This is a genomic window from Natrinema sp. DC36 (assembly GCF_020405225.1).
Taxonomy (GTDB): Archaea; Halobacteriota; Halobacteria; order Halobacteriales; family Natrialbaceae; genus Natrinema.
In genome coordinates this window covers 3,764,919-3,988,261 of sequence record NZ_CP084472.1, presented here as the reverse complement: position 1 = coordinate 3,988,261, position 223,343 = coordinate 3,764,919, and the positions used below count along the sequence as shown (strand labels likewise).

Sequence of the window (223,343 nt, the reverse complement as noted above, 5' to 3'; positions counted from 1 at the left end):
GCCACAGCCCCGCCGCCGAAGCGCCTCCGCGACAGTCTTCAGCGTTCGTGCCTGCTCTCGCTGTGACCCCTCGACACCGGTCGCGCCGCGCTCGAGCAGCGCCGGCTCGAGACCGGGAACCGCAGTCGGATCGGCGTCGTCGTCCGCTAGCGAGCCGGCTCCGAACCTGCCAACCACCTCGCCGAGTACGGGATAGGTCTCGAGGAGCCAGTCGATATCCGCGGCCTCGAGGTACTGCCAACCGGGGAAGAGGTGGGCCGCGTCTGGATCGGTTCCCGGCGGCCCCGTCACGGGAACGACCGGCAGCTCGTCTGGGAGGGCCGCGGCGATCTCGGTCGCGGGACCGCGATCGACCGCCGTCCGCCACGCCCGATACCGAACGGCGAGTTTCGCGAGGAAGCCGCTTCCCAGCGGCGATTCGTACGGGTCCGTCGGTTGATCCTGCACGCCGACCATCGCGAGGCTCGGATGGTGCCCGTACGTCTCGACGAGCGCGGACGCCAGCTCCGTTCCCCGGTCGACGGGAAGCTCGGCTCCGCTGGCGGGCAGATCCTGCCAGACGAGAACCCCGGCCTCGTCGCAGGCCTCGTAGAACGATCTTCGCGGGACGTGCGCGCGAGCACGAAGCAGCGTCGCGTTCGCGTCGACGGCCCGGCGGACGTCCTCGCGCGGGTCACCGCCGGGGAGTCGCGTGAATCCGCGGGCCCGGACGCGCCGGCCGTTGACCAGCAGGCCGTCGGCGTCGCGTTCGACGTGGCGGAGCCCGACGGTCCGTTCGACGGCGTCGGCGCCCAGTTTCGCCCGCACCGTGTACCGGTGTTGCGGGCCGTACCCGCGGGGCCACCACAGCGACGGCTCCCTGATCGATACCGTTCTGGAGACCGTCGTTCGCTCGCCCGCCTCGGCCTCGATCGGAATCCGCTCCATCGAGGCGCCTCCGCGAAACCCCTCCGGTCGCAGCGACAGCGACACCGCGTCGTCGATCCCCACGTCGGTGTCGACCGCGAATGAGACGTCGATCGCCGCGCCGCCGCCGTCAGTGGTCGCGTTCGCGGCCCCGTTCGCGGCGGTCTCCGCGCTCGCGGACGCTTCCCGGGCCGCGCCCAGTCGCGGCCGCGCCTCGAACTGCCGGAGAAGCGTTCGGGGCCGCGATTCGACCTCGAGGCCCCACCAGATACCGGGCGTTCCGAGCCGGTCGGGAACCGCGTCGGTCGCGTAGATGCCCGCGAACGACTCGGGGCGCTCGCAGACGACGATCAGTTCGTTCGCGGGTCGGGGATCGAACTCGAGGCTGGCCGGCACGAAGTGTGGCTCGTGCGTGGCCAGACGCGTGCCGTTCAGCCAGATTTCCGCGCGGTCGTAGGCCCCGCGGAGTTCGAGCATCGCGCGTTCGGTCTCGTCGTCTCGAGGGTCCGGAAACCGCGTTCGATAGGCGATCGGTCCCGCTCCGGCGAACGACGGGGGTCGTCCGGGGACCGAAACCGGCTCCCACTCCGCGACGGTTGGCGGGCCGTCACCGCCGCGATCCGTGACGATCCCGCCGGTCCACTCCTCGGTCATTGTGACTGTCAGTGAACCCGAAGTAAAAAGCCCTTCCGACGGTTCAGAACCGTCTAGAAGAGGTTCTCGAGCCGATCGTCAGCGAACTGGTCGGCGTGGTCGGTCGATTCCGTCTCCTGGGCTTCCTTCGCCTCCCGGGCCCGTTCCATGAACGCCTCGATCCGATCGGATCGCTCCGCGCCGCCGAGTAAGACCAGCGCGCCGAGGCGATCGCTGTCAAGCGGGAAGTCCCCGCCGCGGACCTGCATACTTCCGGTCTCGTCCTCGAGCCAGCGCCGGGACTTCTCGACGCCCTTCCGGGGGATCGCGTCGGGCTGGCCGGCGATGACCAGCAGCGCCGAGTCGGCCGTCGTCGCGTCCGGCAGGCTCGTCCCCGTCAACAGCGCCTGTCTCGAAACGCTCATCGCGGTGGTAATGTTCTCGCCGCTGTCCTCGCTCGCGATCTCGGTCGCGTAGCCGAGTACCGCGACGCCGCCCGCGCGGAGGGTGTTGATGACCTCGCTCGAGTCGACGACGCTTTCCCCGACGCCCTCGACGGCCTCGCCGGAGGCGAACAGCAGGCCGACCCGCTGGGCGATCTTCTCGTTGATCGTTTCGAAGGCCCCTTCGACGCTCTCGCCCTGTTCGTGCCAGGCGTCGTTGTCGATCAGCAGCGTCGAATCGGCCTCCCGGAGGAGCGTCTTCAGCGAGCGGCCGGCGTTGGCCTGGTAGAGCGCCCCCTCGTTGCGTCCGGGCAGGACGCCGAGCGCGTAGATCGGGACGTCGTAGACCTGCTGGAGGTGGTGGACGAGCACGGGCGCGCCGCCGCTGCCGGTGCCCCCGCCGAGGCCGGCGACCACGAAGATCGCTTCCGCCGTCGAGGTGACGCGGCCGTCGAGCGAGCCGAGGACCTGCTGGATGTCCGACTGCATGACTTCCGTGCCGAGTTCGTTGTCGCCGCCGACGCCGTGGCCGTTAACGCGGTCGGCACCGATCAGCTGCGTGTCGACGATGTCGAGCGACTGGAGGTCTGCGTCCGCGGAATTGATGGCCAGCGCACCCTGAACGGCTCCGAAACCCATGTCCGCGTCGAACCGGGCGAGCCGTTCGGTGATCTTCCCACCGGCCTGACCGACTCCGATCAGGGCAACTTTCATATCACTCTCATACGAGTGAGTCCTGTTGAACGTTCCGATAAGCCTAGATGTGGGTCATATCAACTCGCTCGAGCAGGCGGCCGACTGCCGACCACTGACCACCGATCGCCAACCACCGACCACTGACCACCGACCGCCGATTTCCGAGCAAAGGCGATCGGAGCCACCGCACCGATCAGCGGAGGTCACAACACCTTTTTGCCGTATTCCCGTCGTGTCCGGTATGTTCTACGAACAGCGGATGACCGTCCCCGACTCGCCCGCCGAGCTCCGGGTCGAGTACGAGGACGACCTCGCAGCGATCGTCGACGACCGCGGCCCCGCGGCCGTCGCGAGCGAAACCAGCCTCGAGGCAGAGACGCTCGAGGCACTTTCGGCCGGCGACTCGCCAGAACTGACCCTCGAGGAGGCGGCCGAGATTCAGTCGCTCGCCGAGGGAACGCCGGATCCGGAGACGATCGTCACGATGGCGCTCGAGCATCTCCTGCTGGGGATGTCGACGGCGGTGCTCGACGTTGACGCGGTGGAGAGTCACCTCGAGATCGAGCTGGACGCCAAGGAGGTCCACCAGAAGATCGAGGGGCGAGCGCCGATGTCGTTCGACGAGTTCGTCCACGTCCAGCACGTGATCGTGGACAGTGCGCCGTAGGCGCGCTCGCCGCGGTTCCGTTCGGTACCGGTAGCACCGCAGATTTTGCGCGAATCGGTACCACCACACAGGTTTATCGCAGTCGGCGGTGTGTACCCGCCATGTCGAACGCCGAGCGCAGCGAAAACCGACGACGGGAGGTCGACGCGATCCTGGAGCGCAAACCCGGCACCGAGGCCGTCACCGATCTCGAGGACCGGTATCGAGTCGTCGGCGCGGCCGATCGAGCGACGTACGCGAACTGGCTCACGCCGATCGAGGACCACTACGTCTGCCACCGCAACGAGACGCTGGATCCGGCGGCCGACGAGTGGACGGTCGCGCTCGAGGGGGCCCTCGAGCGTGAGACCGAACTGGGGATGGCCGAGCTTCGCGAGGAGTACCCCACGGTCGCGGTCGCGCACACGATGGAGTGTGCGGGCAACGGCCGCGGCTACTTCGACCCCGAGACGGGGAGCGTCCAGTGGGAGTACGGAGCCGTCAGCACCGCGATCTGGACGGGCGCACCGCTGAGCGCGATTCTTGCGGACCACGGCGCGACGACCGACGAGGGACTGTGGATCACCGCGGTCGGCGGCGATCACCCCGAAGTCGACGGCGAGAACGACCGGTTCGCCCGCTCGATCCCGCTGGAAAAGGCGCTCGAGGACTGCATCCTCGCCTACGAGATGAACGGCGAGGCGCTGCCGCCCGAACACGGCCACCCCGTTCGCTTGCTCGTTCCCGGCTGGTACGGCGTCAACAGCGTCAAGTGGCTGACCGAACTTCACATCACGGAGACGATGGTCCACGGCGAGGAGTGGGCCGACCGCGACGGTGACGATTTCACCCGGTGGCAGCAGTCGTCCTACCGGATCCATCCCGAGGGCGTCCGCCCTGAATCCAACGCGACGATCTCGACGTTCGACACCTGGGACCAACTCGAGTCCGACGAGATCGACCACCCCTACACCTTCGACGAGAACGTCAAGTCCACGATCGGTCGTCCCGCGGACGGCGCGACCGTCAACCCGCGCGAGGACGGGATCGTCGAAATCGTCGGCGTCGCCTGGGCCGGCGACGACGAGGTGACGACGATCGAAATATCGACCGACGGCGGCGACAGCTGGCGGGAGGGGGAGTTCTTCGGCCCGAACTACGACTGCGCGTGGCGGCTGTTTCGCGACGCGTGGGAGCCGTCGCCCGGCACGTATACGCTCGTCTCTCGAGCCACGGACGAACGCGGCCGCCGCCAGCCCGCGCGGATCGCCGGACCGGACGAGGACACCGACGACGAGTATCCGTGGAACGAGGGCGGCTACGCCGAGAATGCGTCGCTTCCCCACGCGGTCGAAGTCACTATCGAGTGAGTGGTCAACCCGCCGCTCACCTCGAGTGTCCAGTTGAAAAGGCGCGGAAATTGCGGTGAAACCGACCGGAACCCCGCGCTCGAGCGGTGAAATTATGTGCAGTCGGCCACGAGTCCGGCTATGAAGGTCGCAATTCTGGGTTGCGGACACGTCGGCATCGAGCTGGGCCGACAGCTCGCGGCTCGAGACAACGAGCCGATCGGCGTTCGCCGGTCGGACGAGGGCCTCGAACGGATCGAAGCGGCCGGCTTCGAGGGGGTACGGGCGGACGTTACCGACCGCGGGTCGCTCGCAGCGGTACCGGACGTCGACGCGATCGTCTTCGCCGCCAGTAGCGGCGGCCGGGGTGCCGAGGCCGCCCGCGAGGTGTACGTCGACGGATTGCGGACCGCGATCGAGGAGTTCGGCGAACGCGAGAACGCGCCCGAGCGGCTGGTCTACACCTCGTCGACGGGTGTCCACGGCGACCACGACGGCGACTGGGTCGACGAGGAGACGCCGCTCGAGCCCACCACCGACAAGACCGAGGTGCTCGCCGAGGCCGAGCGGATCGCGCTCGAGTTACCCCCGGAGCACGGCTTCGAGGGAACAGTGGCTCGCTTCGCCGGGCTCTACGGCCCCGGCCGGTACCGACTCGAGCGCTACCTCGAGGGGCCCGTCACCGAGGGCTACCTGAACATGGTCCACCGGGACGACGCCGCGGGGGCGGTCCGCTACCTGCTCGAGGAGGACCTCGCGCGTGGCGAGGTCGTGCAGGTAGTCGACGACGAGCCGGCGTCGAAGTGGGCGTTCGCTGACTGGCTGGCCGGCGAGTGCGGCGTCGAAAACCCGCCGAAGCGGACGAAGGCCGAACGGCTCGCGGACGACGACGTCTCCGCGGCGGGCCGCCGGCGAATCCTGACGAGCAAGCGCTGCTCGAACGAGAAACTGCGCGATCTCGGCTACGAGTTCGCCTATCCGACCTTTCGAGAGGGATATCGCGACGCGATCGAACGCTATCGGGCTGACGACGCCGACTGATAGTCCGTATAACTCGAGGCCGGCCGTACCGAGGTCGAGGCCACTAACCTCGCTCGGGATCGACTGAGACGGGACCACCGGTTATACTCCACCCCGAATCGGGAGAAATCGGGGGAAATTTCATGGTGGTTCGATCTGAGTTTCTGATATGAGCTTACGGAGCGCCCCGACAGCCGCGACGTTCGTCGGGGCGAACCCGCTGGTGACCGAGTCGATCGGCGACTCGATCCGGTCCCTCGATCCGCTCGTTCTCTCGCTACTGGTTCTGGCCGTCGTCGCGCTCGTCTTGGGTGGCTGGTGGGTGATTCGATGGTTTCGGCGACCGCCGGGCGTTCGGCTCCAGCGCGTGTTAGCATCGCACGATGACGTGACGGTACTGATGCATCCGAACCCCGATCCCGACGCCATGTCCTGTGCGATGGGCGTCGCGAGGATCGCCGAGTCGGTCGACACCGACGCGACCCTCCAGTTCTCCGGCGAGATCCGCCACCAGGAAAACCGCGCGTTTCGGACCGTCCTCGATCTGGACATCGAATCAATCGACGCGAGTTCGCAACTCGAGTCGAACGCGGTGGTTCTGGTCGATCACAACACGCCGCGGGGATTCACCGGGGCCCAGACCGTCGAACCGGTCGCGGTCGTCGACCACCATCCCGGCAACGGGGCCGGCACGAAGTTCACCGACGTGCGGACGGAATACGGTGCGGCGTCGACGATCCTCGTCGAGTACCTGCACGACATCGGCGCGACGATGGCCGACGAAGAGGACTCGAGCGGGGTCGAAATCTCGCCGCAACTGGCGACGGGGCTGCTGTACGGTATCCAGTCCGATACGAACCACCTGACGAACGGCTGTTCGCGGGCGGAGTTCGACGCCTGCGCCGCCCTGTTTTCCGGGATCGACGAGGACCTGCTCGACCGGATCGCGAACCCGCAGGTCAGCGACGACGTGTTGCAGGTCAAGGCGACGGCGATCACTCAGAAGCGCGTCGAGGGCCCCTTCGCCGTCTGCGACGTCGGCGAGGTCGGCAACGTCGACGCGATTCCCCAGGCCGCGGACGAACTCATGCACCTCGAGGGAGTCACGGCGGTCGTCGTCTACGGCGAAAACGACGGAACGCTTCACCTCTCCGGCCGATCGCGCGACGATCGGGTCCATATGGGCGAGACGCTGCGCCACGCCATCAGCGACATTCCGATGGCCAGCGCGGGCGGCCACGCGCGGATGGGCGGCGGACAGCTCTCGGTCGACCACATGAACGGAATCGGGCCCTCCGACGGGATCAGTCGCGACGAGTTCGAGGAGCGGCTCTTTTCTTCGATGGCGGGCGAACGGTAGCGTCAGCGGATCGGTCGTACCCGGTTACCGGAACAACCGCACGTACGGTCGCGGTCGTCCCGGAACTGACTTCCAACCGGCCCTATCAGTCAGCGCGTTCGCACACCGAACGCATCGCTCCCGGATCGGCGGTCGAACCGATCGCGACGCTCGTCGTTTCTCACAGTCGGGACTGTGTCGCTCGGGGACAGAACGGGACGCCCGGAACGTCGATCCGGCCGGTCGGCCGACCGGCCGATCAAACAGGTCTCGAGTCGCGACGACACTGATGCCGTCGGCAGCCACTCGCTCGGAAAGGAGCGCCTCGATCCGACCGCACGGGTCGGCCGCCGGTCCCTATCGGATCTCTTTCCACTCCGCCTCGCAGTCGGGGCAAATCCGGACCGTCTTGATCTCGTCCGGGTCGTTTTCGGTCTTCAGCGGCTTCTCGCACTCGGCACAGACGAGCCGATCGTAGGTGTCCTTCTCGAGTTCGTCTTCGCGAAGCGCCTTCCGGACTGATTTCATGTTCTCCCTGTAAGCAGGAGGGGAAGAAAAAGACCGGTGCTCTTTCGGACCCCGAGTCGGCCGTCGTGCCCGATGCGGACGACAGTCGGCGAGAGCGTTTCAGCCGCCCTCGAGACCGCTCCCGGCCCCGTCCGTAATCACGTCTCTGCCACCGACCGTTCCCGAGTACCGATTCGGCGGCACCCATTCGTCTGATGATCGGACTGACACGCCTGCTGACAGCCGACAGTATATCTGGCCGCATTCGTGGCCGTTTTACCGGTCCGCTCGAACACCACACCGATGGAGTACGTCCAGGAGCGGATCGCGACGCTCCACGAGTTCGGCGAGGGCGACGGGATGAGTGAGGCCCTCGCCCGCGACGCCGCGGCCGCGGTCGGCGAAACGGCCATCGTCGTCCCGATGACCGCCCGCGAGTACGAGAGCCCCGCCGCCGAACGCGTCCTCGGTGAACTCGAGCGCCTCGAGCCGTCGCCTGCGGCGGTCTTCGTTCCCGTCCGCGCCGCCGCCGGCGAGATCGGGGCGTTCCGCGAGTGGCTCGACGGCTTCGCGCTGCCGATCCGCGTCCTCTGGTGTAACGCACCCGGCGTCGATGCGCTGCTCGCCGAGGCGGGGCTGGCGGGCGACTTCGGAAAGGGCCGAGACGTCTGGCTCGCGCTCGGGCCCGCCGCCGACGGCGGCGACGCCGTCGTCGTCCACGACGCCGACGCCCGAAGCTACGAGGGCGAGCACGTTCGCCGGCTGCTCGCGCCGCTGACGATGGAGTACGATTTTTCGAAGGGATACTACGCTCGCGTCGAACGCGGCCGGCTCTACGGTCGACTCTTTCGCCTGTTCTACGAACCGCTCGTTCGAGCGCTCGCGGACACCCACGACGCGCCCATCGTCGACTACCTCGGCGCGTTCCGGTACGCGCTGGCCGGCGAGTTCGCCGTGACCGACGAGCTCGCCCGACGGCTCCGCGCACCGCGCGCGTGGGGCCTCGAGGTCGGCACGCTCGGCGACGCCTACGAAACCGCCGGCTTCGGCGGAACCGCCCAGGTCGACCTCGGCCGCCACGAGCACGACCACCGCGCGGTCGCCGGCGACGCCGGTCTCGAGGGAATGAGCCGCGAGGTCGCCGCCGCGCTCTTGCGCGTGCTCGAGGAACACGGGGTCGACCTCGACTACGAGACGCTACCGGAGCGCTATCGCGCCGTCGGCGACGACCTGATCGACGGCTATCGCGCCGACGCGGCGTTCAACGACCTCGAGTACGACCCGGCGGACGAACGGGACCAGCTGGCGCGCTACGCCGGATCGATCGCGCCGCCGGGATCGGACGCGCGCCTGCCGCGGTGGACCGAGGCCCCGTTCACGCCGGCGGACGTGCTCGCAGCGGCCCGGCCGTGGCAGAACCGACGCATCGGCTCGCGCTCGCAAGACTAATCCTCTCACCGGCCGTTGGATCGCGTATGGATGCGACCGCCGACGAACTGGCCGGCGTGGTCGATCTCTTTGGCGGGCTGACCCGCGAGGAACTGGAGCGGGCGCTCGCCGAAGCGGCCTACCGCGCCGACGGGCAGTCCGTCGACGACGGGGCCCTCGAGACGGCGATCGACGAGGCGCTCGAGTCGTTCGCGCTCGTTCGGTACGATCCCGCCGGTCGGGACGAAACGTCGACGACCGCGGACGACGAGGCGCTACTGGTTCCCGGTCCGACGGCGTTTCCGACGGTGCCGGAGCACGCGGAAGACCTCCCACACATTCTCGACGTCGGGCGGCGGCGGCCCGCTCGCGAGCCGCTGGGCGAGGCGGCCCGCGAGCGGTTCGTCGCGGCCGCCGACGAGGCCGTCACCGAGGGGGACGCGGCGCGACTCCGAACCCTGCTCGACGTCAGCTACGACATCGAGGCGTGGGCCCCCGTCGATCTCGCGGACGAACGGACGCGACTGGAGGACGTCCTCGAGGAATGACGACGAGACTGACCCTCGAGCCGATCGCGGCGTACGAGCCCACCGAGATTACCGATCAAGAGTACGACGCGGCCGTCCTCGCGCCGATCGTCGACCGCGACGGCGAGGACCACCTGCTCTTCACCCGCCGGGCCGACCACCTCGGCGAACACCCCGGACAGATGAGCTTTCCCGGCGGCGGGGCCGAGTCGGTCGACGAGACGATCCTCGAGACGGCCCTCAGAGAGGCCAACGAGGAGATCGGCCTCGAGCGCAACGAAGCCGAGGTGGTCGGACAGCTCGACGACATCCGGACGGTCACCGAGTACGCCGTGACGCCCTTCGTCGCGCACGTGCCCGATCGGGAGTACGTTCGTGAGGAGAGCGAGGTCGCCGAAATCGTCGTCCTTCCCCTCTCGGGGCTCCTCGATCCGGACAATTACGAGTACGAGCGCCGGAGCCACCCCTACTACGGCGAGATCGTGATTCACTACTTCCGCGTGAACGGCTACACCGTCTGGGGTGCGACGGGTCGGATTCTGGTACAGTTGCTCGAGTTGGCGACGGCGTTCGAAGCGCCCGAGAAGGTCGATCGGTCGGAGTTCTAACGGGCCCATGCCGTCCGGTTTCGTTCGGCAAACGGTTTCTCGAGGGTTCGTTCAGAGCACACGGGGATACTTCTGCACAGTGCCGACGATCTACGTCTCGCTACGGACCGATTAACCGACGTGCCGTGGCGCGCGCCTGGCCGCGGTGAGTCGCCGACGAACCGCGGGTAAACTCGTGCGAGGGATGAGCGAACGCCGAAGGCGTGAGTGTTAGCGCGGAACCGGAGGTTCCGCGAACCATACGAATAGTGCGAGGCCGTGGGCCTCGCATACCATGTGAACGGGCAGAAAGCCCGTGAACAGACGGCGGTTCCGCCGCCGTGAGTAGAAATCGGTTGGGGAGGACGTGGCGATTCACTGTTGCCACGATAGCGGAGCGCTTCATTGTGCGTCTTCTCGTCAAACAACCCGTTCGAGAAACAGACATCATCAACAGCTCGGGACGGCCGAACTGACGACGATCAGATTCACTCGAGGTCGCGTTCGAACGCCGCAGTTGCGTCTCACGTCTCCCCGTGTCGATATCGTCGACGATCCAGCAATGTCGGCCGTTTACAGCCCCTCGAGCGACCGAAGCTTCTGTTCGATGTCCGGCGGGGCGGCGCTGGGACCGTCGCGCACGCGGTGATCCGGAATGAGGAGCGGGGCGGGGTTCTCGTCGAGCGCGGTTCGGACGAGAATGATGTCGTCCTCGTTCTCGTGATCGAGTCCGGAGGTCATCCGGGCGAGCGTCTCGACGGTGACCTGATCGCCGTAGGGAATCTCCTGGACCCCCTCGAGGACCGCCCGCTGGTCGGTCGGCATGGTCATCGCGACCTGCACGTCGTCGAAGGTGATCGGCTCGAGGCCGTCGAGGTACTCGAAGATCCGATCGAGAACGGCGTGGTCGTCCTCGGCACCGTCGTCGGGGATCTCCGGGAACGAGACGCTCAGGACTCGCCCGCTGGCGGCTCCGATCTGGACGTACCGGTCGAGGTACGGCGATTCCCGCGCGTAGATTCCAGCGTCCGTAACGTCCTCCATATCCCTCCGTAGACGATCCGGACATGAATAGCCGCCGGTCCTCGCGTTTCGACCGGGACGGCTCATACGGACTGCTGGAAGTCAGTTCCGGAGCAACCGCGAACCACCCTGCGGTTGCTCCGGTAAATCGTTACAACAGTCCGTATCACTCGAGGCTCACTCGACGGCCCGTCTCGGCCGACTCGTAGGCGGCCTCGATCGCACGAAGGTCCGCGAGTCCGTCTTCGCCGTCGGGTTCGGGATCGGTCCCGGTCAGCACGCAGTAGCCGAAGTAGTCGAACTCCTCGCGAACCTCGTCGACCGGCGGGCCGGTGTACTCCATCCGAACGTCGCCGCTCTCGACGACCATTTCCTGGGGGACGACGCCGCCGAACGGCGACTCGATGTCGATCATCCCCTCCGTGCCGACCAGTTCGAGGGCGCTCCGGGCGTGGGCGTCGAAACTGGCGGTACAGGAGGCCGTCGCGCCGGTCTCGTACTCGAGCTGGACGGCGACGTGTTCGTCGACGTCGGCGAACGGGTCGCCGCTCGAGTGGGTGGTGGCGTACACGCCCGTGGGCTCGCAATCGAGGAGAAACCGGATCGTGTTGAGCGGGTAGATCCCGAGATCGACCAGCGCGCCGCCGCCCGCGAGGTCGGGATCGAGCCGCCACGTGTCGGGATCGGCGTGCTCGAGCAGCGGGTGCGAAAAACCGGCGTGGACCTGCACGACGTCGCCGATCACGCCCTCGCGGACGAGTTCCCGCGCGCGCCGAACCGTCGGCTCGGTCTGGAGCCGGTAGGCCGTCATCAGCGTCACGCCGGCGTCGGCGCAGGCGTCGACGACGTCTCGAGCGCGCTCGGCGGTGGTCTCGAGGGGCTTCTCGCAGATGACGTGCTTCCCGAACTCGGCCGCCGAAGTGGCGTATCGCCCGTGAAACGCGTTCGGTACCGCGACGTAGATCCCGTCGTAGGCGTCGACCAGATCGCCGGCGAGGAACCCGTCGTAGTCGACGACGTGGTCGACGTCGTACTCCTCGGCGACGGGAACGGTGCGATCCGGTGAACTCGTGACGAGCACCGTCGTCTCGCAGTAGTTGCCCGCCGCGATCGCGGGGAGCGCACGCTGTCGTGCGAAGCCGCCGATACCGACGACGGCGAGTCGGACCGTTCCCTCGACGGATTCGTGCTCCCAGTCTCGCCGCGTGAACTGCGAGAAGGCGTCCTCGAGTGCCATACCACTGCTAGGGGCTCCACGGAAAAGACGCCAGTGAACGGCCGAGCGACAGTCACGAATACGGACCGATCGATACCGGTGAGCAACTGACGAGACGTTTTCTATCGTTGTATACCTCGATGGTATTCCCCCGGACACCTTGTTCGAAGGAAAAAGTTATTCAATACCCGCCTGTGATATGCGAGCAATCACAGGTGACGGAAGATGGTCAAAATGGAAACGGCGGAGCTGGAAACCGATCTGAGTCTGTTCAAATACGACACCCTCGAGCAACTGCCGTCCCGATACCGGGACCTCGAGGCCGAGGAGCGGACCGACCGCATCGAGGCGGCGCTCGAAAAACTCGGCGACGACGTGGTGATCCTGGGGCACAACTACCAGCGGCGGGAGATCGTCGAGCACGCGGACTTCATCGGTGACTCCTACCAGCTCTCGAAGGAGGCCGCCAACGCGGACGCCGAGTACGTGATCTTCGGCGGCGTGACGTTCATGGCTGAGAGCGCGGACATCATCACGGACGACGACCAGTCGGTGATCCTCCCGAGCATGGAGGCGTCGTGTCCGATGGCGGGGATGGCCGAGGCCCTGCAGGTCGACAGCGCGTGGGCCGAGATCACGGCCGCCGCGCCCGACGCGAACATCATCCCGATCACCTACATGAACTCCTACGCGGATCTGAAGGCCTTCTGTGCGAGTCAGGGCGGGCTCGTCTGCACCTCGTCGAACGCACACGAGGCGTTCGAGTACGCCTTCGATCGGGGTGACAAGGTCCTCTTCCTGCCCGACAAACACCTCGGGGAGAACACCGCCCACCGGCTCGGCATGGAAGACGAAATCGCCGAGTGGGACCCGTGGGATCCCGAGGGGAAAGACGCCGAGGAGGTCGCCGAGAGCGACATCATCCTCTGGGACGGCTACTGCCAGGTCCACGAGCGGTTCCGCCAGGACCACATCGAGCAAGTCCGCGAGGAAAACCCCGGTGCCAAGGTCATCGTTCACCCCGAGTGTCGCCGCGAAGTCGTCGAAGCCGCGGACGTGGCCGGCTCGACGGCGACGATCTGCGAGACCGTCGCGAACGCCGACCCCGGCGACACGTGGGCCATCGGTACCGAAATCCACCTCACGAACCACCTCCAGCGCTGGCACCCCGAGGTGAACGTCCTCCCGCTCTGTGGCGACGCCTGCATGGACTGCAACGCCATGCGCCAGATCGACCCGAACTACCTCGCGTGGGTGCTCGAGGAACTCGTCGAGGGTCGCGAACACAACGTGATCGAGGTCGCGCCCGAGGAGAAGGAACTCGCGGGCGTCGCGCTCGATCGAATGCTCGAAATCTGATCATGACCGAGACGAACACCGGAACGGAGACGACGACCGACGGCGAGACCGCGGACGTGCTCGTCGTCGGCAGCGGCATCGCTGGTTGTTCGGCCGCGCTCGCGGCCGCGCGCGAGGGTGCTGACGTGCTCCTCCTGACGAAAGCGACGAAACCCGACGACGCCAGCACCGACTGGGCGCAGGGCGGTATCTCGACGACTCGAGGGGATCCCGAGAGCCTCAAGCGGGACATCATCGATGCCAGCGGCAGTACTGCCGATCCCGACGCCGTCGACGCGCTCGTCGAACACGCCGACGACGCCGTCGAGGACGTGCTCGTCGACACCCTCGAGGTGGGGTTCGACGAGGGCGACGACGGCGCGTTCGACTACACGCGAGAAGCCGCACACTCCGAGTACCGCATCCTCCACGTCGACGCCGCGACGGGAACGCACATCCTGCGGCCGTTCCTGCACTATCTCGACGACCACGAGCGGATCGAGGTGCGTCAGGACACCGCCGCGCTCGAGTTGATCACCGCCGAGGGGCGCGTCCACGGCGTCGTCAGTGACGAGACGGAGAGCGGTGCCCCCGTCTATGCCGGCGCGACGATTCTCGCGACCGGCGGCGTCGGCGCGCTCTACGGCCGGTCGACCAACCCCGACGACGCGACCGGGGACGGCATCGCGATGGCCGCGCTCGCCGGCGCTGATGTCGAGGACATGGAGTACGTGCAGTTCCATCCGACGGCCTATGCGGGCGAGGACCCGTTCTTGCTCTCCGAGGCCCTGCGCGGCGAGGGCGCGGTGTTACGCAACGGCGAGGGCGAACGGTTCATGGAGGACTACCACCCGCAGGGCGACCTCGCACCGCGGGACGTCGTCGCTCGCGCCGTCGAAACCGAACGCACGGAAACCGGCGAGGTCGTCCTGGACGTGAGGCCGCTCGAGTTCGAAGCCGACTACCCCGGTATCGCGGCAAAGTGCCGCGACCGCGGCATCGAGGGCGACGAGATCCCGGTCGCTCCGTGCGAGCACTTCCTCTGTGGCGGCATCGATGTCGACGAGGAGGGCCGAACCTCGCTCGATCGGCTCTACGCCGTCGGCGAGTGCGCTCGCACCGGCGTTCACGGCGCGAACCGGCTGGCGAGTACCAGTCTGCTCGAGGGGCTGGTCTGGGGCCTGCGGGCGGGTGAAGACGCGGTCGGATTCGAGCCCGAAGTCGTCGAGGCGCCCGAACTCCGGAACCGGGATCCCGACCTCCCCGAGCGCTTCGCTGCCGAGAAGTTCACTCGACTGACCCAGACGATGGACGAGTATCTGGGCCTCGAGCGCGATCCCGAGGAAATCGCCCGTGCGAGCGCCGTCCTCCGGCGGCTCAAGGGCGAGGTCGACGCCTACATTCGGACCCGGACGGCGCGGGATCTCTACGAACTTCGAAACGCCAGCGTCACCGCGCTGTTGATCGCGCGTGCGGCCGGAGAGAACCCGGAATCGATCGGCTGCCACTACGTCGCGACCGACCCCGACGAGTCGACAGCCGGACCGCCGGCGGACGACTGAGAGACTCATGATCACCGACGCACAAATCGAACGCTGGCTGCGCGAGGACGTCGGCCACCACGACGTGACGAATCAGGTTCCCGGCGAGACGACCGGCAGACTCGTCTCGAAAGAGCCGGGCGTCGTCGCCGGAATAGAGGCCGCAGCGGCCGTCTTCGACTACCTGGACGTGGCCGTAACCGATCGCCTCGAGGACGGGAGCGGCGTCGACCCGGGCGACGAACTGCTTCGGGTCGAGGGGTCCACGCGGGAAGTGCTCCGCGGCGAGCGCGTCGCAGTCAACCTCGCGGGCCACGCGTCGGGAATCGCGACGCTGACGCGCGAGGCGGTCGAGCGCGCTCGGACCGAATCCGCGGACGTGGCGATCGCCGCGACCCGCAAGACGACGCCCGGCCTACGCGGCCTCGAGAAACGCGCCGTCGTCGCGGGCGGCGGCGACACCCACCGACTCGACCTCTCCCACATGGTGATGGTCAAGGACAACCACATCGCCGAGATGGGACTCGAGAAGGCGGTGGCTCACTTTCGGGAACAAACCTCGTTTGCGACGAAGATCGACGTCGAGGTCGAAACCGTCGCGGACGCGCCGCGGGCGGCCGACGCGGGTGCAGACATCGTCTTGCTCGATAACATGACGCCGGCGGAGACGCGGGCGGCCGTCGAGACGCTCGCCGATCACGAGGGCGTGCTGGCCGAAGCCAGCGGCGGGATTACCCTCGCGGACGTTCCCGACTACGCCGCCACGGGCGTCGACGTGATCTCGATGGGATCGCTCACCCACTCGGCACCGTCGCTGGACCTGTCGTTCCGGACGGGCGACGATAGTGACCACTGAAGTGATTTACATACCAGTAGCTAATAGTGCGGTTTCTTTATTCGGAGCCGTTCTTGAAACTGAATCGACGGTTCGATAACGACGTGTGCCAGCATTTTGCTCTGCGCTCCCTCGCTAGCGCTCGGTCGCTCGGCAAAATGTTGATTAAAAGCACTCCTCCCTCCCCTACGGGTCGGTCGTCGGCCCGCTCGCTCACTCGGTTCGCTCGCGGTGAGTGTACACTTCTTCGCCTATACTGAACGGCAACTACGTGTGCAAACTGAACGTAGATTGATTCTCCCAGTTAATCAAAACACAGTGAGTTAGTGAAAATGTCAGGGAAATAAGAGCCGTTGTCTCCTAAGCTTCAGTAGAGATGGCTGGCAATAATGAAATACAGAAGGCAGTAGCAGTGTGTGATAACTGTGGAACTTCTCTTGCAGTACATTTCGACCCTGACGGCGAAATACGGCTAATTTGGACTAGAAGGGGGCCAGCTTGCTCGTGTAGAAATGGCGAACTTCGTATCATGAGCAACGACAGGACTGTTCTCGAAAACGTAGACCTGTAGCAGTTGGATGAATCGACTCAAAAGAACGTTTGAAAACAATTGTTCTGTGAATCGCCTGTACTTGCCACGAGTTTCACGTCCAATCCCGGATAAAGAAACCGTGATACCAACTACTGATACTGATCTCACAGCAATCGTGCGGTCGGATGTGTATTGACCGTCAATGGCTATTATAGCCCCGACCGCCGATCACTCCGCGCTCCACTGCCGAACGTCCGCCTCCTCGAGGAACAGGGACGGATCGTCGTGGGAGAAGCTGACCCAGCCGTCCTCGGGGTCCGCCGTCACGTGAATCAGTAACTGCTCCTCGACGAGCGCCGTCTCGAAGACCGATCGGCAGTCACCGATGTCGTAGGAGAGGGGGACGAAGACGGCCGTCTCGCTCTCCTCGTCGCGCTCGACGACGAGGGCGACCCGCTGGTCGCTTTCCTCCGCCGCCAGCGGCCGGTAGTAGACGTCGGCCGCGGAGATCGTGACATCCCCGTCCTCGATGAGCTCCGCGACGAGCTCGTACTCCTCGGCGGTGACGTCGACGTCGAGTCCGGTTCGCTCGGCCTCCTCGACCGGCGATGTCCCGACCGGCTCGAGGACGACGGCGTCCCAGCCGTCCTCTCGGTACTCCTCGGCGATGGCTCGCGCGTCCTCGAGCAGGTCGTCCCACAGGGGATCCTCCCGGCCCAACTCGTCAGTAGATCCCGAATCGTCCGACGTCATCCGTCTCCCTCCGATCGCGGTCGTCTCGTCATATTCGGGTTCGACGACCTCGAGAGGAAAAACGTTACCTCACACGTTCTCCCGCTACGATGACGGATCGCCGAATTCGCAGGAAAAATTACTTTTGATCGCGCGATTACTCGTGGGTATGAGCGAGGAGCCACTCGACGATCTAGACAGGACCATCATCTACTGTCTGCAGGAGGACGCGCGCAAGACGTCGGCGAGCGAGATCGCTGAAAAGGCGGACGTCTCGGCCAGCACGGTCCGCAACCGAATACGGAACCTCGAGGAGAGTGGCATCCTCACCGGCTACCGACCGGAGGTGAACTACGAGGCGGCCAGCTATCAGCTGCAGACGCTCATCGTCTGTACCGCGCCGATCCCCGATCGAGAAGAACTCGCACAGCGGGCCCTGGAAGTGCCCGGCGTCGTCGCCGTCAGGGAGGTCATGACCGGCACCGAGAACGTCCACGTCGAAGCGATCGGATCGGACAGCGACGACCTCAGTCGGATCGGCCGAGATCTCGACGAACTCGGCCTCGAGGTCGTCGACGAGGATCTCATACGAAACGAGTACGAGCGCGCATTCCACGGATTCGACGTGGATGAGTTCTAGTAGCGGTCTCTGCTGTCGGTCGTCGGTTTGAGCGCGTTCGTCCATTCGACGAGCAACGGGTTCGCATCGTCCTTATCTCTCGATCTCCCGCTCTCTCGCTCACGCTATCTCTGGACGGGTCCGCAACACAACGTGGCACTGATTGCCGAATCCCGAATTTATCGGCGCTTTTATGCGGATCCGGCGACCATCACCCCATACAGAATCAATCATGCATCAGAGAACACCTCCGTCTCCCCATCTCCTGCTGGTCGGCAGCACACGGGCCTCGAGCCACGTACCGACGCGGTCGCCGAACGACTGACGGACTATCCAATGCCAAAAGAACTCGAACGAGACCTCGGCTTGTTTGCGGTCGTCGCGATCAGTATCGGCGCGATGGTCGGCAGCGGAATCTTCATCCTCCCCGGTCTCGCCCTGAAGACGGCGGGTCCAGCGGTTATTCTCGCGTACTTGCTCGCGGGTGTACTCGTCTTGCCGGCCGCCCTGAGCAAGGCCGAAATGGCGACGGCGATGCCGGAGGCCGGCGGCACGTATATCTACATCGAGCGAGGAATGGGACCGCTGCTCGGAACGATCGCCGGCGTCGGCACGTGGTTCTCCCTGTCGTTCAAGGGCGCGCTGGCGCTGGTCGGCGGCGTCCCCTACGTGCTGTATCTGTTCGATCTGCCGGTGAAGCCGGTCGCGCTCGCGCTGGCAGTCGTGCTCGTCCTCGTCAATCTCGTCGGCGCGAAGCAGACCGGACGCCTGCAGGTCGCCATCGTCGCGGTGATGCTCGCGGCGATGGTGTGGTTCGTCGTCGGCGGGCTCCCGTCCACGGACAGCACCTACTATGACGGGTTCTTCGACGAGGGATCCGGCGGTCTCCTCGCCGCGACCGGCCTCGTGTTCGTCTCGTACGCGGGCGTAACCAAGATCGCGAGCGTCGCCGAGGAGGTGGAGAACCCGGATCGGAACATTCCGCTCGGGATCCTCGGCTCGCTCTGCTTCACGACGCTCCTGTACGTCCTCATCGTCGTCGTCATGGTCGGCGTAACGCCGCCCGATCTGTTGAGCGACTCCGCGGTGCCGATGATTCACGCGGCCGAGGCGACGCTCGGCCGGCTGGGCGTGATCGCCGTCATTATCGCGGCCGTCCTCGCGCTGATCAGCACGGCCAACGCGGGGATCCTGTCGTCGTCCCGGTATCCGTTCGCGATGGCTCGAGACAAACTCGCGCCGCCGTCCCTGACGGAGATCCACGACGAGTGGGGAACGCCCGTGCGGGCGATCACGCTCACCGGTACAGTCATGTTGGTACTCATCGCGTTCGTCCCGATCCTCCAGATCGCGAAACTGGCGAGCGCGTTCCAGATCATCGTGTTCGCACTGGTCAACGGCGCGGTTATCGCGTTCCGCGAGGGGGACGTCGGGGAGTACGACCCGAGCTTCGAGTCGCCGCTCTACCCGTGGACTCAACTCGTCGGTATCGCCGGCGGCTTCCTGCTCATCGGCTACATGGGAACGATACCGCTCATCGGCGCTGTTGTCATCACGGCGGCGTCGGTGCTGTGGTACGTCTACTACGCGCGAGACCGCGTCCAGCGCGAGGGCGCTGCCACGGACGTCGTCCGGCGGAGCGTCGGTCGCAAGGCCGTCGCACAGACGAAAGCGACCGTCGAGACGCTCGACGGCTACGAGGTACTCGTCGCGATCACCGAAAAGACGAGCGAGCAACGTGAGCGAACGTTGGTTCGAATCGCCGCCGATATCGCCCGCGAGAACGACGGGAGCGTCACTGTCGTTCAGTTCGACGAGGTGGCCGACCAGGTGCCGCTCCAGCAGGCGTCGGAAACGCAGTCACCGGCGGACGTCGAGTTCGAGGAACGGACGGAGCCGCTGACCGAGGCGTTCGACGTGCCCGTCACCTACGGCGAGATCGTCAGCCACGACACGAAGCGAGCGATCGCGAACTTCGCCGCCCACGAGGACGCGGACTTCCTCCTGCTCGAGCGAAGCGACGATCCGCTCTACGCGCCGATATTCGGGACGACCGTCGAGTGGATCACTCGCAAGGCGCCGTGTGACGTCTTGCTCGTCGAGGAGCGCGACCTGGACCGGATCGACTCCGTGACCGTCATCACCGACCGCGGCCCCTTCGATCCGCAGAAGATCACCGTCGCGAACGCGCTGGCGACCGAGGCCGGGGGCAGTATCACCTTGTTGTACCCGCTCGATGACGCGGCGACCGAGACGCAACGCGAGACGATAGACGAGTACCTCGCGGAACTCGAGTCGCTGTGTTCGGTTCCCGTAAATCGGTCGATCGTCGAAACCGAGGATCCGGAACGGGACTTCGTTTCGGCGACGAACGCGGGCGATATCCTCGTCATCGGGACGGACGGCGGACGGATACGGGGGTCCCTGTTCGGCCGGCCGGCGGACAGAATCATCGACAGCGTCGACTGCACGGCGGTTCAGGTGAAATCGAAGCAGGGCAAGTCCGGACCGATTCGCCGATTCGTCGAACGCTTGGTGTTCTAACGGCCCGGTTCCGCTCTATCCCCGGCGCGGGTCTGGTTCGGGACGGTAGAATCGCCCCTCGCATGCCTCCCTGCGTTCCAGCGCGCGCCACCGCGTCCGTTCTGCGAAGTTCTTTCTCGTGCCACCACGTGAGGTGTGACTGTTCGACCGACGATGTCACCCGACTCAGACGCCGATCCGTCCGTCCAGATCCGTCGCGCGACCCACGACGATTACGAGGCCGTCGCCGACTTCACGAGCGACATCTGGCCCGAACGCGGCGGCGACTACATCCCACGGATCTATCACGACTGGCTCGAGGACGACGACGAGACCGACAGGAAGACCTTCCTCGCGGAAGTCGACGGCGAGGCCGCGGGAATCGTCCAGGGCGTCATGCTCTCGCCCGACGAAGCCTGGTTTCAGGGGATGCGCGTGGCGGCCGACTATCGCCGGCAGGGCGTGAGCCACCGGCTGAACGAGGCGACCTTCGAGTGGGGCCGCGAGCGAGGCGCGACCGTCGGTCGAGTCATGGTCTTCTCGTGGAACGCGGTCTCGCTCGGCGCGGCGCGAGCCAGCGGCTACACCCCGATTACCGAGTTCCGCTTCGCGCATCCGGAGCCCGATCCGACCGCCGAGGGTCCCTGTCGCGTCTCGCGGGACCCGACGGCGGCCTGGCGCTACTGGACCCACAGCGGCGCGCGCGAGCAGCTGAATGGACTCGGCCTCGCACCCGAAGAGTCGTGGGCCGTTCGAGAACTCACCCGCGATGATTTTGAACAACTCGCAGACGAGACCGCCGTTTTTGCGGTCGAGGGCGAGGACGGCATCGCGGGAGCGGCCTACCGATCGCGGACGTACGATCGCGAGATCGAAAGCGACGGGGCCGACGGCTCGAGCGGCGGAGAAACGATCCCGGAAAACACGACGACCGAAACGTGGGTCGAATACGGTCTCGGAGCGTGGGAGGACGTCGATACCGCCCGCTCGCTGTTCGCCGCGATCGCCCGCGACGCCGCCGACTGCGAAGCCGACGAGACGCGCGTCCTCATCCCCGAAACCGCTCGGTACGTCACTGACGCCGCCGCGACGAGGACCGACATCTCCGAGGAGCCGGATTTCGTGTTAGGGATCGACCTAACAATCGACTGAGCGCCACGGGTACCACGGTCGCTGCGCAGCGGCGGCCAGCAATTGTTCCGTCGCCGTGGCGCGGCCAGCAACTGTTCCAACGCCGTGGCGCGGCCAGCGACCTATCCGCCGCTGACCGGCGGAAACAGCGCCAACTCGTCGCCGTCCTCGAGTTCCGTCTCGAGGCCCTCCTCCTCGACCAGGACGTTCGTTCCGTTCCGAAGCACGTTGATCTGCGACCGCAGGTCGCCGTCGCCGTCGAACACTCGTCCCGCCAGATCGGGCGCTTCGTCGAGGAGTTCCTCGAGGGCGTCACCCACGGTGTCGCCGGCGGCGGCGTCGACGGTCACGTGTTTGGCACCGGCCCGTTCGGCGAGGTCGGCGAACAGTTTCCACTCGGTAGGCATACCTGGCGCTATCGGTGCCGTCGGCAAGTAGCTACCGCTCTCGTGGCCGCTCTCGCTCCCGTACCCGTTCGTGCTCACGGTCGGCGTCCGACTCGCCACCGCTCTCGGAATCCTCGCCACGATCGGGCGCACCACCACCGTCTCGCGTTTCGACCAGCGTCCGATCGATGACTCGCCGCAGCGCGTCCGGCCGGCCGAGGACGTAGGCGATATCGCCGACCGCGAGTCGAACGCCACCCGCTGGCAGTGGCAGGTGTTCGTCGCCGTCCTCGCCCTCGCGCTCGAGGGCCACCACGAGCACCGGCAGCGCGTCGATCGACAGGCCGGCGAGCGGGTCGTCCGGTTCGACGGCGACCGTCGTCACCGTCTCGTCGGCCGCCCGGAGCAGGGAGACGAGATCGCGTTCGGCGTCGGGACTGCCCGGCAGCGTCGCGAGCCGGTACTCCCGACCGGGCTCGAGGTCGCGCGCGTCCTCGGCGTCGAGGGCGACGGTCACGACGTCGGCGGCGGTCGCCCGGAGTTCGCCACCGGCGACGCGCCGCGCGGTGGTGCTCTCCTCGTCCCGAGCCCAGATCCGGACCGCATCGCCCGGACTGGCGTCGGCCGCGGGATCGCCAGCGAGCGCGACGGCGACGGTTCCCGGCGCGAGCGTCGGGCCGATCCCCGCCGGCCGGCTTCCGACGGCGAGGTAGCCGACCGACCCGTCGGGCTCGAGGTCGACGTCGACGTGGCCGATCCCGAAGTCGCGCTCGAGGCGGGCGATCAGCCGCTCGCGCCGTTTCGCGACGGTCAGCCGCCCGGGGAAGAGGAATGTCTGGCCCGCCACCTCCGCTTTCACCGAGTCGTCGACGGGGTCGTAGCCGTCGATATCGCCGATCTCCTCGGGCAGTTCGACGCTGACGACGCGGCCGGCCGAACGGACGAGCTGCGTGACTTCGGTGATCGTCCGCGGGGTCGCGACTACGAACACGTCCCGCGCGAGGTAGTCACCCAGCCGTCGCCCGGCGTCGGCGGCGATCGCGCTGGCGACGAACGCGGCGACGGTGTAGATCGCGGTTCTGGGCTCGAGCAGACCCGTGTTGCCGAGGATCGCCTGGGACAGCGCAGTCTGGGTGTTCAACCAGATCGCGACGAGTGCGACGCCGAAGAGGACGGCGACGCCCTCCGGGATTTCGTCGGCGCTGTACCAGCGGTAGGTGAACGCCACACCGGCTCCCGCTCCGGCCGCGAGCAGGGTGAAGCCGAGGATCCCAACGAGCGCTTCCACGAGCGTCTCGGTGGGGACCAGCTGGGCGACGACGGGAGCTATCACGACCGGTCACCGCCGTCACGGCTGTTGCCGTCGATCGCGGGAGGGCACTCGGTCGGGATGACGAGACGCCGGCTCATCGAGCGATCGCCTCCACGAACGTCTCGATCGCGTCGTCCGGTCCCGCGACGAACGCCTCGTCGCCGGCCTCGAGTTGCCGTTCGATTCCGGGGCCGAACACCCAGCCGTGACGACGGCCCCCGGTCTCGCTGCCGTGCCGTCGCACCGCCAGAATCGTCACGTCCGCCGTCGACGGGGTCGCGTCGAAATCGGTAGCCTCGTCGTCCGAGCCGGTCGCACCGACGGTGAATCGACGGATGGCGTACCCCTCGCGTTTGACCAGCGCGAGCGCCTCGAACTCGCGGCTCGTTCCCCGCGACCGCACGACGAGTCGTGGCGACTCGACCTCGAGAATCGGTTTCACGTCCCGTCGAGTGACGGCGATGGTCACCCGTCCCGGGCCGCCAGCGGTCGCCGCGTTCGGTTTCGGATCGGCTATCGCGGACTCGGCGTCTTCCCCGCCGTCGGTCGCCACCTCGTCGCCGGGGGTATCGAACGCGGCGTCCGCGGCGCGTTCGTCGTCGATCTCGGACCGAGCGCTCAGTACCGTTCCGGTGATGGAGCGCTCGCCGGCGCGTACGGTCACCTCGTCGCCTCGAGCGATCCCCGTCGGGACGAGTGTCGCGATCGAGACGGCGCGTTGGCCCGCCGGTACGCGTCGTGAGAGGCTTCCGGACGGCGGTGCCGCGACGATCGTCGCCCGACCACGTTCGTCCATGGCGACGTCGACGTCCGCGAGGTCGTGGTCCGTTCGCAGCCGTTCCTCGATCCGGGCCTCGAGCTCCGAGAGGGGGAGGTCGGCCGGGAGTTTCCACGAGCTGGCTTTGAGGTCCTGTCGGAGGGACGGCGACAGCGGCGGGTAGCCTTCCATATCACGGATCTCGCCGGCGGGGCGGACCGTCACCTGACCGACCGAGCCGACGAGTTCGACGACATCGGCGGAGAGGGTCCGCTGCCGAAGGCGGGTAAAGGAGAGCCGGCGCGGGAGCTCCGCGCCGAGTTTATCGCCCTGATTGTGGGCGTACAGCGCGAGCATGAGGACGACCAGCACGGCTATCAGCAGCCGCGGTGACTGGGCGATGGTCGGTTCGACGAGTCCCAGCAGGCCGCCCTGCACGCTGGCGATCGATAGCGCGAGGACGACGACACCGAACCCGGGCAGTGTCACACCGGTGAAATACCGAACAAGAAAGCCGAGCGAGCCGGAAACGAACGCGGGGACGATACCGGTCAAGAGACCGAGGTAGAGGCCGAGCAGCACTTCGATCAGCAGATTGCTCGGAATCGATTGCATTGTGGGGAAGTGGGACGGGACCGTTAAATTTGCACCGGCAGAAGCGTCCCCTTCGGGTTCGGTACACGGCTCCGGCCGGAAGCGAGACGGAGACGTTTAACTAACACCACCGCCGACCGGTGTGTATGGTCGACGACCGGTCGCTTCGAGCGCGACTCCCCGAAAACTGGCAGCGGGTTTTCACGACGCGGGCAACCGTGGGTCTCGTCTTGCTGGTCGCGCTGCTCTCTGTCGCCACTGCGGTTCTCAACATCTGAAACCCGAACCCGGGCCCGCTCCACGGGCACGTTCCCGAAGCGATCCAAAGCGCCGCTGCGTTCACCGGGGCGCTCACCGGATTCATGATGGTCGGCAGCACGCTCGCCCTCCGACGCGGACTCCGAGCCGGGTGGTGGGCGACGCTGCTGTTGCTTCCGTTGACCGCGGCACAGGGGTTCCTCCAGGCAAGCCAGTACTCGTTACCGCTCGTCGTCCTCTCCATCGTTTCGATCCCGGCTCTCCTGTTGACCCACAGTCGATTCGACAAATCACTCTCGCTAACGACGACGCAGATCGCGGCCGGCGCATCGCTCGTCGGCGTCCAGCTCTACGGCACCATCGGCGGCTACGCGCTACGGGAGCACTTCGACGGCATCAACACCATCCTCGACGCCTTCTACTTCACGCTGATCACCTCGAGCACGGTCGGCTACGGCGACGTGACGCCGAACACGGAGTCGGTCGAAGGGATGTTGTTCACGATGTCCGTCCTCGTCCTCGGCGTGGCCAGTTTCGGTATCGCGATCGGGGCGCTCGTCGGTCCCGTCATCCAGGACCGAATCTCGAAGACACTTGGAAAAATGACCGAATCACAGCTACAACTGTTAGACGAGCACATCCTCGTGCTCGGCTACGGCGAACTGACGGAACCGATCGTCGACGAACTCGCGGACAGCGGCCGGAAGTTCGTCGTCGTCACCAACGACCGGGAGGTTGCGACGGAGCTCACTGACCGAGACATTCCGGTGGTCAACGGCGACCCCAGCGACGAGGAACCGCTCCAGCGAGCGAAGATCGACCGCGCGGCCGCGATCCTCGTCGCTACGAACCACGACGCCGAGGACGCGCTGACCGTCCTCACCGCTCGCGAACTCGCCCCGAACACGCGCATCGTCGCTGCCGCGACCGACCGCGAGAACGTCAAGAAACTCGAGCGCGCCGGCGCGGACGCCGTGATCAGTCCCTCGCAACTCGGCGGCCACCTGCTCGTCCGATCCGCGCTGGGTAGCGACGAGAGCGGGCTGATCGATCGGATCCTCGAGCGGGAGTGAGGCCCAGCGAGAGAGTGCCGAACGGGGTTCATTTTGACCAAATCGCGTGGGGAACGTTCAGCACGTGGAGGAGAGGTATCACTCCGGCTGGTCAACCGACGTGCGGTGGCGCGCGCTGGGCCGCGGTGAATGTCAATGAACCGCGGCACGACACTGCGCGAGGGATGAGTGAGCGACCGCAGGAAGTGAGCGAATCGGTTGGGGAGGGCGTGGCGATTCCCCGTTGCCACGATAGCAGGACGCTTCGTCTCACGCAATTCCGTCAAAACTCACGTAATTCCAGCAGCGGACAGTAGTACAGACGCAAACGTCCGCTAGCGGTGGCGTCCGCGGTGGACGATCGCCACGTCCGCCTCGAGATCGCTGAGCTTCCGGAACGTCGGCGGCGAGACGAACCGCGAGGCGGCCGACCGGTCGGTGCTCGAGCCGACGAAACAGACGTCGTACCGGGGCGCGACCCGGGTCAGGTAGGATTCGACAGACGCGTTGGCGACGTGGGTCTCGAAGCGGCCCGAGAACGCGTCGACGAGGTCCGCGAGCGTCCCCTCGGCCGCGCGGCGGCGCGACTCGCGGTCGATGCAGGTGCAGACGCTGATCGGTCGGCCGGGCCCGGTCACCCGGATCGCGAAGTCCAGCATCGCTCGAGCGGTGTCGCCGGCACCGCGGACCGCGACCATACTGTTCTCCCACCGCCGTCGCGGGGCGCCGTTCGAGCGGAACGCGATCACGTCGATTTCGCTGTCGAACAGGCCCGTGAGAAACGACGAGAGACCGCCGCTCTCGCGCTCGGCGTACGGTGCGACGATGAGATCGCAGTTCTGCTGGCGGGCGGTCTGCAGGGTGAGCCCGGCGGACCGTCCGCCGTCGGCCGCAACGACCACCTCGCAGGGGACGTCGTACGCGTCCGCGAGCTCGGTCGCGAACGACTCGAGGCGCTGCCCGGCGTCGCTGGCCGCGCGTTCGGCCGGCGTCAGTTTCTCGCTCCCGTCGTCCGCGGCGGCCTCGGTACCGGCGGGATCGACACGTTGCTCTGCGTCCTCGTCGACCACGTCGAAGAGGACCACCTTCCCCGCGTCGTGTGCGCCGGCGATCGACGCGGCGAAGCGGGCGACCGTCTCCCCGCCGTCAGCCATCGGAACGAGGACGTGATCGTCGCCGCCGGTCGTCCCGTAGAGGTACTGCGCGCGCTGCTCGTAGAAGCGACTCCGCCAGAGGACGAACCCGCTCGCGACGAACGAACTCGAGACGACGATGCCCAGCACGTAGGCGAACTGCGCGTTCCCGGTCACGAGCACGAGCAGCGCGGTCGAAAACGCCGTCGGCTCCTCGAGATCGAGCCCCCACGTACAGAGCCCGGTGAAGAAGATGGCGAGGGCGGCTCCGGCCGCGCTGACACCGCCGCCGGGTAGTCCAGCCGCGGCCGTGAGCGCGAGCGCGAGCCAGCCACAGAGCGCGCCGACGGTCATCCCACCGACGAACTTCCACGGCGTGGCGTACTTCCCCTCGGGATCGGCAAAGAGCGTGTAGGTTCCCGACGCCAGCGGCGGAAACAGCAGGAAGGAGATCTCCGCCGTCATGTTCGTCAGCCACGTCACCGCCGCGATCAACAGCGGGACGAACACCAGTACCGAGAGGTGGAGGAGGTTCCCGGTGTGCTCGAGCCACCGGACGAAGGAATCGAGTTCGCGTCGCTCCAGCCGTCGCAGTCGACTCGCGAGCGCGTGCAGTCGCGCTCGCACCCCCTCGAGCATAGGAATCCGTTGCTCGCGGATCGACCAAAACTGTTCGGCTTCGCTCGGGAGTGACACCGTGTCGAGCATTCCTCGATGATCGGTGCACGGGTCGCGAACTCCGTTCGTCGGGTGAGGACGGCGCTCCGCGTCCCGGCTACTCCGGTGCGCCCTCGAGAATCTCGACCCCGCTCGAGGCCCCGATGCGTTCGGCACCGGCCTCGAGCATGGCGATAGCTTCGTCGTAGCTGCCGACGCCGCCGCTGGCCTTGACGGGGAGGTACTCGCTCATGAGTTCGACGTCGGGAACTGTAGCCCCGGCGCTCACGGCTTCGCCGTTCGCACGTTGCTTCTCCGAAGCAACGCTCGCGAACCCGGTCGAAGTTTTCACCATCGCCGCGTCGGCCGCTCGAGCGGCCTCGCAGGCCCGACGTTTCTCCGCGTCGGAGAGGAGCGCGGTCTCGAGGATCACCTTGACCGGGATCGGCACGGCGGCGACCAGTTCCGCGAGTTCGGCCTCGACGGCCTCGTCGTCGCCGGCCCGCAGGCGACCGACGTTGATGACGACGTCGAGTTCGTCGGCTCCGTCCTGCCAGGCCGTCACGCCCTCGCGTCGTTTCACGTTGGGCGCGTGCTGGCCATGGGGGAAGCCGACCACCGTCGCGAGGGTGACGTTCGGGGCGTACTCGGCGGCCAACTCGACCGCGTAGGGCGGGATACAGGCGTTCATGCCGTGCTCCCGAGCATCATCGAGGACGGCTCGAACGTCGGCGGGCGTCGTCTCGGGGCCGAGAACGGTGTGGTCGATCAGGGGGGCGAGTTCGCTGCGGTCCATACGCGAGCCGACTCCGCGATGAGTGAAAAGCCGCCCGGTTACGGAGAATCGAGGAGAACGCCCCGCCCTTTACGCCGGGGTTCTCGCCTTGCAGAGAGATACCGCAGTTAGGGAATTGCAGAAAACGTCCCGATCTCGATCTCATCGTCGCTGATGTAGCTGGTAGCACCCACCGATCGCGGCTGCCCGTCCTCGAGCGTCGCTCGCGTCTCACCGTCGAGGCGGACGGTGACATCGTACCTTGTCGCCTCGGTGCGCTCGAGACGGCGTTCGATGCCCTCTCCGCTATCGATCGTGTAAGACGCCTCGAGTATCGGCTCGTCGATCGACTCCGCAGGGGACGTCACGACGGCCGTCAGGTCGTGTTCGACGGCATCGAAGTTGACGAACAGAAGGGTGTAGTCGTCCTCCTGTCCGGCTCGCGACCTGATGGCGTGCCGGCCGACTCGCGAAGCGGTGACGCGCTGGACTCGAGTCTCGGTAACGCGATAGGCGCTAACGCCGAAGGCCGCCGACGGACGGTCCGATATCGAGTGGGACGTGGTGATGCTTCCGGCACAGAGCGTCAGAGCGTACGATCCGGATGCGGTTTCTCTGTCGAAAACGGCGTTACAGGAGATGTCAATGGACTCGAGGAAGCCCTGTTCGGGGTCCTCGTAGTCCGAGAGGAGACGGTTGTATCGCTCTACCGTCTCGTACTCCTCGACGAAGTCGACGATCGAATCGGGCGTGAGCCGTTCGGGAGGGGCCGGAGACGCTTTCGATTCGAGAGTGGATTCTCGGTTTTCGTAGAAACACCCGCTCATCCCCAGCACCGAGCTCGCGCCCGCCATCTCGAGGAGCCGCCGTCGGTTCATAATTGGGTAGTAACTGTGTACAATTAAATAGGCTCTCCAAGCACAGATATCGATTGTAGCTATCGGTCGGTAAGCGGCTCCACACCCTGCGTTCCCTCCGTTTCGCTGTGCGTTCCCTCCCGTATCGCTGCAGACGGTAACGCGTCGTTCGGTTCGGACCCCGACAGAGTCAGCCCGGGCGTACTACTGAGGCCCGGACGGCGACCGGTAAATATAGTAGCCACTGAAACGATTTACACACTAATCGCAACGTAGTCGTGCGATTAGATGTGCATCGACTTTCAGTGGCTACTATACTACACGAGGACGACCGACAGTATCCTTTTCAGCTGCCGCATGCAACTGGCTCGCATGCCCGACACAGATCCCGGCACCGTTCCGGCCGTCGAATCCACCGCCGACGACATCGCCGCGATGCGGATCCGTGGCGCGGCGACCATCGCTGACGCGGCCGCCGCAGCGCTGGCGACCCAGGCCGAACGCTCCGTGGCCGAGAGCCCCGACGCGTTCCGGCGAGAGCTCCGGGCCGCCGCGCGGACGCTCTACGAGACGCGGCCGACGGCGGTCAGCCTCCCGAACGCCCTCCGGTACGTGCTTCGGGGGATGACCGGCGACACCGTCGCCGAACTCCGAGAATCGACGATCACCTGCGCCGAGGTCTTCCAGCGCGACCTCGCACAGGCCCAGGAGCAACTCGGCGAGATCGGCGCGAATCGGCTACGAGACGGCGACGTCGTCATGACCCACTGCCACTCGACGGACGCCCTTTCGTGTCTCGAGGCTGCGCTCGAGGACGGAACGGACCTCGAGGCGATCGTCAAGGAGACGCGGCCGCGAAAGCAGGGCCACATCACCGCGCGACAGTTGCGCGAGTGGGGCGTGCCGGTGACGCTGATCGCGGACAACGCGGCCCGCCGGTACCTCGATCGGGCGGATCACGTGCTCGTCGGGGCCGACAGCATCGCGGCGGACGGCAGCGTGATCAACAAGATCGGAACGAGCGGCCTGGCGGTCAACGCCCGCGAGCGGGGCGTGCCGGTGGTGGTCGCGGCTCAGACGATCAAGCTCCATCCGGACACGATGACGGGTCACACCGTCGAGATCGAGATGCGAGACGAAACGGAGGTCCTGTCGGACGAGGAACGGGCGGCGATCACCGGCACGGACGCGAGCGACGGGGCCGAGCTGACCGTCGAGAACCCCGCGTTCGACGTCACGCCGCCGCGATACGTCGACGCCATCGTCACCGAGCGCGGCCAGTTCCCGCCGGAGAGCATCGTGACGCTCATGCGGGAGCTGTTCGGCGAACCGACCGACGATCCGTGGGACGCCTGAGACGGACTCCTGTCGGTCAGTTCCGGCGAACCCGCGACCCACCTTCGAATGTGGCAGGATACAGGTACAACAGACCGCATACCGTATTCGACGACGCGCCGAACCCGTGCCGTCAGCCGAGTCACCGGCCATGATGGCCGTTCGTGACGGTGTACAATCCACAGTATCTCTCCGCCGCTAGTACTCGACAATCGGAAAGTGTTAGTCACTGGTGTGAGCTATGCCCACTATGGTATTACCCGAGGGGTTCGTCGTCCCGCCGTGGTACCTGCTGGTGCCGGTCATTGTCCTTCTCGGCAGCGTCCTCGCGCTGTTGTGGGCGCTCGAGCCGCCGGTGACCGATCGCACGGTTCTGGCGTTCGCGCCGTGGATGATGTTCGGCGCGAGTCTGCACGTCCTCTATAAGTTGGACGCGTTCCAGATAGATGCGTTCCCGGCGAGTATCGAGTCCCTGTTCAGCGCCCCGATGGTCTATGCGGTAACGGCGATCATCGCGGGGGGCATCTGGATCATCGCGATATTTCTCCACGTCGGCGGTCTCCAGCCGACGATTGCGCGGTTCGTCGGGATCGCCGGAACGGCGTTTTTCACCGTCTTCGCGATGTTCGCGATCTTTCGGAGCATCGAAGCGGGGGTCTTCGAACCGTTCTGGCCCGTCATCGCCATCGTCGTCGCCGGTATCGTCACCGCCATCGCCTGGATCGCGTTGAGCCTCTGGTTCACCGACGTCGCAGCGACCACGAGCACGACGGGCGCACTCGTCGTCTTCGGACATACGCTCGACGGCGTCACGACCGCGATCGGCTACGACGTCCTCGGGGCCGCCGAGAGCGTCCCGCTCTCGCTAGTGCTCCTCGAGGCCGGGGAGGCGCTGCCGACGGCCGAGTACATCGGTGCGGGCTGGCTGTTCGTCCTCCTCAAAGTCTCGCTCGCAATGGTCATCCTCGGGCTGTTCCGGGAGTACGTCGAAGAGGAACCGCGACAGGCCCGTACGCTGCTCGCGCTGGTCGCCGCGGTCGGCCTCGGCCCGGCCACCCACAACACGCTGCTGTTCATGGTCTCCTGAGCGATCGAGGAGCCGATCTCCGGCCCCGCAGATCGATATCTCGCGGCGGTACACCCCGCCGCCGCGTTCGCCTAGGTTTTTGCCGGCGGACACCGTCTTCCCGCTATCATCGAATGGATCCGATACCGGTGCTCACGGCCGGCCACGTTAACTGGGACGTAACCCTTCGCGTCGATAGACTCCCCGAACCCGACGGCGAGGCTTCGATCCGCTCGAACCGCCAGTCCGGCGGCGGCAGCGCCGCCAACGTCGCCGCTGCACTTGCGGGTCTCGACATCGACACCGGGTTGATCGGGAGCGTCGGCGACGACGACAACGGCCTGCTCGCCCGCCGCGAACTCGAGGCCGCGGGCGTCTCGCTCGACGGAGTACGGGTGATCGAGGGGGCCGAAACGGCCGTCAAGTATCTCCTCGTCGACGACGCGGGCGAGGTCTCGATCCTCGGCAACGACGGCGTCAACGAAGCGGTCACACCGGACGACCTCGAGCCGGAGCGGGTTCGAGCGGCCGATCACGTCCACCTCACGGGGCAACGCCCCGACACCGCCGCCGCGATCGCTCGGATCGCCAGCGAGGCCGACATTTCGGTCAGTTTCGCTCCCGGCCGCCGACTCGCCGACCGGGAGTACGGTGAGACGCTGGCGCTGGCCGACATCGTCTTCGTCACTGACCGGGAGGCCACCGCGCTGCTCGAGACCGAGTCGGCGGACGCGACGGTCGAGGACCGGATCATCGTCATCACCTGCGGGGACGACGGGGCGGAAGCGTACACGCCGAACGGTTCCGTCGTTCACCCGGGGTTCGACGTCGATCCCGTCGACACGGCCGGTGCCGGCGACGCCTTCGCCGCGGGGTTTCTCGCGACGTGGCTCGAGGGTGCTGACATCGATCGCGCGCTCGCGTACGGGAACGCCTGCGGGGCGCTGACCGCGAGTCGCGACGGTGCGCGGAGCGCGCCGACGGCCGAGGAGATCGAGGACGTTCTGGCGCGACACTCGTGAACCCGTTCTCGCCCCCTCAGTTCAGTTCCCGAAAATCACCCAGGCGCGGGTTCTCACCGGGTGTTGTCTGACGGTAGTTATATGGACGGAGGCGTTGCCCCCTCGAATAGACAGTCACGATACCGTGACTGAGAGACATGACGGAAGGAAGGGTTAACGAGTCCAATGGATGCAGCCTCGACCGGCGCATCCAGTACGAGCGAGACGCGAACGAATCGGCGAGTATTGCTGCTGCGACGGCACTGGCCCAGTATTACGGTGACGACGTCACTGCGACCAGTACGCAGCTGTACGACTACATCGATCCGGACGCGCTCGACAGCCTCTTCGCGGACACGAACCGCGGTGCTGCGCGTGCAAGAGGGACTGTCGAGTTCCAGATCGACGACGCGGTGGTCACGGTCGGACCCAACCGCGTCGACGTTCGTCCGACCGACTAAGCGACGATCGAGTACCGACGGACGGACGGGGAAACTGGGTGGCGTCGAGGATCGCCGTGACGAGTCGGCCGCTCCTCGGCCCTTCCTCGAACCTTTTTTCTCACCGCCGCCGGTATCCGACGGTATGACGACGCAGCCACACCTGCTGGTCGACGAGGGAGACCTGACGGACATCGCGCTTATCCCGGGCGATCCCGGGCGGGTCGATCGTATCGCCGACCACTGCGACGAGTCGGAGACGATCGCCCAGAACCGCGAGTACAAGGTCGTCAACGCCACCTACGAGGGGCGCGAGCTCACGATCTGCTCGACGGGGATCGGCTGCCCCTCCGCCGCGATCGCCATCGAAGAGCTGGCGAACGTCGGCGTCGAGACGTTCATCCGCGTCGGGACGACGGGCGCGCTCCAGTCCGAAATCGAAATCGGCGACATGATCGTCGCGACGGGCGCGGCGAAAAACGAGGGGACGAGCAAGCGATACGAGGCCGTCGAGTACCCGGCAGTGCCGGACTACGACGCGCTCTCGGCGCTGGTCGACTCGGCCGAAGCGAACGACGAGGACGTCCACGTCGGTCCCATCGCCTCCGACGACGCCTACTACGCCGAGACCGACGACGCCGTCGACGACTGGGAGGCCGCGAACTTGCTCTCCGTCGAGATGGAGGCTGCCGCCGTGTTCTCGCTGGCCCGCCGCAAGGGACTCGCTGCCGGCGCGATCTGTACCGTCGACGGGAACCTCGTTGAGGGTACGCAGAAAGGAACCGACACCGAGGACGACGAACTGCCGGACAAAGCCAAGAACAACGTCGGGCGCGCGATCGACATCGCGCTCGAGGCCGCGACAACCCTCTGAGTTCGGCTCCCTCTCCCGCCCTACTGCGCAGTGAGTTGCTCCGCGAGCGCCATCGTCCGATCGGTGAGCGTCTCGGTCGTCTCGGAGGCTCCCTGCAGCGTCTCGTTGATCGTAGCGAAGAGCCGGTCGAACGCGAGCGTCCCGTCCCCGTCCCGCCAGTCGGCCGTCTCGCGGACGGTGAGTCCACAGGTTGCACACGTTGCGCCCGCGCTCGCTCGAACCCCATCGAAACAGCCCTGACACCGCTCGAGGGCCGCCGCGACCGTCTCCCCCAGTGCGACGACCTCGCGGAGCGTCGATTGCAGCTCCGTCGCCGTCTCGGCGAAGGCCTCGAGCGACACCCGAATCTCGGGGCCGACAGTCGATTGGAGGGCGGCGAGGCGCTCGAGGCGGGCGTCGACGATCGCGATCGCGAGCAGGACGTCGCGTCGAGCGCGGCGGTACTCCGAGACGGAGTCGTCGATGTCAGTATCGGTCTCCTCGTCCAGCGCGGACTCGAGAGTCGCGGGCAGCGACGTCGCCAGCGACGCGAAGGCGGCGACGTCCGAGATGGTCGCTCCCTGGAGGCCGGTGGTCTCGCGGACCAGTTCGAACAGTTCGTCGCTCTCGACGGCGTCCGTCGAGGGGTCGGACTCGAGCGTCCCGAAACAGTCGTCACAGACGGTTACGAGTGCGCTCTCGTGGACCTCGCCCTCGAGCGGCACGTCGCCGACGGGGGAGGGCCGGAGCGTCGTCGGTTCGTCGTCGCCGCCGACCGCGTCGCAGTGGCGACACGTGTACGCGTCGCGCTCGAACACGGCATCCCGGTCGGCGTGCCAGTCGCGTGCAGTCACGGGCGAGCGAAGACAGCGCGGCGACAAAAGCGCTCCGACGGGAGACGCTCCCGACGGCCGGTTCGATGCGGTGGCAGCGCGAAACACTAACCCGGAGGCTCTCGTAGCACCGGTATGGCCGACGAACCGGACGACGCGGACCGACCGGACGAATCGGAATCGGACGAGGAAGCGGCGTTCGAACTCGAGCGGGCGTACGACCGAGCGGACCTCGCCGCCGTCTTCCGCGAGTTCGCGACCGCCTTCGAGTCGGGGCGCTCACTCCGACTGGACAGCGACGATCGGAGCGTCGATATTGCGGTGCCACAGCGCGTCGTCGCCGAGTTCGAGACCGAACGCGAGTCCGACGCGGAGCCCCCGGTCGCCGAACTGGAACTCGAGATCGAGTGGGACGATCCCGACGGCTCGAGCCTTCGGGTTACCGACCGCGACGCCCGCGATACCGCCGAGGATCGCGACCGGTCGGCGGCTGCGGACGCCGATTCGACGGCGGTGATGCCCCTCGAGGGAGTCGCCAACCGGGACGGAGCCGGTTCGGAAGATGGCAACACCGAGGAAGCAACGGCAACGGCGGAGACGGACGCGACGACCGAAGGAGCGGGAACTGCCGAGGGGACAGCGGCTACCGATCGAACGGGGAGCTCCGAGCGGACCAGCCGCTTCGAAGTCTACGAGGACAAGGCGGGCCAGTGGCGCTGGCGGCTCGTCCACTGGAACGGCAACATCGTCGCCGACAGCGGCGAAGGCTACTCCTCCCGTTCCAACGCCGAACGAGCGGCCCGAAGCGTCATGCGCAGTGCTCCGTCCGCCACGATCCAGCGGCGCGACTGAGACGGTCCGTTGTATCGATTTGCCGGAGCAACCGCAGGACGGTTCGCGGTTGCTCCGGAAATGACTGACAGCAGTCCGTACGAGCCGAGGAACTACCGCCGGATGTCGTCGCCGTGGCCGTCCATATCGACATCGAGGTCCGCCGACCAGTCGATGCGCTCGTACTCGAGCGACGGGGTCGCGTCGGGCGGGACAGCGTTGTACTCTCGGAGGAACGCGACGATACCGCTCGTGCCCCTGAAGTCGCCACGATACCGCCGGAAGAGCCGCGGGACCGTCGCAGTGCCGTCCTCGGGATCGTAGGTGACGTTCTCCTCGAGGAACCACTCGATGGCGATATCGAGTTCCTCGTCGACGTCTCGCGGCGAGTAGATCGCGGTCGGGGGGCAGTGGTCGTCGCCGTGGCTCAGCGCGAAGTGGATCCGCGGATCGCACTCCGCGAGGCGGAACTGGCGCTCGAACGCCGTGGGAAACGGCCGCGGGAGGTAGCCGAGGCCCCACGGCAGTTTCGAACTACGGAGCAGCCCGTGTTCGATGTCGTTGAGACTCAGCCAGACTCCGCTGACAGGAACCTGATCGCGCGCGAAGAACTTCCACTGGTCGAGCAACCCGCCCTCGAACAGGTCATCGTCCGCCTCTTCCTCCAGTAGGAGCTGGGCGTACGCGTTGTAACAGTTGAGCCAGAAGGCCAGTTTGCCCTCGCGATTGGACAGCGCTCGGTCCAGCTGCGACCGCTCGAGCGTCGCGAGGCGCTCCCGAAACGGATCGGCGTCGCCCTCCGTTTTGACCGCATAGAGGAGATCCGCCGAGAGCGAGAGGGGATCGAGCTGAGTCGACATTCGTGTGGAAGTTCACCAACCAGGCCCTTGAAGCCGTGTGGCGGCTCTATGCGACAGTCCTGCCTGAAGACACGTTCAAGCCGTGGTTTTATTTCGATGACGGCCGAAATAATGGCCGTGAATCTCAGCAAGGGATTTCTCCTGTTCCTCGTCGGGGTCTTCGCGTACCTCTCGCTGTTGCTCGCGCTTCCGTTCCTCCAGTACATCCTCGGGGGCATTCTCGTCGCCTACGTCCTCTATCCGGTTCAGGGACGCCTCGAGCAGCGGGTCTCGCCGTCGATCGCCGCCTTCGCGCTCGTCCTGCTGGCGGTCGCAGTCGTCATCGTCCCGCTCGTCGTCATCGTCGTGGTGGTCGCCAGCGACGCCCGGCGACTCATCGAAAACGCCGATCCAGACTCGTTCCAGACGGCCGAACTCGAGCGACTCATCGAGGAGCAAACGGGCGTGAGCGTCGATATCACGTCCACGCTGGCCGACTCCGCCCAGGGAATCGGCGGGATAGCCCTCGAGCAGTCGACCGCCTGGTTCAGCGCGCTGACGCACACCCTCGTCGGACTCGGACTCGCGATCTTCCTGCTTTACTACCTGCTCAAGGACGGGGGCGACCTACTCGCCTGGATTCGGGAGTTGACGCCGCTCCCGGACGAGGCCCAGGACGACTTCTACCGAGAGCTGGACGCGGTGATGTGGGCCGTCCTCGCGGGCCACGTCCTGATCGCGATCATTCAGGGGTCCATCGCCGGGCTGGGGCTGTTCGCGACCGGCGTGCCAAACGCCGTGTTCTGGACGGTCGTCATGATCATCCTCTCGCTGATCCCGCTCGTCGGGTCGTTCCTGGTGTGGGGGCCGGCCGTGCTCTTCCTCTTCCTGACGGGCGAACCGCTACTCGCCGTTGCGCTCTTCGCCTACAGCACGGTCGTCGTCGGGCTCTCGGACGACTACCTCCGTCCGCTCCTCGTCGACCGCTACGCCGATCTCAACCCCGCCGTCATCATCCTCGGTGTCCTCGGCGGCGTCTACGCCTTCGGCATCATGGGGCTGTTCTACGGCCCCGTCCTTCTCGGCGCGCTGATGGCGACGATGGACGTGATGAAAGACCACTACAACTCGCTCGAGGACATCCACGGGATGCAATAACTGTCGAAACGGCGTCAAACTGCAGTGACGGACGGACGGAACGGCTACTGCGTCTCGTCGGTGCTCGCGAGTAACTCGTCGACGAGCCGCGTAAACCGATCGATAAGCCGATCGGGCACCGTCGGCGTCACCGTCGTCAACAGCCGGCCGGTCGCGTCGGGATTTGCGAGCGTGAGGACGACGCGGTTTCGCTCGTCGTATCGTTTGTCGACGATCTCGTGGTCGACCAGCCGATCGAGGTGGTACTCGAGCGTGCTGCGGGCGACACCGAGCGCATCGGCGACATCGGCGGGCGCGGCAGGTTCGCGTTCGATCAGGTGGGTGACGATCTCGCGAGTGGTTTCCCGACGGAACAGCGCCAGCGCGGTCCGCTCCCACGCGTCGTACGCCGGCGGGTAGTAGTGAGTCCGGCCGTACCACTCCTCGCGGACGAGTCGGTCGTCCTCGAGCAGTCGACGGACGTGGTACTGGACCTGCCCCGGTGCGAATGCCGACTCCCTGACGAGTTCGTTGAAGTGAACGCCGGCGTTGGCGCGAACGTGGGCGTGAATCTCCTGGCGTGTCTCTGTCATCTGTGGCTGTGACTCCCCCTCGGTCGGGTCGTATCGTCGCCTAGCGCGACGGTCTATATAACGAGTCTCCCGCGTTCCCAGTCCCCGAGAACCGGTCGCTCGCGGCCTCGAAAGCGCGACGATGGTCGAAGAAGGTTCCGCCGAGCGTCGGGGAAGAGTCCGACGACTCGAGCGAGTAGCGACTACCGGATCGAGAGAGGTACCGAAGCGAATAGGTGGCTGTCCGCCCGAGTACGGGTATCGATCGCATGGTGCTCGCAATGTCGTTCGCCGACGAGTGGCTCGATCCGCAGCTCGCGCCCATCCTCGTCGCGGTGATCGTCCTCGCCGTCGTCGGTACGACGGCGCTGTTCGTCGTCGGACTCGTCGCCTATTCTCGGCGTCGGACGACCCGGTACTTCCTGATCACCGTCGTTCTGGGCGTGCTGGTCGTTCGGTCGGTGACCGGACTGGGAACCGTCCTCGGACTCGTCCCCATGACGGTCCACCACCTCGTCGAACACGGCTTCGATTTCCTGATAGCCGTGCTGGTCCTCTACGCGGTCTATCGAAGCGGCCCGACGGGCGGGGCCGGTTCTCGAGCGCCCGACGAGTGACGCCGGTTCGCCGTCGCTGCGAGCGGCCGGATCCGTCGGGCTTTTGGCGTCCCGCACCCGACGATGTGACGAGACGGATGGCCCGGTATCACATCGAAACGTACGGGTGTACGTCGAACCGCGGGGAGAGTCGCGAGATCGAGCGACGGCTCCGCGACGCGGGTCATCATCAGGTCGACGGTCCCGACGAGGCCGACGTCGCCATCCTCAACACCTGCACCGTCGTCGAGAAGACCGAGCGCAATATGCTCCGGCGGGCCGAAGAGCTGGCCGACGAGACGGCCGACCTCTTCATTACGGGCTGTATGGCCCTCGCACAGGGCGAGGAATTCGCGCGGGCGAACGTCGACGGTCAGGTCCTCCACTGGGACGAGGTACCCGAAGCCGTCACCAACGGCGAGTGTCCGACGACGACTCCCGACGCGGAACCCATCCTCGACGGCGTCGTCGGCATCCTCCCCATCGCGCGCGGGTGCATGTCCGACTGCTCGTACTGCATCACCAAGCAGGCCACCGGCAAGATCGACTCGCCGCCGATCGAGGAAAACGTCGAGAAAGCCCGCGCACTGATCCACGCCGGCGCGAAGGAGATCAGAATTACGGGCCAGGACACCGGCGTCTACGGCTGGGACGAGGGCGAGCGCAAACTCCACCGCCTGCTCGAGGAGATCTGCGAGATCGAGGGCGATTTCCGCGTTCGCGTGGGGATGGCCAACCCGAAGGGCGTCCACGGCATCCGCGAGGAGTTGGCCGACGTCTTCGCCGCGAACGAGGAGCTGTACGATTTCCTCCACGCGCCCGTTCAGTCCGGAAGCGACGACGTGCTAGGAGACATGCGACGCCAGCATCAGGTCGAGGAGTACCTCGAGGTCGTCGAGACCTTCGACGAAACCCTCGACTACTGGACGCTGTCGACGGACTTCATCGTCGGCTACCCCACCGAAACCGACCACGGCCACGCGCAGTCGATGGCCCTGCTCCGCGAGACTCGCCCGGAGAAGATCAACGTCACTCGCTTCTCGAAGCGCCCCGGCACCGACGCCGCCGAGCTGAAGGGACTGGGCGGCACGGTCAAGAAGGAACGCTCGAAGGAGATGAGCGCGGTCAAGCGCGACATCGTCGCCGACGCCTACGAAGAGATGGTCGGCGAGACGCGCGAGGACGTTCTCGTCGTCGAGCAGGGCACCGCCGACTCCGTGAAGTGTCGCGACTCGGCCTACCGGCAGCTCATCGTGCAGCACGCGAGCGACTACGGCCTCGAACCCGGTGATTTCGTCGACCTCGAGGTAACGGCCCACGAGACGATGTACGCGTTCGGAACGCCGATCTGACGCGACGGCTGCTTCTTTTCGACCCGTTCAGAGGGCTGCAACGGCCTCCTCGATCTCCTCGCGGGGGAGCGGCGAGATCCAGTCGTCCGCGACGAAGGCGTACCGCACCTCGCGGTCGGGGTCGAGGACGAACGCGGAGCGCCACGGGGTCGAGACGTTCGCCATGTGATCGCGGTCGGCAAGCAGATCGAGCGAATCGCCGATCTCACCGTTCACGTCGGCGAAAAAGCGAAATCCCGACTCGTCCAGCCAGCGGAGGAACTCGTTTTGCGCGTAGGGGCCGTCCCGGCTCACGCCGAGTACCGAAACGTCGTCGAATTCGCCCCAGCCGGCGCGAACGAACTGTTTCCACCAGTTCTGTGCGATAGCGCTGAACGCGAAGCCGGTCGAGACCAGAACGCCGCCTCGAGCGCCGAGCGCGTCGGCAAGCGTCGTCGAGCGGAACGTTTCGCCGTCGCAGAGAAGCGCCTCGAAGTCCGGAGCGGTCTCGCCCTCGGTCGGTGGCATACCCGAGTACTCACGCGCGGGGAGAAAAAACTCCGCTCCGAGATCGATCCGAGCGGGGACGAGTTGCCGCAGTTCGGCGTACCCTTATCAGTGATCGCGTACAATCCGTACCCATGCTCACGCTCTACCAGTTGGAAGGCTGCCCGTACTGCGAACTGGTCGCCGACCGCCTCGACGAACTCGAGATCGACTACGACAGCGTCTGGGTCGAGGGGCTGCACTCGAAGCGCGACGAGGTCAAGCGCGTCTCGGGCCAGCGACAGGTCCCCGTCGTCGTCGACGAAGAGTACGGCGTGACGATGGCCGAATCGGAGCGGATTCTCGACTACCTCGAAACGACTCACGCCTGAGACGGACTCCCGTCAGTCGGTTTCGGCGTACCCGCGAACAGCCATCGTGTGCGCCCGAACGCAGTGACGGCAGACCGACCGAGTCCGGTTCCGAGTCCGAGCCCGCTCCGTCCGTTACTCCTCGAGTCCGTGCGGATCGAACCCGGGGCACTCGTCCCCGGGCGACCGATCGTCGAGCGAGGCGACACCGCAGCCGTTCGGCCGCTTCCCCTCGAGGGATCACTTCCCGCTCCCGTCGCCGATATCGTCGGTACCCGCTCGAGCTCCCGGTGCTCGGCCGGCGCTGATCGACTCCTCGAGCGCCCGCGGCGTCGCCGCCCCGAGATCGATCCCCTCCCGCTCGAGGCGCGCGACGATTTCGCGGGCGTACTCCGAGCGGATGCGGCCGTACGTGCTGCGGTCCGGGTCGGCGATCCAGAACAGCGCGACGACCTGTACCGCGTCATCGAGGGCCGCGATCCGAGCGGTCGGCTCGGGGTTCGCGAGGATTTCAGGGTGGTCGACCGCGACATCGGTCAAAACGCGGGAGACGGTATCGAGATCGTCGGCGTAGCTGACCGCGACCGGGACCTGCAATCGGAGTCGATCGTTCAGGACGGCGTTGGTGACCGTGCCCGCCGTCAACTCCGAGTTCGGTACCGTGACGGTCTCGTTGTCGAACGTGCGGACGCGCGTCGACCGGAAACTGATGTCTTCGATGATTCCCTCCTGATCGTCCCAGCGGATCCAGTCGCCGATGTTGAACGACGGATCGGTGACGATGAACACGCCGCTGACGAAGTTTCCCACCGCGTTCTGGGCGGCGAACCCGAGCGCGACCGTCAGCGCGGCGACCAGGATCGCCGCCCGGTCGAGAACGAAACTGAGGCCGGCGATCGAGAGTCCGATTACGACGGCGGCCGCGATCACGCTGATGGCCACGACTCGCTCGAGGCCCTGCTGAAGCGTCCGTTCGGTGCCTCGATACCGCAACGCAGTACTCACGAGCGGCTGAACGGCGAACCGACCGATCGCGTACACCAGCGCGACCGTCACCAGAAAGGTCGCGACGTTGTCGAGCAGGGAGAGATACGCCGCGATCAGTTCCTCGAGCCGAGTCAGTTCGGACACGCGTCCGGCGTTCGACGGGAACGCGCACAAGGATTGGGCCGGCAGTCGCACCGGCGGTCGGGATCAGGCGACGAAACGGGAGTAACGGCGGCAACCGTTACTCGAAGACAACGGCGCTGTCCTCGCCGGGAACGGTCGCCCCGTCCTGGGCGGTGAACGCGTCGTGGACGTGCTCGTAGGTGGCCTCGAGCGCTTCGACGATCACCGTGGTATCGCTCAGTACCGGCATGAAGTTGGTGTCGCCCTGCCACCGCGGCACGACGTGGGTGTGCAGGTGATCGTCGATCGAGCCGCCGGCTCCGTCGCCGAGGTTCAAGCCGGCATTGAACCCGTCCGGCTCGAGTGCGGCCTCGAGTGCGTCGAACGTTCGCTGTTTCAGGCGTGCGTGATCGAGCAGGACGTCGTCGTCGAGAGCGGTGTAGTTGCCGGTGTGGACGTGTGGGATGACCATCAGGTGCCCCGGATTGTACGGATAGTTGTTCAGCATGACGAACGCGTGCTCGTTTCGCGCGACGAGCAGGTTCTCCCGATCGGTCCCCTGTTCCGGCAGTTCGCAGAACACACAGTCCTCGATATCGGGGTTTTTGTCCTCGCGTCTGATCCACTCGATCCGCCACGGTGCGAACACCTGTTCCATATTCGATACCACTCGAGGCGCGCCTAAAGCGTTTCAGTCCGCACGTTCTCGCGTCGATCACGTCGGGATATACCCCCGTTGCTGTATGTTACAATAGGGCATAATACCGCTATAACGAGTAGAGAAACGATTCTAAACGATATCGGATCTTCTGAGCCGTTATTTCTGAGAAGTTAATGCCGTCTTGCGGTTTTTACGACTCAGATTTCAAAATGAAGGATGGGTTTAAGACGAGGCTACAACAAGTAATTCGGTAATGGCAACGACTGACGACTCCTTCAACGGGATGACCGAGCGCTGCGACGCCTGTGAGCTAGAAACGCTCCACGAAGTGTCCGTCCAGATCAGGACCGAGAGCCTCAAGAAAGAGAACGCCCAGTTCTCCCGCGAGCCCTACCGCGTCCGCGAGTGCCAGCGGTGCGGGAATCGCTCGAGTCAACGGATGAACAACGCCTGAGACGGCGTACTGTACCCAACGACAACCGCCGTATCGCCGAGCAGACGATCCGTCCGTGCGACCCGTCCTCCTGCGTTCTCTATTCAGCCGACGCGGCGTTTTCGCTCGGTTTTCAGACCACCGGTCGGGATTTCCGATACCGTGGTAAAACGGGATTACTCCGCCGTCGTGACTTCGCAGCCGTCTTCGGTGACGATGATCGTGTGCTCTTTCTGGCTGACGAGGAACCCGTCGTCTTCCTTGAGAACGGGATAGCTGTGAACGATGTCGTTGCGTTTGAGTCGGCGCAGCGCCATCTCCGCGCGATCCGTTTCGAGCCAGCGCGTCGCGAACGGCAACGTCCGGAACTCCTCGGTGATCTGTTCGAGCGCATCGCGTGCCTGCCGGTTCCGGACGGTCCCCTCGCGCTCGAGCGAGAAGATTTCCTCGCTCCCGCCTTCGCTAACCTTGCCGCCGCCGTCGGTCGCGAAGGGCTCGATCGCGACGACGTCACCGACCTCGAGCGTCGTTCCCTGCGAGACGGCGCGGTTGGGGATGTTCGGGCTGGTGTGTTGTTCCCAGTGGCCGAGTCCGTGACCGGTCAGGTTGACGACGGGGTTGTAGCCGTAGCCGTCGATCACGGCTTCGATCTCCGCCCCGATATCGCCGGTTTCGACGCCGGGCTCGACGATGTCGAGGGCCGCCTCGAGGGCCTGCTCGGAGGCCTCGGCCAGTTCGGGATTGCCCGAGAGGTCGACGGTGATCGCAGTGTCGGCCAACCAGCCGTCGATATGGACGCCGATATCGAGGTTGATCATCTCCTCGCCGAAGGTCGTCTCGTCGCCGATCGACGGCGTCGCGTGAGCCGCCTCCTCGTCGACGGAGATGTTGACGGGGAACGCGGGTTTCCCGCCGAGTTCACGAATTCGATCTTCGGCCCACTCGGCGACCGCAAGGTGGCTCGCGCCGACCTCGACGCGGTCGGCAGCCTCCTCGCGCACCTGCGCGAGTATCTCGCCAGCCTCGCGATGTTTCTCGTACTGCTCGGACTCGAGGTCCACCTCGGATTCGGCCATGCATCGGGGTTGTACCGGTCGACAAAAAGAGGTTCCGTCTCTTCGCTGCCCGACGTCGTTCACTGTTCACCGAGTCGTCCGCCCGCGCGAGTGGTGTCGCCCGTGATCGACATCCACCCACTGACACTGCGAACAGGTGACGACACCTTGGACGTTCGATAGCGTCGCGGTGCAACTGGGGCACTGGCGCGCAGCGTACTGTGGCGGTCGGAGCATACGTCGACCCACGAGTACGTCAATAATAAATCCACCTCACGACGATCGTCGAAACGCGGCGCGAGGAGCGGCGGCCGGAATCGGACTGCGAACGAACAACTCCCTGCTCCAACCGTTTGCGAAAGAAATCACGCGTATCGCCAGTGGGGACCGTGAAACGGTCGCCACGGGTTATGGCCGCGCGGGTCTCGAGTCTCCCTGGCGTGAGAGACGCCACGAACCGAGCGGGTCGCTACTGGCACGCCGCGACCAGTTCGGAGTCCGTGATCGCCGCCGCGAGACCGACGGCACGAACGAGTTCCCCGGCAGGTGGATCCACCGGTCTCGAGGCGGCAGTCACTGGCAGTGTCCGAGGATCGTCCCGCGACGGACGCACGCACTGGAAAGTGTTGATTTTACGCCGAACTCCCACTTCATTTGATCGGTTTTTGGATAGTACGCGACGCCGTGTTTTAACAGCTGTAGGCGTTTCCCGCCGCTCTATTACCAGTATCGGAGCGGGAAGAACGACCGGGTATCGTTCAATTTTTGCCGGCCCGCGATGGAAATGGTAGACCTTTTACCCCCGTCGGAGAACCGTGTAGACGAAATGAGCTACGACAAGATCGAGGTCCCCGACGAGGGGGAGCAGATTACGCTGAAGGAGGGTACCGAGGGCGAAATCGAGGTGCCCGACAATCCGATTATCCCGATTATCCACGGCGACGGTATCGGGAAAGACGTCGGACCCGCCGCACAGAAGGTCCTTGAAGCCGCCGCGGAAGCGACCGGTCGGAGCATCAACTGGATGCGCGTCTACGCCGGCGAGAGCGCCCAGGAAAAGTACAGCGAGAACCTGCCCGACGAGACCGTCGAGGCGATCAGGGAACACCGCGTCGCGATCAAGGGACCGCTGACGACGCCCGTCGGTTCCGGCTTCCGATCGCTCAACGTCGCCCTTCGACAGACGCTGGACCTGTACGCCAACGTCCGGCCGACCTACTACCTCGACGGCGTGCCGTCACCGATGAAGGCACCCGAGGAGATGGACATGGTGACGTTCCGGGAGAACACCGAAGACGTCTACGCCGGCATCGAGTGGGAGGCCGGCACCGACGAGTCCGAACAGGTCCGGGATTTCGTCGAAGACGAGATGGACTTCGACGGCATCATGCACGAGGGAGACATCGGCCTCGGTCTGAAGCCGATCTCCGAGAAGGGGAGCAAACGCCTCGTCCGCGAGGCCATCGACTACGCCATCGAGAACGACCGCGACAAGGTCACGCTCGTCCACAAGGGCAACATCATGAAGTTCACCGAGGGACAGTTCGGTGACTGGGGGATGGAAGTCGCAGAAGAGGAGTACCCCGACGAGGAGGTCTTCGCCGCGCCCGACTCGCTGTGGGAGACCCAGGACGAGGTCGACATCCCGGAGGACGCCGTCATGGTCGAGGAGCGCCTCGCCGACGCGATGCTCCAGTGGATGCAACTGCGCACCGACGAGTTCGACATCCTCGCGATGCCCAACCTCAACGGTGACTACCTCTCCGACGCCGCCGGCGCCCAGATCGGCGGTCTCGGCATCGCGCCCGGCGGAAACTTCGGCACGGGTCGCATGCTCGCGGAACCGGTCCACGGCTCCGCGCCCAAGCGCGCCGGCCAGGACATGGCGAACCCGACCGCGATGATCCTCTCCGGCCGTCTCATGTTCGACTACCTCGGTTGGGACGACGCGTCGGACCTGATCCGCGACGCCGTCGAGGAGACCATCTCCTCGGGCAAGGTCACCTACGACCTCGAGCGTCAGCTCGAGGGCGCCGAGAAGCTCGCCACCAGCGAGTACACCGACGAGATCGTCGACACTATCGAGCAGCTCTCGTAGAGCGTTTTCCGGGCACGCAGAACGCGCAGCGTTCTGACGCTCTCAAGAACGCTTTGGAGGGCAGTTCTCGCACTTTCGCGGTTCTCCGGTCGCAGATATGGCCAGCACTGTTTTATTCACGTGAGATCATCCGCCGGTCGACGACGGATGGACGGTCGATTCGGAGTCCGCAACCGTCGCGGTTTCCGCGTCTCTCGAATGAGAATGGTACTCAATCCCGCTTCGAGGGCCCGACGCGGAATACATTGAATTTTTACCCGTATATTATCGTTTATACAAAAACCCAATAGAATGAATAATCAGCGAATCTTTTCTATATTGGATTCAATCAGGTGTGCATGCCACCGTCACCATCCCCCCACGACGCGGTTCCGGACTTCATCGTCGAACGGTTTGCCGACCACTCGATCGAGGAACTACGTAACATCGCCAGCTACGCCGAAACGCTCGATCAATCGGCGGACGTTCCCGACTACATCGTCCGAGCGTTTGCGATTCAGGACGACGAAACCCGTACAGTCGTCGCCATCTACGCGGACGAACTCGCGGGCTTCCTCGAGGCGAGCGAACCGGCGGCCAACGAAGACGAATCGGACGGCAGAGACGACGACAGGGGGCCCGGCAGAATGGGAGGTGTGTTTTTCGGCTGATCGGGTTATCACCGGCTGATCGCTCGAGAGCGCGATCGCCATCCCCAGAGAGGCGAAGCAGCAATAGCCGTCCGCGAGTGGGCTCCGCTGGGACACCCGCCGGCGCGAACGAGGACTGAGAACGAACCGGCCGGCTCGTCGCGTAGCGCTCACCGGTGTCGACGGCCCCGGCGAGAAATCCGATCGCGAAGGAACCCGGCTCGACGGAGCGTAATAGTTTCACGGTCGGAGCGGCTACGCTCGCCTCATGGAGGATATCGACGTGCGCGTCGTCGACACCGATCACGAGCGCGAGGACGCCTTCGCGGTCCGTCGCGAGGTGTTCGTCGCGGAGCAGGGCGTCGACGAAGAACTGGAGTACGACGAGCACGACGAGAGCGCGACACACTTCGTCGCCTACGACGGCGACGAACCGATTGGCGCGGCGCGACTGCGCGAGTACGAGGCGAATATCGGCAAGGTCGAACGCGTCGCAGTTCTCGAGTCACGACGGAAGACGGGCGTCGGCGGTGCGCTGATGGCAACGCTCGAGCAGCGGGCCGACGCGCAGGGTTTTGCGGTGCTGAAACTCCACTCGCAGACGCGGGCCGCCGACTTCTATCGTGGGCTGGGCTACGAGCGACGCGGGGACGAGTTCGAGGAAGCCGGAATCCCCCACGTCGAGATGCAAAAGTCGCTGTGATTGGCCGTCGAATACGTCAGAAACGACACTCTCCGGAACGTCACTCGAGTCGGGACAGGTCGCCGGTCCGCTCCTTGCGGACGAGATCGCGAACGAACAGTCGGAGTTGCCGACACAGCTCTTCGCGGTCGTCGTACGAGTAGATCCGGGCGTCCCAGCGATCGCGGACCGCGGCGATCATCGCGCTTCGGACACCGGACTCGTGGGCGAAGACCACTCGTTCGCGGCGATGAGCAGCCGTTTCCTCGTCGAACAGCGCCTCGAGCACCGACCCCACTTCGATACCGACGCCGAGGTTGTCGCCGACGGCGGGGACGACGTAGACCACGGCGTTGCTCGCTCGAGCGAACGCGATACTCTGGGAGGCGGCATCCAGCTCCGAGAGCGGGATATCGACGTCGATCGCGAGGAAGGCGTTGACGCCGGCGGTCGTCCGGAGCCGATCGCGGACGTCCAACAGGAGATCCAGCGCGGCCTCGTCACGCTCGAGATCGTGATCGGACCCGACGAGCGCCCCGAAATTCATTGATTCAGGGACCGATTCGGGGTCCGCGTCCGCGAGCGTTCGCTCGACATCGAACGCCTCGTACGGTCCCATCAGATACACCAGGAATCGGGAGCGAGGAAGCTCCCCCAACTCGTCGACGATGCGGTCGCGCATACGCCGTCTGCTCGCGGACCCCATATAAATACACAGTATTTCAGCAGTTGCTGACTCAAGGAACGTTTATGCAGATGGGGTTGCGATGAAACAGTATGGCCGAATCCGAGCGCGCGACACGACGGCGCGGGGACGAACTGCTGCCCGAGCAGAGTATTCTCTCGCTCGAGGAGTACCTCGCGATGCAGCGTTCGATCGGCAACGAGACGCGGTTTCGCGTCCTGAACGCGCTCGTCGAAGTCGGGTCTCAGAGCGCCAGCGAGTTACGCGACCGCCTCGAGATCGAGTCGAACGTGCTTCACTACCATCTCGATGAGCTCGTCGATGTCGGTCTCGTGGAGAATAGAAAACGCAAGGAATCCGACAGCAACGGGCTCTACTCGTACTATCGGGCGACCTCGCTCGGCGAGGGTATTCTGGAACGCGGCGTCCGCGAACTGATGCGGCGGGAGTGGGAGACACTCGAGGAGTATAGCGCCTGACTCGCCGCCCGTGTTCGACTGATCACCGTCGAAACCGGTGTCTTTCGAGCGTCTGACTGACATTCAAGGGCCAGCGTGTGGCCATCGGTGCTATGGAACAGGTCATTCACCGTCCCCTGAACGCGGTCACGTCGACGGTACCGATAGTGCAGAAAGCCGGTCGTTTCCTCCTCCCGCTTACAATCGCGCTCGCCATCACCGGCAGCGGACTGCTCGTCTTCTTCGCGCTGGTTTTCGCCCTCCTGCTGTAACGGCTCGCGTCTATCGATTCTGCCGGTCAACGGTTCTCGATTCAGTTCGCGGCGATTCGATCCTGGACGAATCGCCCGGCCAGGCCGACGAGTGCCAGTACCATCGCCGCGGCGAACGCGACGACGAACGCCGACGCCGGTTCGGTGACCGTCTCGAGTTCCGCGAGGACGAATTCGCCGGCGAGGACGACTGCGACGACGAACAGCGCGAGGCCGCCGAAATTCGCCGGCAGCGAGTTCGTTTCGGGGACGACCGCGGGATCGTTCAGCAAGGAGAGGATCACCGCGATGGCGAATGGCGTCCCGACGAGTCCGAACGCCAGCGTGAGGACGAGTAACTGGAAGAACGCTCCCTCGAGGAACGCGCCGACGGCCGAAGCGAGCGCGACGGCGACGATGGCGGCCCGGTACCGGCCGTCGGTGACGGACTGCTCCCAGTCGAGTTTGTCGGCGAGGAGGTACGGCGGGACGATCGTGTTGCCGCCGAGGGTCGAGACCGCCGCACCGAGGAGGCCGGCGAGGAACAGCCACGTGGCGTACTCGCCGGCGATCGGACCGAGCGTCTGGGCGGCTCCGACGCCGTCGATCGTCGCCGGATCGACGCCGGCCGAGGGCAGGACGCTCGCCGCGACGAGAAAGACGCCGAGGCTGAAGATCCCGAAGGCGACGAACATGGAACTGACGACGTCGAACGTCGCGATGTCCGCGTCGCGGGCGGTCCAGCCGCGGGCGCGCATCGTGTAACTCTGCATCGTCAGCAGCGTGATGTGGACCGCACCGCCGAGGATCCCCGCGGCGACGAGCGCCCCGTCGACGCCGGCCGGAATCGCGGGTTTCAGACCACTCGCTGCCGCGACCGGATCGATCGGGACGACGAACGCGCTCGCGACGAACGCGACGACGACGATCGAGACGAGGAGCTTGGCACCGACCTCCGCGAGCCGATAGCCACCGCCCGCGAGCCCCAGTGCGAGGATCACCGCCCAGAGCACGCCCCAGAATCGCGGATCGATCAGCGCGGCGGTACCGACTCCCGCGCTTTCGACGATCGTCGCGCTCACGCCCGCCAGCGTCTTCATGATGACGAGCTGGGCGAGCCCGGCGGCCAGCACGACATCGACCACGAGCACCCAGGCCCAGAACGAGCCGAGGTGGCGCTCGACGACTGTGACGATCCCCGCTTCGGTGAGCAGCCCCAGCCGCATCGCGAGATACTGGCCGACCGTTCCCAGAACGGCAGATAACACGACAACCCACAGTAGCGCGTAGCCGAAGCTCGCACCAGCAACGAGCAGACTGGCCATCGTCGCCGGTCCCGCCGCGATCGCGCCGGCGAGCCACGTCGGCCCCAATCGATCGAGTACTGCCCCGATTCGCCCCGCTCCGACCGTCTGCTGCTCGGTTGCCATCGGCCTTTCTTGCGAACTGAGCTATATAACTCCGTGGTATTCTTCGGTGGCAGCCGGTCGAATTCTCTCTCTCTCTACGTCGCGAAGTCACTCCGCTTGCCAATTCGGGCTCTCCCGCGGCGGACTGAAAATATCGACGCCGCGAACCGTCTCGTCGCCGCGATTCTCGGCCGCGTGGGGCTGGTCGCCCGGAATCGAGTAGGAGTCCCCGGGACCGCAGACGACCTCCTCGCCGTCGGTGACGAAGGTCAGCTCACCCTCGTACAGGAAGCCGGTCTGGTCGTTGGGATGGCTGTGCTCCTCGACGACTGCGCCGGGTTCGATCTCGAAGTGCTGGACGTTCATCGAGTCGGTTCCCGCCATCAGCGCCAGGTGGACGCCGTCGGCGGCTTCCGACGGCTCGAGGTCCGCGAGCGAAACCCGTTCCATAGCGGAGAAACGACGACGGCGCACATAATTCCGCGGATACCAGCGGTAGTAACCCCCGTCAGTCGTCGTCCATTTCGTCGCAGCGATTCCCGCCGAGATCCGAAATAAATATTAATTTTCTATAACTATCCCTCCGTATGAACACGTACGTGATACTCGCCGGCGCGATCCTGTCGGAACTGTTGGGAACGACGGCGCTCAAGCTCTCCGACGGGTTCTCGCAGCCGTTGCCGAGTCTCGGCGTCGTCGTCGGCTACGGTGCCGCCTTCTATCTCCTCTCGCTTACCCTCGAGGACCTACCGGTCGGCATGGTCTATGCGACGTGGGCCGCGCTCGGTATCATCGGCGTGGCGGCGATCGGCGTCGTCGCGTTCGGCGAGCAACTCGACGGGGCGGCCGTCGCCGGAATGGGGCTCATCCTCGCCGGCGTCTACTGCCTGAATATTATCTCCGACGTGTCCGCGCACTGAACCGCGCTCTCTCCTCGTCGCGTCCACCGGGCCAACGCGCCCGATCACTTTCACTGCGCGCCCCGAACCTTGAACTACCGCGAGGGGCCACTGCGAGACATGTACGCCGTCGTCGGCTGTAGCGAGTGTTCGAACCTCTGGATCATCGAGGGGCGCTCCGAGACGACCCAGTGTCCCCGCTGTGGCTCTCGGAGGGGCTACGAGAAGCGCAAGAAGTTCGTCGAAACCGACGACGCCGCTCACGCCCGCGACGTCCGCGCCTCGATGCTCGCGAACCGGCAAGGGGAGGGCGACGCCTTCGCGAAACTCGACTCCTTCGCCGACCTCGAGGACGACGTGGCGGACGGCGTCGTCGACGACGAGGAGTACCTCGAGGGATCCGGACTGGACGTCGAGGCGGTCGAGGCGGCCGGCGACCGCGACCCGCGCGGGTCGACCCGCAGCGGCAGCAAGCAGGAGATCGTGAAGGGAGCGCTCGAGGCCCTCGAACAACCGACCGAGGACGACGTGGTCGAGTACGCGGGCGAGCGCGGCGTTTCGGCCGAATACGTTCGAGAGGCGCTCGAGAAACTCGCGCGACGCGGAGTCGTCAGCGAGAGTCGCGGCCAGTATCGCCTGCTGTAGAATCGTAGCGGCCGTTTTGTCCGTCGTACTCGCGCGACCGTATCGGCACGGCTTTCCCCGTCCGGCGACGCTAATCGGTATGACAGGAACGACCGGTTTCCAGGGAAGGATCATCGGTACGGGACTCCTGGCTGCGGTCGGGGTGCTCGTCTACGGAACGGTCGTCAACGAAACGATCGTCGGGGTCGACGCGACGGTCGTGATGACGTGGATTTTCGTAGCGACGTTCGCCGTGCTCGCTATCGCCCACGCGAGCGTCGGACGGTACGATCTCTCGCTCGGACACGGGGGCGCCGCCGTCGGCTGGCTGCTCGTCTTACTGGGGACGACGGGACTGCAGGTCATCCTCGGACTGGTGCTTCTCATCCTCTCCGGGAGTTACATCGCAATCAGAACGATTCGGCACGGCACAGCCGAGGACGGCGCCGAAACGGGAGCGACGCAGGAACCAGCGTAGTCTACTCCGACTTCTCGGTTTCAGCACTCGAGCGCTATCGACCCAGATCCTCGTGCGCGCTCGCGAGGTGCCGCGAGGCGAGCGCGGCCAACAGTGAGAGTTCCCCGGCCAGTGCGCCGGTGGCGATGATCTCGGCGAGCGCGTCGGCGTTCGACCCCGCCGGGTCGCCGCCGCCCCGGAGGCCCAGAATCTCGAGCGCTTCGGCCTGGGTGGGGAGCTTCGTCCCGCCGCCGACGGTTCCGACCTCGAGCGAGGCCAGCGAGACGCTGGCGTAGAGGTCGGTGGTGCCGTCCTCGCGCTCGCGGGCGTCCATCGTCGTGATCGTGTTCGCGGCTTCGACGACCTGGGCCTCGTCCTGACCGGTCGCGAGGAAGGCCGCGCCGACCACGTTGGCAGCGTGGGCGTTGAACCCCAGGCTGCCAGCTTTGGCGCTGCCGATCAGGTTCTTGCGGGTGTTAGCCTCGACGATGGCATCGGCGGTCGTGTGGAGCCGTTCCTCGAGGAGGTCACCGGGAACGACGACATCGGCGGTCACGGAGCGCCCCCGGCCTTCGACTGCGTTGATGGCGGCGGGTTTCTTGTCCGAACAGAGGTTCCCCGAGAGCGCGACGAGCGATGCGGGCGTCTCGCTCTCGACGACTTCGCAGGCCTCGCCGGTGGCGATCGTGGCCATGTTCATTCCCATCGCGTCCTTGGTGTCGTAGGCAAAGCGCAGGAAGACCGAGTCGCCGACGACGTAGGGCTCGATATCGAGCAACTCGCCGTGGCTCGTCGTGGATTCGGCGGCTTCCCGCAGGGCCTCGAAATTGGATTCGACCCACTCGACGGTTTCGGCTGCCTCGGCGACGCCGGTCACGCGAAAGACCGGCGCTCGAGTCATGCCGTTTTTCGTGACGCGCGCGTCGGCCCCGCCGGCGGAGCGGATCACGCCCAGCCCGCGGTTGACCGACGCCAGCAGCGCGCCCTCGGTCGTCGCGAGCGGCAGGTAGTGCTCGCCGTCGGCCGCGCCGCCGTCCGAGTCGGTCGCCTCGCCGTTGACGAGGACGGGGCCGACGACGCCCATCGGCACCTGCGCCGCGCCGATCATGTTCTCGATGTTCGGGTCGGCCTGTTCGGCGGGGAACGCGTAGTCCCCGATCGCCTCGAGTTCGGTTCCCGTCTCGCGTTCGACGAGCAATCGACGCGCGTGAGCCGCGGTGTCGTAGTCTGCGTGGTCCTCGAGTTCGTGAATGCGAAGCTCGCCGTCGCGCACTCGCTCGGCGAGGTCCTCGGGATCGGTCATGGGTGGGCCGAGACGGTCGGACGCCCTAACAGTTGCTGATTCCAGCGGTCGCGACTCACCGATCGCGCAGATCGAACGTGACCTCGTCGCTGACGGCGCGATACCCCTCGAGGGCCTCGTAGCAGAGCACCCCGAGGATCGACCCGGTGCCGATCGCTGCGATCAGCAGATAGCGCGCCCCCGACGCGTCATCGGCGAACGCGACCGCGAACACGGCCGTCGCGACGGCGGCGAAGCGGAGTCTGCTCCGCGAATGGGGGCCGGTTTCCGTGATCGCGAGATACAGTTGCGGGAGCGCGACGGCGATGCCGGCGAACACCAGGAAAGCGAGCAGCGGCCGATCGCGGAGCGCGACGCCGGTCTGTTGCTCGACGACGATCGAGCCCGCAACGGCGACGACGAACACCAGGAGTGAGCCGAAGACGACGCGCCCTTCCCGATCGATCATAGGAATCGATCACCGGCCGGACAGGTCAACCTTGCGCTCGATTGCAGTTTCGGCGTCCGTCCCGTTCGATTCACTCCCGCTCCTCGAAGTTCGATCGGTCCCGTATCGCGATGGGCGTCGATTTTTGCTGCTGGGTGTTCACAGGGCGGGCATGGACGTTGGACTCATGGTAACGGCGTTCGGCGATGTCGACCTCGCTGACGTCGCCGTTCGCGCGGAAGACCGCGGCTACGACGCCGCCTGGGTGGGCGAACTCTGGGGCGCGAGCGGTGTCGTGCAGGCAACCGAGATGGCCTGTCGCACCGACGAGATTCGAATCGGCACCGCGATTGTGAACGTCTACTCCCGATCGCCCGCCGTCCTCGCGATGACCGCAGCCTCGCTCGAGGAGGCCTCGGACGGCCGGTTCACGCTCGGTCTCGGGACGAGCACGGCCACGGCGATCGAGAGGCTCCACGGAATGGCGTTCGATCGACCGGTCCGGCGCGCCCACGAAACGATCGAACTGATCCGCGAGTTCACTGCGGGAGACGGCGAGCCCGTCGACTACGAAGGCGAACTGCTCGAGGCGGCGGACTTCCCGTCGATCGAAACGTCGGTGCCGATCTACCACGCCGGCCTCGGTTCGGCGAATCGCCGCGTCGTCGGCCGACTCGCCGACGGCTGGATCCCGCACAACATCCCCTTTTCGCGGCTCGACGAGGCCTTCGAGGAAGTCGCGGACGCCGCCCGGGAGCGCGACCGGGAGCCCGGCGAGATCACGATCGCCCCGTACGTCCCGTCGGCGGTCAGCGACGACCGGAGCGAGGCTCACGACACCCTGCGTCGGCACGTCGCCTACTACGTCGGGAGCGGCGAGGGCTACCACCGGGCGGTCGCGACGAACTTCCCCACAGAGGCAGACCGAATCGCCGACGCCTGGCGCAGCGGCGACAAGGGAGTCGCCGCGGACGCGGTGACGGACGAGATGATCGCCGACCTCGGGGTCGCCGGGACGCCCGACGAGGCCCGCGAACAGCTCCGGACCCTCGTCGCCGAGACGGGAATCGACCAGCCGATCGTCGTCGTTCCCGCACCGGCCTCGAGTGAGGTGGCCGAGACGACGATCGACGCGCTCGCGCCCGAACGACTGTAGTCGAGGGCGACGCGACGGACGTCTCGAGGGACGAGTACGACGAGTTCGCCGACGTCGAAACCAAGGCCTGAAAAGAGTCTGAGGATTGCGATTATCGCGCCAGATCCTGCTTCGCCCGTCGGATCTCGTCGTGAGCCTCGTCCGCGCCGTCGACACGGGCGAGTCCCTCGGCGGCCTCGAGCGTCCGGACGGCGTTGTCGAGAAACGAGAGCACGTCGCCGGAGTAGGCGTAGACCATGTAGTCGTCGGTCATCACATCGACGATCGCGTCCGGTCCCAGCCCCTGAGCGCGCAACTCGAGGAGGTACTGGAGGAACTTTCGCTCAGGACAGCCGCAGTAGGGGTTGTTGTCACAGCCACAATCGAGGAAGTCCTGCGTGAAATCGAGGACGCGATCGCGGGTCGCGTCGTCGAGTTTCTCGAGGCCCTCGCCCTGAAAGAGCATGTCGAGCGTCGCCCCCTTGAAGGCACCTTTGGGGATGTTCGTCTCGAGCTGGGAGCTGAGCTGGCGGTGGTTCTTGACGTAGATCTTGTCGGTGATGGCCACGCGTTGGCCGTTCTTGGAGCTGTGGGTCGAAAAACGTCTCGGTCGCGAGCCGACTCGAGTGTGAGGAGGTATCAGGGACCACTCACGCGGGGCGAAATCGCACGGTACGGAGTTCCACACCCGATCGCAGAGTCGTAACGTATTTTAGTCCAACCGGCTGTAGGTTGAGATGCAAGCGCGTCCGGGTTGGGGTAGTGGTTATCCTTCAGCCTTGTGGAGGCTGAGACGCGGGTTCGATTCTCGCACCCGGACTTTTTCGCGACGAGTAACGCGAGGAGCGGAAAAGCCGGAAGGCGAAATCGAACCCTGCCAGTCGCAGCGGCCGAGCGAAGTGAGGCCGACCGTCTGGCTACGGTTCGATTCTCGCACCCGGACTTTTTCAGGCTTCTTCAGTGGTTACTTCCAGACTTTGCTCTGCAGTGGTCAGTATACTATACAAATATAAGTAGAATGATTCTCTCCCTATTAGATATGATTAGAGAGATAAGAGTTCAGAATTACAAATCTATTCGGAATTCTGGATGGGTAGATATTGATGAGGTTGTTACTACCTTAGTTGGGGGTAATGAAGCGGGTAAAACAAACTTTCTTGAGTCAATTACCTTATTAGGTGATTCTCGAACAATAGATGATGGCGAATTATGTGATTATAAAAATAGTGAATTGATGTCGAAAAGCAAGGAAGACATAGTACTTCTTGAAGCTAAAATCCCTATTTCTTATCTGTACTCAGAAATAGGTACGCCGAGAAGAAAAGGCACAGTCTATCGAAGCAAGCGAGGTAGGAAAAAGTAAAAATCCACCACGAAGGGAATTATACCAAAAGGAAAATAATTGAAAAGAATGATAAGAGTGGGGATAGAATAGCAATAGCTAGACGATATGCGGATGGAACCCATCGGCTTGAGTTTAGAGGTGAAGGACAAGATGCACGGTGGTATTTGCAATCTGCTATTTCTGATAGAGTTGAAGAGTTGAAATACAAAATAACAGTGAGACAATTATCTATGGATTTGGATAAGAGGGTGAGTAAACTGAATGAACACCCAAAAGATAGTTCTAATGCTAGAATAGAAGATTTCCTATCAAAGATAGAGGGCATTAAATCATATCTATTGGAGAACAGGGAAATCATCACCGAATCTGTTGATGAATCACAGGGAGGAAAGGGTGCCTCAAACTTGATAACAGAAGTAGTCGGTATGATTGATTCCTACCGTGAGGCAGAAGATGTTATTCTATATGAAAGTGACCTAGATATGTTCCCAGACATACATCTTTTCAATGGTATAGATGAAATAGAGAATGAGGCGGAAATAAACCAATTGGAAGAAGACCCAAACACGAGTTTATCGTACTATTCCCTATTAGAATTTTCTGACCTAGAACCCTCCGAATTATCGAATTTAGATTCGGGTCAAATACGTGATAGACGACAAAAGGCAGGGAGGGAGTTGACCCAAACTTTCGATAAATATTGGGACCAATCTGATATAGAAATCAAAATGGAACTGTCAGGAGGACGTGTTTCACTCCATCTCTATGACGAATCAAACGTTAGGAAGCAACCTTCTGACAGGAGCACAGGTTTGAGGTGGTTTCTGTCGTTCTTAGCAAGGGTGATTACACAATCAAAGGGAGGACTTCTAGATTCGATAATTTTATTAGATGACCCGGGTGTACATCTTCATCCCAATGGTCACAAAGACCTCCGTAAGGCGCTTACACGCCTTGCTGAAGATAATCAAGTTATCTATAGTACTCATTCTCCATATATGATAGATACCGGCAATATCAGTCGGATTCGAGTAGTGGAACGGGCGGAACAGAGAATGGGGACCAAAGTGAAAAGAATAGGCCGAAAAGATACGACAAGCGATGATAGTTTAGCCCCTGTTCGGGCTTCTCTTGGGGCAACGTTCTCTGATTCACTATTTTCAAGTAAATACACGATACTAGTAGAAGGGTTTGAGGATAGAGTTTACTTGAATCGGTTCTCGGAACTTTTTCGACGAACCAATGAGGGTCCGTTCTTTGATGCTGATATGAAAATAATAGACTGTGGAGGGGCATCAAAAACTGATTATATGAGTCGGCTAGTTAATGCAGAGAATTACGAGTATGCCGTATTACTAGATTCTGACGACTCTGGGAAACAAGCTGAAGAAACACTACTGGAAGAAGAGATACCAAAAGAAAGAGTTACTATGATTTCAAGTTGTATAGGTGAGGAAGGGGATAAGACCATTGAGGACCTGTTTTCTGAAGAATTCTTCTGTGAAGTCGCTTCCGAGGTTCACAATATGGGAAAAGAGGAGGTGCTTGAATCCTTATCAGATAGTCCAAAACCACTAGTAAAAAGAGTGGATGGTGCGATAAAGCAGATAGCAGAAATAGAAGATGCAGAGGGGATGATCCTTGATAAGCGTTCAGTGGCTAAGAAAATAAACAAGGGAATCAGTGAAGGAGAGTATAGTATTCAGGATGTCGATAATAATACATTAAGCAATTTCGAATCGGTTATCAGAACGATTGTTGAATCCCTTAATTTAGAATGTGATGAAGGCACAATAACAAACATATCCACATCTAACTAACCCTTGGTGATGTTCGCGTAATCAGGGCGAAGGTAATAATAGGGGATGTCAGTGGTTTTTTCTGATGTCTGGCTGGGCAACAACCTCGTTATGATAAGCAAGATACTGTGGTCCAATCTGGTGACCATCTTTGACAAGCAGGACACGACCACTGATTTCAGAATCGTAACTGTGGCTGATTTCCATCGTATTAGGGTCAATCGATAGCATCCCGTTCTCGAAATCGATATGGTGACCGGCCGCAGTTCGATCACCAACCGGGCAACGCACCGCCCAGAAGAAGGTGATTCCGGTCCCGAAGCGGGACTTTTTGTCGTCCCACTCCGACAGTGAAGGACATGAGCCACGGACTGGAGCCGACGGAGGAGTACGACGGCTCCATCGCCGTCCACCTGCTGAACGACCGGTCGGGACGGGAAGAGATCCGCTGCGTGTCGTACCAGGAGGCAATCGCCGTCGTCAAGGCCAATCACCGCTCGGTCACGGTCGCGAAGATCGTCGACCGGGCCGGCGACGTCGTCTTCACCTCCGCGGAGATGGCGATCGACGACTGGGAGACCGAGTGGGAGCGCGCGAAACGCCGTCTCTCGGTCGACGTCGAGGAGTACGATTGCCCCCACGACAACATCGCCTGTTTCGCCGACGATCTCTGCATCGACTGCCAGATCGACAGGGTCAAAGAACAGTACTGAACGCGAGGTCGCCACCGGCTCGAGGATCGATCACGCGGCGTCGTCGAGAAACGCCGTCAGCCGATCGACGAAGTACGCCGGCCGTTCCTCGGGAAGCCAGTGACCGGCCCGGTCGACGACCTCGCCCTCGACATCGGTCGCGACCGCCTCCATGTCCCGGATCGGGAGGTCCCGAAACGAGGCCGCACCGCCGAGCGCGAGGACCGGCACCTCGAGCGGGTCCTCGGCGTGGGCACGGTTGTGTTCGGCGTCGGTCTCGTAGGCGCGATAGTACTCGAAGCCGCCCCGCAGGCCGCCGGCCTGCGAGTAACAGCGGACGTACTCGTCGCGGGCCTCGTCGTCGATCGCCGACGGATCGTACGCGCCCTCCTTGTAGAACCAGTCGAGATACAGCCGCTCCCGACCGGCGACCAGCCGCTCGGGCAGGTCTCGAACGCCGTGAAAGCGGGTGTGCCAGAGGTGGCGTTTCTCGTCCTCGTTGATTCCCGGCAATCCGGCCTCGAGGACACAGAGCGCGCGTACCTCGTCGCGGTACTGGGCGGCGTACGCGTAGGCCGTCGGCATCCCCCAGTCGTGGCCGACGAGTGAGATCAGTTCGTCACCGAACCCGAGTTCGTGGACCAGTTCGCGAACGTCGGTGGCGACGGTGTCCTTGTCGTAGCCTGAGACGGGCGTCTCGGAGTCGCCCAGTCCGCGGAGGTCCGGTGCGATGACAGTGTACTCGTCTGCCAAGTCCGGAATCGCGTCTCGCCACTCGTACCACGTCTGTGGCCACCCGTGGAGCAGTACCAGCGGCGGACCCTCGCCAGCGGTCACATACTGCAGTTTGACGCCGTTGACACGGGCCCGTCCGTGCTCGAGAGTATCACACGCAACCATACAGCTACGTAACTATACTGATGTATCAGTCTTTGGTTGAGAATGCGTTGAGGCGATGGCTTATCGTGATTAGTATGGGTGACAGAACGATGGGTCGGAGTCGCGTCGTTGCTCCGGCAAACAATACCGAGAATTGTAGGAATAAACCGTGAAGAAAGAGCGATAGAGTCACGGAAATAGTAATTTTGCATGAAAAATGTCATATCCCCACCTTTCATATCGAGTGACTTCCTGTATGAGCGTACATGTCTCAACGAATGCAACGGCGACGGGTATTGCAACTGAGTGGCGCGGCGCTGGCCGCGACCGCAGCCGGCTGTCTCGGTGGCGATTCGGGAAACGGTAACGGGAACGGGAACGGCGAAAACACGGCTGGCACGCCGGCATATGCCGAGTGGGTGGCGACCGTCGACGGCGAGGTTACCGTCAGCTACGTCGATCTGGCGGCGCTCAACGACCTCGCCAGCGAAGAAGACGACTCGAGCGACGAATCGGGGGATCTCGAGGATATCGAAGATCCGATGATCGGAGTCCCGCTAAGCGGGATGTTCGTCGCCATGCTCACGGCCGGATTCGGCCTGTCGGGATCGCGGCTGAGCAACCTCATCACCTTCGACGAGGAACAGACGAACGAGGACGAATTCGACACCTCGATCGACGACCTTCTCATCACGAACGAGACGATCGTCATGACCGGCGACGTGGTTACCGACGAAATCGACAGCACGGTGACGGCCGCCACCGAAAACGACTACGGGGCGGAAGTCCAGTTCGAACAGACGAGCGAAGTAAGCGGCTACACCCTTTACGAGCCCGCGGGAGACGGACAGCAGGAGACGGTGCTGGGGGTCTCCGGCAACGCGATCATCCAGGGTGAGAGTAAAGCGAATGTCGAGCGCGTCATCGAGACGAAGCAGGGTGATGGAACCCGCGCTATCGACGAATTCGAGACGTTCAAGCGCCTGCTGTCGACCGGCGGTAACGGGCACGTCGTGTTCGGCGGCTACAACCCGGACGGGTTCGATATCGAGAACGAGCAGTCGTCGGACGGGTCGGAACAGAATACCCAATTCAAGGAACTCGAGGGTGCAAACGGCATCGTCGGCTCGCTCACGATCTCCGACTCGGAAAGCACGGCCGACATGGGGATCGAGTTCGAGGAACTCGACGATGCAAAACGCGACGAACTCGAGTCGGTTCTCGGCAGTCTGGGATCCGACGTTTCCGTCGACATCGATGGCGGCTTCGTCTCCGCCTCGGCGACGTACTCCGACGACGCCCTCGAGGACATCTGAGCGGACGATCGATCGCCCAGCGATCAGCGCTCTCTTTCAACGATGCAGTACAGTTCGATCGGTGTCTTCGAGCGCTACCGGTTCTCTCGGTCTCATCCTCATCGTCCCACCGGTTCTATACTGACTGTGTCCCTCGGACTCGAGGTGTATCCGGCCGCCCGGCTCGAGCGCGCGAACGAACCGGAACGGCGCACTCATGCCTTCGCGTTTAGACGATCCGCCCCGTAGCGAGGATATGGCGGACGCTCGATTCAACGAGGGATTCGACGAGCCGAAGCGAAACGCGGCGCTCGCCTGGCTCGTCATAGCCGTCCTCGCCGTCCTCGCGGTCAACCACGGACTCGCCGACTCGTACCGGTGGCTCGCCTTCACCGCGTTTGCAATCGCGATCGTGTTGCTTCCGGTCGCCGCGTTTCGAGATCCGCTCGCGATGCCGCCCTGGGAGCTGTTGGTCCTCCTCTTACTGCCCGTCGCCGACGCGACGGTGCTCGGCGAGTCGTTCCTGACGTCGATCGCGACCTACCTCGCCGTCGCCGCAGTCGCGCTCGTCGCGTGCGTCGAGATCGATCGGTTCACGGCGGTCCGGATGAACCGCGCGTTCGCAGTCGCGCTCGTCGTGCTCACGACGCTGGCCGTCGCCGGCACGTGGAACGTGTCGCAGTGGCTCGTCGACGTGACGTTCGGGACGAACTACATGCTGGACGGCCGCTCGCAGGACGCGGCCAATCGCGCGTTGATGATCGACTTCGCGTACGCGGCGATCGCCGGCCTGCTCGCGGGGATCGTCTTCAGCAGGTACTTCCAGTCGTACGGTGTGAACGAAGTCGATACCCAACGCACGTCTGCACCGCAGAAATCCTCACCTGACTCGGAATCGGATCCCGTTCCGACGCTGATCCGTGATCAACTGAACGCCCCCGACGAACTCGTCATTCTGCTCTCTCGCGTCATGCAGGTGGCGCTCGCCGTCATCCTGTGTTACGGAATTTTCGCTCGCGATCTGACGACGGTCGCGAACACTGCCATCGCGCTCGGGATCACCTTCCTCCCCGCCATCCTCGAGCGTGACGCCAAACTGCCGCTCGAGCCGGGGCTCGTCTTCTGGCTCACGGCGGCCGTCTTTCTCCACGTACTCGGCTCGGCCGGCCTCTACGCGCTGATCGGGCCGTGGGATAGCCTGACGCACACGATCTCGGCGTCGATCGTCGCCGCGGCGGGCTACGCGGTCGTCCGGGCGATCGACCTCCACACCGACGAGATCTACGTTCCGCCCGCGATGCTGTTCGCATTCATCCTCGTGTTCGTCCTAGCCTTCGGCGTCGTCTGGGAGCTCATGGAGTTCGGTATCGACTGGAGCGCACAACGGCTCGGCCTCGAGGCGGTCCTCGCGCAACACGGGCTGAACGATACGATCGTCGATCTCGTCTACGACGCCGTCGGAGCCGCCGTCGCGGCTATCTGGGGCTCGTTCTACCTCACCGATCTCTCCCAGCGGATCGCCCGCCGACTCGAGGGATCGTAGCAAGCCCGTGTCCGCTCGAGGGATACTGGCCGGTCCGAGGTATCTCGAGTCGCTTTCACGCCAGTCCGTTCGAGCCGGTTCCAGCCGAAAAAACGAGTGTGGGCGCTCAGTCGGCCGCTTCGGTCAATCGCTGTACCTCGTCGTCGCTGAGCGAGAGCCGCGATGCGGCGACGTTCGACTCGAGGTGGTCCGGATCCGAGGTGCCCGGGATGGGGAGCATCACGTCCGAGCGCTCGAGCAGCCACGCCAGTCCGATCTGTCGTCGGGTCGCGTCGTGCTCGGCCGCAATCTCGTCGAGGAGGTCGCCGTGTTCGTCCAGATCGTCGCCGTTGATCGGGGCCCACGGGATGAAGCCGATGCCCTCGTCGTCACAGATTTCGAGGACTTCCCGACTCCCGCGGTCGTTCAGGTTGTACCGGTTCTGGACGGTCTCGATTTCGACCTGTTCGCGGGCCTGATCGAGGAGTTCGGCGGAGACGTTGCTGACGCCGACCGAGTCGACGAGTCCCTCGTCTTTGAGTTCCGCGAACGTCGCGACGGAGTCCGCGTACGGCGTGTCCTCGTCCGGTCGGTGGAACTGGAAGAGATCGATGGTATCCGTCTGGAGCCGATCGAGCGAGGTAAGCACCTGATTGCGGATGTAGTCCGGATCGCCGTGTGCGATCCAGTCGCCCTCGCGGTTGCGCAGCAGGCCGGCCTTGGTCGCGACCAGTACGTCGTCGGGATCGCCGATTGCGTCGCCGATGAGGCGTTCGCTCGCGGCGGGGCCGTAGGAGTCGGCCGTATCGATGAGGTCGACGCCGCAGTCGACGGCGTGTTCGACGACCTCGCGTGCGGTCTCCTCGTCCTCGGGCGCACCGATGATGTTCTCGCCGGTGAGGCGCATCGCACCGAAACCCAGCCGGTGAACGGTCGAATCGCCGATTTCGAACGTGTCGCTCTCGTTCGTGATCGAGTTACTGCTCACGACTGTACTGACAGTCTCCGCCCTCTTGAGGAGTGGGCTTCCCCGAACGGAATGCCGGTTACGCGCCTACCCGCCGCTTGTAATCACTGCTTGGCGTGTCACCGGGAAAAACCGGCCGCTCAAAACTCGTGCCACGTTCGCGGTGCCTCGGGCCAGCCGACGACGCGGATCTCTCGCGATCCGTCGTTCGCTTCCCTGAGTTCGACGACCGCGTCGAAGAGCGAGGTGAACGTGTTGACATCCTGCGTGTCGTGTGCGGTCGGGTCGAGCGTCGTCACGCCGAGATACTCCGCCGCCGAGACGCGTCCAGTGATGGTGTGTAAAAAGTTGAACACGCGCTGGGAGTTCGCGTACTGCACGAGCGTGGACACCGACAGCACCGAGAGCCGGAGCCCGCTCTCGGCTTCGGAGTCGATATCGCGGGTACACTTGACGATCCCCATTCCGATACCGGTCAGGTCGCCGGGCGAAGAGACGTACTTCATCACCCTCGTGTCGTTCATCGAGCCCTTGCCGGTCGCGCCGGTACAGTCGATGACGTGAAACCGGCCGGGGTTCGCGTTCCGAACGCTCCCGTAGGCCCGCCGGAGCCGGGTCCCGTTCGTATCGGGCGTAACAGTGATCGCGTGTTCCGTCTGCGATCCGATCGCCAGCAGTTCCAGCGCGAGTCGCTGTTTCCCGAGCATCGGCGGCCCCGACACGAGGACGTTCGTCCCCGGGGGAACGGTGTCGAAGCCTGGGATCGGTATCGCGTCCCCGATCCGATACGACTCGGGCTGCGTGTCCGCGGTCTGAAAGCCGTCATCACTCATCGTTCCTCCTCCTCGAACGCGCGGAGAGAGCCCACGAATTCGGCGTCATCGAGCAATCGATCCTGTTCCGACTCGAGGTCGGTCTGAACCGACTCGAGGCGCGCCAGCAGTTGGCCGTACTCCTCGCTCGCCTCGAGTTCGTCCTCGGTCTTCTGGGTCTCGAGTGCGGCCTGCTTGGCGAGCAACGACCGGTACTCCTGGACCCGTTCGGCTCGCTGGCCGCGTTCACCGAGCTCGTCAATCGTCTCCAGGAGGCCGTCCCTGGTCGGCGGTTTCGTGACGTAGTCGTCGAACCCCATCTCGATGATGTCGAAGTCAGGGTCAACCGCGCTCACCATCGCGACGCGGCAATCGTAGCCCCGGTCGCGGATCTTCGCCAGCACCTCGGTTCCGGACATGCCGGGCATCATCCGGTCGAGTAGGACGATATCGACGTTCCCGTCTATCATCTCGAGGGCGGCGGCTCCCGATTCAGCGAGACGAACATCGTAGTCCGCGGCGAGCCAGAGCTTGTACGTTTCAGCGACGTCCGGTTCGTCCTCGACGACGAGAACGACCGGTTCGTCAGCCGGGTTCATCGGCTCGTCGTTCACAGTCATCGGGTTTCCCTCTTTGGGCTCTCGACCGGCTCGTCGCTCGAAGTGGGGAGTTCTATCACGAAGGCCGCACCCGGTTCGTTGTCCTCGATACGGATATCGCCGCCGTACGCGTCGACCATGACATCGACGAAGAACAGCCCGAATCCGGAGCCGGTGGATTTCGCGTGGGACTCCCCGCGTCTGAACGCGACCTCGTGTCTGTCCGCGGGAATACCGCGCCCGTTGTCGGCGACGCGGATCGTCGTCGACTCCATCCCCGGTTCGATACGCACGGTCACCCGGAGGTCCTCCCGGTCGTTGTGTTCGATCGCGTTTCGTGCGATGTTACTCAGCAGATCGGCGAGTAATTCGTCCGCTTGCACCCACGCCTCGTCGGGCATCGAAGTGTCGAAGGTCACGTCGGGATACGTCTGCCGGAGTTGCTCGAACTCCGCTTCGAACAACGCGGTCGCCTCGACCGGTTTCAGTGCGATCGCGTCCTCGTCACTCAACGCGTTCAACACGGTTTGAACCCGCTCGATGAAGCCGCTGATATCGTCACACCACCGGACGATGGTCTCGGCATACTCGCCCGCCTGGTCGTCCAGATCCGCCTCGAGGAATTCCGCGCGGGCGCGGATGACCGTCATCCCGTTGAGGATGTCGTGTCTGAGAATGCTGTTGATGAACTCCATCTGGGAGGTCCGCATCTCGAGTTCCTCGGTTCGCTCCCGCAAGAGCTGTTCGCGTTCGGCCCGGTCCAACGCGGCCTGTGCGTTCAATCCGAGTATCTCGATCAGCTGTCTGCTCTGCGAATCGATCTCGTCGGCGTCACGCTTCCCGACCTGGAGGATCCCGTACTCGCCGAGCGGGACGATCAGCACGGAGCTGAGCGGCCAATCGAAGGCCCTGTTTTCGATCGTCTGATAGTCCGCTATCGACCTGGATTCGCCGCTTCGGAACACCTCCATTCCGAGCCGATCCGAACGGACCGGCGAGAGGTCCTCGACCGCCTCCACCCCGATCACATCGCTCGTCGAGTCGGTCATCGCGACCGGGTGCAGACTGTCCGTCTCGTCGTCGTACCGCCACAGCGTCGAGACCGGACTATCGAGGACCGATTCAGCGATAGTGACGGTCGTTTCGGCGACGCTCTCGATGCTGTTCGTGTACGTCAACTGCCGGCTGGCATCGTGGAGCTCGGTCAGTTGCTCGGTCCACTCGTGTTGTTCGGTGACGTCCATCCCGGTGCCGATGACCTGCGTGACGGTCCCGTCGTCGTCGGTCACAGGGGTCATCCAGGCCTCTAGAGCGACCGGGCCGAGTTTGGTGGTCCGGTGAACGGTCTCGCCTGAGAGGGCCAACTCACAGGCCTCGATCACCTCGGGCGCGTCGGCGTAGATGTCGAACATCGAATCCCCGACCACTTCGCCCGGCTCGAGCCCGAGCGCTTCCAGACTCTTCCCTTCCGAGAGCGTGAGCGTGCCGTCCGGCTCGAAGGCGAACAACACGATGGGGACGTTCTCGACGATCGTCTGTAGTCGCCGTTTCTGCTGCCGATACTGTCGTTCCCGCTCTCGCTGGTCGGTGATGTCGCGGACGATACAGACGATTCCGCCGTCTTCCATCCGGGTCAACGTCAGTTCTTGAGGGAATGTACTTCCGTCAGCACGCCGACCGGTCGCCTCGCCTCGCCACTCGTTGCGCTCGTCCAGCATCGGTAAGGCATCGCTCTCGAGTCGGGTCGTTTCCTCGTCCGAGTAACAGATATCCCACGTCTCACCGACCATTGCAGCCGGATCGTCGTAGCCGTAGATGTCCGCGTGCGACTGGTTTACCGTGACGTACTCGTCGGCGTCGTTCAGGATCGCGATCCCGTCGGTCGCCGTCTCGAGTGCGCGCTCCGTTCGTTTCGTTACTCGGTGTTGCTTTCGGCGACGGGCATCGTAATAGCCCGCAACGCTTCCGCCGAGGGCGCCGATCGGTGCCATGAACGTGAGAATGGTACTCCCGACCGGAATTGGATCGTTCGACATGACCACCGCCGCACTCATCACGACACCGCCGAACATCACCGCGGTCGTGACGATCCAGACGGCGACGGCCGAAATATCGCCGGCGCCAAGCTCGGTGCGTTGAATCAACACCCCCGCCCCGATGATTGCGACGGAGGCGAGCAGCGGAATCGCGACGCGCCCGTCGCTACTGACGGGGCCGTCGACGAGCCCACCGGCGATCGAGACGATAGCGAGAAACGCGCCGACAGCGACCACGGACCACCGCCGGAGCCCGCTCGAGAGCGCTGCGTTTCCCGCTCGATCTTCGCCGAAGGGAGCGGTGCTCATACGAGCGCTCCGAGCGGAAACGATACTGTCGGTATCAGCGTGGAGAGGGGCTGCAGGCGGTTCGAATTGGCATCGATTTCGGACATCGGTTTCTATTACTTACTCTCTCAAAGACGGAAAAGTCGTCCGGCCAGACAGTCGTCTTCGAACGAGCGAACGGAAATAGCTGAGAACCGCAACCACTCACTCGAGAGACGGGAGTATTTCTTCGCGAATATACTCGAGAAAGTCCGCCGAGTCGAACGAAGACGGACGATAGAGTTCCACGTAGCCGCTTCGGGTGGCCGTCATCTTCACGTCGTCCCCGTCGTGCTCGTCGGAGAGCCCGATCTGGTTGAGAGACGAATTCTCGAGCACGTCGCCCATCTCGTCGCGAAGGTCCTCGCCGTGAAAGATCCCGTTGACGTCGGTTTCGGCGGGCCCGTAGAACCCGGCTTTCCACGGCGTCGCTCCCTCCCGGGCCGCGACGAACTCGTCGAGATCGATCGTCGCCCGCTCGATGCTCGAGTTCGTCTCCCTCCCGATGAAATCGAACGCGAAGGCGCCGTCGCCGCTGTCGACGACGACGAACTCGCCCGGGATGCCGACGAATTCGGCGTACCGCGTGACGGTCCGCTCTCGCTCGTCGACGTGGATCTCGCCGTTTTCGATCGTCGTCGCGGTTTCGTTCGCGATCGCGTCGGCGGCCGCCCGTCCCTCGAAGGCCATCTCCCCCGACGGAAGCGAGAACACGCGGTCGATCGTGAGACACCGCTCGAGTTCGTGCCCGTCCTCGGTGACCGTCTCCGCGAACGAGTCGACGACCTTGAACGTCCCGTCGACGACGCCGAGCACACCTGCTTTCATGCGTAGCACCAATCAGACCGTTCTGATATATTATGTGATATTCCGGTGGCAGCACCCGCGACGCTGCGCCGCCCGGTTTGGATACTCGCAGGTTCTCGACGGGTCGTTCGGCTCGAGGTGGGGGCTCAACTGCAGACTGGGGACTGGAAGAGTCCTCCTGGGTCACTATGTAATGAACCGTAGAACCATGCCGCCTCCCGGATTTGAACGCGGGAGACGGCATCGACTTCGTCGCGTAGCTTTCCCCATACTGTACTACGGCGGCACACCTGAACCTCGGGGTGAGTCGGGCGTTTCGGTAGTTGAAATGAATACGGACGAACTGCAACCCATTACCCCGGAACGCGCGAAGGAAATGTACCTCCACGCCCGCAAAGGCGAAGTATCGCAATCGACCCTCGACGGCTACCACTATCGGCTCGTCATTTGAATGTTATTTTGTTCCTCGACCCTCCACTCTCTTCTCGACAAGGCACTCGTTGCGGAGACGAGTAAGAGCATCATTTTCTCGGGAGATTGGGGCAGGCGTCGAATCTGCCACTGGACAACCGTTGACCGACGTTCGTTCCTTCGGGGGAACCAATCTACCGATTCGGTCCCTGGAGTTGGTTTACCGGCTTTCAGCGGGGACGAGGGCAGGGTTTCAGTCGTGTGGCAGGAGCACGACCATCTTCCAGCCCTCCTCGGTCCGCCGAAAGACGTGGGTCGTGACGAGGCGTTCGAGCACCGTATCGTCGGCCGTGTACCGCACCCAGTGGACCCGGACGCGGGCCCGGTCGTCGGCGACTGCCTCGACCTCGACCTCCTCAGCCTCCGAGTAGGCGTACCCCCGCTCCTCCAGCGAGTCGAGGATGGCCGCAAAGAGGTCCTCGACGGCGTCCCGGGTTTCGAGCATCTGAACTGTCTCCGCCACCAAAAGCGCCGGTTCGTGGAAGTGCGCGGCGACGGCTTCGGGGTCGCCGTTGGAGAAGGTTTCGCCGTAATCGTGGACGAACTCGCGGACCGCCTGTTCGGTATCCATACCTCCAACATGTCCCCTATCGGTCAAGTTTCTGTCGGTCAAGCGCCGGCAGTTGCTTTCCGAGGTGAATCGCCAGAGGGCGTGGGGGCTCGAGTGAAACTCCGTTCAAATCTAATCGGATAAATCGGCAATAATCGCAGTGAGGAGTTTCTTTCTGTCGAATGCTTCCCGAGTAAATAAGGGATGCCGCCTCCCGGATTGTGAACTACGCCGGAGAACCTGCGCTTCGCGCAGAACCTCCGTCTAGTTCAAATCCGGTCGGCGTCGTTTCTACGCCTCCTCACTTCGTTCGTCGCCGCAGAATATGCCGCCTCCCGGATTTGAACCGGGGACAGCTCGATCTTCAGTCGAGTGCTCTCCCAGTCTGAGCTAAGGCGGCCTACCTCACTCTCCGGTCAAGGTATAAAAAAGGATTTCGAATCGGGATCGGCGTTCCGCCTCGCTTACAGGAGACGGCAGCGTGATCAGGCGACTCGAGTAAGTCACCGAAAAACGAGTAACGGAGACAATACGGGCACATCTATACGTGATTACCCGCCGTCTGTTGGAATATCGGATATTCAAGACACCCTTTTGCCCATCGGCGGGTAATACCTTGTTATGGAAGCCCTTACCTCGAGCCAAGCGGAACGAGAGCTCTCCGCGGACACCATCCTCGAGCTGCTGGCAAACCGTCGACGGCGATACCTGCTGTACGCATTACGGGGGCGAGAGGATCCGATCGAGCTCTCGACGCTGGCCGAGACGGTGGCGGGGTGGGAACACGACGTCCCGCCGGACGAGGTCGCGAAAAACGAGTACAAGAGCGTCTACGTCTCGTCGGTCCAGTGCCACGTCCCGAAACTCGACGATGCGGGCGTCGTCGATCACGACGAGAACAACCACACCGTCGTCCTCGCGGACAACTTCGATCAGCTCGAGCCCTACCTCCGGATCGTCGTCAAGGACGAACCGGAGAACTCGACGCTCCACGCCGCTCTCCAGACCGAGTCGGGCGACGGCCTGCTCGGCCAGATCCGGGAGAACGTCGCCCGCCTCAAACAGTAACGATCGCGGCACGTGTCGTGCCGTTCGGTCCGTCGTTCGGTCGACCGACTCGAGGCTTTTCGTCCATGTTCGAAGACCGTGGACTCGCTCGCCGCTTTTCTGTCGTCTCTACCGGTGTTCGATGTCGTCATCGGGCTCGAGTCGCTATCCGAACGAGGTCTGTCACTCGCCGGGTGTGGCTTCCCGCCTGATCCGATAGAAACTACCGATACTCCGCAGGCACCGGTTACCTCGGCAACGTACGCCGAACTGACCAGCAATTCTGAATACGGGACGAAATCGAAATAGCATCTCGTTTCATAACAGTAACTTGAACATTACAATACTATCCGTCAGTTATTACCAGATATGGATTACAGTCCAACTAGGAGAACTGTCATCACATCGAGCGGGCTGCTCACAGCTGGTCTCGCCGGCTGTATGGGCGCCATTCAGGAAAATAACGATCCGGAAGAGACGTCCACGAACGCGCTTCAAGTCCAACAGGTGGACGGCCCAGCACCGGTCGATCTCGGGACGGCCTGTGATTTTTCGATCCTGGCAAAATCCGGAATATCGAGCGTTCCCAATTCCGACGTGGCGGGAGACATTGGCGTGAGTCCGATCGCGTCGACCGCGATAACCGGATTCGATCTGACGTTGGATGCGACGGGCGTCTTCGCGACGTCGACGCAGGTGGGCGGACGGGTGTACGCGGCCAATTATGCGGAGCCGACCCCGTCCAGATTGACCACGGCCGTGAGCGATATGGAAGCCGCGTTCACCGATGCGTACGGCCGCGTCCCGCCGGACGTTACGGAGTTAGGCGGCGGCAATATCGGCGGGGAGACGCTTACTCCGGGCGTCTACAACTGGAGTACGGACGTCCTGATCGACGAGGATATCACCATCGACGGTGGCCCGGACGACACCTGGATCTTCCAGATTGCGGGAGATCTCACCGTGGCGAGCGGGGTGAACGTCAATCTGACAGGTGGCGCACAGCCCGAAAACATCGTCTGGGTGGTCGCCGGCGGTGCCGGCGTCGAGATCGGGACGGACGCGAACTTTGCGGGAGTTGTACTGGCTCAGACGGGGATTAACGTGCTCACCAACGCGACGGTGGACGGCTGTTTGTACGCCCAAACCGACGTCAATCTGCAGATGGCGACGGTTACCGGGTGCGACTGCGATCTCGTCGACCTGCAAGTTGATTCGGCGTGTGTAGATGAGGACGGGGAGATCACGGTAACGAACCCTAACGACGTCTCGGTGATGGTGACCATTACCGGTCCCGATGCGTACGAGGAGACGATGGAGGTTCCCGCCGGCGGTTCGGCGACGTGGGGGACTCTCGCGGACGGAACGTATTCGCTCGAGACCGACAGTATCGCGATCGGTCTCGATATCACGACGCTCGACATTAGTTGCGATTCGGCCGTCCCCGACGTCGTCACGACGCCGGCGACGGAGGTCAACGGCTCGACGGCCACGCTCAACGGAGAGTTGACCGACCTCGGCGACTTCGACACCGTCGACGTCTTCTTCGAGTGGCGCGAGCTCGGCACGGAGGAGTGGATCGCCACCGCGCCGCAGACGCTCGACGCGCCCGGCGACTTCAGCGCCGGAATCGAGGGCCTCGAGCCCGGCAACACGTACGAGTTCCGGGCGGTCGGGCTGGCGAACGGCGAACGGGTGGAAGGGGCCACGCTTCGCATCATCAAGACGGTGCCAGGTGTACCGGAGGTCATCACGTCGCCGGCGACGGAGGTCAACGGCTCGACGGCGACGCTCAACGGCGAACTGCTCGATCTCGGCGACTTCGACGCGGTCGACGTCTTCTTCGAGTGGCGTGAAGTCGGCACGAACGAGTGGACTGCCACCGCGCCGCAGACGCTCGACGCGCCCGGCGACTTCAGCGCCGGGATCGAGGGCCTCGAGCCCGGCGGCACGTACGAATTCCGGGCGGTCGCAGTGACCGATGACACGCGCGACGAAGGGGCCGTTCTCTCATTCACCAAAGACGAACCCGGCGCACCCATCGTCGAAACCCAGACGGCGACGGAGGTCAACGGATCGACGGCCACGCTCAACGGTGAGCTGATCGAGATCGGGGACTTTGATTCCGTCGACGTCTTCTTCGAGTGGCGTGCGCTCGGCGAGGAAGACTGGACCGCCACTGCGCCGCAGACGCTCGACGCGCCCGGCGACTTCAGCGCCGGGATCGAGGGCCTCGAGCCCGGCAACACGTACGAATTCCGAGCGGTCGTCGTGGCCGATGGCACGCGTGAGGAAGGGACCATCGTCTCGTTCACCAAAGCTGAGGCCGGCGTCCCCAGCGTCGAGACGGAGCCGGCGACGGAGATCAACGGCTCGACCGCGACGCTCAACGGTGAAGTACTCGATCTCGGGGACTTCGACACCGTCGACGTCTTCTTCGAGTGGCGCGAACTCGGCGCGGACGAGTGGATCGCCACCGAGTCCCAGACGCTCAACGAACCCGGTGATTTCAGCGCCGGAATCGAAGGCCTCGAACTCGGTTCTACGTACGAATTCCGGGCAGTCATGGTCGCGAACGGCGAACGATTCCTCGGAGTCACGCTCTCGTTCACCAAATTCGGGCCGGATGAGTTGGCTGTCGAGACGAGGCCAGCGACGGCGGTCAACGGCTCGACGGCGACGCTCAACGGCGAACTGCTCGAACTCGAGGGTGCAGCGGAGGTGACCGTCTACTTCCTGTACCGGGTCAAGGGAACGACGGTGTGGACGTTCACCGACGAGCAGGTCCTCACCGAACCCGGGCCGTTCAGCGCGACGGCGACGAACCTCGAGACGGGCACGACCTACGAGTTCCAAGCGGTCGCCCAGGTGGGCGACACAGTGGTATACGGCGATATTCTGGAGTTCACAAAGGAACCCGATAACGGAGATGACGGAGATGATGGGAAGAACAAGAAGAAGAAAAAGCGCGAATACAAGCGCGCAAAACGCGAGTACGAGGAGTACAAAAAGAAATACGAGAAAGGGAAGGTGAACAAGAAGCAACTGAAAAAGAAGCGACACGCGTACGAGCGCGCAAAACGCGAGTACGAGGAGTACGTAGAGGACTGTAAGAACGCGTCCTGATCCGGTCGATCGATCGATTTCGGATCACATTCGATCGCGCTGCCGTGGCGTCGCTTCGGCCGTTTTCTTTGGTTTCCGATACAGAGAGCGACGTTGGAAAACGTTCGTACAGGATTGGATCGAGCGGGTTCGTTGCAGTCGAGTTGCCCGCTGATTCGAACCACTCGAGACGGATTTCAACCGTCATGGATCGTTCGGAGGAGAAGTATGGGCTCGGACGGGTTCGAACCACCTGAACTTCGCTCACTACCGTTCGCTCGTTCCGTATTTCAACCCGCCACTCGCGACGGATTTCTGCCGCTCACGGATTGTTCGCGGCAGAAATATGGGCTCAGGCGGGTTCGAACCGAAATCAGACGTGCTCGTGGTTCGAGAGAGCGCAGCTCTCTCGTCATCACGGAAGACGCTTCGCGTCTTCCGATCGACTTCGCTGCGCGCGACTGATAGGGTTCGAACCGCCCTCGCATACATTTCTCTGGCTCACTATCGTTCGTCAGAGAAATGGGCTCGGGCGGGTTCGAACCACCGATCTCGGCCTTGTAAAGGCCGCGTCATAACCAGCTAGACTACGAGCCCGTATCCGGGACGAGTCGCCCCGTCCGAATAACCTTTACTCTCTCGCGTTGCGGATATCATACATGGCTCTCGAGCGCGTATGGAAAGGGCTCCTCGTCCTCGCCGTCGTCGCAGCTGTTGGTATCGTCCTCGTACAAGCTGGCCTCGTCTCCGTCCCCTGGGGCCCTGACGATGGCGAGGTTCGGATCCTCGACGATGGATCCGATGACGACCCAAGCGCTGACGCGGATCCCGAATCGGGCAACGGAGGTAGCGCCGAGGGTGAAGGGACGAACGGAAGCGATGGGAGCGATGGGGATGCTGGCCCAGAACCCAAGGCCGTCGTCGATGTCGAAATCGCAGACGATAGGCAGGAACGCTACACTGGGTTGAGCGATCACGAGTCCCTCGAGCCGGGTAACGGGATGTTATTCGTCCACAACCAGGAGCGAGACCTGACCTACGTGATGCGCGAGATGGACTTCGACATCGACATCATCTTCATCAACGCCGATCGAGAGATTACGACGATTCACCACGCTCGCGCGCCCGGCCCTGACGAGGACGGCAACGATCTGGAGTACTCCGGGCGCGGCAAGTGGGTACTCGAGGTGCCACGCGGCTACGCGAACGAGACGGGGATCGAAGTCGGCGACGAAGTCGAAATCGACCTCGAGTCGAACCAGACGACCATTACCAGTGCCGGATCCGGTTCACTCGAGCGCGTCGCCGCGACTGTAGATCGCGAGCCGACCACGCCAGCAGCGGTCGACGCCAGCCGTATTTCGGCTCGTCGGTAATTCTTATTGCCGGCGGCCCCCGAGCCCCGTTGAATGAGTAACGCCGACTGGGACGAGGACGATCCCTTCGAGGAACAGCGGGCGGAGATCGAGAATCCGATGAAGCGGCTGTTCCTCGAGTACGGGTCGAACTACACGAGCGCCGCCGCCATCGGCGTCGTCGCGAGCTTTTTCGCTCGGATCCTGGACCTGCTTCCGGCGCTCATGCTGGGGGTCGCGATCGACGCCGTGATCCGCCGGGAGATTCCGTACGCCGAGGCGTTCCCGATCGGCGGAGGGCTCATCGGCCCCTACGTCCCGGAGGGGCGGCTGGCACAGTTCTGGCTGACGATCGGGATCATCGCGGGTGCCTTTCTCTGTTCGGCCGTGTTCCACTGGACCCGAAACTGGGGGTTCAACATCTTCGCTCAGAACGTCCAGCACGATATCCGGACCGACACCTACGACGAGATGCAGCGCCTGGACATGGGATTTTTCGCCGACAAGCAGACCGGCGAGATGATGTCGATCCTCTCGAACGACGTCAACCGCCTCGAGAAGTTTCTGAACGACGGGATGAACTCCCTCTTTCGGCTGCTCGTGATGGTGCTGGGAATCGGGGGACTGCTGTTCGCGATCAACTGGCAGTTGGCCCTGATCGCGCTCCTCCCGGTGCCGCTGATCGCCGTCTTCACCTACCTGTTCATCCAGACCATCCAGCCCAAATATGCTCAGGTCCGCTCGACCGTCGGGAAGGTCAACTCCCGACTCGAGAACAACCTCGGGGGCATTCAGGTCATCAAGTCCAGTACGACCGAGGAGTACGAATCCGAACGGGTCGAAGACGTCTCTCGAGACTACTTCGACGCCAACTGGGGCGCGATTCGGACCCGGATCAAGTTCTTCCCCAGCCTGCGCGTGCTCGCGGGAATCGGCTTCGTCATCACCTTCCTCGTCGGCGGCCTCTGGGTCATCTCGGGCCCGCCCGGACCGTTCTCCGGCGAACTCAGTACCGGGATGTTCGTCGTCTTCATCCTCTACACTCAGCGCTTCATCTGGCCGATGGCCCAGTTCGGGCAGATCATCAACATGTACCAGCGCGCTCGCGCCTCGAGCGAGCGCATCTTCGGGCTGATGGACGAACCGAACCGGGTCGGCGAGGAACCGAACGCGCCAGACCTCGAGGTAACCGAGGGCCGCGTCGAGTACGACGACGTTTCGTTCAGCTACGGCGATCGCGAGGCGGAACGGACCATAGGCGAGTCAATCGAGGAGCACCCGGACTCGGGAGACGCGGAGACGATCCTCGAGGGGATCGATTTCACCGTCGACGGCGGCGAGACGCTCGCGCTGGTCGGTCCCACGGGGGCCGGCAAATCGACGGTGCTCAAACTCCTCTTGCGGATGTACGACGTCGACGAGGGGGCGATCCGCGTCGACGGACAGAACGTCGAAGACGTCACGCTCCGCAGCCTCCGCGAGTCGCTGGGCTACGTGAGTCAGGACACCTTCCTCTTCTACGGCAGCGTCGAAGAGAACATCACGTACGGCACCTTCGACGCGTCCCGCGAGGACGTGATCGAGGCCGCGAAGATGGCCGAGGCTCACGACTTCATCACCAACCTGCCCGAGGGGTACGACACCGAGGTCGGCGAACGCGGGGTCAAACTCTCCGGCGGCCAGCGCCAGCGGCTCTCGATCGCCCGCGCGATCCTCAAAGACCCCGACATCCTCGTGCTAGACGAGGCGACCAGCGACGTCGATACCGAGACGGAGATGCTTATCCAACGATCGATCGACGAACTCGCAGCGGATCGGACCACCTTCGCCATCGCTCACCGGCTCTCGACGATCAAAGACGCCGATCAGATCCTCGTCCTCGAGGGCGGCGAGATCGTCGAACGAGGGACGCACGACGAACTGCTCGCGAACGACGGACTCTACTCGCACCTCTGGGGCGTCCAGGCCGGCGAGATCGACGAACTTCCCGAAGAGTTCATCGAGCGGGCTCAGCGCCGGCAGGCACGAACGGAAGTAGAGCAAACGGACGATTGAACGCGAGCGTCGTGGGTCTGGCGACGCGATTGTCGAACCGCGATGTTCGCACTCGGCCCTCTATATCACCTATATAGGGTGAAAGTTAATTCATACCAATTCAAAATATATGACATGAGTCCGCGAACACCGCTCCTGAAACCAGGCGACTATTTCTCGGATCGCGAGGATGTACATCTTCCCAGCCTCGCCGTGTTTACACTTTTCGTCGTTGCGAGCGTCGTGATGACGGTCGTGATGATCCAGTTGCTGTTCGACCAGATAACAGGCGTTTCGAAGGGCACTCGGAGGGGAGTGCTCTTACTCACGATCCCTGGAATAGTGGTCAGTCTCGTCATCGGCTGGTTCGTCGTCGCTGCGATTATGCATTTTTTAGGCGGGAAGGCGTCGAACACGGGGACGTTTGCCGACGCCCTCGCCGTCGCCGGCTGGGCGTACGCTCCGAACCTCCTCGCTGTTCCGTTCCGGGTATTTCAATTCCGGTCAAAAATTGAGTCCAGAACGATCAATGCGACAGATCCGGCGCAGCTCGAGGCCCAACTCGAGGCGATGCAATGGGGATCCGGAAGAGTAGAAGTTCTCATCTATCTGGTCGTGATCGGTTGGAGTGTCTACATCCTCGCACACGGCATCTCGAATACCCACAACGCCTCCTACGGGAATGCAATAAGTGCCGCCGTACTCGTCGGTATCGGCTCGTTTCTGCTCGGACTGATGTAAGCAGGTCGGTATCCCCCGACTGCGGTTCAGCCTGGCCAACGGGACGCCGATCAGAACGACTCCTGTCCTTCCTGTCCTTCCTGATCCGGCCCTCCCTCGTCTTGCCTGTCCTCGCCCGTTGCGGGCGGCGTCCGGTCGCTGTAATTCTTCCGCCCGATCGCCTCGTCGCCGACCATGTTCGTGATCGCCTGTTCGACCTCACCGTAATCCCTGTACTCGTCCTCGTTCAGCGGCCCGATGAGTTCCTCGAGCGTCGTCGTATTCCCGCTCATCTCGACGGTTTCGTCGCCGTGTTCCTCGAGGAGTTCGTCGTGACCGATCGGGTACTCCAGGTTCTCGAGCGTCTCCTGCAGGTCGCCGAGTTCGATGCCGAGTTCGCGACTGTCTTCTGGCATACGTGAGGGAAGGACTCAATGCCGCAAACGGGTTGGGCCTGCGTTCGCCGTGGCACGCGGGCGGTCAGGGTGCGGTCGTCTCGTCGGTCGCCAACCGAGGGAACACGGCGGCCGGAAGCGCCGACAGGAGTCCGAGGAGCATCGCCGAGGCGACCAGTCTCGGCCGGCCGCCGAGAACGCCGAAGCCGCCGACGGCAGTGAGGGTGACGACGGCCATCAGCAGTTCGACTCGGTGCCGCTCGACGGGCGTCGATACGCGCATCGGTACGCCGTTCGCGGCCGTCCACCCCGCGAGCCCACCGGCCGCGAGCGCGACGTACGCGACGGCGCTGTCCGCGCGTCCGCTGGCGACCGCGGCGACGCCGGCCAGTCCCAACGCGAGCGCGAACGCGGTGACCGTCCGATCGAACGGCGATCGCTCGAGGAGCCACCACGTCACGGCGAGATATCCGCTCCCGACGACGATCCCCGCGACGACGTCGAGCGGGTAGTGGACGCCGAGAACGAGCCGAGTGAGCGAAACCGCCGCGACGATCACGCCGGCGACCGCGAGACGGAGTCGCCGCGTCCCCGCATCGAGTGCCAGCGCGAACAGCCCGTAGGTGACGGTCGCGCCGACTGCGTGACCGCTCGGAAACCCGTAGCCACCGGCGCTCGCGATCGAGAGGTACAGCGACTGCATCGACGACGGGAGGACGACTGGATCGAGCGTCGCGAGGTCGGGACGCGGTAACGCGAAGAAATGCTTCAATGTCGTCATCACCGCCAACCCGCCGACGATGACGGCGACGAACCAGGGGCCGTCCGATTGCCGGGCGCGACGGTCGCGTTCGAGCCACCGGCCGCGTCGCGCCGTGCGTCGCCACGCGACGGTCCACGACGCGCCAATCCCGAGTACGAGCAGGAACCAGCCGTCGCCGAGTTGGGTCACGGCCGCGGCGAGGACCGCGCCCCACTCCGGGACGAGGTCGCGGACAGCCTCGAGAACGCCAGCGCCGCGATACATACGCGCCGCCTTCCACTCTAGCGAAAATAACGACCGGGGTGGAACATGCAGGGTCGGCCGCTCCACTCGTGCAGGACCGCCGCTCCAGAATTCGAGCGAGAGAGCGGTTCGGCCACCGAGAGTTTCATATCCGCATGGGCAAATACTCGCGCATGGACCTCACCACGGCGACGTGGACGGACGTCCGAGACCTCGAGACGAACCTCGCGGTCGTCCCCGTCGGCAGCACGGAACAGCACGGCCCCCACGCCCCCCTCGGGACGGACGTGATGACCGCCGAGGCGGTCGCCGACGCCGGTCTCGAGCGAGTCGACCGGGACGTCGTCCGCGCGCCGGCGATTCCGGTCGGGATCGCCGAGGAACACCGTCAGTTCCCCGGGACGATGTGGGTCTCCGAGGATACCTTCCGCGACTACGTCGGCGAGGCCGTCGAGAGTCTGGCCTACCACGGCTTCGATCGCATCGTCATCGTCAACGGTCACGGTGGCAACGTCGACGCCCTCCGGGAGGTCGGCGGGCGACTCACCAGAAACGGCGACGCCTACGTCGTTCCATTCACCTGGTTCGAGAGCGTCGGCGAGCACACCGCAGACATGGGCCACGGCGGCCCCCTCGAGACCGGGCTCTTGCGCCACCTCGAGCCGGACCTACTTCGAGAGGGGCGGATCGACGAGGCCCGAGCCGGCGCGGCCGACGGGTGGGGCGACTGGACGAGTTACGTCAATCTAGCATATGACGCGGCGGAGTTTACGGAAAACGGGGTCGTCGGCGATCCGGACGAGGGCGACGCCCAGCGAGGAGAAACACTGCTCGAGTTAGCCGCCGACGCGCTGGCTCGGCTGCTCGAGGCGGTCGACGAGCGTGACGTCTCGAGGCCCGAGCGACGATAGGAACCGATTGCGATCGGGGATCGACAGTCGGCTGCGTTCGATCGGTTACTCCTCGTCCGCTTCGTCTTCTGCGTCCGCATCGTCGTCGGCGTCCGCGTCGTCGTCGGCCTCGTCCGCGGGGCCAGCGTCCTGCAGCGTCCCGCGCAGTGCCGGAATCGTCGACGTGAGTTCGCCGACCTGCTCGCCGGCCTCGGAGATGTCCGTGATGGCCTCCTCGAGGGTTTCGATCTCTTCCTCGAGGTCGTCCGCGTCGTCGAAGGCGTCGGCGCGCTGGCCCATCGTGAACCACTTTTTCGCATCGCGGAGGCTGTCCTCGGCATCGCCGGCGTCGAGCGCCGAATTGAGGCCGTTGAGGACGCCCAGCACGTTGTCGGCGTCGGTCTCCCAAATGTCGTCGGCGGCGGGCAGCGCCGCCCAGGCCTCCTCGAGCGATGCTTCGACGTCCTCGCGCATCTCGTTGGCCGCTTCCCCGAACAGTTCCTCGTCGTCGCCGAGCGTGGCTTGGCTCATGTCATCGTCTTTGCGACCGCCGGGGTTAAAAGATAGCCCGAAAGTGAAAGTGAAATCGGTCGGGAGCGCATCGATATCCGTCGAACGGCATCGAGATTTCGAAAGGAAAGTCATCGAACTTCGATCGAGGTGTAACTGCTCAACCCAGCAACCTCTTTTACCGGGGTCCTCCCTCGTTCGCTTCTCTCACTCGGTCGAACCCCGGCAAAACCCGTTGATGCCAAAAGACCGCCGTCGCGGGGTTTCACCCCGCTCCGGCGGAAAACCGCTCGCGACGCGAGCGGATGCTTGCGTACCGCCCGCGTTCAATGCCGTCTCGAGAAATCGAAATGTCAGATCCCTAGTCGCGAACTGACTCGAGTCGCATCAGCGGATAGCCGTCTTCCATTTCCATGCGCGTGACGACCTCGCAGCCCTCGTAGTCGACGACGATTTCAACCGCGAGGAATCGACCCGTCAGTTCGGTGTAGTCGGCGCTCGAGTCGGCGAGTTCGGCCTCGAGTTCGTCGGTCAGGACGTCCACGGAGACGTCGACGCAGTGGGGCTGGTTCTCGATCGAGTCTTCGATCGCCGTCTCGAGGCTGTCGGCGCTGTCCGGCGAGACGGGCGTGCCGGCGAACTGGTGGTAGAGCGAGCCGAACTTGATGCCGGCCTCGAAGCAGGCGGCCTCGGCGTCCGTGGGTGACGTGTCTGTCGGCATGTGCCAGTGCTCGCGTGCGGTCGGCAAGGGGATTGCGATGTACTGGAACGTCGCAGGGAGAGTCGTTCTATCGACTGGCTGTAGAACGTTGGATAACGGAACGAAGCATGTCCTGCTATCGTGGCAACAGGGAATCGCCACGCCTTCCCCAACCGATTCGCTCGTTGCACTCGCTCATCCCTCGCACGGTGTTCGTGTCGCGGTTCGCCGTTGGCTTCACCGCGACCCAGCGCGCACCACAGCATGTGGATCGTCGGTCAGGAACGAAAGGGTGGGTCTCAGGTGCTGCACTGGGTCGCGTGACACTCCCGCCCGAACTGCAGCGGAACCGCATGGTACTTATCGACGCTGTCCCTCACACCGAACGAATGGCACAGTCAGTCCTGCTCACCGGGGCTGCGGGGCGAGTCGGAGACGCCATCCTCGGCGGCCTCGCGGACGACCACGAGTGGCGGTTGCTGGATCGCGCTCCCCCGACGGACGACCAGCCGGGCGAGTTCGTCGTCGCGGACATCACCGACGAGGACGCCGTCCGCGAGGCGATGGAGGGAATCGACGTCGTGGTTCACCTCGCGGGCGATCCGCGACCGGAAGCGCCGTGGGACAGCGTCCTGACAAACAATATCGACGGCACCCAGACGATCTTCGAGGCCGCCGTCGACGCCGGCGTCGAGCAGGTCGTCTTCGCCTCGTCGAACCACGCCGTCGGCAACTACGAGACCGACGAGCGCACGCCCGACCTGTACCGCGAGCACGACGACTACCTCCTCGACGGCACCGAACTCCCCCGGCCGAGCAACCTCTACGGCGTCTCGAAGGCCGCCGGCGAGTCCCTGGGGAGATACTACCACGACGAATACGACCTCTCGGTCGTCTGCGTCCGCATCGGCAACCTCACGCAGGGCCACCCGCCGATCGACTACGAGCGCGGACAGGCGATGTGGCTCTCCTACCGCGACTGTGCACACCTCTTCGACCGCTGTATCCGCGCCGACTACGAGTACGAGATCGTCTACGGCATCTCCGACAACGACCGGAAGTACTACTCGCTCGAGCGCGCCCGCGAAGCCCTCGACTACGAGCCACAGGACAATTCCGCGTACTACGACGGCGAGGATCGGGTCGTCGAACCCGACGCCTGATCGCGCTCTCCCGTCGTCTGCCCGCTTTTGCTGCGACCGCGCCGTCCAGAATCGGCAACCGACTCGGACGAGCCGCGAGCTTTTGACGCTCGGCGTGGGTACTGACGGCATGGAGTACACCACGCTCGGAAACACGGGGATGACGGTCAGCCGCATCTGTCTGGGCTGTATGAGCTTCGGGACTGATCGGGAGTGGATGCTCGAGCCCGAGGAGAGCGAGGAACTCATCGAGCGCGCGATCGATCTGGGGATCAACTTCTTCGATACCGCGAACGTCTACTCGACGGGCGAGTCCGAGGAGATTCTGGGCGACGCGCTCGAGGGATACGACCGCGATTCGCAGGTGATCGCGACGAAGGTCTTCGGCGAGATGGATCCCGACGATCCGAACGCGAGCGGCCTCTCCCGCAAAGCGGTCGAACAGGAACTCGAGGCGAGTCTCGACCGCCTGGGGATGGACACCATCGACCTCTACCAGACCCACCGGTGGGATTACGACACGCCGGTCGAGGAAACCCTCCGCGCGCTCGACGATGCGGTTCGGCGCGGGAAGGTGCGCTACATCGGCACCTCCTCGATGTGGGCCCACCAGTTCGCCGACGCCCTCCACGCGAGCGACGCGCTCGGCCTCGAGCGCTTCGCCACGATGCAAAACCACTACAACGTGCTCTACCGCGAGGAGGAGCGAGAGATGCTGCCGCTCTGTGAGAACGAGGGGGTCGGCGTCATTCCGTGGTCGCCGCTGGCCCGCGGCGTCGCGACCCGTCCCCACGAAGCGATCGAATCGACGACCCGCGGCCAGACCGACAAGTACCTCGAGCAGATGTCCTACCTCCAGGGCGGCGGCGAGGAGATCAACGAGCGAATTCAGGAACTCGCCGACGAAAAGGGCGTCTCGATGGCCCAGATCTCGCTCGCGTGGCTGCTCCACAAGGACTGGGTCGACGCCCCCATCGTCGGGACGACCAGCGTCGAGCACCTGGAAGACGCCGTCGAGGCCCTCGAGATCGATCTCTCCGAGTCGGAGATGGAATCCCTCGAAGAACCCTACGAACCGCTGCCGGTGGCGGGTCACGAGTAGCCGAACGCGCCGCTCGCGAAGCGCCCGCTACAACAGATCGACGCCGTTCAGCACCTCGGCGACCCGCTCGAGGTGGGTCGCGTGCTCCTCCTCCTCGAGCCCCTGGTACATCGTCGTGATCGAGAGGTGGTCGGCGCCGAGCTCCCGCCAGGCCTGCGCGCGCTCGATCCATTCGTCTTCCTCGTCGGGAACGGCGTACATCCGGCCGCCGAGGCCGATATCGTCGGGGTCGCGGCCCGCCGCCTCGGCGTACTCGTAGAGGTCCGCGAGGTGTTCCTCGGCTTCGTCGCCCGGCTGGAACTGGGGTAACCAGCCATCCGCGATCCGAGCGACGCGGCGCTTGACCGGATCGGCCATGCCACCCATCCAGAGCGGAATCGGCTGCTGGACCGGACGCGGCCGGATGCCGACGTCCGGAATCTCGTGAAACTCGCCCTCGAAGTCGACGAGTTCGTCGGTCCAGAGTCGGCGGAGCACCTCGACTTGCTCCTCGATTCGCCGCCCTCGCCGCGAGAAATCCTCCCCCAGCGCGACGTACTCGGGTTCGTTCCAGCCGACGCCGACCCCCATGCGAAACCGCCCGTCGGTGAAGCGATCCAGCTGGGCGGCCTGCTTCGCGACGAGCGCGGTCTGGCGCTGGGGCAGGACGAGAATTCCGGTCATAAAGGCCAGTTCGTCGGTCTGCCCCGCCAGGTAGGAGTACGTGGTCAGCGGTTCGTGGAACGTGCTCTCGTAGTCGTAGGGACCGTCCCACCCCTCGCGATCGGGATCGACGCCGAGGACGTGATCGTACGCCAGCACGTGTTCGTACCCCGACTCCTCGACCCGCTGTGCGTAGTCGGCGAGCGTTCGCGGGTCGTGGCCGATCTCGAGTTGCGGGAGCACGGTACCGATTTCCATGCCCTCGGGTTCGGCCGGCCCGGACTTGAAACTCCCGTCGAGACTGAACGACGGCGGCCATCGGCAATATTGAGCTATCTGCATGCGGAGTCGAACACTGGGTCCGCACGCGGTGGCGCGCGCTGGGTCGCGGTGAAGCCAACGGCGAACCGCGACAATGCGCGAGATCTTCGCGAACATAGTGAGGGAAGGCTTGTCAGAGCTTGCTCCGACAGTGGATGAGGTCCGCAGCGGCCAGCGGGAGCGAGGACCGCAATCGGCTGGGGAGGGCGTGGCGATTCCCTGCCGCCAGCGCGAGCAGACGGCTCGATTCATCGCCACTGTTCGGAAATTACGTGGGTGACCTCCCACGACCGTTCTCGAGCACCGCTGACCGATCAGAACAACCCGTCCACGTCCTCCTCGCGGGCCCGTCGCCTGCCGACGTGATCCGTGAGCCGCTGGGAGATGATCCCGCGATTCTCGTCCTCGCGGACGAAATCGAACAGCAGCGTGATGAAGACGCTGCCGTCATCACCCGCCTCGAGATCTTGCCGTGCGTACGCTCGAGCCCGCCCGACAGGCACCTCGTCGTATCCGAACTCCTCGGCGAGGACGACCGCCGCGATCGCCGTCGGCTCGAAGCCGAGATCCGTCAGACCGGGACTGTCGCCCTCGTGTTCGATCCGTCCCGGCGGCCGCCGCTCGATGATTTCGGGGTCGGCCGCGAGACGAGCCAACTCCGCTCGAATCGGCTCGAGTCGGAGGTCGCGGGAGTCGGCGGGCAGCCCCGCGAGGTACTCGCCGGCGCTCTCTGCGAGCCCGACGGCCCCCTCCCAGTTGCGCTCGCGGGCGTGATAGACCGCGCCGCTGTACTGAATGAGCCCGTGAAGCAGGCGCTCGTCGTCGCTCCCGGCCTCGAGTTCGAGCCACCGGTCCTCCCAGGCGTCGTGGGCGGCGTGGTAGTGGCCACTGTTGAAGATGGCGACGCCCGCCCGAAGCCGATCGCGCATAGCCGTCCTTGGGGCTCGAGACTCGAGAACGTGACGAAAACGGTGACCGCCGGATATCCTGCCGGCACGGCGACCGGGTCACACCGGGAGCGGGGACGCCGCGTCGCCGGGGTGCCGACAGCACACTACCGCCTCCGGCAGGGCGAGACAGACAACTGTTGATTGGGGGAATCCAGGGCGTGTCGACGCCCTAACCGGTTACTAGCCGCCACCGGTCCGGCGGTACTCGAGGTGAGGGCGAGCATACATATTAGTATGCGATGGCTTCGCACGGTACGGGGAGCTGCCACCGATCCGTAGGACGTCCGTACCGTCGCTCGAGGGGAGCGATGAGCCCGAATCCGTCCCAGACGTAACTCGTGTATCGCCAGCAAAAACACCGCAGACGTTTCGAAACCGTCTCGACGACTCACCGCGCTCGCCGCTCCGAACCGAGCGTCTCGCGAACTCAGACCTCGCCGTCCTCGAACGTGAACGTCCCGTTTCGTTGAATCACTTCACCGTCGACCCCGAGGCGGGAGTCCTCGCTGACGTCCGTGATAAGATCGACGTGGACCGCCGAGTCGTTGCCGGACTCGCCGTCGGGGAGACAGGCGTCGTAGGCCCGACCGAGCGCCAGATGGACGGTATCACCCATCTTCTCGTCGAAGAGGATGTTGTCCGTGTAACGGTCGATACCCCGATTCATTCCGATTCCGAGTTCGCCCAGCCGGCGCGCTCCGTCGTCCGTCTCGATGATCTCGCCGATCACATCCCCGCCCTGCGCGGCGTCGTAATCGACGACCTCACCCTCGGCAAACTCGAGGCGGACGTCCCGGACGGACTCTCCCCGTATCGTCATCGGGACGTCGAAGGTCACCTCGCCCTCGGTCGCGTAGGGTGCAGTGAAGACCTCGCCGCTGGGCAGGTTGTGCGAGTCGTAGGCGACCGACGCGGCGCTGTTGACCGCCGTTCGGCCCTCGATCCGCATCGTCAGGTCGGTCCCCCTCGAGACGAGTCGGACCTCGCTCCCCTCGTCGAGCAACGCCTTCAGGTGGGCCATTTCCTCGGCCAGCGACTCCCAGTCGCGGAGGATCGCGTCGTACGCGAACTCCTGGTACTCCTCGTAGGCCATGTTGGCCTGCTGGGCGAGCGAGCGCGTCGGATGAACCGTCGACACCCAGCGGGTCCCCAATCGAGTCTCGCGAATTTCGCTTCTTGCGTTGTTGTACGCCCGTCGCTGTTCGCCGGAGACATCGGCCGTCGCACTCGTATTCCGCCCGCCGCCGAGCGAGAGATAGACGTCGGCGTTCTCGACCAGCGCGAGTTCGTGAGCCGGATTCGCGTCGAAATCGCCGTCGTGGGCACGGAGATAGGCCCGCGTGACCTCGCCCGAGCCGTAGGTCGCGAGCAGGTTCGCACCCCGCTCGCCGAGTTTTTCGGCGACGGCGACCGCCAGCTCGTGCGCGTCCGGCCCCACCGACAAAACGACGTCGTCGCCCGCTTCGACGCGAGCGCTCCAGTCGACCAGCACCTCGGCGTGTTCGCATACGCGTTCGTCCATGGTCGTTCCTCTCGAGCGGGGTCCTATAGTAGCCACTGATGCGGTCTTCCGTACTGATGTACCGGAGCAATCGTAGGACGGTTCGCGGTTGCTCCGGAACTGATTTCCAACGGTCCGTCCGAAACGAGCGCGACACCGATCGCTCCCCGTCGCGCGATCGGACCGGACGGATTCCGACGAGGAGAAATCAGGCGGCGTGCGTCTCCTCGGCGGCGAGCCCCTCGCGCGAGCGCACGAGCGAGACGATAGCGTAGACGATCGGCGTGTCGAGGAGGGCGATCGCGAGTTTCAGCAGATACTGACCGACCATCAACGAGAGGATGACGTTAGTCGGGAGAACGGCACCGACGCCGAGGACGGCAGGTGCGACGGCGAACGCGACCGAGACGAAGATGACGGTATCGATCGCCTGACTGCTCGCCGTCGACGCGATGTTGCGGAGCCAGAGCTTCTCCGAGCCGGTGTGATCCCGAATCCGGTGAAAGACGATCACGTCCCAGTTCTGGCTGACGAGGTAGGCCAACAGACTCCCGAGGACCACGTTCGTCGATGCACCGAGTGCCGTCTCGAACGCAGCGGGATCGACACTCGAGGGGGCGGCCGGCGCGGCGATCGTCGACCAGACGAGCGCGAGGACGACGAAGTTCAGGACGAAGCCCACGTTGACGACGATCTGGGCTGCGCGGCGGCCGTACAGTTCGGTGTAACAGTCGCTCGCAAGGAACGTCAACGCATACGCGAGGGCTGCCCCGGGCAACGCGAGCTGTGCCCCCGTCACCGGGAGCGCGACCGGGAGTTCGAACGCCAGTACCTTCGACGCGGTCAACTGCGCGGTGACGAGTGCGGTCACGAAGAGACCGATCAGCGCGACCTGCGCGATCGTCGGCGCTCCTCGGGCCTCTGTCCGGTTCATGCCGCGGCGTTCCCGTCGGAACCACCTAAACGATACTATTCCAGTGCACCTCGAGGATGATCCCGGTCCGCAGGGGATATTCTCACTAGACAGTCGTCGACCGTGAGCGGATCCCGAAATCGTCCCCCGGAATCGTCCTCGAGACGATCACAGCCGTTCGTCGAGCCGCGGCCGGTTCTGGACGGACGGTCGGTCGAATTCGATCGAAAACGGCGAAATACGGGGCTTCTCACCCGCTCACTGACGGGATGAGCTGTCCATTCCTCCCTCGTACCGACTCGTTTTCCGTCTTGTAGGGGTCAGCAGTTCGCTACCGCCGGGGTCAATATCTCGGAGAGATAGAAAAATAGACTCCGCTGTTTTCACCGCCACAGTCCGATGACCGTCGGGTTCACGGCGAAATTCTTTTTGTTTCGACAGGCGATCCGTAACACAACTGTTATACGTATCCCGGGCCTCGATTGAATTGCAATGGCGAAAGGAAACGTTGATTTCTTCAACGACACAGGCGGCTACGGTTTCATTGAGACGGACGACGCAGACGATGACGTTTTCTTCCACATGGAAGACGTTGGCGGTCCGGACCTCGAAGAAGGTACAGACATCGAATTCGATATCGAACAGGCCCCCAAGGGCCCCCGCGCCACCAACGTCACCCGCCTGTAAAACGGCTTTTCACGTTCGGTAACGGGTTTCACATTCGATTATCATTCTTTAGCACACAACACGATAGCCAGCGACAGCTTCGTGATATTGCGACTAGACGATCGAGTTGTTAGTACTGATAGTGTCGATCCGCGACAACCAATCAACTCGATGAACAGTATTCCGTTTGAGTGACCGTGAGCGGTCTGTTTCGTTTTGCGTAACTTTCACGAAATACGTAACGAGTCTCTAGACGGGCTCTCTGTACGGCTCCGGAACCGGATTTAGCATGTCCTTACGAAACGAAACGCGAAGTATTAGTCTGATTGACTTAGTTAGCTTCGGTGAACGTATGCGGAACGGTTGATACGAAATCGATAACAAATAGCCGGGTACCCGTTCGTTCACTCGAGTACAAAATGGATGATCTGACAGGGTTTCAACGAGACCTTCTGTACGTGATCGCAGGGGCCGATCAGCCCTCCGGCCAGGACGTGAAAGGCGAAGTCGAGACATACTACAACAGCGAGATCAATCACGGCCGATTGTATCCGAATCTCGACACACTGGTCAACAAAGAGCTCGTCGAAAAAGGGGAGCTCGATCGACGAACCAACTACTACGAGATCAGTGATCGCGGCCGACAGACGATCGAGCAGCGCCGGGAGTGGGAACAACAGTATATCGACGACTAGTTCGACACCGACCAGTCCTGCACTCTCCGCCTCGATCGCCAAGCGACACGCACCGGCGGTAACGGCCGATATCGGCGGATAGCAGGTGCTGTAGGATCCACTCATGGCAACCGAGCCGGTGTGATCGAGCACGTGATGGCAAAACCCGCTCGTACACCGTCATCAACGGGTGCCTGTCGGCAGAAACGGTCTCGTTTCGCCACTCGAGAGACATCACCCGCGATTTTCGTTCCGGCAGCCCTCTCCGCCCGTCGTTCCACCACTACTGACAGCGCGGGACTGATACAGTCGGCTGCAAGTCCGTTCCGAAGCACCCTCGATACGGCATTGGTTGCTCCGATACCCAGTTACAGCCGACCGTCTGATCCCTCGATAACCGCGAACCGAATCCCCTCGTGTTGCAATCACGAGTCCCATCGCTCGTCACAACTCGACTCGATCGACCGTTCCGGGCCGGCAGCCACAGGATCGTAACGCGCATCACGCGGGACGCCCACGTTCCGTACCCGACTCCCGCCTCGGCTCCGTCGACAGCTAGAGTCACGAACGAGTCCCCAAAATGGACAGCACCGACGATACTCCTCGAGGAGACGGAGCTTCATCGGTCGATGAACGCGATCTGTCTGTGACTCGAGAGGGTCCCTCGAGTTCGCTTCCTTGCCCCACTGCTACCTCAAAACCCAGAACTACTTACGTCGGGAGAGCCGTTAATCCACTAACCGAAATAGGCGCTGTCCCTGGCACGGTCGGGACTGAGCCTTCGATTCGAGCCACCGCGGACGTTATCGAAGCCGGCTCACGTCGCAGGACGCCGCTCCCAGCAGCCATTCCGGCTGCACGACTGTCCACAGGACTGCTATGATCGGCCCTACAACAATGGAAATTGAAATTGCGACAATTGGCGGTTACGAGGAAGTCGGGCGACAGATGACGGCGGTGCGCGCCGGTGACGACATCGTGATCTTCGACATGGGACTGAACCTGTCGAAGGTTCTCATTCACGACAACATCCGAACCGAAGGAATGCACAGCCTCGATCTGATCGACATGGGAGCCATCCCGGACGACCGGGTCATGAGCGACCTCGAGGGAGACGTCAAAGCGATCGTCCCCACCCACGGCCACCTCGACCACATCGGTGCGATCAGCAAACTCGCACACCGGTACGACGCACCCATCGTCGCGACACCGTTCACGCTCGAACTCGTCAAAGGTGAACTCGAGGAAGAAGGGAAGTTCAACACCGAGAACGAACTCGTCAAAATGGACGCCGGCGAAACGATGTCGATCGGCGACTCCGGCGAAGTCGAGCTCGAGTTCGTCAACGTCACGCACTCGATCGTCCAGGCGATCAACCCCGTCCTCCACACGCCCGAAGGCGCGGTCGTCTACGGGCTCGACAAGCGGATGGACCACACGCCCGTCATCGGCGACCCGATCGACATGGAGCGCTTCCGCGAGATCGGTCGCGAAGGCGTCCTCGCTTACATCGAAGACTGTACCAACGCGAACAAAAAGGGACGAACACCCTCCGAGAACGTCGCGCGCGAACACCTCCGGGACGTCCTCTACAGCATGGAGGACTACGACGGCGGCATCGTCGCCACCACCTTCTCGAGCCACATCGCCCGCGTGAAATCCCTCATCGAATTCGCTCGCGATATCGATCGCACGCCGATCCTCCTCGGCCGTTCGATGGAGACCTACTCCGGGACCGCGAAACAGATCGGAATCGACTTCCCCTCCGACGTCGAGATGGTCGGCTACCGCCAGTCCATCGAGCAGACGTTCGAACGCATCATGAACGAAGGCAAGGAGAACTTCCTGCCCGTCGTCACCGGCCATCAAGGCGAGCCTCGAGCGACGCTCACACGAATGGGCCGCGGCGAAACGCCGTACGAACTGGAGGACGGCGACAAAGTCGTCTTCTCCGCTCGCGTGATTCCGGAGCCGACGAACGAAGGCCAGCGCTACCAGGCCGAAAAGCTACTCCGCATGCAGGGTGCACGCATCTACGACGACATTCACGTGTCTGGCCACCTCTGTCAAGAGGGACACTACGAGATGCTCGATGCACTACAACCCGAAAACGTCATTCCGGCCCACCAGAACATGAGCGGCTTCTCGGGATACGTCGATCTCGCCTCCAATCGCGGATACAAGCTCGGACGCGATCTCCACGTTACCTCGAACGGAAACATCATCCAGCTGGTCTAAGCGACCATTGCTGCGGCTATCTTCTTTTGTTGCAGAGTTCGAATAGCGAGTAACGGCGTCCTCGTGCGTAAATAACGCAAAAAAACCCACACAGCAACTGCTGTGTGGGTTTTAGTATGAATAGGAGCGGCGAATCGAATTTCCCAGAGGCTCGCGCACTCCAGTACTGACCGAAACGTAGGCGAGCTTATCTTCCGTGTTCGGAACGGGTACGGGAGGAACCTCGCCACTGTGGCCGCTGTAATGCCGATCGGCGGAATCGAACCGCCGTCAGACCACGATCGGTCGCTCGACCGGATTGGTCGATATGAGTGGAGGCGGCGAAACGAGTTTCCCAGAGGCTCGCGCACTCCAGTACTCACCGTAACGCTGGCGAGCTTATCTTCCGTGTTCGGGATGGGTACGGGAGGAACCTCGCCGCTGTGGCCGCCCTAACGCCGACCAACGGAATCGAACCGTTGTCCAACGGAAGACTATGTCACGTCTTCCGAGCCTTGGACTTCCGCCCAAGAAACCGTAATCGGTGGTGTGTCTCAAACCGTGTGTATGTGTAGTCCAGTTTACGTCCGGACCCGTTCTCGCGTCACGGATCCAATGCGATGTAATGTATGAATGTGTGGCTTGGCCGGTTAGTGCTCGCGGACTCAACACCTCGTTGCCTTGGTGCGTACATCCCGAGTCTATCGATCTCGTCTTCTACGAGTGGCCTCAGTGGTATCTCTTTTCCAGGTGGGTTTCGAGCTTAGATGCGTTCAGCTCTTACCCCGTGGTGCGTCGCTGCCCAGCACGTGCCCTTTCGGACAGCTGGTACACGAGTGGCACCCATTCGTAGTTCCTCTCGTACTATACGAACGTTCCCGTCAGATACCGTAACACCCCCAATAGATAGCAGCCGACCTGTCTCACGACGGTCTAAACCCAGCTCACGACCTCCTTTAATAGGCGAACAACCTCACCCTTGCCCGCTTCTGCACGGGCAGGATGGAGGGAACCGACATCGAGGTAGCAAGCCACCCGGTCGATATGTGCTCTTGCGGGTGACGACTCTGTTATCCCTAAGGTAGCTTTTCTGTCAGCAATTGGCCGCATCAAGCAGCCTAATTGGTTCGCTAGACCACGCTTTCGCGTCAGCGTCGATCGTTGTGTTCGACACTGTCAGACTTCCGTTTGCTCTTGCGCTCTTCCTCGGGTCTCCGACCCGAGTGAGGAAATCTTGGGGCGCGCCCGATATCTTTTCAGGCGCGTACCGCCCCAGTCAAACTGCCCGGCTACCAGTGTCCTCCGCCAGGAGTGAGAGTCGCAGTCACCATCGGGTAGTATTTCAATGCTGGCTCGGTGGGCCGCTAGCGCGGCTACCTGTGTAACGCCTCCTACCTATGCTGCACAATGGCGACCACGTCTCAGTGACAGCCTGCAGTAAAGCTCTATAGGGTCTTCGCTTCCCCTTGGGGGTCTCCAGACTCCGCACTGGAACGTACAGTTCACCGGGCCCAACGTTGGGACAGTGGCGCTCTCGTTGATCCATTCATGCAAGCCGCTACTAAAGCGGCAAGGTACTACGCTACCTTAAGAGGGTCATAGTTACCCCCGCCGTTAACAGGTCCTTCGTCCCCTTGTACGGGGTGTTCAGATACCTGCACTGGGCAGGATTCAGTGACCGTACGAGTCCTTGCGGATTTGCGGTCACCTATGTTGTTACTAGACAGTCGGAGCGCCCGAGTCACTGCGACCTGCCTCTTCGCGAGGCAGGCATCCCTTATTGCGAACGTACGGGACTAACTTGCCGAATTCCCTAACGTCGGTTGCTCCCGACAGACCTTGGCTTTCGCCGCCATGAGTACCTGTGTCGGATCTCGGTACGGACAGTGTGCTCGCCTTTTCACGGGCTCTAGGTTGGCCTCTCTTGCGCTATCCAGCCATTCGTCCGCTTCGTACCATTACGGTTTCCACGGATTTCGACTGTTAGACTGGGCGAAAGCCCAGCAGAGGCGGCCCCAAAGCGTCGGCTTTGAGTGCACACTGGCATAGGAATATTAACCTATTTCCCTGTTGTCAATTTCGACTTACGGATTGACTTAGGACCGGCTAACCCTCAGCTGATCAGCATTGCTGAGGAACCCTTACTCGTTCGGCCGTCGGGGGTCTAACCCGACTAACGCTGCTACTATGACCAGAATTTTCGTTACTGAACGGTCCACACGATCTCTCGACCGTGCTTCCACCCGAACAGAACGCCAACCTACAAGATTGCGGTATGAACCGCACTGCTAGGTCTCGGTGGTAGACTTGAGCCCCGATCATTTTGGGCGCCTCAAACCTCGGCCGGTAAGCTATTACGCTTTTCTTAGAGGGTAGCTGCTTCTAAGCTCACCTCCCGGCTGTCTAGGGCTTGAGACCACCTTCGATCGCACTTAGTCTACACTTGGGGACCTTAACCCAGCTCTGGGTTGTCTCCCTCACGGTACACAGGCTTACCCCGTGCACCGGACTCCCTGCGTCAAACGGCGTTTGTAGGTTCGGAGTTGGACAGGGGGGCGCACTCCTCTCGGAGTGCGATCCCCCAATCCGTCGCTCTACCCCACAAACTACCTCGGCAGAGGTCATGCTTCGACATGTTTCGGTTGGAACCAGCTGTTTCCGGACTCGATGGGCCTTTCACCCCTAGACGTAAGTCACGAGAGGGTATTGTAGGACACCAACTCTAACAGACTTCCACGTGCCTTTCGGCACGCTTCATCTTGCTCACGCCTAGATCGTCCGGTTTCGGGTCGTGCCCGTTTGACTCCCCGCGCTTGAACACGGTGACCCTGGTGCAAAGCACTGCGGTCATATCGGTTTCCCTACGCCTTCCTCGATAATCGAGTTAGACTCGTCAAACAGGCACACTCTCTGGTTCGTTTTTCAAAACGTACGACGGAACTCCGGCTTCCTCTGTCGCTTACTACAGGTTCGCACCTGATTCATTGAACAGAGGACCTTGTGAGCCCCGTCGCTCTATCGCCAACTGATTTCACGCCCTATTGCACCTCCCTTCGTGGGGTGCTTTTCAGCGTTCGTTCACACTACTTGTTCGCTATCGGTCTTGAGGAGTGTTTAGTCTTCGCGGTCGATGCCCGCGATATTCACGAGGGATATCCAACCCCCGATACTCTGGAGCTGACTCGTTCCTTACTCGTCGACGGTACGGGACTGTCACCCTGTCTCGTGCTCTATTCCAAGAGACTTCGCGTCGAGTGTCGGGAAGTGATCGTCAGTCCGAACACCACATTGCCCGTGAGGGCTTCGGTTTGGACTGTGTCGCGTTTATTCGCCATTACTAACGACATCGCGTTTGCTTTCTTTTCCTGTCGATACTAAGATGTTTCAATTCTCGACGTTCCCCATTGCGCGAAGCAATTGCGGTGGGGATTCCCATTCGGAGATCCTGAGTTCTTCGCCTCCGTGCGGCTCCCTCAGGCTTATCGCAGCTTGGCACGTCCTTCTTCAGCTCTCAAGCCGAGCGATCCACCAGCTGGCACAGTAGCCACGTTCATCGGATCTGAATTGCAACCTGCAGTTGTAATTCAAGAGTGACCCGGGAACGGGTCCAGTGGACGCCTGGACTACACGTACACACGGTCTCATTTGCACGCCGTAGACGCGGCATGCATTAACCCTTCCCAGCCACGTTTACACGGGCTGGTGCATCGGTTGTTGTTCGGATTAAACCGAAATCGTCTGCCCCACTTAAGGGGCACGATTCGGTTGTCCTCCGAGACATGGACCCACAGGGATTCGAACCCTGGGCATCCTCCTTGCAAAGGAGGCACTCTACCACTGAGCTATGGGCCCACGCCCGTCTCATGATCGAGACAGGCACGGAGTTGGATGTGAACCTTGGTAGTTCTAAGGTGCCCGATCGGCCGGTCGCTGGTCGATCGAACGTGGAACCGCAATCGCAATCCGCTAAGGTGGGTCGGGGCGACGCCCCGATCCCGGTCTGTGGAGGTGATCCAGCCGCAGATTCCCCTACGGCTACCTTGTTACGACTTAAGCCCCCTTGCGGAGCCCAGATTCGACCCTGGAATCAGGGCCTCATCCGGACCCCACTCGGGTGCTTTGACGGGCGGTGTGTGCAAGGAGCAGGGACGTATTCACCGCGCTCTTCTGAAGCGCGATTACTACCGAATCCAGCTTCATGAGGGCGAGTTTCAGCCCTCAATCCGAACTACGACCGAGTTTCGGAGATTAGCGCCCCCTCTCGGGGTTGCATCCCACTGTCTCGGCCATTGTAGCCCGCGTGTCGCCCAGCACATTCGGGGCATACTGACCTACCGTTGCCCATTCCTTCCTCCAGTTTGGCACTGGCAGTCCTCCTAATGTACCCAACCACCGCAAGGGTGTTGCTGGCAATTAAGAGTGCGGGTCTCGCTCGTTGCCTGACTTAACAGGACGCCTCACGGTACGAGCTGACGGCGGCCATGCACCTCCTCTCAATGGCTCCAGTAAGATCATCAATCTGACCTTCACTGCACATTGTCGATGCTGGTGAGATGTCCGGCGTTGAGTCCAATTAAACCGCAGGCTCCTCCGGTTGTAGTGCTCCCCCGCCAATTCCTTTAAGTTTCATCCTTGCGGACGTACTTCCCAGGCGGTCTGCTTCTCGGCTTCCCTACGGCACAGCACAGGCTCGTAGCCTGTGCCACACCTAGCAGACATCGTTTACAGCTCGGACTACCCGGGTATCTAATCCGGTTCGTGACCCGAGCTTTCGTCCCTCACCGTCGGATCCGTCTTCCAGAGGCGCTTTCGCCACCGGTGGTCCGTCCAGGATTACGGGATTTCACTCCTACCCCGGACGTACCCCTCTGGTCTTCCGGTCCCAAGCCACGCAGTTTCCACCGGACGCCTGCGCGTTAAGCGCGCAGATTTCCCGATAGACTTGCCTGGCCAGCTACGGACGCTTTAGGCCCAATAATAGCGGTCATCACTCGTGCTGCCGGTATTACCGCGGCGGCTGGCACCGGTCTTGCCCAGCACTTATTCCACCACCACCTTACGGTGGTGAAAAGCGAGGACTATATGCCCTCGCACTCGGAGTCCCCTTATCGCACTCGCGTGCAGTGTAAAGGTTTCGCGCCTGCTGCGCCCCGTAGGGCCCGGTATCTTGTCTCAGATACCGTCTCCGGGCTCTTGCTCTCACAACCCGTACCGATTATGGGCACGGTGGGCCGTTACCCCACCGTCTACCTAATCGGCCGCAGCCACATCCTATAGCGCCTGAACGTTTCGCGTTCATGCCACTCCAGGCAGTGAACGGTATCGGCTATTAGCCTCAGTTTCCCGAGGTTATCGCCGTCTATAGGGCAGTTTGGCCACGTGTTACTGAGCTATCTGCTACGAGTCTGAACTCGTGCAACTAGCATGGCTAAATCGGACTCCAATAGCAATGACCTCCGGCAGGATCAACCGGAATGCTATGTATATACTCCCCCGTGAAGGGGAGGGTCTGTTGGCGGTGAATGTTGCAAACACACTCACACTAAATGGTCCACGTTCGATGACGCTGGTCGAACGACCAAGCGGGCGTCACCGAACTACCAAGGCTCACATCAGATCCCATCTGTACGGCGGACCGCAGGGGTAGGATCCTCATTTCCTTCGGACGTATTTGTAAGCCGTCTGGGGTACATAACCCCTTCGGACTCCAAATCGTCCGTGACGATGCGGCGTATCCAAACGCCCCGTCGCCACATCTTCGTATATATTCACAATCGCCGATCACTACTTAAGGCCTGCGAACCGCAGGTCCGAAGGTAGTCAGTGGCACACACTGATAGGACAGTATTGCCACTCCAAAATGATGTTTGAACTATAATAATAGAGAAGATGCTATCAGAAATACAGATGGGATAAGTGTCAGTGTGTATATTACCGGACAAATCACTATCCTCACAGACCGCTCGCTGATACTCCTCACTCCCTGTGAGAGTGATCAAGATCATCTACCTCTCGCACGCGCGCCCGTGCGTCAGAGCAAAAGTAAGATGATGTGTCTTCTCGAGGTGTCTTCGCACCGCTGAAGGTAATCAAAAATCTCGAGAACACGATCGGGTTTGAGCGTCGTATCGCTCACGCTCTTACTGGCGGACACATAGGCGTACAGGCCGACCAGTGAGTGTGTTCAGGTTCTCGGTGCATTCCTCAGCGCGCCAAAACGAATGGCCGGGAAGCGGCGGTTCGATCTCAAGCGGGCCAGTTGGCACGATTCGAGGGTCGGCAACCGTCGATATCAAGTCGACAATGCACGAGCGCGCCGATGAGAAGCCCGGGAACTGGAGGGTGTCTCGTGAGTATTTCGAGAAGCGCAGACGTTACGACGACTGGTACTGTTTCGTCGTCTATCGAGCGCATAGGCACTCCGGCTGTACGATCCTACGTGATAAAAGGGTCCATTCGAGCGACGTCCCACCGCTCCGGTGGCACGGTGGCGGCGATCACTGTGGAACCGAGCAAGCGAAAAGGTCGATCGACACTACCTTCCGAATAAGCGATTCTACTCCGCCTTAATCACCTATTTCCCTCGGATCGGTGTCTGTCATGGAAACGTATCAGTAGCCGTTGTCTGACACACGTCATTAGAGGAACGTCTGGTTTTATGTGGCAGTTCCTGACATCGGAGACTGTGCAACGGACTCAATCACTCAGTCTGAAAGTTGTAGAAAAAATTTCCGAACGAGAAGGGATCGAACCGGAAGAACTCCACCCTCCGATCCACGACGCGATTAACACGGACGCACTCGACTCGCTCTATCAAGCAAGTGATTCCGGGAGGACTCCGTCTACCGTCGAATTCGTCTACAGAGGCTACACGGTAACTGTCGATAGTACAGGCGATGTAGATATCGAGGAACGCATAGCAGCCTTCGATCCCGATAAAACGGCAGTGTGACCCGCTCTGCGCCCCGGGGCTGAATTTCAATCTCTTATTAGTCGGTCTCAACGGCTGTCTCAGTAGTGACTTCGAAAGCCACAGCTCGAGTCGAGAGTGTCTCGGCGATCTCCCGGCGCGGCTCGAGGACGGTCATCGTCTGCGCGTCGTGCCAGGTCGCGTGTGATCGCTCACGGACTCGAGCGCGTCGACGGTCTGGACGGTCTCGGCCTCGTGGGCGTCGCCGCTGCCCTTCGAACGTTCGAGTTCCGGGCTCGAGGGACTCATACGGCCCCTCCCGCGCATTAACGGATGCGCATACAGGCCGAGCACAGCCGGCGAACGCGCCGATGCGGTCACCACCGTTCGCACTCGTCGGACTCGACGAGGCGATTATCGCGAACCATCATCCTCGCGATCAGTGCCCGGCTGTAGTGAGCGGTACCTGTCCCAGAGAGACTTAGTAATCAGTCAAGAATCATGTGTGTATGGAAGCAAAAGACTACGTGATTCTGTACGTGCTTGATGTGATTGCAACTGTAGTCGGTATTTTCGTGTATGTCGCTGTCGGCGGTTCGTTCTGACAGCATCCGTTCTGGACTGTACAGCCCCGCTCGAGGAGTGTCCGCCGTCGGTGCGAATCACTCGATTCTCGAGCGTCCGCCAAACGTCCTCGTCAGTCGCTTGATGGGCCAGATGGGCTATGGGTATCTGATTCCCGACATCGTACAGCCGATTCACCGGAACGAACCAGCTACACATCGGTCTCACCTCCGTGGCGGCCGGGCGATGTCTCCGGGTCCAGAATCGAAACGGCGACGCCAGCAGCGGAGCCGCGGCTCAGTCGCGCGTAGGTATCGCAGTCACCACAGCAGTGGGCTCGGTTTCGGTTGTCACCGAAAACCCGAGAGAAGTGGTCGGTGACGTGGGCTCCGCAGTGCTTACAGGTCGAATTGTCAACCGACGGGTACGTCACGACCGTCACGCTGACCACCCCGTTTCGGTTACTAATTTCGCAGGACGGCGACGACCCGGAACCAGTGACTGGTTCGGTTCAGGTTCAGACGAGGGTAACTCGGAAACAGAAAATTTGAACTTCGTGTGGTTCAGGCCCCAGTTATCAGCCGAACCGGCTTCGGCCACGCTCCGGGTTTTTGCGGATGGGCCCTGACGGGTCCACCCGAGACGGCGAGATAATTGGTGATTCACCGATCGGGGTGCGAGGGTCGTGTTCTCGTGTGGTTCGCAACTGAGCGAACCATGAACCTCGAACCAATCGATCCAGAAACCGCAGTCGAACTGTACCTCGCCGAGCGCGAGGCCGAAGCAGCCGAATCGACGATCCGCTCCCACGGGGCGCGATTGAACCAATTCGTCCGCTGGTGTGGGGAGCGCGAGATAGAGAATCTGAACGACCTTACGGGACGGAAACTCCACGAATATCGCCTCTGGCGGCGGAACGACGGTGACCTGAAGAAGACGACACTGAAGACGCAAATGGACACGCTCCGCGTGTTCATTCGTTTCCTTGGCACCATCGACGGCGTCCACCCCGACCTGCATCAGAAAGTCCGGTCGCCCGATCTCAAACCGGGAGACGACGTCCGAGACGTGATGCTCGACCACGAACAGGCCGATCCGGTCCTGGACTACCTCGAGCGCTACGAATACGCGTCGCTACCCCACGTGACGCTCGCGCTCCTCTGGCATACGATGATGCGGCTCGGTGCGGTTCGAGCGCTCGACGTTGGCGACTACTCGCCGGAGGAACAGTATCTGACCGTCGAACACAGGCCTGAGACCGGGACGCCGATCAAGAAGGGGTCTCAGGGCGAGCGACACGTTGCTTTGTCGGGTGAGCTATGCATGCTGCTGGACGATTGGCTCCGTGATCAGCGCCCGGACGTGACGGACGAGCACGATCGGGAGCCGCTCCTGGCAACGCCGTACGGCCGTTCATTCAAGTCGACCGTTCGACGATACTGCTATCAGTACACGCGACCGTGCGCCGTCGGACAGGAGTGTCCACACGACCGCGATCCAGAGGCCTGTGAGGCCACTAACACCGACGAACTGTCGAAGTGCCCGTCGAACGTGAATCCGCACGCAATCCGGCGGGGGAGCATCACGCACCATCTAAATAGCGACGTGCCGGAAACTGCTGTCGGAGATCGAGCGAACGTAAGCCAGCGAGTGCTCGAGATGCACTATGACCGTCGGACCGAGAAGGAGAAGATGGAGCAACGGAGGGACCATCTGGGGAACATCTGAGCAGGGTCCGAGACGGAAATCGTTATATGTGGTGTAACCCGTTACATCTCATATAACGAATGGCCGTCGAAGTACGATTACCACTCCCGGAAGAGCAGGTCTTTCGGTACGCTGCGATGGACGAGGCGCTCGAGATACTCGCCCGCAACCCGACCGAGGAGTTCTCGAACCGAGATCTCCAGCGACTGACCGGTTACGGCGGTCCCAGCGTCTCGAAGGCGCTCTCCCTCCTCGAGACGATGGGTCTCATCGTTAGGCGCGACGCCGGGAATCGGACCCTATACCGGATCGATGAACGTCGACTTCGCGACGCCGACGACCCGCTTCTCAAAATCCCTCAGTCGAAGTTTCGCGAGCCGCTCGGACGATTCGTCGAACGAGTGGACAACCAAGTACCCTCGATCGCCGGAATCCTCTGTTTCGGCAGCGTGGCGCGCGGCGAGGCCGACCGCGCGAGCGACGTCGACCTCTTCGTCCTCGTCGACGAGGACGAAGATCCGGTTTCGGCGCGACGAACCGTCTCGGACGTCGTTCGCGATCTCGAGGAAGAGCCGATCGACGGCGATCGGTACGAGTTCGAGGTCTTCGTCGAATCGCCCGAGAGCGCCCGCAAGCGCGGCGAGGATTTGCGCCCCATCCTGCAGGAGGGGATTCCCCTCGTCGAAAGCGAGACGTTCCGGCGGGTGAAGCGCGACGTCTTCGGGGTGGACGAATGACGTCGAAGGACCTCGAGGCGGCGCTCGGAGACGCCGAGGACGCGTTCCAGCGGAAACCCCAGAATCCGGAGGTCGGACTCGAGCACGTCTCCGATCCGGCCGTGCTCCAGTTGCGGAAGTCGTGTCGCCTCCTCGACGCCGCCGGTTTCCTCCTCGATCGGAACGGCCACTTCACCGTCATCATCGAGAGTTCTTTCGTCGCGATCGAACGCTCGATCCAGTTCTACGTCGAGGAGAAGGGGTACGACGTCGCCGGGCAGCGCCACACCGAAGTCTACGAGCTGGGAGTGCGAGCGGGGCTCTTCTCGCGGGACGTCGCCGAACGGCTCGAGGAGCTCTGGATCGAGAACCGGTCGGAGTCGTACTACCGGACCGGCGTCGCCGGCGAGTACCGGGCGCGGACGATTTACGGGCTCGCGGTGCAGCTCCACGACGAGATCGTCCAATTGACCCGGACTCGGGACTGCCTCTGCGAGTGACCGCAGCCGACCCCCTAAGTACGATGAGGGGACCACGGTCCGGCATGCGTGTTGAGGACGGTGACGAATTCGTCGAAACCCTGCTCGAGTGGTACGCCGAAAACGGACGCCACGATCTACCGTGGCGCGATCCGGACGCTTCGCGCTTCGAGATACTGATCGCCGAGCTCATGCTCCAGCAGACCTCGGCGGAGCAGGTCACCGGCGTCTACGACGAATTCGTGGAGCAGTACCCGACGGCCGGCGCCGTTCTCGCGGCCGCGGAGACCGACATCGGCGAGGCGATCGAGCCGCTGGGGCTACGAAAACGGACGGAGTACTTCAGGCGCGCTTCCGCCCAGCTCCTCGCGCGTCACGACGGTCGCGTGCCCGACTCGCGATCGGAACTCCTCGATTTGCACGGGGTCGGCGAGTACACCGCCGCCTCGGTGCTCGCACACGCGCACGAACGTGATGCCTCGGCGGTGGACACGAACGTGGCGCGCGTACTGGCCCGCGCTTTCGGGAGCGAATCGGCGGAACCCGAATCGCCCGAAATGTGGGATCTCTCGGATCGATTGGCACCCTCGGGTCGGTGCGACGATTTCCTCCACGCGCTCATCGACTTCGGCGCGGCGGTCTGCACGGCGAGGGATCCGAACTGCGAGTCGTGTCCGTTCGAAGCGGCGTGCGAGTACGAGACCGAGCGGTCGACCGACGAGTGAAAACCGATCGGATACGGATCGGATCGACGAATCGGTCAGCGGTCGCCCGAACCGTCGCGCAAAATCTCATCGAGCACCTCCCGACGCCGTCCCTTGGATCTGAACCATCCAGAAATCGGATGGGCCCTGACGGATTCGAACCATATCCCATCTGAAAATAACTAGGGGGCGTCCACTCTGCCAACAAGGTTGAACCCACAATGGCACGAGATAGACTGGAACCCATCAGTCCTGAAGAGGCACAGACGCTATACTTGCAAGACAAGAAGAGGGAGGCTGCTCCAAGCACTATTCAGTCACAGGAATACAGACTCAATCACTTCATCCGTTGGTGTGAATCAGAGGAAATCAAGAATTTGAACGGGCTCACAGGAAGGGAAATACAGCAGTATCGGAACTGGAGAAGAGAAGACGGTGACCTTTCCCCTGCTAGTGAGAAGACGCAGATGGACACGCTAAGGGTATTCATCAAATACCTGGAGAGCATCGAAGGCGTTCCCCGAGACCTTCACCAGTCAGTCCAGTCACCCACTCTCTCCGATGAGGATAGGAGCAGGGACGTGTTCATAGACTCAGAGACAGCAGAAGAGATACTGGGGTATCTGAACAAATTCAATTACGCTCAACGTCATCATGTGGCTTTCATGGTGATGTGGCGTTGTTCCCTGAGGATTAGTGCTGTACAATCCTTGGACGTAAGTGATTACAACCGAGAAAAACAGTGTCTCACTATAGAACACCGTCCAGATGAAGGCACTCGTCTCAAGAAGGGTCAGAAGGGAGAACGTGTAGTAGGGTTAAAAGACGATTCGTGTGAAGTCCTCGATGACTGGTTAGAACACCATAGAGCAGATATCACGGATGAATACGGACGTGAACCCTTGGTGACGACTACTCAAGGGAGGATGCACAAGACGACATTGAGGAACGTCATCTACAATCTCACGCGCCCGTGTAAGTATACAAACGAGTGCCCGCACGAGGATGTGGACCCTGATGAGTGCCGAGCTACTTCCTACGATTACGCGTATGAGTGCCCATCGAGCGTGAGCCCACACGCCATACGTAGGAGTGCAATCACCCACTGGCTCAACAGAGATTGGCCTACCAGAGCAGTAGCCGACCGAGCTAACGTCAGTCCAAAAGTTCTGGAGAGACATTATGACGCGAGAGACCAAGAAGAGAAGATGGAACAGCGGAGGGAATTCCTCGATAACCTCTAGGAAGGTTCGGCCACATTCTCTTTTAGGGTGCTCTGCCTATCAATTTGTATGCCCTATATCTGGGGAGCAGTAAAGGACATCGCGTATGCTTTCAAATTCGATGAGAATGAGCTACTGATACGAGATGTTGAGAACGGAGTGACGTATAATTCAAATATCCATCTATTCATAGCTGGTCATAAAAAAGGCGGATGGGAATTCAGTCCACCTTACCAGGATATTCCGATAGATATTATCCATGAATTGACGGATGTGCTGTTTAGTTTCCTTATTCTAAAAGAAGGAGATGAAGTCGAGGAGCCACTTGAGAGACCATACCTTGTCCACGTAGACACAAAGCGTCAAAAATACGAATTCAAGGAAGGTAACCGAAAAGAAGACGATTCAATCTTTGAGGAATAGAGTTAGCCACTTATTGAGTTACAACCGCGTCATCGATTTTCCCTCTCATATGAATCAACCTCCATTTCAGTCAACTTGTGAAATTTCTCATCATCATCAATCCCACGGTAGTCATCGCTCACCTCGTGCAATACTTCTCGATACAGACTAACCTCTCGTAGAGCAACCTCACGCAACGTCATATCGTTTAGCTCAGCTATCTCAGAACAGACCTCCAGACGCTTGTCTACGTGCTTTTCTCTATCCATGCTAACTCCTAGCAGATAGTAGAATGAAAAGACTCCGATTTTCATTTAGAAGATCCTCTCAATTTGCTCTGAAATAGAAACAACATCGTTCGATATACTAACTCAAAATCTCTCTCTTCTTCACCCGCTCATCCTATCTCATAATGTCTCATATTTACTTATAAAGTGCAGTTTCCAATCACATACGATCCCATTTATATCGAAAAGTCTTACACCAAATTAGAAAGTTTTATTACATAATGGCACAACTGATTACTTGTAATGATACAAAATAAAGTTGCAATCGATAGAGAAAGTAGCTATAAGCCATTTTTCGTTAGCCTCCTAGATTCAAACAGCAGAACAACAATTAGAGGTGAATAATATGAATGGAGATTATACCCCGACAAGAGGATTGAAACTAGGTATTCAAAAATTTAGGAATGATTCCAATATCAATAATAAAGACACGATAGTAGCCACGGAAAAAGACAACGTCGGAATTAACCAATGCACATACGACTTGGAATTCAGAAATAGAGATGTGGATTGTTCTGAAAATAGTAGCCCGATTGTGAGATTATTAAGTATTCGAGGCGGAATCGGGTTGGCATCAACTGCAATACTTTCGAAGTCGGTCTGCTTAGGAAAACCATCGTTACTATACACAGATGAACAGGTTAAGATTGGCGGAGAGACTGAGCGCTATCATGATTTAACCGCTGAATGGTATCCTACTGAAATGGACCAGAATAAAATAGGTGAATTTCGTAAGATAATGCACGGAAAACAATTCGAATCTCATTCAATTCCACTAGATACGATTGAAGATTACTCTAAACAGTATTTAATAAATAACCTAAAGAGGATAGATGGAGATATGGAGGATGAAAATAATGACAATTAATTATAGTTCAAGACTTGACGGACAGAAAAATAAGTGGGGTCGGTTTCTAAAGCTTTCAGACGTGGTTAAAAAGGTTCTATCCCCTGTTGAATTTTTGAACGGCGAGAGAGGTGTAGGACAATGAGTAGTTCTAAATTATCTCTTGACGGGACGGACCAGTATATCACGGAGAGAAAAGAGTTAGCTGCTTCTTGGAAGTGTCCCCATTGTTCTCACTTAGAAGACACTGAACAGGATATTCGACAGCACATCACGACCGAAGACGATTCGAATCATAAAGGACGGAATGGTTATAATATGACATCTACAGTTATTGCATTAGACGAGGACGGAGAAGAGATTAGTGAATATAGGCCTAACGGCGAGACTCCTTCAGATGATACCGAAGAAGGGGAATTCAGAACTATTTCCTTAGAGAACGCTTCACAATTAACCACGAAGCAAGAGAAGATTCTTCAGGTATATTTCTCCTCGCCTTCGACCTCGTATGCTGAAATAAATAGAGCGTGCGAGAGGAAGGAAGTTGATACGAAGTATCATACTGTTAGGAATATTATTATAGATTACGTAGAGGAAGGGGATGTAAGTCCTGTTCCTGTTGTTGAATCAAAATCTAAGTCGGTTGAAAAATTGAAAGAGGAAACAGAGGAAGCAGAGGACAGAATAGAGGAAGAAGAACCTGTGAACGAATCCGTTCCTGTGGAAGATGTAGAAGACCTTCATGAGAAGGTGGAGCTAATCAAGGAGTTTTCTGACGGAGAGAAGTCGGAAGTTGCAGGTCGTGTCGGGGAGATGATTGAAGACCTTCTGTAGGAGAGCAGCTACTTTTAATCGCTATAGTCTAAGGTTCGAGGCTATAAATCTGATTCACTTATCATCATCCTGAGCCAGAAGTAGCGTTCCACCCTGTAAACAATCTCGGGCTCCCAGACATAGCGTCAGAGCTTATTCGAGATGTCCAACAAGAAGTAGACTGCACCGAGCGTTAGCCCTGCGAACATAATTGTCCATCCAACTGGGTTGCTCAGTAAAAATACTATACCGAAGCCTATCAACACAACCATTATCCAACTCGGTAGTCCCCCTATGTCTATTGTTGCCATGATAGAGAATATGCCGAGTGTGATAATGAATATATGGAAACCGAAGTGAAAGTAGTGAGATTTCGAATAAGATCACGCAGCGAGAAAGGCTATGAATCGATATTGGCTCGGAGATTGTGCACTAATCGACATTCCTGATAGGAGTGTCCCTGACTTTCACTTTCATTCAGGACACGAGATCGTGATTGGCGTAACAGAAACTCATCAAGGTCTGGTCTATCAAGTCGATCTTGAGGAGATGCCTATGGACAACAATCGCTCTGTGACTTACTGTACTTACCGCAGAAGTACTATTGAAGATTCGAATCTGGGGCGAGGATCTGTTGAAATTCAGTCGATATACTGCTGCTCCCACTCTTTTCTTTCCTCAATAAGTTCCTTTGCATCCTCTGTGATATCGTAGAAATTCGTCCTTCGATCAAATTTCTCTTTCTTGACCAGCTTTTTGTTCATGAGCGTATCGAGGTTCGAGTACAGTCTGCCATAATTTATTTCACCGGACAAAACGGTTTTTCTCTATTCAATGTGTGATGAGAGGTATATCCGACCTTTGTCTATGTATTTGAGCCTATCTATCCCATGATTACTATTTAAGCTAACTATCTTTTCGGTGACTTTTCGATATGCTTGTGAAGAGTTGCTTCTTGGGTTAGTACTAATGAGGCCTGCTTCATACATGGTCTTAGAAATGTCACTAACTGAAATCTTCGACGTTGAATTTTCTTCTTCGAAATACTTGAACATCTCATTCATGAATACCACCTCATCTTCATCAATATAAATCTCCTCTGCTAGCTCTGACACATTGAAACCGTGAAAGCCATCGACTGCAATTGGATGTTTGAATTCGACACTGTATTTCTCAATATAGTCCTTAAATCGCTTGTTTTGTTGCTTCTCACTTTGAAGACCCCAACAATCAACGAACAACTTCTTGGCACCATGTTTCACAAGTCGAGTAGAATGATTTAAGTGTGCAGTTCGGAAGGCAGCAAGCCGTTTATTCCATTCTGATTGTTTTAGCCTCTGCTCTGTATCTTGCATTTTGATTATGTCATCTATCGATAGGTCTTCCCGTTCGTGCCAACGGAGCCCATCGCCTGAGAACCTAATCATGAGACTTCTGGGTATATTATAATCCGTAGTGTTTTTGCTAATGATGGCATCAGCAACAGGATGGTCCACTATTGATTGTCTATCTTTTAGGTATTTCAAAAGCTGTCTCTTACATTCAATACGGTCTTGTCGGTCTCGGTAGCTACTAGTTGTAATATTCAATAAGGCTTCTTCTACCTTAGCGCCCCAACCACGTTGGAATTCAGCTTGTTCTTCAACTGTGGGTGGAATCCATATTTTCACCCTTTCTTGAGTTCCATATGGGTCTTTCTTATTACCATCATCACGTTTCTCATTTTCCTCATATACACGAGAGACAAATGCTTCCTCTATCTCTGATTTAGAATTTGATTTGATAGAATTTAGTGTACAGGGTTCAATATCCTGTTCTACCAATTGTTTATCAATTGTACTTTCATATTCAGTTATTAAATCATGGAAACTTCCTATAGTGAAGAGTAGCGATTCATATGCTACGACTCCCTGCGACATACGTCTATTCCCATCTTTAGCAGTATCAGAGAGTAACTGATGGACCCATACAGGCATGGAGACTTGTTTATTCGTCGCATCATTCCCATCCAATATTGTCATATTCACAGGTCTAATATCACATAAATTTTCAGTCCTTTTCATATACACAATTAACTATGTTTTGGCCATAATTAAATGTTTCGGGGATAATTAGGATGAAGCAAACGTAGATTGTACAGTCGCAGTATTTCTTTTTCAACCAATTGGAGAGAAAGACTTCTGCGATGTGTTATGGTGATAGATTCTAAACCGAGAGGATATGACCTGTAAAGCAACTTTGGAAAATACTTGTCTTGGAATATTGAGTTTGACTGCTGACTGGGTAGAGTATGAACAAGATCGAGGTACCCCAAACCCATATACTGAATCTAAGAATTATACATTATTATATCGCTGATTGTCAAAGATCGACTTCTATATATTCAGGAGTATAATTAATACGACTAACAACTCTAATTAGGCTACTCAAGCATACCCAAGATACCAGAGATGGTTTGAAAGTGGTTAGCACTTTAATCCACTTGTAGTTATAGCCAGATTATATGCTCGATAACGCATCTAATCGTCGTATCGATCCTCATGTTTCGAAGTATTCCTAAGTTCTTCTTCAAATATAGCTGAAAAAAGAAATTATTAACTTAAACTTAAGCGGGTGAAAGGCCATACAGCTCACGTGTTTCATTATTGTAGATAGTCCGTCGTATAGTCTCTCGAATTACTACAACCAGCAAAGACCGAATCAAGCTCTCGACGGAAAAACACCAGCCGAGGAGGTGCAGAACTAGACAGTGCCATCTTTGCATACCTTCAGGGTTGAGAGAGCAGGGTATCGAGTGCCTGATATGCATCGTCTTCACCGACGACGACGAGGATATCATCTGCCTGTAACTGTGCATCTGGCGGCGGATTTGCTATTGTTTGGTCACCGCGTTCGATGGCAAGAATCGAGATTCCCGTCCGCGCCCGGATACCAACTTCGCCAATTGTCTGTCCGACAACTGATGATTCGTCCGGAATAACCACCCATTTGACGCGGGACTCGGAGAGTGCATCGTCGAGGTCGTCAGAAACGGGTTCGAAGAACACTCCTTCGAAGATCTCTGCGAGTTTCTGTGCGTCGCGTTCGGTTGTCGTGAACAGTTCCTCGCTGTCGCCGTCCGGATCGTCTCGCCAGAACACCCGCCGTAATCCGTCGTTGTGAATGACGATCGTGAACGTTCCTCCGTCGGGGAACGAGACTTGGTATCGCCGTCCGATGCCCGGTAACTGTGTCTCAAAAACCTGCATAGTCGTAATGGACCGGGCGGGGTAATTACTGTTCGGCCTCTCTTACCGCGAAGCTATTGTATTTCATCCCAGCACAAACTTATAACAGGGCTCTTATATCGTCGTTCGACTGAGTAAACATCAAATGGCGATGGACTCGTCTCGGCCCCTCAAAGAACGCGTCTACTTCCTTCTTGACGGATCACACAGAGAGAGTTGGATCTCCTTCGGGACGAACCTCTTCATTATGGCGCTCATCGTCCTCAACGTCGCCACGTATATCGCGGGAACGGTGCCGTGGGTCAGCGCACAGTATGGACAACTCTTCGACGCCTTTGACGTGTTCTGTGTCAGTGTGTTCACCGTCGAGTACGTGCTCCGTGTTTGGTCGTGTACCGTCAACAAGCGGTACTCGAGTCCCGTTCGTGGTCGCATTCGGTTCATGCTCTCACCTTATGCGCTCATCGACCTGATCGCCATCTTCCCATTCTATCTACCGATAGTCCTTGGTGAAAAGGGCGCAGAACGGGTGCTCCGGATCTTCCGCCTGTTCCGTCTGCTGAAGATTGCGCGCTACTCGAATTCGCTGACACTGATTACGAACGTGTTTCGCCGGAAAGCGGAAGAGTTGCTGATTACCGTCCTCGTGATGAGTATTTGGCTCGTCTTTGTTTCTAGTCTCATGTACTACGCCGAACGGGGCGCCCAACCAGAGGTGTACTCCAGTATTCCGGCCGCTCTCTGGTGGGGAATTGTTACCTTGACAACTGTTGGGTACGGTGATGTTGTACCAATCACACCGCTTGGGCGGGCGCTCGGGGCGATGATCGCGTTGCTGGGTATCGCGCTGTTCGCGCTGCCGGCCGGTATCATTGCCTCCGGCTTTGCGGAGGAACTGGACCGTCGACGTCAGGGGACGCAATACTGTCCCCATTGCGGCGGGGAGGTAGATGAACTTACTAACAGACCGCCCGAAAACCATACTGATACTGAAACCGAAGCTGGAACAGAGTGATGGCCGTTGCAAAGGAGTAGAGTATTCAAACACCCAATTCAGAACCCATACATGACTAACCTGCCGGAGAAAGATACGATAAAAGATCTTGTCAGATATAATTTCAATCCACTTGTGATTTTAATCTCACTCATTACAGTGGTCTTTTGGGGTACAAGTTCCCACTGGTACGCAACACTTTCATTTCTTCTTTTACTTTTCGTATTTATTATTCAAAATATGTGGTATGCTTATAAAAAATTATTTGAGTGAGATTTATTTCGGGTCTTTTGTAACTGCGCCTCTCACATCCTTATCCATCAAATATCCGATGATCTGATTTGCTTTCGTAACGAGGAGATGGCGCATCCCATGTTCATTCATCAATGTCGCTGCAGTTTCAACCTCCTCAAGTTCATTAATCGTCACGACAGGGGAGAGTTGACACTCAGCAAGGGTGGTTTCAGCCATGTCTTTTTTCTCGGCAATTAGGGTAACCACTTCAGCGTCGGTAAAGACTCCAACTGGGTTACCACGATCAGTAACGACAACGAGGTCTACTTCTGGGTCTTCGAGTTTTTCGATAGCTCTGGCAGCCTTTCGCTCTTTTTCGAGTTCCTCAGCTCGCTTTCGCATCACCTCACCGATGTAGAACGGAATCATACGTCAGTTCTCAGTAAACGACCCGTATATAGGATGTGGTAATGTGCAACAGTCAAAAGGAAACGTCCCTGCCTACTTCGTTTGGAGGTCTTTAGATCCGCTCGCTCGCTGAGGGGGCGAACTTCCGCCTCGAAACGGTGGATCAAGACGGCTTGTTATCGACAGTTGAAGTCTCCAGTTGATCGTCGGATGGTGTCTGTTGGAACGAGAGTTGATCGGTGTCTTCGAGGACGTCTTCGACGGGAGTGATACGTGCGCCTACCTCGGACTCTAACTTCCGGAGCACTTCCGGACGACCGATTGAAAAGAGAAGATCTCCCGACTGAATGGTGTGCTCTCGTTGGGGAATGGTTTCGAGCTCTCCGTCGTTGCTTCGAATGGCGATGACAGTCACGTCTAATGCTCCGATGGTGCACCCGATAAGCGGGCTATCGGCTGTGATTTCGACGGTGCTCATCGTCTCGTCTTCACGCCTGAGCATCGCAGCGAACTCTCGCTCAGGGTTCGAATCAGCGGATAGCGTCATCAGCCGATATTCCTCTGTAGGATCGATTTCAGTAGCTGAGGCCGAATCCATCGCGAGCGTCGCAAACGTCCCAACACTCCCCCGGAGTTCTGCCTCCCCGAGGCGTGTTTTGACGCCGTCGTCGTTTGTCTGCCACACCTGCACTGTGTCTCCCGCAGTTGCACTATAAGGGGGATCTGCACGAACTGCTACAGCCGCGGATTTCTGCGGGAGCGTCTGTCCGAGCCCCGCCGCACGTTGACCGATAGCGAGGTACTGGACGACCCCATCCGCGTCAAGGTCGGCATCGACGTAGCCGATATCGTGTTCGTCCTTCAACCGAGCTGTAATCTGGGACTCCAATTCTTCGATTGTTAACCCGCGGGGGAAATCCATTGTCTTTCCGGAAACTATTTTCTTCATTTCCGCATCGACGGCGTCGTAGCCGTCAATATCCTCGACGGTTTCCGGTAAGGTAACTGTAATGAATCGACCAGTAGCTCGAACCAACGGGCTGAAATCCGGCGCGGTGTTCCGCCATCGAACTCGCTCTGATGCCCCCGCTCTATCGCCCACGTATCGGCCTGCATACGACACGATCCCAGCTACGACGAATGCTGACACATTGAGAATCGCTTCCTCTGCAGTGACGGGATCACCCGTGTTACTGATGAATTGGATGAGCGCCGAACGGGAGTTGAGGTAGATTGCAACGACACCCAGCCCGACGATGAGTGTCGCACCTTCCGGGAATTGTTGGCGAACCCGAACCCGGAACACGAACGTGACGACTGTCGTTACTGTAAACGCCAATAACGAGAGACCAAGTATCCTGACCAATCCTTCGACAAACGGATTCGTGAGAACTGTCGAAACCAAACTCATGTTGTCGCCTCCTCGAACGCACGGAGTTGGGAGGGTTTTCCGACGACGATTAGTTCGTCACCAGCAAGGAGTTCGGTAGCCCCTCGCGGTGCGATGATTAACTCCGATGCACGCCGAACCGCCAGAACCGCTACCCCGTAGGCGTCACGCACCTGTGAAGCACCGATGGTGGTGCCCGCGAGTGGACCCCGTTCGTTCACAACCAGTTTTCGAAACCGGTTGCCGTGTTGTTTGAGAACGGCAATCGTTTCGTACTCTCGCTGTTTCCCTCGTGAGTTGACCGTCATCGGTGCGAAATCATCGCGGACGATTCGCTTCCCGTCGTCAAGTGAGACAGCGATGGTAACAGCGCCCTCTCCGCCAGTCGTTGTCATCTTCGGGACGATCTGTTTCACACTGCCTTCCTCACCGTCTATCTCCTCCGCTGGGGCGGGTTCGCTCTTCGCCTCGACTCCCGTCGTCCGTGCGCTAACCACGGGACCCGTAACGTTTCCGTCAGGGAACTGGAGCGTCACGTGGTCGCCACGTGCGACACCGGTTGGAAGGACGGTTTGAATTGTAACAGCCCGCTTCCCCGATGGGATGCGCCGAGACAGTCCCGCGGCGGTCGGTGCCGCAGCAATCTGGGCCCGCCCCTGTTTGTCGATAGTAGCGTTCACTTCGGCGAGTTCGTAGTCAGTCGACAGACGCTCCTCAAGACGCGATTCGAGTTCAGGTAGCGAGAGGTCGGCGGGAAACTTCCAAGAGCTGTTGCTGAGTTGTTCTCGCAGGTCTTCGGATAACTGTGGATACCCCTCAATGTCGTGAATCTCTCCGATAGGGCGGATACGCACCTGACCGTAGGAATCAACGCGCTCAGTGAGATCTACAGAGAGTTTCGTTTCTCGAATTGATTTCAACGTCAGTCTCCGAGGGGTGGCAACCGCAAGTTTGTCCCCTTGACTATGCGCCCATAGACAGGCCATCAGGATTACTAAGACAGCGCTGATGCCTGTCCAGCTCTCGGAGAGCGTCGGATCCATCAAACCCATCAATCCGCCTGATACCCCCGCAAGCGTGCCACCCAGGGCAACGACGCCGAGTCCCGGGATAGTAACTGTGGTGAAATACTTAAATATGAATCCGATAGAAAACGCGATGAATGCTGGGAAAATAGCTGCTAATAATCCAAGATAAATTCCAAATATACCCTCAGTTATCGGTGCCAGAACCATATATTGCTCACAGTAACTGGAGCAGTATAGACATACTGTTCGTTCACTGTTTCCAGTACGATCAGAATAGCGACCGATATCACGAGGGACCAGTCTTTGACAACAAATCACTCACACGAAGATTCGATACTCCGAATCAACGCCTGTGGAGACTGCGCTCCCTATAGATACGTCTGTATCTGCAAAGCGCGTCGTGGAAACAGGAAGCCCTACCCTCAAGGAGCGAACGGCGTCAGCCGTGGCGAGTAGGGTAGCTCACCGTCGCGTTCTTCTGGGGCTTACCCTGATATGATAGTAGGAGGCAGACATCAAGACAGACCGACGCCTTCACGCAGGCCCTCCGTACTTAATCTTTACGCGTCGACGCTGAAATCACCATTATACTTGCGATATCCATCGAATTCGCCACGTCGGATCTCGCGCTCGATCTCATCACGCGTCTCAGTATCAAGTCGAACGAGATGACAAAGCGGGTGCCCCGGTAGTGCGATCGGATTCTCGAGTACACCAACAATCAATCCCGTGAAGGGCGCGGTTACGACGTGTTCCTCGGTTTTGAAATGATCCGTAATCGTGCAAATCGTATCACCTTCATGTACAAGCGGATACGGGCCCCATTCCATATCAACGAGACCACCCGTGTCGGCTCGAAGCCACTGCTTCTCACTGTCGGCCGCTGTGACCTTGTACCAGCCGGGCCAATGGACTGGGACATCTGGGAGGGCTCTGTACTGCGCTAAGACGCTCTCGACGCCGTCTATCGCCTTCTCGATCAACGCCGGTTGGAACCGCTGTGCGCGCCCCATCTCGACAGTGATGGTTGGAATTCCACTCGACGTTGCGACCGACCGCAACGACTTCGATTCGCCTGCCCCATACAGGATTACGTTCGCCCCAAAAGACCGAGCGAGCGGTTCGACGTCTTCGTTGTCGAGGTCTGCTCGCACGTGGAACATCGTGGTTCGGTTACGCGTCGACGTATGGAAATCGATTCCCAGATCGCAGTTACTGATGAAGCGGCTGTAGATCTGGTGGGCCATCCGTTCGGCGGTATTGCTTCGCTCTCGGCCAGGGAATGCTCGATTGAGGTCCTGATCGTAGATCGGGATGTATCGCTGCTGAGCGTGATAGGCCGGCACGTTCACTACGTGGAGACACACAATCGTTCCGTGGAGTTCTCCCGGGCGATACCGGTCGGCAACCTCTTGAAGGACCTTCACCCCGTTGAGTTCGTCACCATGAATGGCTGCGGTCAGAAATACGGTCGGTCCACCATACGCACCGTTGATTATCGTAACCGGGATTTCAACCGAATCCCCAAGATAATTCTCGCCCACTTCATAACGAATCTGCCGCTTCTCGCCGGGGTCGACCTCCGCATCGTACCTGAAGGGTTCCGGTTCTGAAACGTCGAACTCCATAGGGCATACCACTCATCAATCCATTAAAGACACAGCGATATGCGGAGTATTGAACCAACATCGCTCCATGGCTGATCAACGAGTCACAAATAATGACATAGGCTCAGTGAGGAATAACGACTCTCAGTTTCTACTCCCAGACTCAACATTATCCAGTTCTACGTTCTTTAGTAGATTATTCGGATTGGTTCCCTCGAGAGCGGACTCAACAAGGAGCTGGGCGCCGATGACGGCTGGACTGAGCACCCGATCAGCCCCAGCCTGTTCGAGCTTCCGGATGTTTTGTCCGAAAGAAGATATAACTCTTAGAGGGCGATAATTGATGTGATGATATCACAAGTATGCGATTTGGTCAGATATTTTCAAATTGAACGATCCCCCAAGTGAGAGCCAACAGCACCATCACGATCACACCAACCCCTGAGAAAACAATTCGGCCAACACTAACCCAGACACTCGCTTCTGCCAGTAAACCGCATAGTGTGAGAATACCAATACGAATGTACCAATACCGACGTGTACGCGCCATAGTTCACGTATCGTCATCCAAGAACAAGAATACTCCACGGTGAATCAAGGAGCGGTTGGCTACTCAAATCAGTATACTCATTGGAGTTGAGACGGGAACGGTATGTATGATTGGACTTCTGCAGACCGGATCGCTCCCTTTTGCGACAGATTTTGCGGTTATCATTATTACAGCTGTTCTTCTTAGTTATCTCGCTCGGTTAACGGGGCAACCGACGATCGTCGCATACATCTTCACAGGCTTAGTCCTCGGTCCGGTCTTCCTTGACGTCGTTTCCCAGTCCGAACTGGTGGTCTTGATGAGCGAACTCGGGCTTGGATTTCTCCTCTTCCTCATCGGAATGAAGATGCGTATCGACGATATTCGTGAGATCCTCCGCCCCATCATCAATATCGCAATCTGGCAGACGATTCTGCAGACCGCACTCGCCTTTGTGGTCGCCTTCGCGCTGGGTTTCACGTTACTCGAAACGACAGTCATCGCACTCGCGACCGTCTTCGGGGCGACACCGATTATCGTGAAACTGCTTTCCGACAAGGACGAACTGGCAACGCTCCCGGGGAAGATCGACGTCGGCGTACTCATCATCCAGGACATCTATCTCGTTATTCTGCTTGCGGTCCTGAGCGCTGAGTCACTCTCGAACCCTCAAGAAATCGCCGTCAGTGTCGGAACGATACTGCTGTTGATGGGTGGCGTTGGCATCATCTCCTATCTCTCCGCACGGTATCTCTTGCCATCGCTGTTCAGGGCTGTTGCTGAGGACAGACGGGCGTTTTTCATCGTCGGTATTGCGTGGGCATTCGTCTTCATCCTCGGAACCGAACAGCTCAACCTCTCACTCGAAGTCGGTGCGTTCCTCGCGGGACTAAGTCTCGCACAGGTACCGTATACGAGCGAACTCACAGAACGAGTTCGGCCGATCACCGACTTCTTTATGGTCGTGTTCTTCACCAGTATCGGCCTTCAGCTGGCTGCGGATAGCCTTCTGGCCTACTGGGTCGAAGCGTTGATCGCCTCGGCCGCGCTTATGGTCGGGAACTTCCTGATCATCTTCTACCTCATCGACCGGGAGCAGTTCACGCCTGAAACGTCGTTCATCGGGAGCCTCAACATGGCCCAGGTGAGCGAGTTCTCGCTCGTGGTCGGCGCTCTTGCGGTTACCCGGGGCTTCATCGACGCGTCGATACTGGGGTATCTCAGCCTGATGGCGATAGTGACGATGAGTCTCTCGACGTACCTCATTAACTACAACTACCAGATTTACGAGCGAGTGAAACCCTATCTGGCACGTTTTGAGAGTGAGGAAAAACGGGACGTCGATCTCCACGTCTATCAAGATCATGCCGTCGTCGTTGGGTACGACGAAATCATTCGCACCGCGTTACCGTTACTCCAGGAGCACTTCGGCGACGTCGTCGTCGTCGATCGGAATCCCGCCCACGCAGAGGTCCATCAATCCGCCGACTACGAGTACATCTACGGCGATTTCAAACACGGTGAGATTCGTAGCGGTGCCGGACTCAAGCGAGCAGCGTTCGTGTTGAGTTCGACGGTTGAGCCGGATATTAACCGAATTCTCCTTGAAGAAATTGGGGACGATACAGTCGTCTTCGCCGAGGCCGAATCAACGGAGGATGCAGCTGACCTGTACGACCGCGGTGCCCACTACGTCATCCTCAGTACTGCCCTCACGAGCGAAAAGTTGACCGACCACCTGCGTCTGTATTTCAACGAATCCGAGGAGTTCTGGGCGGTGGTAGACAGCGACATTGGCCACCTCCGTTGGATCCGAGGTGAGTTTGATGGTTGAGCTCCTGACGCCCCTCGGAGCGATCTTCATCATCGCCGGCATCTTCCTCGTGTTTGCGACGCGACTGGGGATACCCGCAGTGCCGATCTATATCATCGTCGGAGTGATACTGGCGCCGTTTATCCCGCAAGGGACGACGCTTGAGCTCGCACAATGGGGAGTCGCATTCCTCGTGTTCACCTTCGGTGTCGAGGTCGAACCAGGACGGTTCCGGGCTGTCGCACGGGACAGCGAGCACGTCGCTGCCCTACAAGTCCTGCTTGTCGGAAGTCTCGTATTCGGTCTAGGACTCGTATTCGAACTCGACACGCTGAACGCAATCTACTTCGCGAGTGCAGCTGCACTCAGTTCCTCACTCGTCGGACGAGAACTCGCCGTACATGACATCCGTCGAAATCTCATTCAGGGACGCCTCATCTCGTCGATTCATTTCGCACAGGACCTGTTCGCAGTCGTGCTCATACTCGTGTTGAGCGCGGACGTGTTCACTCCAGACGGTATTGTACTCAAACTCGGATACGGCGTCGTCATCCTCCTCGTCGCAGCGCTCGTTCGAGTGTACTTGTTCGGTATACTTGTCTCGCTGTCGGGAGACTCCGACGAGCTCATCATTTTAACCGGAGTCGCACTCCTCCTCGGGTTCATCAGCCTCGCAGAGTTGACCGGCATCTCGATCGTCGTCGGGGCGTTCGCTGCCGGGTTAGCGATTACACGGGAGTTCCCGGACAAATTGGCGCTTGAAGCGGGTCTCGAGTCGTTCGATGATTTCTTCGCTGCCGTCTTCTTTGTCACCGTCGGCAGTCTGATCACGGTTCCCACACCGCGTGCACTGTTGTTCGCGGGGGTACTATTGTTCGTAATCGTCGTACTCAAGCCTCTGGTGACGATCTACGCGCTTCTCTATCAGGGATACGAAACCAGAACAGCATCATTGACGAGCTTCGGGCTCGACCAAGTGAGCGAGTTCGCCCTCATCATCGCGATCCAGGCGTTGATCCTAGAGCGGATTCAACCGGACGTCTTCGAGGCGATCATCCTCGTTGCAGCACTCACGATGATCACGTCAACCGCGACTCGCCAGTACAGCGAGCCACTATACCGAGTTCTGATGCGGGTCCTCCCGCTTGAATCGACGCACTCCAAGCTGAATAGTCGAAGTTCCGTCGACTCATCCCTGAAAGACCACGTCATTATCATCGGATACGGCCGACTCGGAACGCTTGCTGCGCAGACGTGTGAAGATGAAGATCAACCCGTTATCGTGGTCGAACACGATCCGGACCGGCACGAATTGGCTACAACCCACGAGAATCACATCTTCGGCGATGCAGTTAGCAGCGAAACTTGGGAGCGAGCGAACGCCGATGAAGCGCAATTGATTCTCTCGACAGTATCCGACCGACAGGTCTCTAGCCAAATTCTCGGGTTAGAGACGGATGCGGATGTCATCCTTCGATCGGACCGCGTCGATGAAGCAGGGGACTTGCTGGAAGCTGGTGCAGATTACGTTATCGTTCCCGACTTCCTTGCCTCAGAACAGCTCCTAGAAAAGATCCGAATGGTACTCACCGAAGACGTGTCGCTCGAAGAGTTGGGATCACGGAACAAACGCCGCTTACACGAGGACCTAGAATTTCGATAGTGATGGGCAGGACATTGAAGTCGAGCCAATCCGACACCACTGTAAACTCGTTCACTCCGATTACATATCGTTCGGACCGAACTCCTAAATCCGGTGTGGAACATTCAATACGTAATGACTAATCAGACCACGCGGGGCTCGATTCTCGTTCCGATCGCGAATCCAGAGACGGCTGACCAACTCATCTCGACAGCTGCAGATATCGCGACTGATACCGGGCGTCCACTCGAACTACTGACGGTAATCAGAGTTCCCGAACAGGTACCGCTTTCTGAAGGTGAGCGACTCGTCGACGATGAGCGTGAGGTTATCGACTATGCTGCTGATATCGTCAACGATCAGGCTATCGAGGTAACGAGCCGCATCCGATTTGCTCGCTCGATAGCGAGCGGAATCCTCAGCATAGCAGAGGAAGGGGACATTGAGACAATTCTTATGGGATGGCGAGGGCGTCCACGTCGACGGGACATCATCTTAGGATCCCATCTCGATCAAGTGCTCCGAAAAGCACCGTGTGACGTACTCGTTAAACGAATGGACGGCGACGAGGAGCTACAGCGGATTCTACTTCCCGTCGCTGGAGGTCCGAACACCGAGCTAGCAGCAACCGTAGCAGGCTCCCTCGCTCGCGTTCACGATGCGGAGGTCCATGTCATCGTCGTCAACTCACCCAACGAGACAGCAACAGCACGTGACGAGAAAGAAACGATGTTAGCGCGTGTTATCGCCGGGTTCACTGGTGTTCCAGTGATCACTCAGGAAATTGTGGAGAGCGACTCTGTTGGTGATACAATAGTCAATCAATCGGAAGACGTAAATCTCGTTGTTCTCGGGGCGACTTCCGAAGACCTCTTCGGTCGTTCTATTATCGGGACACTTCCAGAACAGGTGGGGCGACAATCAGCTAGCTCGGTGCTGATGGTTAAAGAGCACCGAAATCTCCCCTCCCGCCTGGCAAGGCTCACCTCGCGCCTCCGACGCGAAATACTTCGTTTCTAACGTTAGCGGAAATCGGAACTCCGAAATGAGTTCGAGAGCCACTCACTACACACTTATACTCGGAATCGACTATGGACAGGACATTGACGATGATCGATATCTCACACAGTCCAGAATTTATACTCCAAACCGCTAGCGATATCCCTCTCAGTGATCGGCCGTGGTTACTCGTCATCGCTATCCTCGTCATCTCGTACCTTCTCTCACGGCTTATCGAGTGGAGCGGGCAGAAACTCTTAGACCAATCTGACCGCTGGCCCGACAACTCGATCAACCGCGCTTTTTTCCAGGAGATACACATGCCCCTGTACATTTCGGTGGCTCTCAGTGGAATTTACCTTAGTCTAAGCATTTTCGGGGTCGTCGAATCGAGTTACTTCCTCGTCGGCACCATCCTATCGGTACTCGTCGTGCTGTGGATGCGAGCAGCAAAACGCTTCGGGGGACAGTGGATCGAGGCCGTGAATGCGACTGAGAGTGACTATGAATTCTCGCCAATCTTCAAGAACTTCTGGACAATCCTCATCATACTCGGAACTGGAATCAGTCTTCTCGTCATTTGGGAGATTGATATCACTCCGTTTCTCGCTTCGGCAGGGATCATCGGGATTATCCTTGGGTTGGCTGCACAGGAAGCTATCGGTAATTTGATCGGCGGCGTTTCGTTATATTTCGACGATACCTATAAAACCGGAGACGTGATTATCTTGGAGAACGGCCAGCGAGGGACAGTCACTGACATCGGTATCCGAAGTACGACGGTCCTCACACGCGACAATATTCTGGTTACAGTCCCAAACGCGGTTTTGAACTCCGCATCGGTCGTTAACGAGTCAGCACCACAACGACGAAAGCGAATCCGTGTTCCAATCACAGCCGCATATGGAACGGACTACCGAGATGTCGAAGAGATTCTCCTTGGGGTCTGCGACGAAATACAACTTATCCTTGACTCACCCTCTCCACGGGTGATGTTCCGCGAATTTGGTGATTCTGCGCTCATCTTCGAACTCTGGGCCTTCGTTGCCCATCCATTTAGCGAGCAGCGAGCGATTGACCAGATTAATCGGCTGGTCTACGACGAATTCGACGACGCAGACATCGTCATTCCCTTCCCGCAGCGGGAAATTAGCTTCCTTGATTCGGAACAAGAAGCCCCTCCACAACAACCGGTGGAACGAGTATACGATGAGGAGGAGACAAAACCACCCACAGATGAGTCAAGCAACTAAGTAGAACTCCGTCCAGTGAAGACCGACATCGTAGAGCTTCCAAGTAAGCTCATTAGGGACGTTATCGCCATGTCCGTATCCAAGTTCCTTGTAAATCTCTTCAGTTATTTTCGGCGTTTGAAGCGGCAACGGATGAGGAAGATCGGAAAAAGGGGCATGAACAAAGTAGCCGTCCTTCGGGGTTGAATCAGCATACCGTTTGAGTACCGCCATCAGAATAGAGATCCTCTGGAAGAGACTATAAATATACTTGTGTTAGTGATTGAGCTCGAAGGCACTTCTGCACTTAATAGACAAGGCTCCCAGGTCTACTAAGAAGAGCGACCGATAGTTTTAGCAGATTGTGATGATTTTCTCGTATAATGGCAAGCGTTGAAACTGTAGTTAGTCTTGTCGGGATTTTAGCTACCCTCTCAATTGCCGCTGCGACTTATTGGACGGTAAGAAAAGATATCCGTACCAGGCTGAGGATCCGACATACAAATGATATCCGCAGACAGGTACTAGAGCCTTGGATCGAAAACCTTCCTTCATACCGTGCATCTTCTCCTATAGGTTCAGACGGCGGTTCAGAATCCGTAATCGCCAATCTCACTGGTAATGGATTCAAGCTGTACCCAGATAAGATTTCAGAAGCGCTGAAGAAGCATTTTTTAGAACATCATTTAGATGAAGAAGCGCCAACCGATTTAGATGAGCTTCTCGAGGAGATGATGGAGAATGTCGAAGAGATCCGGTCTGAAAAAAGAGCATACCAAGAGGAAGTCATTGAGTCAGAGAAGATGGAAGAAATGCTTTCTGAGGTAAGTAAGGACTGGGCTGAGGTCGATCAACAGCAGTTGGCAATCTGGCTTAGAGAGGTTTTGGTAGCGGAGTATACAGGAGGCCACTTTCAGGAGGAAATTCTATGGTGGAGTCCTGAGACGATTGAAAATGGTTTGAAAGTGGTTGAGCGGGATGGTGAATATCACTACTACACTCTAACTGAAAAGAAGAGAGATCGACATCAAGTAACTAATGCACCGATCATTACGACTCAGAATAGAGTACCTGAAATCCAGGTTGAGAAGTTGCTTCACGAGTACAAGAAGTATGCTGAATTCGATTTTGGGTTACAAGCCTATAACAATCATATCGTAAACGCTGGTGAAGCATTTAATGAGTTGATCTCAGAGCAATATCAGCAGTTAGAGGATACACTGGAATACTATGCAGCTATGCCTGTCCTGCCCAATGACTGCTATTACTCTAAATAGAGCTGCTTCTCTTTTCTGCTGAATAATACATTCCCGTTTGTCTTCTTCAGTTGTCAACGGATTATCCCTGTTCTCATCCCCAAGCATCGAACTCCCAGAGATTAATATGGTCTCCGAGTATGCCTTTGTTCCATGACTTCTGAAAGCGCCGACATCAGATTATTTGAAGATACTCTACAGCAGCTGCACCAGGATTTTCTGGACCACCCTTTCCACTACGGAAATGAAAATCCGATAATGCCAGAGCTATACCGTAGACTCAGAACGAAACTCAGTCCAGAAACAGTTCCAGTCCAATATCTCCAAGATCACAGTAACATGGACGACTGGCGGAACAGGGAGATGTTCAACCGGTTAGACAAGGAAGGACACAAGATTCCTAGAGTTCGTCCGGAGGTCAGATTCTACGACAACGGGATATGGGGAGGAGCTAAAACCGACTTCGATTTAGCAGTTTTTCCCGCGAAGTCCGACATCACGATGCAGGGGAAAAAGGAGGGGATAGGGAATTTTATAGACCTGAATCGATCAGAGGTCTCGGTGCTGTGTGAGATCAAGCATTCGATGAATATGAGTGGGAGATTTCGAAGTGGCGGTGAGACAGATATCAAGGCATTAGCTGAATTCCCTGGAAAGGTCGGCAGGCGGTATTTCTTATTCATGGATTGGTGGCCGCGAGATGGTTATGACAACTTGACTCTTGAGAAGGATATCCGCCAGCTGAAGGATAGAATAGATGAGTTTGATCGCAGGATCGACGTTGGCTATCTTCCTCGAGATCGGGAGATAGAGTTCGTCCGAGATATCGTCAGCTACTGAGTTTCAATAAACTTCTCAGCTTTGATCCTTATCATTCCCTAAAAACCTTGTAACACATAGACGGGATTTTATAGGTACAGTCAGAGAATCCAATAGTATGTACGACCTCACGGGATTCCAACGCGACCTACTGTACGTCATCGCCGGCCAAGAGAAACCACACGGCCTCGCCATCAAAGACGAACTCGAGAACTACTACGAGAAAGAAATCCATCATGGACGACTCTACCCAAACCTAGACGAAGTCGTCGACAAAGGACTCGTCGAGAAAGGTGAAAGAGACCAGCGTACCAATATCTACTCAATCACTTCTCGTGGTACTCGGGAACTTGAAGCCCGCCGAGACTGGGAAAACCAATACGTAGATCTCGATTAGATATTTTGTGAGCTGAAACGGTCCCAAGCACCGAATCCTAGAGCAAGAAAGACAAACGAGTACCCGAGAACAGTGAAAATAACACCGCCAAGAAGCAAACCGCTTGCATTGATCAAAGGCATCTGTATCTCATAGCCCACGAAAAGTGTGAATGCCATCATAAGCAATGCACCGATCATTGTCCCTCCTATAGCAAGAAGGCCGTATTTTACGTGTAGCTGGTTGAAGTATTCGTTCACCGTCATCTCCTCTTGAACCGGCTCAACCTCAACATCCGGCGGTATCGGCCATTCCGACCTGTCATCATGGATCCAGAAGATCCGACCTCCCGCAGCACTATCCCCATCTAGAATATCAATATCCACTAATTCCTCAAGCCGAGGTGTTGTTCCCTGCTTTGTAAGCCCGATCTCTGAGGCAACCTTCCGATTTGACAAGTAAGGCCGGTCAGACTCCAGAAACACCTCTACAATATGACTATCCTGTACATCTCGTGTCTTATCGAAACTGATTTTCTCTTCAATCCAGTCAGGAATTTCAGTCATACACTCCAATTGATGATCACAAACTCCCTATCAGAGGGTTTGTTGACCACCAATTGTCAGTCACCAACCGTTCAATGACATTCTATGGTTATGAACCTATAGGAACACGGACCTAACCGGATGCCTGAACAGAAAGACATCATCCAGACGCTGCAAAGCCAGACAATCACAATATTCGACGCCGCACTCATGGTCAGCGTCGGACTCCTACTCACAGCCATCCAATTATTCGTACCTGAATCAGCTAAAGCAGTACTGGCCTTCAATCATTCAGAATTCAATATCTGGGGTCTCTACACCGCTGCGTACATCCACACTAATTTCACCCACCTGCTGAACAACCTCACGGCCTATTCCATGGCCGCCGCCTACACTTATTGGCTCTGTTCCGCAGTGAATACCCGTCAATGGTTCCGCCGTACTTTCGCCGCACTTCTAGTAGTGCTTCCGCCTCTAATCACATTCACAAGCTACCTCATCTTGAAGATCTCCTTCTCAGGGACACTACCACCGGAACGAGGATTCTCTGGTGTTGCCTCCGGATTCGGAGGATTTCTCTTGGTCGCATTGGTCATCTACCTGCGGAAGCACTACAATCCAGCTCTCGGAAACATCATCGGTGCAGCAGTCGTCTTTTTACTCCTTATAGAAATCAGTTTCATCTACACCGGTAGGATTGATCCGTTGATTGTCGGTCTCTCTCTGTTTGGAGTCGTCTTGATGGTGGTATTCTATCTTTGGGAACATGATATCAAATCCAACATTGACTCTGTTACGCTTCAGGCTTTCAAACCAACTATATTAGGAGGTCTTGTTGTCTTGGTACTCACCTACTTCGTGTTCGCGATGTTTCCCACCGCCATCGTTGAGAACGGGAACTTCAGAAACATCTTCGCGCATGCAGCAGGATTCATCTGGGGTGCACTTTTTGCTCTCATCACTTGGAGATATTCTGCGTTCAAAGTCTAACTTCGGTCATAGTATAGGTGGAATTGATTTATTTGGAGAAGAAATCATTGGACAGAGTATGTCAACAGACACTTCGGTAAATACTAAATCTAAGCCGTTCAGATTTCTTGAGTTTACCTTCCGGAAGTCCGCGCAGATCGTGGAGTCTGGCTTCTACCTAATTGGCTCTGCTTTGATTGTCGGTTTGTTTTGGTTGTTCCTTACACTTGTCTCTAATGTTGACGGGGAGATAACAGGCATTTTAAGTTTATTTGAGATGCCATTTGTCGTTGGAGGTGCTGTAGTTATTGTATCACTATTTTTTCACTTGACTAATACTTTTCAGAAAATTTCTCGAGCAGATCCTCATGGGGAAGCGCATGCTTCTGATTTCTTATTTGGAATTCTTCTTCTACATGCGGGATATTATGGAATTTCGATTGGCCATTTTGAGATCAGGGAGTTGGAAGCAGACATGATCTCTATGGACTTTTTATTGGGATCTTTTGTCTTTACTATCATTGCTGGCTGGTATGCGATAGTTGCAGGTGTTTTTATAAATGGTCTGTCCCGGGTGTTAATTCATGTTTTTGGGTGGAGGAGATTGATCAGAAGCACATACCAGGATTTGAGATGGACTTTCCAATCTTTACTACCTTCGAAGTGGGTTCGGGTATATCGCTTGCTAACGATATATCGGCAGAGAAGAGGAATTTCGCGTATAGCGGCTTTCACTGAAGTTTTCTTTAGTGGACTAGCGATGATTGAACCTGTTGATGCTGAAGATCACGATCAGATACGGAACCAGATAGAAACCGCTGACGATAAAAACCCGATATATCATCTAAGTAGTGGATCTGAACGCTGGTACAGTGTCTTCGTGTACAGTACTGCAGCAACTATAGTACTTGTCTTCTATGGTTGGATATTTCTCACAAAGGGAGGTGAAGATCTTTATGAGGTATTTCGCTTTCTTACTCTACTTATATCCGTATTCATAGGTTTCTCCATCCTACCAGGATGGCTGAAAGACATAAGCTATTTGAGAGAGCAGCATTCCGGATATCAGTCGTACTGGTGGGAATTTGGAGTGCTATCAGTGCCGATCATATTTCTTTTTCTGGTGATACAGATAATTTGGTACGAGCCATTCAAAGCGGCTGAGTACACACTTCTTTTCATACAACTCATCTTATTAACCGGGTTCCTACAGCATCTTTTTAGACGTCGAAGATACCTGTGAACGCATTTGTCCCCCCTAAGGACGTCTAAGATAATACAGTAACCCGGAGACCAGTAGGACGGATCCAGTTAGAGGTACCCATACGTCGACATTGATTTCTCTTTCCTCGACTTCGCCGCCACTGATCGCGGAAGCATCTGCTACAGGAACCGTGAAGGACAGTCCTCGTCAAATCCGAGACTACGGAAGAATTGGATCCACCAATCGATCAGGTTTGTGTCTTCGTCGATAACTACTACCAAATCTTCTACCTGTTCGTAGCTCAAGGAAGTCTCAAACTCACAGATAATTTTTTGAACTATATCGGTTTATGAATGATTAAACAATTTAGTTATTGTTGGTAAATCACACACTATCTGAAGGCACAACTAAGAAGTGGAGTTTCTTTTTTCAGAGGCTCACAAGATAGGTCTCGGAAGCGTATGGAAACCCATTAGACCCAGATCGGGAATAAAACCTTTCTCTACCAGTTACAGGAATTATACTAGGAGGAATTGTCGATTATAGAAAAGGCTGAAGAGAATATAGACACAGCAAGGTATATTGAATAGGTGTACTTATAACAAGCATTTGTTTATTTATATGGCTGATTAGGGGAGATACATAGTATATATTCAGGAGTATAATTAATACGACTACTAAATCCAATTATGCTGAATGAGTATACCTTAATCGGTCTCCTTTATACTAATTCTTGTTAAGGTTATGTGTATACAGTCTTTGTTGGAGAGTTTTTTACTTTGAGGCGTTTTAACCACTATACAGTATTTCTGGACACAGTTTCTGTCGGTCCAATTTCTATAGACTACTGGAAAAAGAAATTAGAGGTCGTACAGACCTCATTTCTCATCGTTATGAATAATCCGTCGTTTTCGTGAAATGGTAGAGTGCCTCGCCACAAAAGAACGCTCACGAGCCACTGGTTTAGTACAGAGAAGACGTTCTGAACGAGGCATTCGGTTCTTCTTAGCAAGTTCTGTGATAGCTAGAGAACAGATATTATTCGCTATAACACGAAACTCTAGACGATTTGCGATGCGAGCAAAAACTCAAATAGAAATTGAGGTGCTGGGCTGTCCACAGGCAGTTGCAGACCGCGTGAATTCAGGTGGCCTAATTCAACGACTCCCACTACCATAATCTTCTAAAACCCCATCTAATGTATATCTTCTAATATAAATCGACCCAGTGTTTTATACGTTAATACTACTACAATACTATTGTAATAAATATGGAAGAAAAAGAAATAGATGAAACTAGTAATAAAATTGCAGAATTTGATAGCGAATTCGCAGATGCACTAGTCGAATTGCAATTGGAGGAATTCATTATCGAAGCCAACACGGAATACGGAAGACCTCTTCTGGGAGATACTGTATTGGGATACGTCGAGATCGGGTGTGGTCTACAAGAACAGCAGAGCGATGAGGAGACCCTGTTCACGATTGCTCACACGGTGGGTCAGAGTTGGATAGTTATCCGCGAGATTCCAGGGATGCACCAAACAATCCTCGGTCAGTTCGAGAACGCCTACGGCGCTAGTGGTGCTGTTAGACAGCATCACCCTGCAACTGACCCGAAGAGTGGTGGCACACCTACATATCCAGAGTGGCTGATTGAGGAGGTCAATCCAGAACTCGGAACACATCTCAAGGATTGCGGACTGATAGAATACGTTGTTGAGGTTGATGTGGAAACTAAAGAGGTCGCCTTCAGTAGCAACAATCGCCGTCCAAAAATTCACCTCCGTATTGATACTAATTCAGAGTGGAAAGTTTGTATATCCCACGAGTACGGTTTTGATGCGTTAGGTACGTGGGAGAGCCTTAATGCGGCAATTGGTAAAGTGGAAAGAAAGCTGCAAATTGGTGAAAAACAATGACTGCTCTTCCAGTACCAGAACTTCCTTCGGATAGAGAAGAGTCAACTATCGGCGATAATGTGTAATTCTCGAGGGGAGTGGCGACCTCCGCATTAAGGATGGGAGGCTGATTGCACCAGAGTTCCTTGGCTCCGACTATGGGTTGACACGCCTCCAGTACGCCGCTTTTTCGACTCTGTCGAAATATGTTTTAGACCCTTACTCTCTCGAATCTAATACACACTACACCTGCGAACTGACTGGGGACATTCTGAGGGGAGAACAGTTAGAGATATACCTTGATCATTCGGTCGATTGGAGAAATTCGTCCAATGTGTCTGTGAGTTCGTCAACCTCCTCGCCGTTGATTTCAGCCGAATACCGGACGATGAACACATCCTTCTCATCGGTGTGACGGGCTTTATCAACTTGCTCGACACCCTTCCAAATCCCTGTAACTTCAACTTGGCCGTGTTCGGCGTGATTGTACGTTTCACCACGATCAACGACCATATCAGAGTCAGAACTCGGCAGATCATCAGAATCGTCCATACAAATCTGTGGTGGTCGCCGGCCCTTGTCTCTGTTGGATACAGTATATCGTTTGCCTATACTGTACATTCTCTTAGTAGAAGGGACAAAAACAAATTCGGTTGGATTACAGTGGGAGTGACCAATCGTGGCCACAATCTGTGCACTTGAAGTCTGCTATTGTCTCTCCCCCAGAGACGTATTTATCAATTTGTTCTCCAAGCCCGTCATCGCATTTGGGACAACGAGCACTGATCACTCTTTAATAACTGAAAAAATTCCTGCCCCGTTATTTCTTTGGTAATCATTTTGGGTGGTTCACCTCTCAGAACTCTCAGACTGCTCCACGATAATTGTCTCATTTGTACCTATCACGACAGTATGGTTCATTCACTTTGATCTTGGCTGACTCCTATGGCACCTACAGATGCGATTTTATCATCCAAGTTTCTCTGATGACGTGAGAATGGTATTGTTGAGTGATTCGCAGAATAGTTTGGTGCTGGCCACTCAATTGTCGGTCGGCCGTGGAGTTCCGTTGCGGGCCCGTTCGAACAGCGAGACGGCGACGGGCTCGATTTGGCTTGAGTACTGCATGAGCGACGTCCCGAGAATGCTCATGACGAGAACGTACCCGACGGTAAAGGCATAGATCGTCTGCGCCGTCTCCGCTGCCATGCTACTGCCGGCCCCAGAGAGGGCAAGACTCGAGATGATCAGGGAGAACTCGCCGCGGGTGGCCATTCCAAATCCGACCCGAAGCGATCGACGGTCATCAAGGCCATATATCCGCCCACCGAGGTAGCCACTGACAATTTTTGTCGGCGTCGTCACGACGACGGCGGCGACGATCATCCCGAGAATTGAGAGCGTGAACAGCCCCGGATCGGTCACGAGGCCGATCCAGAAGAAGAAGATCGCCGCGAAGGCGTCTCGCAACGGCTCAAGCAGTTGCTCCAAGTCGTGGACGTGATCGGTCGACGAAAAGGCCATACCGACGAAGAACGCGGCGACGGCCTCACTGACGCCCAACGCAAGCGCGATTCCAGCGACGAGGATTGTGACGCCTAATGCGCGGACAACTAGAAACTCGTTCGTGTCGGCATCGAGAAAGCACTGAAAGAAATCGGTTCCGAAGGTAACGAGCCCGAGCAACACAAGAATGAACCCGACCGCGATTCCGATCTGGCCCGCGGCCTCCCCGATATCGCCGCCACCCAAGACTAGCGCGGATGCAATCGCTAGGTAGATCGCGATAAACAGGTCCTCGTAGACGAGCGTCCCTAGCATCGGTTCGGACTCGTCATTAGCGATCCAGCCCAGATCAATCAGTGACTTCGTAATGATTGCACTCGAGGAGATGTAGACGATTCCTGCTGTAAGGAAAGCCGCGAGAAAGCTCCCAAAAATGAGATAGCCAAAGACTAGCCCGATACCGAAGTTGATGACAAGATCGACAGATCCCGCTTTGCCGATACGGTCCTTACTCGCGATCAATCGACTCAGGTTAAACTCGAGGCCTAGGAAGAATAATAGAAGGACGATCCCAATCTCTGCACCGACGACGATAAAGTCGGTTTCGCTGAGTGCGAGTCCGCCAAGCGCTGCGAGAAGTTCGATCCCGCCAATAGTTACCTCAGGAACGGTGACTGTGATACCGCCAATTCCGACCTCACTGCCTGCGAGGGCGGGGAGTTCGCCCAATACATTCGATCCTAATAACACCCCAATGATGATGTAAAACGGGATCACCGACTGATCAATCCGACTCGAGAGGAAACCAACTAGTGCGACTGCGGTAAAGAGGATGCCGACGTCGACGAGTGCCGTTTCAGTCGCCACTATCGCTCACCTGAGGAAGGAACATTTGTCGCGATCACTCTTCGAGTCCAGCTCCGAGCAGTTCTTCGAACTTGGTGCAGTCCTCGCGGTCACCGACAACGACTAACGTATCGCCAATCTCGAGGACCGACTCAGGCGTCGGCGGCGAGATCAGTTCCTCACCACGCTGAATAGCGACGATGGAGACACCGGTCCTATCACGAATATTCGACTCAATGAGGCTCTGACCGGCTATTTCGGCACCCTCGGCAACGCTGTACCACTCGAGGTAGGTATCCTCGGTGAGCATCGTTTCTACCTGTTCAGCCTGCACTGGTTGAAAGTACGCCCCTTCCAGAATTGTACCGATCTTCCGAGCGAGCTGATCCGAGGCCTCGAATATCTTCTCGCTGTCGGCATCCGTGTCCGCTTTCAGGTATACTTCCCGCTTCCCCGTGTTGTGTGTCACGATGACCAGCAATTCGCCGTCATCGAATTCGACCTCGAACTTCTTCCCGACACCGGGGAGATCGCTCTCGTAGACGGCCATACGTCACAAAAGCAAAGACATGCTAATAAATGGCCTGTCCTTCGACCACTTGCGAGTACTCCTTCCGTTGATTCGCTCTCGGTATAGTATAGGATTGCTCAATAATTATTTTAACATATCTAGTGGCGAACCATCTGGTTAGTACGTAAACGAACTGAATGCCATCGACCGACAGCTACTTAGGCTCGTGCCAGTAGGACAGATGTCTCTACTGTGCGAATGACACGGTCGGATGTACTACCGAGGAGGTGTTCTTTCAGACCTGATCGGCCGCTTGCGCCCATGACGATGAGGTTGATGTTGTGTTCAACACTATTCTCCACAATTACTTCGTGGGGATCGCCTTCGCGGATAGTTCGATCGTACTGCACGCCTGCCTCGTCGGCTCGATTTACAGCGTCATTGAGGGCTGACTCGGCTTCCTTCTCAAGCGTCTCCGTAAGTTGGGGTGCGATGCTACCGGACGCGCTTGCGGACATCTCCGTACCCACGTCCACTACATTCAGGAAGTGAACTGTCGTCGCTTTACCCTCTGCTATCGTGATAGCTTGGTCAACCGCCGCCATACTCGATTCACTCCCATCGGTCGGAACCAGAATATCGTCATACATGAGTTACTGTTCTGTAACGACAGGTAAAAGCGAACACCATGCAATCGCGTGTCTCTGGAAAAGAATTTATCCTACACAGGATCAGTCAATAATTCGAACAAATTTGTATATGGATTGTATCGCTGACCACAGTTTTCGCAGTAATAATAGCAAATTCGCCAGCCACCGCCAGTCGTCAAAAAGGGCCGATGTGAATTTCGAGCGCTACACGGGGACACAGAGTCGGCTTGCCTTTCAGATAAACCAAAGCAGAATCAATTCTGTTTGTCTCTCTCCTCTATACCAGCTTCGAGTATCGACAATATTGCCCAACTTGTCCAGCCAAGCATGATGACTGCTCCAAGCATATAGATACGACGAGTATGTATATTATCGAATGTCTCGATGGAAATCCAAAATAGAATAATATATCCAAGGAGGATTGGAAATATATCTCCAAATCCTTCTGGGTTGCGGAAGCTGGGATATCTCATTACAATTGTTAAATGGTTAGGAAAAGGCTTTACCTTTGGGGAATACTTCTGCCAGGTTCTTATGGTGATGCTGCATTTTTATGCTAATTAAGGTCTGATTTGATTCACAACTACAGAGAATGTAAGACCAGCTCCAATTAATAGCAATCCATCAGAAAATCTAATACCAAGTATTGAAATTTGGAGGCCGATAATCATTATCATGATATTCGAGCTTTGTTGATCAGAGTCCACTGTTTGGCACATATCCGTATCCCACATACAAAGGATACAGGGATAGATGAATAAATCCGGTTCTGCCTTGTAGGAGGGACTATAATAACCTCATCAGTAGATACAGAGAAAATGTACATACTGTTTTCCGCTTCTTTATCTACAAGAGAGAGTGTGTGTCATACTAGAGGTGTTTTCTTATGAGTATGCGTGTGAATTGGCGTGCGAGCTGTAGCCTTGTCGGAACTGTGTTAAAATGGCTCTCAGCACCACTATTATTGCCAGTTGTGGTCGCGATTGCTTATAGAGAGGATCTTTCTCCATTCGTAATCACAATCATTGTTACAGTAATTGTAGGGATTTCATTAGAACGTCTTACAGAGGATCGTGATCTCGATACCAGAGAAGCATTCCTCATGGTTGCACTCACTTGGCTTGCTGTCGCCGTAATTGGTGCAATTCCGTTTGTGGTTGCTGGTGAGGGGTCTCTTGCACATCCAATCAATGCATTGTTCGAGAGTATGAGCGGAATCACAACAACAGGCGCAACAGCTATCGTTGACTTCTCTGTCCATTCCCAGTCAATCCTCATGTGGCGGCAACTCATCCAATGGCTTGGAGGATTAGGGATCCTTGTTCTCGCGACAGCAATCTTCTCACATTTGGGAGTTGCGGGTGCTCAGCTAATGGAAACGGAAACACAAACGAGGAATGTTACGAAACTAACCCCCCGAATCACGGAAACTGCACGCCTTCTTTGGACTCTATATGCTGGTCTTACTATCTCACAAATGGTAATCTTGTATCTCCTTCATCTTGCCGGTCTCGCACCAAATATGACGCTCTACGATGCGATTGCTCACCCTTTCACAACCATTTCGACAAGTGGGTTTTCGCCCCAGCCCGAGAGTCTGGCAGCGTTCTCGCCTGCAGTCCAATGGGTTGTGATTGCATTCATGGCTATCGGCGCAACGAATTTCATTCTAATCTATCTCGCCCTCCAAGGACAACACAAACGACTTTACGAGAGTGAGGAATTCCGATTCTATATTGGTATTTTGCTCTTTTTCAGTATTGGCGTTGCCACGATTCTTAGCTTTGATGCAATATACCCTGAAAGTATAGAAGCGACGGTTCGCCACGCGATATTTCAAGTAGTCTCGATAACCACAACAACCGGATATGCAAGTGCAGATTTCAACATCTGGTCTGCCTCTACGAAGAATTTGTTATTCATTTGCATGTTCATTGGCGGAATGGCAGGCAGTACGACATGTTCGATTAAAGCACTTCGCTGGCTCGTCGTATTAAAGTCCTTTAGGCGTGATCTCTTTATCGCGGGTCACCCACAAGCGGTTCGTCCAGTTCGATTATCCGGTGAAGTCATCGATGAAGAGACGATCAGAGATGTTTATGCATATACACTCGTGAGCATCGTCTTCTTTATTACAGCGACAGTATTTCTCGTGTTTGATACCTCACGAGTCGGACTTCAAATTGGCGAGTTCGAGGCGATGAGTGCAGCTGCAGCGACATTCTTCAATATCGGTCCCGGGTTCGGGATTGTCGGACCATTCGAAACCTACGAGGTGTTCCCAATGAGTACAAAGGTGGTGATGATCTTCCTGATGTGGATTGGACGTATTGAAATCATTCCTGTCTTAGTTCTGCTTACGCCCTCATATTGGAGACGGTGAGCAGGCAGACGTGCCTCTTACTGCGAGTTCATACAATAGTCGCTTCATTCTACCTTACCGGGGCGACTTCCCAACCTGAAAGCGTCTACTTTCCAAACCCGAATAGCCGCTCCCGAAAGAACCGTCTCGTCGGACGCTGGCCAGTAGCACCGAACATTCCAGTTCGTCAACGACACTCAATACCAATGACCCAGTCACCAAACGGGCCAACAGTCCTCGCTCAGTCGCTCCGATTACGACCATCGTTGCATCTCGGGCGGCCCGTTCGATAGCCACCTCTACATCGCCGGACTCAACCTGAAGGGTCGCATCCTCTAGGTCGTGCTTAGCGGCCCACTCTCGGAGGATCGATTCGCCCTCGTCCAAATCGTCGGGACGTGTAGTAACGTCACCTCCGAGCCATGCTCCTGCCGGAGCAGGGACGCGACCTCCGCACTCAGATCCGAGTCGGGACCGCCTGCGGTTGGTACCAGAACGTGTTCCGGATCGAACCCCCATCTCGCAACACGAGGAAGTCGCATGGTGGGTTTCCTGTGGGTTCCTCAAGGCGTGTCTCGACGCGGACTTGGCCGTGCTCACCCCAACCCATCACCACTATGTCAGCCCCGTGGTTACGGGCAGTATCGAAAATTTGCTCGAAACCCCTGTGTGCGAAGGTAGTATGAGTCTCGACGTCGATGCCGAAGGTATTTGCGTCCGAACGCGCACTTGCGAGAAGGTCCGCTGATTCAGCGTCTATCTCATTGACGTGACTGGCGGCTTGCTCGAGGGCCGTTTGATCGGGCACAGTTACGATGTGAACTGCTTCAACTACGCCCCCACGGTGTTTAGCGATAGCCGAGGCAAGTTCAATAAGATCCTGTTCGTGTTCAGGATTGGACAGGGGAACCATCACACGGTACTGTCCGCCGTCGGGCCGGATGATCGTTGAGACGGTATTATCGGGCATCGTCTAAAGTTATCATCCTATTTGGTAATAGAGGAATGGCGAGGTTCGATACCCTGTTCGTCTGTCCCACACAACTATTATTCAATTCAATAAGTAAATTTCCCCTCATGGGATCGAAAGACGTCCAGAATTGGCTTACCGAATTTATCTGTCAATACGGTCAAAAACCCTATCAAATGCGGAGGGTTTCAACAGAGCCATATTATTGAAGGGGGTCCCATAGACAGGTATCGTCTTTTCTCATCACACGGTCTAACACGGTTATAACACGGTAAGGAAAATGTCATTTTAACACGGTACACACGGTTGACCGTGTGGGAATTTTTACTACGGTTTTGTAGTAAAACACCGCCTTAGAAGCAAGATACCTCAATCTGTTATTCAATCTCAACCGTTTGTCAAACCGTGTGGATATTCAGTAGAACAACCCCCTTTCCTTCGTGTGGAACAATCAAACACTGCAAAGTTAGTGAATTACAATAGATTGATAACCTATCTATTAAATCTGCGAACTGGGTGTGTGCTCCTTCCCTGGGACACCACACGCCCTTTCAGAGGTATGTTTCTAACCTAGAGAACACGAGATACTATCTAACTCTCGTCTTCTCCCGTAGCTTCCTCTTCAATCTCTTCAGAATCTTCCTCAGAGTCTTCCGTATCAGGATGACCATAGGTGCCGATTTCATCGTCTAAATCAATGACGACAAGCTCAACGTCGTTATTAAGCTGCTGCGTGCGTGGCTCGTATTGCGTGGTCACGTCGGGTACTAGACCTTCAACCTTAAGGAAACTCGTGGGAGCTGTAGTTCCACCACTGTCCGTTCGGCTCAGTGAGTAACTGTCATCTGATTCTTCCTTAAGCGGTCGGATGCCTAGTGTGTCTGCGTCACGGTCGTAATAGAATTCAACGTATTCAACGTTTTCATCGAAGTATTCATCCAAAGCTGCATTGTTGATTCCGATACTATTTGATTTACGCAGGCTGATTTTTGGTTGGCCGCTACCTCTGCTGGAACCACTAATCTTTTCGAATCCCATAATTACAACTCCACATTCAACAATCTCTCTAAAGTAGTCTTCTATCTCAAGCAGCTACTATTCAGAACCTATTCTAGTATATGGAAAAGATCCTTCCAGAGCCTTCCCTTTAGCCTTCTTTTCCATTTCTTCTTCACAAATAGGAGGCAATTCGAAATTGATTCAAAGCATCTATTCTACACTAGCTCAATTTCATCGATATATTTAATATCTTCTAGCATGAATGTATAACTGCATATGAGGAATTTAGATAATTTTGAAAGGCTTAGTTCGGGTCTTGATATAGTATTACGACTTAATGAGCGCATCGAAGATGACGAAGATAATAATGTTTCTGTACGAATGAATGAGGTGAGAAGCTATCTCGCCCGTGCAAGTGAACATGTTGGCTCAAACTGGATGGAAGAACAGTTCAAGAAGAGTATGGGCCTTGCAGCGAGTATTGCACTTAATCATGGCCATGATGACCTCGCAGAAGAAGCTATGACACTTGGTGGTGAGATAAATGAGGTCTAGTGATGCAGTGGCAACTTATCCAATTTGTCAAGCAAAAAATTGTGAAGACCGTGCCTCTCGGGTGGTCAACAGTAGTAATGGACATCCGCATAAGGAATGGAAGCTCTGTGCAGACCACTATGAGGAAGTGAATGGTACAGACCCTTGGAATGGCAAGCAAGAATGGTGTCTTCGAAAGCTCTATTATCGCTGTCCAGAAGGTGGAAAGATATCTCACAATGTGATTCTTAGAGAGGAAGACAAGGGAGGCTATTCCTGTTCGTGTGGAAAGAAACACCCACCAGCGTCAATTAGCGATTAACCGCTCTCCTCAAGGTTGGTGCATATTTTGACTTTATCAGCTCACCTCCTGTCAAGAGATTTGCGCACCAGATGAAAATCGGAATGTTGAATGCTAGTGATAGCATTCGACCTGGCGTAAATAACATGACTGACGAAGAAATCCAACGGCTTGAGCGAGAGCTAAAGTATGCTCAAGAAGCCCTCGTAGTCTTAGAAACAGGCGGTGAGAATTTAGGCCACAACCCTTCACTGGTGAATTCCATCCCAGTCGAATACCGCCACTTAGCCAGAGGTGGCCATAGGGAGCTTGAGGAGCACATCGAGAGATTAAAAGTGGATATAGAATCACGGAAAGGAGGGTTCCTATAATGATTCTCCGAAGTCTGTTTTTTTACGTCCAGCTGTGGCTATCGACGGTTTTGGTATCAATCGTATTTCTGCCTTCAGCCATGTTTTGGAGTTTTGTGTTCCAATTTCCACTGGAGCAGTTAGACGCAACTCTCTACCACGTCTTCACCATCTCAGTATTACTCGTCTGGATTCATATTTTCCTAATAATCTATAGCCGTGACTATCGAACTGTACAAGGTCTAAAATACTTAGCACTATCATCATATCTAACAGCATTCTTCGTAGTCTTCGGTTCAAAATATCCTGACCTCTTTATTGACACGGTTGGGTTTGGGATTCTACAGAACTCAATTATATTTGCAATCACCCACTGCGTCCCATTCGTGATAATATATTCAGATGAAGCTGATGAGGTAGGTCAAGAAGTAACCTACTCGGATGAAGAATCTGTGAAGGATGGAAATGAATACGAAGGTAGTATGGAAGAATTTGAAGATTGGATGAGAAGTAACTCACGCGCAGACGAGTAGTGACCTCGGGCGCGGTCGAATAGATTGGCGATCATGTTAAAAATGCAACTGAATTGAAAGCCATGATGAAGATGGATTCTAAAGCGCTCACTATAATCGGTACTTCTATTTCGATTCTTCTCTAATCACCATACGGCAGAGAGGGCGTCCATTAACCAGATGGACTCTTGAACCCAATCAAGAGTTTGCTTAAAAGGAACCCGCCGCCTTACAGCGAATCTGAGACGCTATGTATGCGGATGGGCCCTGACGGATTCGAACCATCGACCACTCGGTTATGAGCCGAGCGCTCTAACCAGACTGAGCTAAGGGCCCTTCAATCGGGAAAAACCGTGCGCGGTAATTAACGTTTGCTGTCCGGTTCGCTCGAGGGAAACGGACCTGTTCTTACGCAGTCAGCGCCTCGAGTTCGTCGTCACTCAGCTCGGCCTCGAGCTCCGCCTCGCTGTGGGACTCGAGGACGTCCTCGCGCTCCTCGGCGTCGAGGTCGGTCACGGATTCGAAGTGGTGACACATAGCAATCGAATGCACGCGCTCGCACTCAATAAAGGCTGTTACAGGAGAGTTGACTGTTCGTCTCGCTATCTCAGGACGAACGCCCACGGATGGTCGCGCTTCACAATCCGCAGTTACAGGCAGTCTGCGTCTCGAGGAGAAAATCGCCACTCGAGTGCCGGAGCCGTGGTCGAGAGTCGCGTCTGGACACCGGAAACGCAGTTCGCCTACTCGTCCTGATACTCCGCGAGCGTCTGATCGGTCGTCTCGGCGCGGTGACGCGTCGCCAGTCCCGCGAGGTGGGGCGATTCGGGGACGATCAGTTCCTCACAGGCGGTTTCGCAGGCGCTCCGGCTCCCGGGGAGGCAGAAGACGGGCGTGTCGACGGCGATTCCCGCCGTCGCGCGCGAGGCCATCGCTCGCGTTCCAACTTCGTCCCACGAGAGCGAGCGAAACAGTTCGCCGAAGCCCGGCAACTCGCGCTCGAACAGCGATGCGGTCGCCTCCGGAGAGACGTCGTCGACGGTGACACCGGTGCCGCCCGTGGTACACACCACGTCGATATCCCGACGTGCAACGAGGCCGCGGACGGCGGTTCGGATCGCCGAGTAGTCGTCCCGGACCAGGAGCCGTTCTCGGACCTCGTGGCCATCGGCTTCGAAACAGTCCTGAATGGTGTCCCCGCCCGGATCGTCGGGATCCGCCGTGCCCGCGCGCGAACTCGAGACGGTGACGATCCCAACGGAGAGCGGATCGATGATATCGTGTCCGTGGTGGTCGGTACTCCGTCGGTCGTCGGTTTCGCCGGTCATACGTCTACGTCACTGGCGAAGGACGATAATCCCTCTCCCGAAAACCGGTGGTCGAACTCGCAGGTGAGAGGGTGATAATTCGATCGTCGATTACAAACCGACCAGTCGCGACGAATAGAGAAGCGCCGAAGCCAGGACTCGAACCTGGGACAACCTCGTATCTGCGGCGAACAGGGAATACCTGAGTCGCCGTAACAGCGAGGTGCTCTACCATCTGAGCTACTTCGGCTCATCATCTGGTAGTCGGGTGCATTTGATAGGGCTTTCGTTTTCCCTGCTCCGGGTTCGATACTCTTTCACGCACCGCTCGAGTACGCGTTCCCAATGAGCGAGGAGGATGCCGACAGCGCGGACCGCGGTTCCGGCGGCCAGTGCGGAAACCGCGCTGACGACGGTGACGAGCCGGACAATCGAGAGGCGGATCGCGATCTCGAGCAGGTCGTCGCCGAGGTCCGAGCGCGAGTTACTCCCGACGACGGCGAACGCGCGCGTCTCCGCGAGGTGGCCGACCGGCTCATGGATCGGGCCGAGTCCGCGGCGACCGACCTGTGCACCGACGCCGACGTCTTACAGGTCGGCTCCACCGCCAGAGATACCTGGATCAGCGGCGACCGCGATATCGATATCTTCGTCCGGTTTCCGCCGGAGCTCGACCGCGAAACGCTCGAGGAGTACGGCCTCGAGGTCGGCCACGCGACGCTGCCCGAGGGCCACGAGGAGTACGCCGAACATCCCTACGTCAAAGGCGAGGTCGAGGGGTTCGACGTCGACGTCGTCCCCTGTTTCAGACTCGAGTCGGCGACCGAGATCCGTTCGGCGGTCGATCGGACGCCGTTTCACACCCGGTACCTCCAGCGACGACTGGACGACGAGCTCGCCGCGGCCGTCCGCGTCACCAAGCAGTTCCTCAAGGGGATCGGCGTCTACGGCAGCGACCTCCGAACCCGGGGATTCAGCGGCTATCTCACCGAACTCCTCGTCTGCGAGTACGACGGGTTTCGACCGCTGCTCGAGGCCGCGGCCGACTGGCGGCCGCCGGTCGAACTCGACCCAGAAGCGCACGGCCGTGCACACGAGGCGGCAAAGTCGTCTCAGAATGAGACGGCCGGCGACGCCGACCGCCCGTTCGACGATCCGCTGATCGTCATCGATCCGACGGATCCCGAACGCAACGTCGCCGCGGTCTGCTCGGCCGAGAACGTCGCTCGCTTTCAACACTACGCCCGGGAATTCCTCGCGTCCCCGCGGATCGACCACTTCGAACCCGACGATCCGGAACCGCTGTCCGAGTCGGAGCTGCGCGAACACCTCGAGCGCCGGGTCACTACGCCCGTCGCCGTCCGGTTCGACGCCCCCGGTCTCGTCGAGGATCAGCTCTATCCGCAGCTTCGGAAATCGCTGGCGGGCATCACAAAGGGGCTGGACGATCGCGGGTTCGACGTCTTCCGGGCGACGGCTATCGCCGACGAGACTGCCGTCGTCTTCGCCGAACTCGCGGTCGACGAGCGACCGGCAGTCGAGCGCCACGACGGACCACCGGTCCACGTCCGCGACCACGCGACCGGCTTTTACGAGTCCTACGCGGATGACCCCGACGCCTACGGCCCCTTCATCGCGGGCGACCGCTACGTCACCGAGCGCGAGCGGGCGTTCACCTCCGCCCGATCGTTCCTCGAGAGCGACCGCCTCTTCGACGTCGGACTGGGTGCACACGTCGAAACGGCGCTCGAGGACGAGTACGAAGTACTGGTCGGATCGGAGATCACGACGTTGCTCGCCGAGTTCGGCACGGAGCTGAGAACGTACTTCGAACCGCGACCCTGATACGGACTGCTGTCAGTCGTTTCCGGCGCGACCGCGATCCAGCCTGCGGTCGCACCGGTACATCGTTACAGCAGACCGTATGAGGAGCGCAGCGCCTCGTCACTGCCGCGATCCGTTTCGTCAGAGATCGTTCAGGTCCACGTCGAGATCGTGGGCCTCGAGCACGTCCTCGAGGGCCGATTCGGCGTTGTCGCCGGGTTCGTCGTCGGGCTCGATCGGTTCGCGACCGTCGAAGGTCTCGTGGACGAGTGCCACGCTGTCGGCGAGCACGTCCAATCCGTAGCCGCCCTCGAGGACGAACGCCAGCGCGGCGTCGGTGTCGTCGGCGAGGGACCGCATGCGGTCGCTCATCAGCGCGTAGGCCTCGGTCGAGAGTCGGATCCGCGAGATGGGATCGTGACGATGGGCGTCGAAACCCGCGCTGATGAGGAGGAGATCGGGATCGAACGCGGTGAAGGCGGCGGTGATCGGCCCGTCGACGGCGGCCAGATACTCGCGGTCGTCGGTGCCGGCCGGCATCGGAACGTTCATCGTCGTCCCGTCGCCGTCTCCCTCGCCGGTCTCGTCGACGTCGCCGGTGCCGGGGTAGAGCCCCTGCTCGTGGATCGAGGCGAAGAACACGTCGCCCCTGTCGTAGAAGATGTCCTGCGTTCCGTTGCCGTGGTGGACGTCCCAGTCGAGGATCGCCACCCGGTCGACGTCGTACGCGTCGTGATCGAGGGCGTACTGGGCGGCCACGGCTGCGTTATTGACGAAGCAAAACCCCATCGCGTCGTCGTAGACCGCGTGGTGGCCCGGCGGCCGACCGATCGAGAAAGGTGTGTCACGGCCCGTATCACCCTCGAGCGCCGCCTCGGCGGCCCAGCAGGCGAGCCCGGCGCTCTGGCAGGCCGCGTCCCAGGTTTCCTCGACGGCGGCGGTGTCGGGGTCCCAGCTCCCGCCACCGTCGGTACAGAACTCCCGAACGGACTCGAGGTACTCGCGGTCGTGGACGGCCGCCATCGTGTCGAGTTCGCACGGATCGCTCTCGACGTACGTGACGCCGTGTTTCTTCTTCAGCCGTTCCCGGATCGCCCGTAACCGGTCCGGCGACTCCGGGTGGCGCGAACCGGGATCGTGTGCGAGACAGAGCTCGCTGTAGCCGAACTGCATCTGCTCACTCGAACAGCGAGAAGTACGTCTCGATGTCGTCGTCGGTGATCGTCCGCCGGTCGGCGTGGTGTGCGAGAGTCGCGGCCGCCCGGGCGACGTTATCCGCGTAGTCCTCGAGGATATCGGCGAGGGCGACGCGGGCGTCCATCGAGACGCGATAGCGATCGTCGATTTCCAGCCTGGCGATGCGATCGACCGGCGCGACCGGGAGCTCGAGGCCATCCTTGTCGACGACCGCTTCGACGCCGAAATCCTGCGCCATCAGCGTCTTCCGGCCGTCAGCCGTCGCCTCTTCGGCGGCGTCGATTGCGAGTTCGCTCCCGTGTTCCTGAATCCGCGTTGCGAGTTGCTTCGACGCGTCAGCACTCACCCGAAGATTGCCTGCGTTCCGCCGGATGATCGTATCCACCGGGGCGAACGGGAGTTCGACGTTCATATCATGATAGGCGAAGCTAACTCCCTTAACGCTTTTCCTAGGCGGCCGATGAGGTTGCTCGCCGCGTCAGAACACGTCGTTTGCGTCGAGACGGCCGTCGCGGACGACCCCTCGGGCGGTTACCTCCTCGCCGAGACCGACGTCGGCGTCGGTCGCGATACTCATGGTCGTTTCGCCGTCGTCGAGCACGATCGGGTCGCCCGCCTGCACGACGACGCCGGTGAATTCGCGTTCCTCGCCGTCGGATGGTTCGTCCGAGTCGGTCTCGACGTCAGCACTGGCGCTATCGTCGGTAGCGTCGGTCGAGGCACTCGAGGAGGTGCTCTCACCGGCGCCGTTCTCGCCTGAGCCACCGTCGTCACTGGCAAAGGCAGACAGGCCGGCGTTCTCGTCACTCGAGCCGCTCGTATCGCCCTCGGACTCACCGGTGCCGGACGAGTCGGACTCGAGAACTGTGATCGTCGACTGCCAGCCCGCGGAGGCCTCGAGATCGTCCTGCCAGCCGTCCTGAATCTCGACGTCGCCGAGTACGACCTCGTCGCCCGGACCGATATCGATGTCGGCTTTGTCGCCCCAGAGGGCGACGCGGATGTCGTCGGTCGCGTCCTGGACGCGGATGTTCCGGACCTGTCCCTCCGAGCCGTCGTCGCGATCGAACGTTCGCTTGGGATCGGCCGAGCGAACGACGCCAGCGATGTCGACCATCTGATCGATCTCGAGGTCCTCGATCGGCGTGCTCTCGGGGACGTACTCGACCTCCTCGTCGACTTCCTCGACGGCACCGCGGTTACCGACGTGAAGCTCGAGGCTGCCGTCGCGGTCCTTGACGTAGCCGTCGATCACTTCGACGGTCGTCCCGGCCTCGAGTTCAGTTGCGAGATCGGCCTGCTCGTCCCACAGGGTCACGCGAATGCGACCGGTCGAGTCGCCGAGGACGAGGTTCGAGACCTTCCCCTCCGAGCCGTCGTCGCGGTCGAACGTCCGCACGCTGTCGGTGTCCAGAAGCAGGCCGACGAGGTTGACGTTCGAGAGACCGAGCGAGAGGTCCTCGACGGTGTACGTATCGGAGACCTGCACGTCGATCTCGGTATCATCGTCGGGTTGGACGTCGTCCACGCTGATTTCGACGCCGGAAAAGCCCTCCTTGGGTCGGCCCTTGATCCGCAGGACCTGGCCCTCCTCGAGTTCCTCGATGGCGGCCTGGGCGTGATCGTCCCAGAACGCCGCTCGCACGGAACCGGTCTCGTCTGCCACCTCGACGTTGACGACCTGCCCGTCTTCGTCCTCGCCATCGCGCTCGAAGGTGCGCACCTCGCCGATCGAGAGCACTTTGGCGACGAACTTCGCCTCCTCCATCCCGGGTTCGATGTCGGCGATTCCGCCGACCTCGCTCTCGCCGACTTCGTGAGCGACGAGCATCGCCGCCGTCTCCTCATCTGCGAGTCCCCCCATCTGCTCGACTTTCGCCTCGACGGCCTCGCGAAACTCCTCGAGAGAAACGTCGGCCTCGAGGTCCTCATATACGCCCTCGATGTCGCTCATTCTATGCTCGTGCATGGGTAGCCCGCGCATAAGCGTTATCCATTCGGTATCTCAGCGTGTCGCGCCATCCGACAGAGATGGGGAGTATCCGTGTCGTACCCGGTAGTTTCGATCCGTCGGAAACGGCTCGTCCGGACCGCGCGACGACGGGGTTCGCACAGGAGGTCATGCGTCTCACTGGCCGCGCCCTGTTATATAAACGTCAGTGTGGCCGTGCGCAAGCGGGGGATCGCTCAGAACGCCGATACGACGGCGAACCGCCGAGAAAGGACGATGGTTGAGACTGGTGACCAAACTCAAGGGACCATCATTGACGCCGCAACGGCCACGAAAGTCCGGGGCGGCAACGGGAGCCTTTCGAAAGGGCTTTAATGTCCACGCAGTTACGAAGAGATGAGTCCTGGTAGGGTAGTGGACTATCCTCTTGGCTTGCGGAGCCAGGGACCGGAGTTCAAATCTCCGTCAGGACGTTTTTCGCGCGACAAACTCACGAGCACCGCGTAACGGTGCGAGTATCCGTCGCGCGAAAACGGATACGGAGATTTGAGCAGGGAAGTCGTGGTTCGAAAGACGCGAAGCGTCTTTCGTCATCAAGCGAGACCTCCGGTCTCGCTGACCTCGCGAATCTTCGATTCGCTCAGTCACGAGAGAGCGGAGCTCTCTCGAACGACAGCGCGACCGAAGGGAGCGACCGTCTTCCCGTGTTCAAATCTCCGTCAGGACGCTCACTTCGTTCGCGTTGGACTCCGTCAGGACTACCGAAGAACACGGGCTATCAGTTCGTTGCGAAAATCGGTCCGGGGACGTTCTCGCCGAAGATTCGTAAGATAGCCGCAGTAACGAACTGAGAGCGCCCACCGGCGGTGACGAAAGTATCCTGCGCTTCTTCGCGAGCACGTTCGCCTTCCACCCCGCGCGCATGAACACACGTGGGGATGAACACAAGTGACGACGATGAGTTCGGAGTCATTCCGGCAACTCGCTAAATGCACGCGTTGCCGCCCGCAGACGACGATCGGTGACTGTTGCAGATATGAAACAGAATAAAATGGTATGTTTCCCATATGAATCGGTTTAATTGTAGAATATATAGTATGGCTACCGCACCGTAGAAATGTGTGCACAGAAACACAAGGCGACGATTCTTGACGGGATGTGCAACGACTATCGCAGCCAGTGGCGTGCTAGCGGGGTCAGGGAGCGCAGCGTCGACAACCGACGCGGGAGATGAGCTTCCGCCGCAGCCGCCGGAGGCTGTGGCGGGCTGGTCCGCCGCTCGAGGCGGATACGGAAATACGGCCGCGGTCGGCTCCGACCACGGGTTCGGCGACGGGTTCGATTTCGACGCTCTCGAGGTCGACTGGACGGCCGACGTCGGGGGATTGCCGGTCGTCGACGACAGTATGGTCTATCTGCCGGTGGAGGGAGCGGTGCACGCGCTCGATGCCGCCGACGGGTCGCTCGAGTGGCAAAGCGAGGACGTCGGTGCCAGCGAATCGCCGACGGTCGCGTACGGGACCGTCTTCGTGAGCGGCGATCGGGGCGTCACCGCGCTCGATGCCGCGAACGGGGACGTTCGATGGCAAACCTCGGTCTCCGACGCCGCCACCGATTCCGACGCTGACGAACCCGCCGTCTCGCCGCCGACGGTCGCGTTCGAGCGGGTGTACGTCTGCGCCGACGGCGGGCTGTCCGCGATCGACTGTGAGACCGGCGAGATCGACTGGCGTTGCGACTCGGCCACCGTGACCGTCGGCGATCCCTGGGAGGAACAGAACGAGGTCGACCGAACGATCGAGGGGGGAGTGGCGGCCACCGACGAGCGCGTCTTCGTGCTCGCCGAAGCTGGAACGATCGTCGGTCTCGATCCGCTGACGGGCGAGCAGCGGCTGACGGCCGACACGTATTACTACTACCTGTATGACCTCGTGGCGACCGACGAGCGGGTATTCGTTCGAACCGGTTCAGAGGAAGTCATCGCCTACGATTCGGCGACCGGTGAGCGCGAGGAGGGATGGGGCGGCGGGATTCGCCGACTCGCCGTCCGCGGGGAGACGCTGGTCTTCGTCACGCGGTACGAACTCGTCGCGATCGACCTCGAGAGCGGCGACGAGCGGTGGTCCGTGGGGAAGTACTCGCACTGTATCGGCGATCCCGTGATCGCCTGCAACGCGGTCCTCGTCAGCTTCGGATTACAGGGCGGCGAGTACGAAAACTCGCTCGTCGCGTTCGATCTCGACGATGGCGGCGAACAGTGGGTCTTTTCGCGAACGGAGAGCGCGTACGTGGGAGGGCGATGCGTGGTCGCCGATCGAGCGATCTACATCGACGACGGCGGACTGACTGTGATTCGCGCAAACGAGGGCGAACGCGACGAAGGAGACGAGGAAGCGGAGGGAGATACGGGAGACGACGAACGCGGTGAAGTCGACGAAACCGACGGCCCGGATTCGAACGCCACGGATGAGGTGCAGGCCGGATCGGACGAAACCGAGGAGGGCGGAGAGACCGACGTCCAGAACGAGAGTGACGACCCAGAAACCGACGGCAAACAGCGAACCCGGTACATGCTACGGACGATGTGGAGCGTGATAGCGTAGCGACGCTGGGTGTCGTAGTAGCGCTGGATATCGTAGCGAGAGAGTTCGCCTCGGCGAATCCGGCGGAGCCGAAGCCGCGCCTATCGCGCCTACGCTTCAGGAAGCGATCCGCAGTAGTCGACGGTGAGGAATGACGGGGGTCCACACGCGCCGATAGAATACTCGAGGCCGCCTTGAGTCGGCGCGATCGCTCTCGAGGGTGAAACTGGGTGAGAGGAGTAAGCCCCCTTCTGTTCGACCCGGCATTCGGCTGAGCGTCCGCGCCGTCCGCGGCGGGGCCGCGGGGTGTTCGGGCTACCACGGCGCGGACTTGCACCGGTGAGGATTCGCCGTTCCATCGATCCTCGGCCAGCAGTGGTGGTCGATCACGCCGAGCGTGATCCGCGGATTCAAACCGCGAGCGATATGCGGCCACGCGTTCCCTCTGCGGGTCAACTCCCCTTCCTCTCGGTCGGGTTCGCACGCATCATCGGTCTGGCCGAGACGTGTCGTTTCTGTTCCAGAGCCAGCGGTCTCCCGCTCCGGACTTGCGTCCGGTCACCCGCCCGAACGGGTGGGGGGACTTTCCTCGCGGGCGTGGGGCGTCCCGGAGGGACGGCCCACGTTACGAGCGTGGAGCGACTCGAAGAGTCGGTCCACGGTATGAGCGTTGCGCGTCCCGAAGGGACGGGCAACGGTAGTGGCGTGATGCATCCCGAAGGGATGAACCACGCCAGGTGGTCCCACCGTTGCCGGCGAGACCATCGCGGCAGCCAGGCTCTCTCTCCCACCGTTTCTTGGAGCGTCGGTCGAATAAGTCCCCCGATCGGAGATACAAAAAGAGCACCGTCACGAATGGAAGCGTTTTAGGACGACTATCCCCTTGTCCATCTGTATGTCCCAGGGACAGGGCGTCGACCTTTCCTACGAGGACGGTGCGCGCGCGGTCGAACTCGCGCGTGAATCCGTCGACTCCTACGTACGACACGGGCAGCGAGAACAACCAGGCAGCATGCGCGAGGCCTTCTACGAGCGGACCGGTGCGTTCGTCCGCCTCGAGTCGACCCGCGGCCGGGGGAGCCTGCGGGGCTGTGCGGGTGGCTACCACTCGGACGATCAGCTCGGCCACGTCATCGTGGACGCGGCGATCGAGGCCGCCAGCGAGGACTCCTGTGGCTCGGAGGTGAGCCCCTCGGAGCTCCCGAACCTGACGGTTTCGGTCTGTACCGTCAGGAACGTGCTGCTAACGGACGACCCGCTGGCCGATCTCGAGCTCGGCACCCACGGCGTCGCCATCGACGGCGGCGAGGGCGGCTGGATGTATCCGACGGTGCCGGTCGAGAACGACTGGAGCGCCCGCGAGTACCTCGACCGAACCTGCCGGAAGGCGAAGCTCGCGCCGGGTGCCTGGCAGAACGACGACGTTATCGTCACGCTGTTCGAAGGCCAGGTCTTCCGCGAGCGAAAGGCCGACGGCAGCATCGAGGAACTCTGAGAAGGGAACGGGGGGACGGCTCGAGTCGCGCGTCGAAAGCGCGGACCGCGAGGTTTTGGGGCTATTTCTCGACCGACAGTACCGACCGTATGTCGAGTCCGTAGATGAACGCAACGGCCTTCAGACGATCCAGCCGTTCGAACGGGGCAACGGAACCGACGTCGGCCGGCTAGGCTCCGTCTCCGGCAGCGACCGTCGTGAGCTTCGCCTCGAGCAGGGCATCGAGCGCGGCGAAGACGACGCGGACGGCGAGCCAGAGTACGAACAGGTTCACGAGGACCTGATCGGCGCCCCCGGTAAGCCCGGTCCGGTGCGTGAGAACCGAGAGCGGGAGATTGATGGCCGCAGCGGCGCCGATGATGAACGCGAGCTGAACGGCCAACCGGTTCGCGATGTCGGCGTGAGTATGCGACCCGGTACCGTCGGTTGAACTCATAGCGCGGTTGTTTCGGCCCGGAAACTTTAGCTTATTGAGTTGTGAAGTCGACCCGACCGGCGTCGGCCAGACACCGCTCGCTGGCCGCCTCGAGGTCGAACTCCCGGACGACCTCGCCGTCCCGGATCAGCGGCTCGAACAGCGCCTCGCCCTCGTCGGGGCCGTCGCGGTCGGCCAGTGCGACGTGGTGGCCGCCGTCGGGCGTCCGGTAGACATCCTTGACCCCCGATAGTTTGCCCCGCTTGGAGATCGGCTCGTCCTCGATTTCGACGATATCGAGGCTGAAGTCGACCGAGTCGGCGCCGGTGATGTGGCTGCCGACGCCGAAGCCGTCGGCGACGTCGCGCAGCGTGCGGATGGTTTCGGGCTCGAGGCCGCCGCTACAGAAGATGTCGACGCCCTCGTGACCGCGTGCGTCGAGTTCCCAGCGGACTTCGCGGATGATGTGCCGGAAGTCGCCGCGACGGGAACTCGTGGTGTCGATGCGAACGCCGTCGAGATCGTCGCCGAGCGTCTCGGCGGCCAGCAGGCTCTCGCTCTTCTCGTCCCAGAAGGTGTCGACCAGCGCGATCCGGGGGACATCCTCGCTGACGGCCTCGTCGAACGCCGTCCACGCCGCGGCCTGGTTCCCCTCGCCGAAGCAGAACATGAGCGCGTGGGGCATCGTTCCGCCCGCCTCTCGCCCCAGAATCTCGCCCGCCGCGACGTGGGAGAAGCCGTCGAGACCCGCGAGCAACGCGGCCCGCTCGACCGTCGTCGCGATCGAGGGATGGACGTGGCGCGCGCCGAAGGAGAGGACGATCGAGTCCGGGGCCGCCAGTCTGGCCTCGAGCGCGGCCGTCGCGAACCCGCTGGGCTGGGACAGGAAGCCGAGCAGCGAGGTCTCGAGTTCGGCGAACTCGAGGTAGGGGCCCTCGACCCGGAGGACGGGGCCGCCGTCGAACAGCTGGCCGTCGGGGAGCGCGTCGACGTCGACGGCGCGGCCCTCGAACAGCGTCGCCACGTCTTTCACGCCGGTAAACACGTCGAACTCCCCCGTCGGGAACTGGTCGGCGGTTACTTCGGCGACGACGCGGGGGTTCTTGCCCGCGTGCTCGAGCGTGGTCCGCGTGCGCTCGAAGTAGGCGTCAGTTGCGTCCCCCTCGAGAATCGCCGCTGCGGGGACGGTTTCGAACGGATTTGACATATCGTCGGTTTCCCGTCGAAGACAAAAAAACTACCCGTCTGCCGGCGCTCGCGGCGTCTTCGGCGGCTCGATCGGAAACGGCGCTGCGAGCCGTGACGACGCGGCGGTGGCGGTCGGTTCGGCGGTGGCCGTTCGCTCGAGGGAAGTCGCAGGCTCGAGCGCTGCCCCGGACCCACCTTGGTTCGAGCCCGATTCGGTGGGGTGAATCGCCTCGAGATCCCCGACAGTCGGCGCGCCGACGATCTCGACCGTCTCGCCGGTGACGGAGACGCGATACGCGCCCTCGAAGGCCTCGCCGTCGGAGATCCGGTAGATGCCGTTTCCAGCAGTGTCGACCCGCTCGGCCCCGCGGTTCGCGAGGAGTTGCCGGTACGCATCGGCGAATTCAGTCGCGTCGGCGCGACTCTCCCAGGCGACCCGCCAGACGTGGCCGGTCTGGCCGGGCTCGTCCGTCCGCTGGTACACGTGGATGCTATCCCCGGCCCAGCCGGCCGTCGCGGGATGCGAGTAGTTGTACTGCGAGCGCTCGGTTGCCCCTTCAGTGAGCGGGCGCTCGATGACGCCGTTGGCCCAGAGCGTCGCGAACAGCGTGGCTTCGCCGATCGTCTCCGTCCGGCTCTCGCTGTCGTTGCCGTCTCCGCCGTCCGTGATCGGTCGCCACTCGTCGCTCGAGCGGTCCGGGATCGCGATGTCGACCGGGTCAGTATCCGGATAGCGCTCCGGGTGGATCAGCTGGGCGGTGCTCCGGGGCGGCGCCTCGTGGGCGGCGTCGACAGCGTCCCAGCCGCCGCGCTCGGTGAGATCGGTGACGAACGGCGGCCCCTCGGCGTAGGGCACGTAGATCGAGAGGAAGAGCCCGGCGTTGAACGGGCGATCGGCGAGCGTCTCACCCCCGATCGTCGGCGGCTGTACGGCCGGCAGACACTGCCACTCGCCCCCGCACCGGCGGTCGTACCGATCGGGGACGACGCTCGCCTCGCCCTCGAGCAGGCCGTTTTCAGCGCGGACCCCGTCGATCGTCTCGCTCTCGCGAGCGATACCGAACCGTTGATCCTGCAGCGCGTGGGTCAGCTCGTGGACCAGGATCCGCCGGTCGATCCGGATCTCGTCAGTGTCGTCAATAATTATGACGATCCGGTCGTTTACGTAGTAACCCTGAATAGAATCACCGTAGAGATCGTCGAACGCCCGATTGACGTCCGTCTCGCCGTCGACAAGGAATGCCCCGCGCCAGACCTCGTTGCTAAACGCCGACGCATTCTCGGTGTTGGACGCCCGTCGGGAGCGGTACTCGGCGCGGCTCATCACCTCGAGGTCGACGTCGCGGTCGTATTTCAGTCCGCGGACGACCTCGATCCGGGCCATCGAGCGGTACTTCACGGCCTCGAGTTGCGCCTCGGTGATGCCGTCGCTCGCATCGAATTCGAAGACGTCGTCGTGGGCGTAGTCGCCGACGTGCCCGAGTTCGCGGTCCGCGTCGAACCCGCCGGGGGAGCCGGGAAGCGCACAGCCCGAGAGTACGACCAGCACGACGACGGCGAACAGTCGGCCTCGGCTCATTGACTCATCGTTCGGCGAGATCGTGAAAGCGCCGTCGATCGGCCGACCGCGAGAAGGTGGTGTCGCCCAGTTGTGAGAACGGCGCGTCGATCGATTTGGAGCCCGGTCACGTTCGGTGGCGGCCGACGGCGAACCAGGTCGCCGATCCGAGCAGTGCGATCGCGATTGCGCCCACTGTGGCCGTCACACTGAAACCAGGAATGGGAGCGGCTTCGGGTGCCGCACCGGTCTCGACGTTCGACAGCTCCGCGACCGACGGGGCGCGAACGATCGTCGCCGCCGTCCCGTTCTGCTCGAGGTAGTACGCGCCGGCGTAGCCGCCATCGTCGATCACGAAGGTGTCCTGATGTCCGTCGACCGCCTCGGCACCGTGGTTGTCGAGTAGCTGGCGGTAACCGTCGAGGAACTCCTCGGAGTCCCCGGCCGACTGCCACTCCGTTCGCCAGACGTAGCCGGCCTCGCCGGCCGCGGCGGGGTCGCTCTCGTTATCGATCTCATCAGTAGTGTAGATGACCAGCTTGTCGCCGGCCCAGCCGTCGGTAGCGGAGTGGTCGTAGTCGTAGCTTCCTTCCTCGCTGCCGAAGAGTTCGCCGGCGCTGATCACCGACGACTGGCTCCCGTCCATCGCGTCGGCGGCGAACATCGCGACCATTCCTGCTTCGCCGACGGTGTCGTTCGCCACCTCGCCGTCGACGGTGAGTTGTCGCCAGCCGTCGCTCGAGCGGTCGGGGACCGAGACGTCGGTCGGCTCGCGCTCGGAGCCGGGGTGGATCACGGCAGACGTCGTCGCGGGCGGGTGGTCGTAGGCCGCGTTGACCGCCGACCAGCCCTCGCCCTGCTTGCGCAGGTAGTCGACGTAGTCGGGGCCGTCGTTGTAGGGCTGATAGACGGCGAAATAGATGCCCCAGTTGACGTCGAAGTTGCCGACCTGCTCCCCGCCGCTCGGGCTGAGACAGTCCCACTCGGAGCCACACCGCGCCTCGTACTCGCGCTCGACCCAGCTGGCGTCGCCTTCGGCCAGCCCGTTGACGGCCAGTTCCGCGTCCTGCGTCGAGCCGTGGAGCCGCGACAGGTTGAAGCGCTGATCCTGCAGCGCGTGGACGAGCTCGTGGCCGAGCGTCAGCTCGTCCAGTTCGGGCGTCTCGGGGTTCTCGGAGACGATGACGATCTCGTCCGTTGCAGGATCGTAGTAGCCCTTCACGGCACCGCCGTACACCGTCTCCGTGGCGTCGGACGCCGCCGTCTCCCGATCGACCGTGAACAGCGCCTCGTAGCCGACGTTCTGCTCGAGCCGTTCGGCCGCGGTGTAGTTCGCGAAGCGCTCCTCGTTGGTCTGCCGGTAGGTCTCCCGAGAGACGACGTCGACGGCGACTTCGTCCGCGAAGGTCACGTTACGGATCGTCTCGACGCGGGCCATCGCTCGATAGATAACGGGATCGAGTTCGTCCTCGTCGACGACCGCGTTCGACTGGTCGTCGACGGCCAACTCGTCGTCGTACCAGTAGCCCTCGACGTAGCCGACGGTGTCCTCGGTCGAGGGGTTCTCGGGACGGGAATCCTGTGTCGCAGCCATCGCGCTCGATGCCGTGGCCGACTCGAGGACTGCCGTCCGATCGGTCATCGCGGCGGCCGGCCCATCGGGAGTCGTAGTGGTTACTCCGTCGAAAGTCGTGGCGGACGCGCTATCGGACGCCGCGGCCGAACTGGTCGCCACCAGCGGGCCGGCGAGCCCGCCCGCCACCGTCATCACAGCGAGGACGGCCGCGAGCAAAGCGACGGACGAGCGTGTGCGCGTCGGTTGCATCTGAAGTGAGTAGCTATCCGTTAGAATGGCAGTGCAAAAAGCACGACGGTTGTACCGCTCGGAAACCGCGACGAACGGTGATCGGCGACGGACGGCGAGAGCGGATGTCCGTAGCGTCGTGCGAGCGGCTCACCCGGATTCGGCCGATGCGGCCCATCGACCGAGAAACGCGCTCACGATCACGGCCGCGAGGGCGGCGAGCAGGGCGATCGCTCGCCGGTGCATCGACGCCTGTAGCTGGTAGCTCCGATCACGAGCCCGGTCGTCGAACGGCCCGTGGGCGCCGAAGTCCCCGGACAGCGGCTCGTGGAGGTTGTTTTCGCGGTCCGGATCGGTCGGCTCGCCGGTCAGCTGGGAGTCGTAGCCGCCGCTCGCGAGCATGTTGTCGAGCCGCCGCGGAATCAGACGGTTGCCCAGAATCGCCTTCACCGTCGATCGGCCGACCCACAGTTCGTCCTTGCCGCGGTCGACGGTCCACGTGATCGCTCGAGCGGCGACCTCGGGCTGGTAGATCGGCGGCACCGGCTGGGGTTTCTTCGGCATTCGGCTCTTCGACCACTCGAACTGCGGGGTGTTCATCGCGGGCATCTGTACCATCGAGAGCTGGACGTCGCAGTCGTCGTGGATGAGTTCCGTCCGGACGGACTCGGTGAACCCCTGGATCGCGTGTTTCGCGCCGCAGTAAGCCGACTGAAGTGGGATACCCCGATACGCCAGCGCCGAGCCGACCTGCACGATCGTCCCCTCGTCGCGGGGGCGCATCCGCTCGAGAGCGACCTGCGTGCCGTGAACGTAACCCAGATACGTGACCTCGGTGACCCGCCGGTAGTCCTCGGCGGTCATCTCCGCGGCCGGCGAGAACACCGACACCATCGCGTTGTTCACCCAGATATCGATCGGCCCGAACGCGTTCTCGACGGTCTCGGCCGCGGCGTCGACCGCGTCGAAATCGGAGACGTCCGTCGGGACGACGATCGCCTCGCCGCCCGCTCTCTCGACATCCTTGCGCGCACCCTCGAGGCCGTCCTCGCCCCTTGCGAGCAGCCCGATCTTCGCGCCGCGTTCGGCGAACGCGCGAGCGGTGGCTCGCCCGACGCCGGCCGATGCGCCCGTGACGACGACGACTTCGGAGTCAATGGGTTCGGACATGGTTAGCTACTGAGGGGGTTGAGTCGATCGACCGTCTGGAGGGTGGCGTACTCCTCCCAGCCGCCGTAGCGGTCCTCGAACGAACCGCGCGGGGCGCTGAGCACCACGATGAGCGCGGCGGCGGCGACGGCATTGATCGCGGCGAGCGTCGGGACGCCGTCGAACAGCCAAGGAGCGACGGCGACCCACGCGGCCAGTGGGACGTTCAGGAACCGGGTCGCGCGGGCTGGTTCGGCGGTCGCGATGACGGTGACGGAGACGACCAGCGAGCCGGCCAGATGGCTGCTGTCGGCCATCAGCCCTGTCGTCTCGAAGACGGTCGGCGAGAGCATGAGCCAGACGCCGAGCGCCATCGCGCCCAGCAGGGTCCAGGGAATCGAGACGCCCCAGAAGGGCTCGCTGACAGGGGAGTCGCCGATCTGTCGCTCCGAGGTCTCGTCGATGCCAGCCTCGTCCTCGGGGAACGTTCCGCCCATCCAGAAGGCCGTCCAGAGGCTGTCGCCCTGGCGCATCAGTCGGGCGACGAACTGGCCCATCGCGACGACCTCGTCGACGGTCAGCGAGATCATCCACAGCATGCCGAAGGCCGAGAGGAGGCAGAGGGTACACCACGTCCCGACCATGATCGGCTGCATGATGACCAGCAGCACCTGCGCGAAGCCGAGCGGGATGACGACGACGCCGAAGAAGGCGACCATCCACGGCATCGTGCGCCAGCGCCGCCGGTCGCCCATGAATCCCATCAGGGCCTCGACCGAGTAGGCCACCGCGCCGAGGCCGGCGTCCGAGACCGGGAACGCCTCCGAAATGCTCGAGGTCAGTATCGCCTGGGTTCCCGGATCGTACAGCGGGTCCCAGACGCGCTCGATGTAGCCCAGCTGGAAGGCGGCCATGTACCACGAGGCGAAGAAGCCGAAGATCCCGAGCGCGATCAGCGGCGCGCGCTGGGCCCCCGTCGAGGGGTTGTACGACCAGCCCGGCGGGACGGTCGGCCCGTCCATCTCCGAGCGCATCACGATCAGCACCGAGAACGTGATCACCATGGTCCCTACGAGCGCGTTGTTGGCGTAGGCCGCGGCCGTCGGGGCCCAGAACGCGATCGGGGCGAACACCAGCCAGAGGCCCACGAATCCGTTGGCGTAGTTGGCGTAGCCGTTCTCGCGGTAGATCGTGATCCCCGCGAGTGCGATCAGGACGAGTCCGCTGACGACACTGTTCCAGACCATCAGCGCGCTCCCGTAGTCCAGTGCCGGCGTACTCGCGAGGAGCCAGATCCCCAGCGAAATGACGGCGTACTGGGGCCAGATCTCCTCCGTCGGATGGTTGAGCATCATGTCACCCGGACGCATCGAGTCGCCGCCATCCCCGTCTCCGCCGCTGGGATCGCCGTTTCCGTCTCCGCCGCTGGGATCGCCGTTTCCGTTCCCACCGCCGTCGTCGGCCCGCGAGCGTCGCTCTCGAGCGTCGGTCGTGACGGCGGTACCTTCGTCGGTCGTGACGGCGGTACCTTCGTCGGTCGCGTCGTGAGTGCTGTCTTCTGTCATCGGTATCTCTTACTCGGTGTCGTTCGTTCCGCGGACGATCTCTCCGCTCGAGGCGACGTCCTCGAGCGACTCGTCACGGCCCAGGGGTACCGGCGACGCCGCGGCGCTGGAACCCACGTCGCTCGAGCCGTTCGAATCGGCCAGCGAGAGCGCGCTGTTGAGCAGGCCGATGTGGCTGTACGCCTGCGGGTAGTTACCCCGCTGTTCGCCGCTCTCGGGGTCGACCGCCTCGGCCAGCAATCCGAGCGGGCTGGCGTACTCGAGGACGGACTCGAAGCGATCGCGGGCCTCCTCGGTTCGTCCCGCGAGCGCGAGCGCGGTGACGAGCCAGAACGAGCAGACGAGGAACGGGCTGTCCTCGCCGGGGAGCCCGTCCTCGCCCTCGTACCGGCGGACGAGGCCGTCGTCGGTCACCAGCCGGTCGATCGTCGCATCGATCGTCCCCCGCACGCGATCGTCGTCGGCCGGGAGGAAGCCGACGACCGGGATGAGCAGGTTCGCCGCGTCGAGCGTGTCGTCGTCGCCGAAGGCTCGTACGAAGCTATTCGCGGACTCGCTGAATCCGCGCTCGAGGATCGCCTCGCGGACATCGTCTCGGGCCGCCCGCCAGCGCTCGAGCGGTGCCTCGACGCTGTCGGCCGCCTCGGCGAGCCTGATGCCGCGGTCGAGCGCGGTCCAGCACATGACCTTCGAGTAGACGAATCCTTGGTGGTCGGTCCGCATCTCCCAGATACCGGCGTCCGGCTCGTCCCAGCCCTCGGAGACGTAATCGACGAGGTCGCGCACTACCGTCCAGTCGTCGGACCGCATCGGCTCGCCGTAGCGAACGCTCTCGTAGAGCGCGAGCACCAGTTCGCCGTAGATATCGAGCTGGCGTTGGTTCTGTGCCGCGTTGCCGATGCGAACGGGAGCGGAGCCGCGGTATCCCTCGAGATGGTCGAGGACGCGCTCTTCGAGGTCGCTCTCGCCGTGGAGGCCGTAGACCGGCGGCATCTCCGCCGGCTCGTGCTGGCTGCAGTGGTCGAGACACAGCTCGAAGTAGGACCGGGCTTCCTCGAGGTGGCCCAGTTCGGCCAGCGCCCGAACGGTGAAGGCCGAGTCGCGGATCCAGTTGTACCGGTAGTCCCAGTTGCGGACGCCACCGAGGTCCTCGGGCAGCGAGGCCGTCGGTGCCGCACACACCGCGCCGGTCTCCCGGTGAATGAGGAGCTTGAGGACGAGCGACGAGCGGACGGCGAGGTCGTGCCACGGGCCGCCGACGGGACAGTCCGTCCCGTCGCAGTCGTGGGCCCACTCCCGCCAGTACTCGATGGTCTCTCGGAGCGTCTCCTGATGGTGTGAGGGCTCGAGGGGAATTTCCTCGCCGTAGCCCAGCACCAGCCAGCGCGTCTCGCCGGCATCGAGCGTCACCGTTGCGCGCGCCCCGCGTCCGTCGGCCGACGGCTCGAGCGGCAGATCACTCGAGAGGACGGCACGCTCGTCGTCGCCGGTCGCGACGACGCCGTCGGCAACGGACTCGATTTCGGGCGCGTCACGCGCGTAGTCGAATCGGGGCTCGAACTCGATCGCAAGCTCGAGCGGGCCGTCCTCGCACTCGAGTTTCCGATAGATCGCGGGCGGCCAGTCGTCGGGCCCGATCGCCCGATCCGCGGATCCGATCGCCTCCGGGACGGGCATGAAGTCCGTCACCGTCGCGCTCCCGCCGGCGGTCCGGAACGTCGTCTCGAGGACGTTCGTCCGATCGCGGTAGCGCTGGACGGACTCGAACGATTGGCTCGGTCGGACGGCGAAGTGGCCGCCGCGGTCGGCGTCGAGAACGGCGGCGAAGACGCTCGGCGACTCGACGTGCGGGAACGGACACCAGTCGATCGAGCCGTCGCGACCGACGAGGGCGACCGTGTTCCCGTCGCCGATCGCGCCGTACTCCTCGAGGCGTTTGTAGTGCATGGGTACTGCGGATCCGATGGCAATTCCAGCGGACGGCACGTCCGTACTCGTCGGACGACCTTTCCTATTGGGCAGTCATTTGAAGGGGAACCGCGCTGTCGGCGACGTGTAGAATCGGTCGGGGGGAAGTACCGGCTGACGCGACGCGGCGAGGGGAACCTCCGGGGCGAGTCGCAACTCGAGCCAACGGTGACCGACGGGGACGAATCGGGTGTCCCTCGCTGACCCGACCGTCCGCACCCGGCTCGCTCGAGATCGAATCGTTCGGTACAGGAGATCTAGGTATCACCTCGGACTGGTCAACCAGCGTGCGGTGGCGCGCGCTGTGCCGCGGCGAACTGCGAGGCCTGAACGGAGTGACGGCCTCGGTAGTGTGAGCGGTGACCGGAGGGAACTGCGAACTAACGAGTGAGCCGCGGCCCGAAGCCGTGCGAGGTCGTCACGAGTGTAGCGAGTGACTGCTTGGAAGACGCTTTGCGTCTTCCAGTGGATGAGTGAGCGACGATAGGAGCGAGCGTTAGCGCGGAACCGGAGGTTCCGCGAACCATACGAACGGTGCGCGGTTCGGAGCGATCGTCGGGAGCGAGAACCGCGAGGTGAACGGGGAACGGAGTGACCCGTGAACGGGCCTTCGGCCCGTGAGTAGCAATCGGCTGGGGAGGGCGTGGCTATTCCCTGTTACCACGATAGCAGGACGCTTCGTCTCAACCAATTCCCTCCAGAACACACCGTTCCATCCACATCGATACTGACTGCGCTTCCACGGTGGGCGGGAGAGCGACGGGGGACCGTGCACACCACGCGACCGACGAACGGGATCCACGATACGCTCGAGCACGCCGCGAACGTTTTTACGATCCCGTCCGTACGACCCGGCAGACATGCGCCTCGAGCCAGCCGAGACGGCAGTGGTGGTCGTCGACATGCAAAACGGGTTCTGTCACCCGAACGGCTCGCTGTACGCGCCGGGCAGCGAGTCGGTGATCGAACCGATCACCGACCTCCTCGAGCGGGCTCGCGAGACCGGGACGCAGGTGATCTTCACCCGCGACGTCCACCCCCCAGAACAGTTCGACGACGCTCACTATTACGACGAGTTCGAACAGTGGGGCGAGCACGTCGTCGAGGGATCGTGGGAGGCCGAGATCGTCGACGAACTCTCCGTCGAGGACGGGGATCACGTCGTCGAGAAACACACCTACGACGCGTTCTACAACACCGAACTCGAGGGGTGGCTGAACGCCCGCAACATCGACGATCTGGTGATCTGTGGCACCCTCGCGAACGTCTGCGTGCTCCACACCGGCGGCAGCGCGGGGCTGCGGGACTTCCGGCCGATCATGCTCGAGGACTGCATCGGTGCGATCGAGGAGGGCCACCGAGAGTACGCCCTCGATCACGCCGCGTGGCTCTTCGGCGAGGTCGAACCGAGCGACGATCTCGAATTCGCCTGATACGGACCGCTGTCAGTCATTTCCGGCGCAACCGCAAACCGTCCTGCGGTTGCTCCGGTAAATCGTTGCAGCAGACCGTATGAGCCGCGCGTCGTCCGTCTCTATAGTTCGCTGCTCGCGCTATGCCCGTCTCCCATCGCCCGGGTCGGAGTCGTACTCGGTATCGAGGCAGTCCGCGGATCTCGAACTGCAGAGTTTTATCGGAGCGGGCCCGAAGCACGGCTATGAAAACGAGCTTTCGCCGACGCTCGAGACCGCCGGAACGACCGCGCCTCGAGCCGCGGGCGGACGGTGAGGATCGATGAGCGAACGACGGTGGAAATCGGTGTACGTCGTGGGAATCGCGCTCAACGCGATCGCGTTCGCGAACGCCGTCATGAACGGATCGTGGCTGTTCGCCGGCGCGTTCGCGTTCGTCGCCGTGTACCTGGTGGTTCGCCTTCGGATGGTTACGCCCGATCCCGACAGCGACAGGTGAGCCGAGTTACGCACCGATCGAACGATCCGCGGTTCGGAGCGAACGCAGTGAGCGAGAACCGCGCTCCCGTCGTTCGATCGGGAGTGCGGCGCGTCACGCCGTCCCTGCCGCGAATGCGTCCCTTTTCAACGCCGCCGATCGAACGGGGGCGTATGAGATCGCGTCGATCGCAGCCTGTCGAACCGGTGACCGAACTGCGACTCGAGACCGGAGCGAAGAGGGGGTTCGAATGAACGAACGGCGGTTACGACCGGCGTATCTGGCCAGCGTCGGGATCAGCGCGTACGCGTTCTGGTACTTCGCCTCGCTCGGCGACTATCTGTACGCCAGCCCCTTCGCGCTCGTGGTCGTGTTCTCCATCGCTCGCCTTCGGGTGCTGACCGTCGACTCCTGACTGCCGAGCGTCTCGACGCTCGCGAACCTGAGAGAAGGGACGAAAGAACTGAGAACGGGACAGTGAGCCGACGGGGTGAGATGGGACGAGAAACGGAGTTTCAGTAGCCACTGACAGTCATCGTCCTCCTGATCGAACGACCGCATTGCGATCAGTGTGTGACTCGTTTCAGTGGCTACGGAGAGTTCTCGCGGAAGACCCGGTACGCGCCCTGTCCGATCGCCACGGCCTTCGTCTCGCCGTCGGGTGCCGTACTCTCGACGGTGATCTCGCTGACGCCGACGCTGCCGCCGACCCGGATCACGTCCGCGGTCGCCACGAGATCCCCCGTCGCCGGACGGAGGTAGTTGACGTTCAGGTTGATCGTCGCGATCCGCGTCCCGAAGGGATCGTCCATCGCCGTCCGCAGCGAGAGGCCGCCGACGGTGTCGATGAGGGTGGCGGCGACGCCGCCGTGGAGATCCGCCTGCTCGTCGGGCGCGGCGTTCGGCCGCGTGTTCGTCAGTTTCTCGTCGTAGGGGATCGACATCGTCATCGTCCCCTCGCCGACGTTGTCGACGGTCGTGCCGAGCCACGAGAGGAACTCCTGATTCTCCTCGAGGAAGTACTGGAGCATCGCCTCGAGGTCGTCGAACTCATCGACCGCGTCCATCGTCGGCGCGTCGTCGGTCATAGCCACTTCTGGGCCCGCGACGTTCTTGACAGCTACGTTTCCCGACGTGCCCGTTGTCAAGGGTTGATTTGCCTCGCCGCCGTACCGCGCACGTGACCGACGACGCCGACCCCGACGACGGTCCCGAGTACGATATCGATTTCCGCGCCGATCCCGACGCGTACGAGATCGGTCGCGGCGAGGAAGGGGTGTTCAAAGTCGAACCCTACAAGAGCGAACTGCTCCCGCTGTGGTCGTACAGCGACGAAGCGGCCGCCGAGGCGGCCGCCGAAGCGATCTACGAGCGATACGAACGCTATCGGGCGAACGACGAGTTTCCGGGGATGGACATGGCTCGCAAGTACCTGCAGATGGGGTACACCCGGGCGATGCGATACGCGACGTATCCGGGCGGTCGGAAGTACGACGACGACGGAACCGAGCGCGAGCCCCGAAAGTGGGCCGACCCCGACAAGCGAGCGGCCGCGCTCGTCTTCGCGGAGTACTGGGAACGGGTTCGCGAGGACGATGCCTACCAGCGGGCGAAGGCACGCCACCGCGAGCGAACCGACTGATGTCGGCGAAACCCCGACGAGTCAGCCGACGCGGTCGTCTCGCCGGTCGTCGCTCGAGCGAACGCGCACCCGAACGCGCTCGCCGCGCTCGAACTCGCGATCCGGACAGATCAGCTTCGCACCGAAGTCCTCGTCTCGAGCGCAGAACAGCGACAGCCCGGTGATCGCCTCGCCGTTCGCCGTGACGGCCACGTCGTCCCACGCGATCGTGCGACCGTCGGCCACACCGAGCCGGTCGCCGTTCAGCGAGACGACGCGGTCGGCTCCGTTCTCAGCGGGTGAGTCGTCCCGCTCGAGCAGCCCGCCGCCGTCGTAGTGTGGCAGTCCGCCGTCGAGAACGCCGCCGCCGTCGGCTCGCACGCCGACGAACTCGGTTCCCGGGTCGGGGTGTGCGGGCGCGTCGAGAACCGCGTACGTGTCGCCGGTCGAGACGACTCGGCCGGTGCCGTCCCACTCGAGGGGCCGGACCGACACCCCGAGGTCGATCGGGAGCGATCCGGTTGCTCGATAGGGGTTCTGATCGGGCTCGCGAACGCCGACGTGGAGGTGGTTGTCGACCCACGGCGCGAAGAAGCCCGCCCGGACGAGTCGGCCCAGCGAGTCGCCCGGTTCGACCCGGTCGCCCACCTCGACCGAGGGGTCGACGTGGAGGATTCGGACCGTCAGCCCGGACAGCGGGCTGGAATCCGCAGGCTCGAGCAGAATCAGATGATCGTGCTCGGGCGCGTAGGGTTTCGGCGGCGCGCGAACGGTGCGCGTCTCGCGGACGGTGCCGGCGACCGGGCTCGGCGCGGCGGTGGTTCGGCCGTCGATCAGCGTCCCCGGATACAGATCGATCGCACAGCCGCCGTCGTGGGCGGGATACGGCGAGTTGTACAGCGAAAATCGCTCGTAGCGCGCCAGGACGGTCTCGGGAAGCGTGACGGCCATCGTTCGTCGAGACCTGGGCGGCGGGAGCGTTTAGTCTCACCGGGTTCAACGGTTCGGTATGCGCGTCGTTCGCGGACGGAGGGACACGCTCGCGGCCGATCGAGACGCGAGTCGGCGGCTGCTCTCGATCGCCGCCGACGGCGAGCGCGCCGTCCGCGTCTGGACGCCACACCGGCAGGTCGCCTTCGGTCGTCGGGACGCCCGTCTCGAGGAATACGATCGCGCCCGCGAAGCCGCCCGCGAGCGAGGGTTTCCGCCCCTCGAGCGAGACGTGGGCGGGCGAGCGGTCGCCTACGACGGGGAGACGACGCTGGCGTTCGCTCGCGTCGAACCGATCCCGGATATCCGAGCCGGAACGACCGAGCGCTACGAGCGCGTGACAGTCGATCTCGAGCGCTCGCTCGAAGCGCTGGGCCTCGAGCCGACTCGAGGCGAACCCGACGACTCGTTCTGTCCGGGGACGCACTCGCTGTCGGTAGTGGACGCGAGCGCTGACGGACGGCGACGGCGGAAAGTCGTCGGCATCGCCCAGCGCGTCCGACAGGGCGCTGCCCTCGTCGCCGGCGTCGTCCTCGTCGCGAACCGAGAGGAACTCGCGGGCGTGCTCGCGCCGGTCTACGACGCGCTCGGGGTGCCCCTCGAGCCGGCGTCGATAGGGACCGTCTCCGACGCGGGCGGCCCCGCCGATCCGGCGAGGGTTCGGACCGCGATCGAGGACGCGCTGGTCGGCGACGCGACGGATCTTTCGCTCGAGGGCCTCGGTGACGGAGACGAGAGGAATCACTGAAAAGCAGTGGATGAGAGACTACCGGTGAGTACGGGGAAACCGCGGATCACTCGATACCAGCTAACCGGCATGCGGTGGCGCGCGCTGTCGGCCGGCCGAACGTCAGTGAGGGTGGCCGATGACGTTGCGCGAGGGATGAGCGAACGCCGGAGGCGTGAGCGTTAGCGCGGAACCTTCGGTTCCGCGAACCATGCGATCGGGCGCTGCGCGCCCGTGAGCAGAAATCGGCTGGGGAGGGCGTGGCGATTCCCTGTTGCCACGATAGCAGGTCGCTTCATCTCACTCAGTCACTAGCAGAACCCACTGTTCCATTCACAGGAGATAGTGAGCGGCTAAACCGGACTCGAGAGCGTTATCTCGACTCGAGCGAAGCGTTTTGAACGCGGCGGCCCGAGACGTGCCCGATGACACGACTGGTCGAACTCGAGGACAGCGGGCCACGGAGACTCGACCCGTCCGATATTGACGACGAAAAGGGGGACATCGCGGTCTGTCAGTGCGGACTGTCGGACTCGTTTCCGTTCTGTGACGGGAGCCATCGGGCGACGCGCGACGAGGACGACGACGCGACCTACGTCTACGAGGACGGCGAGCGCCGTGAAGTCGAGCGCGTCGTGACGGTCGATAGCAACGACGAGTAGTCCCGCGACGATCGACCCACCGCGTCGGAACTCGGGTCCGCTGTGTCACTCGCGTAACCGAGACTCTCACATCGAACGCGCGGAGTTACAGACGACCAGCGCGCTGCTCGCGGCCATCGCGACGGCGGCGAACAGCGGATTCAGGAGGCCGGCGACCGCCAGCGGGATCGCGACCGCGTTGTAGGCGAAGGCCCAGCCGAGGTTCTGACGGATCCGCCGATGGGTGCTCGTCGCGACGTCGAACGTCTCCGCGACGGCCGTGAGATCGTCGCCGACGATCACCGCGTCGGCCGCGTCGGTCGCGAGCTGGGTCCCGCCGCCCATCGCGATCCCGACGTCCGCGGCGGCCAGCGCGGGCGCGTCGTTGCTCCCGTCGCCGACCATCGCGACCGTTCCTCGAGCCCGGAGCCGGTCGACCGTTTCGGCCTTCGCTTCCGGCGGCACGCCGGCGAAGATCTGATCGACGTCCTCGAGCGAGCGAAACGCCTCGGTCGCCGATCCCTCGTCGCCGGTGAGGACGACGACCTCGCGCCCGTCGGCGAGCGTCTCGAGCGCGTCGTCCAGTTCCTCGCGGGGCGAGTCCCCGACGACGATGAGACCGCGAGCCCGATCGTCCCAGCCGACGACGGCCGGGACGCGGCCGGCCGCGCGAGCGTCGTCGATCCGCGGCTCGAGGGAGTCGGGAACCGCGAGCCCGCGCTCCCGGAGGAAGTCGGGGTGGCCGACGACGACGCGCTCGCCGTCGACGAGGCCGCTGACACCGCGGTCGGCGTGCTCGAATTCCTCGACGGCGCGTTTCGCGACGGTGTCGGCCGCCGCGCGATCGGCCGCGGCGTCGGCCACGGCTTGCGCGATCGGATGCTCGGAGAGCGCTTCGACCGCACCGGCGCGCCGAAGTAGTTCGTCGGCGTCCCGGTTACTCACACCCTCGTCGCCGTCGTCGATCGCGTGAACGCTCTCGTTACCGTCGTCGCTCTCGCCTACCATGTCGTCGCCGTCGTCGACCGCGTGAACGTCCTCGACGGTCATCGTCCCCGTCGTGAGCGTTCCCGTCTTGTCGAGGACGACCACGTCGATGTCTGGCGCGTCCTCGAAGATCGTCTCCGCGGCGACGACGATCCCCCGCTCGGCGGCGGTCTGGACGCCCGCGGCGATCGCCAGCGGGGTCGCGAGCCCGAGCGCGCACGGACAGGAGACGATCACGACCGTCAGCCCGAGCAACAATGCCGTCGACGCGCTCGAGCCGGTCGCGAGCGAGACGGCGGCCGCCCCGACGGCGAGAACGACGACCAGCGGAACGAAGACGGTCGCGAGTTTGTCCGCGAGCCGCTGGACGCCCGGCCGCGAGCTCTGAATCGACCAGAGCAGGGAGACGAGCCGATCGAGGGTGCTCTCGGCCTCGTCGCCGACCGCGATGACGATCGGGGCGTCGGTGACGACGGTGCCACCGCGGACGAAATCGCCGGGCTCCTTCCCGACGGGCAGTGATTCGCCGGTGATCAGCGACTCGTCGACGGCGGCGGACCCCTCTCGGATCTCGCCGTCGAGGGGAACCCGCTCGCCGGGCCGAACGAGGAGCCGGTCGCCGGGCGCGACGGCCTCGATCGGGACGGTCTCGCCGCTCTCGAGGCGGGCCTCGTCGACCTGCTGTTCAGTCAGTTCGGCGAGCAGTCCGGTCGCGCGGCGCTTGACCGACTTCTCGTAGTGGGTGCCCGCGGTGACGACGAGGACGATCGCGACGGTGACATCGAAGTAGAGGTGGCTGTGACCGAGCAGTACCGCGACCGCGCTGTAGCCGTACGAGCCGAGCGCGGCCGTCGCCACGAGCAGATCCATGTTCGGCCGTCCCGCCCGAAGGCTGACGAACGCACCCCGAAGGATCGGGTAGCCGGTGTAGAAGAGGATGAACGACGTGAACAGCCAGATATTCGCCGAGAGAAAGGCGGTCTCGTAGCCGCCGAAGTCGGCGACCGGCTCGAGGCCGAAGTAGGTCGGGTAGAGAAACAGGACGTACCACACCATGACCATCATCCCGAAGAAGCCACCCAGCAAGAGCGGGGCGAGGCCGTCGTCGGCTCCCGCGTCGCCGGCGGCGGCCGATCGATCGGACGCCGCGTAGCCGTAGCCGGAGACGAGATCGGGGAGGTCGTCGGCCGCGAGTCGGTCGGGATCGTAGACGAGCCGGATCGTGTCCGTCGCGTAGCTCGCCGTGGCGCCGAGAACCCCCGGTTCGCGCTCGGCGGTCGTCTCGAGGAAGGCCTCACACGTCGAGCAGTGCATCCCCTCGACCGCGAGGAAGGCGTCCTCGCCGTCGAGGTCGTCGAGATTGCGATCGCGGTCGCGGTCGTCCCCGGCCCGGTCTGGCCGGTCGAGCCTCGACTGCACCGCCGACTCGTCCGGCGCGTCGTTCGCTCGCTCGAGGGTTCGGTGGACCTCGAGACAGCCCCGGCAGCAAAAGGTCCCGGTCACGTCGGCGGCGGCGGTGATCGGCTCTGCGGGGGTCGGCAGGTCACAGAGGTCGCAGGTGTCGGTATCGACGCTCGGTTCGCCGGCCGCGCTCGAGCCGTCGGTCTTCGTCGCGGCTGCCGACGAGCGCTCGGTCGGCGGTGAGTCCCGTACCATCGTTAGAACAGTGGGGTGTACGGCAGTGGTACGTGCGGCAGGTGGATTCCGTACAGCATCAGTCCGTGCGAGAGGGGAATGTAGCCGAGAACGATGAACGCTGCGCCCAGCCCGCGGTGGAGCCGCACGCGCGTCTCCGCGCCGATCGTGGTCATGACGGTGCCGTAGGCGAACAGCGTCGGGATCGTTCCGAGTCCGAGGACGGCCAGCGAAAGCGCTCCGCGCGTCGGTGAGCCGAGCGAGAAGGCGTAGAGGTAGGCCGGGTAGATAATCGGACACGGCATGAGCCCGTGGACCGCGCCGAGCGCCGCGATCCCCGGTGACGTCGCGAGTCGATCGACCCGACTCGAGAGCAGCCCCGAGAGGCGGCGGAACAACGCGCCGACGACGGGGAGGTCGTGGCCAGGAATAGCAGTCCGCCCCCGCACGTAATAGAGCCCGCTCGCGATGATCGCGATCCCGACGAGGATCCCCGTCGCGCCCCTGACGCCGTCGCCGACCGCGGCGACGGCCTCGCTCGAGGCGATCGTGACCGCGCCCAGCAGGCCGAACAGGCCGCCGACGGTCGCGTAACTGGCCGTTCGACCGAGGTTAAACAGGGCGTGCTGGCGCACCTCGTACCCGGTGAGCGTATCGTCGCGGCGCTTGTCGCTCGCGCCCCCGATTCGGTCGGCGTAGGTCGTCACGAGCGGCCCGCACATTCCCAGACAGTGCGCGCCGGCGAGGAGTCCGACGACGAAGAGCACGAGCAGGTTCACACCCTCGAGTCCGGTCCCCGTTCCCGTGGCTCCGATCAGCGGAGGGGCGGCCGAAAGCCGGCCGTATTCGGGTGGCGCGCCGAGTACGGAGGCGGTCGATGCGACTGACATGAAATTACGAACGGTTATGGACGGTCACGGGCGGAGCGGTCACGATCGGTGTCGATACGCGTGCGAGCGGGTCACGAGCGGTGTCGGTTCGAGTACGGCGAGCGTCATCTGGTGGGGCGGCTCAACCGGCTGTGCCGTTTCCGTCGCCATCGTGGTCCTGTCCGTGGCCGTCGGCGTGCGTTCCCTCGACCGGCGACATCGCGAGGTACAGCGAGCCGATGATGAGGACCACGTTGACTGCGCTGACGGCACCGGCGAGTCCCGAGTCGGTGACGCCGTAGATGAGTACTGGGACGATAGCGAGTAGCCCCGCGGTCGCCGCGAGTCGGGGCGCAACTGTCTCGAGAGCCATACCGGTACTGGGAGCGACTAACGTTTAATGCCCTCAGCTATTTTCACGGTTCGGGAATAACGGCTGGCGGTAAGTCACTACCTTCCCCTACTCATCCGTATGAGCTCTCAAACACACCAACAGGATCCTGGAACGCAGCAACAGGATCCCGAACACGTTCGGACGATCGGTCACGACGAGTACGATCCGATCGGGACGCTGGTCCTGATCGGGATCTACTTCGTGATACTGGTATTGCTGTGGCTGTTCATGTACTTCGTCGAGTTCCTCGGGAACGGCCCGACCGTGGTCGGCGCGCTGCTCACGGTGGTGGGACTGGCGTGAACATTCATACCTACGAGAAGGTCTGGCTGGTCGCGTCGATGGTGTTGATCGTCGGCTTCATCGCGACGATCACGTACGGCGCGATCGGCCCCGGCATCGCGATGATAAACGACGAGGGCGGTGACATCAGTCCGGACGCTGTCGGCGACGACGAGCGGTTCGACGAGCCCGGCGTCGAACACGTCGGCGGCAACGAGTACGAAGTGGCCGTCATCGCGCAGGCGTGGTCGTATTCACCGAGCGAGATCGAGGTGCCGGCCAACAGCGAGGTCACGTTTTACGTTACGAGCCTAGACGTGACACACAGCTTCTCCGTCGTCGGGACGAACGTCAACACGATGGTCGTCCCCGGGCAGGTCTCGGAGATGACCGTCCGGTTCGACGAACCGGGGGAGTACGGCATTCTCTGTAACGAGTACTGTGGGGAGTTCCACCACACGATGGAGGGCAAACTGAACGTCGTTCCCGAAGACGAGTTCGACCTGACCGAGCTGTCCGTCGAGGCCCCCGACGAGGTCGCGGCGGGTAACGAGACGACGATCAACGCGACCGTGACAAACGGGATGCAGACCGACCTCGAGACGACGGCGACCCTCGAGATCGGCGACCAGACGGATGAGCGCGAAATCACGGTTTCGGGCGACGGTAGCGAGACCGTCGAGTTCCCGGTCGACACCGCCGATCTGGGGCCGGGCGAGTACGACTGGACGGTCACCGTCGACGGCTACGAGGAGACCGGAACGCTCTCGGTCACCGACGCAACCGCCGGCGGTGACGGCGGTTCCGACGGGGGTGACGGCGATGCGTAACGCCTACGTCGACCAGTTCCCGACCGAAGCGCGCGTGATCAAGGCGGCGTTCTGGAGCTCGTTCATCGCGCTGGCGATCGGCGGGACGCTCGGCCTCGTGCAGGCGCTCCACCGGACGGACGTCTTCCGGTTTCTCGAGTCGCCGGACTACTACACCGTCCTGACCGCCCACGGCGTCTTGCTGGCGATTTCGTTCACGATCTTCTTCCTCGTGGGGATCTTCACCTGGGCGGTGACGACCAGCCTCGAGCGCGGCGTCGAGGACATTCGCTTCACGTGGGGCTGGTACGCCATGATGGTGGTCGGAACGGTGCTGGTCGGCGTCACGATCTTCGCCGGATTCCTCGAGGAGCCGCCCGTGGTACTCGGCTCGGAACTGTACGCGGACGTCCTCTTTACGTTCTACGCGCCGCTGCAGGCACATCCCCTCTTCTACGTCGGGCTGGTGCTGTTCGTCGTCGGCTCCTGGCTCGCCGGGGTCGACTGGTTCCGGACGTGGTGGGCCTGGCGGAGCGAGAACCCCGACGAACGGATCCCGCTCCCGACGTTCATGGTGTTGACGACGACGCTGTTCTGGTACATCTGTACGCTCGGCGTCGCGATTTCGATCCTCGCCTTCTTGCTGCCGTGGTCGCTGGGGATCGTCGACTCCGTCAATCCGCTGTTGACCAGAACGCTGTTCTGGTACTTCGGCCACGCCGTCGTCTACTTCTGGCTCATGCCGACGTACATCCTGTGGTACACGATGTTGCCGAAGTTCTCCGGCGGCAAACTGTTCAGCGACCCGCTCGCACGCGTCGTCTTCGTGCTATTCCTGTTGCTCTCGACGCCGCTGGGCATTCACCACCAGTATCTGGATCCGGGCATCGCTGAAGGGTTCAAGTTCATCGCGATGACGAACACGATGTTCCTCCTCCTGCCGAGCCTGCTCACCGCCTTTACCGTCGTCGCCAGCATGGAACACGGCGCGCGCCAGCGCGGCGGCGAGGGCTACGTCGGCTGGCTCACCGCGCTACCCTGGCGCGATCCGGTCTTCACCGGCATGGCGCTCGCGGGGCTGATGTTCGCCGCGGCCGGCTTCTCCGGCATGATCAACGCGGGGATGAACATCAACTACCTCGTCCACAACACGTGGTGGGTCGTCGGCCACTTCCACCTGACCGTCGGCACCGCCGTCGCGCTGACCTTCATGGCGGCCGCCTACTGGTTCATTCCGCAGCTGACCGGCAAGGAACTCTGGAACCGATCGGTCGCGCTGGGGCAGGTACTGCTCTGGTTTATCGGAATGACGTTCATGTCGAACGCGATGCACCGATCCGGACTGTTCGGGATGCCCCGCCGGACCGCCGAACCGCAGTACCAGGGCTTCGAGTTCGAGCCCGCCGTGGGCACCGTCGGCGAGATCAACGCGCAGGTCGCCCTCGGCGCGGTGATACTGACCGTGTCGCTGGCCCTGTTCCTCCTGAACATGGTCATGACCTCGTTCAACGAGACCAGCGACGCGATCCCCGACAACACCTTCGCCGGCACGCTCTCGGGCCCCGAGGACTCGCCGGCCATCCTCGACAACCTCGCGCTCTGGACCGCGATCGCCGTCGTCCTCGTGATCTTCGCGTACACGCTCCCGCTGGCGAGCATCGTCGACTCGGGCGGTCTGTTCGGCTCCGATATCGACGGCTTCCAGCTCGGTATCGAGACCGGTCGCGCGCTCGTCCTCGAGTCCGTCCGCGAGGTGCTCCCCTAGATGCGCATCTCGAAGGGCGCGCTGTTGGTCGTCATCGCCGTCCTCGTGCCGGTCATCGTCGAGCTCCGAACGGCCCTCTCGTGGTTCGGCATCGAACTGTCCATCCTCGAGTCGCTCGGGCTGGGCGCAGTGCTCATCCTCGGGCTGGTGCTCTGGGCGGCGTGGCCGCCGAACGGTGACGCCGAGACCGACCCCTCGAGCTCGAACTGAGGCTCGCGCCGCTCTCGCTTGATTCTCCGGTTACTACGTTACTACGCATCGGGAGTATCGTAGAAGCTCATCAGTTCAGAAGACAGGACCGAGAAACACGACCGAGTCGAGAATCACGAACCGCCCCGGGTGGCGACGATCCCTTCTCTCAGAACGCGTCACGTTTCCGAAGCCGATCGACCACAGCACGGACCCGCTGGGACGCTCCCCGCGGCGCGACGAGGATCCGATCGTCGAACGCGGCGACGATCAACTCATCGACCTCGAGCAGTGAGACGTGCGAGTCGGGCGCGGCGACGACGTTGTCCGCCGCATCGATCGAGAGGACGTCTCCCGCGACGGTATCGGTCCCCGCGTCGTCGTCAGTGCTCGTCTCGAGCGCTCGGCCGACGGCGTCCCACGTCCCGAGGTCGTCCCACTCGACCGAGAGCGGCGTCACGAACGCGTCAGTCGCGCGTTCCATGATCGCGTAATCCACGCTAACCGGATCGACCGCGTCGAAGCCCCGCTCCGGATCGCCGTCCTCGAGCGCGTCGACCAACGGTTCGAGCGGCGAGTTACGCGCCTCCCGCAACAGTGCCCCGGGCGTCCAGGCGAAGATCCCGGCGTTCCAGTACGCGCCGGACTCGAGGAGGCCCGTCGCATCGTCGCGGTCGGGTTTCTCGGTGAAACGATCGACGACGCCGAAGTCACCGCGCTCGCCGAACTCGCTCCGTTCGGGAACGATGTAGCCGTAGCCCGTCGCCGGCCGCGTCGGCTCGACGCCCAGCGTGACGAGTCCGTCCGTTTCGGCCGCTATTTCGGCTGCGCGCTCGAGCCGTGCGGCGAACGCCGCGTCGTCGTCGACGTGGTGGTCGCTGGGAAGACAGAGCAGGACCGGCTCCCGATCGAACCGCTCGCGGAGCCGCCAGGCGGCGTAGACCAGCGCCGGGCCGGTGTCCTTCCCGTCGGGTTCGACCAGTACGCCCGCTTCGGGCGCGTGCTCGTGGATATCGTCCGCAAAGGAGTCGCGCGTCAGGACGTAGCGCTCGTCGGCGAACGCGGTCCGATCCATCGTCCGCGAGAGCAGCGAGCGCTCGCCGCCGAGCGCGAGGAACTGTTTCGGCCGGTCGCTCCGGCTCGCGGGGTAGAGCCGACTACCGATACCGCCGGCGAGGACGCAAGCGACGATTGGCCGATCCATATTACCAGGTCTCGATTCGCCCTTTTCGGACGTCTTCCGCACACCCCTCGCAGTCGGGGTGGTCCGCTTCGTAACAGGCCGGCCGGTACTCGTCGTCGAGCTTCGCCGCCCGCTGTTCGGCGTAGCGCCGACAGACGATTTTCGCTCGCCCCGCATCGTCCGACGGCAACTCGCGGGCGTTTTTCGCCACCTCGTAGGCCTCGCGGGCCTCCTCGAGTTGGCCGTCGGTCGATCTGCGAAGCTCCTCGAACTGTTCGCCCGCGCCCTGCAGCGTCGAGCGCAGGATCCGCTCGAGCCGACGCCGATCCGCCATTGGACACCCGTTCGACCGGCGGGCACATAGGCCCGTCGGCGACGGCAGCCGTCGGAGTCGGCCGCGCGGATTCGATGACAACGATTTTGCCCGACTCTCCCGTCGAGTACGGACATGGATATCCGCGACGCACTCCGGGGGATCACCTGTCCGATGGTGACCCCGTTCGACGACGGATCGATCGACGAGGCGGCGCTCGCAGACCTGCTCGAGCACCTGCAGTCGGGCGGCATCGACGCCGTCTTCCCCTGCGGAACGACCGGCGAATTTCCGAGTTTGACGGCCGGCGAGCAGCGTCGCGTCGTCGAGGCGACCGTCGAGCGCGCCGACGTCCCCGTCGTCGCGGGTGCCGCGGTGACGAGCGTCGACGACACGGTCGCGGCCATCGACCGCGCCGCCGACGCGGGAGCCGACGCCGCCGCGATCGTCGCGCCGTACTTCACCACCGCGAACGCCCCCGCGGGCAATCGGCGGTTCTTCGAGGCCGTCCTCGAGGACGCGGCGCTCCCCGTCTTGCTGTACAACATTCCCCAGTGTACCGGTCAACGCATCGAGCCCGAAACCGTCGCCGCCGTCGCGGCCCACGAGCGAGCGATCGGGATCAAGGACTCGAGCGGCGACCTCGAGTATTTCCTGTCGGTGCTCGCGAAGACGCCCGACGAGTTCCTGTGTCTGCAGGGGTACGACGCGCTGTTGGTCCCCGCCCTGCGGATGGGGGCCGACGGCGGGATCAACGCGCTGTCGAACGTCGTCCCCGAAGTCATACGAGCGGCGTTCGAACGAGCCGAGGACGACCGCGGCCGCGAACTCCAGCGCGACGCGATCTCGCCGCTATTCGAGGCGTGTACGACCCACGGTTTCGCCCCGGCGACGAAGACGGCGCTGACCGAACGCGGCATTATCCCCACCGACGAAGTCCGCCCGCCGCTGGTCGCCGTCGACGACGCGGGCACCGAAGCGATCAGTGGCGCGCTCGAGGCCGCGCTCGCGGTCGGCGAGCAGTAGCAAGAGTGGGTGTGTCAGAGAACTGCGCGGCCGGGAAAGAAAGCGTACGATTAGCAGTAGTAGACCCAGAAGGTGTGCTCATTCGAACACTCGAGCTCCGTGTGATCACCGAACGCGGCGACGTACGGGCTGATTTTCAGTTCGACGTCTCGTTCTGGGACTGGGACGCGACTGTTCTCTCCGCATCGTGGACACGCGACTTCTCGAGTTTCTTGTACTTGCATCAGCGCTGATCACAGATTATACGTCACGAAAGATAATGAACTATACGCCACTCTACTTGATAAGTTCGCGGTCACGATCTCATCTGCACGTAGCGAATGAGGGTATGGGAGATACAGAACCGCGTGTGAGAGATACCCAATATATTCACTCCGAAAATTACGGCAGCATAACCTGCCAGTCGAACACGGAAAATTCTGGCAGATACTAGGCAGGTTCGTCGAGTCGTGCGGGATACACAGCGCGTCTCTCGCCCCGTTGCTCCATCGATTAGTTGGCAATAATCCGGGCGATCCAGACGATCGGGATCACTGGGATGGCCAATCCGGTGACCAGAAGCACGATGGCGATCACGACTTTCTCGGCGCGACTCGACCCGTGCCATATCGACTGCCACATATCATCGATCGCCCGTGCCGTTCGCTGAATCAATCCAGACATAGATGATACTGCGGGTATAGAGACGGAAAATTTCACGGCATGCAAAGGAGTGGTGGTGTACGACGAGTTCTATGACACCCTGACAACAGTACCAATTGGACCGATCCACACCTGATCGCCAGACCGACGGTGCTCCGTCGACGCCCGCTTGCGGTTTCTTTCGCCGACGTTCACTTCCGCTCCGGTGGCGGTACTTTAAATACTATCGGGCGCGAACGGACGTATGCCTCCCAGTGAAACCAAAGAGGAGGCGAGAAACAATGAGCGACGTACGACAACACGCGGACGACATACACGAGCAGTTTTCGGACCACCTCGACGACGTGAGCGTCGAGGACGTCGAAGAGCGCCTGACCACGCTCGTCGACGAATACAAAGTCCCGATCGACGAGGCGCGCCGGAGCGTCACCAACCACTACCTCGAGGAGGCCGGCCTCGAGCGCGAGGACATCTCGAGTGGCGACAGCGAGAAAGCCAACGTCGAGGACGTCGACGAACCCGAGGAATGGATCGACCTGACGGCCAAGGTCATCGAACTCTGGGATCCCCGCAGCGACTCGGTCGCGCAGGTCGGCCTGCTCGGCGACCCGACGGGGACGATCAAGTTCACCAAGTGGGCCAAGTCCGACCTCCCCGCGCTTGAGGAGGGCGGCGTCTACGAACTTCGCAACGTCGTCACCGACGAGTACCAGGGCCGGTACTCGGTCAAACTCAACTCGACGACGGTGATCGAGGAGCTCGACGACGACCTCGAGGTCGGCAACGACACCAGCGAAATCGAAGGCGCACTGGTCGACATGCAAAGCGGCAGCGGCCTCATCAAGCGCTGCCCGGAGGAGGACTGCACGCGCGTCCTCCAGAACGGCCGCTGTAACGAACACGGCGAGGGCGAAGGCGAGTTCGACCTCCGCATCAAGGCCGTCGTCGACGACGGCATCGACGCTCACGAGGTCATCTTCGACAAGGACGCCACCGAGGACCTGACGGGGCTGAGCCTCGAGGAGGCAAAGGACATGGCGATGGACGCGCTCGACACGACCGTCGTCGCCGACGAGATCAGGGACGATATCGTCGGCACCTACTACCGCATCGAGGGGCCGACGTTCGGCCGCTACGTCCTGGCCGACGACGTCGAGGAACTCGACGGGCCGGTGGATGCAGAGGAACTGCTGATCAAAGCGAGGTCGATGTGATATGAGCCAGTCAGAACTCACCCGCGAAGTCGCCCGCCGCGTCTTCGCCTCCGAATTCAACGACTCGACGTACACCTTCAAAGAGAGCGACGACGAGCGCGCGCCCAACTACGCGCTGCTCCCGACGGGCGACCGCGCGAACCGCGTGTTCGTCGTCGGCACCCTCACCGAGACCGAGGACGTCGGCGACGAGAGCGAGTACTGGCGCGGCCGGGTCGTCGATCCGACCGGGACGTTCTTCGTCTACGCCGGGCAGTACCAGCCCGAGGCCGCCTCGGTCCTCCGGGACACGGAGCCGCCGGCCTACGTCTCCATCGTCGGCAAACCCCGCACCTACGAGACCGACGACGGCACCGTCAACGTCTCCCTGCGGCCCGAGTCCATCTCGATCGTCGACGACGCGACCCGCGACCGCTGGGTCGTCGAAGCCGCCGAACTCACGCTCGATCGCATCGAGGCGTTCGAGGAGTGGGAGGCCGAGCAGGAAGCGCCGGAAAGCGGCTCGACCGCACCGACGAACGAGTACGCCGAGATGGCCCGCGAGCGATACGACTCTCCCGTCGTCAACTACCGTAACGACGTGATCCAGGCGCTCGAGAGCCTCGAGACCGTCGATGAAGCGGACGCTGACGACCCGGAAGCGACGGTCTAAGCACTGAGCGCGGCCAGCTCAATTCTTTGTTTTTACGCCGATAGCAGCTGCCACGGTGAGCTAGAGGATTTCCTCGAGCATCGCACCGATTGCCGCGAACTCGTCGTCGGTGACTTCGTGGCCCGTCTCGGGATAGCATCGCTCGTCGACCGCGGCGTCCGCCCGCTCGAACAGCCGGACCGTCTCGGTAACGCGCTCTGGAGCCATGTGCGGGTCGTCTTCGCCGTAGCCGACGAGGATCGGCGTTTTCTCGAGCGAGCCGTCGATGGCGCTCGAAGCGATCTCCTCGACCGTGCCGGGGAGCGAACCCGAGAGGACGGCGAGGCCGCCGTAGCGGGCCGGGTTTCGGCGGACGAACGCCGCGGCGACGCACGCACCCTGCGAGAAGCCGGCGATGACGGTCCGCTCGGGCGGCACGTCGATCGCTCGCGCGCTCTCGAGTGCGGCCGCCACGCACTCGACGCTCGAGGAGAGCCACGGTTCGTTGTCGGCTCGGGGGGCCGTCGACGGCCGCGGATACCAGCGGCTCCGCTCGGCCTGCGGCGCGAGGATTGCGACGCCGTGTCGGTGGACCGGTTCCACGAGGTTGACGACGCCTTGAGCGGTCGCGCCGCGGCCGTGACAGAGCACGAGCGCCGCGTCCGCGGCCAGCGCGGGCGCACCGGCGGTGAGCAGCGGCTGGCCGGCGTGGGGCCCCGAGACGGCGTCCATCGGCCGGCCCGACTCCGCCCTCGTCATCGGTTCTCACCCCGTCCGGTCGGCGCTCGGTCCGTCGGAACCGTCAGTTCCGGCAGTTGGCTCTCGATCAGGTCGCGGTCCGCCTCGAACCACTCGGGCAAGTACAGCGATTCCCCGGGTTCTTCACTGCCTTCGCTCGCCGCGACGCCGTCCGTCTCGGTCGCCAGTTCGAAGAGGATCCCGCCCGGTTCGCGGACGTACAGCGAGTGGAAGACGTGGCGATCCTTGACGCGAGAAACGTCGTAGCCGCGGTCGTCGAAGAGCTCCCGCCACTCGTGGAGGTCGGCTTCGGACTCGACGCGGACCGCGACGTGGTGGAGCGTCCCCTGCCCTTCGCGGCCGAAGGGCGCGTCCCGGTCGAGCACGTCCACGACGGTGGCTCGCGATCCGGAGGCTCGATACCGAATCCGATCGCCGGCTTCCGCGTCGTGCTCGAACCCCAGCGTCTCGAGCGTGCCCGCGGTCGCGTACGGGTTGACCGACAGCGTCGCGACGCCGTGGAGGCCGCGGATCGCGTGTTCGACCGGTACCGGCCCCGCAGTCCAGGGCTCGACATCGCTCGATAGCTGCGGCCCGGCCACGAGTTCGAGTCGCGTTCCCGCGGGGTCTTCGAATCGCAGGACCCGGTCGTCGAATCGGTCGAGCGGCCCCTCCACCGCGATGTCGCGGTCCTCGAGTCTCGTTTTCCAGTACTCGAGAGAGTCGGCCGGGATCCCGAACGAGACCGATTCGATCTGGGGGGTCCCGGGCCGACCGGGATCGCCGTGGGGATCCGGGAAGTGCGTCAGCACCGTTCCCGGCATCCCGTTCGCGTCGCCGAAGTAGAGGTGGTGCTGGAGGATGTCCTCGAAGTTCACGGTCTGCGTGACGAGCCGGAGGCCGAGCACGCCGCTGTAGAAGTCGATCGCCGTCTGGGCGTCCCCGACGATCCCGGTCACGTGGTGGAGTCCCGGCGTGTCGGACAGCATGGGGCGTCCGTACGCGCTCGAGGTGAATAGCCTGCCGGGTCAGCCGGCGGTTCGAGCGAGCGGAACCGATCCCCTCGTCTGACAAATGGTTAAGTGTCGTGACGGACGACTAGGGGTATCATGGGGAACAAGAACAAGACCATCTCGTTTCGGGTCAACGAGGACGCGTTCGAGGCGCTCCAGGCGATCGCCGAGGAGCGCGATATCTCGCTGTCCGCCGTCTTCCGGGATTACGTCGACCAGCTCGTCGAACACGACGGTCAGGTCGAGGTCGTTCCCGAAACCGAGCTACAGGCTCGGACCGCCGCAGCGGGCGACGAGGAGGACGTCTCGTTCCCGCCGACCGTCGAAGTCCCGAAGCGCTTCATCCGCGAACACGAGCGACTGGAACTCGAGGCCGAGCACCTCCGGGAGCAACTCGACGAGTACAAGGGGTACGTCAACGACCTGCAGGACCGCCTCGAGGACGAGGAAGAGGAAGTGCTGCTACTCGACGAGTTAGACGACGAGGATGAAGACGAACCCTACCAACTCGGGTAGCGCTACGTCGGCGAGAACGGCGGCGCAAACGGTGCGACGAGGTGCGGTAAGCGCCCGCGGCCGGTTCGATGGCGGGCCGTACGAGGTCTCTTCTCCGACTGAGACTGCACACCCGCGAGCGACCGAACCGGTGCGGTCTCGCACGCTCCCGATACTCCGTTTTGTTTTCGTGTTCCGTGTCCGTTTCGCCGCCGGTGTATTGGGTCCCTCGGACGCTGTTCCTCTAGAAGGAGGACAGGATCCGAGCCCGTTCGTCGCTGCTCGTCGACCGACGCATCGCGATGGCGCAAGTCTTATGTACATATGAGTACGTCGATGTACAATAATGAACTCCGATACGGAGCTCGCTCCCGCGGTGCAGTCGATACTCGAGGCCGCCCGGGAGCGCGCTGGCGGCGGCGGAGTCGTCGACGTGGACGCACGCTCGTTGCCCGATGCGCTGGCCGACGCCGAGGCCGACGGGCGAATCCCGGTAATCGCGGAGGTGAAACCGACGAGTCCGACGGCTGAGGGAACTCGAGCCGACGATCCCGTCGAACTGGCCGAAGCGATGGTCGAGGGCGGCGCGGCGGCGATCTCCGTCCTGACGGAACCGACTCACTTCGGCGGCTCGTCCGAAGCGCTGACCCGCATTCGAGCGGCCGTCGACGTCCCCGTCCTGCGCAAGGACTTCGTCCTCGACGAGGACGGAATCGACGTCGTCGCAGCGGATCTCTTGTTGTTGATCGTCAGATTCGTGGACGATCTCGAGGGGCTCGTCGCCGCCGCCCGCGAGCGCGGCTTTCAACCACTCGTTGAGGTCCACGACCGCGCGGAACTCGAGACCGCACTCGAGGCGGGGGCGGAGATTATCGGCGTGAACAATCGCGATCTCGCGAACCTCGAGGTCGACCTCGAAACCTTCGAGTCGGTCGCGCCCGAGGTTCCGAACGACGTAACCCTGATCGCCGAGAGCGGGGTGTCGTCGCCGGCCGACGTCCGGCGGATGCGCGCGGCCGGTGCCGACGCCCTGCTGGTCGGCAGCGCGATCATGGACCACGGCGCGGGCGACAGCGACGTGACGGAGAACACGCGGCGACTGACACGGGCGGAATCAGCGGAGGCGACGGCGTCAACGGACTCGAGGACGGAGACGGACCAGACATGAGCGAGCACGACGGAGACACCCACACATGAGCACGGAACGCGAACACGACGGCGAGAGCGAGCCCGGACGCACCGGCACGTTCGGCGACTACGGCGGCCAGTACGTCCCCGAGGCGCTGATGCCGGCGCTCCAGGAACTCGAGGACGCCTACGAGCGCTACGTCCTCGAGAACGAGGACGGCTTCATGGATGAGTTCCGCGAGCGGCTGCGCGATTTCGGCGGCCGGCCGACGCCGCTCCAGCGCGCGGACCGGCTGAGCGAGCGCTACGACCGCGAAATCTACCTCAAGCGGGAGGATCTCGTCCACGGCGGCGCGCACAAACTCAACAACGCACTCGGGCAGGTCCTTCTGGCCAAGTACATGGGCAAAGAACGGATCATCGCCGAGACCGGTGCGGGCCAACACGGCACCGCGACGGCGATGGCCGCGGCCCACCTCGACATGCCCTGCGAGATTTACATGGGCCGGACGGACGTCAATCGCCAGCGGCCCAACGTGTACCGGATGCGGATGAACGGGGCCGAGGTGAACCCGGTCGAGGCCGGTAGCGGGACCCTGAAGGAGGCGATCAACGAGACGATGCGCGACTGGGCGACCACCGTCGAGCGGACCCACTACGTGATCGGCTCGGTCGTCGGTCCCCACCCGTTCCCGCAGATGGTCCGGGACTTTCAGGCAGTGATCGGCGACGAGGCTCGGAAACAGATTCGGGAGAAGGCGGGTCGACTGCCCGACAGCGTCGTCGCCTGCGCCGGCGGCGGCTCGAACACGATGGGGACCTTCCACGCGTTCGTTCCCGATGACGAGGTCGACCTCTACGCCGTCGAGGCCGGCGGCTCGAGCCTCGAGATCGACGAGGACGAGGGCCTCGCGCCCAACTCCGCGACGCTCTCGACGGGCACCGACGGCGTCCTCCACGGCGCGATGACGAAGCTCCTCCAGAGCGGCGACGGCCAGATCATGGAATCCCACAGCGTCAGCGCGGGGCTCGACTACGCCGGCGTCGGCCCCGAACTGTCACATCTCGTCGAGACGAGCCGCGTGACGCCCGCGAGCGTCGACGACGAGGACGCGCTCAACGGCTTCCACCGACTCTCGCGACTCGAGGGGATCATTCCGGCCCTCGAGTCGAGTCACGCGCTGGGATACCTAGAGGAGGCCCACGAGAATCTCGGCGACATCGTCGTCGTCAACGTCTCCGGCCGCGGCGACAAGGACTTGGAGACCGTGCTCGAGGAGACCGAGAAACGCGATCTCGAGGCCGCACCCGAAGTCGAGGTGTTCGACCAATGAGCGACGAGGATCGACAACCGGAGGGAGGAGATCCTCGGAACGACGAGCGGGGAGCGAAGCGACCCGCGAGCGACACTGACGCCTCGGTTGAGTACGACAGCGACGTCGAAGCCGCCATCCGCGGGGACCACCCAGCGCTGATCACCTACATCACCGCGGGCGATCCGTCGCTCGAGGACACCAAGGCGTCCGTCGAGGCGCTCGACCGCGGCGGCTCGGACCTGATCGAACTCGGACTCCCCTTTTCGGAACCGATCGCGGAAGGGTCGACGATCCAGGCCGCGATCAACCGCGCGCTCGAGGCCGGCACGACTCCTGCGGGCTTCTTCGAGTTGGTCGACGATCTCGAGACGGACGCACCGCTGCTGGTGATGACGTACTACAACATGATTCTCCAATTTGGAGACGAGCCCGACGTAAGGCCGTTCGTGGAGCGGGCCGCCGAGGCCGGCCTCTCGGGGATCATCGTTCCCGACCTGCCCGCCGAGGAGGCCGATCCGCTGCGCGAGGCCTGTGACGACAACGGGCTCGATCTCGTGTTCATCATCGCGCCGACGACCGAGGGCGAGCGTCTCGATACCATCATGTCGCAGGTCTCGGGCTTCGCGTACGTTCAAGCCCGCCTCGGGACGACCGGCGCGCGCGCGAACGTCTCGAGTGCGACCCACGACAGCCTCGCGCGGCTGTCCGAGTACGACGTACCCAAGGCGGTCGGCTTCGGCGTCAGCGAGGGCGACCACGCCGCCGAAATCATCGAGGCGGGCGCAGATGGCGTCATCGTCGGCAGCGCGCTCGTCGACATAATTGCATCGAGCCGGACGCCCGAGGAGGCGGTCGACGCACTCGAGGCGAAAGCCCGCGAACTCAAACGCGGCGCGCGTCGCGGCGCGACTGACGTCGCGGCCGACGCGGCGGAAGATCCACCGGAAACAGAACACCCATAACTACAAGCTTGCTACACTCCCGCAATGACCACCGGAACTGACGCACGACTCGAGCGAATCGGGACGGACGGATCGTACGTGATCGTCCCAATGGACCACGGCATCACGATGGGTGCCGTCCAGGGACTGAAAGACATCGAATCGACCATCGACGGCGTGACGAGCGGGGGGGCCGACGCGGTCCTCACGCAGAAGGGAGTCGCGCCCCGCGTCCACGACAACAAGAACGGACGGGGCTACATCGTCCACCTCAACGGCTCGACGACGATCGGGCCCGACGAGGAGGACAAGCGCATGACGGGCACCGTCGAAGAAGCGATCCGGGTCGGTGCCGACGCCGTCTCCTTCCACATCAACGTCGGCTCCGACCGCGAACCCGACCAGCTTACCCAGCTCTCGGAAGTCACCGAGACGGCCGAGCGCTTCGGCATGCCTGTCCTCGCGATGGCCTACGCTCGCGGTCCCGGCGTCGATCCCGAGGACCCCGAGGCGCTGGGCCACGCGGTCCGCCTCGCCGAAGAACTGGGCGCGGACATCGTCAAAACGGGATATAGCGGCGACGCCGAGAGCTTCCAGCACGTCGTCGAGTCGACCCGGCTTCCGGTGGTCATCGCCGGCGGCTCGAAGGGAACCGACCGCCAGACGATCGAAATGGTCCGCGGCGTGATGGACGCCGGCGGCGCCGGCGTCTCGATGGGACGCTCGATCTTCCAGCACGAGGACCCCGAAGCCATCGCGCGGGCGGTCGCCGGCGTCGTTCACGACGATCTCTCGACCGACGAGGCGCTGGCCGAAGCGGGACTGGCGCTCGAGATCTAGATCTGCCCGTCTCCCGTCTTTTCTGCAGCGGGCACTCTCAGCGCTCACGGCAGCTGTTGGGTCGCTCAGTGACAGTGCGTATCGAGATGGACGTCGCGGTCGGCGTAGCGCGGACACAACTCGACCGTGGCGTGATCGACGCCGTGATGGGCGAGTTCGTCGTGGACGCGGCGGACGACCGCCTCGGCGTCCGCCATCAGTTCGACGTCCGTTTCGACGTGGACCGTCGCGACCGTGATCTGGCTGCAGATCTGCCAGGCGTGGAAGTCGTCGACGCGAGTGACGCCCTCTATCTCGCAGAGGTGCGCTCGAATGTCGTCGCTCTCGAGGGGCGTCTTGAGGAAGAAGATCTCGCTGCTGCCGCGCAACACGGCGATCGCCGACCAGGCCACGACGGCGGCGATGAGCGCTGCGGTGAGCGGATCGATGACGCTGATGCCGGTCACCTCGATGGCGACGACGGAGACGATGACGGCGACCGAGCCGCCGGCGTCACCCAGCAGGTGGTAGAACGCCCCTTTCTCGTTGAGGCTCATCGCGTCGCCGTGGAGGACGTAGACCGAGCCGATATTGACCAGCAGCCCGCCGATGGCGATGGCGATCGTCGGGACGGCACCGATGGCCACGGGCTCTAAGAACCGCTGATAGGACTCCCAGAGGATGAAGCCGACCATCGGCAGGAGGAGCAGTCCGTTCAGGAAGGCGGCGAACGGCTCGAGGCGGTGGAGGCCGTACGACCAGCGGTCCCCCTCGCCGTAGTGTTCGGCGACGTGGGCGGCGGCGAAGGCCATCACGTACGCGAGCGCGTCGAACAGCATGTGGATGGCGTCGCTGATGAGCGCGACCGAGCCGAAGGCCAGCCCGCCCGCGAGCTCGACGACGAAGCCGACGACGTTGATCAGCGATACGGCGGCGAGCTTGCGGCTGCTCGTCGACCCGCCGCCGTGGCTATGGCCGCCATGGTCGTGACTGTGGCCGCCGTGGTCGTGGCCGTCGTGCGAGTCGTCGTGGCTGTGCGCCGACTCGTTGTGACTCATCGTAGGTCGAACTCATCGGGTCGGGCCTATTAATTCGGCTGCTATTAAACGGCGTTTCCTATGCCAATCATAACAAAAGGTTCGGATTGAGTTATTAACTTACCGCGCAGCACCGCGCGGTTCATCACACGTGGTTCGTCTAATCGGAAGAATTTCGGCGGCGGTCCGTCTTCTCGAGCCTGTGACCGACGGCGAGGAGTACACGCTCGCTGACGAGATCGTCGCGCGAGCGCGGATTCACGCCCGCGAAGTCGTCGCCGAGTACGAACTGGCGGTCGATCTCGGAGCCCTCGAGTGGGAGGTGTCGACGCGAGCGCGCCGCCGGGCGGGGGCGTGTCGCTGGCACGCCGACCGCGAGGTGGCGACGATCGTCCTCGCTCGGAAGGCCTACGAGGAGTACGAGTGGCCTGCGTTCGCCGAAATCGTCCGCCACGAACTCGTCCACGCGTGGGAGTTCCAGCGCTTCGGCGAGTCCGGACACGGCTCGCGGTTTCGCGAGCGAGCCGCGGCGCTCGAGGCCCCGCGCTACTGCGAGGCGTTCACCGAGCCCCGCTACGTCCTCCGGTGTCTCACGGCCGACTGCGACTGGCGAGCGAAGCGCCACCGCGCTTCGAAGCCGGTGAAGTCACCCGATCAGTACCGCTGTGGTGCCTGCGGCGGGGCCCTCGAGGTCGAACACGCGGCCAGCGGTCGAACGTGGACGACCGCGAGCGGCTACGGCGGCGCGAAAGCGGCGCTCGGCGACGACTGGTAGTGAACCGGGATACAACTATTTTAGTCTCGAATTATGCGATAGCATCCGTAGCGACCCACAGCTGGGTGGGGATGAAAGGGGCTTCCGCGCTCGGCGAACCCGGACGACGCAAGCACCGGACGGAGCGAGCGCAGCGAGTGACTGAGGAGCATGGTTCGAAAGGCGCTCCGCGCCTTTCGTCATCAAGCGAGACCTCCGGTCTCGCTGACCTCGCGAATTCTGGCAGGACCGTAGTCCCGCTGACCTCGCGGGAGCTTCGCTCCCGCTTAGCTCCGATTCGCTCAGTCACGAGAGAGCAAAGCTCTCTCGAACGACAGCGAGTCCTGGGAGTCGAGCGCGGAAGGGGCTTTCAGGATGGTGTCAATCCGTAACGAGATGGGATGGCTGCTTCCAACGACGCCTAGTCGACCGCGGAACACTTATTCGCCTCACACGACCTGTTTCGAGTATGGGAATACTCGAGTTGATGCTGGGTAATTCAGAGCCCGGCGAACAGGGCGTCGAGGGCAAGTCCTACGCGCTCCCGAAAGAGACGCACGACTTCGTCTACCCCGTCGCGGTCCGTCGGGAAGAGGTGGCGGCGTTCGCCGAGTTGCTCGCGACCGAAGCGGACGCGCCGCCGCTGGCGGACGCGAGCGGCGACCTCCAGTCGGTCTTCGACGGGCTGGTCGGCGAGGGTGGCGTCGACGCCGACGAACTGGCCGACCAGATGAGCCGGCCCCGCGAGGCGATCGAACCAATGATCGAAACCTGGGACGAAACGATCGAGCGAGATATCGGGGTCGTCTACGCCCGAATCGGTGCCTACGAGAATCTGCTGGCGTTCGTCAAGTTCTGCAAGCAACGCGACGAGGACGACGACGACCCGTTCGACCTCCCCGAGACCTTCCCGGACGCGGCGGCGCTGCTCAAGCGACTCGAGGAGGGGACCGATACCCAGTACCGCGCGCTGGTACACACGGACCTCCTGCCGGACGAATAGCGCGGCGGTCGCGCCTCTCTAGACGATCGTCTCGAACGCCTCGAGCGACGCGAGTTCGTAGGTCGGCACGTGCTCGTCGGGGCCCTCGTCGCGGCCGGTATCCAGCCAGGCCGAATCGAGTCCCATCGCGTTGGCACCCGCGATATCGGCGTGGAGCGAGTCGCCGACGTGGATCGCCGCGTCGGGCGCGACCTCGAGTTCGGCGAGCGCGCGTTCGAAGGGGGCCGCGTTCGGCTTCGGAAGGATGCCCGCGCTCGGCTCCGTAAACACCCGAACGTCGAAGGCGTCCGCGATGCCGAGCGCCTCGAGTTTCCGCGTCTGCGTCGGTCGCCCGCCGTTGGTGATGAGGCCGACCCGACCCAGATCGCGAGCGCGCTCGAGCGCGGCTTCCGCGCCGGGTCGGAACTCGACGGCGGTCGGGTCCTGCACCTCGAGGTGTGCCGCGGCGAGCGTCGGGGCGATACCGGAATCGACCCCGGCGCGCCCTGCGACTTCGGTAAAGAGGTGTTCGTAGAACTCCCGGTCCGTCTCGGCCGTCGGCAGCTCGGGCACCGCGGCTCGGAGATCCGCGGGCGTACAGAACTGCTCGCAGCCGGCGCGCTCGAACGTCGACTCGAGGACGGTCGCGGCGTCCCGGGTCGGCTCGCAGAGGGTGGAATCGAGATCGAAACAGATCGCGTCGTAGGCGGCCATCTGCTCTGTTCTATGAGCGGGGGTGTTCTCAACGTTTCGCCGACCAGATGAGGGTTCTATACTTCCAATCAGTACCGCTACGAACAGCCTGAAAGCCCCGACGCGCTCGTCGGCTACAGCTCGCTGCGATCCTCACCTCGCTGCGCTCGGTTGCGGTTCTTGCGTCGCTTCGCTCGACGAGCGCGTCGCCCCTTTCATTCCCACCCGACCGGTGGTTTGATCGGGGAGCAGAAACCCGCCGGCTGATTGGGCTCGACTCGAGTCCCTAGCGGCGATTCCACAGCAGTTATTCTCGTTGACACGCCGTGTGGTGTATGGAGGTCGTCAAGCGAGTGCACGTCGTGCCGCTGGGCTACGAGTTCGATCGGATCCTCGAGCCGATCCGGGACCAGCGGGCCGATCTGGTCTACCTGCTCGAGGACGACGGGGCGGACGATGCGGGAACGGGTACTGAACGAACGGACGAGGGAGATAATGGAACCACCGCGCGGAACGCGACCGCGGACGCGGACTATCACGACGAGTTGCGTGCCGAACTCGAGTCGATCGTCCCCGAGGTCCGGACCTGGGAGTGCGATCTGACGGACGTCTACGCGGTGCTCGGCGACGTGACGACGATCGCCGACATCCACGCCGACGATCAGGTGTACGTCAACGTCTCCGGAGCGGGCACGATCCCGGCGATCGGCGCGACGATCGCGTGCATGGACGTCTCGACCGACGCCCACGCCTACTACGTCGAGCCGTCGGAGTACGCACACGACGGGACCCGCGAGCCCATCTCCTTCGGTCTCGACGAGATGGAGCAGGTTCCAATCTATCCGATCGAATCACCGACGCGCGACCAGGTCGCGATCATGGAGTTCCTTGCCGATCCAGCCGCATGGGAGGGGTTCCACGACAATCGGACGGCACCGCCCAAGAAGAAAGACCTCATCGAGTACGCCCGCGAGCGCGAACTCTCCTTCATGGCCGATCGCCGCTCGCCCGACGAGCGGACCGGCGAGGACAAAGGCGCGTTTCGGGTGTTGGATACCCACGTCCTCGAGCCGCTCGCCGAGGACGGCTACGTCACGATCGAGTCGGTCGGTCGCCGGCGCGTGGTCGAGTTGACCGAGCGGGGCGAGAACGCCTATCGCGCGTTCCATCACAAGCTTATGGACGACGGCAGCGAGCCCCGATAGGACGTGCCAGCGGGGAGGGGGAACAGCTCGGGGAGGAGGAGCGCCAGTGGGGAAAGTGCCGCTGGCGAGGGCGACACGGGATGGGACCGTGACTGTGACTAAGACGGAGACGGCTCAGTCCTCGCGGTGGACCAAGGTGTAGAGCCTCGTGCCCAGCCGAGCGAGCTCGAGGTCGGCCTCGAGCCGCTCGATGTGATCGCGAAGGGCGGCCGCGTCGAGCCCCGGGACCTCGCGGTCGGTGCGGGAATCGAGGTGGCTGCTCGCGCGAGCGAGCAGGAAGGGCGCGGCGTCAGCGAGGCGCGAGCCCGGAAGCTCGGGGCCAGCGTTGCGGCCGCGCTCGACCGCAGCCAGCACTTCCTGCGCCACGACGAGGGTCCGGCGAAGCGACCGGATCTCGTCGGCATCGGCGGGCGGGCACAGGTATCGTGCCAGCAGTTCGTCGGCCGCGACGACTCGAGCGGGATCGACGTCGAACGTCTCCGCGACCCGCTCGCGGTCGGGTTCGCCGACGCCGGTACGGCGACACGCGAGCCGGACGGCACCCAGCACGGCCGCCGATCGGCCGTACTCGAGCGTCGCCATCTGGCCCGCGTGCTCGAACACCGCTCGAGCGACGTCGGCCGCGGACTCCACCTCGAGCCGACGGGCGATACGGTCGATCGTCAGTTCGACGTTCGTCTCGAGGCGGCGCTGACCCATGACTGAACGCTCGGCCGGACGGGTATTATCGACTTCTAAGAAAGTATCGTTACTATCGTTACTATCGAGATTGTCGTGAGTGTCGTTACAATCATGGTCACAGTAACTGTGATGACGGGCCGCCGACGCGGGGGTGGTACAGCCGCTCCCGTCGACGGCTGCCGGTCGATCCGTCCCCCTGCCTGATCCGCCACGTTCAAGCCGGTTCCCTTCGAGGGTCGATTCATGACGCGATCTGTCTGGGTAAAAGCCGACGACACCGTCGGCGACTGGGACGACCGCCGAGCGCGGATCACCGCCGCGCTCGAGGCGGGTGCGGACTGGGTACTGGTCGACGAAGACGACGTCGCGCGCGTTCGCGAACTCGGCGACATCAACGTCGCGGCGTTCCGGACCGACGGCGACGTGACGCTGGTCGACGACATCGACGACGCCGAAGCGGACGCCGAAAGCGATGACGCCGTGTCGGCCCCGCAGGCGGACGCGATGGTCGTCGGCAAGGACGGCGAGGGCGACGCGACGATCGACCTCCCCGAGGACTTCTCCGGCTCGGCGGATCTCTCGACGCTGCGGCGCAAGGGCGACTTCGATCGGGGCGCGTACGTCCGCATTCTGGGCAAGGAGTACGAGCGCTTCGCCGAAACCGCCGCCGCGGAGGCCGATCACACGATCGTCGTCGGCGAGGACTGGACGATCATCCCGCTCGAGAACCTGATCGCCCGCATCGGCGAGGAGACCGACCTCGTGGCGGGCGTGACCAGCGCCGAGGAGGCGAAGACGGCCTTCGAAACCCTCGAGATCGGATCCGACGCGGTCTTGCTCGACTCGGACGACCCTGACGAGATCCGACGGACGGTTGAAGTCCGCGACGAGGCCGAACGCGAGAGTCTCGACCTCGAGTACGCCGAGGTACTTGCCATCGAGCGGGCCGGCAGCGCGGATCGGGTCTGCGTCGACACCGGCACCCTGCTCGAGCACGACGAGGGAATGCTCGTGGGCTCGATGAGCCGCGGGCTGGTGTTCGTCCACGCCGAAACCGCCGAATCGCCGTACGTCGCCTCCCGCCCGTTCCGGGTCAACGCGGGTGCGGTCCACGCCTACGTCCGCACGCCCGACGGCGGCACGAAGTACCTCTCCGAACTCCAGAGCGGCGACGAGGTGCAGGTCGTCGACCTCGCGGGCAACACCCGCGAGGCCATCGTCGGCCGGGCCAAGATCGAGCAGCGACCCATGTTCCGGATCGCCCTCGAAACCGAGAGCGGCGACCGCGTCGAGACCCTGCTCCAGAACGCCGAGACGATCAAGGTCGCCACCGCGGAGGGGCGAACGGCGGTGACCGATCTCGAGGCCGGTGACGAAATCCTGCTATACGCCGAGGACACGGCCCGTCACTTCGGCGAGGCCGTCGAAGAGAGCATCATCGAAAAGTAACGTCGCAACCGTTTTCTGCCCGTCTCAGGCGTCGTTCGTCTCCGCCTCCGGCTCGACGGGCTCGAGTCGCGTCGTACACCAGTGGCAGAACTCGAGGTCCTCGTCGATCTCTTTCCCGCACTCCGGACAGGTCGGTCCGTCCGCGTCGGTGTCCCCGCCGGAAGAGTAGCCGAGCGCGCGAAAAGTCGCGTCGATCGCGGCGAACAGGGCGATAAACGAGAGGAGGAACTGGGCCATCGGGTCGGTGTTCTCGGCCATGACGGTCGCCTGCTCGAGAGCCTGGTCGAGGCTCGTCATCGGCCCGGCCGCCGTGAGCTGGTCGATCGGGAGAAAGAGCGCGCTCGCCGTGAAGAAGAGGCCGGCAAAGGCGGCGGCGCGAAGCCAATCGCGAATGAGGACGTGGCCTGCGCCGGGCATGATCACCGAGAGGCCGGCAGCGAGGATCGCGCGGAGCCATGTCATTGTACGTGGGGATGGTAGGGGACCCCCGCCCTTAACATTCCGATTTCGATTGTTTTTCAGTTCACTCGAGTCGTGCCACCAGTCTCGCGAGTAGTTTGCCGGTCGTACTGGCCCGGCGTGGGCTTTCGCGGGGCCGGCGCGCACGGATCTAGGTTTCTCGGAGACCGAAGTCACAGGGCAACAGAACAACGAGTTAGAATAGCTCGTCCGGTCTATTGTCGGAGTCGAGGGAGAACAGTCACTCCGTCTGCGTGACTTCCTGCTGAGTCGGATACTCCTCGTCCAGTTCACGCAGCAACCGGGTGCTCTTCCCGCTCTCGCGGACCATCTCGATCAGCGAATCGAGACGGTGCAGCGAGACCTGACCCGGCGCGTAGTCACTGGTGTCCGACTCGAGCGGCGCGTAGCCGAGTTTCGAGCCGTAAAGCGGGCCGATGATTCGCGTGTGACTGCCGAGTTCGCCCATCGCGATCCCGGCCGCGCGAATTCCGTTTCTGGTCGCCGTATCGATCGCCGTGAGGATCCGCAGGCAGTCGGATCGGTCGTCCGCGTACGTGGCCACCTTGGCGATATCGCCGTACCGATCGCACTCTGCGATGATCGCGTCGAGCGTCGCCTGGTCTGGGGTCTCCTCGAATTCGTGAAAGGAGATGACCAGTTCCACGCCCTGTTCACGGAACTCGTTGAGTACCCACTCCATTCCACGCGCCGTCTCGAGTTCGATGTCAACCCGCTCGACGGCGTCGAACTCGGCGGCCGCCATCAACTGATCCAGTCGTCCCCGATCGGCCGCCTCGCCGCCGAACCATCGCGATCGATTCGTCGCGAGAATCGGCAGTTCCCCGTCGTAGTCGCGCAGCTGTTCGATCGGTTCCTCCGCACTGTCCATTCGAAATTCGATAAGATCCGCGTTCTCCCGGGCTTTCGGTTCCCGTGTGAGATCGTTGGTTGTGGCGGCAAGGGCGAACTCGTCGGCAGTCATGATACGAACTACCAATCCTCTCCGTAAAAGCATTTCGAGAACTGCTGTCTCGTATTCGATGCCCGCCGTCAGTCACTCGGATATGGAGGTGACGTGGCTCCGTGGGAGAAAATCGCTCAGCGGGAGGGGAGACGGCCGACATCTGAGAGTATCGCCGTCGCGGTCTCGGGACCGCCGGCTCCGCGACCGCTCGCATGTATCGACCCCGCGTTCCGGGTCTCGATTTGGACGACGTTGCGCGTGCCGCCGACCGCGAGCGCACCGTTCTCGGGGACGAGCCGCGGCCCGACGCGGACGCCCTCTCGGGTTGCTTCTCCAATGAGCCGAATCGTGCGCCCGTCCTCCGCGGCGAGGTTGAGCGCGCTGCCGGGAATCCCCTCGATACCGTCAACCGCTGCATCCCCGAGGTCGAACCCACCGTCTGCAAGGACGTTCGCCAGGATGACGAACTTGAGCGCGGCGTCGGTGCCCTCGACGTCGAAGCTGGGATCCGCCTCGACGACGCCAAGGTCTTGTGCTTCCGCGAGAACGTGCTCGTAGTCGAGCCCCTCGACGGCCATCCGGTTGAGGATGAAGTTGACGGTGCCGTTGAGCACGCCTCGGACCGCCGTCACGTTTTTCGGGGCCGCGTCTTCGATCGTTGACACCACCGGAATCGCGCCGCCGACGGTCGCCTCGAATCGGATCGAGCCGGCACTCTCGGCCTCGAGCGCACGCAGTTCCTCGTAACGTTCGGCGACCGGCCCCTTGTTCGCCAGCACGGCGTGGCGGTCGGCCTCGAGCGCGCGCTCGACGTGGGAGAAGCCGGGTTCGGCGTCGCCGAGCGTCGTCGGCGTGGCCTCGACCAGTGCGTCGTACTCGGTCTCGAAGACCGCGTCGGGATCGTCCCTCCCGATCGGTTCGGAACCGAGCTTTCGTCCGACGGCGCTGTCGACGTCGATACCGTTCGGGTCGATCGCGGCGTTCGTCGAGTCGGCGAGCGCGACGACCTCGTGACCGTACTCGCCGGCGAGGGTAGCAACCGACCGGCCGACGTCACCGGCTCCGAGGATAGCGAGTCGCATTACGCGTCACTCCCCATCAACGGCTCGATGACGGTCAGTTCCTTCTCCGTCCCGATCGAGCGAATCGTCTCGAAGACTTCGTCGGACCGACCGGAGTCGATCGCGAGCCGGAATCGCGCGCTCGAGATGTCTCTGGTCCCTTCAGGCGCGGCCAGCGAGACGTCGAGGACTGCCGCACTGGCTTTGTTCTCGATCTGCAAGATCGTCTCCGAGAGATCGGTTTCGATAAGATGGCCGATGAGAACGAGCGTGATCTCCTCGCCGTAGCGCTCGGCGCCGGCCTGAATGACGTTGACGCCGGTCTTTCGTAGACTTTCGACGATATCGTCGAACCGATCCGGCGGACAGCCGAGATCGACTTCGACGGGAATGTGGCCACGCGGAGTGATGTTGCCGCGCTCGTGGTGAATGCTCATGAGATTGCCGCCGTTCTCGGCGATCGGCGCAAGGGCGTTGAGCAACTCGCCGGGCTCGTCGACCAGCTCGAGGCGGACGGTGTACGTGCGAACGCCGCCGTCGGTTTCGATGCCGAGATCGCTCCGCTCGCTCGGTTCGTTACCCATCGGGATCACCGTCCGTCGGTGCGTGATAAATCGTCATCGGAAGCATGCTATACGTCTCCGTAGCGACCACGTAAAAGGTTATAGATCCACTCATACCCGCCTCAGCCGACTCGAGAAACCGTTCTGCCGGGACCACGGTTTGCGACGGTTACCGTCAGTTCGGACCGACTGGAGCGGCGTTCCCCCGCGTCGTTCACCCCGGCGGGATCTCGTCTTGGCCGCGCGGTCCGGTGGCGATGTATGATTCAGCGAGTAGAGCTCAAAATACCCTTTCGACATAATATATGGAAATAGGTAGTTTATAGAAATCACCATTCCAACATCATATAATATTTCTTATATTCGGACTTATTGTCAAACGCCCCCATATTTCCGTTAGAAAATCTGTCTGTAGATCATAGAGATCTAAAACAGCCGATATTGGTCATAAAAGGAGTGAAAAGTGACTAAATATTGTACCGATGTTCGGGCGAGGTCTTGAACGACGCTCACTGTCGACTCGAGGAGGCACCACAACAGGACCATACACTGCCTATAGAGGAGTATTGTGCTCAGCCGATAATGTGGATCCTCGACCGGGTTCCGTTGTTATCGATATATTAAATCTTAAACTAATATATCTAAATGATAGTTTCGGCCAGTTAGCCATATTTCGTCCATTTCACGGCAAAACGCTCCGATCGAGATTGAGTTCCGAACCGAGCTCGGTATCGGCCTCTGCTTCGGCGAGGATCGGTGAAGGTGGGACGAATCGGTCGGTGACTCGAGCGGCCGAGCCGACGTCGTTTCAATCTTGTTGAAAGCGACTTCGGAGGGGCGTCGATACGTGAACCTGTCTTCGTTTCCCGCGACACAGAAGGGTTACAGTCATATGTGTGTAAGACAGTGTGCTCGTGTCTGGACGAATTCCGGACGTGATCAGACCAGTGAAACGTTTCGACATCGCTCAGAACGGTCTCTTTTCCCGTTTTCGAACGATTCAACGGTCACTCGTACTGCCGAATCTTCAGATCGATTATATTCTTTTTGTCCAGAATCGCGGGAGCGAGTTCGTCTTCGATTCGATCGCTCCCCATCCGGCTAAGGGGGCCGCTGATGCTTATCGCACCGATGAGACCGTCCGGTTTCGACGTTATTGAAGTTGCGACGGCGCAGACGCCGGGGAAGTGTTCCCCGCGGTTGATCGAGTACCCTCGATCCCGAATCTCCGCTAGCTCCTCCAGCAGTGCACCCCTGTCCGCGATCGTGCTGTCGGTGACTGCTGGTAATCCCCGTTTCTCGATGATAGCGTCGAGCTCCGCATCGGAGAGTTGTGCGAGTATTGCTTTGCCCGTCGCGGTCGAGTGGAGGTGGAGGTGCTTACCGAGTTCCGCGTTGTCGTCGATCGACTCTGCGCTCTGGGATTTGTACAGCTGCACCGAGTAGCCGTTCTCCTCAACCGTAATATTGGCGTGTTCGCCCGAATCCCGCCGTAGATCGTCGATCTCCGGCTTCGCCGCCTGATAGAGCGCCATGCGATCCCGCATTTGACCCCCGGTATCGAGGAACCGAAAACTACAGCGGTATTCCCCGTCGTCTTTGATCACGTAGCCGGTCTCGACGAGCGTCGCGAGGTGGATGTGCGCCGTACTCGGTGGCAACTCGAGATCGTCTGCCAGCTCCGAGAGTGTCGCCCCCTCGCCCTCCCGCAGGTATTCGATAATAGTGAACGACTGACCAACGCTCTTCAGCCGCCGTGTATCCGTTGTTTCTCCGTCGGCCATACTGTGATATTCTCCCACGGTCTAATAAGCGCTGCGGCTCGTTTCGACTATGTTGAATCCGCTCGAGTCACGATCAGCCAGTGGATGGTGTGCTAACTCGTCATCGCGACCAGTTTGGACCGACAGATTACGCGAAAACAGTCGGACGAGGCGGTTACTGAATCGAGTCTTCTGGGCCGACGACTTCCATGTCCTCGAACAACTTGTCGTAGCCGTTGCGTTCGAAGAGGTACTCGCCCGCCACGACGTCCTCGCGGACATCGTCTTCGGATTCGAGCTTCTCGTATGAACGCTCGAGAACGTCTTCAGCGCTCTCGTTCGGGACGACGGCGAGGCCGTCGTCGTCGCCGACCACGACGTCGCCGGGTTCGACGGTGACGCCGCCACAGGAGACGGTGACGTTGATCGAGCCGGGATCTTGCTTGAGCGGCCCGCGGGGATGGGTACCGCGGCCGTAGACGGGGAACTCCATCTCGCCGATCTCCCTGCTATCGCGGTAGCTCCCGTCGATGACGAGGCCGGCGAGATCGTTTGCCTGACAGGAGGTACACATGAGTTCGCCCACGTGGCCGGTCTCGGTGAATCCCTCGGCGTCGATGACGAGGACGTCGCCCGGTTCCGCCATCGTGATCGCCTTGTGAATGATCAGGTTGTCGCCGGGTGCGGCGTTCACGGTGATCGCGGTCCCGGCCATCTCGATGCCGCTGTACGCGGGTCGGATTCCGGAGTCCATGGTTAGCCCGATGTTTCCGGTCACGTCCGAGACGATGGTGCTCGGAATCTCTTCGAAACCCGATACGACATCGCGGTCCGGTCGCTCTACGTCGTGCTCTATCGTGTGCATGATCGAGTCGACGAGAGCGGCGCACCTTAATCTGCCGATCCACCGAACCGTCGCTCGGACAGCGATAGTCGGTCGCGAGCGTCGGGTGACTTCCGAGTCCGTGTTACATTCGAGGTGCGGTATCAGCCGGGAGCGGACGGCTCGATCACGCGAAACTGGACTAGCGGGAATTACCGATCGGTGGGAATTTTCGTGTCTCCCCTGAACGAACGGGTACGGATATCTGTTCAAGAAATCACCGACGGGATTCACGCGATCGAGTTCGACCATATCCGCGTCTTCGCCCTCGAGGACCGACCCGACGACACCGTGACGCTCGTCGACGCGGCATTCCCCGACGACGGCGAGGAGCTGGCCGAGATCGTCGAGTCGGAGTTCGGCGGTCTCAATCGCGTCATCATCACGCACGGGGACGAGGGACACTTCGGCGGCGTTCCGGCACTGCTGGATCGATTCGAGCCGGAACTCTCCGTGCCGGCGGGTGCCGAGCACTTCTACGAGGCTCTGGACGTCGATCCCGACGTCGAGTTCGGCGACGAGGACCGGCTGGACGGAAATATCCGGGCGATCGAAATCCCGGGTCATACGGTCGCGACGACCGCCCTGTTGCTCGAGGACGACGAGACGGTGATCGCCGGCGACGCGCTCGAGGGGTCGGACCGACGCGGTCTGCCGCCGGGCTACCTCGTACCGCCGGCCGAACAGTTCAACGACGACAGCCACGCCGCTGCGGAACGGAACCTGGTCAAACTGTTCGACTACGACATCGACGCGATACTGGTCCACCACGGGACCAGCGTCCACGAGGACCCGCTCGGGAAGCTCACCGACTGGCTGCTCGATCGTGAGTGGACCCTCGCCTACGACTAGGGATCTCCGACGGCTGCCGTCGTCAGTGACGCGTCAGCTGATCGAGATTGTGTACACGTTCGGCAGCGGGTCAGTCCGGGGCAGAGCGCGTCCCGAATTTCCGTAAACTGACGAGGAACAGTACACCGACGGCGGCACTCGCGGATGACAAAAATTGGAAGCGGCGCGACGTTCGAACGCGTCCTACGCGCTAATGTCGAGTTCCTCGACGAGGTTGCCGTAGTACTCGTATTGCTCATCGAGGAAGCTACTGAACTCGTCGGGACCGCGCTGGACCCGCATGAAGTCGTTGTTGTTCATGAACTCCACGAACTGGTCGTCCTCGTACACCGATTCGTAGACGTCGACGATCGCAGATTTCGTCTCGTCGTCGATGCCGGCCGGAGCGAAGTGACCCAGCCAGGAGCCGATCTGAATGTCGAGTCCCTGTTCCTGCAGCGTCGGCGTGTCGGGGAGCGCGTCGACCTGCTCCTCGAACGCGACGCCCAGCGCCTGCAGGTTACCGTCCTGAACCTGCGGTGCGACTTCGGCCGCCCCAGCCGCCGTACAGTCGGCCTCGCCGTTGGCGACGGCCGTCATAGCGGGTGCCGCACCGTCGTAGGAGACGTGTTCGACCTGAACTCCCGCCTCGTCGGCGATGCCGGCCGCGGCCATGTGCCACGAGGAGCCATTCCCCGAGTTCGCCATCTGCAACTCGTTGCTCTCGCCGTACGAGATCCACTCATCTAACGTGGAGTACTCTGCGTCTTCGTTGACGACCAGCGCCGCCGGCATCTCCGTGTACTGCATGATTGGCGTGATGTCGTCGGGGCTGAGCTCGGCGATACCGAGGTGCTCGAAGAGCGCGATTTCGGGCGCGGTACAGCCGATCGTCTGGCCGTTGGGCTCCGAGTTGGCCGCCGCGTTCATCCCGACGGAGCCGGAGCCGCCGGTCTGGTTCGAAACGTTCCAGCTGACTTCGGTGTGGTTCTCGGCCGCATCCGCGACCGCTCGACTCGTTCTGTCGGCCCCACCGCCGGCCGCCCAGGGCGAGACGATTTCGACCGGTCGCGACGGCCACTCTTCGTCTTCGTTCAGATCACCGATGCAGCCAGCCGTCAGCGCGACCCCCGTCACACCGAGGGACTTGATGGCGTTTCGGCGGTTCAACACGGTACGATCGCTACTACACCCATTGGCATCTGGTACCATTCTACCCAAGTCGTGGGTCTATTATCATTTATAATTTTTGGTCGGCGTTGTCGGCTCGGTGGGAGATAGCGGAATCCGAATCGAATATCTCGAAGCGGACCGTGTTCCGCGTCCGCCCGATCGGCTTCGGACGCCGCGTGCCGTCGAGACGCGACGATCGTCGAGAACTGACGCTCGTCCTCCGAGTTCCGGATCGTCGACGAATCCCGACGATTCTTCCGTTCGCCCGAGTAGCTCAGTGGACCCACCGTCGCCGCACGCACTTCGACCCGAAACGCCCGCCGAGCCCCCGCGGTCGAGTCGGGTCGCGTCCGGTGGGCGAGAAGGTCCGCACGATCCGTAAGTTTATACACCGACGGCGACGTGGTGAGAATATGCGCGGACTAGCCAAGACCGGTCGTAGCTCCGGGAATATGGAACTCATCGACATCGAGAGACCGAAACCAGGGTACGACGAGGTACTGATCGAAGTCGATTACGCGGGGCTCTGTGGAAGCGACGCCGGTATCTACAGATTCAAATCGGCGTTCGAGCGGATGGAGTTACCGACGATCATCGGACACGAGTACACCGGCCGGGTCGTCGAGGCCGGCGACGAGGTCACGAAGTTCGCACCGGGTGACCGCGTCGTCGAACGTCCGATCCGCGGTTGTGGCGACTGTTATCAGTGCGAAATCGGGCAGGAGAACGTCTGCCAGAACATGGATCTCACCGGTATCGACCATAACGGCGCGTACGCGGGATACGTCACTGCTCCCGAGTCGGCCCTCCACTCCGTTCCCGACGACGTCGAGCCGCGACACGCAGCGCTCGTCGAACCGACCGCGATCACGACTCGAGCGGTGATCCGTAACTCGCGAGTCGCACCGGGCGACCGCGTCCTCGTCGCCGGTCCCGGACCGATGGGCGTTCTGACGGCACAGGTCGCGGACGCTCAGGGCGCCGAAGTCGTCGTCGCCGGCGTCGGACGGGACACCTCCTATCGCCTGCCCCTCGCCGAGAAGTTGGGCTTCCCGGCGCTCAACATCGAGGACGATGACCTCGAGGACTATCGCGAAACCCTGACCGACGGCGTCGGCTACGATGTCGTCTTCGATACGACGGGTCACCCCTCGGGACTGCCGATGGCCGCCGAGGAGGTCCGAAAAGGCGGTCAGATCGTTCTGGTCGGACAAACCGGCGAAGCGACGATGGACTTCACGCCGCTCGTTCGATCGGAGATCGACCTTCAGTGTACCTACAGTGCGATGTACGAGGACTTCGAGCGCGCGCTCAGGCTCATCGGTTCGGGCGACGTCGATCACGAGACGTTCCTCGACGATCGGTTCAGCCTGCTCGAGGCCGAGGACGCCTTCGAAACGTTCCTCGAGGGAGAGACCTGCAAACCGGTCTTCGACGTCTCAGTGCTGCGCGACTGAGTCCGTCAGTACGACCACCGGACGGCCCGGACGAGTAACCGCGACAATGGAGGTCGCTCGCTTCGAACGTGGCACCGATTCCGTCGCGGCGTCGAGTGAGCGAACCGACGGTCGCTCTCGTCCCTATTCACGACCGCTCGAGCGAACGCGCGACGGACGTTCCATACCAGGGGACGTTAACTCCGATTTCAAAATCGGTCCGTCGAGACGAGATCGATTCCGAGGGATGTGGCAGTTCGCCCGTCGATCGAACGGCTCACTCGTCGGTACGCGGGTCCCACTCGTTCCACTCTCGCTCGACGAGGAAATCGTCGAGTTTCTGCTTCGGATCCTCGAAGACGTGCGAACCGTGGAATACGAGCAGGGTCTCGAAGTCGTACTCGAGCAGGTTGTAGAGGTTGAGCTCGGCGGCCCGGTGATCATCATTGAACAGCGCCGGCGGCGGGAGAAGGTATCCGGCCGGCAATCCGCCGCGGTCGGCTCCGTCGAGCGTATCGCCGGAGATCAAAATGTCCCGATCTTCGAGCAACAGGGCGGACGTCGCCTCCGTGTGACCCGGCACCTGAATGACGCGGATATTCCCCGCCAGCAGATCGCCGTCCTCGTAGGCGACATCGGGTTCGACGTCGAGGTCCGACTCCTCGAGGTGGTCGTACAGCTTCGTCTCGTCGGCCGGCAGGACGAGTTCAGGGTCGAACGCATCCATCACGTGCGCGAGGCCGCCGTGGTGGCCGTGGTCGCCGTGGGTGAGGATGACGCGGTCGACGTCGCCGTACTCCGCTTCCAGCGTCTCGACGAGTTCCGCACCGTTCTCCTCGAAGGCGGTGTCGATCAGCGTCGTCTTCCCCTCCGGGACGTCCTCGAGCACCAGCACTCGAACGTGATCGAACTGTACCTGATCGATGCCGTCGGTTACACTGCTCAAAGTCATTGTCAGTTACCGTTTGCGGCGCAGCTCTAATTAAATGTACCGGTGGCCCGAAGCCGTCGGCCGGCGGAGTTCGGCGGGCGTTCGACGAGGAGGAGCGACCGAAACCGCGCTCGGAGAGTAGCGGAGTGATTCGAAGCCCACCGGCCCGTTTCGATCTGCGGGCCGCGGGATCCGAATTTTGGGGAGGCAATCGGAATGCAGTCACCACCCTGTCACCCCTCATCGATCGACACCAGCAAATTTATAGTGATCTGTGGGAGTTACGCTATAACAAGGGCGGAAAACTGATGGTCATAAAACGAATAACGCGGCGTGTTCAACAAATCGACGTGGGTAACGTGAAATCGAATCCGCTTTCGATAGTGTTTATACTGTTAGCGCTCGCTGTTATCGCTCAAGCGAACCAGTTCCCCGAGGGCGGGGAACTCGGGCCGGGATTCTTCCCCATTATGCTGTCCGCGGGAATTATCGTCTTCGCGATCGTGAATCTCGTCGTCGACGACGACAGCGAACTCGATCTCAGTGGCTATGAACTAGCGCCCCCGGCGATCGTCTTGGTATCCCTGGTCGGATACATATTCGTCATATCGGTTGCCGGTTTCGTCGTCGGATCGATGGCGTTCCTGCCGGTCATACTATATTACTCGGGCGTCCGCTCGAAACCTACGATCGCGGCCGTCTCGATCGGCTTTCCGATCGTGTTGTTTTACGTCTTCGACCGAATCTTCATGGTTCCGTTACCTGAAGGGATCATCCCCGTCTCGAGACTCCTTCCGCAACTGCCCCTCGGGGTGATATAATGGCGATCGAACACATCGTTCAGGGGTTCGCGAACGTAATGGATCCGGTCACGTTGGCCCTCATGATCGCGGGGGTCCTGCTGGGGATCCTCATGGGATCGATCCCCGGGATGACCGCGACGATGACCATCGCGGTCATGCTCTCGTTTACGTATACGATGGATCCGGCGAACGGAATGATGCTCCTGCTGGGTATCTTCGGGGGCGCGGTCTACGCGGGATCCATTCCGGCAATCCTCATCCGGACGCCGGGGACGCCGTCGGCCGCGGCGACGATCTTCGACGGCTATCCCCTCTCCCAGAACGGGGATGCCGGGCGAGCGATTCGGGTAAGTACGATCGCGTCGTTCGTCGGGGGGGTCATCAGCGTCTTCATGCTCATGTTCTTCTCCCCCATCATCGCGGACGCGGCACTTCGGTTTCGATCGCCGGAGTTCTTCGCGCTGGCCGTCTTCGGCCTGACGGTCATCGCCAGCGTGAGCGGCGATTCGGTCACGAAGGGGATGATATCCGGACTGTTGGGCATGCTCGTCGCGACCGTGGGTATCGATTCGGTGACGGGATACCAGCGGTTCACGTTCGACGTTCCGGAACTGCTCACCGGCGTCGAGTTCATCGCCGTGATGATCGGCCTATTCGGGATCGCCGAGGGGCTCCGGAAGTACTCGCAGGGCATCAGTGACGACCAGAACCAGGTCGATCAAGAAATCGAAGGCTATCTCCCGTCGATAGGGGATCTGAAGGCGATCGCGCCCGTCTCCGTCGGATCGGGTGTTATCGGGTCCCTCATCGGTGCGATCCCCGGTGCCGGCGGCGACATCGCCGCCTTCATCACGTACAACGAGGCCACGCGGTGGCTCAAAAACGCGACGCCGGCGTTCGGCGACGGCAACATTCGGGGCGTCGCAGCAGCGGAAGCCGGAAACAACGGGAGCACCGGCGGTGCGCTGATCCCGACGTTCACCCTCGGGATCCCGGGCGACTCCGTCTCGGCGATCCTCATCGGCGCGTTGCTCGTCCACGACGTGAACCCTGGACCGGCGCTCTACCAGGACGAGCCCGCCCTGCTGTACACGATCTTCGTCGGCTTCCTCATCATTTACGTCTTCATTCTGTTGTTCGGCCTCTTCGGGGCGAACTACTGGGCGCGCCTGATCACGATCCCGCAGTCCCTGCTTTGGCCCGTGATTTTGATCCTCTGTATCGTCGGTGCGATGGCACTCAACGGGAACGTCTTCGACGTGTGGATCATGCTCGCTGCCGGCGCCCTGGGATACGTGATGCGATTGCAGGGTTATCCGCTCGCACCGATGGTGCTCGGACTGATCCTCGCACCGATCGCCGAGTCGAACCTGCGTCGCTCGCTCGAGCTCTCCAACGGCTCGCTCGACATCTTCTACACCAGTCCGATCGTCGTCGTCGTGCTTCTGTTGAGCGCGGCGGCGATCGCCCTGCCGGCGATCCGAGCGGTTCGCGCGTAACGACGAACGACCGACCGCACTTATTCTTCCACCGCCAGAACGCACCTGCCACGAGTGGAATCGACGTTAGCGATCGGCCGGCGGCCGCCGGACACGATCGACGAGAGGTGACTCGAGGGGAAGACACATTTCCGTACTCAGTCCCGATCGGTCGATCGTTTCGAAGCCGACGTTCTCGTAGACGGTAATCGCCCGCCGATTGTCGATCACGACGGTGAGCCGGAGCGATTCGTGGCCGCCAGCGTCGGCGTACGCGACGAGCTGCTCGAGCAGCTCCGTGCCGATACCCCGGTTCTGAAAGTCCGTGTGAACGAAGACAACAAACTCGGGCTCGACGGCGCTTGCCGGGGTAACGGCGAGATGGCCGACGAGCCGATCGCCCGACAGCGCCACCAGGTTCCAGCCGTCGGCCGTCAACGCCGCGAGCCAGTCCTCGATCCGGGGCCGGATGAGCGGGGGCAGTCCCATCGTCGCGACCGACTCGTCGAACTCCTCGTACATCGCCGCGAGCGCCTCGAAATCGGTCGACCGGTACGGCCGAACTAATGACGGAACGCCCCGTTCGTCGGTAAACCGTGGACACCGAGGAGGACAGTGAGGGGGTCCCACGCACTCGCCGTTGTCCCAAGAGGAACAGCTGTCCGTCTTGCGTCGGGTGCTCATACCGACTGCTGTGTCGAGGATCAACGTAAACGTTCGCGGGAACGTATTCGAGTGAGGCGTCCCGTTCCCGGCTATCCGTCGGTCGGGCCGACGGTGAGCGGAAACGTAGATTTTTGTGACTAGCGGCCGAACTGCCACTATGCACAGCGCATTAGTCGTGCTAACCGACAGAGATGGAGACGAAGACGTAGATGAGCGGCTGCTAGACGCCGCGAACCGGTACGCAACCGGCACCGATACCGAGCTCGTCGTCTGCAAGTTTATCGACCGGGACCAGTACCAGCGAGACGCTCGCAACGACGCGCGTGAGGGAAATCAGGCACCGACCGTCGACATCATCGAGGAGGAGGCGAAGACCGACGCGGCGGAGGTTGCCGAGCGGGCGTTCAGCGACGACGTGACCGTCAGAACGCTCGGTGCGGCAGGGAGTTTGCCGAAGAAGATCATCGCGGTCGCGGACGAGGAGGACTGCGATCACGTGTTCGTCTCGGGACGGAAGCGATCACCGACGGGCAAGGCGCTGTTCGGCGACATCGCACAATCGGTCTTGCTCCGGTTCGACGGCCCGGTGACGGTAACAACGAAATCGAAGTGATCGCGAGGAAGACGCAATCCGACTTTCGTCGACTCGTTCTCGGTTCGTAACCGCCGCGAGTCATTGTCGATCCAGTGCCGTACCGATTCGATCACTCGTCGTCACGGGCCGGCGGACTGTCCCACTCCGAGGCGTCGTCCTGCGGTTCATACCCGAGGACTGCCTTCGCGTGCTCGATACCGAACCAGCGAGCGGCGTTGTCGCTGACCGCGTAGAACGTGTCGTAGGTCACCGTCTCATCCTCGAGACAGCACTCGAGCAGATGTGCGAAGTCGCGCTGGGAGGTCCAGGAAGCTTTGAGCCGTTTGACCATCTCCTGATACTCCTCGCTACCCCGCTCCCACGAGCCGGTCTGTGACTGGTCCCAGACCTCGTCGTCGTCACCGAGTTTGTGCTCCTCGCTGCGGTCGACGCCGCGTTCGGCGTCGCCGTAGGGATGATCGTACTTCGCCGTTCGGACGCTGGAGATGCGAAGCGAGTACACCTGGTTCGGCGCGCCGTCGCGGCGCGCGTGGGTGCGACAGATGTGCTCGCCGAACATCTTCGTCGCACCGTAGTAGCCGTCCGGTTTCGGCAGCGTCTCGTGGGTGAGTCGCAGCGGATCGTACTCGCTCGGATAGTCCTCCTCGTAGAGTTCGGGCGCGTGGTCCTCCTCGTAGAGGCCCATAACGCGCTGTGAAGAGGCGAAGATGAGTTTCTCTACGCCAGCGTCTTCCATTGCCTTCAGAACGTTGTACGTGCCAACGATGTTCGGATCGACGACGTCCTGGAAGTCAGCGCCGGCGTCCGACTGCGCGGCGAGGTGGATGACAGCGTCCTGTCCGTCGAACGCCGGACGAATCGCCTCGTAGTCGGCGATGTCGGCGACGTGCGTCTCGTACTCCGGATGGTCACTTCGGTTGAGAAACGTGAGTTCGTACCGGTCGTCGTCCAGCAGATAATTGAGAATCGCTTCACCGGCTTCTCCGTACGGACCCGTAACGAGGACGTGCTGCTTAGCCATTGATACGGATGACTATGAAAGAGGTGTATTTAAACTTTCCCCACGTGTTCGGGATTGCCCGCCGTTCTGATACCGGCTGGCCATCCTGACGCGAATCGCGATTTCTCTTTCAACATCGTTGGATCACCCCACGGATAGCCGCAACTCATTTACACCTATACGATTGTAATTCAATGAGAAAATTGCCCCGCCATCACGCAAATTAATTCGACATCATTGAAACACCAACGTTTTCCTTGGGAATATCGGTCCTGTCACGGTCCATATCCACATTCAATTCGGGACGAGCTCCTTCGAGTCGATCGGCAGCCACTGCTCGAAAGTCGCCGTCTCTGGACCGTTCGGGATCGTCGTCCTCGTCAAACAGGTGAACGACAACGGACGAAATCAACATCCAAACACGCACTAGTACCAATTTGAGTATATATGTTTTTATATGATTGGTTTAGGAATGGGATGCGTACTCGTCTATCCGTTCGAAATATAGAAAATATATAATACGGACTGTATCCGCTCTAAATGGCGTACAAGCGATTTTGGGTGATCCCTGTATCGAGCAATCGCGCTACCGTAATCTACCAGACGAATACTCCATAAGAACGTTTTTTGACCCATATGGATACTACATCAACTCAAAGTGAGGTTCATTAGCCACATATTATGACTTGTTTCAGATAAATCCCATTATATTCAAATTATATCCGGATTTGCCCAGTTTGGTATTTTTCTTGTCTGGTTCGTAATCGTATCCTATTTCGAACATATTATTCACACGTGCTTTCGACCGCCTCGAGGAAACTCTATTGGAAACAATTCCACGCAGGGTCGACGGTTTCACAGACGAATGAAAGACAATCGCTCATCGGCAACTGAAGGCGGAGGCAGTACGACCGTAGCGGACGCTCGATCAGGATACGAAAAACGCAGCGCTATCGACGGGACGCTCGTGAACGAAACGTGATGTCGTCGCGGTTCGAGACTGCGTCGTTAGGCCATCCCGATGGTCTCCTCGGCCTCGAGGAGCTCGTGGTACCGGTTTCGAATCGTCACTTCGGAGATGTCGGCGACGTCGCTCACGGCTGCCTGAGTGGTCTTCTCGTTGGTCAGGAGCGCGGCGGCGTACACCGCGGCGGCCGCGAGGCCGACCGGCGACTTGCCCGAGTGGACGCCCTTCTCCTTGGCGTTCTGGAGCAGCGAGCGCGCGCGGTGCTCGGCCTCGTCGGAGAGCTCGAGTCCCGAGGCGAAGCGGGGAACGTAGCTCTCGGGATCGGCGGGCTGGACCTCGAGGCCCAGTTCGCGGACCACGTAGCGGTAGGTGCGCGCGATCTCGTTCTTCTCGACGCGGGAGACGTCCGCGATCTCGTCGAGGCTGCGAGGGACGCCGGCCTGCCGGGCGGCGGCGTAGACGCAGGCCGTCGAGACGCCCTCGATCGATCGGCCGGGGAGGAGGTCCTCGTCGAGCGCGCGCCGGTAGATGACGCTGGCGGTCTCGCGGACGTTCGTCGGGAGGCCGAGCGCGGAGGCCATCCGGTCGATTTCGCCCAGCGCCTGTTTCAGGTTGCGCTCCTTCGAGTCGCGAGTACGGAAACGCTCGTTCCACTTGCGCAGGCGCTGCATCTTCTCGCGCTGGCGGGAGCCAAGCGAGTTCCCGTAGGCGTCCTTGTTCCGCCAGTCGATGTTCGTCGAGAGCCCCTTGTCGTGCATCGTGTTCGTCGTGGGCGCGCCCACGCGGGACTTCTCGTTCTTCTCGGCGGCGTCGAAGGCCCGCCACTCGGGGCCGCGGTCGACCGAGTCCTCCTCGACGACCAGTCCACAATCCTCACAGACCGTCTCGCCGTGCTCGTCGTCGACGACGAGGTTGCCCGCACACTCGGGGCAGGCCAGATCCTCTTGCTCGCTTTCGGTCTCTTGTTCGTTCGTTTCGGGTTCGCTACGTCGTACTCTCGTGTTCGATGGTGCGTTAGTCATACGATGGCGATTGCTGGCCGGCCGAACCGATCGCAAAAGCCCGGACGGATCCGTTACCTTCCACGTTCAGACACTCGAGGTTTAATAGTTTCGAAATCCCGGCCGGAAATCCCGTCAAGTTGGATAATTCGATGAATGATCATGTGGAATCGTTTCCGCAAAACGGAGCGCGACGCCGAAACGGTGCCTCCAACTTCGCCCCGTTCGAACGGGCGATATGGAACTCTCAGTCGGCAGCACGAACCCGGTCAAAACCGACGCCGTCGAACGAACGCTCGAGCGATACGAACCGACCGTGACCGCCGTCGCCGTCGACTCCGGGGTGAGCGAGCAACCGCGATCGATCGAGGAAACCGTCAGGGGAGCCGAGAATCGCGCCCGACGGGCGCTCGCGGCAACCGACGCCGACTTCGGCGTCGGCCTCGAGGGCGGCGTCGCTCGGCTCGAGGGCGTGCCGGGGCTCTCGCTGATCATGTGGGGTGCCGTCACCGACGGGGATCGAACGGAACGAGGCGGCGGCCCGACGCTTCGTCTCCCCGACACCGTCGCCGAACGGGTCGCGGACGGCTCTGAGTTGGGTCCGGTGATGGACGACCTGCTCGGGACCGAGGGCGTCGCCGAGTCCGACGGGGCCGCCGGCGCGCTCACCGACGGACTGACCGATCGGACGCGAGCGCTCGGCCAGGCGGTTGCGTCCTCGTTCGGCCCGTTCGTAACAGCGTATTACGACGCGGACGACTGACGATCGCCCTGGCACGCGATCGCGTTCGTTGCTCTCCGTTCGGTACCTCGCCGACTCCCGTCGTTCGGAAACCGTCACGAACAAATGACAGTTGCAAGTTGGAATGTATTAACCGGTCGTACCAACGAAACCTTTCCACCCGGTTAGTAATTCCTTACCCCAGGGAAAAACCGCGTGACTGCAGTGGGTTAACCTGCCGTACCAAACCCCCTAAGGCCGTTCCTGTCTTCCGGCCGTGTATGAGCACTGCAATGGCCCCCGACCTCACGAGCAAACAACGCCAGATTCTGGAGTACCTCCGAAACAACGCGGCGACGAAGTCGTACTTCAAATCTCGCCTCATCGGCAAAGAGCTCGGTATGACGGCGAAAGAGGTCGGCTCGAACATCACCGCACTCCAGGAGGGTGACTACGATGTCGAGATCGAAAAATGGGGCTATTCCTCGAGTACCACCTGGAAAGTCGACATATAACGCCGTGTCGTCGGCTCGACCCCGCGCGTTCGTAATTTACTGATCGTTACGAACGACGAGCGATAGCTGGCAGCGACGCCGAACGCTCTTTTCCCTGCGGCCCCTCCATCCACGATGAATGACGGTCGTCCTGTTCGACATGGACGGGGTCATCCTCGATGGTCCCGGGACCGATCCACGAGTGTACGCAGACGCGGCCGACGCCGCCCTCGCCGAACTGGGTGCCGAGCCGACGGCAGTCCAGCGTCGCGACTTCAGCAATCACGACCACGAGCGGATCCGAACGCACTGTGAGGCGCTCGAGATCGATCCGGCACGGTTCTGGGAACTGAAGGAATCCCACGCCTCGAGGGGCACCCACGACCGACTACGCTCGGGGGAGCGCGGCACCTACGACGATATCGACGCGATCCACGAGTTGGGCGAGCAGACGACGATCGGTCTCGTCACCAACAACCGGCAGGAAACCGCCGAGTTCGTCACCGATCACTTCGGATTCGACTTCGATGTCGTCCGCGGGCGAGATCCGACGTTCGAGGGATACGAGCGGCGCAAGCCCGATCCCTACTATATCGAGGACGCCCTCGATCGACTCGACGTCACGGACGGGGTCTACGTCGGCGATTCCCCGAAAGACGTCACGGCCGGCCGGGCGGCCGGCCTCGAGACCGCGTTCCTCCGACGGCCGCACAATCGCGAGCGCGAGCGACCGCCGAACGCGACCGACGAGATCGAGTCGCTAACCGAGTTGCTGTCGCTGGTCAACTAGTCGGCTCGAAGGCAAGTAACTACTCGTTACCAGCGAAAAGAGTCTGTTATCCCTGATACTCGAGATACTGATCCGCGTCTCGAGCGAGCGTGCGCGCGCGGTCGCCGAAGGAGTCCGCGTGGCCGACGACGAGCACCAGCACCGTCTCCGGCCGTTCGACGGCGTAGCCGTCGTCGCGCGAGAGCAGTCCGGCCTCCTCGAGCTCGCCGGCGTACTTGCTCACCGTCGGCGCCGAGACGTCGAGCGCGTCGGCGAGATCGCCGGCGGTCGCGTCGGCGTTCAGGAGGAGTTCGATCAGCATCCCGCGGGGCGTCTCCCGTCGGAGGTAGCCGAGTGCGCCTTTCTCGAACTCGTCGAATCGATCGGCGGTGACGAACCGCTTGTAGTCGCCGTCTCGATAGCGCTCGATGGCGTCGAGTTCCTCGAGCCGGCGCAGATGGTGTTGGGTCTCGCCGGTACCCAGCTGCAGGTCGTCGCGGATCTTCGAGAAGTGCGCACCGGGCGTCGTGGAGAGATAGCCCGCGATCGCGTCGCGCGCGTCGCTTTCACCCGTATCAGCCGCCGCTGAATCCGATCGTCCAACCAGTGGGGAGGCGGCGCCGAGGGCGGCAAATCGGCGCAGGGTCGCTCGTTTATCGTCGTCGACCCCATCGGATCCTGTCATACCTACCTACCGTCTCCAAGGACGCGACCCGTAAAACAGGTTTCGCTCCGCTTTGTTCTCCGAGTATTACTGGTTAGGGATTCAATACGTGGGGTGAACCGACGGACGCGACTCGGGGAGAGACGACTTCACGTCGTCATCGACCGGGCTCGAGACGGGAGATGGCTCGAGACCGGGTCGAGTGTGTCGTGTGTATGAGCACCGCTCGAGGGTTCGCGACACGAACTGCGAAACGAGCGTTGCGAGGCGACCCGAACGGCGACTGTGAGCCGATCCTGCACCGACCGTGACGCGCGCGGGTCGTGGCCGTTCAGTCGTTCGTCGACGGGTCGTCTTCCGCGTCGGCCGGCATCTCGGTGCCGCCGTCGGCCTGGCTCTGGAAGTCCTGGTCCATCTCCTCGATGACCTCGTCGGGATCCGTGATGTTCGCCGGATCCTTCCCTTCCTTGATGGCCTGGGCTTCCTGTTCCATCGCTTCGACGTCCATGTCCGCTTCCTTGTCGATCTCGCCGATGATCTCGGCGATGTCGTCGAGGCCGATCAGTTCGCGGGTCTCGTCGTCGAACTCGCGGCTCTCGAGTTCGTGGCCGTTCTCCTCGACGTCGCTACCCGAGAGGTGCTTGCCGTAGCGGCCGACCAGCGAGGTGAGTTCCTGGGGCATGACGAACGTCGTCGACTCGCCCTGTCCGATGTCGCCGAGCGTCTCCATTCCCTTGTCGATGATCGCGCGTTCGCCCATCGACTCCGCGGAGCGTGCACGCAGGACGGTCGAGATCGAGTCACCCTGGGCCTCGAGGATCTGGCTCTGCTTTTCACCCTGTGCGCGGATGATCTCGCTCTGTTTGTCACCTTCGGCCTTCTCGACGGCACTGCGGCGTTCACCCTGGGCCTCGAGGATCATGGCGCGGCGTTTCCGCTCGGCGGAGGTCTGTTGCTCCATCGCGCGCTGGACGTCCTTCGAGGGGTTGACCTCGCGGACCTCGACCGACTCGACGCGAATCCCCCACTCGTCGGTGGGCTCGTCGAGTTCGGTGCGGATGCGGGCGTTGATCTCCTGGCGTTTGTTCAGCGTATCGTCGAGTTCCATGTCACCCAGCACGGCGCGCAGGGTCGTCTGGGCAAGGTTCGAGACGGCGCGCTTGTAGTCGTCGACCTGCAGGAACGCCTTCTTGGCGTCCATCACCTTGATGTAGACGACGGCGTCGGCCGTCACCGGCGAGTTGTCGCGCGTGATCGCTTCCTGCCGGGGGACGTCCAGCGTCTGGGTTCGCATATCGAACGCGTACGTGTTCGAGACGAACGGCGGGACGAAGTTGATCCCCGGCTCGAGCAGCTTGCGGTACTCGCCGAAGACGGTGAGGGCGCGTTTCTCGTAGGCGTTGACGATCTCGATCGCGCTGAGTAAGGCGGCGATAACGACGACGAGGACGAGGGCACCGACGACCAGCAGGGCAGCGCCGGCGGTCTGCATTGGAACCAGTGGTACCACCATATTTCGGAGTTACGGGGGTGGGGAGAAAAGCGTTCCCTTATTTCGTCAACATATGCGACCGCATCGCACGGGTTATCCCGACTGCTCGGTCTCCGTTTCGGAGACCGGCTCGTCGGTGTCGTCCGCATCGGGTTCAGACACCGACGCATCGATATCGTCCACCCCAGTTTCCGCCGTCGGTTCGTCGCCGACGCTGCCGGTCTCGTCGGCACTCGCTCCATCATCGGAGTCGGACGCCGCGTCCTGAGCGAGCGCGCGATCAATTTCGTCCTCGCCGATCGCGCCGACGGATTCGACCGTCAGCACGTTTCCACCACCCGGGTCGAGGACGATAACCTCCTCGCCCTCCTCGATCGTGCCGTCGGTCGTCCGCGCGCTGTAGTAGGGGGCGAACCCACCCTCGTCGAGTTTGACTTCGCCGCTTCGGGTCGTGACAGTCTCGGTGACGTACCCCGTCCGCCCGGAAAGCGAGTCCGAATCCGTCGTCCGACCGGACCCCTTCCCGCCGTAGAAGTCGAACTCCCGGTAGACGTACGCCGCGGCGAGTCCGATCACGAGCGTCAGCCCCGCCAGCACGAGCACGTTCGCCACGGGCGGAAAGAGAAGCCCGATGAGTCCGGCACCGACCAGCGCGATTCCGATAACGATGAGGTGGGCACCCGGCGAGAGGGCCTCGAGGACCATCAACACGAGTCCCGCAACCAGCAACAACAGCGGTATGTTCCCCACGAGAGATTCGACCATGTACGAGGGTTGGGGCTTGTCCCGATTAAATGTTTACCGCATTTCACAAGTGATTTTATCGAGACGACAAGGAGCGACTCCGAGGCTGACCACGATTTCGAAGCCGAATCGGCGTTTACACGGCCCGGCGACGACACGCCGAAACGGAACCGTCAGACGATAATCAACACGAGTCGGACGATGACGAGCATCATCGCAACTGCACCCAACAGCACGAACAGCGCGTTCTCGAGGTCCGGATCGCCGCCCTCGATCGGCGTCGAACTCGCTTCGGGCCCGTATTCGTCGTCCTCGGACGCGTCGTCTCCATCGGTCTCTCGGTCGTCGTTCCCGCCGGAGAGGTCGATGGGGATCCGGTCCCAGCCCTCATCGGGATCATTTCGGTCCGTCTGATCGCCGTCGGTCGGTCGATCGAGCCGATCGGGGTCTCCCCATTCGTCGTCGCCGGACGCACCCCACTCGTCGTCCCCACTCCCGGACGGTTCGTCTCTCATACTCGTCCGTATTGGTCCGGTCGTCAAAAAGCCGCGGTCCGACCGTCGGTCACGACCGAGTGGGTTCAGGGTCGCTCGGGCCGGTCACCGATGTTCCCGCCGTAAACGACGCCGCGTTCGGCGTCGACAGTGACCGTCTCGCCGTCCCGTAGCTCCGTGATGTCGGCATCGCTGATCATCGGGATCCCCAGTTCGCGTGCGACCAGCGCCGGATAGCCGGTCATTCCCCGCTCGGCGTTGACGATGCCGGCGATCCGTCCCGTCTCGCCCGCGAACTCCTCGTCGAACGCTGCGGGGAGGGCGAGTATCGCCCCGTCTGGCACGTCCGATAGATCGCCGTCCGACAGGCGGACGAGCGGTCCGGTCGCTCGGCCCTCGACGACGACCCGTCCCGTCGTCAGCGCGTCGGCGGCGATGTGGACCTTCAGCATGTTCGTCGTGTTCGCCCCCTCGAGATCGGTCATCATCCCGCAGAGAACGACGACGGTGTCCCCGCTCTCGGCGACGCCGGCGTCCAGTGCGGCCTGGACCGCCTTCTCGACGACGGCGTCGGCGCCCTGGTCCGAGACGGGCGCGTACAGCGGCGTCACGCCCCACGTCAGCGCGAGCTGGCGGCGCACCGACTGGCTCGGCGTCGAGGCCACGACCGGCACGCCGGGGCGGTACTTCGCCGTCTTCAGCGCCGTATAGCCGGACTCCGTCGCGGCGACGACCGCGTCAGCGCCGATATCACGCGCCAGGAATCGCGCCGACCGGGCCAGCGCATCCGTCCGAGCCTCGCCCGAAGCGGGCACGCGCTGCTCGAGCAACTCCGCGTACTCGCCGGAGCCTTCGACCTCGCGGACGATGCTGCCCATCGCGTCGACGACGGCGACGGGGTGATCGCCGACCGCCGTCTCGGCCGACAGCATGACCGCGTCGGTGCCGTCGAGGACGGCGTTGGCCACGTCCGAGGCCTCCGCGCGCGTCGGCCGTCGAGCGTGGACCATCGAGTCGAGCATCTCCGTCGCGGTGATGACCGGCCGGCCCGCCTCGCGACACTTGCGGATGATCCGCTTCTGGATCATCGGGACGTCCTCCATCGGACACTCGACGCCGAGGTCGCCGCGCGCGACCATCACGCCGTAGGCCGCGTCGATGATCTCGTCCAGGTTTTCGACCGCGCCGGCGCGTTCGATCTTCGCGATGATCGGAATGTCCGCACCCTCCTCCTCGAGGACCTCGCCGACCTCGTAGACGTCGTCGGCGTCCCGGACGAAACTCGCCGCGACGAAGTCGACCCCTTTCTCGGCGGCCAGCTCGAGGTCCCGCCGATCGTTCTCGGTGACGACGTCGAGTTCGAGTTCGACGCCGGGAACGTTGACTCCCTTGCGGCCGCCCAACTCGCCGCCGGTGTCGATCCGTGCGCGAACGGCGTCGCTCTCGTGATCACCGCGCGTCTCGCGCCCGAGGACGGTCGTCTCGATCAGGCCGTCGTCGAGCAGGATCCGGTCTCCCGGCTCGACGGCGTCGATCGACACCGAAAGCCCGACCACGTTCGACGTCGCCTCCTCGCCCTCGACGAACCGAATTTCGGCTCCGGTCTCGAGGGACACCGTCTCGCCGTCGGGCAGCGGCGCGGTCCGAATCTCGGGGCCTTTCGTGTCGAGCATGACAGCGACGGGTTCCGTTCGCTCCTCGTCGACCGCGCGGACCCGATCGATCAGGTCGGCCCGATCCTCGGGGGTGCCGTGACTCGCGTTCAACCGCGCGACGGACATCCCGGCCGCGGCGAGGTCTCGGATCGTCTCGCGATCGTTCGACGCCGGCCCGAGCGTACAGACGATCTTCGCGTTTCTCATGTCGGACGATACTGCCAGCATCGCCTAAAAGATGGTCACTTACTCGCGTCCGAGTTCCCCGTCTCGGCGGCTCGTCGTCGAGTCCGTCGTCTGCCATCTCGACCGTCGTCGACGAGGGTTGATCGAGACGTCGCGTCGACGACGGTGCCGCCGAGTTCCGGCGCTCGAGTCAGTCCGCGGGCCGCTCGAGCAGCCGAGTGACGCGCTCGCCGCTGACGACTTCGGGGATGACGACCTCGTCGGCTCCGGCCTCTCGCGCGACCGACTCGTAGACCTCGTCGCCGACGCGGACGAGAATCTCGGCCGAAGACGCGACCGTCCCGCTGACGATCGCGATCTGGATGTTGACGTTCGAGTCGTCGATCGCTGCGACGAGTTTCGTCGCTCGATCGACCCCGGCGGTTCGCAGCACCTGCTCCCGTCTGGCGTCGCCCTCCACGAGGAGGTGGCCGTCCTCCCGGGCGCGTTCCGCGTTGTCCGCGTCTATTTCGATGACGACGACCGCTCGACCCGCCTCGGCGAGCCGGTTTGCGACCGTCCGTCCGAACATGCCGTAGCCACAGACGATAACGTGATCGTCGCTGTTCTGAATTCGTCGTTGCATCGTTGCTCGTGATACCTCCGTGGAAATCCGTCCCCCGAATAGTTCGGTGACGACAGTCTCGCCGATCCACAGCCCCGAGAGGACGAGTCCGACCGTCACCACCACGGAGTAGGCCTTCGTCGATCGTTCGGGACCGGCGTGTGCCTCGAAGCGCAGATCGATGCTCGTCGGATCGATCATCCAGAACGCCGCCTCCACGAGGCCGACGTTCCCGAGCATCGCATAGCCCAGGACCCCCGCCACGACGAACGCGACGAAGACACCGATCGGTGCGACCGTGTGCCGCAGGATCGGTCGATTCCCGAGATCTGGTGTGCTATCAGGGAACACAGGTGATGATCTGCGCCACTATACAAATAACTATTCGAAATGGTCTTTGATGCATGTTCGTCGAGTAAGCCATGATAATAGTGCCTATACAATCAGAATTGTTGCGGGCTGCCGAGTCGACGGAGATCGATCTCGAGATCGTCTCGACCACCGTCTCGGAATACCGAACTTCTCGAGAGACCTCGAGAGCGGACGAGACAGTATCCGGCTATGCGCTAGATAGTCGAATCGCAGTCGCTTTCGACTCGAGAGAAGAGAGTGCGGCGTCGGCCGACCGGGCGTTCCTCACCAGAGGCCGACGAGATTGCCGAGTGCCATGACGGTAAACAGCGACAGCGCTAGCACCACTAGCGCCGAAACCTCCGCCGATTCGGGGGTTGTCGGTATCTGGGTGAACCTGTGAGACTGCGCGCCCGTCCTGATGGATTCCCATACGCTGCCGCTACCCTGTGACATACAATAGCATTATTCGGCATCCGTAATAGGAATATTTGAGTCCGATTGACAACTCGCGGCGTGAGATGGGAAATAGCACCGAGCGGATCGGACAACGAATCGGACGATGTCCCGAATCGACGCTGAAAATTAGCTGTCAGTTAAGTAACAGAATCATATTCACTGTCTCGACGTGCTTCGGATTCCCATCGGTCACGCCACGAACGCATCTGGACGCGTTCCCGCTACCAGAACGACGCGATAACGGAACGACGCGATCACGATTCGATGCCGGTTCGCGATTATTTGATCTTCTCGCCGACCGCGGCGTCGCCGTGGGTCGTCAACAGGTCCGCCTCCTCGCCGGCCGCGAGGATCATGCCGTTGGATTCGACGCCGAACAGTTCGGCTTTCTCCATGTTCGCGAGCAACACGCACTTCGTCCCCGGCAACTCGTCGAGGTCGTGGAGCTGCTTGATTCCCGCGACGATCTGTCGCGTCTCGAAGCCGATGTCGACCTCGAGGCGCGCGAGGTCGTCCGCGCCCTCGATACCCTCGGCGGTTTCGATCCGACCCACGCGGATGTCGAGTTCCTGGAAGTCGTCGAACCCGATCCGCTCGTCGGCCAGCGCCTCGAGATCGTCGGTATCAGTCATACCGCCGGATTCGTCCCCGTCGGTGTCGTCGCTTTCGGTTTCGGCTGCGTCGTCCGTCTCATCGTCGTCGTCGTCCGCGGCCGCGTCGACGCGCTCTTCGAGCTTTTCGGTCAGTTCCGCGACGCGGTCGTCCTCGATCTTCTCGAAGAGTTCGCCCGGTTCGTCGAAGCTCCGCGGCGGGGCCTCGAGCGCGTCCTCGAGGTGGGCGTCGGCAACGTCGCCGTCCTCGCCGATCTGCACCCAGAGGTCCTGCGATTTGTCGGGGGTGATCGGCTCGAGGAGGACGCCGACGGCCTTCGCGAGCTGGACGCAGTCACGGATGACCTGTGCGGCCCGCTCGGGCTCGTCGTCGGTGAGCTTCCAGGGCTCGTTGCGCTGGATGTACTCGTTGCCGAACTGGGCGAGTTGCGTCGCGGCCTGGCCGACCCCGCGCATGGAGTAGTCGTTGACGCTCTCGCGCACGTCGCCGATGGCACCCTCGATGCGCTCGCGGACTTCCTCGGAGACGTCGGCCTCTGGCGTCCCCTCGTAGTTGCGGTAGGCGAAGAGCAGCGAGCGGTACCAGAAGTTGCCGACGGTACCCACTAACTCGCCGTTGACCTTCTCCTGGAAGGCGTCCCATGAGAAGTCGACGTCCTGCTGGAGGCCGCCGGTCGTCGTCAGGTAGTACCGCAGCAGGTCGGGGTGGAACCCCTCCTCGAGGTACTCCTTGGCCCAGATCGCGCGATTTCGGCTCGTCGAGAGCCCCTTGCCGTTGATCGTGATGAAGCCGGTCGCGGCGATTCCGCGAGGCTTGTTGTAGCCCGCACCCTCGAGCATCGCCGGCCAGAAGATCGCGTGGTGCTGGATGATGTCCCGGCCGATGACGTGCATGATCTCGCCGTCACCCTTCCAGACCTGCTCCCAGTCGTACTCGTCCGCGCCGACGCGCTCGGAGTACTGCTTCGTACTCGAGATGTACTCGATCGGGGCGTCGACCCAGACGTAGAGGACGAGGTCGCTCTCGTCTTCTCCGTCTTCGGTCGGGTAGTCGATCCCCCAGTCCATGTCCCGCGTGATACACCAGTCCTGCAGACCGTCCTCGATCCACTGACGGGGCTGGTTGCGCGCGTTCGAGGTTCCCTCGAGCCCGTCCAAAAACTCGGTGAGGAAGTCGGCGAACTCGGAGACCGCGAAGAACTTGTGGCTCCGCTCGCGGTACTCCGCGGGGTTGCCCGTGATCGTGCTCGTCGGGTCTTCGACTTCGCCCGGCTCGAGGTGGCGCTGACAGCCCTCGTCGCACTCGTCGCCGCGGGCCTTCGCGCCGCAGTAGGGACAGGTCCCTTCGACGTAGCGGTCGGGGAGGTACTGGTCGGCTTCGGGGTCGTAGGCGACCTGAATCTCCTTCTCGTAGATGTAGCCCTCGTCGTCCAGCGCGCGGACGATCTCCTGAGTGAGTTCGGTGTTCGTCTCGTCGTGGGTGTGGCCGTAGTTGTCGAAGTCGACGTTGAACTTCGGGAACGTCTCCTCGTACTGTTCGTGCCATTCAATGGCGAAATCTTCGGGGTCGACGCCCTGCTGCTCGGCGTTGACGGCAACCGGGGTCCCGTGCATGTCCGATCCGCAGACGTAGATCGACTCCTGGCCCAGCGTCTCGAGCGCGCGATTAAATGCGTCCGCGCCGATGTACCCCCGCAGGTGACCGATGTGCAGGTCGCCGTTGGCGTAGGGCAACCCGCAGGTCACGACGGCGGGTTCGTCCGTCGGAAACTCGTCGTGGCTCATGATCGTCACGTTGCGCTGCCGGGCGTAAAACCCGCCGGTTTCGATCGTCCGCAAGCGACCGTTCTCGTTTCAGCGAACGGCTACCCGACGTGGGCCGGCACGCCGCCGAGCGATGAACGTTTCAGTCACGCAAAGGGTATTTGTCTCGCCACGACGGAATCCCTTCCGAGAAGTGGACATGAACGAATCTACCGTAACGGGATCCCTCCCGAACTGGATATCCGCTGTCACACTGAGTGTCGCCGTCTTGCTCGGTGTTCTCGCGGCTGATTTGCTTAGACTCGGCACAGTAAGCCAAGTTGCGGTGACGTTTGTTCTAGTAGCGGTATTCGGTAGTGCGCTTACTCTCGTTCTAGAGTAAGAAGGGCCGGTACTCGGACGACCTGCCGATACAATCGACTACCAGTATGAGTGTTATCGCGCTATCGAATACCGTTTGAGAATTGCAGGCATTTCCCCTTCAGCAACGATGTAGAGACCAAGTCCGATCACTGCGACGACTGTGGCCGAGCCAGCTAAGACAACAAGTCCAATCGCGAGGTTTTCGGCCAGCGCTGAAACCGTAAGCATCCCGAGCAGCATACCGAGCGGTATCGTTACGATGAACAACGCGATCACAATAGCGGCACGAGCGAACTGCGCTGCAGCTTCCGTCTCACTATCGGTGTACATCCCCCGGACGGCTTCATATCCCGCGATTGCGAGAACAGCAACGAGAACGTATGTGAGAACCATATTGCTCTATCAGTTCGATATATGATAATAATTGTGGTGTTGACGACACTTTCGTCGGCGTTACCACCGGCAGCGATAGCTGTTTCCTCTCTCTGTGTACAGAATTGTGATAGACGACTCAAACGTCTGCGTTTAAATCGGCCGTGTTTAGTTAATCGTGAAAAGTGAGGCGTGCTGATTTTCAGCTGGTTCATGGCAGAAATCGCACGCCTCAGCGGTAGTAGCGACTGGATTGATTTGGATTTTGTGGAGCGAGAACGGACACCGCGTCGGCTGATGGAGCTCGGTATTCGACTCCATCTTGCTGGATTATCGCTTTCGAATACCGTTCGAGAATTAGAGAGGTTCGGTGTCGAGCGCAGTCGCAAAGCAGTCCATGATTGGGTTCACAAATGCGATATACAGCCGACAGTTGACGAGGAACCGAATCACGTCGCACTTGACGAGACGGTGATTCAACTTAACGAACATCGCTATTGGCTGTACACCGCTGTCGATCCAGAAACGAACAACATACTCCATATACGGCTGTATTCGACGACTACGACTGCGTTGACAGAACGGTTCCTGCACGAACTCACTGAGAAACATGATCTTGATGATGCCGTGTTTCTCGTTGATGGAGCGAAACATCTCCAGACTGCACTCCGTCGATCTGGGCTCCGTTTTCGATACGAAAAACATGGAAATCGGAACGCGGCGGAACGTGTCTTCCGCGAGATAAAGCGACGTACCTCCTCATTCTCAAACTGTTTCAGTCACGCACAACCATCAACAGCCGAATCGTGGCTCCAAGCCTTCGCCGTCTGGCACAATGCTACAAACTAAACACGACCTTTAAATCACACCCAGCGTTTATTACGCATCGGCTGATCTCATCTGTCATGGAAAGCCAAGTTCGTGAATATTTAAGGACGATGTACAATCCTGACCCGCAGGCGTTGAAGATCATCCTTTTTAGTTCATCGTTTATTTTATTCTTGTTCCTCGTCAACCCCCTGTTTGAGAACCCATACTATATTTTCGGGCTTGTATCGACAGTTCTCACTCTCGTGGCCGCAATAGCCATTCTCGCTTGTGAATAGATTGGGTAATGGCAAGTGCGATAGTTTACTGAGCAGGATGCTCAGTAGTGAATTCGATGAACAAAGTGTCCTGCGAATCTAACGCTGGTGCCTCTATCAACTATTAGTGACTTCTGTAGAGCCGTGCTGAATACACAGCACACACTCGCAGTACAGTTCGCTGGATTAGCTGCAAGGTCGGCTAAGATGGAGATCCTCGATAGAGGTGGTAAAGTTAAAATGTAGAAATTATCAAAAGTTGCACGCCAACAAGGGTGAAGTGCGTAGAGACAATTGGCCAGAGTATGACTGCAAGTCCGTCTAACGATGAGGAATGGGCTGAGCGGTGGAATAAGTTATTTGACATCCTTTCTGTCGAGCCGCGGCGAGAGATTATCAATTCGTTGCTGGATGTGCCACAAGAGCGACGGCTCTCGCTACCTGAGGCTGCAGAATCCCCTAACCAGTCGATGAACTCTGAGTCATTAGCTATTCACTTGCGCCATCATCACCTCCCTAAGCTCGCCGAAGAAGGGTACGTTCGCTGGGATTCCGAACGGTTCTGTGTCCAGCGTGGCCCCAACTTTGCGGAACCGGCATTTATCGTTGAGAACGTGTTCGAGTCGATGGACGAAATCCCCGAACCCTTGATTGACAACTGTAGGATTATACAGAAGAAAATTAACGATGATGCGAACTGACGTTGTCACCAACGTTGTCAAAGCGGTGGCCGCCCAAGATGAGGTAGAACCAGGGGAACTCGATTCATTGTACGAGTACATCGACCCAGAAATATTAGAGAAAGTGTATGAGCAAGAGAAGGGCGACTGGACCTTTACGTTCCAATATTCCGATCCTCAAGTCACTCTGACCCACGAGGAACAAATCTTCGTTGATGGTGTCCTGCATACGCCGAGTGTATCAAGAGGGAGTAAATGACTATTGAGTGATGCGGGTTCTCCACTCTAAACTCAATGTCCCTTCCAGGCTAACTTCCACCTCTGCATTCAGCACGCAGTCTCTGCTATCTCCCAGATAAATCAGTCGTCGATCCAATACCTACTTGACCTATACTGATCGCTGGGGGGTATCAAAATTACTGGTCAGCGAGGGTTCGATAGCCACCCCCGTATCTAATCGTTGCTCACGACCGGCACGCTCGCGCGCACCTCGAGCCGATCCAGATCCCCGATAAAGGAAGCTAACATCTCGCGGGTGACGTGGGGCATGCAGACGACCCGCAACTCGCCCGTCGCGGTCCGCGAAATGCGCCAGCCCTTGGCCCGCAGCGCGTCGAACGTCGACCGCGGCACGTCGGCCGCGACCAGCGGGAGCGTGGGCTCGGCGACCCGATAGCCCCGCTTCTCGAGGGCGTCGGCGAGCCATTCGGCGTTGTTCTGCGAGCGGGTGTACTGGCGGCGGTAGCCGCCGGGCCACAGCTCCTCCATCGCGGCGACGGCGCTGGCGACGCCCGCACCCGAACGGGTGCCGGTCAGCGTCGCCTGGGAGGTCGACTCGAGGTACGGCGTGTCGACGGCGAGTTCGTCGAGCAGGTCGGGAGAGCGGACGAGCAGTCCCCCCGCGGGAACGGCGGCCTGTCCCATCTTGTGGGGGTCGATCGTCATCGTGTCGACCGCGGCGTGATCGAAATGCCACTCGTAGTCGGTAAAGGGAAGGACGAAGCCGCCCCAGGCGGCGTCGACGTGAAGCATGGCGTCGACCGACGCCGCGATTTCGCCCAGTTCCGGGATGGGGTCGACGCGGCCGTACTCGGTCGTCCCGGCGACGCCGACCACCAGCGCGGTGTCGTCGTCGACGCTCGCGCGGACGGCCTCGAGGTCGGCCCGATGCCGCTCGTCGGTCGGGACGAGTCGCAGTTCGACGCCGAGCAGGTCGGCGGCCTTCTGGAAACTGAAGTGACCCGACTCGGGCATGACCACGTTCGGCGAGCGGCTCTCGGCCCGCTCGCGGGCGATCCGGACCGCCTGAATGTTCGCCTCCGTGCCGCCGCTGGTAACGTAACCCGCCGGGTCGTCCAGTCCCGCGATCTCGCTCAAGAAGGCGATGGCGTCGTCCTCGAGCGCCGACACGTTCGGATAGGTGCCGGGATCACCGGGGTTCGTCGCGAGAAACCGCTCGGCCGCATCGCGCGCCGCAGGATGGGGTTCCGTACACATCGACGAGAGAACCCGATCGAACGCTTGCGGCTCGATTTGCATATCACGTCTGTTAACGGTCGTGGGTTTATTTGTTACGTTTGTCGCCGTTTCTCAATAGGGATCTCTCGGGTCAAAACGGAACGGGCACGTGCCGCCGAAAGCGTGCCTTCAAGTCCGCCGCCGCGCAACGCCAACCCATGAACCCAGGCGACCGCGTCCGCGTCGACCGCGCGGATCGCACGTACGAAGGCGTGTTGCTCCCCTCGAACACGGACGAGCAGCTCGTAGTGAAACTCGAGGGCGGCTACAACGTCGGCGTCGATCGGGAGGCGGCCGACGTGTCGGTCCTCGCGGAGGACGTCTACGAGATCGACGGCACGGACTCGGCGGGGACGGACGACGAGGCGGGGAGTTCGGAGATCGAGTTCGACGACGATCTGCCGACGATTTCGCTGCTCTCGACCGGCGGGACGATCGCCTCGACGATCGATTACCGGACGGGCGCGGTGACGGCGCAGTTCGACGCCGAAGACGTCCTGCGGGCCGTTCCTGACCTCGCGGGCCGCGCGAACTACCGCGGGCGGGTCGTCGCCAACATCCTCTCGGAAAACATGGAGCCGCCGATCTGGCGGGACCTCGCCGAGGCGGTCCACGAGGAGATCGCGGCCGGTGCCGACGGCGTCGTCGTCATGCACGGCACCGACACGATGCAGTACTCCGCGTCGGTCCTTTCGTTCATGCTCGAGACGCCGGTGCCGATCGTCTTCACCGGCTCCCAGCGCTCGGCCGACCGGCCGTCCTCGGATAACGTGATGAACGCCGTCTCGGCCGTCGAGGCCGCCAAGAGCGATTGTGCCGAGGTCATGGTTTGTATGCACGCCTCCGAATCGGACGACCGCTGTGCGCTCCATCGAGGCACCCGCGTCCGGAAGAACCATACCTCTCGTCGCGACGCGTTCGAGACCGTCGGCGCGGAGCCGCTGGGTGCGGTCGACTACGAGACCGAGGAAATCGAGTTCCACAGCGAGTATCAGGAGCGCGGTGAGACGGAACTCGAACTCGCCGACGACCTCGAGGACGACGTCGAACTGCTCAAGTTCACGCCCGGGATGGATCCTCAGTTCCTCGACGTGGTCGAGGGAAGCGAGGGACTCGTCATCGAAGGGACCGGGCTCGGCCACGTCCACACCGATCTGATTCCCCGCATCGAAGAACTGATCGAAGACGGGACGACGGTCGTCATGACCAGTCAATGTCTCGAGGGGCGGGTCTGCGACCGGGTCTACGATACCGGTCGGGACCTGCTCGAGGCCGGCGTGGTCGAGGCCGGCGATACGCTCCCGGGGACGGCGACGGTTAAGCTGATGTGGGCGCTCGCGAATTCGGACGACGTCGAGGAAGCGATGGGGACCTCGCTGGCCGGCGAGATTCAGGAACGGTCGGTCCCCTGGGAGTAGATCGGACGCTCTCCGAACGTTGGCATATGAATGGAGTAGTGGCACGTGAATGGAGTAGTGTATTCTGCGGAAAACAAGTGAGACAAAGCGTCCTGCTATCGTGGCACCAGGGAATCGCCACGCCCTCCCCAACCGATTCGTTCGCTTCGCTCACTCATCCCTCGCGCAGCGTCGGGCCGCGGCTCACCAATCGGTTCGCCGCGACACAGCGCGCGCCACCGCACGTCGGTTGGCCAGTCTGAGTGAGACAGAGATCTCTGCTGGATACAGTACGAGAAGCCCCGATGATCGATCACGAGAGTGGCTGACACGCAACACGGCTTTCGGGAACGGCAAGGTTCTTGGTACGGCTCTGGAATATCCGAGTACGAACAGCTATGTCGTTTTACGCCGCGGCGATGCCGACTGCGATCGCACTCGCGGTCGTCAAGACGCTCGTCCTCATCGTCGGCGGCGTAATCACGTTTTTCGCGTACAAGGCCTATAAGCGGACCCGCCAGCCGGCGCTGGGCTATCTCGCACTCGGCTTCGGGCTTGTCACGCTCGGGCTCGTCCTCGCCGGCATGCTGTACGAACTTCTCGCCGTCCCGTTGATGACCGGCATTCTCCTCGAGAGCCTACTGGTCCTCGCCGGCTTTCTCGTGATCGCGCGTTCGTTGTACGTCACCTGAGATACCAAACTGTTTTGGAGCCACTTCTATTGGTAATCGATTGATACGTTACCGTACGGCAGGGAGAGAGGGCACTGAACCATGGAGTTCCGCCCCTCCTGCCGTCGTACCCCTTCCTCCCCGGAGTCAATCGCGGACCAGCCGTCGCAGCCACCGGCGGACGTACTGACGGATAGCCGTCAGTATAAGTGGTCCCCACAACGAGTAGTGGCTATGAGCGGCGACCCCGACCACGTGAGTCCCACCGGCGGCCGTAATTCGAGCCGACCCCGCCGAACAGTTCTCGCGAGTGATAGCCCATGAGCGACGCCGACGAACCGGCGCTGGCCGTCGGTGCGGACGCGCTCACCGAACGGGGCGCAGGGCTCGAGGTAGCGGTCGTCGGCGCGGGAGCCGTCGGTGCGACCGTGGCCTACGATCTCGCGTGCGAGGGCGCGGCCGTGACGCTCTACGATCGGGGCGGCGTCGCCAGCGGAGCGACCGGGCGGGCCGCAGGAATCTGCTACGACGCCTTCGCGGACGGGCTCGACGCCGAGATCGCCGGCGACGCGATCGAGCGGTTCCGCGCGTTCTCGGGCGACGATACGTTCCCGTTCGTCGAGTGCCCCTACGTCTGGCTGGCCCGCGAAGGCGACTCCGAACGGGCCAACGCGATCCGCGACCAGGTGCGGCGGATGCAGGACAACGGCATCGTCGCCCTCGAGATCGACGGCGACGCGCTGGCGGAACGGTTTCCCGCCCTTCGGACGGACGACGTCGCCGTCGCGGGGATCGCCGGCGGGGCGGGCTACGTCGATCCGGCCGCGTACACCGCCTGCCTCGCGGCCGCGGCCACCGGTGCCGGCGCGACCCTCGAGACCGAGACGGCGGTCGA

217 protein-coding genes, 7 tRNA genes, 4 rRNA genes, 1 other RNA gene and 4 pseudogenes (2 of these 233 cut by a window edge) are annotated in these 223,343 nt (G+C 61.4%); 118 read left to right on the top strand and 115 right to left on the bottom strand.

Annotated elements, in window-relative coordinates:
* A protein-coding gene (locus LDH74_RS20295) for a glycoside hydrolase family 2 (RefSeq protein WP_226040462.1) crosses the window boundary here: on the bottom strand, window positions 1–1,560 show its 5' portion. Its footprint begins 363 nt before the window's first position; the window shows 1,560 of its 1,923 coding nt (coding positions 1–1,560); the start codon lies at window positions 1,558–1,560; its stop codon lies beyond the left edge, outside the window.
* A gap of 53 nt (window positions 1,561–1,613) precedes the next feature.
* Entirely contained in the window at window positions 1,614–2,696 is a 1,083-nt protein-coding gene (locus LDH74_RS20290; RefSeq protein ID WP_226040461.1) for a tubulin/FtsZ family protein, read from the bottom strand.
* Window positions 2,697–2,919: 223 nt separating this feature from the next.
* Between LDH74_RS20290 and LDH74_RS20285 the strand changes: the two genes are divergently transcribed.
* From LDH74_RS20285 to LDH74_RS20270, 4 genes are all read left to right on the top strand, one after another.
* Entirely contained in the window at window positions 2,920–3,345 is a 426-nt protein-coding gene (locus LDH74_RS20285) for a DUF5791 family protein (protein ID WP_226040460.1), read from the top strand.
* A gap of 101 nt (window positions 3,346–3,446) precedes the next feature.
* Window positions 3,447–4,694: a sulfite oxidase gene (locus tag LDH74_RS20280; RefSeq protein WP_226040459.1), complete on the top strand. Its 1,248-nt coding sequence runs from the start codon at window positions 3,447–3,449 to the stop codon at window positions 4,692–4,694.
* Window positions 4,695–4,814: 120 nt separating this feature from the next.
* The gene (locus LDH74_RS20275) at window positions 4,815–5,714 is read left to right on the top strand and encodes an SDR family oxidoreductase (RefSeq protein WP_226040458.1); all 900 of its coding nucleotides are present in this window, start codon (window positions 4,815–4,817) and stop codon (window positions 5,712–5,714) included.
* A 148-nt stretch (window positions 5,715–5,862) separates the two neighbouring features.
* Window positions 5,863–7,053 (top strand): DHH family phosphoesterase, encoded by a 1,191-nt coding sequence (locus LDH74_RS20270; protein ID WP_226040457.1) that lies wholly within the window; start codon window positions 5,863–5,865, stop codon window positions 7,051–7,053.
* A 336-nt stretch (window positions 7,054–7,389) separates the two neighbouring features.
* On the opposite strand, the gene LDH74_RS20265 is transcribed toward LDH74_RS20270, so the two are convergent.
* Complete coding sequence (locus LDH74_RS20265; protein ID WP_176548119.1) at window positions 7,390–7,560, bottom strand: HVO_0758 family zinc finger protein; 171 nt, start codon at window positions 7,558–7,560, stop codon at window positions 7,390–7,392.
* A gap of 282 nt (window positions 7,561–7,842) precedes the next feature.
* Between LDH74_RS20265 and LDH74_RS20260 the strand changes: the two genes are divergently transcribed.
* Genes LDH74_RS20260 through LDH74_RS20250 form a run of 3 tightly spaced genes read left to right on the top strand, consistent with a single transcriptional unit; the run spans window position 7,843 to window position 10,102 of the window.
* Complete coding sequence (locus LDH74_RS20260) at window positions 7,843–8,988, top strand: glycosyl transferase family 2 (protein ID WP_226040456.1); 1,146 nt, start codon at window positions 7,843–7,845, stop codon at window positions 8,986–8,988.
* 26 nt (window positions 8,989–9,014) lie between these two features.
* Window positions 9,015–9,515 (top strand): hypothetical protein, encoded by a 501-nt coding sequence (locus tag LDH74_RS20255; protein WP_226040455.1) that lies wholly within the window; start codon window positions 9,015–9,017, stop codon window positions 9,513–9,515.
* Window positions 9,512–10,102 (top strand): CoA pyrophosphatase, encoded by a 591-nt coding sequence (locus LDH74_RS20250; RefSeq protein ID WP_226040454.1) that lies wholly within the window; start codon window positions 9,512–9,514, stop codon window positions 10,100–10,102. Before LDH74_RS20255 ends, LDH74_RS20250 begins: the two co-directional genes overlap by 4 nt.
* Before the next feature lie 552 nt (window positions 10,103–10,654).
* Here the strand turns inward: LDH74_RS20250 and LDH74_RS20245 are convergent.
* Together LDH74_RS20245 and gfo6 are read right to left on the bottom strand one after the other, a co-directional pair.
* Window positions 10,655–11,125 carry an MGMT family protein gene (locus LDH74_RS20245; protein ID WP_226040453.1) on the bottom strand — a complete coding sequence of 157 codons (471 nt, stop codon included), beginning with the start codon at window positions 11,123–11,125 and terminating at the stop codon, window positions 10,655–10,657.
* Window positions 11,126–11,270: 145 nt separating this feature from the next.
* The gene (gene gfo6, locus LDH74_RS20240; RefSeq protein WP_226040452.1) at window positions 11,271–12,341 is read right to left on the bottom strand and encodes a D-xylose 1-dehydrogenase Gfo6; all 1,071 of its coding nucleotides are present in this window, start codon (window positions 12,339–12,341) and stop codon (window positions 11,271–11,273) included.
* Window positions 12,342–12,545: 204 nt separating this feature from the next.
* Here gfo6 and nadA point away from each other — a divergent pair, with 204 nt between their 5' ends.
* Genes nadA through nadC form a run of 3 tightly spaced genes read left to right on the top strand, consistent with a single transcriptional unit; the run spans window position 12,546 to window position 16,055 of the window.
* A complete protein-coding gene (gene nadA, locus LDH74_RS20235; protein ID WP_226040451.1) occupies window positions 12,546–13,679 on the top strand; it encodes a quinolinate synthase NadA in 1,134 nt (377 codons plus the stop codon).
* A 2-nt stretch (window positions 13,680–13,681) separates the two neighbouring features.
* Window positions 13,682–15,220, top strand: coding sequence for an FAD-dependent oxidoreductase (locus LDH74_RS20230; RefSeq protein ID WP_226040450.1), 1,539 nt, complete (start codon window positions 13,682–13,684; stop codon window positions 15,218–15,220).
* A gap of 7 nt (window positions 15,221–15,227) precedes the next feature.
* Window positions 15,228–16,055, top strand: coding sequence for a carboxylating nicotinate-nucleotide diphosphorylase (nadC, locus tag LDH74_RS20225; protein ID WP_226040449.1), 828 nt, complete (start codon window positions 15,228–15,230; stop codon window positions 16,053–16,055).
* A 739-nt stretch (window positions 16,056–16,794) separates the two neighbouring features.
* Here the strand turns inward: nadC and LDH74_RS20220 are convergent.
* Window positions 16,795–17,319 carry a hypothetical protein gene (locus LDH74_RS20220; RefSeq protein ID WP_226040448.1) on the bottom strand — a complete coding sequence of 175 codons (525 nt, stop codon included), beginning with the start codon at window positions 17,317–17,319 and terminating at the stop codon, window positions 16,795–16,797.
* Between the two features lie 148 nt (window positions 17,320–17,467).
* Here LDH74_RS20220 and LDH74_RS20215 point away from each other — a divergent pair, with 148 nt between their 5' ends.
* The 3 genes from LDH74_RS20215 to LDH74_RS20205 all read left to right on the top strand — a co-directional run bounded on the left by LDH74_RS20215 (window position 17,468) and on the right by LDH74_RS20205 (window position 21,592).
* Window positions 17,468–17,938, top strand: a complete 471-nt coding sequence (locus LDH74_RS20215) for an Lrp/AsnC family transcriptional regulator (RefSeq protein WP_226040447.1) — start codon at window positions 17,468–17,470, stop codon at window positions 17,936–17,938.
* A gap of 315 nt (window positions 17,939–18,253) precedes the next feature.
* On the top strand, window positions 18,254–20,461 hold the full coding sequence (locus LDH74_RS20210; RefSeq protein ID WP_226040446.1) for an amino acid permease: 2,208 nt from the start codon (window positions 18,254–18,256) through the stop codon (window positions 20,459–20,461).
* A 153-nt stretch (window positions 20,462–20,614) separates the two neighbouring features.
* On the top strand, window positions 20,615–21,592 hold the full coding sequence (locus LDH74_RS20205) for a GNAT family N-acetyltransferase (RefSeq protein ID WP_226040445.1): 978 nt from the start codon (window positions 20,615–20,617) through the stop codon (window positions 21,590–21,592).
* 101 nt (window positions 21,593–21,693) lie between these two features.
* Here the strand turns inward: LDH74_RS20205 and LDH74_RS20200 are convergent, their stop codons facing one another.
* From LDH74_RS20200 to LDH74_RS20190, 3 genes are all read right to left on the bottom strand, one after another.
* Window positions 21,694–21,978 (bottom strand): ubiquitin-like small modifier protein 1, encoded by a 285-nt coding sequence (locus tag LDH74_RS20200; RefSeq protein WP_226040444.1) that lies wholly within the window; start codon window positions 21,976–21,978, stop codon window positions 21,694–21,696.
* Window positions 21,979–22,009: 31 nt separating this feature from the next.
* Window positions 22,010–23,290 carry a TrkA C-terminal domain-containing protein gene (locus LDH74_RS20195; protein WP_226040443.1) on the bottom strand — a complete coding sequence of 427 codons (1,281 nt, stop codon included), beginning with the start codon at window positions 23,288–23,290 and terminating at the stop codon, window positions 22,010–22,012.
* A 73-nt stretch (window positions 23,291–23,363) separates the two neighbouring features.
* The gene (locus tag LDH74_RS20190) at window positions 23,364–24,641 is read right to left on the bottom strand and encodes a potassium transporter TrkA (RefSeq protein ID WP_226040442.1); all 1,278 of its coding nucleotides are present in this window, start codon (window positions 24,639–24,641) and stop codon (window positions 23,364–23,366) included.
* A gap of 125 nt (window positions 24,642–24,766) precedes the next feature.
* On the opposite strand from LDH74_RS20190, the pseudogene LDH74_RS20185 reads away from it, so the two are divergent.
* Window positions 24,767–25,951 (top strand): annotated as a pseudogene (locus LDH74_RS20185) (NAD-binding protein).
* Window positions 25,952–26,265: 314 nt separating this feature from the next.
* On the opposite strand, the gene LDH74_RS20180 reads toward LDH74_RS20185, so the two are convergent.
* The 3 genes from LDH74_RS20180 to LDH74_RS20170 all read right to left on the bottom strand — a co-directional run bounded on the left by LDH74_RS20180 (window position 26,266) and on the right by LDH74_RS20170 (window position 29,373).
* Window positions 26,266–27,702, bottom strand: a complete 1,437-nt coding sequence (locus LDH74_RS20180) for an HPP family protein (protein WP_226040441.1) — start codon at window positions 27,700–27,702, stop codon at window positions 26,266–26,268.
* Between the two features lie 136 nt (window positions 27,703–27,838).
* Window positions 27,839–28,516, bottom strand: coding sequence for a deoxyribose-phosphate aldolase (gene deoC, locus LDH74_RS20175; RefSeq protein ID WP_226040440.1), 678 nt, complete (start codon window positions 28,514–28,516; stop codon window positions 27,839–27,841).
* A 107-nt stretch (window positions 28,517–28,623) separates the two neighbouring features.
* Entirely contained in the window at window positions 28,624–29,373 is a 750-nt protein-coding gene (locus tag LDH74_RS20170; RefSeq protein WP_226040439.1) for a hypothetical protein, read from the bottom strand.
* A gap of 351 nt (window positions 29,374–29,724) precedes the next feature.
* Here LDH74_RS20170 and LDH74_RS20165 point away from each other — a divergent pair, with 351 nt between their 5' ends.
* The 5 genes from LDH74_RS20165 (at window position 29,725) to LDH74_RS20145 (ending at window position 34,068) form a co-directional block, all read left to right on the top strand.
* A complete protein-coding gene (locus LDH74_RS20165) occupies window positions 29,725–30,708 on the top strand; it encodes a ribose 1,5-bisphosphate isomerase (protein WP_226040438.1) in 984 nt (327 codons plus the stop codon).
* Window positions 30,709–30,937: 229 nt separating this feature from the next.
* Window positions 30,938–31,774: a DUF63 family protein gene (locus LDH74_RS20160; protein ID WP_226040437.1), complete on the top strand. Its 837-nt coding sequence runs from the start codon at window positions 30,938–30,940 to the stop codon at window positions 31,772–31,774.
* Window positions 31,775–31,887: 113 nt separating this feature from the next.
* Window positions 31,888–32,775 (top strand): PfkB family carbohydrate kinase, encoded by an 888-nt coding sequence (locus LDH74_RS20155; protein ID WP_226040436.1) that lies wholly within the window; start codon window positions 31,888–31,890, stop codon window positions 32,773–32,775.
* A gap of 137 nt (window positions 32,776–32,912) precedes the next feature.
* The gene (locus LDH74_RS20150; RefSeq protein ID WP_226040435.1) at window positions 32,913–33,215 is read left to right on the top strand and encodes a HalOD1 output domain-containing protein; all 303 of its coding nucleotides are present in this window, start codon (window positions 32,913–32,915) and stop codon (window positions 33,213–33,215) included.
* Between the two features lie 124 nt (window positions 33,216–33,339).
* The gene (locus tag LDH74_RS20145; protein ID WP_226040434.1) at window positions 33,340–34,068 is read left to right on the top strand and encodes a nucleoside phosphorylase; all 729 of its coding nucleotides are present in this window, start codon (window positions 33,340–33,342) and stop codon (window positions 34,066–34,068) included.
* 20 nt (window positions 34,069–34,088) lie between these two features.
* On the opposite strand, the gene LDH74_RS20140 is transcribed toward LDH74_RS20145, so the two are convergent.
* A complete protein-coding gene (locus LDH74_RS20140) occupies window positions 34,089–34,901 on the bottom strand; it encodes an HNH endonuclease (RefSeq protein ID WP_226040433.1) in 813 nt (270 codons plus the stop codon).
* Window positions 34,902–35,015: 114 nt separating this feature from the next.
* Between LDH74_RS20140 and LDH74_RS20135 the strand changes: the two genes are divergently transcribed.
* Complete coding sequence (locus tag LDH74_RS20135) at window positions 35,016–35,732, top strand: amphi-Trp domain-containing protein (protein ID WP_226040432.1); 717 nt, start codon at window positions 35,016–35,018, stop codon at window positions 35,730–35,732.
* A gap of 92 nt (window positions 35,733–35,824) precedes the next feature.
* Here the strand turns inward: LDH74_RS20135 and LDH74_RS20130 are convergent, their stop codons facing one another.
* On the bottom strand, window positions 35,825–36,571 hold the full coding sequence (locus tag LDH74_RS20130) for a DUF547 domain-containing protein (protein WP_226040431.1): 747 nt from the start codon (window positions 36,569–36,571) through the stop codon (window positions 35,825–35,827).
* Between the two features lie 111 nt (window positions 36,572–36,682).
* Here LDH74_RS20130 and LDH74_RS20125 point away from each other — a divergent pair, with 111 nt between their 5' ends.
* Complete coding sequence (locus LDH74_RS20125; RefSeq protein WP_226042572.1) at window positions 36,683–37,708, top strand: AI-2E family transporter; 1,026 nt, start codon at window positions 36,683–36,685, stop codon at window positions 37,706–37,708.
* Window positions 37,709–37,752: 44 nt separating this feature from the next.
* Here the strand turns inward: LDH74_RS20125 and LDH74_RS20120 are convergent, their stop codons facing one another.
* Complete coding sequence (locus LDH74_RS20120; RefSeq protein ID WP_226040430.1) at window positions 37,753–38,280, bottom strand: winged helix-turn-helix transcriptional regulator; 528 nt, start codon at window positions 38,278–38,280, stop codon at window positions 37,753–37,755.
* Window positions 38,281–38,528: 248 nt separating this feature from the next.
* Here LDH74_RS20120 and LDH74_RS20115 point away from each other — a divergent pair, with 248 nt between their 5' ends.
* Window positions 38,529–38,876, top strand: coding sequence for a hypothetical protein (locus LDH74_RS20115; protein ID WP_226042571.1), 348 nt, complete (start codon window positions 38,529–38,531; stop codon window positions 38,874–38,876).
* A 77-nt stretch (window positions 38,877–38,953) separates the two neighbouring features.
* Window positions 38,954–40,207 carry a tRNA (N(6)-L-threonylcarbamoyladenosine(37)-C(2))-methylthiotransferase gene (locus tag LDH74_RS20110; RefSeq protein WP_226040429.1) on the top strand — a complete coding sequence of 418 codons (1,254 nt, stop codon included), beginning with the start codon at window positions 38,954–38,956 and terminating at the stop codon, window positions 40,205–40,207.
* A 27-nt stretch (window positions 40,208–40,234) separates the two neighbouring features.
* Here LDH74_RS20110 and LDH74_RS20105 read toward each other — a convergent pair whose 3' ends face one another.
* Entirely contained in the window at window positions 40,235–40,714 is a 480-nt protein-coding gene (locus LDH74_RS20105) for a redoxin domain-containing protein (RefSeq protein WP_226040428.1), read from the bottom strand.
* Window positions 40,715–40,827: 113 nt separating this feature from the next.
* Here LDH74_RS20105 and LDH74_RS20100 point away from each other — a divergent pair, with 113 nt between their 5' ends.
* Window positions 40,828–41,064: a glutathione S-transferase N-terminal domain-containing protein gene (locus LDH74_RS20100; protein WP_226040427.1), complete on the top strand. Its 237-nt coding sequence runs from the start codon at window positions 40,828–40,830 to the stop codon at window positions 41,062–41,064.
* A 219-nt stretch (window positions 41,065–41,283) separates the two neighbouring features.
* Here LDH74_RS20100 and LDH74_RS20095 read toward each other — a convergent pair whose 3' ends face one another.
* Both LDH74_RS20095 and LDH74_RS20090 read right to left on the bottom strand, forming a co-directional pair.
* Window positions 41,284–42,174 carry a mechanosensitive ion channel domain-containing protein gene (locus LDH74_RS20095; protein WP_226040426.1) on the bottom strand — a complete coding sequence of 297 codons (891 nt, stop codon included), beginning with the start codon at window positions 42,172–42,174 and terminating at the stop codon, window positions 41,284–41,286.
* A gap of 97 nt (window positions 42,175–42,271) precedes the next feature.
* Window positions 42,272–42,811: an HIT domain-containing protein gene (locus tag LDH74_RS20090; protein WP_226040425.1), complete on the bottom strand. Its 540-nt coding sequence runs from the start codon at window positions 42,809–42,811 to the stop codon at window positions 42,272–42,274.
* A 256-nt stretch (window positions 42,812–43,067) separates the two neighbouring features.
* Here LDH74_RS20090 and LDH74_RS20085 point away from each other — a divergent pair, with 256 nt between their 5' ends.
* Window positions 43,068–43,268 carry a hypothetical protein gene (locus tag LDH74_RS20085; RefSeq protein WP_226040424.1) on the top strand — a complete coding sequence of 67 codons (201 nt, stop codon included), beginning with the start codon at window positions 43,068–43,070 and terminating at the stop codon, window positions 43,266–43,268.
* A gap of 155 nt (window positions 43,269–43,423) precedes the next feature.
* Here the strand turns inward: LDH74_RS20085 and map are convergent, their stop codons facing one another.
* Window positions 43,424–44,323, bottom strand: a complete 900-nt coding sequence (gene map, locus LDH74_RS20080; RefSeq protein WP_226040423.1) for a type II methionyl aminopeptidase — start codon at window positions 44,321–44,323, stop codon at window positions 43,424–43,426.
* A gap of 805 nt (window positions 44,324–45,128) precedes the next feature.
* On the opposite strand from map, the gene icd reads away from it, so the two are divergent.
* From icd to LDH74_RS20065, 3 genes are all read left to right on the top strand, one after another.
* Window positions 45,129–46,400 (top strand): isocitrate dehydrogenase (NADP(+)), encoded by a 1,272-nt coding sequence (icd, locus tag LDH74_RS20075; RefSeq protein ID WP_226040422.1) that lies wholly within the window; start codon window positions 45,129–45,131, stop codon window positions 46,398–46,400.
* A 338-nt stretch (window positions 46,401–46,738) separates the two neighbouring features.
* Window positions 46,739–47,050: a hypothetical protein gene (locus LDH74_RS20070; protein ID WP_226040421.1), complete on the top strand. Its 312-nt coding sequence runs from the start codon at window positions 46,739–46,741 to the stop codon at window positions 47,048–47,050.
* Window positions 47,051–47,297: 247 nt separating this feature from the next.
* The gene (locus tag LDH74_RS20065; RefSeq protein ID WP_226040420.1) at window positions 47,298–47,732 is read left to right on the top strand and encodes a GNAT family N-acetyltransferase; all 435 of its coding nucleotides are present in this window, start codon (window positions 47,298–47,300) and stop codon (window positions 47,730–47,732) included.
* Between the two features lie 40 nt (window positions 47,733–47,772).
* On the opposite strand, the gene LDH74_RS20060 is transcribed toward LDH74_RS20065, so the two are convergent.
* Window positions 47,773–48,393 carry a hypothetical protein gene (locus LDH74_RS20060; protein ID WP_226040419.1) on the bottom strand — a complete coding sequence of 207 codons (621 nt, stop codon included), beginning with the start codon at window positions 48,391–48,393 and terminating at the stop codon, window positions 47,773–47,775.
* A gap of 95 nt (window positions 48,394–48,488) precedes the next feature.
* Here LDH74_RS20060 and LDH74_RS20055 point away from each other — a divergent pair, with 95 nt between their 5' ends.
* Window positions 48,489–48,875 (top strand): helix-turn-helix domain-containing protein, encoded by a 387-nt coding sequence (locus LDH74_RS20055; protein ID WP_226040418.1) that lies wholly within the window; start codon window positions 48,489–48,491, stop codon window positions 48,873–48,875.
* Between the two features lie 92 nt (window positions 48,876–48,967).
* Complete coding sequence (locus LDH74_RS20050; RefSeq protein WP_226040417.1) at window positions 48,968–49,126, top strand: hypothetical protein; 159 nt, start codon at window positions 48,968–48,970, stop codon at window positions 49,124–49,126.
* Between the two features lie 41 nt (window positions 49,127–49,167).
* Here the strand turns inward: LDH74_RS20050 and LDH74_RS20045 are convergent, their stop codons facing one another.
* Window positions 49,168–50,535, bottom strand: coding sequence for a divalent metal cation transporter (locus LDH74_RS20045; RefSeq protein WP_226040416.1), 1,368 nt, complete (start codon window positions 50,533–50,535; stop codon window positions 49,168–49,170).
* Between the two features lie 87 nt (window positions 50,536–50,622).
* On the bottom strand, window positions 50,623–50,964 hold the full coding sequence (locus tag LDH74_RS20040) for a cupin domain-containing protein (RefSeq protein ID WP_226040415.1): 342 nt from the start codon (window positions 50,962–50,964) through the stop codon (window positions 50,623–50,625).
* Window positions 50,965–51,101: 137 nt separating this feature from the next.
* On the opposite strand from LDH74_RS20040, the gene LDH74_RS20035 reads away from it, so the two are divergent.
* From LDH74_RS20035 to LDH74_RS20025, 3 genes are all read left to right on the top strand, one after another.
* Entirely contained in the window at window positions 51,102–51,434 is a 333-nt protein-coding gene (locus LDH74_RS20035) for an SMR family transporter (protein ID WP_226040414.1), read from the top strand.
* Window positions 51,435–51,533: 99 nt separating this feature from the next.
* The gene (locus tag LDH74_RS20030) at window positions 51,534–52,058 is read left to right on the top strand and encodes a DUF5817 domain-containing protein (protein WP_226040413.1); all 525 of its coding nucleotides are present in this window, start codon (window positions 51,534–51,536) and stop codon (window positions 52,056–52,058) included.
* Between the two features lie 79 nt (window positions 52,059–52,137).
* The gene (locus LDH74_RS20025) at window positions 52,138–52,515 is read left to right on the top strand and encodes a hypothetical protein (protein WP_226040412.1); all 378 of its coding nucleotides are present in this window, start codon (window positions 52,138–52,140) and stop codon (window positions 52,513–52,515) included.
* A 34-nt stretch (window positions 52,516–52,549) separates the two neighbouring features.
* Here the strand turns inward: LDH74_RS20025 and hmgA are convergent, their stop codons facing one another.
* Both hmgA and LDH74_RS20015 read right to left on the bottom strand, forming a co-directional pair.
* Entirely contained in the window at window positions 52,550–53,797 is a 1,248-nt protein-coding gene (gene hmgA / locus LDH74_RS20020) for a hydroxymethylglutaryl-CoA reductase (NADPH) (protein WP_226040411.1), read from the bottom strand.
* A gap of 55 nt (window positions 53,798–53,852) precedes the next feature.
* Window positions 53,853–54,245: a hypothetical protein gene (locus LDH74_RS20015; RefSeq protein WP_226040410.1), complete on the bottom strand. Its 393-nt coding sequence runs from the start codon at window positions 54,243–54,245 to the stop codon at window positions 53,853–53,855.
* 151 nt (window positions 54,246–54,396) lie between these two features.
* On the opposite strand from LDH74_RS20015, the gene LDH74_RS20010 reads away from it, so the two are divergent.
* Window positions 54,397–55,380, top strand: coding sequence for an LLM class flavin-dependent oxidoreductase (locus tag LDH74_RS20010; protein WP_226040409.1), 984 nt, complete (start codon window positions 54,397–54,399; stop codon window positions 55,378–55,380).
* A 91-nt stretch (window positions 55,381–55,471) separates the two neighbouring features.
* On the opposite strand, the gene LDH74_RS20005 is transcribed toward LDH74_RS20010, so the two are convergent.
* Entirely contained in the window at window positions 55,472–55,927 is a 456-nt protein-coding gene (locus tag LDH74_RS20005; protein WP_180840169.1) for a DUF5814 domain-containing protein, read from the bottom strand.
* Between the two features lie 180 nt (window positions 55,928–56,107).
* Here LDH74_RS20005 and LDH74_RS20000 point away from each other — a divergent pair.
* The 4 genes from LDH74_RS20000 (at window position 56,108) to LDH74_RS19985 (ending at window position 59,216) form a co-directional block, all read left to right on the top strand.
* Window positions 56,108–56,179, top strand: a tRNA-His gene (locus LDH74_RS20000).
* Between the two features lie 219 nt (window positions 56,180–56,398).
* On the top strand, window positions 56,399–56,722 hold the full coding sequence (locus LDH74_RS19995; protein ID WP_226040408.1) for an AAA family ATPase: 324 nt from the start codon (window positions 56,399–56,401) through the stop codon (window positions 56,720–56,722).
* Between the two features lie 212 nt (window positions 56,723–56,934).
* On the top strand, window positions 56,935–58,524 hold the full coding sequence (locus LDH74_RS19990; RefSeq protein ID WP_226040407.1) for an AAA family ATPase: 1,590 nt from the start codon (window positions 56,935–56,937) through the stop codon (window positions 58,522–58,524).
* Between the two features lie 338 nt (window positions 58,525–58,862).
* A complete protein-coding gene (locus LDH74_RS19985; RefSeq protein WP_226040406.1) occupies window positions 58,863–59,216 on the top strand; it encodes a hypothetical protein in 354 nt (117 codons plus the stop codon).
* A 30-nt stretch (window positions 59,217–59,246) separates the two neighbouring features.
* On the opposite strand, the gene LDH74_RS19980 is transcribed toward LDH74_RS19985, so the two are convergent.
* Complete coding sequence (locus LDH74_RS19980; RefSeq protein WP_226040405.1) at window positions 59,247–60,095, bottom strand: alpha/beta hydrolase; 849 nt, start codon at window positions 60,093–60,095, stop codon at window positions 59,247–59,249.
* Window positions 60,096–60,370: 275 nt separating this feature from the next.
* Between LDH74_RS19980 and LDH74_RS19975 the strand changes: the two genes are divergently transcribed.
* Window positions 60,371–61,390 (top strand): hypothetical protein, encoded by a 1,020-nt coding sequence (locus tag LDH74_RS19975; protein ID WP_226040404.1) that lies wholly within the window; start codon window positions 60,371–60,373, stop codon window positions 61,388–61,390.
* Between the two features lie 235 nt (window positions 61,391–61,625).
* On the top strand, window positions 61,626–62,912 hold the full coding sequence (locus tag LDH74_RS19970) for a hypothetical protein (protein ID WP_226040403.1): 1,287 nt from the start codon (window positions 61,626–61,628) through the stop codon (window positions 62,910–62,912).
* A gap of 106 nt (window positions 62,913–63,018) precedes the next feature.
* Here LDH74_RS19970 and LDH74_RS19965 read toward each other — a convergent pair whose 3' ends face one another.
* The 5 genes from LDH74_RS19965 to LDH74_RS19945 all read right to left on the bottom strand — a co-directional run bounded on the left by LDH74_RS19965 (window position 63,019) and on the right by LDH74_RS19945 (window position 68,460).
* Window positions 63,019–63,879 (bottom strand): aldo/keto reductase, encoded by an 861-nt coding sequence (locus LDH74_RS19965; protein WP_226040402.1) that lies wholly within the window; start codon window positions 63,877–63,879, stop codon window positions 63,019–63,021.
* A 119-nt stretch (window positions 63,880–63,998) separates the two neighbouring features.
* Complete coding sequence (locus LDH74_RS19960; protein ID WP_226040401.1) at window positions 63,999–64,691, bottom strand: hypothetical protein; 693 nt, start codon at window positions 64,689–64,691, stop codon at window positions 63,999–64,001.
* On the bottom strand, window positions 64,688–65,290 hold the full coding sequence (locus LDH74_RS19955) for a response regulator (RefSeq protein WP_226040400.1): 603 nt from the start codon (window positions 65,288–65,290) through the stop codon (window positions 64,688–64,690). Before LDH74_RS19955 ends, LDH74_RS19960 begins: the two co-directional genes overlap by 4 nt.
* On the bottom strand, window positions 65,287–67,614 hold the full coding sequence (locus LDH74_RS19950; protein ID WP_226040399.1) for a PAS domain S-box protein: 2,328 nt from the start codon (window positions 67,612–67,614) through the stop codon (window positions 65,287–65,289). The genes LDH74_RS19955 and LDH74_RS19950 overlap by 4 nt, the downstream gene beginning before the upstream one ends.
* A gap of 183 nt (window positions 67,615–67,797) precedes the next feature.
* Complete coding sequence (locus LDH74_RS19945; RefSeq protein WP_226040398.1) at window positions 67,798–68,460, bottom strand: hypothetical protein; 663 nt, start codon at window positions 68,458–68,460, stop codon at window positions 67,798–67,800.
* Between the two features lie 307 nt (window positions 68,461–68,767).
* Here LDH74_RS19945 and LDH74_RS26500 point away from each other — a divergent pair, with 307 nt between their 5' ends.
* Complete coding sequence (locus tag LDH74_RS26500; protein ID WP_255680846.1) at window positions 68,768–68,890, top strand: hypothetical protein; 123 nt, start codon at window positions 68,768–68,770, stop codon at window positions 68,888–68,890.
* Between the two features lie 213 nt (window positions 68,891–69,103).
* Here the strand turns inward: LDH74_RS26500 and LDH74_RS19940 are convergent, their stop codons facing one another.
* Both LDH74_RS19940 and LDH74_RS19935 read right to left on the bottom strand, forming a co-directional pair.
* Window positions 69,104–69,481: a nuclear transport factor 2 family protein gene (locus LDH74_RS19940; RefSeq protein ID WP_226040397.1), complete on the bottom strand. Its 378-nt coding sequence runs from the start codon at window positions 69,479–69,481 to the stop codon at window positions 69,104–69,106.
* A 305-nt stretch (window positions 69,482–69,786) separates the two neighbouring features.
* Window positions 69,787–69,860, bottom strand: a tRNA-Phe gene (locus tag LDH74_RS19935).
* A 221-nt stretch (window positions 69,861–70,081) separates the two neighbouring features.
* Between LDH74_RS19935 and LDH74_RS19930 the strand changes: the two genes are divergently transcribed.
* Window positions 70,082–70,528, top strand: a complete 447-nt coding sequence (locus tag LDH74_RS19930; protein WP_226040396.1) for a hypothetical protein — start codon at window positions 70,082–70,084, stop codon at window positions 70,526–70,528.
* A gap of 348 nt (window positions 70,529–70,876) precedes the next feature.
* Window positions 70,877–73,633 carry an ice-binding family protein gene (locus tag LDH74_RS19925; RefSeq protein ID WP_226040395.1) on the top strand — a complete coding sequence of 919 codons (2,757 nt, stop codon included), beginning with the start codon at window positions 70,877–70,879 and terminating at the stop codon, window positions 73,631–73,633.
* A 502-nt stretch (window positions 73,634–74,135) separates the two neighbouring features.
* On the opposite strand, the gene LDH74_RS19920 is transcribed toward LDH74_RS19925, so the two are convergent.
* A tRNA-Val gene (locus LDH74_RS19920) sits at window positions 74,136–74,209 on the bottom strand.
* Window positions 74,210–74,271: 62 nt separating this feature from the next.
* Between LDH74_RS19920 and LDH74_RS19915 the strand changes: the two genes are divergently transcribed.
* From LDH74_RS19915 to LDH74_RS19905, 3 genes are all read left to right on the top strand, one after another.
* The gene (locus LDH74_RS19915) at window positions 74,272–74,988 is read left to right on the top strand and encodes a DUF192 domain-containing protein (RefSeq protein ID WP_226040394.1); all 717 of its coding nucleotides are present in this window, start codon (window positions 74,272–74,274) and stop codon (window positions 74,986–74,988) included.
* 33 nt (window positions 74,989–75,021) lie between these two features.
* Complete coding sequence (locus LDH74_RS19910; RefSeq protein WP_226040393.1) at window positions 75,022–77,022, top strand: ABC transporter ATP-binding protein; 2,001 nt, start codon at window positions 75,022–75,024, stop codon at window positions 77,020–77,022.
* Window positions 77,023–77,136: 114 nt separating this feature from the next.
* Complete coding sequence (locus LDH74_RS19905) at window positions 77,137–77,742, top strand: Yip1 family protein (RefSeq protein WP_226040392.1); 606 nt, start codon at window positions 77,137–77,139, stop codon at window positions 77,740–77,742.
* Between the two features lie 50 nt (window positions 77,743–77,792).
* Here LDH74_RS19905 and LDH74_RS19900 read toward each other — a convergent pair whose 3' ends face one another.
* Window positions 77,793–78,137 carry a hypothetical protein gene (locus tag LDH74_RS19900; protein WP_226040391.1) on the bottom strand — a complete coding sequence of 115 codons (345 nt, stop codon included), beginning with the start codon at window positions 78,135–78,137 and terminating at the stop codon, window positions 77,793–77,795.
* A gap of 64 nt (window positions 78,138–78,201) precedes the next feature.
* On the bottom strand, window positions 78,202–79,143 hold the full coding sequence (locus LDH74_RS19895; RefSeq protein WP_226040390.1) for a phosphatase PAP2 family protein: 942 nt from the start codon (window positions 79,141–79,143) through the stop codon (window positions 78,202–78,204).
* A gap of 152 nt (window positions 79,144–79,295) precedes the next feature.
* Here LDH74_RS19895 and LDH74_RS19890 point away from each other — a divergent pair, with 152 nt between their 5' ends.
* On the top strand, window positions 79,296–80,033 hold the full coding sequence (locus tag LDH74_RS19890; RefSeq protein WP_226040389.1) for a creatininase family protein: 738 nt from the start codon (window positions 79,296–79,298) through the stop codon (window positions 80,031–80,033).
* Window positions 80,034–80,078: 45 nt separating this feature from the next.
* Here the strand turns inward: LDH74_RS19890 and LDH74_RS19885 are convergent, their stop codons facing one another.
* Together LDH74_RS19885 and LDH74_RS19880 are read right to left on the bottom strand one after the other, a co-directional pair.
* Window positions 80,079–80,543 (bottom strand): DUF5790 family protein, encoded by a 465-nt coding sequence (locus tag LDH74_RS19885; protein ID WP_226040388.1) that lies wholly within the window; start codon window positions 80,541–80,543, stop codon window positions 80,079–80,081.
* A 340-nt stretch (window positions 80,544–80,883) separates the two neighbouring features.
* Window positions 80,884–81,243 carry a dihydroneopterin aldolase family protein gene (locus LDH74_RS19880; protein ID WP_226040387.1) on the bottom strand — a complete coding sequence of 120 codons (360 nt, stop codon included), beginning with the start codon at window positions 81,241–81,243 and terminating at the stop codon, window positions 80,884–80,886.
* A 368-nt stretch (window positions 81,244–81,611) separates the two neighbouring features.
* Between LDH74_RS19880 and azf the strand changes: the two genes are divergently transcribed.
* Both azf and LDH74_RS19870 read left to right on the top strand, forming a co-directional pair.
* A complete protein-coding gene (gene azf, locus LDH74_RS19875; RefSeq protein ID WP_226040386.1) occupies window positions 81,612–82,385 on the top strand; it encodes an NAD-dependent glucose-6-phosphate dehydrogenase Azf in 774 nt (257 codons plus the stop codon).
* 109 nt (window positions 82,386–82,494) lie between these two features.
* Window positions 82,495–83,466 (top strand): aldo/keto reductase, encoded by a 972-nt coding sequence (locus LDH74_RS19870; RefSeq protein WP_226040385.1) that lies wholly within the window; start codon window positions 82,495–82,497, stop codon window positions 83,464–83,466.
* A gap of 27 nt (window positions 83,467–83,493) precedes the next feature.
* Here the strand turns inward: LDH74_RS19870 and LDH74_RS19865 are convergent, their stop codons facing one another.
* From LDH74_RS19865 to LDH74_RS19850, 4 genes are all read right to left on the bottom strand, one after another.
* The gene (locus LDH74_RS19865; protein ID WP_226040384.1) at window positions 83,494–84,366 is read right to left on the bottom strand and encodes an LLM class F420-dependent oxidoreductase; all 873 of its coding nucleotides are present in this window, start codon (window positions 84,364–84,366) and stop codon (window positions 83,494–83,496) included.
* A 377-nt stretch (window positions 84,367–84,743) separates the two neighbouring features.
* Window positions 84,744–85,358 carry a DUF309 domain-containing protein gene (locus LDH74_RS19860; protein ID WP_226040383.1) on the bottom strand — a complete coding sequence of 205 codons (615 nt, stop codon included), beginning with the start codon at window positions 85,356–85,358 and terminating at the stop codon, window positions 84,744–84,746.
* Window positions 85,359–85,806: 448 nt separating this feature from the next.
* Entirely contained in the window at window positions 85,807–86,901 is a 1,095-nt protein-coding gene (locus LDH74_RS19855; RefSeq protein WP_226040382.1) for an aminopeptidase, read from the bottom strand.
* A 187-nt stretch (window positions 86,902–87,088) separates the two neighbouring features.
* Entirely contained in the window at window positions 87,089–87,814 is a 726-nt protein-coding gene (locus LDH74_RS19850) for a queuosine precursor transporter (RefSeq protein ID WP_226040381.1), read from the bottom strand.
* A gap of 471 nt (window positions 87,815–88,285) precedes the next feature.
* Between LDH74_RS19850 and LDH74_RS19845 the strand changes: the two genes are divergently transcribed.
* The 3 genes from LDH74_RS19845 (at window position 88,286) to LDH74_RS19835 (ending at window position 91,371) form a co-directional block, all read left to right on the top strand.
* The gene (locus LDH74_RS19845) at window positions 88,286–88,480 is read left to right on the top strand and encodes a cold shock domain-containing protein (RefSeq protein ID WP_006187181.1); all 195 of its coding nucleotides are present in this window, start codon (window positions 88,286–88,288) and stop codon (window positions 88,478–88,480) included.
* 398 nt (window positions 88,481–88,878) lie between these two features.
* Entirely contained in the window at window positions 88,879–89,154 is a 276-nt protein-coding gene (locus tag LDH74_RS19840) for a helix-turn-helix transcriptional regulator (RefSeq protein WP_226040380.1), read from the top strand.
* 876 nt (window positions 89,155–90,030) lie between these two features.
* A complete protein-coding gene (locus tag LDH74_RS19835) occupies window positions 90,031–91,371 on the top strand; it encodes a ribonuclease J (protein WP_226040379.1) in 1,341 nt (446 codons plus the stop codon).
* Window positions 91,372–91,492: 121 nt separating this feature from the next.
* Here the strand turns inward: LDH74_RS19835 and rrf (LDH74_RS19830) are convergent.
* The 5 genes from rrf (LDH74_RS19830) to LDH74_RS19810 form a co-directional block, all read right to left on the bottom strand.
* A 5S ribosomal RNA gene (gene rrf / locus LDH74_RS19830) occupies window positions 91,493–91,614 on the bottom strand.
* Between the two features lie 69 nt (window positions 91,615–91,683).
* A 5S ribosomal RNA gene (gene rrf, locus LDH74_RS19825) occupies window positions 91,684–91,805 on the bottom strand.
* A gap of 177 nt (window positions 91,806–91,982) precedes the next feature.
* A 23S ribosomal RNA gene (locus LDH74_RS19820) occupies window positions 91,983–94,903 on the bottom strand.
* Window positions 94,904–95,130: 227 nt separating this feature from the next.
* Window positions 95,131–95,202: transfer RNA gene (locus LDH74_RS19815), tRNA-Ala, on the bottom strand.
* A gap of 151 nt (window positions 95,203–95,353) precedes the next feature.
* A 16S ribosomal RNA gene (locus tag LDH74_RS19810) occupies window positions 95,354–96,826 on the bottom strand.
* Together the 16S, 23S and 5S rRNA genes with 1 tRNA gene alongside form the textbook arrangement of a ribosomal RNA operon.
* 745 nt (window positions 96,827–97,571) lie before the next feature.
* On the opposite strand from LDH74_RS19810, the pseudogene LDH74_RS19805 reads away from it, so the two are divergent.
* Both LDH74_RS19805 and LDH74_RS19800 read left to right on the top strand, forming a co-directional pair.
* Window positions 97,572–97,920: pseudogene (locus tag LDH74_RS19805) on the top strand (hypothetical protein).
* Window positions 97,921–98,035: 115 nt separating this feature from the next.
* On the top strand, window positions 98,036–98,302 hold the full coding sequence (locus LDH74_RS19800; protein WP_226040378.1) for a HalOD1 output domain-containing protein: 267 nt from the start codon (window positions 98,036–98,038) through the stop codon (window positions 98,300–98,302).
* A 132-nt stretch (window positions 98,303–98,434) separates the two neighbouring features.
* On the opposite strand, the gene LDH74_RS26495 is transcribed toward LDH74_RS19800, so the two are convergent.
* Complete coding sequence (locus LDH74_RS26495) at window positions 98,435–98,569, bottom strand: hypothetical protein (protein ID WP_255680996.1); 135 nt, start codon at window positions 98,567–98,569, stop codon at window positions 98,435–98,437.
* A 466-nt stretch (window positions 98,570–99,035) separates the two neighbouring features.
* Window positions 99,036–99,275 (bottom strand): hypothetical protein, encoded by a 240-nt coding sequence (locus LDH74_RS19795; protein WP_226040377.1) that lies wholly within the window; start codon window positions 99,273–99,275, stop codon window positions 99,036–99,038.
* 266 nt (window positions 99,276–99,541) lie between these two features.
* Between LDH74_RS19795 and LDH74_RS19790 the strand changes: the two genes are divergently transcribed.
* The 6 genes from LDH74_RS19790 (at window position 99,542) to LDH74_RS19765 (ending at window position 104,076) form a co-directional block, all read left to right on the top strand.
* Window positions 99,542–100,552 carry a site-specific integrase gene (locus LDH74_RS19790; RefSeq protein ID WP_226040376.1) on the top strand — a complete coding sequence of 337 codons (1,011 nt, stop codon included), beginning with the start codon at window positions 99,542–99,544 and terminating at the stop codon, window positions 100,550–100,552.
* A gap of 59 nt (window positions 100,553–100,611) precedes the next feature.
* Window positions 100,612–101,268: a nucleotidyltransferase domain-containing protein gene (locus tag LDH74_RS19785; RefSeq protein ID WP_226040375.1), complete on the top strand. Its 657-nt coding sequence runs from the start codon at window positions 100,612–100,614 to the stop codon at window positions 101,266–101,268.
* Complete coding sequence (locus tag LDH74_RS19780; RefSeq protein WP_226040374.1) at window positions 101,265–101,747, top strand: hypothetical protein; 483 nt, start codon at window positions 101,265–101,267, stop codon at window positions 101,745–101,747. Before LDH74_RS19785 ends, LDH74_RS19780 begins: the two co-directional genes overlap by 4 nt.
* Window positions 101,748–101,791: 44 nt before the next feature.
* Window positions 101,792–102,451 (top strand): hypothetical protein, encoded by a 660-nt coding sequence (locus tag LDH74_RS19775; RefSeq protein WP_226040373.1) that lies wholly within the window; start codon window positions 101,792–101,794, stop codon window positions 102,449–102,451.
* A 200-nt stretch (window positions 102,452–102,651) separates the two neighbouring features.
* Window positions 102,652–103,674 (top strand): tyrosine-type recombinase/integrase, encoded by a 1,023-nt coding sequence (locus LDH74_RS19770; RefSeq protein WP_226040372.1) that lies wholly within the window; start codon window positions 102,652–102,654, stop codon window positions 103,672–103,674.
* A 48-nt stretch (window positions 103,675–103,722) separates the two neighbouring features.
* Complete coding sequence (locus tag LDH74_RS19765) at window positions 103,723–104,076, top strand: hypothetical protein (protein WP_226040371.1); 354 nt, start codon at window positions 103,723–103,725, stop codon at window positions 104,074–104,076.
* Window positions 104,077–104,105: 29 nt separating this feature from the next.
* Here the strand turns inward: LDH74_RS19765 and LDH74_RS19760 are convergent, their stop codons facing one another.
* Window positions 104,106–104,324: a hypothetical protein gene (locus LDH74_RS19760; protein ID WP_226040370.1), complete on the bottom strand. Its 219-nt coding sequence runs from the start codon at window positions 104,322–104,324 to the stop codon at window positions 104,106–104,108.
* A 364-nt stretch (window positions 104,325–104,688) separates the two neighbouring features.
* Here LDH74_RS19760 and LDH74_RS19755 point away from each other — a divergent pair, with 364 nt between their 5' ends.
* Both LDH74_RS19755 and LDH74_RS19750 read left to right on the top strand, forming a co-directional pair.
* Entirely contained in the window at window positions 104,689–105,210 is a 522-nt protein-coding gene (locus LDH74_RS19755) for a hypothetical protein (protein WP_226040369.1), read from the top strand.
* Window positions 105,211–105,330: 120 nt separating this feature from the next.
* The gene (locus LDH74_RS19750; protein WP_226040368.1) at window positions 105,331–106,023 is read left to right on the top strand and encodes a hypothetical protein; all 693 of its coding nucleotides are present in this window, start codon (window positions 105,331–105,333) and stop codon (window positions 106,021–106,023) included.
* Window positions 106,024–106,148: 125 nt separating this feature from the next.
* On the opposite strand, the gene LDH74_RS19745 is transcribed toward LDH74_RS19750, so the two are convergent.
* From LDH74_RS19745 to LDH74_RS19730, 4 genes and pseudogenes are all read right to left on the bottom strand, one after another.
* Complete coding sequence (locus LDH74_RS19745; RefSeq protein WP_226040367.1) at window positions 106,149–106,313, bottom strand: hypothetical protein; 165 nt, start codon at window positions 106,311–106,313, stop codon at window positions 106,149–106,151.
* 330 nt (window positions 106,314–106,643) lie between these two features.
* Window positions 106,644–106,814: pseudogene (locus LDH74_RS19740) on the bottom strand (helix-turn-helix transcriptional regulator); the annotation flags it as partial.
* A gap of 15 nt (window positions 106,815–106,829) precedes the next feature.
* Window positions 106,830–108,065 (bottom strand): hypothetical protein, encoded by a 1,236-nt coding sequence (locus LDH74_RS19735; RefSeq protein ID WP_226040366.1) that lies wholly within the window; start codon window positions 108,063–108,065, stop codon window positions 106,830–106,832.
* 705 nt (window positions 108,066–108,770) lie between these two features.
* On the bottom strand, window positions 108,771–109,250 hold the full coding sequence (locus LDH74_RS19730; protein WP_226040365.1) for a TrkA C-terminal domain-containing protein: 480 nt from the start codon (window positions 109,248–109,250) through the stop codon (window positions 108,771–108,773).
* 124 nt (window positions 109,251–109,374) lie between these two features.
* Between LDH74_RS19730 and LDH74_RS19725 the strand changes: the two genes are divergently transcribed.
* Complete coding sequence (locus LDH74_RS19725; protein WP_345778538.1) at window positions 109,375–110,244, top strand: ion transporter; 870 nt, start codon at window positions 109,375–109,377, stop codon at window positions 110,242–110,244.
* 255 nt (window positions 110,245–110,499) lie between these two features.
* Here the strand turns inward: LDH74_RS19725 and LDH74_RS19720 are convergent, their stop codons facing one another.
* From LDH74_RS19720 to LDH74_RS19705, 4 genes are all read right to left on the bottom strand, one after another.
* Complete coding sequence (locus LDH74_RS19720; RefSeq protein ID WP_226040364.1) at window positions 110,500–110,886, bottom strand: CBS domain-containing protein; 387 nt, start codon at window positions 110,884–110,886, stop codon at window positions 110,500–110,502.
* 142 nt (window positions 110,887–111,028) lie between these two features.
* Window positions 111,029–112,276, bottom strand: a complete 1,248-nt coding sequence (locus LDH74_RS19715; RefSeq protein ID WP_226040363.1) for a TrkA C-terminal domain-containing protein — start codon at window positions 112,274–112,276, stop codon at window positions 111,029–111,031.
* On the bottom strand, window positions 112,273–113,490 hold the full coding sequence (locus tag LDH74_RS19710; protein ID WP_226040362.1) for a TrkA C-terminal domain-containing protein: 1,218 nt from the start codon (window positions 113,488–113,490) through the stop codon (window positions 112,273–112,275). Before LDH74_RS19710 ends, LDH74_RS19715 begins: the two co-directional genes overlap by 4 nt.
* A gap of 353 nt (window positions 113,491–113,843) precedes the next feature.
* Complete coding sequence (locus LDH74_RS19705) at window positions 113,844–114,911, bottom strand: succinylglutamate desuccinylase/aspartoacylase family protein (protein WP_226040361.1); 1,068 nt, start codon at window positions 114,909–114,911, stop codon at window positions 113,844–113,846.
* A 635-nt stretch (window positions 114,912–115,546) separates the two neighbouring features.
* Here LDH74_RS19705 and LDH74_RS19700 point away from each other — a divergent pair.
* The 4 genes from LDH74_RS19700 (at window position 115,547) to LDH74_RS19685 (ending at window position 121,126) form a co-directional block, all read left to right on the top strand.
* Window positions 115,547–117,253 carry a cation:proton antiporter gene (locus tag LDH74_RS19700; protein WP_226042569.1) on the top strand — a complete coding sequence of 569 codons (1,707 nt, stop codon included), beginning with the start codon at window positions 115,547–115,549 and terminating at the stop codon, window positions 117,251–117,253.
* The gene (locus LDH74_RS19695) at window positions 117,246–118,895 is read left to right on the top strand and encodes a cation:proton antiporter (RefSeq protein WP_226040360.1); all 1,650 of its coding nucleotides are present in this window, start codon (window positions 117,246–117,248) and stop codon (window positions 118,893–118,895) included. The genes LDH74_RS19700 and LDH74_RS19695 overlap by 8 nt, the downstream gene beginning before the upstream one ends.
* A 114-nt stretch (window positions 118,896–119,009) precedes the next feature.
* On the top strand, window positions 119,010–119,894 hold the full coding sequence (locus tag LDH74_RS19690; RefSeq protein ID WP_226040359.1) for a universal stress protein: 885 nt from the start codon (window positions 119,010–119,012) through the stop codon (window positions 119,892–119,894).
* Window positions 119,895–119,983: 89 nt separating this feature from the next.
* Window positions 119,984–121,126 (top strand): mechanosensitive ion channel family protein, encoded by a 1,143-nt coding sequence (locus LDH74_RS19685; protein WP_226040358.1) that lies wholly within the window; start codon window positions 119,984–119,986, stop codon window positions 121,124–121,126.
* On the opposite strand, the gene LDH74_RS19680 is transcribed toward LDH74_RS19685, so the two are convergent.
* On the bottom strand, window positions 121,115–121,339 hold the full coding sequence (locus tag LDH74_RS19680; protein WP_226040357.1) for a hypothetical protein: 225 nt from the start codon (window positions 121,337–121,339) through the stop codon (window positions 121,115–121,117). The genes LDH74_RS19685 and LDH74_RS19680 overlap by 12 nt on opposite strands.
* A gap of 149 nt (window positions 121,340–121,488) precedes the next feature.
* Between LDH74_RS19680 and LDH74_RS19675 the strand changes: the two genes are divergently transcribed.
* The 3 genes from LDH74_RS19675 (at window position 121,489) to LDH74_RS19665 (ending at window position 123,577) form a co-directional block, all read left to right on the top strand.
* Complete coding sequence (locus tag LDH74_RS19675) at window positions 121,489–122,382, top strand: hypothetical protein (RefSeq protein WP_226040356.1); 894 nt, start codon at window positions 121,489–121,491, stop codon at window positions 122,380–122,382.
* Between the two features lie 132 nt (window positions 122,383–122,514).
* The gene (locus tag LDH74_RS19670) at window positions 122,515–123,201 is read left to right on the top strand and encodes a hypothetical protein (RefSeq protein ID WP_226040355.1); all 687 of its coding nucleotides are present in this window, start codon (window positions 122,515–122,517) and stop codon (window positions 123,199–123,201) included.
* Window positions 123,202–123,298: 97 nt separating this feature from the next.
* On the top strand, window positions 123,299–123,577 hold the full coding sequence (locus LDH74_RS19665) for a PadR family transcriptional regulator (protein ID WP_226040354.1): 279 nt from the start codon (window positions 123,299–123,301) through the stop codon (window positions 123,575–123,577).
* Here LDH74_RS19665 and LDH74_RS19660 read toward each other — a convergent pair.
* Window positions 123,574–124,122 (bottom strand): hypothetical protein, encoded by a 549-nt coding sequence (locus tag LDH74_RS19660; RefSeq protein ID WP_226040353.1) that lies wholly within the window; start codon window positions 124,120–124,122, stop codon window positions 123,574–123,576. The genes LDH74_RS19665 and LDH74_RS19660 overlap by 4 nt on opposite strands.
* Before the next feature lie 120 nt (window positions 124,123–124,242).
* Here LDH74_RS19660 and LDH74_RS19655 point away from each other — a divergent pair, with 120 nt between their 5' ends.
* The 3 genes from LDH74_RS19655 (at window position 124,243) to LDH74_RS19645 (ending at window position 128,195) form a co-directional block, all read left to right on the top strand.
* Window positions 124,243–125,091 carry a hypothetical protein gene (locus tag LDH74_RS19655; protein WP_226040352.1) on the top strand — a complete coding sequence of 283 codons (849 nt, stop codon included), beginning with the start codon at window positions 124,243–124,245 and terminating at the stop codon, window positions 125,089–125,091.
* Between the two features lie 58 nt (window positions 125,092–125,149).
* The gene (locus LDH74_RS19650; protein ID WP_226040351.1) at window positions 125,150–126,313 is read left to right on the top strand and encodes a hypothetical protein; all 1,164 of its coding nucleotides are present in this window, start codon (window positions 125,150–125,152) and stop codon (window positions 126,311–126,313) included.
* Between the two features lie 1,231 nt (window positions 126,314–127,544).
* Window positions 127,545–128,195, top strand: coding sequence for a hypothetical protein (locus LDH74_RS19645; protein WP_226040350.1), 651 nt, complete (start codon window positions 127,545–127,547; stop codon window positions 128,193–128,195).
* 282 nt (window positions 128,196–128,477) lie between these two features.
* On the opposite strand, the gene LDH74_RS19640 is transcribed toward LDH74_RS19645, so the two are convergent.
* From LDH74_RS19640 to LDH74_RS19625, 4 genes are all read right to left on the bottom strand, one after another.
* Window positions 128,478–128,726, bottom strand: coding sequence for a hypothetical protein (locus LDH74_RS19640; RefSeq protein ID WP_226040349.1), 249 nt, complete (start codon window positions 128,724–128,726; stop codon window positions 128,478–128,480).
* 489 nt (window positions 128,727–129,215) lie between these two features.
* Window positions 129,216–130,547, bottom strand: a complete 1,332-nt coding sequence (locus tag LDH74_RS19635; RefSeq protein ID WP_226040348.1) for a cation:proton antiporter — start codon at window positions 130,545–130,547, stop codon at window positions 129,216–129,218.
* 34 nt (window positions 130,548–130,581) lie between these two features.
* The gene (locus LDH74_RS19630) at window positions 130,582–131,076 is read right to left on the bottom strand and encodes a TrkA C-terminal domain-containing protein (protein ID WP_226040347.1); all 495 of its coding nucleotides are present in this window, start codon (window positions 131,074–131,076) and stop codon (window positions 130,582–130,584) included.
* A 179-nt stretch (window positions 131,077–131,255) separates the two neighbouring features.
* Window positions 131,256–131,687, bottom strand: coding sequence for a universal stress protein (locus LDH74_RS19625; protein WP_226040346.1), 432 nt, complete (start codon window positions 131,685–131,687; stop codon window positions 131,256–131,258).
* A gap of 886 nt (window positions 131,688–132,573) precedes the next feature.
* On the opposite strand from LDH74_RS19625, the gene LDH74_RS19620 reads away from it, so the two are divergent.
* Window positions 132,574–134,070, top strand: coding sequence for a TrkH family potassium uptake protein (locus LDH74_RS19620; protein WP_226040345.1), 1,497 nt, complete (start codon window positions 132,574–132,576; stop codon window positions 134,068–134,070).
* A 54-nt stretch (window positions 134,071–134,124) separates the two neighbouring features.
* Here LDH74_RS19620 and LDH74_RS19615 read toward each other — a convergent pair.
* Window positions 134,125–135,019 (bottom strand): annotated as a pseudogene (locus tag LDH74_RS19615) (universal stress protein); the annotation flags it as partial.
* A 591-nt stretch (window positions 135,020–135,610) separates the two neighbouring features.
* Complete coding sequence (locus LDH74_RS19610; RefSeq protein ID WP_226040344.1) at window positions 135,611–136,057, bottom strand: hypothetical protein; 447 nt, start codon at window positions 136,055–136,057, stop codon at window positions 135,611–135,613.
* Between the two features lie 237 nt (window positions 136,058–136,294).
* On the opposite strand from LDH74_RS19610, the gene LDH74_RS19605 reads away from it, so the two are divergent.
* The 3 genes from LDH74_RS19605 (at window position 136,295) to LDH74_RS19595 (ending at window position 137,736) form a co-directional block, all read left to right on the top strand.
* Entirely contained in the window at window positions 136,295–136,573 is a 279-nt protein-coding gene (locus LDH74_RS19605; protein ID WP_226040343.1) for a hypothetical protein, read from the top strand.
* A 426-nt stretch (window positions 136,574–136,999) separates the two neighbouring features.
* The gene (locus LDH74_RS19600) at window positions 137,000–137,224 is read left to right on the top strand and encodes a hypothetical protein (protein ID WP_226040342.1); all 225 of its coding nucleotides are present in this window, start codon (window positions 137,000–137,002) and stop codon (window positions 137,222–137,224) included.
* Window positions 137,224–137,736 (top strand): hypothetical protein, encoded by a 513-nt coding sequence (locus tag LDH74_RS19595; RefSeq protein WP_226040341.1) that lies wholly within the window; start codon window positions 137,224–137,226, stop codon window positions 137,734–137,736. The genes LDH74_RS19600 and LDH74_RS19595 overlap by 1 nt, the downstream gene beginning before the upstream one ends.
* Before the next feature lie 240 nt (window positions 137,737–137,976).
* Here LDH74_RS19595 and LDH74_RS19590 read toward each other — a convergent pair.
* The 4 genes from LDH74_RS19590 to LDH74_RS19580 form a co-directional block, all read right to left on the bottom strand.
* Window positions 137,977–138,051: transfer RNA gene (locus LDH74_RS19590), tRNA-Ile, on the bottom strand.
* Between the two features lie 72 nt (window positions 138,052–138,123).
* Entirely contained in the window at window positions 138,124–138,252 is a 129-nt protein-coding gene (locus tag LDH74_RS26490; RefSeq protein WP_255680843.1) for a hypothetical protein, read from the bottom strand.
* Window positions 138,253–138,458: 206 nt separating this feature from the next.
* The gene (locus tag LDH74_RS19585) at window positions 138,459–139,043 is read right to left on the bottom strand and encodes a molybdenum cofactor biosynthesis protein B (RefSeq protein WP_226040340.1); all 585 of its coding nucleotides are present in this window, start codon (window positions 139,041–139,043) and stop codon (window positions 138,459–138,461) included.
* A gap of 123 nt (window positions 139,044–139,166) precedes the next feature.
* Window positions 139,167–139,272 (bottom strand) — tRNA-Asn (locus tag LDH74_RS19580).
* A 95-nt stretch (window positions 139,273–139,367) separates the two neighbouring features.
* Here LDH74_RS19580 and cca point away from each other — a divergent pair.
* The gene (gene cca / locus LDH74_RS19575; protein ID WP_226040339.1) at window positions 139,368–140,867 is read left to right on the top strand and encodes a CCA tRNA nucleotidyltransferase; all 1,500 of its coding nucleotides are present in this window, start codon (window positions 139,368–139,370) and stop codon (window positions 140,865–140,867) included.
* 120 nt (window positions 140,868–140,987) lie between these two features.
* Here cca and LDH74_RS19570 read toward each other — a convergent pair whose 3' ends face one another.
* The 3 genes from LDH74_RS19570 to LDH74_RS19560 form a co-directional block, all read right to left on the bottom strand.
* Entirely contained in the window at window positions 140,988–142,019 is a 1,032-nt protein-coding gene (locus tag LDH74_RS19570) for a histone deacetylase (RefSeq protein WP_226040338.1), read from the bottom strand.
* A 4-nt stretch (window positions 142,020–142,023) separates the two neighbouring features.
* Window positions 142,024–142,455, bottom strand: coding sequence for a histone (locus LDH74_RS19565; protein WP_226040337.1), 432 nt, complete (start codon window positions 142,453–142,455; stop codon window positions 142,024–142,026).
* Window positions 142,456–142,521: 66 nt separating this feature from the next.
* A complete protein-coding gene (locus LDH74_RS19560) occupies window positions 142,522–143,997 on the bottom strand; it encodes a single-stranded DNA binding protein (RefSeq protein ID WP_226040336.1) in 1,476 nt (491 codons plus the stop codon).
* A gap of 397 nt (window positions 143,998–144,394) precedes the next feature.
* Between LDH74_RS19560 and LDH74_RS19555 the strand changes: the two genes are divergently transcribed.
* Window positions 144,395–144,467 (top strand) — tRNA-Arg (locus tag LDH74_RS19555).
* 786 nt (window positions 144,468–145,253) lie between these two features.
* A complete protein-coding gene (locus LDH74_RS19550) occupies window positions 145,254–146,597 on the top strand; it encodes a PQQ-binding-like beta-propeller repeat protein (protein WP_226040335.1) in 1,344 nt (447 codons plus the stop codon).
* 207 nt (window positions 146,598–146,804) lie between these two features.
* Here the strand turns inward: LDH74_RS19550 and rnpB are convergent.
* Window positions 146,805–147,185: RNase P RNA component (rnpB, locus tag LDH74_RS19545), an RNA gene on the bottom strand.
* A gap of 286 nt (window positions 147,186–147,471) precedes the next feature.
* On the opposite strand from rnpB, the gene LDH74_RS19540 reads away from it, so the two are divergent.
* Window positions 147,472–148,071, top strand: coding sequence for a TIGR00296 family protein (locus LDH74_RS19540; protein WP_226040334.1), 600 nt, complete (start codon window positions 147,472–147,474; stop codon window positions 148,069–148,071).
* A 169-nt stretch (window positions 148,072–148,240) separates the two neighbouring features.
* Here LDH74_RS19540 and LDH74_RS19535 read toward each other — a convergent pair whose 3' ends face one another.
* From LDH74_RS19535 to LDH74_RS19505, 7 genes are all read right to left on the bottom strand, one after another.
* On the bottom strand, window positions 148,241–148,507 hold the full coding sequence (locus LDH74_RS19535) for a hypothetical protein (RefSeq protein WP_226040333.1): 267 nt from the start codon (window positions 148,505–148,507) through the stop codon (window positions 148,241–148,243).
* A 31-nt stretch (window positions 148,508–148,538) separates the two neighbouring features.
* Window positions 148,539–149,693, bottom strand: coding sequence for a nicotinate phosphoribosyltransferase (locus LDH74_RS19530; RefSeq protein ID WP_226040332.1), 1,155 nt, complete (start codon window positions 149,691–149,693; stop codon window positions 148,539–148,541).
* A 30-nt stretch (window positions 149,694–149,723) separates the two neighbouring features.
* Entirely contained in the window at window positions 149,724–151,253 is a 1,530-nt protein-coding gene (locus LDH74_RS19525) for an Hvo_1808 family surface protein (RefSeq protein ID WP_226040331.1), read from the bottom strand.
* Window positions 151,254–151,359: 106 nt separating this feature from the next.
* The gene (locus LDH74_RS19520; RefSeq protein ID WP_226040330.1) at window positions 151,360–153,057 is read right to left on the bottom strand and encodes an Hvo_1808 family surface protein; all 1,698 of its coding nucleotides are present in this window, start codon (window positions 153,055–153,057) and stop codon (window positions 151,360–151,362) included.
* 129 nt (window positions 153,058–153,186) lie between these two features.
* On the bottom strand, window positions 153,187–154,206 hold the full coding sequence (locus LDH74_RS19515; protein WP_226040329.1) for an SDR family oxidoreductase: 1,020 nt from the start codon (window positions 154,204–154,206) through the stop codon (window positions 153,187–153,189).
* 2 nt (window positions 154,207–154,208) lie between these two features.
* The gene (locus LDH74_RS19510) at window positions 154,209–155,750 is read right to left on the bottom strand and encodes a vitamin K epoxide reductase family protein (RefSeq protein ID WP_226040328.1); all 1,542 of its coding nucleotides are present in this window, start codon (window positions 155,748–155,750) and stop codon (window positions 154,209–154,211) included.
* Between the two features lie 9 nt (window positions 155,751–155,759).
* Window positions 155,760–157,697: a glycoside hydrolase family 15 protein gene (locus LDH74_RS19505; RefSeq protein WP_226040327.1), complete on the bottom strand. Its 1,938-nt coding sequence runs from the start codon at window positions 157,695–157,697 to the stop codon at window positions 155,760–155,762.
* Between the two features lie 881 nt (window positions 157,698–158,578).
* Here LDH74_RS19505 and LDH74_RS19500 point away from each other — a divergent pair.
* From LDH74_RS19500 to LDH74_RS19490, 3 genes are all read left to right on the top strand, one after another.
* Window positions 158,579–159,151 carry an isochorismatase family cysteine hydrolase gene (locus LDH74_RS19500; RefSeq protein ID WP_226040326.1) on the top strand — a complete coding sequence of 191 codons (573 nt, stop codon included), beginning with the start codon at window positions 158,579–158,581 and terminating at the stop codon, window positions 159,149–159,151.
* 301 nt (window positions 159,152–159,452) lie between these two features.
* Window positions 159,453–159,629, top strand: a complete 177-nt coding sequence (locus tag LDH74_RS19495) for a hypothetical protein (RefSeq protein WP_226040325.1) — start codon at window positions 159,453–159,455, stop codon at window positions 159,627–159,629.
* A gap of 229 nt (window positions 159,630–159,858) precedes the next feature.
* The gene (locus LDH74_RS19490; protein ID WP_226040324.1) at window positions 159,859–160,023 is read left to right on the top strand and encodes a hypothetical protein; all 165 of its coding nucleotides are present in this window, start codon (window positions 159,859–159,861) and stop codon (window positions 160,021–160,023) included.
* A 175-nt stretch (window positions 160,024–160,198) separates the two neighbouring features.
* Here the strand turns inward: LDH74_RS19490 and LDH74_RS19485 are convergent, their stop codons facing one another.
* Window positions 160,199–160,696, bottom strand: coding sequence for a PaaI family thioesterase (locus LDH74_RS19485; RefSeq protein ID WP_226040323.1), 498 nt, complete (start codon window positions 160,694–160,696; stop codon window positions 160,199–160,201).
* Between the two features lie 92 nt (window positions 160,697–160,788).
* Between LDH74_RS19485 and LDH74_RS19480 the strand changes: the two genes are divergently transcribed.
* Complete coding sequence (locus LDH74_RS19480; RefSeq protein ID WP_226040322.1) at window positions 160,789–161,250, top strand: DUF4385 domain-containing protein; 462 nt, start codon at window positions 160,789–160,791, stop codon at window positions 161,248–161,250.
* Between the two features lie 21 nt (window positions 161,251–161,271).
* Here LDH74_RS19480 and LDH74_RS19475 read toward each other — a convergent pair whose 3' ends face one another.
* Window positions 161,272–162,180, bottom strand: coding sequence for a hypothetical protein (locus LDH74_RS19475; RefSeq protein WP_226040321.1), 909 nt, complete (start codon window positions 162,178–162,180; stop codon window positions 161,272–161,274).
* Window positions 162,181–162,238: 58 nt separating this feature from the next.
* Between LDH74_RS19475 and LDH74_RS19470 the strand changes: the two genes are divergently transcribed.
* Window positions 162,239–162,967 (top strand): lipoate--protein ligase family protein, encoded by a 729-nt coding sequence (locus LDH74_RS19470; protein ID WP_226040320.1) that lies wholly within the window; start codon window positions 162,239–162,241, stop codon window positions 162,965–162,967.
* A gap of 404 nt (window positions 162,968–163,371) precedes the next feature.
* Window positions 163,372–163,608, top strand: coding sequence for a CDGSH iron-sulfur domain-containing protein (locus tag LDH74_RS19465; protein ID WP_226040319.1), 237 nt, complete (start codon window positions 163,372–163,374; stop codon window positions 163,606–163,608).
* A gap of 66 nt (window positions 163,609–163,674) precedes the next feature.
* Here LDH74_RS19465 and LDH74_RS19460 read toward each other — a convergent pair whose 3' ends face one another.
* The 3 genes from LDH74_RS19460 to LDH74_RS19450 form a co-directional block, all read right to left on the bottom strand.
* Window positions 163,675–166,230, bottom strand: a complete 2,556-nt coding sequence (locus LDH74_RS19460; protein WP_226040318.1) for a cation-translocating P-type ATPase — start codon at window positions 166,228–166,230, stop codon at window positions 163,675–163,677.
* 2 nt (window positions 166,231–166,232) lie between these two features.
* The gene (locus LDH74_RS19455) at window positions 166,233–167,099 is read right to left on the bottom strand and encodes a sulfite exporter TauE/SafE family protein (protein WP_226040317.1); all 867 of its coding nucleotides are present in this window, start codon (window positions 167,097–167,099) and stop codon (window positions 166,233–166,235) included.
* Window positions 167,100–167,220: 121 nt separating this feature from the next.
* Complete coding sequence (locus tag LDH74_RS19450) at window positions 167,221–167,451, bottom strand: cytochrome-ba3 oxidase subunit (RefSeq protein ID WP_226040316.1); 231 nt, start codon at window positions 167,449–167,451, stop codon at window positions 167,221–167,223.
* Window positions 167,452–167,550: 99 nt separating this feature from the next.
* Between LDH74_RS19450 and LDH74_RS19445 the strand changes: the two genes are divergently transcribed.
* From LDH74_RS19445 to LDH74_RS19430, 4 genes are read left to right on the top strand one after another with little or no spacing between them, the layout of a single operon-like run.
* Window positions 167,551–167,775, top strand: a complete 225-nt coding sequence (locus LDH74_RS19445; protein ID WP_226040315.1) for a signal peptidase complex subunit 2 — start codon at window positions 167,551–167,553, stop codon at window positions 167,773–167,775.
* Complete coding sequence (locus tag LDH74_RS19440; RefSeq protein WP_226040314.1) at window positions 167,772–168,584, top strand: cytochrome c oxidase subunit II; 813 nt, start codon at window positions 167,772–167,774, stop codon at window positions 168,582–168,584. The genes LDH74_RS19445 and LDH74_RS19440 overlap by 4 nt, the downstream gene beginning before the upstream one ends.
* Window positions 168,577–170,328 carry a b(o/a)3-type cytochrome-c oxidase subunit 1 gene (locus LDH74_RS19435; protein WP_226040313.1) on the top strand — a complete coding sequence of 584 codons (1,752 nt, stop codon included), beginning with the start codon at window positions 168,577–168,579 and terminating at the stop codon, window positions 170,326–170,328. The genes LDH74_RS19440 and LDH74_RS19435 overlap by 8 nt, the downstream gene beginning before the upstream one ends.
* Window positions 170,329–170,538, top strand: a complete 210-nt coding sequence (locus LDH74_RS19430; protein WP_226040312.1) for a CbaC protein — start codon at window positions 170,329–170,331, stop codon at window positions 170,536–170,538. It begins immediately after the preceding gene.
* 148 nt (window positions 170,539–170,686) lie between these two features.
* Here LDH74_RS19430 and LDH74_RS19425 read toward each other — a convergent pair whose 3' ends face one another.
* A complete protein-coding gene (locus LDH74_RS19425) occupies window positions 170,687–171,721 on the bottom strand; it encodes a sugar phosphate nucleotidyltransferase (protein ID WP_226040311.1) in 1,035 nt (344 codons plus the stop codon).
* A 1-nt stretch (window position 171,722) separates the two neighbouring features.
* The gene (locus LDH74_RS19420; RefSeq protein ID WP_226040310.1) at window positions 171,723–172,034 is read right to left on the bottom strand and encodes a hypothetical protein; all 312 of its coding nucleotides are present in this window, start codon (window positions 172,032–172,034) and stop codon (window positions 171,723–171,725) included.
* A 114-nt stretch (window positions 172,035–172,148) separates the two neighbouring features.
* Between LDH74_RS19420 and LDH74_RS19415 the strand changes: the two genes are divergently transcribed.
* Complete coding sequence (locus LDH74_RS19415; protein ID WP_226040309.1) at window positions 172,149–173,039, top strand: dihydrodipicolinate synthase family protein; 891 nt, start codon at window positions 172,149–172,151, stop codon at window positions 173,037–173,039.
* A 492-nt stretch (window positions 173,040–173,531) separates the two neighbouring features.
* Here LDH74_RS19415 and LDH74_RS19410 read toward each other — a convergent pair whose 3' ends face one another.
* Window positions 173,532–173,702, bottom strand: coding sequence for a hypothetical protein (locus tag LDH74_RS19410; RefSeq protein WP_226040308.1), 171 nt, complete (start codon window positions 173,700–173,702; stop codon window positions 173,532–173,534).
* A 260-nt stretch (window positions 173,703–173,962) separates the two neighbouring features.
* Here LDH74_RS19410 and LDH74_RS19405 point away from each other — a divergent pair, with 260 nt between their 5' ends.
* Both LDH74_RS19405 and LDH74_RS19400 read left to right on the top strand, forming a co-directional pair.
* On the top strand, window positions 173,963–174,895 hold the full coding sequence (locus tag LDH74_RS19405) for a replication factor A (RefSeq protein ID WP_226040307.1): 933 nt from the start codon (window positions 173,963–173,965) through the stop codon (window positions 174,893–174,895).
* Window position 174,896: 1 nt separating this feature from the next.
* Complete coding sequence (locus tag LDH74_RS19400) at window positions 174,897–175,547, top strand: DNA-binding protein (RefSeq protein ID WP_180840106.1); 651 nt, start codon at window positions 174,897–174,899, stop codon at window positions 175,545–175,547.
* Between the two features lie 60 nt (window positions 175,548–175,607).
* On the opposite strand, the gene LDH74_RS19395 is transcribed toward LDH74_RS19400, so the two are convergent.
* Both LDH74_RS19395 and LDH74_RS19390 read right to left on the bottom strand, forming a co-directional pair.
* Complete coding sequence (locus LDH74_RS19395; protein WP_226040306.1) at window positions 175,608–176,285, bottom strand: dienelactone hydrolase family protein; 678 nt, start codon at window positions 176,283–176,285, stop codon at window positions 175,608–175,610.
* The gene (locus LDH74_RS19390) at window positions 176,282–177,253 is read right to left on the bottom strand and encodes a VOC family protein (protein WP_226040305.1); all 972 of its coding nucleotides are present in this window, start codon (window positions 177,251–177,253) and stop codon (window positions 176,282–176,284) included. Before LDH74_RS19390 ends, LDH74_RS19395 begins: the two co-directional genes overlap by 4 nt.
* Window positions 177,254–177,373: 120 nt before the next feature.
* Here LDH74_RS19390 and LDH74_RS19385 point away from each other — a divergent pair, with 120 nt between their 5' ends.
* From LDH74_RS19385 to LDH74_RS19365, 5 genes are all read left to right on the top strand, one after another.
* Window positions 177,374–177,793 carry a ribbon-helix-helix protein, CopG family gene (locus LDH74_RS19385; RefSeq protein WP_226040304.1) on the top strand — a complete coding sequence of 140 codons (420 nt, stop codon included), beginning with the start codon at window positions 177,374–177,376 and terminating at the stop codon, window positions 177,791–177,793.
* A gap of 325 nt (window positions 177,794–178,118) precedes the next feature.
* Window positions 178,119–178,940 (top strand): indole-3-glycerol phosphate synthase, encoded by an 822-nt coding sequence (gene trpC, locus LDH74_RS19380; protein WP_226040303.1) that lies wholly within the window; start codon window positions 178,119–178,121, stop codon window positions 178,938–178,940.
* 25 nt (window positions 178,941–178,965) lie between these two features.
* Window positions 178,966–180,234, top strand: coding sequence for a tryptophan synthase subunit beta (trpB, locus tag LDH74_RS19375; protein WP_226040302.1), 1,269 nt, complete (start codon window positions 178,966–178,968; stop codon window positions 180,232–180,234).
* On the top strand, window positions 180,231–181,178 hold the full coding sequence (gene trpA, locus LDH74_RS19370) for a tryptophan synthase subunit alpha (protein WP_226040301.1): 948 nt from the start codon (window positions 180,231–180,233) through the stop codon (window positions 181,176–181,178). Before trpB ends, trpA begins: the two co-directional genes overlap by 4 nt.
* 24 nt (window positions 181,179–181,202) lie before the next feature.
* Window positions 181,203–181,997 (top strand): 2-amino-3,7-dideoxy-D-threo-hept-6-ulosonate synthase, encoded by a 795-nt coding sequence (locus tag LDH74_RS19365; protein WP_226040300.1) that lies wholly within the window; start codon window positions 181,203–181,205, stop codon window positions 181,995–181,997.
* A gap of 65 nt (window positions 181,998–182,062) precedes the next feature.
* Here LDH74_RS19365 and LDH74_RS19360 read toward each other — a convergent pair whose 3' ends face one another.
* Entirely contained in the window at window positions 182,063–183,034 is a 972-nt protein-coding gene (locus LDH74_RS19360; protein ID WP_226040299.1) for a cation diffusion facilitator family transporter, read from the bottom strand.
* 181 nt (window positions 183,035–183,215) lie between these two features.
* Here LDH74_RS19360 and LDH74_RS19355 point away from each other — a divergent pair, with 181 nt between their 5' ends.
* Both LDH74_RS19355 and LDH74_RS19350 read left to right on the top strand, forming a co-directional pair.
* Complete coding sequence (locus LDH74_RS19355) at window positions 183,216–183,788, top strand: SprT-like domain-containing protein (RefSeq protein WP_226040298.1); 573 nt, start codon at window positions 183,216–183,218, stop codon at window positions 183,786–183,788.
* A 448-nt stretch (window positions 183,789–184,236) separates the two neighbouring features.
* Complete coding sequence (locus tag LDH74_RS19350; protein ID WP_226040297.1) at window positions 184,237–184,770, top strand: hypothetical protein; 534 nt, start codon at window positions 184,237–184,239, stop codon at window positions 184,768–184,770.
* A gap of 18 nt (window positions 184,771–184,788) precedes the next feature.
* On the opposite strand, the gene LDH74_RS19345 is transcribed toward LDH74_RS19350, so the two are convergent.
* The gene (locus tag LDH74_RS19345; protein WP_226040296.1) at window positions 184,789–185,463 is read right to left on the bottom strand and encodes an HAD family hydrolase; all 675 of its coding nucleotides are present in this window, start codon (window positions 185,461–185,463) and stop codon (window positions 184,789–184,791) included.
* Between the two features lie 314 nt (window positions 185,464–185,777).
* On the opposite strand from LDH74_RS19345, the gene LDH74_RS19340 reads away from it, so the two are divergent.
* The gene (locus tag LDH74_RS19340; protein ID WP_226040295.1) at window positions 185,778–186,647 is read left to right on the top strand and encodes a DUF6293 family protein; all 870 of its coding nucleotides are present in this window, start codon (window positions 185,778–185,780) and stop codon (window positions 186,645–186,647) included.
* 114 nt (window positions 186,648–186,761) lie between these two features.
* Here LDH74_RS19340 and LDH74_RS19335 read toward each other — a convergent pair whose 3' ends face one another.
* Window positions 186,762–187,346 (bottom strand): hypothetical protein, encoded by a 585-nt coding sequence (locus tag LDH74_RS19335; protein WP_226040294.1) that lies wholly within the window; start codon window positions 187,344–187,346, stop codon window positions 186,762–186,764.
* A gap of 225 nt (window positions 187,347–187,571) precedes the next feature.
* Here LDH74_RS19335 and LDH74_RS19330 point away from each other — a divergent pair, with 225 nt between their 5' ends.
* Complete coding sequence (locus LDH74_RS19330) at window positions 187,572–188,777, top strand: 3-dehydroquinate synthase II (protein WP_226040293.1); 1,206 nt, start codon at window positions 187,572–187,574, stop codon at window positions 188,775–188,777.
* 24 nt (window positions 188,778–188,801) lie between these two features.
* Here LDH74_RS19330 and LDH74_RS19325 read toward each other — a convergent pair whose 3' ends face one another.
* The 6 genes from LDH74_RS19325 to LDH74_RS19300 all read right to left on the bottom strand — a co-directional run bounded on the left by LDH74_RS19325 (window position 188,802) and on the right by LDH74_RS19300 (window position 194,455).
* Window positions 188,802–189,239: a zinc ribbon domain-containing protein gene (locus tag LDH74_RS19325; protein ID WP_226040292.1), complete on the bottom strand. Its 438-nt coding sequence runs from the start codon at window positions 189,237–189,239 to the stop codon at window positions 188,802–188,804.
* Between the two features lie 238 nt (window positions 189,240–189,477).
* The gene (locus tag LDH74_RS19320) at window positions 189,478–190,221 is read right to left on the bottom strand and encodes a type I 3-dehydroquinate dehydratase (RefSeq protein ID WP_226040291.1); all 744 of its coding nucleotides are present in this window, start codon (window positions 190,219–190,221) and stop codon (window positions 189,478–189,480) included.
* Between the two features lie 116 nt (window positions 190,222–190,337).
* Window positions 190,338–191,285, bottom strand: a complete 948-nt coding sequence (locus tag LDH74_RS19315; protein WP_226040290.1) for a homoserine dehydrogenase — start codon at window positions 191,283–191,285, stop codon at window positions 190,338–190,340.
* Window positions 191,285–191,848, bottom strand: a complete 564-nt coding sequence (locus LDH74_RS19310) for an amino acid-binding protein (RefSeq protein ID WP_226040289.1) — start codon at window positions 191,846–191,848, stop codon at window positions 191,285–191,287. The genes LDH74_RS19315 and LDH74_RS19310 overlap by 1 nt, the downstream gene beginning before the upstream one ends.
* A 986-nt stretch (window positions 191,849–192,834) precedes the next feature.
* Window positions 192,835–193,611: an IclR family transcriptional regulator gene (locus tag LDH74_RS19305; RefSeq protein ID WP_226040288.1), complete on the bottom strand. Its 777-nt coding sequence runs from the start codon at window positions 193,609–193,611 to the stop codon at window positions 192,835–192,837.
* Window positions 193,612–193,765: 154 nt separating this feature from the next.
* Complete coding sequence (locus tag LDH74_RS19300; RefSeq protein WP_226040287.1) at window positions 193,766–194,455, bottom strand: 4-carboxy-4-hydroxy-2-oxoadipate aldolase/oxaloacetate decarboxylase; 690 nt, start codon at window positions 194,453–194,455, stop codon at window positions 193,766–193,768.
* 219 nt (window positions 194,456–194,674) lie between these two features.
* Here LDH74_RS19300 and LDH74_RS19295 point away from each other — a divergent pair, with 219 nt between their 5' ends.
* Window positions 194,675–195,325, top strand: a complete 651-nt coding sequence (locus LDH74_RS19295; protein WP_345778564.1) for an MBL fold metallo-hydrolase — start codon at window positions 194,675–194,677, stop codon at window positions 195,323–195,325.
* A 183-nt stretch (window positions 195,326–195,508) separates the two neighbouring features.
* Here the strand turns inward: LDH74_RS19295 and LDH74_RS19290 are convergent, their stop codons facing one another.
* Window positions 195,509–196,516 (bottom strand): tripartite tricarboxylate transporter substrate binding protein, encoded by a 1,008-nt coding sequence (locus LDH74_RS19290; protein WP_226040285.1) that lies wholly within the window; start codon window positions 196,514–196,516, stop codon window positions 195,509–195,511.
* A 374-nt stretch (window positions 196,517–196,890) separates the two neighbouring features.
* Here LDH74_RS19290 and LDH74_RS19285 point away from each other — a divergent pair, with 374 nt between their 5' ends.
* Window positions 196,891–197,934: an alcohol dehydrogenase catalytic domain-containing protein gene (locus LDH74_RS19285; RefSeq protein ID WP_226040284.1), complete on the top strand. Its 1,044-nt coding sequence runs from the start codon at window positions 196,891–196,893 to the stop codon at window positions 197,932–197,934.
* A 256-nt stretch (window positions 197,935–198,190) separates the two neighbouring features.
* On the opposite strand, the gene LDH74_RS19280 is transcribed toward LDH74_RS19285, so the two are convergent.
* Window positions 198,191–198,865, bottom strand: coding sequence for an MBL fold metallo-hydrolase (locus tag LDH74_RS19280; RefSeq protein WP_226040283.1), 675 nt, complete (start codon window positions 198,863–198,865; stop codon window positions 198,191–198,193).
* Here LDH74_RS19280 and LDH74_RS19275 point away from each other — a divergent pair.
* Entirely contained in the window at window positions 198,865–199,665 is an 801-nt protein-coding gene (locus tag LDH74_RS19275) for a tripartite tricarboxylate transporter TctB family protein (protein ID WP_226040282.1), read from the top strand. The two genes, LDH74_RS19280 and LDH74_RS19275, sit on opposite strands and share 1 nt — an antisense overlap.
* Window positions 199,665–201,146 (top strand): tripartite tricarboxylate transporter permease, encoded by a 1,482-nt coding sequence (locus LDH74_RS19270; RefSeq protein ID WP_226040281.1) that lies wholly within the window; start codon window positions 199,665–199,667, stop codon window positions 201,144–201,146. The genes LDH74_RS19275 and LDH74_RS19270 overlap by 1 nt, the downstream gene beginning before the upstream one ends.
* A gap of 66 nt (window positions 201,147–201,212) precedes the next feature.
* On the opposite strand, the gene LDH74_RS19265 is transcribed toward LDH74_RS19270, so the two are convergent.
* Window positions 201,213–201,809: a GNAT family N-acetyltransferase gene (locus tag LDH74_RS19265; protein ID WP_226040280.1), complete on the bottom strand. Its 597-nt coding sequence runs from the start codon at window positions 201,807–201,809 to the stop codon at window positions 201,213–201,215.
* 139 nt (window positions 201,810–201,948) lie between these two features.
* On the opposite strand from LDH74_RS19265, the gene LDH74_RS19260 reads away from it, so the two are divergent.
* Window positions 201,949–202,404: a universal stress protein gene (locus LDH74_RS19260; protein ID WP_226040279.1), complete on the top strand. Its 456-nt coding sequence runs from the start codon at window positions 201,949–201,951 to the stop codon at window positions 202,402–202,404.
* A gap of 91 nt (window positions 202,405–202,495) precedes the next feature.
* Here the strand turns inward: LDH74_RS19260 and LDH74_RS19255 are convergent, their stop codons facing one another.
* The gene (locus LDH74_RS19255) at window positions 202,496–203,407 is read right to left on the bottom strand and encodes an NAD(P)-dependent oxidoreductase (RefSeq protein WP_226040278.1); all 912 of its coding nucleotides are present in this window, start codon (window positions 203,405–203,407) and stop codon (window positions 202,496–202,498) included.
* A gap of 987 nt (window positions 203,408–204,394) precedes the next feature.
* On the bottom strand, window positions 204,395–205,375 hold the full coding sequence (locus LDH74_RS19250) for a transcription initiation factor IIB (RefSeq protein ID WP_097380621.1): 981 nt from the start codon (window positions 205,373–205,375) through the stop codon (window positions 204,395–204,397).
* 217 nt (window positions 205,376–205,592) lie between these two features.
* Here LDH74_RS19250 and yjjX point away from each other — a divergent pair, with 217 nt between their 5' ends.
* From yjjX to LDH74_RS19235, 3 genes are all read left to right on the top strand, one after another.
* The gene (yjjX, locus tag LDH74_RS19245; protein ID WP_226040277.1) at window positions 205,593–206,117 is read left to right on the top strand and encodes an inosine/xanthosine triphosphatase; all 525 of its coding nucleotides are present in this window, start codon (window positions 205,593–205,595) and stop codon (window positions 206,115–206,117) included.
* A gap of 251 nt (window positions 206,118–206,368) precedes the next feature.
* Complete coding sequence (locus LDH74_RS19240) at window positions 206,369–206,590, top strand: hypothetical protein (protein WP_226042568.1); 222 nt, start codon at window positions 206,369–206,371, stop codon at window positions 206,588–206,590.
* Window positions 206,591–206,708: 118 nt separating this feature from the next.
* Window positions 206,709–207,359, top strand: coding sequence for an HAD-IA family hydrolase (locus tag LDH74_RS19235; RefSeq protein WP_226040276.1), 651 nt, complete (start codon window positions 206,709–206,711; stop codon window positions 207,357–207,359).
* 46 nt (window positions 207,360–207,405) lie between these two features.
* On the opposite strand, the gene LDH74_RS19230 is transcribed toward LDH74_RS19235, so the two are convergent.
* From LDH74_RS19230 to LDH74_RS19190, 9 genes are all read right to left on the bottom strand, one after another.
* Window positions 207,406–208,023, bottom strand: a complete 618-nt coding sequence (locus LDH74_RS19230; protein ID WP_226040275.1) for a MarR family transcriptional regulator — start codon at window positions 208,021–208,023, stop codon at window positions 207,406–207,408.
* Between the two features lie 310 nt (window positions 208,024–208,333).
* Window positions 208,334–209,515, bottom strand: coding sequence for an SPFH domain-containing protein (locus LDH74_RS19225; protein WP_226040274.1), 1,182 nt, complete (start codon window positions 209,513–209,515; stop codon window positions 208,334–208,336).
* 72 nt (window positions 209,516–209,587) lie between these two features.
* Window positions 209,588–210,259: an NfeD family protein gene (locus LDH74_RS19220; protein ID WP_226040273.1), complete on the bottom strand. Its 672-nt coding sequence runs from the start codon at window positions 210,257–210,259 to the stop codon at window positions 209,588–209,590.
* 152 nt (window positions 210,260–210,411) lie between these two features.
* The gene (locus LDH74_RS19215) at window positions 210,412–210,753 is read right to left on the bottom strand and encodes a hypothetical protein (protein WP_226040272.1); all 342 of its coding nucleotides are present in this window, start codon (window positions 210,751–210,753) and stop codon (window positions 210,412–210,414) included.
* 65 nt (window positions 210,754–210,818) lie between these two features.
* Window positions 210,819–212,594: a pyruvate kinase gene (gene pyk, locus LDH74_RS19210; RefSeq protein WP_226040271.1), complete on the bottom strand. Its 1,776-nt coding sequence runs from the start codon at window positions 212,592–212,594 to the stop codon at window positions 210,819–210,821.
* 169 nt (window positions 212,595–212,763) lie between these two features.
* The gene (locus LDH74_RS19205; protein ID WP_345778537.1) at window positions 212,764–213,528 is read right to left on the bottom strand and encodes an NAD(P)-binding protein; all 765 of its coding nucleotides are present in this window, start codon (window positions 213,526–213,528) and stop codon (window positions 212,764–212,766) included.
* A gap of 285 nt (window positions 213,529–213,813) precedes the next feature.
* Entirely contained in the window at window positions 213,814–213,984 is a 171-nt protein-coding gene (locus LDH74_RS19200) for a hypothetical protein (RefSeq protein WP_226040270.1), read from the bottom strand.
* Between the two features lie 281 nt (window positions 213,985–214,265).
* Window positions 214,266–216,383 carry a methionine--tRNA ligase gene (gene metG, locus LDH74_RS19195; RefSeq protein WP_226042566.1) on the bottom strand — a complete coding sequence of 706 codons (2,118 nt, stop codon included), beginning with the start codon at window positions 216,381–216,383 and terminating at the stop codon, window positions 214,266–214,268.
* Window positions 216,384–216,797: 414 nt separating this feature from the next.
* Window positions 216,798–217,118 carry a hypothetical protein gene (locus tag LDH74_RS19190; protein WP_226040269.1) on the bottom strand — a complete coding sequence of 107 codons (321 nt, stop codon included), beginning with the start codon at window positions 217,116–217,118 and terminating at the stop codon, window positions 216,798–216,800.
* 192 nt (window positions 217,119–217,310) lie between these two features.
* Between LDH74_RS19190 and LDH74_RS19185 the strand changes: the two genes are divergently transcribed.
* The 4 genes from LDH74_RS19185 to LDH74_RS19170 all read left to right on the top strand — a co-directional run bounded on the left by LDH74_RS19185 (window position 217,311) and on the right by LDH74_RS19170 (window position 219,121).
* Window positions 217,311–217,946 (top strand): IS6 family transposase, encoded by a 636-nt coding sequence (locus tag LDH74_RS19185; RefSeq protein WP_226040268.1) that lies wholly within the window; start codon window positions 217,311–217,313, stop codon window positions 217,944–217,946.
* Between the two features lie 56 nt (window positions 217,947–218,002).
* On the top strand, window positions 218,003–218,203 hold the full coding sequence (locus LDH74_RS19180) for an acyl-CoA dehydrogenase (RefSeq protein WP_226040267.1): 201 nt from the start codon (window positions 218,003–218,005) through the stop codon (window positions 218,201–218,203).
* A gap of 284 nt (window positions 218,204–218,487) precedes the next feature.
* A complete protein-coding gene (locus LDH74_RS19175) occupies window positions 218,488–218,883 on the top strand; it encodes a hypothetical protein (RefSeq protein ID WP_226040037.1) in 396 nt (131 codons plus the stop codon).
* Window positions 218,870–219,121 (top strand): HalOD1 output domain-containing protein, encoded by a 252-nt coding sequence (locus LDH74_RS19170; protein ID WP_226040038.1) that lies wholly within the window; start codon window positions 218,870–218,872, stop codon window positions 219,119–219,121. Before LDH74_RS19175 ends, LDH74_RS19170 begins: the two co-directional genes overlap by 14 nt.
* Before the next feature lie 194 nt (window positions 219,122–219,315).
* On the opposite strand, the gene mfnA is transcribed toward LDH74_RS19170, so the two are convergent.
* Window positions 219,316–220,401: a tyrosine decarboxylase MfnA gene (gene mfnA, locus LDH74_RS19165; protein WP_226040266.1), complete on the bottom strand. Its 1,086-nt coding sequence runs from the start codon at window positions 220,399–220,401 to the stop codon at window positions 219,316–219,318.
* 137 nt (window positions 220,402–220,538) lie between these two features.
* Between mfnA and gatD the strand changes: the two genes are divergently transcribed.
* The 3 genes from gatD to LDH74_RS19150 all read left to right on the top strand — a co-directional run.
* On the top strand, window positions 220,539–221,798 hold the full coding sequence (gene gatD, locus LDH74_RS19160; protein ID WP_226040265.1) for a Glu-tRNA(Gln) amidotransferase subunit GatD: 1,260 nt from the start codon (window positions 220,539–220,541) through the stop codon (window positions 221,796–221,798).
* 377 nt (window positions 221,799–222,175) lie between these two features.
* Window positions 222,176–222,469 (top strand): hypothetical protein, encoded by a 294-nt coding sequence (locus LDH74_RS19155; protein ID WP_226040264.1) that lies wholly within the window; start codon window positions 222,176–222,178, stop codon window positions 222,467–222,469.
* A 299-nt stretch (window positions 222,470–222,768) separates the two neighbouring features.
* Window positions 222,769–223,343, top strand: partial view of an FAD-binding oxidoreductase gene (locus LDH74_RS19150; protein ID WP_226040263.1) — the 5' portion only. It continues 616 nt past the right edge of the window; only the first 575 of its 1,191 coding nucleotides appear in the window; its start codon is at window positions 222,769–222,771; its stop codon lies off the right edge, out of view.

Excerpts from the sequence above, each read along its gene's own strand:
- LDH74_RS19470 (WP_226040320.1), top strand. The coding sequence starts at position 162,239 with ATGCGCGTCGTTCGCGGACGGAGGGACACGCTCGCGGCCGATCGAGAC.
- LDH74_RS19835 (WP_226040379.1), top strand. The coding sequence starts at position 90,031 with ATGGAAATTGAAATTGCGACAATTGGCGGTTACGAGGAAGTCGGGCGA.
- icd (WP_226040422.1), top strand. The coding sequence starts at position 45,129 with ATGAGCTACGACAAGATCGAGGTCCCCGACGAGGGGGAGCAGATTACG.
- LDH74_RS19450 (WP_226040316.1), bottom strand. The coding sequence starts at position 167,451 with ATGGCTCTCGAGACAGTTGCGCCCCGACTCGCGGCGACCGCGGGGCTA.
- LDH74_RS19645 (WP_226040350.1), top strand. The coding sequence starts at position 127,545 with ATGGAAGAAAAAGAAATAGATGAAACTAGTAATAAAATTGCAGAATTT.
- LDH74_RS19665 (WP_226040354.1), top strand. The coding sequence starts at position 123,299 with ATGTACGACCTCACGGGATTCCAACGCGACCTACTGTACGTCATCGCC.
- LDH74_RS19350 (WP_226040297.1), top strand. The coding sequence starts at position 184,237 with ATGGGAATACTCGAGTTGATGCTGGGTAATTCAGAGCCCGGCGAACAG.
- LDH74_RS20180 (WP_226040441.1), bottom strand. The coding sequence starts at position 27,702 with ATGCTCGAGGGGGTGCGAGCGCGACTGCACGCGCTCGCGAGTCGACTG.
- LDH74_RS20275 (WP_226040458.1), top strand. The coding sequence starts at position 4,815 with ATGAAGGTCGCAATTCTGGGTTGCGGACACGTCGGCATCGAGCTGGGC.
- LDH74_RS19400 (WP_180840106.1), top strand. The coding sequence starts at position 174,897 with ATGAGCCAGTCAGAACTCACCCGCGAAGTCGCCCGCCGCGTCTTCGCC.
- LDH74_RS19900 (WP_226040391.1), bottom strand. The coding sequence starts at position 78,137 with ATGCCAGAAGACAGTCGCGAACTCGGCATCGAACTCGGCGACCTGCAG.
- LDH74_RS20255 (WP_226040455.1), top strand. The coding sequence starts at position 9,015 with ATGGATGCGACCGCCGACGAACTGGCCGGCGTGGTCGATCTCTTTGGC.
- LDH74_RS26490 (WP_255680843.1), bottom strand. The coding sequence starts at position 138,252 with ATGTGTCACCACTTCGAATCCGTGACCGACCTCGACGCCGAGGAGCGC.
- hmgA (WP_226040411.1), bottom strand. The coding sequence starts at position 53,797 with ATGACCGATCCCGAGGACCTCGCCGAGCGAGTGCGCGACGGCGAGCTT.
- LDH74_RS26500 (WP_255680846.1), top strand. The coding sequence starts at position 68,768 with ATGAATACGGACGAACTGCAACCCATTACCCCGGAACGCGCGAAGGAA.
- LDH74_RS19310 (WP_226040289.1), bottom strand. The coding sequence starts at position 191,848 with ATGGGTAACGAACCGAGCGAGCGGAGCGATCTCGGCATCGAAACCGAC.
- LDH74_RS19170 (WP_226040038.1), top strand. The coding sequence starts at position 218,870 with ATGATGCGAACTGACGTTGTCACCAACGTTGTCAAAGCGGTGGCCGCC.
- LDH74_RS20260 (WP_226040456.1), top strand. The coding sequence starts at position 7,843 with ATGGAGTACGTCCAGGAGCGGATCGCGACGCTCCACGAGTTCGGCGAG.
- LDH74_RS20230 (WP_226040450.1), top strand. The coding sequence starts at position 13,682 with ATGACCGAGACGAACACCGGAACGGAGACGACGACCGACGGCGAGACC.
- LDH74_RS20100 (WP_226040427.1), top strand. The coding sequence starts at position 40,828 with ATGCTCACGCTCTACCAGTTGGAAGGCTGCCCGTACTGCGAACTGGTC.
- LDH74_RS19565 (WP_226040337.1), bottom strand. The coding sequence starts at position 142,455 with ATGAACGTCGAACTCCCGTTCGCCCCGGTGGATACGATCATCCGGCGG.
- LDH74_RS19410 (WP_226040308.1), bottom strand. The coding sequence starts at position 173,702 with ATGTCTGGATTGATTCAGCGAACGGCACGGGCGATCGATGATATGTGG.
- LDH74_RS19185 (WP_226040268.1), top strand. The coding sequence starts at position 217,311 with ATGGCAGAAATCGCACGCCTCAGCGGTAGTAGCGACTGGATTGATTTG.
- LDH74_RS20120 (WP_226040430.1), bottom strand. The coding sequence starts at position 38,280 with ATGACAGAGACACGCCAGGAGATTCACGCCCACGTTCGCGCCAACGCC.
- LDH74_RS19180 (WP_226040267.1), top strand. The coding sequence starts at position 218,003 with ATGGAAAGCCAAGTTCGTGAATATTTAAGGACGATGTACAATCCTGAC.
- LDH74_RS20145 (WP_226040434.1), top strand. The coding sequence starts at position 33,340 with ATGACGACGCAGCCACACCTGCTGGTCGACGAGGGAGACCTGACGGAC.
- LDH74_RS19315 (WP_226040290.1), bottom strand. The coding sequence starts at position 191,285 with ATGCGACTCGCTATCCTCGGAGCCGGTGACGTCGGCCGGTCGGTTGCT.
- LDH74_RS19945 (WP_226040398.1), bottom strand. The coding sequence starts at position 68,460 with ATGAAAGCAGGTGTGCTCGGCGTCGTCGACGGGACGTTCAAGGTCGTC.
- LDH74_RS19365 (WP_226040300.1), top strand. The coding sequence starts at position 181,203 with ATGACCACCGGAACTGACGCACGACTCGAGCGAATCGGGACGGACGGA.
- LDH74_RS19360 (WP_226040299.1), bottom strand. The coding sequence starts at position 183,034 with ATGAGTCACAACGAGTCGGCGCACAGCCACGACGACTCGCACGACGGC.
- LDH74_RS19390 (WP_226040305.1), bottom strand. The coding sequence starts at position 177,253 with ATGCTGTCCGACACGCCGGGACTCCACCACGTGACCGGGATCGTCGGG.
- gfo6 (WP_226040452.1), bottom strand. The coding sequence starts at position 12,341 with ATGGCACTCGAGGACGCCTTCTCGCAGTTCACGCGGCGAGACTGGGAG.
- LDH74_RS19395 (WP_226040306.1), bottom strand. The coding sequence starts at position 176,285 with ATGACGAGGGCGGAGTCGGGCCGGCCGATGGACGCCGTCTCGGGGCCC.
- LDH74_RS19630 (WP_226040347.1), bottom strand. The coding sequence starts at position 131,076 with ATGGCCGTCTACGAGAGCGATCTCCCCGGTGTCGGGAAGAAGTTCGAG.
- LDH74_RS19780 (WP_226040374.1), top strand. The coding sequence starts at position 101,265 with ATGACGTCGAAGGACCTCGAGGCGGCGCTCGGAGACGCCGAGGACGCG.
- LDH74_RS20130 (WP_226040431.1), bottom strand. The coding sequence starts at position 36,571 with ATGTCGACTCAGCTCGATCCCCTCTCGCTCTCGGCGGATCTCCTCTAT.
- LDH74_RS19940 (WP_226040397.1), bottom strand. The coding sequence starts at position 69,481 with ATGGATACCGAACAGGCGGTCCGCGAGTTCGTCCACGATTACGGCGAA.
- LDH74_RS19705 (WP_226040361.1), bottom strand. The coding sequence starts at position 114,911 with ATGGAGTTCGACGTTTCAGAACCGGAACCCTTCAGGTACGATGCGGAG.
- LDH74_RS19880 (WP_226040387.1), bottom strand. The coding sequence starts at position 81,243 with ATGCCGACAGACACGTCACCCACGGACGCCGAGGCCGCCTGCTTCGAG.
- LDH74_RS19680 (WP_226040357.1), bottom strand. The coding sequence starts at position 121,339 with ATGGCGGTACTCAAACGGTATGCTGATTCAACCCCGAAGGACGGCTAC.
- LDH74_RS19455 (WP_226040317.1), bottom strand. The coding sequence starts at position 167,099 with ATGTCAGTCGCATCGACCGCCTCCGTACTCGGCGCGCCACCCGAATAC.
- LDH74_RS19995 (WP_226040408.1), top strand. The coding sequence starts at position 56,399 with ATGATTAGAGAGATAAGAGTTCAGAATTACAAATCTATTCGGAATTCT.
- LDH74_RS19750 (WP_226040368.1), top strand. The coding sequence starts at position 105,331 with ATGAGTAGTTCTAAATTATCTCTTGACGGGACGGACCAGTATATCACG.
- LDH74_RS19865 (WP_226040384.1), bottom strand. The coding sequence starts at position 84,366 with ATGGAAATCGGTACCGTGCTCCCGCAACTCGAGATCGGCCACGACCCG.
- LDH74_RS19730 (WP_226040365.1), bottom strand. The coding sequence starts at position 109,250 with ATGCAGGTTTTTGAGACACAGTTACCGGGCATCGGACGGCGATACCAA.
- azf (WP_226040386.1), top strand. The coding sequence starts at position 81,612 with ATGGCACAGTCAGTCCTGCTCACCGGGGCTGCGGGGCGAGTCGGAGAC.
- LDH74_RS19640 (WP_226040349.1), bottom strand. The coding sequence starts at position 128,726 with ATGGACGATTCTGATGATCTGCCGAGTTCTGACTCTGATATGGTCGTT.
- LDH74_RS20010 (WP_226040409.1), top strand. The coding sequence starts at position 54,397 with ATGGACGTTGGACTCATGGTAACGGCGTTCGGCGATGTCGACCTCGCT.
- LDH74_RS20065 (WP_226040420.1), top strand. The coding sequence starts at position 47,298 with ATGGAGGATATCGACGTGCGCGTCGTCGACACCGATCACGAGCGCGAG.
- LDH74_RS19745 (WP_226040367.1), bottom strand. The coding sequence starts at position 106,313 with ATGGCAACAATAGACATAGGGGGACTACCGAGTTGGATAATGGTTGTG.
- LDH74_RS19885 (WP_226040388.1), bottom strand. The coding sequence starts at position 80,543 with ATGAGCCAAGCCACGCTCGGCGACGACGAGGAACTGTTCGGGGAAGCG.
- LDH74_RS19335 (WP_226040294.1), bottom strand. The coding sequence starts at position 187,346 with ATGGGTCAGCGCCGCCTCGAGACGAACGTCGAACTGACGATCGACCGT.
- LDH74_RS19660 (WP_226040353.1), bottom strand. The coding sequence starts at position 124,122 with ATGACTGAAATTCCTGACTGGATTGAAGAGAAAATCAGTTTCGATAAG.
- LDH74_RS20150 (WP_226040435.1), top strand. The coding sequence starts at position 32,913 with ATGACGGAAGGAAGGGTTAACGAGTCCAATGGATGCAGCCTCGACCGG.
- LDH74_RS19525 (WP_226040331.1), bottom strand. The coding sequence starts at position 151,253 with ATGAGCCGAGGCCGACTGTTCGCCGTCGTCGTGCTGGTCGTACTCTCG.
- LDH74_RS19775 (WP_226040373.1), top strand. The coding sequence starts at position 101,792 with ATGCGTGTTGAGGACGGTGACGAATTCGTCGAAACCCTGCTCGAGTGG.
- LDH74_RS19720 (WP_226040364.1), bottom strand. The coding sequence starts at position 110,886 with ATGATTCCGTTCTACATCGGTGAGGTGATGCGAAAGCGAGCTGAGGAA.
- LDH74_RS19345 (WP_226040296.1), bottom strand. The coding sequence starts at position 185,463 with ATGGCCGCCTACGACGCGATCTGTTTCGATCTCGATTCCACCCTCTGC.
- LDH74_RS19850 (WP_226040381.1), bottom strand. The coding sequence starts at position 87,814 with ATGAACCGGACAGAGGCCCGAGGAGCGCCGACGATCGCGCAGGTCGCG.
- LDH74_RS19735 (WP_226040366.1), bottom strand. The coding sequence starts at position 108,065 with ATGAAAAGGACTGAAAATTTATGTGATATTAGACCTGTGAATATGACA.
- LDH74_RS19855 (WP_226040382.1), bottom strand. The coding sequence starts at position 86,901 with ATGGACGAACGCGTATGCGAACACGCCGAGGTGCTGGTCGACTGGAGC.
- LDH74_RS19300 (WP_226040287.1), bottom strand. The coding sequence starts at position 194,455 with ATGCACACGATAGAGCACGACGTAGAGCGACCGGACCGCGATGTCGTA.
- LDH74_RS19535 (WP_226040333.1), bottom strand. The coding sequence starts at position 148,507 with ATGAGTTCAACCGACGGTACCGGGTCGCATACTCACGCCGACATCGCG.
- LDH74_RS19240 (WP_226042568.1), top strand. The coding sequence starts at position 206,369 with ATGGCCCCCGACCTCACGAGCAAACAACGCCAGATTCTGGAGTACCTC.
- LDH74_RS19255 (WP_226040278.1), bottom strand. The coding sequence starts at position 203,407 with ATGGCTAAGCAGCACGTCCTCGTTACGGGTCCGTACGGAGAAGCCGGT.
- LDH74_RS19895 (WP_226040390.1), bottom strand. The coding sequence starts at position 79,143 with ATGTATCGCGGCGCTGGCGTTCTCGAGGCTGTCCGCGACCTCGTCCCG.
- LDH74_RS19435 (WP_226040313.1), top strand. The coding sequence starts at position 168,577 with ATGCGTAACGCCTACGTCGACCAGTTCCCGACCGAAGCGCGCGTGATC.
- LDH74_RS19710 (WP_226040362.1), bottom strand. The coding sequence starts at position 113,490 with ATGGTTCTGGCACCGATAACTGAGGGTATATTTGGAATTTATCTTGGA.
- LDH74_RS19690 (WP_226040359.1), top strand. The coding sequence starts at position 119,010 with ATGACTAATCAGACCACGCGGGGCTCGATTCTCGTTCCGATCGCGAAT.
- LDH74_RS19585 (WP_226040340.1), bottom strand. The coding sequence starts at position 139,043 with ATGACCGGCGAAACCGACGACCGACGGAGTACCGACCACCACGGACAC.
- LDH74_RS19870 (WP_226040385.1), top strand. The coding sequence starts at position 82,495 with ATGGAGTACACCACGCTCGGAAACACGGGGATGACGGTCAGCCGCATC.
- LDH74_RS19960 (WP_226040401.1), bottom strand. The coding sequence starts at position 64,691 with ATGAGTGATGACGGCTTTCAGACCGCGGACACGCAGCCCGAGTCGTAT.
- LDH74_RS19955 (WP_226040400.1), bottom strand. The coding sequence starts at position 65,290 with ATGACTGTGAACGACGAGCCGATGAACCCGGCTGACGAACCGGTCGTT.
- LDH74_RS20245 (WP_226040453.1), bottom strand. The coding sequence starts at position 11,125 with ATGGAGGACGTTACGGACGCTGGAATCTACGCGCGGGAATCGCCGTAC.
- LDH74_RS19600 (WP_226040342.1), top strand. The coding sequence starts at position 137,000 with ATGACTGACGAAGAAATCCAACGGCTTGAGCGAGAGCTAAAGTATGCT.
- nadC (WP_226040449.1), top strand. The coding sequence starts at position 15,228 with ATGATCACCGACGCACAAATCGAACGCTGGCTGCGCGAGGACGTCGGC.
- LDH74_RS19490 (WP_226040324.1), top strand. The coding sequence starts at position 159,859 with ATGAACGAACGGCGGTTACGACCGGCGTATCTGGCCAGCGTCGGGATC.
- LDH74_RS19215 (WP_226040272.1), bottom strand. The coding sequence starts at position 210,753 with ATGAGAGACGAACCGTCCGGGAGTGGGGACGACGAGTGGGGTGCGTCC.
- LDH74_RS19175 (WP_226040037.1), top strand. The coding sequence starts at position 218,488 with ATGACTGCAAGTCCGTCTAACGATGAGGAATGGGCTGAGCGGTGGAAT.
- LDH74_RS19475 (WP_226040321.1), bottom strand. The coding sequence starts at position 162,180 with ATGGCCGTCACGCTTCCCGAGACCGTCCTGGCGCGCTACGAGCGATTT.
- LDH74_RS19770 (WP_226040372.1), top strand. The coding sequence starts at position 102,652 with ATGGCACGAGATAGACTGGAACCCATCAGTCCTGAAGAGGCACAGACG.
- LDH74_RS19985 (WP_226040406.1), top strand. The coding sequence starts at position 58,863 with ATGAGCCACGGACTGGAGCCGACGGAGGAGTACGACGGCTCCATCGCC.
- LDH74_RS19765 (WP_226040371.1), top strand. The coding sequence starts at position 103,723 with ATGCCCTATATCTGGGGAGCAGTAAAGGACATCGCGTATGCTTTCAAA.
- LDH74_RS20060 (WP_226040419.1), bottom strand. The coding sequence starts at position 48,393 with ATGCGCGACCGCATCGTCGACGAGTTGGGGGAGCTTCCTCGCTCCCGA.
- LDH74_RS19485 (WP_226040323.1), bottom strand. The coding sequence starts at position 160,696 with ATGACCGACGACGCGCCGACGATGGACGCGGTCGATGAGTTCGACGAC.
- LDH74_RS20205 (WP_226040445.1), top strand. The coding sequence starts at position 20,615 with ATGTCACCCGACTCAGACGCCGATCCGTCCGTCCAGATCCGTCGCGCG.
- LDH74_RS19385 (WP_226040304.1), top strand. The coding sequence starts at position 177,374 with ATGGGGAACAAGAACAAGACCATCTCGTTTCGGGTCAACGAGGACGCG.
- LDH74_RS19610 (WP_226040344.1), bottom strand. The coding sequence starts at position 136,057 with ATGGGATTCGAAAAGATTAGTGGTTCCAGCAGAGGTAGCGGCCAACCA.
- LDH74_RS19755 (WP_226040369.1), top strand. The coding sequence starts at position 104,689 with ATGAATGGAGATTATACCCCGACAAGAGGATTGAAACTAGGTATTCAA.
- LDH74_RS19925 (WP_226040395.1), top strand. The coding sequence starts at position 70,877 with ATGGATTACAGTCCAACTAGGAGAACTGTCATCACATCGAGCGGGCTG.
- LDH74_RS20270 (WP_226040457.1), top strand. The coding sequence starts at position 5,863 with ATGAGCTTACGGAGCGCCCCGACAGCCGCGACGTTCGTCGGGGCGAAC.
- LDH74_RS19445 (WP_226040315.1), top strand. The coding sequence starts at position 167,551 with ATGAGCTCTCAAACACACCAACAGGATCCTGGAACGCAGCAACAGGAT.
- LDH74_RS19325 (WP_226040292.1), bottom strand. The coding sequence starts at position 189,239 with ATGACATGGCTCCGCGCGATCCTCGCTGCCGGCCTCTCGGTGATCATG.
- LDH74_RS19415 (WP_226040309.1), top strand. The coding sequence starts at position 172,149 with ATGGATATCCGCGACGCACTCCGGGGGATCACCTGTCCGATGGTGACC.
- LDH74_RS26495 (WP_255680996.1), bottom strand. The coding sequence starts at position 98,569 with ATGAGTCCCTCGAGCCCGGAACTCGAACGTTCGAAGGGCAGCGGCGAC.
- LDH74_RS19280 (WP_226040283.1), bottom strand. The coding sequence starts at position 198,865 with ATGACTTTGAGCAGTGTAACCGACGGCATCGATCAGGTACAGTTCGAT.
- LDH74_RS19425 (WP_226040311.1), bottom strand. The coding sequence starts at position 171,721 with ATGGATCGGCCAATCGTCGCTTGCGTCCTCGCCGGCGGTATCGGTAGT.
- LDH74_RS19225 (WP_226040274.1), bottom strand. The coding sequence starts at position 209,515 with ATGGTGGTACCACTGGTTCCAATGCAGACCGCCGGCGCTGCCCTGCTG.
- LDH74_RS19700 (WP_226042569.1), top strand. The coding sequence starts at position 115,547 with ATGATTGGACTTCTGCAGACCGGATCGCTCCCTTTTGCGACAGATTTT.
- LDH74_RS19405 (WP_226040307.1), top strand. The coding sequence starts at position 173,963 with ATGAGCGACGTACGACAACACGCGGACGACATACACGAGCAGTTTTCG.
- LDH74_RS19155 (WP_226040264.1), top strand. The coding sequence starts at position 222,176 with ATGTCGTTTTACGCCGCGGCGATGCCGACTGCGATCGCACTCGCGGTC.
- LDH74_RS19220 (WP_226040273.1), bottom strand. The coding sequence starts at position 210,259 with ATGGTCGAATCTCTCGTGGGGAACATACCGCTGTTGTTGCTGGTTGCG.
- LDH74_RS19685 (WP_226040358.1), top strand. The coding sequence starts at position 119,984 with ATGATCGATATCTCACACAGTCCAGAATTTATACTCCAAACCGCTAGC.
- LDH74_RS19460 (WP_226040318.1), bottom strand. The coding sequence starts at position 166,230 with ATGGTACGGGACTCACCGCCGACCGAGCGCTCGTCGGCAGCCGCGACG.
- LDH74_RS19930 (WP_226040396.1), top strand. The coding sequence starts at position 70,082 with ATGGAAGCCCTTACCTCGAGCCAAGCGGAACGAGAGCTCTCCGCGGAC.
- LDH74_RS19420 (WP_226040310.1), bottom strand. The coding sequence starts at position 172,034 with ATGGCGGATCGGCGTCGGCTCGAGCGGATCCTGCGCTCGACGCTGCAG.
- LDH74_RS19285 (WP_226040284.1), top strand. The coding sequence starts at position 196,891 with ATGCGCGGACTAGCCAAGACCGGTCGTAGCTCCGGGAATATGGAACTC.
- LDH74_RS19655 (WP_226040352.1), top strand. The coding sequence starts at position 124,243 with ATGCCTGAACAGAAAGACATCATCCAGACGCTGCAAAGCCAGACAATC.
- LDH74_RS20160 (WP_226040437.1), top strand. The coding sequence starts at position 30,938 with ATGGTATTACCCGAGGGGTTCGTCGTCCCGCCGTGGTACCTGCTGGTG.
- LDH74_RS19570 (WP_226040338.1), bottom strand. The coding sequence starts at position 142,019 with ATGCAGTTCGGCTACAGCGAGCTCTGTCTCGCACACGATCCCGGTTCG.
- LDH74_RS19790 (WP_226040376.1), top strand. The coding sequence starts at position 99,542 with ATGAACCTCGAACCAATCGATCCAGAAACCGCAGTCGAACTGTACCTC.
- LDH74_RS19890 (WP_226040389.1), top strand. The coding sequence starts at position 79,296 with ATGGACCTCACCACGGCGACGTGGACGGACGTCCGAGACCTCGAGACG.
- LDH74_RS19250 (WP_097380621.1), bottom strand. The coding sequence starts at position 205,375 with ATGACTAACGCACCATCGAACACGAGAGTACGACGTAGCGAACCCGAA.
- LDH74_RS19265 (WP_226040280.1), bottom strand. The coding sequence starts at position 201,809 with ATGAGCACCCGACGCAAGACGGACAGCTGTTCCTCTTGGGACAACGGC.
- LDH74_RS19845 (WP_006187181.1), top strand. The coding sequence starts at position 88,286 with ATGGCGAAAGGAAACGTTGATTTCTTCAACGACACAGGCGGCTACGGT.
- LDH74_RS20115 (WP_226042571.1), top strand. The coding sequence starts at position 38,529 with ATGGTGCTCGCAATGTCGTTCGCCGACGAGTGGCTCGATCCGCAGCTC.
- LDH74_RS20125 (WP_226042572.1), top strand. The coding sequence starts at position 36,683 with ATGGCCGTGAATCTCAGCAAGGGATTTCTCCTGTTCCTCGTCGGGGTC.
- LDH74_RS19500 (WP_226040326.1), top strand. The coding sequence starts at position 158,579 with ATGCGCCTCGAGCCAGCCGAGACGGCAGTGGTGGTCGTCGACATGCAA.
- LDH74_RS20170 (WP_226040439.1), bottom strand. The coding sequence starts at position 29,373 with ATGAACCGACGGCGGCTCCTCGAGATGGCGGGCGCGAGCTCGGTGCTG.
- LDH74_RS19505 (WP_226040327.1), bottom strand. The coding sequence starts at position 157,697 with ATGCACTACAAACGCCTCGAGGAGTACGGCGCGATCGGCGACGGGAAC.
- LDH74_RS19530 (WP_226040332.1), bottom strand. The coding sequence starts at position 149,693 with ATGTCAAATCCGTTCGAAACCGTCCCCGCAGCGGCGATTCTCGAGGGG.
- LDH74_RS19510 (WP_226040328.1), bottom strand. The coding sequence starts at position 155,750 with ATGACAGAAGACAGCACTCACGACGCGACCGACGAAGGTACCGCCGTC.
- LDH74_RS20200 (WP_226040444.1), bottom strand. The coding sequence starts at position 21,978 with ATGCCTACCGAGTGGAAACTGTTCGCCGACCTCGCCGAACGGGCCGGT.
- LDH74_RS20055 (WP_226040418.1), top strand. The coding sequence starts at position 48,489 with ATGGCCGAATCCGAGCGCGCGACACGACGGCGCGGGGACGAACTGCTG.
- LDH74_RS19235 (WP_226040276.1), top strand. The coding sequence starts at position 206,709 with ATGACGGTCGTCCTGTTCGACATGGACGGGGTCATCCTCGATGGTCCC.
- LDH74_RS19980 (WP_226040405.1), bottom strand. The coding sequence starts at position 60,095 with ATGGTTGCGTGTGATACTCTCGAGCACGGACGGGCCCGTGTCAACGGC.
- LDH74_RS20165 (WP_226040438.1), top strand. The coding sequence starts at position 29,725 with ATGCCCGACACAGATCCCGGCACCGTTCCGGCCGTCGAATCCACCGCC.
- LDH74_RS20280 (WP_226040459.1), top strand. The coding sequence starts at position 3,447 with ATGTCGAACGCCGAGCGCAGCGAAAACCGACGACGGGAGGTCGACGCG.
- LDH74_RS20070 (WP_226040421.1), top strand. The coding sequence starts at position 46,739 with ATGCCACCGTCACCATCCCCCCACGACGCGGTTCCGGACTTCATCGTC.
- LDH74_RS19675 (WP_226040356.1), top strand. The coding sequence starts at position 121,489 with ATGGCAAGCGTTGAAACTGTAGTTAGTCTTGTCGGGATTTTAGCTACC.
- metG (WP_226042566.1), bottom strand. The coding sequence starts at position 216,383 with ATGAGCCACGACGAGTTTCCGACGGACGAACCCGCCGTCGTGACCTGC.
- LDH74_RS19595 (WP_226040341.1), top strand. The coding sequence starts at position 137,224 with ATGATTCTCCGAAGTCTGTTTTTTTACGTCCAGCTGTGGCTATCGACG.
- LDH74_RS19260 (WP_226040279.1), top strand. The coding sequence starts at position 201,949 with ATGCACAGCGCATTAGTCGTGCTAACCGACAGAGATGGAGACGAAGAC.
- LDH74_RS19905 (WP_226040392.1), top strand. The coding sequence starts at position 77,137 with ATGAGTCCGCGAACACCGCTCCTGAAACCAGGCGACTATTTCTCGGAT.
- LDH74_RS19760 (WP_226040370.1), bottom strand. The coding sequence starts at position 104,324 with ATGGATAGAGAAAAGCACGTAGACAAGCGTCTGGAGGTCTGTTCTGAG.
- LDH74_RS19495 (WP_226040325.1), top strand. The coding sequence starts at position 159,453 with ATGAGCGAACGACGGTGGAAATCGGTGTACGTCGTGGGAATCGCGCTC.
- LDH74_RS19860 (WP_226040383.1), bottom strand. The coding sequence starts at position 85,358 with ATGCGCGATCGGCTTCGGGCGGGCGTCGCCATCTTCAACAGTGGCCAC.
- LDH74_RS20040 (WP_226040415.1), bottom strand. The coding sequence starts at position 50,964 with ATGGAACGGGTTTCGCTCGCGGACCTCGAGCCGTCGGAAGCCGCCGAC.
- LDH74_RS19190 (WP_226040269.1), bottom strand. The coding sequence starts at position 217,118 with ATGGTTCTCACATACGTTCTCGTTGCTGTTCTCGCAATCGCGGGATAT.
- LDH74_RS19620 (WP_226040345.1), top strand. The coding sequence starts at position 132,574 with ATGAGTATGCGTGTGAATTGGCGTGCGAGCTGTAGCCTTGTCGGAACT.
- LDH74_RS19650 (WP_226040351.1), top strand. The coding sequence starts at position 125,150 with ATGTCAACAGACACTTCGGTAAATACTAAATCTAAGCCGTTCAGATTT.
- trpB (WP_226040302.1), top strand. The coding sequence starts at position 178,966 with ATGAGCACGGAACGCGAACACGACGGCGAGAGCGAGCCCGGACGCACC.
- LDH74_RS20250 (WP_226040454.1), top strand. The coding sequence starts at position 9,512 with ATGACGACGAGACTGACCCTCGAGCCGATCGCGGCGTACGAGCCCACC.
- LDH74_RS19785 (WP_226040375.1), top strand. The coding sequence starts at position 100,612 with ATGGCCGTCGAAGTACGATTACCACTCCCGGAAGAGCAGGTCTTTCGG.
- LDH74_RS19670 (WP_226040355.1), top strand. The coding sequence starts at position 122,515 with ATGACTTCTGAAAGCGCCGACATCAGATTATTTGAAGATACTCTACAG.
- LDH74_RS19915 (WP_226040394.1), top strand. The coding sequence starts at position 74,272 with ATGGCTCTCGAGCGCGTATGGAAAGGGCTCCTCGTCCTCGCCGTCGTC.
- LDH74_RS19320 (WP_226040291.1), bottom strand. The coding sequence starts at position 190,221 with ATGACTGCCGACGAGTTCGCCCTTGCCGCCACAACCAACGATCTCACA.
- LDH74_RS20090 (WP_226040425.1), bottom strand. The coding sequence starts at position 42,811 with ATGGAACAGGTGTTCGCACCGTGGCGGATCGAGTGGATCAGACGCGAG.
- LDH74_RS20155 (WP_226040436.1), top strand. The coding sequence starts at position 31,888 with ATGGATCCGATACCGGTGCTCACGGCCGGCCACGTTAACTGGGACGTA.
- LDH74_RS19270 (WP_226040281.1), top strand. The coding sequence starts at position 199,665 with ATGGCGATCGAACACATCGTTCAGGGGTTCGCGAACGTAATGGATCCG.
- LDH74_RS19605 (WP_226040343.1), top strand. The coding sequence starts at position 136,295 with ATGAGGAATTTAGATAATTTTGAAAGGCTTAGTTCGGGTCTTGATATA.
- LDH74_RS19625 (WP_226040346.1), bottom strand. The coding sequence starts at position 131,687 with ATGTATGACGATATTCTGGTTCCGACCGATGGGAGTGAATCGAGTATG.
- LDH74_RS20015 (WP_226040410.1), bottom strand. The coding sequence starts at position 54,245 with ATGATCGATCGGGAAGGGCGCGTCGTCTTCGGCTCACTCCTGGTGTTC.
- LDH74_RS19230 (WP_226040275.1), bottom strand. The coding sequence starts at position 208,023 with ATGACAGGATCCGATGGGGTCGACGACGATAAACGAGCGACCCTGCGC.
- LDH74_RS20035 (WP_226040414.1), top strand. The coding sequence starts at position 51,102 with ATGAACACGTACGTGATACTCGCCGGCGCGATCCTGTCGGAACTGTTG.
- LDH74_RS20220 (WP_226040448.1), bottom strand. The coding sequence starts at position 17,319 with ATGACGTCGGACGATTCGGGATCTACTGACGAGTTGGGCCGGGAGGAT.
- LDH74_RS19910 (WP_226040393.1), top strand. The coding sequence starts at position 75,022 with ATGAGTAACGCCGACTGGGACGAGGACGATCCCTTCGAGGAACAGCGG.
- LDH74_RS20085 (WP_226040424.1), top strand. The coding sequence starts at position 43,068 with ATGGCAACGACTGACGACTCCTTCAACGGGATGACCGAGCGCTGCGAC.
- trpC (WP_226040303.1), top strand. The coding sequence starts at position 178,119 with ATGAACTCCGATACGGAGCTCGCTCCCGCGGTGCAGTCGATACTCGAG.
- LDH74_RS20050 (WP_226040417.1), top strand. The coding sequence starts at position 48,968 with ATGGAACAGGTCATTCACCGTCCCCTGAACGCGGTCACGTCGACGGTA.
- deoC (WP_226040440.1), bottom strand. The coding sequence starts at position 28,516 with ATGGACCGCAGCGAACTCGCCCCCCTGATCGACCACACCGTTCTCGGC.
- LDH74_RS20045 (WP_226040416.1), bottom strand. The coding sequence starts at position 50,535 with ATGGCAACCGAGCAGCAGACGGTCGGAGCGGGGCGAATCGGGGCAGTA.
- LDH74_RS19715 (WP_226040363.1), bottom strand. The coding sequence starts at position 112,276 with ATGAGTTTGGTTTCGACAGTTCTCACGAATCCGTTTGTCGAAGGATTG.
- mfnA (WP_226040266.1), bottom strand. The coding sequence starts at position 220,401 with ATGCAAATCGAGCCGCAAGCGTTCGATCGGGTTCTCTCGTCGATGTGT.
- LDH74_RS19970 (WP_226040403.1), top strand. The coding sequence starts at position 61,626 with ATGGCGGACGCTCGATTCAACGAGGGATTCGACGAGCCGAAGCGAAAC.
- map (WP_226040423.1), bottom strand. The coding sequence starts at position 44,323 with ATGGCCGAATCCGAGGTGGACCTCGAGTCCGAGCAGTACGAGAAACAT.
- LDH74_RS19515 (WP_226040329.1), bottom strand. The coding sequence starts at position 154,206 with ATGTCCGAACCCATTGACTCCGAAGTCGTCGTCGTCACGGGCGCATCG.
- LDH74_RS20285 (WP_226040460.1), top strand. The coding sequence starts at position 2,920 with ATGTTCTACGAACAGCGGATGACCGTCCCCGACTCGCCCGCCGAGCTC.
- gatD (WP_226040265.1), top strand. The coding sequence starts at position 220,539 with ATGAACCCAGGCGACCGCGTCCGCGTCGACCGCGCGGATCGCACGTAC.
- trpA (WP_226040301.1), top strand. The coding sequence starts at position 180,231 with ATGAGCGACGAGGATCGACAACCGGAGGGAGGAGATCCTCGGAACGAC.
- yjjX (WP_226040277.1), top strand. The coding sequence starts at position 205,593 with ATGGAACTCTCAGTCGGCAGCACGAACCCGGTCAAAACCGACGCCGTC.
- LDH74_RS19430 (WP_226040312.1), top strand. The coding sequence starts at position 170,329 with ATGCGCATCTCGAAGGGCGCGCTGTTGGTCGTCATCGCCGTCCTCGTG.
- LDH74_RS20105 (WP_226040428.1), bottom strand. The coding sequence starts at position 40,714 with ATGCCACCGACCGAGGGCGAGACCGCTCCGGACTTCGAGGCGCTTCTC.
- LDH74_RS20215 (WP_226040447.1), top strand. The coding sequence starts at position 17,468 with ATGAGCGAGGAGCCACTCGACGATCTAGACAGGACCATCATCTACTGT.
- LDH74_RS19990 (WP_226040407.1), top strand. The coding sequence starts at position 56,935 with ATGGATTTGGATAAGAGGGTGAGTAAACTGAATGAACACCCAAAAGAT.
- LDH74_RS19695 (WP_226040360.1), top strand. The coding sequence starts at position 117,246 with ATGGTTGAGCTCCTGACGCCCCTCGGAGCGATCTTCATCATCGCCGGC.
- LDH74_RS19330 (WP_226040293.1), top strand. The coding sequence starts at position 187,572 with ATGACGCGATCTGTCTGGGTAAAAGCCGACGACACCGTCGGCGACTGG.
- LDH74_RS19290 (WP_226040285.1), bottom strand. The coding sequence starts at position 196,516 with ATGGTACCAGATGCCAATGGGTGTAGTAGCGATCGTACCGTGTTGAAC.
- LDH74_RS20265 (WP_176548119.1), bottom strand. The coding sequence starts at position 7,560 with ATGAAATCAGTCCGGAAGGCGCTTCGCGAAGACGAACTCGAGAAGGAC.
- pyk (WP_226040271.1), bottom strand. The coding sequence starts at position 212,594 with ATGAGAAACGCGAAGATCGTCTGTACGCTCGGGCCGGCGTCGAACGAT.
- LDH74_RS19340 (WP_226040295.1), top strand. The coding sequence starts at position 185,778 with ATGGAGGTCGTCAAGCGAGTGCACGTCGTGCCGCTGGGCTACGAGTTC.
- LDH74_RS19540 (WP_226040334.1), top strand. The coding sequence starts at position 147,472 with ATGTCCCAGGGACAGGGCGTCGACCTTTCCTACGAGGACGGTGCGCGC.
- LDH74_RS19520 (WP_226040330.1), bottom strand. The coding sequence starts at position 153,057 with ATGCAACCGACGCGCACACGCTCGTCCGTCGCTTTGCTCGCGGCCGTC.
- LDH74_RS20290 (WP_226040461.1), bottom strand. The coding sequence starts at position 2,696 with ATGAAAGTTGCCCTGATCGGAGTCGGTCAGGCCGGTGGGAAGATCACC.
- LDH74_RS19305 (WP_226040288.1), bottom strand. The coding sequence starts at position 193,611 with ATGGCCGACGGAGAAACAACGGATACACGGCGGCTGAAGAGCGTTGGT.
- LDH74_RS20030 (WP_226040413.1), top strand. The coding sequence starts at position 51,534 with ATGTACGCCGTCGTCGGCTGTAGCGAGTGTTCGAACCTCTGGATCATC.
- LDH74_RS19465 (WP_226040319.1), top strand. The coding sequence starts at position 163,372 with ATGACACGACTGGTCGAACTCGAGGACAGCGGGCCACGGAGACTCGAC.
- LDH74_RS19200 (WP_226040270.1), bottom strand. The coding sequence starts at position 213,984 with ATGTCACAGGGTAGCGGCAGCGTATGGGAATCCATCAGGACGGGCGCG.
- cca (WP_226040339.1), top strand. The coding sequence starts at position 139,368 with ATGAGCGAGGAGGATGCCGACAGCGCGGACCGCGGTTCCGGCGGCCAG.
- LDH74_RS19950 (WP_226040399.1), bottom strand. The coding sequence starts at position 67,614 with ATGAGCACCGCTCCCTTCGGCGAAGATCGAGCGGGAAACGCAGCGCTC.
- LDH74_RS20110 (WP_226040429.1), top strand. The coding sequence starts at position 38,954 with ATGGCCCGGTATCACATCGAAACGTACGGGTGTACGTCGAACCGCGGG.
- LDH74_RS20025 (WP_226040412.1), top strand. The coding sequence starts at position 52,138 with ATGACAGGAACGACCGGTTTCCAGGGAAGGATCATCGGTACGGGACTC.
- LDH74_RS20210 (WP_226040446.1), top strand. The coding sequence starts at position 18,254 with ATGCCAAAAGAACTCGAACGAGACCTCGGCTTGTTTGCGGTCGTCGCG.
- nadA (WP_226040451.1), top strand. The coding sequence starts at position 12,546 with ATGGTCAAAATGGAAACGGCGGAGCTGGAAACCGATCTGAGTCTGTTC.
- LDH74_RS19840 (WP_226040380.1), top strand. The coding sequence starts at position 88,879 with ATGGATGATCTGACAGGGTTTCAACGAGACCTTCTGTACGTGATCGCA.
- LDH74_RS19560 (WP_226040336.1), bottom strand. The coding sequence starts at position 143,997 with ATGAGCGACATCGAGGGCGTATATGAGGACCTCGAGGCCGACGTTTCT.
- LDH74_RS20135 (WP_226040432.1), top strand. The coding sequence starts at position 35,016 with ATGGCCGACGAACCGGACGACGCGGACCGACCGGACGAATCGGAATCG.
- LDH74_RS19725 (WP_345778538.1), top strand. The coding sequence starts at position 109,375 with ATGGCGATGGACTCGTCTCGGCCCCTCAAAGAACGCGTCTACTTCCTT.
- LDH74_RS20190 (WP_226040442.1), bottom strand. The coding sequence starts at position 24,641 with ATGCAATCGATTCCGAGCAATCTGCTGATCGAAGTGCTGCTCGGCCTC.